Genomic DNA, 220,697 nt, shown 5'->3' on the forward strand with positions numbered 1-220,697 from the left:
TATCTGGCGAAAATGATCGTGCTGCATTTTACGATGGCGTTGACCGAAAGATTCATCAGATTTGGAAAGACTCCGATGAGGTTTATGGTGCTCCCCGGATCACCGCAGAACTTACCGAGCGTTACCGGATCACCCTGAATCGCAAGACTGTGGCTAAGCGGATGCGCCTGATGGGAATTGAAGGGATTTCACCGCGTGCCTTTGTCCCGGTGACAACGATTCAATCCAAGCGTAAGTCAGCTCTTCCTGACCTGGTCAAGCGCATGTTTGATACTGGTGAGCTCAACCGAGTGTGGATGTCGGATATTACCTACCTACGCACCAGCGAGGGATGGTTGTACTTGTGTGCGGTCCGCGACGGCCATTCCCGCAGGGTGCTGGGATGGGCAATGGATAGCGTTCAAGATACATGCCTGGTCGAACGGGCCCTGCGGATGGCACATACACTGCGCGGTGACGTTCCTAATGGGCTGGTGTTCCACGCTGACCGCGGAACGCAATTTACCAGCGAGAAGCTCTGGGAAGTCTGCCATAACCTGGGCATTGCTCAGTCTGTGGGGCGTACTGGTGTGTGCTTTGATAACGCGATGGCTGAGTCGTTCTGGTCGACGCTTAAAACCGAGTTCTACGACCGCAAGCGTTGGCCAACCCGTGATGCCGCGCGCAAGGCCGTTGCCTACTGGATGGAAGTCGTTTACAACCGTCGGCGCCGGCACTCTGCACTAGGAATGGTCAGCCCCGTCGACTTCGAAAACCACATTGGTCTAACCACCAGTAGAAAAGAAATAGCTGCCTAAACACTAGGTAGCCCCACTACGTGTCCACGATTTGCGGGCAACCCCACAAGTGCGCTGATCCGGGTTGACCTTGAACTTCTGCTTGATAGCTTGCGGCACGTCTTGGCTGAGGTAGGTCATGACCTTGGCCTGGGTGCTATCGGCGCAGATGGGATTGGCTGTTTCAGAGCCGGTGGCGTCCACGGCAACGACGATAGGGCTGCGCCCTCCATTCGCCGCCTGGAATTGGTCTGCGGTTTCGGCCGCTTCACCCGAACCGAACCATTGCTCTGGGCCACCTGGGTTGCCGTGCAGGAGGACGATGACAGGAAGGGTGTGGTCCGTCCAGTATGCAGGCGGGATATACGCCGTAGCTTGGCGAGCGGAGAAATGGGAGGTGGTGCCCGGAAGATCGACGTGGACGATCGCTGCACCGGAATTGGTGTGGGAAAACTCCTCGTAGCTCATTTCTTTTGCCACGGGGCGTGGGTCTAGGGAGGCAATATCTGGGTAGGTTTGGTACTCCATGTTGATGATGCCAACGGTGGCGAGGAGGGAGAAGACTCCGGCCGCAATCGTGACAGTTTTGGGCTTGCGGAGAAACGCCGCCACGGGGACGAAAGCTGCGAGGAAGATATACCACGGCACTTGCCAGTGCTGGAGAAAGTACCAAGCGATGACGCACAGCAGGGCCGCGATGACCAGCGGCCACACCTTGCGTTGAAGGAGAATGATGATTCCTGCAATCGCGAGGATGGCGTAGAAAATCACGCCGTTGATGGGATCCGCCAAAGGCAGATTCAAAAGGAAACTCACGCGGAAAACATTAGGCCTGTGCAGGGCAAAAGTAACTGCTAGTTAGCTGGGAGTTTGCCCCTTAAACCCCGTGATAAATGCGGGCCGCCCAGATGGTGCCGCGCCAGGCTAGAACGATGCCGAGGCCAATGGTCCAGAAGAGGTACTTGCACAGTCGCCACCACTGTTTGCGTTTGATCATCTCGCCCAGTTCCTTCGCCAATGTGGACCAAGTGGATAGGCCGCCGGCGAGGCCAAGGGCAAGGAAGGGGTGGAGAAGGGGGACGTCGGCAAGCTGGGCGAAACCAAAGGCCAGGCCAAGGGCTAGAGAGCCCAAAATATTCGCCACGAAGGTGCAGTAGGGGGCGGGGATAAGCCGGGTAAAGCCATAGCGCAGGCTGCCGCCGATGAAGCCGCCGAGAAGGACGCAGAGAAGATTCATCGCAGCTTGTCACCTGCCAGGTAGCCGCCCACGCAGCCGATGATGGTGGCAAGGACATAGGCCAGGGCCACGGTCCAATGGGCCTCGGAGGTCAGGAAAGCGAAGGTGGCGAAGCTGGTGAAACCGCCGAGCACGCCGGTGCCCCAAAAGGGGCCGGGCCGGAAGTAACCCATGAGTGCACTACCGAGGATATTGATAAGGAGCAGTGGGATCATGCCGCCGCCGAGCGCGGCGGAGAGGAGGTACCTGGCTGCCGCGCCGAGCGCAGCGCCAGCACCCACGACGAGGAACTGAGGCATGCGGCCTATGTTACTTCCAGTCCATCCCCTGGGACTTTACGAACGCGCGCACCTCATCCACTGGCTTATTGAGCTTGGGGTCAAAGGCTAAGTACGCCTTGGTTTCGCGGGCCACGAGGCCGGAGAGCAGGAGCAGGCCAATGAGGTTCGGGATGGCGATGAGGCCATTGGCCAGGTCCGAGAAGGTCCAAGCGAGCTCGAGCTCCGAGACGGAGCCGACAAAGAGGAGGCAGGCGAAAAACATGCGGTAGGGGATAGAGGCCTTGCGGCCGCAGAGGGACTCCAGGGAACGCTCGCCGTAATATGCCCAGGCCATGATGGTGGAAAAGGCGAAGAAAATAATGGAGAGCGAAACGATGGTGCCGCCCCAGTCACCTGGGAGTACGCGAGAAAAGGCCTCGGCTGTCATGATTCCGGCCTCGTCGCGGCCCATATCCCAGGTACCGCCCACCACAATGACCAAGCCGGTGATGGTGACCACGATGATGGTGTCAATGAAGGTCTGCGTCATCGATACCAACCCCTGGCGCGCTGGGTGCGGGGTCTTGGCAGCCGCGGCGGCGATGGCGGCGGAGCCCATGCCGGACTCATTGGAGAAGATGCCGCGGGCAACACCGTATTGAATAGCCATCATGATGGTGGAGCCTACGAATCCACCGCCGGCGGCGGTGCCGGTGAAGGCATCGCTGAAAATCATCGCAAAGGCGGCGGGAATCTCCGCGGCATGCGAGAAGATTACATAGAGCCCGCCCAGGACGTAGACGATGATCATCAACGGGACGAAGGCGGCGGTAATGCGCCCGATGGCCTGAATTCCACCGAGGAGTACGGAGCCCACCAAGACGAAGAGGATCGCACCGGTGGCCGCTGGGGCGATACCGAAGGTCGATTCCATATTGGTGGCCACAGCATTGGCTTGGGCGAGGTTGCCGATGCCAAAGGAGGCGCAAAGTGCAAAGATGGCAAAGAATACTGCGAGCACCGATCCGAGTGGTCCGGGGATGCCACGCTTCAGGTATTGCTGTGGCCCGCCGGACATCTCGCCCTTGGAATCCGTGGTGCGAAAACGCACGCCCAGGTAGGCCTCGGTGTACTTGGACGCCATGCCCACGAGGCCGGTAATCCAGATCCATACCAGTGCGCCAGGGCCGCCGATGGACAGCGCGGTGGCCACGCCCACGATATTTCCCACGCCCACGGTGGCGGCAAGGGCGGTGGTCAGCGCCTGATAATTGGAGATATCGCCTTCGGTGGAGTCGTCGCCGGAGTCGCTGGCGAAGACGTGGCGCAGTGCGCGGCCGAGTGCGCGAAACTGGAGTCCGCCCAAGCGGATGGTCAGCCACAGGCCGGTGCCCAGTAGGAGGGGAATGAGGATGAATGGTCCCCACACCACGGTGCTGATGGCGGAGAGGATGGAATTAAGCGAGTCCATTCTGCAAATCTAGCGAACTATAGAAATGGAGTAAATTTGCCTATACCCCCAGCCGGGGGAATATTCGTCCTGCGCAACCACGGGAGAGCGGGCAAGCTGGAATTGCATACCACCCCAACCCTTCAAGGAGCACGCCATGGCCCACGAGCGCGCCGGTACGCTGGCACAGCCCACGGATCTTATTGATATCGCAGAATTGGTCACCGCCTACTACACCCGCACCCCAGATGCGGAGGACCCGGATCAGCAGGTGTCCTTCGGTACTTCCGGCCACCGCGGCTCAGCGCTCGATTGCGCCTTTAATGAGGCTCATATCCTAGCGATTACCCAGGCCATTGTGGATTACCGCGCGGAACAAGGCGTTGCTGGGGCGATTTTCATCGGCCGAGATACCCACGCGCTGTCCGAGCCTGCCATGGTCTCCGCCCTTGAGGTGCTGCTGGCCAATAGGGTGGAGGTTCGCGTCGATGATCGCGGCCGCTACACGCCGACCCCAGCGGTCTCCCACGCTATCCTGACTCACCCCGGCACCGATGGCATCGTGATTACTCCGTCCCATAATCCTCCCCGCGATGGCGGCTTCAAATACAACCCGCCTACCGGTGGCCCGGCCGACGCTCAGGCCACGGATTGGATTGCGGGCCGCGCGAACGAGTACCTGCGCGCTGGGCTGGAAGGCGTGAAGCGGACGTCTGTCGCGGGCGTGCTGGACGAGCGCTGCGTGAAGCATGACTACGTGCACAACTACGTGGCTGACCTGAAGAACGTGGTGGATATGCAGGCCATTAAAGATTCCGGCCTGCGCATCGGTGCCGATCCCATGGGTGGCGCTTCCGTGGACTATTGGCAGGCCATCGCTGACCACTACGAGCTCAACATGACCGTGGTGAATCCGGAGGTGGATTCCACTTTCCGCTTTATGACCTTGGATACGGACGGCAAGATCCGCATGGACTGTTCCTCGCCGGATGCTATGGCCTCGCTTATCGACGCCCGCTCTAAGTTCGACCTTGCCACCGGCAACGACGCCGATGCGGACCGCCATGGCATTGTCACTCCCGATGCCGGACTCATGAACCCCAATCACTACCTCGCCGTGGCTATCGAGTATCTCTTTAGTCACCGCCCGCAGTGGGGGAGTGCCGGTGTGGGAAAGACCCTGGTGTCCTCCTCCATGATCGATCGCGTGGTGAAAAGCCTGGACCGCGAATTGGTGGAAGTGCCCGTCGGCTTTAAGTGGTTTGTACCGGGGTTGGTCGAAGGTGTCATTGGTTTCGGTGGCGAGGAGTCCGCCGGTGCATCCTTCCTGCGCTTCGATGGCTCCGTATGGTCCACCGATAAGGATGGCATCATTATGGATCTGCTCGCCGCGGAGATTACCGCCGTCACCGGCAAGACTCCCTCCCAGCGTTATGCAGAACTGGCGGAGAAATTCGGCGCCCCAGCCTATGCTCGCACCGACGCCCCCGCTAACCGCGAGCAGAAGGCCATTCTTAAGAAGCTGTCTCCTGAAAAAGTTTCCGCCACGGAACTGGCGGGCGAGGAAATCGTGGCCAAGCTGACGGAGGCGCCCGGCAACGGTGCGGCCATTGGCGGCCTGAAGGTGGCGACGGAAAATGCCTGGTTCGCTGCTCGTCCTTCCGGCACGGAAGATAAGTACAAAATCTATGCCGAGTCTTTCTTGGGTGAGGAACATCTCAAGCAAGTGCAAGCAGAAGCACAGGGAGTTGTTTCCCATGTTTTAAAGGGTTAACGCTAAACTCATCCTCGTGAGTAGCAAGATTAATGGGAAGCTGGTGCTTGATGTCATCAGCTTCATCGCCCGGTTTTTTATGGCTTGGGTGTGGATTGATGCCGGCGTGCATAAGCTGGGCAAGACTCTAGACATGACCCAGGCCATCAAGGGCTATGACATCTTTACTCCCGATTGGGCTGGCTACCTCGCCATTGTCATTGGTCCGCTCGAAATCATTGGCGGCGTACTGCTGCTGCTCGGGCTATTCCTGCGCCAGTCCTCCATCGTGGCTACCTGCGTGTTGCTGCTCTTTATGGTGGGCATCGCACAGGCGTGGGCACGTGGATTGGATATTGACTGTGGCTGCTTTGGCTTTGACGCCCAAAATCCTGACCGAGGAATGGATTATGCGAAGACGCTGCTGCGTGACGCCGGATATCTATTCCTGACCCTATGGACCATCAAGCGCCCCTTCACCAAGTTTGCCCTTCACTCTTAAACGGTGGGCAAGGTAGGCTGAATTGGTCCGAAGATTTTTAAAGGCAAGGTTCAAATGAGCAAAGTAACTGACCCTAACGCCAAGGGTGGCAACGGTTTTATTTGGGGAGTCGGCGTACTCCTCGTCATCATTGCCGTTGTTATTGGCTACATCGTGTGGAATGGCAAGCAGTCATCCACGGATTCTGTCGATGCCCTTGAAGCCAAGGACGTGAATATGTCCATGGAGTACAACGACGGTGCTATCACCCTCAAGTCTGAGAGTGCTAAGAAGGGCACCCCTGAGGTGGATCTCTACGAAGACTTCGCCTGCCCGCACTGTGCTGAACTGGCTGAGGCTACCGACGGTGACATGCAGAAGGCTATCGAAGACGGCAAGCTGATCGTCCACGTGCGTACCCTCAACTTCTTGGATGGCAAGGATATTGAGAACCAGGAGGGCTACTCCACTAAGGCGGCAGCCGCTATGTCCGAGCTGGCCAAGTCTGGTGATATCAAGACCTACTGGAACCTGCGCGACTACATGCTGCAGAACCAGCAGAAGGTAGCTACTTCGTGGGACATCAAGGACATCGCTGACGCCGCCAAGGAGTTTGGCGCGGATGATGATGTTGTTGATTCCATGAAGGATGTGGACATCAAGCAGGGCAATAAGGTGGCGAAGACCAACTACGACAAGCTGGATAAGGAAACCGGCACCGTATCTTCGCCGCGCATCATCAAGGATGGCAAGGATGTTCCATCAGAAAAGGATCAAAAGGCCGGCAAGAACCTGGGTGACTGGGTAGAGATCGTCACTAAGTAGCAGGCGATTTGGAGAGTTAAATACCCTCCATGTATATTTAAGCGAGTTGCAGCCCACAGGGTTGCACCTCGTTTGAGGGGCTATGGCGCAGCTGGTAGCGCACCACACTGGCAGTGTGGGGGTCACGGGTTCGAATCCCGTTAGCTCCACAATATAAAGGAGAGGAACATTAGTTCCTCTCCTTTTTCTTTGTTGCGGTGGGCTAGAGCTCCGCTAGATCCTCATCGAGCATGCGCTGATCGATGGCGATGCCGACGGCCGCGCCGCTGCCCATGGCTTGCGAGACCTGGTCTGGGGAGCTGACCACATTGCCCGCCGCCCACAGGCGCGATACCGAGGTCTGGCCACGCTCTACGCTGATCCAGCCATCTGTTGATTCGCAGCCGGCATCCCGCAACAGTGCGTCATTGGGTAGAAAATCGGGCCCGGTAAAGCATGCTTCATAGGTGTCTTCTCCAGTGGAGCTTTGCACTACAACGCCGGTCGACGACGCCTCCTCTGGCCGGACTTGTGTCACTTGCGCATCGTTTACCTCTACGCCCAATCCGGCGAGTTGAGTGCGATCAAGATCGGTTAGCTCAAGGCCGTTGGGGTAGAAGGTCAGCGTGTCCGTCCACGTGGACAGCAGCTTGCTAATCCGGATGGTAAAAGGCGGATTCGCGCCACCGATGAGCGCAACCTTCTTCCCGGTGACTTCGTAGCCATGGCAGTACGGGCAGTGAAAGACCCTGGTGCCCCACAAATCGCGGAGCCCGGGGACGGCAGGGAGCTTGTCCGTGAGCCCCGTCGCGATGAGAACGTGGCGGGACTCGAGAACCTCGCCGCTGGCAAGTTTTGCCTGCCAAGGCTCGTGCTCGGAAGTGCGGGTGAGTTTCTCCACCGAGCCCTGGGTAATGGTTCCGCCGAATTTCTTGACCTCCGCGTGACCGCGCTGAAGCAATTCGGCGGGAGCCGCGCCATCGAGGCCAAGGATGCCGTGGGCATGTTCACTGAAGCGATTGCGGGGAGCCCCGGAATCGATTAACTGAATATTTCGGTTAGCGCGGGCCAAGGTGATGGCCGCAGCGGTGCCGGCAAAGCCACCGCCGATGATGATGACGTCCGAGTACATTGCTCCTCCTTTATGGGAAGTGGGTAGCATGGTGCGCAGCCGAGTATATGCAGTCAACATCGAAGGGGCTCGCGCACAGAATGACTGATGATTCCATGGGGTTCTTTACACGCGAAGCGCTCTATGGGGCGTCGCCTGTACAGGCGGTGGGCAGGTTCTTTGTAAAGTACTTCAACTTTCGTGGCCGGGCGTCCATGAGTGAGTTTTGGTGGGTCTTTGGTTTCCTCGTGCTGATTTCTGTGGCCATCGGCATTATCGATCGGCACTTTGGCGTGGATATTGAGACTATTGCCGAGGTAGTACTTGTGATTCCAGTCGTTTCCTTGATGTGCCGGCGGCTGCACGATTCTGGGCGGACGGGGTTGTTATGCCTGATTGGGCTCATTCCGGTGTTCGGTGGAATCGCCTTGCTCTTTATGATGGCTCTGCCCACGCGCGAGTCCGTGGCGCTTTAAAAGTTTCCTTGCCAGATTAGGCTGGGCGGCATGCAGACTTTTTCAAAGCGAGTACGCGACAGAGATCAAGCAGGTGCCGAGGCTGCCGGACTGCGGTGGCTCGGGGAGGCCACCGACGCGGTGGTCAACGTCGTGAGCGCCGACGGGCTAGAAATCGTTACCGCGCGCGTGGACGAGGTCATGCCTACGCCGGAGGCAGCGCGGACATTTGGTGCGGAGCTGGCGCGCATGCACCGTGCAGGAGCCGAAGCGTTTGGCGCGCCTCCTACCGGGTGGGAAGGCAAGAACTTCATCGGCAGTATCGAGCAAGACTGCATCCCGACGGATAATTGGGGCGAGTTCTATGTTGAACAGCGAGTGCTGCCCTTCGCGGAACTGGCAGGGATTAGTGCGGCGCAGTTGGACTTGGTAAGGCGTGCCTGCGATGCCATCGCCGCGCGCAGTTGGGATGTGGCACCGGCGCGCATCCACGGCGATCTATGGGCGGGAAACCTGCTTTTTGGCGCGGATGGCGGCATCATGATTGACCCCGCCGCCCATGGTGGGCACCCGCATACGGATTTGGGGATGTTGGCACTTTTCGGGGCACCGTACCTTGAGGAGATTTTCCGGGGCTATGGTGCGCCGAAGGACATCGAAAAGTGGATTCTCATGCACCAGCTGCATCCGTTGGCGGTGCATGCGCTGACGCACGGCGCCAGCTATAACCGGCCGCTGGAGCGCGCGGCGGCCGCGACCTTGGAGGCGCTGGCCTAAAGGTTCGGTCCCTGCGGCATGATGCGCTTGTGGGCGCCGCGGTGCCATAAGGTTTCGATGCGTTCGCGGGCGGCGTCGGGAACCGCCTTGCCCTCCAGGTAGTCATCGATGTGGGCGTAGGTGACACCGAGGGCTTCTTCGTCGGGAAGCTGGGGCTTATCGTCCTCCAAGTCCGCGGTGGGAACCTTCTCCCAGGTAGAGCGCGGGGCACCAAGGTGCTCTAGGAGGGCGGCGCCTTGGCGCTTATTAAGGCCGGCCAGGGGGAGGAGATCCGCCGCGCCATCGCCCCATTTTGTAAAGAAAGCGGTGACGTTTTCCGCTGCATGGTCGGTGCCGATGACTAGCGCGCCGACCTCGCCTGCGATGGCATATTGGGCGGTCATGCGCAGGCGCGCTTTGGTGTTGCCGCGGTTGAAATCGGTGACGTCGGCAAGCTGCAGCGCATCCGCCACCTGTTCGTCGAGGGCCAGGGTGGCCGGTTTGATATTGACGGTGGGGCGGTGATCGGGCTGGATGAAATCCAGGGCAATCTGGGCATCGTCCTCATCGGCCTGCACGCCGTGGGGCAGGCGCACGGCCCAAAACTCCGCGCCGTCGACGCGCTCCACCGCCAGCTGCGCGAGCTTGCCCGCCAAGGTGGAATCCTGGCCGCCGGAAATACCCAGCACGTAGCCTTTAGCGCCGGTGGTGCGCAGGTAATCAACCAGGAAGTCCACGCGGCGCTGCACTTCCGCTTCTGGATCGATAAAGGGGCGCACACCCAGGGCTTTTACGATGGTTTGCTGCAGGTTTTCGGCATCATTCGACATGACGTTCATGGTAGCCGCCTGACACAATATTGTGCTGTGAATAAGGAAGTTTATGTCAAGGTAGTAGCTGGCATAGCGGCCCTGGGTGGGCTGCTATTTGGATACGACACCGGCGTGATGTCCGGTGCCTTGCTTTTTATTAGCCCCGCATTCGACATGAGCGCCCACCAAGAGGGTTGGGTGACCTCGATGCTGCTCGTGGGTGCTGCAGTAGGGGCGCTGACGGCCGGGCGCATCGCCGATAGGTATGGGCGCCGCTTCACGCTGATTGCAGGCGGCATCATTTTCGTGCTGGGTTCCATCTGGTGTGCGCTTTCCGGTTCGGTGGGGATGCTGGCCACGGCGCGCACCTTTTTGGGCTTTGCCGTGGGTGCAGTGTCCATCGTGTCTCCCATGTACATCGCGGAGATCGTGCCCGCCAAGGTGCGCGGGCGCATGGTCTCGCTCAATACCCTCGCGATTGTGGTGGGTCAGTTGATGGCCTACCTGGTCAATTCCGCGCTGGCCTCTACCGGCAGCTGGGAGTGGATGCTGGGCCTGGCCGCAGTGCCGGGCTTGGCGCTGGCGCTCGGAATGGCGTTTCTGCCAGAGACGCCGGTATGGCTGGCCACTAACGGGAAAATGCCCCGCGCTCAGGAGATCGCCGGGCGCGCCGGGATGGATATTTCGGAGCTGACCTCGCAGGAGACCGCGCGCAAGTCCAGCGGATCCGAGTGGAAGGCGCTGAAGGCCAATCGGTGGATGCAAATTACGGTGTTGCTTGCCATGTTGATGGGGTTGACGCAGCAGATTACCGGCGTCAACGCCATCGTGTACTTCGCGCCGACCATGATGAACCAGGTGGGGATATCCACGGCCAACTCGGTTTATACCTCCATCGTTATCGGCACGGTATCCGTGCTCGCCTGCTGGGTGGGGCTCAAGGTGGTGGACCGCATTGGGCGAAAGCGATTGTTGCTGATCGGCTTGACCGGCAACGTGGTCTCGCTGTTTATCCTCTCTTTTGCCTATTCCCACGCGCAGGATTCCACCGCAATGGCCATGGTTTCTTTGGTCTTTATGGCGCTGTTTATCGCCTTCCAGCAGGCTGCAGTGTCGCCTACGACGTGGCTGCTCATTTCCGAGCTGGTGCCGCTGCAGGTGCGCGGCCTAGGCATGGGCATTGCGGGGCTCTCGCTATGGGCCACCAACTGGGCCGTGGCGCAGTACTTCCTGCCGCTAGTGGAGTGGCTGACCGGCCCGGTGGCGTTTATCGTCTTCGGAGTCTTCGGCCTCATCGCCATCGGCTACACCAAGGTTTTGGTTCCAGAGACTATGGGACGTAGCCTGGATGAGGTAGGCGAGGAGATGAAGTCGCGCTACGAGCGCGAGTCCGCACCCGTGAAGCCTTAGTATTTTGGTATTGACGGCCGTGTGAGGTAACATTTTTCCTCGTGTCATGGCTGGGGATTCCCAGTCCGTGCTTTACTTATTCAACCGCATGTAGATTGCGCATAACGAAAGGAGCGCCCGATGAAGGTCCGTAAGTCCCTTCGGTCGCTGAAGAAGAAGCCGGGCGCCCAGGTTATTCGCCGCCACGGTAAGGTCTTCGTGATCAACAAGAAGGATCCCCGTTTCAAGGCTCGTCAGGGCTAATTGAGACGCGATTCCATCCGCTCCCTCCGGCTGTCCGGGGTGGGGCGGATTTTTTCATGCGTGAGCTCTGGCACAAAGGATTCATTCTCTTCAGCCTCGGTGAGCATAAAGGCAAATATATGAATATAATTATTTTGTCTATTCATGTCGTGAGAAAGAAGAATAATGTCCCAGCGAATCGTTGCCGCGCTCACTGCTGCCGCCCTCGGATTGTCTGCCTCCGTAGCTCATGCCGCAGAGCCACAGTGGGAATCCTCTGCGCCGGAGTCCCTTGGCATCAATGACCCGTCCTGTGCGCCTTCAGGGGACATCACTGAGCCCGTTGTGTTGCTGCATGGAACCTCGAATAATGCTTCCGTGTGGGGAAACTTGGTCCACCTTCTGCAGGACCAGGGGGCGTGCGTGTGGGCCTTTGACTACGGCGCTGATGATGTCACCTTGCAGAATATGATTCCAAGCGTCAAAGCCATCGCGGACCTGGATGATTCGGCCGCGGAAATTGCGGATCAGGTGGACTATGTCCGCGAGGTCACCGGCTCGGACAAGGTGAACTTGGTGGGCCATTCCCAGGGCGGTATGCACATCAAGACCTATACCCAGATGCACGATGGGGCGGATCACGTCTCCCATGCGGTGGCGCTGGGCGGCAACTTCCACGGCACCACGCTCAACGGGCAGGGGGAGGCGCTCTCTAAAATCATTGCCTTTGCACCGCACCTCGCTGCTTTCCTTGCAAGTACGGCCGGCATTCAGCAAGTGGTGGGGTCGGAGTTTATTAAACGGCTCAATGCGCTGCCGGATACCGCGCCAGGCGTGCTTTATACCTCCATTTACTCACCGGGGGATACGACGGTGACTCCGAATAGCTCTTCGCAGCTGGCGCTTAGCGACGGCGCCGATGTGGTCAACCTCGACCTGGGCGAGGTCTGCGGTGTGTCTCCCCGGCACGACAAGCTGCCGACCGACCCGACGGTGTTGAGTCAGGTCATTTTTGGGCTGAAGCGTGCCCCGGGGGAGGGGCCGGACCCGGCGACCTGCGTCTCTGAGGGGGCGTCGGCAAGCGGGGCCTAGGGCGGACCGCCGGTCCCCTAAATGTGAACTTTGACACACAAAATGGTGAACTCCAGGTAAACCTGCAGGAATCCCATTGGTGTAGTTTCATGGCTGTCTGTAGATGTGGACAACATGTGGGGCCTGGGGGTGTGCCATCCTGGGAATACCACGGCTGTAACTACTACATATTGTGTTAGTTGCGGGTATTTCCCCCAAAGTATAGTGTCGTTGATGTTGCTCAGAGCGGCGCAGGAAGCGCCCGCATAGGCGGGAAAACGCACCCCGTTCTGACGAGTTTTTCAACGCAGGAGCTTTAAGGATCTATATGTCTATCACCGTTTACACCAAGCCAGCATGCGTCCAGTGCAATGCCACCAAGAAGGCCCTCGACCGCGCCGGCCTCGAGTACGACCTCGTCGATATCTCGGCCGATGAAGAGGCTCGTGACTACGTCATGGCACTGGGCTATGTTCAGGCCCCGGTAGTTGAGGCTAATGGCGAGCACTGGTCCGGTTTCCGCCCAGACCGTATCAAGGGCCTAGCTTCTCTGGCCGCATCCGCTTAAGGGAGTAGGGGAGGCCAGTAGCGATGTTGGTCGTGTATTTTTCCTCCGCGACGGAAAATACGCACCGGTTCGTGCAGAAACTGGGCTTTCCTAGCGCGCGCATCCCGCTGCGCCGCACGGATGAGCCTCTCAAGGTCAACGAACCCTATGTTTTGGTGTGCCCCACCTACGGCGGGGGTGCGTCCATTAGCCACCAGAACTCCCGGCCCGTGCCCACGCAGGTAATTAAGTTCCTCAACGATGAGCACAACCGCAGTTTCATTCGCGCGGTAATCGCGGGTGGCAATAGTAACTTCGGCGCCGACTTTGGCAAGGCTGGTGACGTCATCAGCGCCAAATGTAAAGTGCCCTATGTATATCGTTTCGAGTTGCTGGGAAACGAAGACGATATAAAAATTTGTCGTGAAGGCTTATTGGCTAACGCCGCCGAGCTCGGGCTCGAGGCCGCGGCCTAGCGCCCACTACGACTTAAATAAAGATCCTGATTTTTAAGAAAGGCCTTGTCAGCTGTGAGTACGCAATTGGGGAAGACCGTCGCCGAGCCAGTAAAGCCAGAAGAGCAGTTGGATTACCATGCTCTGAACGCGATGCTGAATCTTTACGATGCAAACGGCAAGATTCAGTTTGATAAAGACCGCGAGGCCGCTAACCAATTCTTCCTGCAGCACGTTAATCAAAACACGGTCTACTTCCATGATCTGGAAGAAAAGATCGATTACCTGATTAATAACAAGTACTACGACCCGCAGGTCATCGAGCAGTATGATTTCTCCTTTATTAAGGAGCTATTCAAGCGCGCTTATTCCTATAAATTCCGCTTCAAGTCCTTCCTAGGCGCGTATAAGTACTACACCAGCTACACGCTGAAGACCTTTGATGGCCGCCGCTACCTCGAGCGCTTTGAGGACCGCGTGTCCATGACCGCCCTGTTCTTGGCGGACGGCGACGCAGGCCTGGCAGAGCACCTCGTAGACGAGATCATGACCGGCCGCTTCCAGCCGGCTACCCCGACCTTCCTCAACGCCGGCAAGGCCCAGCGCGGCGAGCTCGTTTCCTGCTTCCTGCTGCGCATCGAGGACAATATGGAGTCCATCGGTCGCTCCATCAACTCCGCGCTGCAGCTTTCCAAGCGCGGCGGCGGCGTGGCCCTCCTGCTGTCTAATATCCGCGAGTCCGGTGCACCAATTAAGCACATTGAGAACCAGTCTTCCGGCGTCATCCCCGTGATGAAGCTGCTGGAGGATTCCTTCTCCTACGCCAATCAGCTCGGTGCCCGCCAGGGTGCCGGTGCGGTCTACCTCAACGCGCACCACCCGGACATCATGAACTTCCTGGATACCAAGCGCGAGAACGCGGATGAAAAGATCCGCATTAAGACCCTCTCGTTGGGCATCGTCGTGCCGGATATCACCTTTGAGTTGGCTAAGCGCAATGATGATATGTACCTCTTCTCGCCGTATGACGTCGAGCGCGTCTATGGCAAGGCCTTCGGTGACATCTCCGTCACCGAGCACTATGAGGAGATGGTGGAAGACCCACGCATCCGCAAGAAGAAGATCAACGCCCGCCACTTCTTCCAGACCGTGGCAGAGCTGCAGTTCGAGTCCGGTTACCCGTACATCATGTTCGAGGACACCGTAAACCGCGCGAACCCGGTGAAGACCTCGTGGATCAACATGTCCAACCTGTGCTCGGAAATCCTGCAGGTCAACTCCGCCTCCGAATTCAACGCGGACCTGACTTATGAGGAGCTGGGCAGCGATATTTCCTGCAACTTGGGTTCCCTGAATATCGCGATGACCATGGATTCGCCGGACTTCGCCAATACGGTGGAAACCGCCATCCGCGGCTTGACCGCCGTGGCGGATAAGACTTCCATTGATTCCGTGCCGTCCGTGCGCCGTGGTAATGACGAGTCCCACGCCATCGGCTTGGGCCAGATGAACCTGCATGGTTACTTGGGCCGCGAGCACATCGAGTATGGCTCGGAAGAGGGCTTGGACTTCACCAATGCCTACTTTGCGGCCGTGCTGTATGCGGCGCTGCGCGCTTCCAATAAGATTGCCCGCGAGCGCGGCGAGTACTTCACGGAATTCCCGCAGTCCGAGTATGCTTCCGGCGAATTCTTCGACCGCTACGATCCGGAAGAGTTCAAGCCGAAGACGAAGAAGGTGCAGGAGCTTTTCGACGCCTCTTCGATCCACACCCCGTCCGCCCAGGATTGGGAGGACTTGAAGCAGGACGTGGCCAAGTACGGCCTGTATAACCGCAACCTGCAGGCGGTTCCGCCGACGGGCTCGATTTCCTATATCAATAACTCCACCTCGTCCATCCACCCGATTGCCTCCAAGATTGAGATCCGCAAGGAAGGCAAGATCGGCCGCGTCTACTACCCGGCGCCGCACATGGATAATGACAACCTGGAGTACTTCAAGGACTCTTATGAGATCGGCTACGAGAAGATCGTCGATACTTATGCCGTAGCCACCAAGTATGTGGACCAGGGCCTATCGCTCACGCTCTTCTTCAAGGACACCGCGACTACTCGTGATGTCAACCGCGCGCAGATTTATGCGTGGCGTAAGGGCATTAAGACCTTGTATTACATCCGCCTGCGCCAGATGGCGCTGGAGGGCACTGAGGTCGAGGGCTGCGTATCCTGCATGCTCTAAACCGCAAGTAGGGCGCCTCGATGCACGTCGTGGGGAAGGACGTGCATCGAGGCGCTTAGCCGTTTTCTGCCCGGGTGCGGTCGAGGATGGTGCGGGAGGTTCCTTCGGCGGCGTCGGCAAGCCCGGCATTAATGGCGCGGGCCAGCTCCATGTGTAGCTGTGTGGTGCCGCCGATGGGGTCGCGCTTGCGGGAGCCAAAAACCGACTTGCCCTTGAGCATCGCCACCAGGGAAGGGGCGAGTGCGGCCAGCATCTCATTGCCGGAGGCCCGCAGAATGAGGGCGTGGAAGCGCAGATCGGTTTCCAATTCTTCGCCCACGCGCGGAGACGGGGTGGATTCCAGCTCGGCCAATCGCGCGGCGAGGCGCAGCAATTCCGCCCGCTGCCGGGCGGTGGCATTGCCGGCAGCCAGACGCGCGGCCACCGGTTCGATGCCAAGGCGCAGCTCGTTGAGGCGGGCGACTTGCTGCCCCCGCGTTTTATCGTTGTTTAGGCGCCAGCCAATGATCGCCGGGTCATATACCGCCCACTTGTCCATTGGCAGCACCGTGATTCCCACGCGGCGCCCAGAGCTCACCATGCCGAGATGCTCCAAGGCACGCATGGCCTCGCGGGCCACGGTGCGGGAGATGCCAAAACGCTTTTCGACGTCCCCCAGCCGGAACCGCTCGCCTTCCGCGAGGTCTCCGCTTACTATATCCGCGCCGAGTTGATCCACCACGGAGCCGAGTAGGGGAGGGGCGGCGCTCATGGTGGGTGAATCCTCTCTGTGCAGTCACTCGGTATAGCTGGGATCAGTATAGGCATGAGGCATCCACCACAATGGCAAAGCGGCCGGGCGAATTGGGTATGCTGGGGAGCTAAAAGTGTCCGTATTATGTATTGGAGTGACGCCGCGTGTCGCACGAGTACGATGACTACGTTTCTAGTCATGAAAAGCCAGTTAAGGCCATTAACTGGAATAGCATCCCGGATGAAAAGGACCTCGAGGTTTGGGATCGCCTCACCGGTAATTTCTGGCTGCCAGAAAAGGTCCCCGTCTCCAATGACCTTCCCAGCTGGAAGACGCTGACGGAGAAGGAAAAAGAAACCACCATGCGGGTCTTTACCGGCCTGACGCTGCTGGATACCATCCAGGGCACAGTGGGTGCGATTTCCCTCCTTCCGGATTCCCAGACCCTGCATGAGGAAGCGGTTTACACCAATATCGCCTTCATGGAGTCCGTGCACGCCAAGTCCTATTCCAATATCTTTATGACCCTGGCGTCCACGCCGATGATCAACGATGCCTTCCGCTGGTCCGAAGAAAACGAGAACCTGCAGAAGAAGGCCAAGATCATCTTGTCCTACTACAAGGGCGATGATCCGCTGAAGAAGAAGGTGGCCTCCACGCTGCTGGAGTCCTTCCTGTTCTACTCCGGCTTCTACCTGCCGATGTACTTCTCCTCCCGCGCGAAGCTCACCAACACCGCCGATATCATCCGCCTGATCATCCGCGATGAGGCTGTGCATGGCTACTACATTGGTTATAAGTTCCAGCAGGCGTATAAGCAGCTGGATGAAGAGCATCAGGCAGAGCTGAAGGAATACACCTTCGACTTGGTCTATGACCTCTATGACAATGAGATCGACTACACCGAGGATCTCTACGATGACCTGGGCTGGACCGAGGACGTAAAGCGCTTCCTGCGCTATAACGCCAATAAGGCACTGAATAACTTGGGCTTCGAGGGGCTCTTCCCAGCCGATGAGACCCGCGTTTCCCCGGCTATCTTGTCCTCCCTGTCGCCGAACGCAGACGAGAACCATGACTTCTTCTCTGGTTCTGGTTCTTCCTATGTCATCGGCAAGGCCGAGGACACCACGGATGATGACTGGGACTTCTAAGCATTCCCGCTGATCAGCGTGGTCTAGCGGCACACCTTCTGCTCGAACTCAACCGAAAGGTTGATAACGAGCGGGGGTGTGTTTTTGCGTTTTGGGGCCGCACAATTCGGCGCGGCTGTGACATATAGCACGGTGTATTTCTGGCGAAAACCGTAGGTGGAAATAGTGGCCGCGCCACGTGCAGGGGCAATGTGGCAGATGTGGTCAATGGTGAGGCGTGTCTTCGCATCCGAGTATTGGGGGAAGCTGGAAAGAACAGGGGAAAATGGCCTAATATAAGGCGAGTAAACCTAGGTGTAGGTGGAGTCTGTCCACAGACACTTTGTTATTCAGGAGGATTTTATGACCGCTGTGGCGCCACGGGTCGACGATTACGTCGCCCCCACACGTCCAGAGCCAACCGGTAACGCGAAGACCGGTTCAAAGGCTTGGGTATTTCTAACCACCACCGACCACAAGCAGCTGGGCATCATGTACTTGATTATGTCCTTCAGCTTCTTCTTCCTCGGTGGCTTTATGGCACTGTTGATCCGCGCGGAGCTGTTCACCCCGGGTCTCCAGTTCTTGTCCAATGAGCAGTTCAACCAGCTGTTCACCATGCACGGCACCGTGATGCTGCTGCTGTTTGCCACCCCAGTTGTGTGGGGCTTTGGTAACTACATCCTGCCGCTGCAGATTGGCGCGCCGGACGTGGCCTTCCCGCGTCTGAACGCCTTCGGTTTCTGGGTTACCCTGCTGGGCGGCACCGTGATGCTGCTGGGCTTCGTAACCCCAGGTGGTGCGGCTGACTTCGGCTGGACCATGTACATGCCGCTGGCTGATGGTGTCCACACCCCGGGCATCGGCGCGGATATGTGGATCGTCGGCGTGGGCGCTACCGGTGTCGGTACCATTGCCTCCGCTGTCAACATGATTACGACCATCCTGACCCTGCGCGCACCGGGCATGACCATGTTCCGTCTGCCGGTCTTCAGCTGGGCTGTGTTTACCGCGTCCGCCATCGTGCTGATGATCTTCCCGCTGCTGACCGCTGCAGCACTGGGCGTTCTGTATGACCGCAAGCTGGGCGGCCACATCTACGATTCCGCTAATGGCGGCGCCATCCTGTGGCAGCACCTGTTCTGGTTCTTCGGCCACCCTGAGGTCTACGTCTTGGCACTGCCATTCTTCGGCGTTATCTCTGAGGTCGTTCCGGTCTTCTCCCGCAAGCCGGTCTTCGGCTACATCGGTCTGGTCTTCGCACTGCTGGCCATCGGCTCCCTGTCCATGGCTGTGTGGGCACACCACATGTTCGTTACCGGCGCTATCCTGCTGCCGTTCTTCTCCTTCATGACGTTCCTGATTGCGGTTCCAACCGGTGTTAAGTTCTTCAACTGGGTGGGCACCATGTGGAAGGGCCATATCACCTGGGATACCCCGATGATCTTCGCCATGGGCTTCATGGCTACCTTCCTCTTCGGCGGCATGACCGGCGTTATGCTGGCATCCCCGGCCCTGGACTTCCAGCTGGCTGAGTCCTACTTCCTGATTGCGCACTTCCACTACACCCTGTTCGGTACGGTTGTGTTCTCCGCCTTCGCCGGCCTGTACTTCTGGTTCCCGAAGATGACCGGCCGCATGCTGGACGAGCGTCTGGGCAAGATTCACTTCTGGTTGACCTTCATCGGCTTCCACGGCACCTTCCTGGTTCAGCACTGGGTCGGCAACATGGGTATGCCGCGTCGTTACGCTGACTACTTGGAGTCCGATGGCTTCACGGTCTTCAACCAGATTTCCACCATCTTCTCCTTCGTCCTCGGCGCTTCCGTTATCCCGCTGGTGTGGAACGTATTCAAGTCCTGGCGCTACGGCGAGATCGTCACCGTGGATGACCCATGGGGCTACGGCAACTCCCTCGAGTGGGCAACCTCCTGCCCGCCGCCGCGCCACAACTTCGTGTCGCTGCCGCGTATCCGCTCCGAGCGCCCAGCGTTCGAGCTGCACTACCCGCACATGGTTCAGCGCATGCGCGAAGAAGCACACGTGGGTAGCCACTAAAGCGATATAACTCGCTAAAGCACTCCTGACTTAAGCCGCCTCCCAACCCGCAACGGGCCGTGGGAGGCGGCTTTGGCGTATCTTATTTGCCCCACGTGCGATAATGGGCGGCGTGAGTACCCAAGCTGATACCTATGCCGTCATTACCACCACCGGGCCGGACAAGCCTGGGGTCTCGGCGGCCTTCTTCCGCGTCTTGGCGTCTTATAGCGCCGCGCTTGTCGACGTCGAACAGGCCATCTTTTCCGGTCGCATCACCCTCGCTGCCCATACCCGCATTCCCAGTGCGCGCGCCGAGCAGATTGCACAGGGGTTGCGTAATACCTTGAGCATCTACGGGCAGCAGGTATCCGTGGACGTGCGAGAGGAGGAATCTAGCGCGCGAGCTCGCTCCACGCATGCGGTGGTCCTCATGGGAACGGAAGTAACCGCCCACCACGTCGAGGAGGTCGCCCGCGTATTGGCCAATTTCGATGCCAATATCGATCGCATCCGCGGGCTGTCCACCTCTCCGCTGACCGGGCTGGAGCTTTTCTTGTCCCTCGATGGTTCCGCGGCACCCGTACGCCAGGCGCTGGCAGAGCTGGCACAGCAGATTGGTATCGACATTGCCATTGAACCTGCGGGTCTGGGCCGGCGTTCCAAACGCCTCGTCTGCTTCGACTGCGATAGCACCCTCATCCAAGGCGAGGTCATCGAGATGCTAGCCGCGCACGCCGGCAAAGAGGAAGAAGTTGCCGCCATCACGGCCCGGGCTATGCGCGGCGAGTTGGATTTTGAGGAGTCCCTACGCGAGCGCGTGGCCGTTCTGGCCGGCCTGGATGCTTCCATCATTGATGAGGTGGCCCGCGAGATTCAGCTGACCCCCGGTGCCCGCGAGACCATTGCCACGCTCAACCACATCGGTTATCGCACCGCTGTGGTCTCCGGTGGGTTCATCCAAGTTCTGGAGGACCTAGCCGCAGAAATGCACTTAGATTACGTCCGCGCCAATACCTTGGAGATCGCCGATGGCAAGCTCACCGGCCGCGTCACCGGCAAGGTGGTTGACCGCAAGGCCAAGGAGGAATTCCTGCGGGAGTTCGCCGCGGATTCCGGCGTGAGCATGCGCCAGACGGTCGCCGTGGGCGACGGCGCCAATGACATCGATATGATTACCGCCGCGGGGCTGGGCATCGCCTTTAACGCTAAGCCGGCGCTGCAAGAAGTGGCGGATACCTCGGTAAATCACCGGCGGCTGGATGAGGTACTACAGATCTTGGGAATTCCGGCCGAGGAGGTTGTTCGTGGATAAGTTTGAAGTAGCCCACCAGCGCTTGGTAGAAGCCTGTGATTCGCGTTCGTGGCGCGATGACCCAGAAAACCCCGACGAGCCCGCCACCATCCAAGCGATGCAGATTGCGCTTAACCTGCCAAAGCAGGAGCCGCCGGCGCGCACGGAAGTGCTAGAGGCGGCCGCCAGCGCCGTTGTGGCCGTGTGCTTGGACGAGCGCGCGGGGGAGGACGGGGCCTTCGCCCACGCCCTGGGACAGTGGTATGGCCACCGCATCCGCAAGATCGCCCGTCGGGCGCGCAATAAGGCCTGGCGCGATGTGCAGAGCCTGCCCGGCGTGACCGTGGCGGACCGCGCTCGAGCCTTCGCGCCTTCGGCCGTGGGGGAGGTGGATCCGCTCATCGCCAAGCTACAAATCGGTCACACTGACCTTGCCTATGATGAGCCGGGAGCCCTGCTTGGCGACGCCCCCGTTATCTACGTCGACCGCAGCCTCGACATGTCTGCGGGCAAGGCCGCAGCGCAGGTGGGGCATGGTTCGATGATGCTCGCTGCGGCGATGTCGGTGGAGGAGGCTCGTGCTTGGGCCGATACCGGTTTTGAGCTTTCGGTGCGCGAGGTGTCCGGCGAGGATTTTCGCACGGCCTGCGCGCAGGATGGCGCCGTGGTCATCGTGGACGCCGGGTTCACGGAGATTGCGCCGGACTCGGCTACCGTGTGCGCCCTGCGGCGACCAATCGCTTAAGCGCGCCGCGCACCGTATCCGCGTCGGTGGTCTGCCAAAAGCGTGGCATGGAGGCCTTGAGGAAGCTGCCGTAGCGCTTATATTCCAAGCGGTTATCGAGCACGGCCACCACGCCGCGGTCGGTCACGTGGCGCAGCAGGCGGCCTGCGCCCTGTGCCATGAGCAAGGCGGCGTGGTTGGCGGAGACCTCCATGAATCCGGAGCGGCCCGCAGCATCGGCCGCCTGGGCGCGCGCCTGCATCAGGGGATCATCCGGCCGGGGGAACGGAATGCGGTCGATGATGACCAGCGAGCACGCCGGCCCCGGCACGTCCACGCCTTGCCACAGGGTAAGCGTGCCGAAGAGGCAGGAGTTTTCCTTTTGGGAGAATTTCTCTACCAGTGCGCCGATGGAATCCTCGCCTTGTACGAAGAGGTCAAAGGGGATGCGCGGCTTGAGGGCGGTGGCTGCCTCTTCCGCCGCGCGGCGGGAGGAAAACAGACCAAGCGTGCGCCCGCCGGCGGCCATAATGAGCTCGTAGATCTCATCGATGGTTTCTTTGGGCAGGCCATCGCGGCCCGGCGTGGGTAGGTGTTTGGCGGTGTACAGGATGCCGGATTTGGCTGGGTCGAAAGGCGTGCCCGCATCCAAGGTGTCGTAGGTGCCGCTCGGCATGCCCCACTGGGCGGCCATGGCATCGAAGCGACCGCCGAGGGCGAGGGTGGCCGAGGTCAGCACCACCGTTTGCTCCCCAAAGAGGTTCTCGCGCAGCATGTGGGCGATGGAGAGGGGAGCCACGGCGAGGGTCTCGGCGTCGCTGCGCGGATCGCGCTCGAGCCAGACGACGTCGTCTTGCTTGGCTGGGTCATCGGTGGCGAAAACCTCCAGCATGCGTGCCACGGCCTGCGCGAGGTCGGAGAGGTGGTTGCTCAAGTTTTGGCGCTCGGCGTTTTTCTCCGGATCGTCGGTGGCTTCGCCTTCTGGGACGCGAGAAATGAGGGACTTAACGCGCAGGAATTCGTCGGCAAGCGCGCGCAGGTGGCCCTGGGAAGTTTCATCCAAGTCGGTCCAACGGCCTGGCTCTTGGATTTTCATCAGGTCATCAAATTCCTCGGCCAAGTCCGAGAGGCTACCGGCATTTCCCAGCGACTTCGCGCGGTTGGCGGCCATCTTGATGGCGCGGGTAGTAATCTCCGCGGTGGATACAGAGGTGATGCGGCCGTCGAGCTCATGGGCCTCATCGATAATGGCGACGTCGTGCTCCGGCAAGATATTTGCCTCAGAAACCGCGTCGATGGCGAGCATGGCGTGGTTGGTGACCACGATGTCGACGTCGGCAGCCGCCCTGCGAGCCTCTTCCGCAAAGCAATCCGGCCCGTGCGGGCAGCGCGAGGCGCCCAAGCACTCGTTGGAGGTTACCGATACCGCTCGCCACACCAAGTCCGGCACGCCCGGCTCTAGATCATCGCGGTCGCCGGTGTCGGTTTCCTGCGCCCACTCGTGGATGCGCCGCACGGCCTTGCCGCGGTGGGATATCTCGGATTCGTCGATAAGAGCTTCTGGGTCATCCGGGGTAGCCGCAATCTTATTCATGCACAGGTAGTTATTGCGGCCCTTCATGATGGCGAAGGTGGGCGTTCGTTCCATGACAGGGGCGAGGGCCTTAGTAAGCCGCGGCAGATCGCGCTCCACCAGCTGGCGCTGTAAGGCCAGCGTCGCGGTGGAGACGATGACAGTGGACCCCGAGTTCATCGCATGCCGGATAGCCGGGACCAAGTAGGCCAGGGATTTACCGGTACCGGTACCGGCCTGCACAGCTAGGTGACGCTCCTTTTCGAGCGCGGCCGAGACGGCGGTGGCCATGCGCACCTGGCCTTCGCGCCGGCTGCCGCCCAGCGCGTCTACGGCCTTGCCCAGCAGCGTTTCCGTGTCGAGGTTTAGGGGCTCATCTGCGTGCTCACTCACCCCACACAGTCTAGCGGCCTACTTTTTAAAGCCCACCATCCGCGTGGGCACGGCCGCTTCATCGCGGGAGAGTGCCAGGCCTTCCCATGGCAGGGTCTTGCGGGCCTGAGCTAAATACTCGCGGGAGGAATGCAGATCCGGCAGTCCGTCGACGATGTGGCCATCGCGCATGAGCGGAATGGTCATGTCGCGGGTATCGAGCTGGCCGGTATCCGGCGCTGGTGCGTCGAAGGGGTAGACGATTTCCTCCACGGCGACGCCGGAGGAACGGTAGGTGCGCAGCGCACGCTTGGCACCGCCGACGGATTGCTTGGAGGAAGAGCGCTTTGCCACCGGTATGCCGTCTACCTCAACGACCTTGTAGACCATGCCGGCGGTGGGCGCACCGGAGCCGGTTACTACGGACGTACCGACGCCGTAGGCGTCTACCGGATCGCCGCGCAGGCCAGCGATGGCGAACTCGTCGAGGTCGGAGGAGACCACGATATTGGTGTTGTGATTGCCCAAATCATCCAGCTGCTTGCGCACGCGGCGGGTGACCGCACCCAGGTCACCGGAATCGATGCGAACGCCGCCGAGCTTCGGTCCGCCTACCTTCACTGCGGTCTCGACACCCTTGGTGATGTCATAGGTATCGACCAACAGCGTGGTGTCCACACCGAGGGTGTCGATCTGGGAGCGGAAGGCGGCCTCTTCGTTCGGGGTACCATCCGGGTTGGTATGCGCCAAGGTCCAAGAGTGGGCGGCAGTGCCGGAGACCGGAATGCCGTAGCGGTAGCCTGCCTCCAGGTTGGAGGTGGCATTGAAGCCGGCCAGGTAGGCCGCGCGGGCGGAGGTTACCGCCGCATACTCGTGGGTGCGGCGCGAGCCCATCTCGATAATGGGGCGGCCGTCGGCCGCCGTGACCATGCGGGAGGCGGCCGAAGCCACCGCGGAATCGGCGTTCATGATGGACAAGATGACGGTCTCCAAAATCAAGCATTCCCCAAAGGTGCCGCGCACCGTCAGAATGGGGGAGTTGGGGAAATAAAGCTCGCCCTCGCGGTAGCCGTCAATCTGCCCGGAAAAGCGATAGTGGCGCAGATACTCCTTGGTCTGCTCATCCAGGAAGTCCATCTCCGCTAACTGATTGGCCGAAAAGCGGAAATCCTCCACTGCGCGCAGGACGCGTTCGGTGCCGGCAACGACGCCATAGCGGCGCTCATTGGGCAGGCGACGGCCGAATACCTCGCAGGTGACCTGGCGGTTTGCCGAGCCATCGCGCAGCGCGGCCTGGAGCATCGTTAGCTCATATTTATCCGTGAGCAGTGCAGTAGAGCGATCATTAGGGATAGCTTTGTCATTCACGGGAGTGATAATACCCACTGACTAGGTGCTTTTCAGGGGTTTAGGTTCTTTGGCGCCGGAATGTCTGAAGCCAGATTGCGCGGGCCCACAATAAATTCCCAAATATGGTTAGGCTAGAGGGCATGAAGGCGCAATTTCCTGTAGTCCGGATGAGCTCTCCGATGGCTACGCCCGAATTGGATGAAGAACTCGACGTAGACGTAGCCACGAGCGAGAACCTGCCGTGGATGTGCATCGTCTGGGATGACCCCGTCAACCTGATGAGCTATGTGTCCTATGTATTCCAAACCGTATTGGGCTATGACAAGAAGCGGGCCAATGAACTCATGATGCAGGTCCACACCGAGGGCAAGGCCGCCGTATCCAGCGGCGAGCGCGACAAGATTGAAGCGGACGTGAAGAAGCTCCAGATCGCGGGTCTGTGGGCAACGATGCAGCAGGCAGGTTAAATAGATGCAACCGTGGAAGAAAAAGAAGTCCCTCATGCGCGCGCCGAAGATCACGGCCGTATTCGAGCCAATGGAGCGCGAAGTACTAGGCGATCTCACCGCCACTGTCTCCGAGGCGATTATTAAGCGCGCCCAGTCCGCGCCTAAGGACGAGCTGGCGGAAATGCTGGACATGCCCACCGGCCACACCGAGGCCCCGGACGATCCCTCGCTGGCCCGTCTCTTCCCGGACTTTGAAATGCCCGGCGATGAGGAATATGAAGGCGATGCATCGCTGCTGCGTTCCCTGCATGAAAACGACATTGCGCGCGCAAAGCTGGAAAACCTGCAGGTGATTGGCTCTGCCCTCGGACCCACCGGTGGGGTAGAGGTCACCATCAACGAGCAAGAGGCCCAGGCCTTCGTCGCCGGCCTCAACGACCTCCGCCTCTTTGTCGCGGCGGGCGATGTGGCCGATAACAACCTGATGTCTGACCGCGATAGCCTCGTGGAGTGGCTGGCTTTTTGCCAGGATTCGCTGCTGCAGGTGCTGATGGACTAATGCTGGATGGCATGAGCATCGGGCACTATAGCGGCACCGATACCGGAGTCACAGTGCTCTACTGCGGGCCCGGCGGAGCGCTCGGCAGCGTCGATGTGCGCGGCGGCGGCCCAGGCACCCGCGAAACGGATCTTTTACAGCCGCATAATACGGTCGAGCGCGTCCACGCCGTGGTGCTAGCAGGCGGCTCCGCCTTTGGCTTAGCCGCTGCCGACGGCGTGATGAATGAGCTGGCAGAGCGGGGGATTGGCTTTCCCGTCTTTGGCGAGGATAAGCCCGGGCCGCGCGTGCCCATCGTTCCCGGCGCCGTTATTTTTGACCTGCTGGTCGGGCCTTCCCGTCCCGGACCGGAAGAAGGCGCAGCCGCGCTGCGGGCCGCGCTCACGGGCAGCGACGAATCCATGGGTTCGGTGGGGGCCGGGGTAGGAGCTACTGCTGGCAAACTACGAGGCGGCTTCGGGCTGGCCACGCGCCGGGTGGGTGACTACGAGGTCAGCGCCGCGATGGTTGCCAACCCCGTGGGCGAGGTCATTGAGCCGCAGTCCGGCCGCCTGTACGGCGCGCCGGGGCGCACCCCGGTCAATGCTGCCGCCTACCGCGCCTTGCTGCACCCTGCGGAGTCCAAGCTCAATACCACCATCGGCGCCGTGCTTACCGACGCCCCCGTTACCACCGCCCAAGCCCAGCGCTTGGCCATGACCGCCCACGACGGCATCGCCCGCGCTGTACGTCCTGCGCATTCGCCGCTGGATGGGGACACGATTTTTGCCCTGTCCACCGCCAAGCGCCCAGCCGAACTGAGCACGCAGGTGGTGACCCAGCTGTGCGCCGCGGCCGCCGATGCCGTGGAAGAAGCCATCGTCAACGCGGTCACCGCCGCCGACCCCGGCCTAGGCTTGAGCGCGTACCGCGATCTGCTGGACTAAGATAAGGCGCATTATGACTTCAGGTGGAACATCTAACTACCGGCCGGCGCCCGCGGGCCAGGTCAATCGCGGCGACTCCAAGAACTACACCCGCAGTGGCCGCATCACCACCGGCTTTTCTATAGCCTTTGGTTTCCTGGTGGTGGAGTGGGCGGTCCACATCATCAACGCCTTCCTCTTTGGTGGCCAGCTTTCTAATTACGGCATTCGCCCGCTGGATTTCAATGGCATCTGGGGCATTGTCACCGCCCCGCTGCTGCACGCGAACTTTGAGCACTTGATGTCCAACTCGGTGCCCGGCGCCATCTTCTGCTTCCTTATCGGCCTTTCCGGCCGCAAGGCCTGGTGGGAGGTCACGCTGATCACCACGCTGGTTGCGGGCCTTGGAACCTGGTTTATCGGCGGCCCCGGTACCTCGCATATCGGTGCTTCCAGCTTGGTCTATGGCTGGCTGGCGTACCTGATTGTGCGCGGAATTTTTAACCGTTCGCTCATCCAGACCATCTTGGGCATCGTGCTCGGCTTCGCGTACTCCGGCTTGGTGTGGGGCGTGTTGCCCGTCTACGAGGGCGTGAGCTGGCAGGGCCACCTCTTCGGCGCCATCGGCGGAATCCTCGCCGGCATGACTATTACCTCGGACGACCCGGTTAAGGCAGTGAAGCGCTAATGCCAACTGCGACCTCTCCCATCGGCATCTTTGATTCCGGCGTGGGCGGGCTCACCGTAGCCCGCGCGGTGATGGAACAGCTGCCGCACGAATCCGTCATCTATACCGGCGATACCGCCCATAGCCCCTACGGTCCGCGGCCCATCTCTGAAGTCCGCGCCTTTTCCCAAGACGTGGCCGATCGGCTGGTGGAGCGCGGCTGCAAAATGCTGGTCATTGCCTGCAATACCGCCACCGCCGCCTTCTTGCACGATGCGCGCGAGCGCTACGATATCCCCATCGTGGAGGTCATCCGGCCCGCGGTGCGCCGCGCCATGTCCACCACGCGCAACGGAAAAATCGGCGTCATCGGCACCGAAGGCACCATCAAATCCGGTGCCTACCAAGACTTATTCGCACTCAACCCCAAGGTGCAGGCCTTTGCCACCGCTTGCCCGGACTTTGTTCCCTTTGTCGAGCGGGGCATTACCGCCGGCCGCCAGATTCTCGGCGTCGCCGAGGGCTACCTGGCCCCGCTGCAGGCACAAGGGGTAGACACGCTGGTGTTGGGCTGCACGCACTATCCGCTGCTGACCGGCATTATCCAGCTGGCGATGGGCGATAATGTCTCGCTGGTGACCTCCTCGGAGGAAACCACCAAGGATGTGATGCGGATCCTCACGGAAACGGATATGTTGGCCCCCGCAGAGAATCAGCCGGTCCACACTTTTGAATCCACCGGCGACCCAGAGGCCTTTGCCCGCCTTGCCGCGCGCTTTCTCGGCCCCCAGATTGCATAAAGAAGTGCAATTTCTCCCCCGTTTGCACGTTGAGTACGCATGCGGGGCGAATTCATGGAACTATTGAGCCCATGAAGCTGATCATCCTAGGCTGCTCCGGTAGCGTCCCCACCGCCCAGAATCCCGCCTCCGGCTACTTGCTGTCCTTCGATAATGCGCCGTCCATTGTCCTCGACATGGGCCCTGGCACCTTGGCGCAGCTGGAACAGCAGCAGGATCCTTGTGATGCGCACGTGGCCTTTAGCCATCTGCATGCTGATCACTGCCTGGATTTTCCCTCCCTGATGGTGTGGCGCCGCTTCCATCCCACCGCGCCGGCGGCCTCGCGCAATATGTGCTTCGGACCGAAGGCTACGCCCACGCACCTGGGCCGCCTGTCCTCGGATGAGGTCGATGGCATCGATGACATGTCCGATACCTTCGCCTTTAGCGCCTGGGAGCCGGGCGAGCGCCAGCTCGTGGATGACGTCTATATCACCCCCTTCCCGGTAAACCACCCGGTAGAGGCCTACGCCTTGCGCGTGGAGCACACGAAGACGGGCCAGACTATTACCTATTCCGGTGACTCTTCGTATACGCCCGCGCTTGTCGAAGCCGCCCGTGGTGCCGATATCTTCCTCTGCGAGGCGGCCTGGGGCGAGACCTCGGAGGGCAAGGCGCCGGACATGCACATGTCGGGCGCGGAAGCCGGTAGGGCGGCACGCGAGGCGGGTGTGGGCAAGCTCGTGCTTATCCACATTCAGCCGTGGGGCGATGCGCAAGCTACTTTGGAGGCCGCCCGCTCCGAATTCGATGGCGAGATTGTCCTCGGCGCCGCGGGGATGGAGTTCTAAGATACGCTGGACGGCATGACTGAATTTACTCGTGCCGATGGGCGCGCGCTGGACCAGATGCGCAGCGTCCGCATTACCCGCAATTTCACCACCAACCCGGCCGGCTCGGTGCTGGTGGAGTTTGGCAATACCCGCGTCATGTGCACCGCATCCGTAGAATATGGCGTGCCGCGCTTCAAGCGTGATTCGGGCGAAGGCTGGCTTACCGCCGAGTACGCCATGTTGCCTTCCGCCACCCATGACCGCATGCCCCGCGAATCCATGAAGGGCAAGGTCAAGGGCCGCACCCATGAGATTTCCCGCCTCGTCGGCCGCTCCCTGCGCGCTGCGGTGGACTTGGAGGAGCTGGGCGAGAACACCATCCAGCTTGACTGCGACGTCCTGCAGGCCGATGGCGGCACCCGCACTGCGTCTATCACCGGCGCCTATGTTGCGCTTGCCGACGCCATCGCACACCTCAAGGCCGAGGGCGTCGTCCCCGGCGAGCCGCTGCTCGATCCCATCGCCGCGGTTTCGGTCGGCATCATTGATGGCGAAATCTGCCTCGACCTGCCTTATGAGGAAGACTCCCGCGCCGAGGTCGACCTCAACGTGGTGATGCAAGAATCCGGCGACTTCGTGGAAATCCAGGGCACCGGCGAGCACGGCCTCTTTGGCCGCGAGGAGCTCAATGAGATGCTTGACGTAGCGCAGAAGGGCTGCCGCGAGCTCATCGCCGCACAGAAGGCGGCGCTGGGGTGGTAATTCTCGTCGCGTCCAATAATCCGAAGAAGCTCGCGGAGCTCGAGCGCATCCTGGCCGATGCCGGCATCGAGGGCGTCGAGTTGCGCCCGCTATCCGCTGTGGAGCCCTACCCAGAGCCGGTGGAGGACGGCCGCACCTTTGCCGATAACGCGCTCATCAAGGCCCGCGCCGGCGCGGCCGCGACCGGCTTTGCCACTGTCGCGGATGATTCCGGCTTGGCCATCGAAGAGCTCAACGGCATGCCCGGCGTGCTCTCCGCCCGCTGGTCCGGCCAGCACGGCAATGACCAGGCCAATAATGACCTGGTCTTGGCACAGATGGCCGATGTCCCCGATGAGCGCCGCGCCGCCGCCTTTGTCTCCGTCTGCGCGCTCGTGACTCCCGATGGCGCCGAGCACGTGGCCGAGGGCCGCTGGGAAGGCCGCTTCCTGCGCGAGCCGCGCGGGGACAACGGCTTTGGCTATGACCCGCTCTTTCAGCCAGAAGGCGAGCCCCGGTCGGCCGCGGAGATGGCCCCAGAAGAAAAGAACGCGGTCTCGCATCGCGGCCGCGCTCTAAGTCAACTAGTCCCCGCCATCGCGGAGCTGGTTCGCAGTTCCTAAAGCTGGAACTCCTCCTCGATTTCCTTGCGGCGCTTGTGCTCCATCCAGAAGGACAGGAAGGGCACCACGCCGGCAAGGGCGGTGGTAAAGAGCTTGCCCACCGGCCACAGCGCGCGCGGGCCGAGGATAAGGATGGACAGCAGGTAGGTCATGTACGCGATGCCGTGCACGATCGCGATATAGGTGGCCCACTCTGGGATCTCCATGCCGATGAGGTACTGGCAGACCATGCGGATGACCAGGATAATCAGGAAGATACCGGTCACGGTGGCCGCGATGGAGAAAAACTTCAAAGGTCCGCGGATGCGGGCCTGGCGGGCGGGGTGAACTTTGTTGGTCATAATCAGCTTTCTTCATTCTCGCCGCGCCGGCGGCGCGGGGTATTCATGGCGTTGAACGTGTCCACATCTATTTGAGGCCGCTGGGGCAGGAAATCCTCATCGATTTTGGTGTTCGCCTGCGGCTGTGCGGGAGACTCAGCCGGGGCCTCAGTGGTGGTGCTATCCATGTCGCGGGCTTCTTCCTCGGCCGCGAGGCGCTCGTTTTCATAGCGCAGCGTGGTGCGATAGGCATAGACCACGAACACGGCGAACAGTGGCCACTGGAAGGCATAGCCCAAGTTTTGGAAGGTGCCCGAGCCGGAGCGGAAGCGCGTCCATTGCCAATAGGCCAGGAATAGGAAGAGCACGACGAAAAACGCGATGAGGAGGATGTGCCACCACCGCACCTGCACGCGCTTGTTCTTCTTTTCCTCTTGAGTGCTCACGCGTTCCACCCTACCCACCAGCGGCCGGAAAACAGAACACCCCTGGTTTCTGGATTGACGGCGTGCCGTGTACACTATGGCAAGTCCCCCGCGCCCGTGGCGGAATTGGCAGACGCGCTAGATTTAGGTTCTAGTGTCTTATGACGTGTGAGTTCAAGTCTCACCGGGCGCACTATCGGCGCCGCTGGCTCTCGAAGCCGGCGGCGCTTTCGCATATCACCGCCCGCATAGTCGCCCTAAGATGGTCATCATGAAAAAGCTGCTTTCCACCCTTGTCGCCGTCATTCTCATTGCCACCGTGGCTGCCGCCGCGGTGTTCATTTGGCAGGTGCGGGAGCCGGTGGAGGTGGAGACCGAATCGAGTAATACCAAGGTCATCAAGGCCGTGGAACGCGAAGAGCAGGTGGTGCTCGTCTCGCTGGGTATCGAGGGCCTATCGGAGGAATCCGCTACCAGCAAGCTGTGGAATTGGCAGGTCCCGGGCAGCGAGCGCACCCAGTACATCAAGTACTCCTACCGTGCCAAGCTCGGCATCGAAGGTTCGCAGGTGCGAGTGGAAGAAGAATCCCCGCACCACTTCCGCGTGGAGATCCCCGAGTTCATATTCATCGGGCACTCGGATGAGAATTTCGAAACCGCGGTGGAAGACAACGGCGCGTTGAGCTGGATTACCCCGGATATCGATAAGGCGGAAACCATCACCAAAATCCTCACCGAGGACAAAAAGAAAGAGGACATCGCGGATAATCGCGATGTCCTCCAATCCCAGGCCAAGCAGTTCTACACCGGCATCATTTCCGGCGTGGACCCAGAGGCCGAAGTGGACTTTTCCTTTCGCTAACTAGTCCACCTCGGTGAACTTGCGGTCCCACGAGGAGCGGACCGGGTTGGCATCGGCCAGCAGGATATCGAAGCGGTCGTTGGCAATTTCTACGATTTCGCCCAGTGCGGTGCGGTTCTCCTGCTCGGGGGAGTTGGCTAGGCGGCGCACGCCGGCATCAATGACGCGGTCGACGGTGTCATTGGTATCCAAATAGGCCACAAAGGGCATGCCAAAGCGCTCGCGGTAGGCGGCGGAAAGCTCGGTGATGCGCTCGGTCTGCACATCATCCAGGTCGGTTAGGCCCAGGGAGCCGCGGTCGGCGGAGATGGTGGCGGCCTCGTCGGCGTCGGCAAGCAGCAGCTCATCCATGGCCGGATAATCGTGTATGAGCGCGGCGCGGCGGGAATCATCCGCGGTCAGCACGGCCACCTGAATGGCCGCGCGCAGCTCATTAACATCGCCGAAGGGCCGCGACTCCCACGCCAGCTCCAGCGGCCAGGTCTCGTTATTAAACAGCGGGCGCAGCGCGGAGACGAATTCTTCGCGGGAAGCGCCGTTGATCTGCTGCAGGCTCACGCTCTTGCCGACGGCCCGAGACACTTGCGTTCCCTGCTTGCCTCCTGTGTGGAAGAACAAAAGGTTGAGCACAATGGCGGTAATCGCGCCGATGGACATGCCAGAAGAGACGAAGGTTTGCGCCCACTCCGGGAAGGCGGTGGCGATATCCGGCTTGAAGGTCACCAGCATGGCCAGCCCCAGCGCGGAGGTGACGATGACGGAGTTGCGGCCATCGGAAAGATCGGCCTTGGCGATGGTCTGTAGGCCCACCCACGCCACGTTGGCAAAAAGCGCCAGGGAGGCGCCGCCGAGAACGGGGGAGGGGATGGAGGCTACGACCGCGCCGGCCTTGGGCAAAATGCCCAGCACCATCATGAACCCGGCGGCGGCAACGGCCACCCAGCGCGACTTCACGCTGGTCAGGCGTACCAGGCCAACGTTTTGGGCAAAGCAGGTATAGGGGAAGGAGTTCATCACGCCACCCACCAGGGTGGACAGGCCATCGGCGCGAATGGCACGCACGACATCATCGCGGCGGATGCGCTTTTTTACGATCTCGCCGGTAGCAAAGACGTCACCGGTGGTCTCCACCATGGTGATGATCATGACGATGATGAGCGAGAAGATAGCCACCAGGTCAAACTTCGGCATACCGAAGTAGAACGGGGTAGTAATGCCGAGGGCGGGGGCGGAGGAGACCTCGTCAAAGGAGGCGTCGCCAAGCACGAGCGCCACGCCAGTGCCCAGGACTAGGCCGATGAGCACGGCCAGGGTGCCCAGGAAGCCGGAGGAAAAACGCTGCACCAAGATGATGACCGCGAGCGTGCCAAAGCCATAGAGTAAGTCGCGGGTGGCCGGCACGCCCTCGGCGTAATTGACAAAGTCATTGGCCGACACCCCCAACAGCGACGTACCCATGACCAGTAGGACCGAACCGGTGACCACCGGCGGGAAGAAACGCAGCACCTTGCCAAAGACCGGCGCCGCGAAGAAGGTAAAAAGGCCGGCGACAATAATGGCGCCATAAATGGTTGGCAGCGAGGCCACCCCACCCGCGCCGTCGGTCGCGCCCAGGCCAATGGCAATAATCGGGGAGACGGCCGTAGTAGTCACGCCCTGCACGATGGGCAGGCGCACGCCAATGCGCTTGCCGACGCCCATGGACTGAATGATCGTCGCAATGCCACAGGTCAACAGGTCCGCATTAATGAGGTGGATGGTGGTTTCCGCATCCAGATTGAGCGAGCCGGCAATGAGCAGCGGGACGATGACTGCGCCGGCATAAAACGCCAGCACATGCTGTAAACCCAAGGCGGCTAGTTTGGGCGCGGGTGGGACGATATCTACTGGATGCTTGGGCTGGGAAGCCACGAAGTCCTCCTTTGTGCGGAAGCGAAGCTGAACGGGATTAACAGTAGAGGTTCGCGCAGGTAGCGGCCAAAATTTAGTGGTGATGCGGAACACGTTCGGGGCTATTTCACCCCCGATGGAAGACGTACGTGCGTACTGCATAAAATCACTCACCTGCGAAACAACACGACCGGTTTATTACTTAGCTTTCAAACGTTTGCGAGACTTGTTATTACCAGGGAATTGGTCAACAATTGAGGCCAGAGGGGCTTGGTGCTGTGGCTCGAAGAAAGCGGCATTTATCCCCTGATAGCAATTCGCCCGAGAGAAGGGAATTATGACTACCGCAACGCAGCCTCAACAGTTTGAAGCTTGGAAGGGATTTGAGTCCGGTCCATGGACCGAGGGCATTAACGTCCGCGACTTCATCCAGCGCAACTACACGCCGTACGACGGTGACTCCAGCTTCCTGGCAGGCCCGACCGAGAAGACCAAGCGCGTCTGGGACACTCTGGAAAAGAAGTACCTGTCCGTCGAGCGCGAGCAGCGCGTTTACGACGTTGACACCCACACCCCGACCGATATCGACGCCTTCCCGGCCGGCTACATCTCAGAGGACGACGACGTTATCGTCGGTCTGCAGACTGATACCCCGCTGAAGCGCGCCATGATGCCGTTCGGTGGCTGGCGCATGGTCAAGCAGGCTATCGCCGAAGCGGGCAAGGAAGTAGATCCTGAGGTGGAGAAGATCTTCACCCGTTACCGCAAGACCCACAACGATGCGGTCTTCGATATCTACACCCCGCGCATCCGCGCTGCTCGTTCATCACACATCATTACCGGCCTGCCGGATGCTTACGGCCGTGGCCGCATCATCGGCGACTACCGCCGTGTTGCACTTTATGGTGTGGATTACCTGATCGAGGAAAAGCAGGCTTCCCGCGATTCCGTCGCCGATGCTGGCTTCTCTGAGCACTGGGCACGCTTCCGCGAGGAGCACTCCGAGCAGATCAAGGCCCTGAAGAAGCTCAAGAAGATGGCTGAGTCCTACGGCTTCGACATCTCCCAGCCGGCCAAGACCGCTCACGAGGCAGTGCAGTGGACCTACTTCGGCTACCTGGCTTCCATTAAGTCCCAGGATGGCGCCGCAATGTCCATCGGCCGCCTGTCCGCCTTCTTCGATTGCTACTTCGAGCGCGACCTCGCCGCTGGCATCATCACCGAGGAAGACGCCCAGGAGATCATTGACTCCCTGGTTCTCAAGCTGCGTATCGTTCGCTTCCTGCGCACCATCGACTACGACCAGATCTTCTCCGGCGACCCATACTGGGCAACCTGGTCTGACGCTGGCTTTGGCAACGACGGCCGCCACATGGTCACCAAGACCTCCTTCCGTCTGCTGCAGACCTTGGTCAACCTTGGCCCATCACCTGAGCCAAACATCACCATCTTCTGGGATCCGAAGCTGCCAGAGGGCTACAAGGAATTCTGTGCCCACATCTCTATTGAGACCTCCTCCATCCAGTACGAGTCTGACCGCCAGATTCGTGAGCAGTGGGGCGATGACGCCGCAATTGCTTGCTGTGTCTCCCCGATGGAAGTTGGCAAGCAGATGCAGTTCTTCGGCGCTCGTGTGAACGCCGCAAAGGCTCTGCTCTACGCCATCAACGGTGGCCGCGATGAGGTATCCGGCAAGCAGGTTGTCGAAGGCTACGAGCCCATCAAGGGCGACGGCCCGCTGGACTTCGACGAGGTCTGGCAGAAGTACGAGGAGATGCTGGACTGGGTTGTTGGCACCTACGTTGAGGCCCTCAACATCATCCACTACTCCCACGACAAGTACGCCTATGAGGCAGTCGAGATGGCGCTGCACGATTCCAATATCGTCCGCTCCATGGGCTGCGGCATCGCCGGCCTGTCCATCGTCGCCGACTCCCTGGCTGCTATCAAGTACGCTAAGGTCACCCCGGTACGCGACGAGACCGGCCTGATTACGGACTACATCACCGAAGGTGAGTTCCCGTTCTACGGCAACGATGACGACCGCGCCGATGATATCGCCGCTACCATTGTCCACACCGTGATGGAAAAGATTAAGGCCATCCCGATGTACCGCAATGCCATCCCAACCCAGTCCGTGCTGACCATTACCTCGAACGTGGTCTACGGCAAGGCAACAGGCGCCTTCCCGTCGGGCCACAAGGCCGGCACGCCGTTCTCCCCAGGCGCTAACCCTGAAAACGGTGCTGACAGTCACGGCATGGTTGCTTCCATGCTGTCCGTCGGCAAGCTGGATTACAAGGACGCCTTGGACGGCATCTCGCTGACCAACACCATTACTCCTTCCGGATTGGGCCGCACCCCAGAAGAGCGCATCAATAACTTGGTGGGCGTTCTGGATGCCGGCTTCATCATGGAGAAGTAAAAACCACCAACCCTCAACCATCCCGAAAAGGAGAAAATCATGGCAACCCCAACTTTCGAAGACCGCATGTCAGCAATGAAGGCAAACCGCGATGCACACCAGATGAACTCTGGTCTGTACCACGCAAACATCAACGTGCTGGACAAGTCCACCCTCGAGGACGCCGTTGAGCACCCAGAGAAGTACCCGAACCTCACCGTTCGCGTCTCTGGCTACGCTGTCAACTTTGTCAAGCTGACCAAGGAGCAGCAGCTCGACGTTATCTCCCGCACCTTCCACCAGGGTTCCTAATCATGGCTGATGGCGTTACTGGTGTCGTTACCCTCTCTCCTGAAGAGGGAGAGCGAGTCCGCGGCGCGGCCGCGGGCCTGGGAGACGACGCTCAATTCGATGACATTACCCGCCCCGAACTCATGGAGGCGCGCCGTACCGGCGATATTGCCCTCGTGCACTCTTGGGAGCTCGTGACCGCCGTCGATGGCCCGGGTACCCGCATGACGATGTTCATGTCCGGCTGCCCACTGCGCTGCCAGTACTGCCATAACCCAGACACCTGGGAGATGAAGACCGGCACGCTGGAGCGGGTCGAGGATGTGGTCAAGCGCATTAAGCGTTATAAGCCAATCTTCAACGCTTCCGGTGGCGGTCTCACCATCTCCGGTGGTGAACCCCTCTTCCAACTTTCTTTCACGCGCCGCGTGCTGAAGGAAGTTCACGATGCGGGCATCCACACCACCATCGATACTGCCGGCTATCTCGGTGCGCGTCTGCGTGACGAGGACCTGGACAATATCGACCTCGTGCTTCTCGACGTCAAGTCGGGCGACGAGGAAACCTATCGCAAGGTCACTCAGCGCGAACTCCAGCCCACGCTGGACTTCGGCGACAGGCTAAACAAGATGGGCAAGGCGGTGTGGATCCGCTTCGTGGTGGTGCCAGACCTCACGGACTCGCCAGAGAACGTGGAAAATGTGGCCAACATCGTGGCGCGTTGGAAATCCAACGTTGAGCGCGTTGAGGTCCTGCCTTTCCACAATATGGGCAAGGACAAGTGGGATAACTTGGGTATGAACTACCAGCTAGCTGACACGAAGCCACCGAAGCCGGAGGATGTGGAGAAAATCCGCGACGTCTTCCGCTCGAAGGGTCTGGAAGTCCACTAGCCTGGGAGGACATGACCTCCTATCGCCGCTTCGGCCACACAATTAAAGAGCACCACCTAGAAGTCCCGTGGGATTATTCCAATCCCCACGGGACTTTTGGGCTTTACGCCCGCGAAATAATCCCTCCCGGCGGCGAGGACCTGCCCGCATTGCTATACCTGCAGGGCGGTCCCGGTTTCCCAGCGCCCCGGCCGCTGGCGCCTACGGGGCTGATTGGCAAGGCGCTCGAGCGCTACCGCGTTATCTTCATGGATCAGCGCGGCACCGGCCGCTCGCACCGCATTGATGCGCTTAGCCCGGCCGCAGAGCGCACCGCTACGCACCTGGCGTTGCTGCGCCAGGACAATATCGTCCGTGATGCCGAGCGCCTGCGCGAGCACCTCGGACTCGAGAAATGGTCGCTGTTCGGCCAATCCTTCGGCGGCTTTTGCATTACCGCCTACCTATCCCAGGCACCCGAGCGCGTCGAGCATGCCTTCTTCACCGGCGGTATCCCCACGCTGAAGGGCGCGGATGAGCTCTACCGCGCTACTTTCAGCAAGCTCAAGGTCCGCCAACAGCGCTTCTACCGCGAATTCCCGTGGGCACAGGGTCGTATCGAGGAGATCATTTCCCACCTCGACAATTCGGATGAGCGGCTTCCTACCGGTGAGCGCCTGTCCGCGCTGCGCTTTCGCACTATCGGCATTGAGCTCGGCCGGGGCACCGGCTTTGATTCGCTGGCCTATCTGCTGGAAGAGCCCTTCCGCACCGTGGCGGGGGAGAAGCGGTTGCGGGGTGATTTCCTGGCGGACGTCGGCCAGCGCGTGAGCTTTGCGGATGCTCCGTTGTACGCCGCAATCCATGAGTCGATTTACGGCGGCGCCGGTGGCCAGGCCGCTACGCACTGGGCGGCGCACCGCGTGCGCGAGGAATTTCCGGAGTTTGCTGAGGTCGGCACCTGGCTGACCGGCGAGCACATTTTCCCCTGGCAGTTCGACGAGGACCCGGCCTTGCACGCGTTTGCCGACGCCGCCCATGGCCTCGCCCGCCACGAATTCTCCCCGCCCTATGCGTTGGGCGAGGTGCCCACCACGGCCGCGGCCATCTACGTCGATGATATTTTCGTCCCTCTCGAGGAGTCCTTGGCTACGGCCGCGCATCTGGGAGACCTGCGGCCGTGGATTAACAATGAGTTCCAGCACAATGGCATTCGCGAGGATGGTGCGACCATCTTGGGGAAGCTCTTTTCGCTTATCGACGATCACTAGCGTTTCGCCATTTCCTATGCGAAAATATTAGTGATCACCACGACATTTAGGGAGACTTAATGATTGCCACCATAGTAATTGTCCTTATCCTGCTGATTATCTTGGGAACGCTCTTCGATGGTTATTTCATCGTTCGCACTCGCGAAGCTGCCATTCTGGAGCGATTGGGTAAATTCCAAAAGGTGGCGCATGCTGGCCTGCACTTTAAAATGCCGTGGGTGGACCGTGTACGCGATAAGATTTCGCTGCAGGTGCGCCAGCTGGACGTGATGGTGGAGACCAAGACGAAGGACAATGTCTTCGTCCAAATCCCTGTCGCCGTGCAGTACGAGGTAGTCCAGGGTCGCGAGCGCGAGGCGTACTACATGCTCTCCAATCACGAGCAGCAGATTGTGGCCTACGTGCAGGACAATGTTCGCTCTTCCGTGGCGAATATGAACCTGGATGATTCCTTCTCTTCCAAGGACACCATCGCCCGCAATGTTGCGGCCTCCCTGCGCGACAACATGGCCGAATATGGCTGGAACTTCGTCAATACCTTGGTCACCGATATTCGCCCTGATTCCCGGGTGCGTGAGTCCATGAACTCCATTAACGCAGCGCAGCGCGAGCGCGAGGCGGCCGTCGCTCAGGCGGAAGCCGAGAAGATCCGTGTGGTCAAGGAGGCCGAGGGTGCAGCCGAGGCGAAGAAGCTGCAGGGCCGCGGCGTCGCTGACCAGCGTAAGGAAATCGTCGAGGGCATTGCCCAGCAGTACGAGATGCTTCGCGACGCCGGCGTGGAAGAATCCCCCGAAGCCCTCATGCTGGTCTCCCAGTACCTCGACGCTATGGTCGACGTCTCTCACAACGGCCAGGCGTCCGTTCTCTACATGCCCTCCAACCCGCAGGGGATGGGCGATCTTTTCAGCGGTATGCGCGATGTGCTCATGGCCAACCGTGCCCTCGACTCCGCCGAGGAGCCGTCCCAGTGCCGTCGCCCGCAGCCTAAGAAGCCATCCCGCGCCGAAGAAATCGAGCGCGAATCTAAGCGTCAGGCCGAACGCGCTAAGCGCGAAGCCATCGCCGCTTCCCAGCGCGCTGAGCAGCAACGCTCCGAGAACCAGCAGGCAGAGCCGCAGGCGCAGCAGGGCCAGCACTCCACCGCGCAGCCCCAGGCTGCCCGCGAGTACTTCCAGCAGCTGCGCGAGCAACTGAAAAGCGAGGACTAGCCCTGAGCATCGATAACCTCTTTGATGCCTATACCGCGCAGCGTGGCATAACCCGCCGCGCGGAGGTGATCCCCGATCACGAGTGTCAGGTCTTCGCTACCGACGGCCATCCTGACTCTGGCCGTGATGCGTTGAGCGCCGCGCGCGACCTGGTTCACGACGTTCTTATGGCCGATGACACGCCGAGTAGCGCTACCTCGCAGAGGCAGCGCTAACGAACCCAGCGGACCTTGCCATTGACCCGGGCAAGGCGCCCGCGCAGCGGCGGGGCATTGGGATCATCTTGGTTGACCCCGTTGTGGTAGGGGCAGCACACCGTCAGGTTCTCCATGTTGGTCAACCCGCCGTGTTTCCACGCCTTGAGGTGATGGATCTGGGCCTTGTCTGCCGGGTGGTTGCACGGCGGCCACGGGCAGGTGGGATTTTCGGCTGCGGCCATTTGCCGCTGTTTCTCGGTGGCGTAACGCGACGTGCGATACAGGTTGACTGGACCCTTGACGGGATGGATGAGGGTCGCGAGGCCGTGCTCGGTGAAGGTGCGCTCGACCAGCTCGGCGCCGGTAATGGTCGCGCCATTCGTTAGGCGCAGGGTGACTTCTTCACCGTCGCCGTCCACAATGCGGTCCAGCGCGTTGAGCGGGATGATGACGTTGGTGGTGGTGCGCGCGGAAGGCGCGCCGGTGCCGCGAAGGAGGTCGCGGAGGGAATCGAGAGGGCGGTCGGGGTCGAGCGCGGCGTCGAACTCCGCGAGGAAGGCCGACGGTGCAGTAATCCGCATCGTCCACGGGCCGTGCGGCCGGCGAAGGAGTTGGACGCCTTCGCGGGGTGGCATGCGGCGCGGGCGGAGTTCGCGGAGGCGCTGCTTGGCGCGGCGCGCGATTTCGGAGGCTGGCCCGCGCAGGCGGCATAATTCCACGCGCAAGTTCCAGGCATCACGTTTATTGCGCACCCGAGAGACGTACTTTTCAATGAGCTTAAGCGTTACGAGATCGTGGTGGCGGGCGGCCGTGGCCGCGTGGCGTTGTTTGCGGCTAAAGCCGGTCGTGCCGAAATAGACTTCGGCCATGGCGCGCAGTTCGCGCGCTTCCACGTCCGGCAAACCAAGCTCGAGGAGGGCGCGCTCAGGCATGCCGTGAGCCTCGGCGAGGATATCCATCGCCGAGGCAATATGGGTGGCATAGGCCTGCAGTGCGCTCATAGCTGCAACTTTAAGCAGAGCCGGCGGGCGAGCCGAGGCGAAGGCATCCGCAGCTGTGGATAACTTGTTTAAGTGTCAACTGCCCCAGTGGGCCGCAATGGCAAATAGATACGAAACGAGCATGCGCTTAATCCCTATGACCGCGGCATCAAAGTCGTCCGAATCGCTCGCAGTTGCGCAATTGAGCTGCGCGACGACGCTGTGGATAAGGAAGCCGGCCAGGTCAATGCGCTCGGCATCCGCGGCGGTGTCGAGCCGAGTGAGCGCGCAGGCGAGGTACAACGCACCGACGGGTGCCCCGGCGCTAGTTAAGACCCTTCATCACGCGTGCGACGTGGCCGGTGGCCTTGACGTTGTAGTGTGTTTGGCCAATGGTGCCATCCGGCTCGACCAAGAAGGTGGAGCGGATAACGCCTTGGACCACCTTGCCGTAGTTCTTTTTCTCACCAAACGCGCCGTAGGCGGTCATGACGGACTTATCTGGGTCCGAGAGCAGCGGGAAGTTCAGCTCGTGGTCCGCGCGGAACTTTGCAAGCGCCTCTGGCTTATCGGGCGAGATACCCACGACGGCGATATTGAGATCATTGAGCTGTTCCAGGGAATCGCGGAAATCGCAGGCTTCCTTGGTGCAGCCCGGGGTATTGGCGCGGGGGTAGAAGTAGACCAGTACGCGCTGGCCTGCGTAATCGGCGAGGGAAACGGTGTTTCCGGCGTCGTCGGCAAGCGCAAAGGCAGGGGCGGTATCTCCAACGTTCAAACGGTTTTCAGTCATAGTTTCCACCTTACTTACCGCCCGGGCTGCACGCTTTTGGGCCGGCGGGGTAGAATGACCCCGTTAAGAGCGAACCTAAGTTAAGAGGAGAACTTCGTGGCACGCAATATTGAAGACATTCAGCGCGATATCGAGCGCACCCGCCGCCAGCTGGCCGGCACCCTGGACGAGCTGGCACAGCGCAGCAAGCCGCAGAACTTTGCCAACGAGGCTAAGACCGCGGCTACCGATAAGCTGCAGGACCGCAACGTGCAGATGGCCTTGGGCGGCGTCGGCGCCGCTGTGGTTGGACTGATTGCTTTCTCGGTCTTCCGCTCTCGCCGCCGCAAGAGCGACCTGAAGGAGCTGCAGCGCCTGCTGTCCGAGCGCCACTAATTGTGAAGTCCCCGCACACCGCGGGGACTTTTTTCGTAGGCTGGGTTGGGATGAAGACACCAATCCCTTTTTATTTGCAGGAAATCCTCACCAAGGTGCGCGATAATCGCGACGGTGCCGTGGCGGATTATATTCCGGAGCTGGCCAAGGCAGAGCCCGAGTATCTCGGCGCCGCGATGTGCACCACCACCGGCCACGTCTACTCTGCGGGCGATGATGAGGTGGAATTTACCCTGCAATCCTTGTCCAAGCCTTTTGTTTATGCGCTGGCGTTGCAGGAGCTGGGATTATCTGCGGTGCGTGAGATTGTGGGTATGGAGCCTTCGGGCGAGGCTTTCAACGAGCTTTCGCTCAACCGCGATGATCACCGGCCGGTCAACCCCATGATTAATGCGGGCGCGATTGCGGTCACGCAGCTGATTAATGGCGTGGATTCGGAGCCTGCCGCGCGCGTGGAGCGTCTGCGCACCTATTTCTCGCGGCTGGCGGGGCGTGATTTGCTTATCGACGACGCCATGCGCTCCTCCGAGCTCGATGTCAGCGAACGCAACCTCTCGCTGGCGCACATGCTGCGCAACTACGACATCATCCAGGACGAGGCCCACGACGCGGTGTCAACGTATATTGAGCAGTGCTCGATTGTAGTGACGGTGCGGGACTTGGCCGTGATGTCAGCAACGCTGGCGAACGGTGGCGTGCAGCCGGTGACGGGCGACAAGATTTTGGACGCGGATGTGTGCCGGTTGACGCTATCGGTGATGAGCTCGGCCGGCATGTATGACGGCGCCGGCCGGTGGATGGCCGAGGTGGGCATCCCGGCGAAGTCGGGCGTGTCGGGTGGCCTGCTGGGCACGCTGCCGGGCCAGTTGGGCGTGGCGACATTCTCGCCGCGACTGAACAAAGAAGGCAACTCGGTGCGCGGGGTGGATGCGTTCAAGCTGCTGTCGAAGGACATGGGCCTGCACCTGATGTCTACAGACGAGCGCTATGGCGTGAACCCAGTGCGCAAGGTGGAGCAGGATGCGGAGCTGACCGTGATCTACCTGCAGGGCCTAATCAACTTCAACGCGGCCGAGACCATCTTGTACGAGTTGATGGAGTCGGATTTTGGCGAGGGCACGGTGGTGCTCGAGCTATCGCATATTACGGGCACGAACCGCATGGGCCGGCGCATGCTGAAAGAAGGGCTGCGCCGAATTCGCGAGTCTGGCTTCGATATTGCCATCGTGGATCCGGATGGAGAGCTGGAAGATCGCACCATGTCGGACGGCACCGAGGTGCCCAAGGGCGAGCCGGAAGACTACGCGATCAACGGCGAACCCGTTTAGGTTTGGGTTACCTTACCTAGTCAGGTTAGGATGTCCTATGTAAGGCCCTTCGCGTTAGCCGCGAGGGCATCCAACGACCAAGGACTAAAAATGGCTCATACCCCCTTCAAGGTAATGGCGGTTGTGGCGGCATCGGCAACCGCACTCGTCGGCTGCGGCGCAGCTGAGGAAGTAACTGGCGGCTCCAGCGGCGATGCTGAGTTCTCCTTCACCGATATCATCGGCCGTGACGTGGAACTGGATAAGGCTCCCGATCGTGTGATTTTGGGGGAGGGCCGATCGATTTTTGCTACCGGTGTACTCGACCCCGATAATCCACTGGACAAGGTCGTCGGCATTGGCACGGATCTTAAACAGAACGTGCCGGATTACTACGCGGCGCTGGAAAAGGAACTGCCGTCCGTAAACGAGGTTCCAGAGATCGGCGGCTTTGCCAAGGGCGATGTCACCGTAGAAAAACTCGTGAGCCTAGACCCGGACCTCATTGTGCTCTCGCTGGATCAATACGATGCCTCCCGCGAAGCTGGCCTGACCGACAAGATGGATCAGGCTGGCTTGAAGTATGCGGTCACCGACTTCCGCCGCGACCCGCTGGAGAGTACGCCTAAGACTATGGACATCTTCGGTGAGATCTTTGGCCAAGAGGACCGCGCTGAGGAATTCAACGCGGATTGGCAAAAGACGGTGGATCTGGTTGAGGACCGCGCGAAGCAGGTAAAGGACAAGCCAAGGGCCTTCGTCTGGCGATCGGCCGGTGTGTCCGATTGCTGCGGCTCCTGGAACGATTCCAATATCTCCCAGCTGGTCAACGCGGCCGGCGGCGAGAATATTGCGGATGAAATCATCCCGGGCGAATCCGGCACTATCACCCCGGAGAAGGTTTTGGAATCTGACCCGGACATGGTTATTGCCACCGGTGGCGATTGGTCCGATATGAAGGACGATGAGGGTCACCCAGTCGGCTATGCGGCCGTCGGTTATGGCATCGATGAAAAGGAAGCCAAGGGCAGTGTGGCTAAGCTGCCGGGTAAGCAGGCCGGCTTCGATAAGCTGCGTGCGGTCAAGGAGCACCACTTCCACAGCATGTGGCACCAGTTCTATGATTCGCCGTTTAATTACCTGGCACTGCTGCAGGTGGCCGAGTGGATTGATCCGGAAGCGTATGCCGATGTGGACGTCGCCAAGCAGTGGATGGACGCGCAAGAAAAGTACTCGCCGGTCTCTGGTGAGGGAACCTTCTTTAGCACCAACTAATGGAGGGCGCAGAGGTAGCCGCGCTGGCGCGGCAGCATAAGAAGTTAAAGTGGCAACGCATCGGCATCGTTGCGGGCCTGACGCTGATTGCGGCCGTGGCCTTTATTATCAGCAACTTTGTGGGCGCGATTGATATCAGCCCGGCCGAGGTCATGAAGGGCATCGTGAATCCCGCGGGGCTTGATGACCAGACGCGCACGGTGCTGTGGCAGCTGCGCCTGCCCATGGCCGTGATGGCCGTGCTCATCGGCATGGCCCTGTCTTTGGCCGGCGCGGAAATGCAGACCATCCTCAATAACCCGCTGGCCGAGCCTTTTACCCTCGGCATTTCTGCGGCCGCCGCGTTTGGCGGCGCCACCTCCATCGTGCTCAAGTGGCAGCTGATTGCGCAGCCGCAGTTCAACCTGGCGCTGATGGCGTGGCTTGCTGCCGCGGTGGCTACGGCCATTATTGTTATCGCGGCCGTTATCCGCGGCGCGAAGGCGGAGACCATGGTGCTGTTGGGCATCGGCTTGGTGTTCTTCTTCCAGGCCATGCTGGCGCTTATCCAGTACCAGTCCTCGGCCGAGGCGCTGCAGCAGATCGTCTTTTGGTCCATGGGCTCTCTTACCCGCGCCAATTGGGCGGCCAACGGCGTGCTGGCGGCCGTGCTGATTATCGCCCTGCCCATTTTGTGGGCGTTGGGCTGGCGCCTTACTGCCTTGCGGCTTGGCGACGCCCGCGCTACCGCCATGGGCATCAATACCTCCCGCCTGCGCGTTGTGGTGCTCATCGTGGTTTCGCTCGTTGCGGCGACCACCGTGGCCTTCGCGGGCATCATCGGCTTCATCGGCTTGGTGGGCCCGCACATCGCCCGCATGTTGGTGGGTGAGGATCAGCGTTACTTCCTGCCGGCCTCCATGGCGGCGGGCGCGGCCGTGATGTGCGCCGCGCATGCGGTAAGCCTGATGATTAAGCCGGGCCTGGCTATTCCCATTGGCATTGTTACCTCGCTTCTGGGCGTGCCATTCTTCATTGCCATCGTCATGACCCGAAGGAGGGCACTGTGGACGTAGAACTGACTATTTCCGGGCTGAGTGCGGCCTATGGCAAGCACCGCGTGCTGGAGTCCGTGGATGTGGAAAAACTCCACGGCGGGCAGTTGGTGGGCCTGTTGGGGCCGAATGCCTCCGGCAAGACCACGCTCATTAAGTCCCTGGCCGGCGTGCACCGCGGCTGCGACGGAGACGTGGATTTCCGCGTCGATGGCATGGCCCCGCGCGGCAAGCGCCGCCGGCAGCTCATCGGCTACGTGCCGCAGGATCTCACGAGCACGGCCGCGCTGCGGGCGTTTGAAGCCGTGCTGATCTCTGCGCGCCGTGAGGCCTGCGAGGACCCGATTACGCGCACCGGCGAGGTGCTGCACTCGCTGGGGCTGGACGCGATTGCCTCGCGCTACCTCAACGAGCTTTCCGGCGGCCAGCGCCAGTTGGTGGCGGTGGCGCAGATGTTGGTGGGCAACCCAGGCCTCATGCTTCTCGACGAACCCACGTCCGCCCTCGACCTGCATCACCAGATCTTCGTGCTGGACGAGGTGCGTGCCAAGGCGAAGCGCGACGGCAGCCTGGGCCTGGTGGCCATTCACGACATCAACCTGGCTGCGCGCATGTGTGATCAGCTGGTGGTGCTTAAGAAGGGCCATATTCGCGCTCAGGGCACGCCTTCAGACGTTCTCACGGGGGAGCTCGTGGAAGGCGTGTATGGGGTAGAGGCGGACGTCGTCCAGCATGGCGGCGCTCCACTCATTGCCCCGCTGCGGGTGAGATAACAAAAAGGCCGGGCTATTGCCCGGCCTAATTTTTTAATTTAAATTTTTAAGTGGTGCGCCATCAGGGAATCGAACCCCGAACCCACTGATTAAGAGTCAGTTGCTCTGCCAATTGAGCTAATGGCGCATTGTTGACTTCCTGCCGTGTGGCTCTCTGTGCAACGAGTAGATACTCTAGCAGCCATTCTTGAAAAGTGTAAAATCGCCTGGTTATGGCGGGTTTTTAGAGGTCTATAACGAATTGGTTAATGCCTGAAGTGGCTTCTGGTAATTGCTGGAGCGAGACGCTAATCTAAATTGGTCTTTGAAAGCAGCAATTACGTGTCTAAGGGCAACTCAGTGAAACATTCCCTCCCTATTGCGCGCCGCCTCATCGCGGCCGCGGGCGTTGCGTGCATTTCCCTAGCCGCCGCCTCCTGCTCCTCTGATTCCTCTGCCGAGGATCAAACCACTGACCAAGAATCCACCGCCGCCGCAAGCGCGGGCGGGGAAAAGAATAGCGGTAAAGAGAGCAAAGAGTCTGACAAGAAGAAAGACGGCCTCTCGGCTTCCGTGAAAGACGGGGCGAGAAACGTGGATCCGTCCAAGCCTATAACCGTGAAGACCTCCGGCAAGCTCAAGAGCGTCACCATGACCAATGAAGTGGGCGTGGAAGTCAAAGAAAAGCTCTCCAAGGACGCGAAGACGTGGTCTACCGCGGAGGACTTGGGCTATAACCACACCTATTCCATCGTCGCCTCCGATGTGGATGGCAACAAGAAGAAACTCAGCTTTTCTACCCCGCAAGCAGCGGGCGTTGCCGAGGTCTCGCTTACTCCGATCCCGGACTCTGAGGTGGGTGTAGGCCAGGTCATTGGCGTGAATTTTGGTGTGCCGATTACGGATCGTAAGGCGGCCGAGAAGACCATTACTGTGACCACCAACCCTGAGGTTAAGGGCGCTTTCTACTGGGTCAACAACCAGGAGGTGCGCTGGCGTCCAAAGGAGTACTGGGAGCCAGGCACCAAGGTTGAGGTGAAGGTGGACCAGTACGGCAAGGACCTGGGTGGTGGAATCTACGGCGGCGAGAACGCCAAGACCAATTTCACTATCGGTGACCGCACCGTGGCGATTATCGATAACGCCACCAAGACCATGAAGGTCTTCAAGAATAAGAAGTTCTTGCGCGCCATCCCGGTCTCGTTGGGTCGCGATTATCAGTACGATACGCCGAATGGGCGATACATCATCGGCGATGAGCACCCGCAGCTGCTGATGGACTCCGAGACCTTCGGCCTTTCCCACTCCGCGGGTGGCTACCGCACAATGGTGGACTGGGCTACCCAGATGTCCTATTCCGGCATCTATGTTCACTCCGCTCCGTGGTCCGTAGGGGCACAGGGCAATACCAATACCTCGCACGGCTGCATTAACGTCACGCCGGAGGCTGCCCAGTGGTTCCAGGAGACGATGAAGCGCGGCGACGTGGTGCGCGTGTTCAATACCTACGGTGAAACGCTTAATGCGCTGGATGGACTAGGTGACTGGAATATGTCCTGGGACGAGTGGTCTAAGGGCAACGCGGACGCCAATCAGTAGCGCCCAAGAGCGGCGCAGGCGATAAGCGCATGGCTACAGTGGTGGCCATGCGCTTTTCTGTTTTAGACCGCGGGGCGGCCGGGCCGTTGGACCAGGTAGCTGAGCACGCGCGGCACGTGGAGCGGCTTGGTTTCCGGCGATTTCTGGTGGCCGAGCACCACGGCGTGCCAGGCATTCCGGCGGGGCAGCCGGGGATGTTGGCGGCCCACGTGGCGGCGCGCACGCAGCGCATTCGGGTAGGCACGGCCGGCATCATGCTGTTAAATCACCCGCCGTTTCTGGTGGCGGAGCAGATAAACCTCCTCGAGGCGTTGTATCCCGGGCGCATCGATATTGGGATTGGCTCCTCCGTCGGCTTTACCGGCCCGGTGCGGCGGGCGCTGCGCCAGGGCGACCCGGCGGTGGCGAAGCAGCGCTTTGAGGCGGAGCTGGCAACGCTGTTGCGCTACCTGCGCGGCGAGGAGGCGGTGACGGTGCGGCCGGAGTATGCGGGCACGCCGATCTACGTGTTGGCGGGCTTTCGATCGGCCATGGTTGCGGCCAAGATGGGGCTCGGCGTCATTTTGGGCGGCCCGGTGGCCACGCAGGAGGCGGCCGCGCGGGTGTATCGGGAGCATGCGCTTGCCGACGCCCCGCCTATCATCTCCTCGCTCAATATCGCCGTTGCCGATACGCCCGCGGTCGCCCGTGACCTGTTGTTACCGGAGGCCTATGCCAAGGTGCTCGCGCAATCTACCGGCGAGTTCGGGGCCCTGCGGCCTGCAGGAGAGCTGGATATGGATGCGCTCACGGGGCAGCAGCGCCGGCGCATTGAGGAGGCGCTGGCCCATGACGTATGGGGAACGGTGAAGGAAGTGGGGGAGGAGCTTAGGGGCGTCGGCAAGCGGCTGGGAGTGAGCGAGTTTGTGGTGACCGGAGACATGCCAGATGTGGGCGGTCGGTCCCGCTCGGAGGAGCTGCTGGCGAGCATGCAGGCGGAAAACTGAAAAAGCCCGAGCGCAAGGCTCGGGCATTTGGGGTGGCTGACGGGACTCGAACCCGCGACACCCAGGATCACAACCTGGTGCTCTACCAGCTGAACTACAGCCACCATCGCTGCGTGAAAGCAACGAGATATAGGTTAACTCACGCCGCCTAAATTACAAAAACGCCTGGTAATCTGCGGTGGTTTCGGCCTTGATCTCCTCCGCTTCGGGGGAGGTGGGGCCCTCGTCGGTGCGGAAGACGCTGCGGCGGTAGAAGTCCAACTCGCGGATGGATTCGATGATGTCCTGTAGTGCGCGGTGGGCCATGCCCTTATCGGGCTGGTTGAAGTAGGCGCGCGGGTGCCACCGGCGGGCAAGCTCCTTGATGGTGGAGACGTCGATCATGCGGTAGTGCAGGGCGCTATCGAGCCGCGGCATATAAGTGCGGATGAAGGTGCGATCCGTGGCGATGGAATTGCCGGCCAGGGGAGCGGGGTGCTCAGGATCGCAATGTTCATTGATGAGCGCGAGTACGGCATCCTCGGCCTCTCCGATGGAGGTGGTGGACTCGCGGATTTCCTTATCCAGCCCGGACTTAGCGTGCATCTGTGTAACAAAGGAATCCATCTGTGCCAGCTCATCCTCGGTGGCGTGGACGACGAGGTCGATGCCTTCGCCCAGGATGTTGAGGTTGCCATCGGTGATGACGGCGGCGACCTCAACAATGACGTGGCGCTCGGGGTCGAGGCCGGTCATCTCCAAATCGATCCAGACGAGGCGGTCGTGTTTTGCGGCTATCTCGGAATGTGGCATGCGGCCCATTCTACGCCCGCGTGCTTTTACCCCTGTATGGGGTACGAGCCGGGCTGCCCTGGAGGGGCGATTGCTACTGGACAACGCCAGCTTTCAGTAAGTGTGGCACTATACTGCATAAAATTAATCGGTGATTTGCCTCACTCTAAGATGTGAGTTAGGGCATACTCTGGTTAATCGCTCTTCATTCGGGAGGTGCGACAGACTTAGGAGAGACCAGATGGCAAACTTCCTCGATGCCCTCAATACCGTAATTTGGTCCCCCGTCTTGGTGTTTTTATGCCTCGGCGCGGGTATTTATTTCACCGTGGTGACACGCGGCCTGCAGGTGCGCTGCATCCCGGACATGCTCAAGCAGATCGTTAACGGAGAAAAGTCCGCAGATGGCGTTTCTTCCTTCCAATCCTTGATGGTTTCGCTCTCCGGCCGCGTGGGCGTGGGCAATATCGCCGGCGTGGCCACAGCCATCGCCTTCGGTGGGCCTGGCGCCGTGTTCTGGATGTGGGCAGTGGCGCTGTTGGGCTCGTCCACCTCGTTCATCGAAAGTACGTTGGCGCAGATTTACAAGGAGAAGGACCAGGACACCGGTGAGTACCGCGGCGGGCCCGCCTATTACATCGAAAAGGCCTACAAGCACACTAAGGCGGCGCCGTTCATGGTGGTCTACGGCATCGTGTTTGCCGTCGCCATGATCTTGGCTACCAGCTACTTCTTGCCTGCCATCCAGGCCAATGCGGTGGCCGCCGCGGCCGATACCGCCTGGGGCATCAACTCCACCTGGGCAGCCGTCGTCTTGGCGGGCATTCTGGCCATCATCATTATTGGCGGTGTGAAGCGCATTGCGACCTTCGCCACCATTGTCGTGCCATTCATGGCAGTCATTTATATCGTGATTTCCGTCGTAGTCATGTGCATGAACTTCTCGCAGATTCCGGAGGTCTTCGGACTCATCTTCAGGTCCGCATTCAATATGGAAGCCGGATTCTCCGGCATGCTGGGCGCGGCCATCATGTGGGGTGTTAAGCGCGGCATCTACTCCAATGAGGCTGGCCAAGGTACCGGCCCGCAGTCCGCTGCAGCCGCCGAGGTCTCTCACCCTGCTAAACAGGGCTTCGTGCAGTCCTTCGCGGTTTATGTCGATACGCTCTTCGTCTGCTCGGCTACCGCGTTCATGATTATTTCTACGGACATGTACACCGTCTTCCGCGGCAGCTCCGAGGACGGCGAAGTGGTCTACAACGGCTCGCTTCCTGATGGCGTCGAGGTCGGCCCTGGCTACGTGCAGTCCGGACTCGATAGCGTCTTCGCCGGCTGGGGCCCAACCTTCATTGCCGTCTCCATTGCCTTCTTCGCCTTTACGACAGTCCTAGCGTACTACTACATGTCTGAAGTTAACCTGACTTACTTCAACCGCTGGGTCCGCTCCCGCACGGCCCGCCGTGGTCTGATTTGGGTCCTGCGCGCGCTGATTATTGTTTCTGTCGTGGTTGGCGCCACCACCACTCCGGGTGCGGCGTGGGCGCTGGGCGATATCGGCGTCGGCACGACGGCATGGCTCAATATCGTCGCCATCCTCTTCCTGCAGGTTCCCGCCATCAAGGCACTCAAGGACTATGAAAAGCAGAAGAAGGCCGGCAAGGATCCGCAGTTCGACCCAGAAGCTTTGGGTATCAAGAACGCGGACTTCTGGGTAGAGCGCAAACGAGCACGCGGCGAGGGCAGCGTGCTCAAAAACAAAGACAAGGACTTAGAAGGCGCCGGGGCCTAGCCCATCTTGGCGTAGAAGCTGCCTACCAGCGGTGCAATCACCGGGGTGGGCAGCACTTGGCTGAGGGTATTCATCGCCTTAGATAGCGGGCCGGGCACCACGCGGCGCTGGTTGCGGCGCATGGCCTCGATGGTTTCTTGGGAGCAGGACTCGTAGGTGGTCCACAAAAAGTCCGGTACCACCTTGTCCACGATCGACTGGTCTTCCTCTGCGATGGTGGCCTCGCGCACGGGGCCGGGGGCGAGCAGGGTGCACGAGACGCCGGAGCCCTTCAGCTCGTAGTGCAGGGCCTCCGTAAAGGCATTGACGCCCGCCTTGGTGAAAACGTAGGTGGCGTTATTAGGGATGGGGATATTGCCCGCGGCAGAGCCGACATTACAGATAGCGCCGCTGCGGCGAGGCAGCATTTGCTCCAAGGCGGCTCGCGTGAGGTGGTGGACGGCAGTGCCGTTGAGCTCGAACTGTGTCGTCTCGTACGACCAGTCTTGGTCCATGAAGGGGCCGAAGCTGGCGATGCCGGCGGAATTGACCAAAATAGACACCTCGCGGGTGGCGATGGTCTCGGCCACACGGGCGACGTCGTCAGCCACCGCTAGGTCCGCCGGCAGGGCAATGGCCTCGATATTATGGCGCTGCTCGAGCTCGGCGGCGATGGACTCCAGGACCTCGCGGCGGCGGGCCACAAGGATGACGTTATATCCCAGTGCTGCGAAATCCTGCGCCATGGCCTTGCCAATGCCTTGGCTGGCGCCCGTAACGAGGGCGTAGGACGTTCGGGAAGGGGCGGGAAGTGACATGGTTAAGCCTTTCCGGAGTGGGGGCATGGTGAGTCCTAGCGTAAACAAAAAGCCTTGAAGCGGCGAGAAACTCGGCGCCTCAAGGCTTTCGCGCGGTGCCCCCAGCAGGATTCGAACCCGCGACACATGGGGTAGAAACCCACTGCTCTAATCCACTGAGCTATGGGGGCTTACAACGCACTCATAGTAGCCCACGAGGGCGAGGAAACCTAAGCCAGGGTGCGCTGCGGCGAGCGCAGGATGTCCACCAAGTCTTGGGCAGCTGCGGTCAGCTCGCGATCCGTGCGGTAGGCCACGATGGCGTAGTAGCGCGGCAGGTCATCAGCAATGGGGCGGGTGATGATGCCGTGCGGCTGCACAGTAGGTGCGCAATTGGGCACGATGCTAACACCCAGTCCGCTGGAGACCATGGGAATTGCGCTATTGAGGCTGGCGACCTCCTGGGTCTTTTCCGGCTTGAGGCCCGGGCGGCTATTCCACAGGTCGTGGTAGAACTCGGCCAGTTCCGGAAGTTCGCGGCTGCGCGGTGGGACAAGCCAAGTTTCCTTCTTCAGCTCGGCGAGGGAGACGGGGGATTCCAACTCGGCGAGGCGCTGGGGAAGGGCGACGGAGTAATCGAACGTGGCCACCTGGTGGACGGTGAGCTCGGGGGAGTAGCGGCGAATGAAGGCCTTTGGATCGGACGTCGGCAAGAGCGCTAGGTCCACCTGGCCATCCAGTAGGTGCTTGATAGCGGTGGCCGGCTCGGCGTCGTCCAGCGAGATATTGGCGGTGGGGTAAATCCGCTTGAGCTCAGCCAGGGCGGCAGGGGTAAATTCCCAGTTCAAGATGGCGCCGGAGGCGAGGGATACGGTGCTGGCCTTGTCGCCGGTGATTTCGCTGATATGGCGCTGGGTTTCGCTGAGCAGCGCATCAACCTTGACGGCCGTTTCGTAGACATAATCGCCAGCCTCAGTGGTGGAGACACCGGAGCGACCGCGCGAGAGCAGCTGGGCGTTGAGCTCCTTTTCTAGCTTCCGGATGGAAAGGCTCAGAGACGGCTGGGTCATATCGAGGGATTCGGCAGCGTGCGTGAAGGAGCCATTGTCTACAACGGCGCGAAAATAAAGAAGTTGACGGGTGTCCATAAGCTCCATAATGACACATGTAAAGACAAAATGTGTGTTAGGTGAGAAACTAGGTGGCGCTATACAATGCGCATTATGGCAAATGAGCAGGTTAACAGTGTGAACGCGGCGGGTAAGAAGCCCCGCTCTTCCTGGGGAATTTATATCGCAGCGATGCTTATTGCCGGCCTGATCGCCGGTTTTATTTCCCTGTTCCTCCTGGCTGATTCCCTGGCGGCGCTAGGCATTCCGGACCCCGGCCGCATAACCACCTTTGGCTTGCCGCTCTTTCGAGGTGTGGCGTGGATTCTCATGGCTTTGTCCGTGGGCTCATTCTTGGCCTCGTCGTTCCTCATCGCTCCGCGCGGGGACAATGCCGCGCTTATCGATGCCCCCTTGTCCGTCGACGGCCACATCGCCGCCCGCACCGGTACGTGGGCTTCCTTTGGCATGGCGGCCGTGGGGCTCGTGGAAATCCCGCTCATTATGTCCGACCTTACCGGCGCGCCCTTTTCTCAGGTATTCAATCCTTCCATTATGAAGATGGCTCTGACGGAAATTTCCACCACCATTGTGTGGGCAATCTCTGTGGTCATTGCCCTGGTAGTGGGCATTCTCGGGCTCGTGGGCCGTGGCTGGTCTATGCAGCCAGTTCTGCTTTTCTTGTCCATAATGCAGGTCGTGCCCATTGGCATGGAAGGCCATTCCGCGGCAGGCGGCGACCATGATTACGGCACCAATTCGCTCCTGTGGCACTTGGTCTTCGTCATGCTTTGGGTAGGCGGGCTTATGGCGCTTATCGCCCATGGTCGGCGCCTCGGCCCTAACCTCGCCTTTGCGGTGAAGCGCTACTCCGGCATCGCCTTTATGGCCATTGTGGTGCTTGCTGTCTCGGGCTTGATTAACACGCTCATCCGCATGAATATCTCCGATCTGGTGGATTCCGCGTACGGAATCATTCTGATTACCAAGTTCGTGTTGACGATTTTGCTGGGCATTTTCGGCCTCGCTCACCGCGAGCTCACCATCCCGCAGCTGGGCAAGAATCCGCGCCTTTTTATTCGCATTGCCATCGTGGAAGTAGCGGTGATGGCCGCCACCATTGGCGTAGCCATCACGCTGGGCCGCACTGTGCCGCCCGCACCGCGGGATCCCAACCTCAACTCGATGCAGATTCTGATGGGCTATGAGCTGTTTGAAAAGCCCACGGTGCTCAACGTGTGGACCATGTTCCGCTTTGACATCATGTTTGGCACCATTGGCCTGCTTTTGGCTGCGGCCTATGGCTACTGCGTCTACCGCGTACACAAGCGCGGCCTGACCTGGAGCAAGGGGCGTACCGCATGGTTTATGTGCGGTGCGCTGGGCCTGACCATTGTGATGTCTACCGGCATGGGTCTCTACATGCCGGCGATGTACTCCATGCACATGCTGGTGCACATGATTTTGTCGATGGCGGTACCGCTCCTGCTCGTCCTGGGGGCGCCACTGACCCTGCTCATGGAGGCCTTTGAGGCAGGACCGAAGGGGAAGCCCAGCCTGCACGACTATGCGCTGGCAGCCACCCAGTCCAAGATCGTCGCGTTTATTACCAATCCGTTTGTCAACCTCGTGCAGTACCTATTTTTCCTCTACGTGCTGTATTTGTTCCCGGGTCTCTATCAATTCGCTATCTCCGAGCACGCCGGCCACCTCATTATGAACTTTACGTTCATCATCTCCGGCTGCTTCTATTTCTGGGAAATTATCGGGCCGGATCCACTTCCCAAGCGGCACTCCACCCCGTTCCGATTGGCTGTGCTGTTCCTTTCCATGCCATTCCACCTCTTTGCCGGCGTGTACCTGATGCAGCTGCAAAGCGTGTTGGGTGCAGACTTCTACCAGTATTTGGAGCTGCCCTGGGATCAGGATCTGCTCCAAGACCAACGTGTGGGCGGCGGCATCGCGTGGGGCTTTGGTCAGTTCCCGCTGGTTATCGTCTTTGGCAAACTTTTCCTGGATTGGCTCAGCGATGATCGCGCTACCGCCCGCCGCCACGATATGCAGGCGGATGCGGACGATGATGCCGAATTGGAACGCTATAACGCGATGCTGCAGGATATGGGCCACGGCGATGAATCGAGCTTCCGCGGGCGCTAGCCTGTGGATAACCGGCTCAAAATCGCCCCCAAACCCGAGTTTTGTTGACGGGTACAACAAGTTATTCACAGGGTAGGGGTCGCCGGCATGGTGCAGCTTGCGCGCCGGCATCAGGATATGGAAGCGAGCGAGGAAAACCGAACTCGCCTATCCAACTATCCAGCAAAGGATTTTCTAGCACCATGTCCCAATACCCAATTACCTTGACCGGTCGCCTTACTCGCGATCCCATTCTGACCAAGACTTCAACTGGGGCCTATAAGGCTAAGCTGCGCGTCGCCTCTTCCCGCCGAATTCCGGACCGTCAGGTCGATACCGGCGCCAATGATCCGGAAGGAAATAACCCCAAGGCCCCGCAGTGGCGCGACGTGGACCACCTCTACATCGACGTCGAAATGTGGAATCAATTCGCCATCAATGTGCGCAAATCCCTAGCTAAGGGCATGCCGTTGGTCATCGTGGGCTCCTTGGTCACCGAGCAATGGCGCGATGACCAGGGCACCGATCACTTCCGCACGTTCATTAAGGCGCAGTATGTGGGCCTGGATCTGAACCGCCACGTTATCGGTACCAAGCGGCTCGCTCCGCAGTACAACCAGGAAAATATTGCGGTCCCAGAACTGGGGGACAATGCCATCGAACCGGACGTGGACCACAGCCTGCCGCCGCAACAGGCGGGGCAGGGAGATACCGCTGCCGATACCGCGGCGGACCGCTATCTAGCCGAGCGCGCCGCAGCTGCACGCGGTGGGGAAGAAGATTCCTTCGACGACGCCGAGGTGGAAGAGGAGGCTGCCGAGGCAGAATCCGCCCCAGTGAACGCTTAAGCGTTTCCCCACCGGCTTGATCGCCTCGGGTGTACCTGACCCGAGGCACTTGGGCGGTGGTTCTGATGTAGTGTTTGTGTAGATAAATACGTCTCCCAAATTTTTGCAAAGGGGTAAAAGTGGGCGAATTCATCTACACGATGAAAAACGTGCGCAAGGCAATTGGCGATAAAGTCATCCTTGACGATGTAACAATGGCGTTCTACCCAGGTGCCAAGATTGGTGTGGTCGGCCCTAACGGTGCCGGTAAGTCCTCCATTCTGAAGATTATGGCCGGCCTGGACCAGCCTTCCAACGGCGAGGCTTTCCTGGATCCAGGTGCCACCGTGGGCATCCTGCAGCAGGAGCCGCCACTCAATGACGAGAAGACCGTGCGCGGCAACGTCGAAGAGGGTCTGGGCGATATCTTTGAAAAGAAGCAGCGCTTCGAGCAGATCGCCGAGGAAATGGCCACCAACTACAGCGACGAGCTCATGGAAGAGATGGGCAAGCTGCAAGAAGAGCTGGACGCCGCCGATGCTTGGGAGGTTGATTCCAAGATCGAGCAGGCCATGGAAGCTTTGCGCTGCCCGCCTTCCGACGCCCCAGTGACCAACCTCTCTGGTGGCGAGCGCCGTCGTGTAGCGCTGGCTAAGCTCCTGCTCACCGAGCCGGACCTGCTGCTGCTCGACGAGCCTACGAACCACCTGGACGCCGAGTCCGTGCAGTGGCTGGAGAAGCACTTGGCCGATTACCCGGGTGCTGTCTTGGCCGTGACCCACGACCGCTACTTCCTCGACCACGTCGCGGGCTGGATCTGTGAGGTTGACCGCGGCAAGCTCTACCCGTACGAGGGCAACTACTCCACCTACCTGGATAAGAAGCAGGAGCGCTTGGAGGTTGCCGGCAAGAAGGATGCGAAGCTGCGCAAGCGCTTGAAGGACGAGTTGGAGTGGGTTCGCTCCGGTGCAAAGGCCCGCCAGGCCAAGAACAAGGCTCGTCTGGAGCGCTACGAGGAGATGGCAGCCGAGGCCGAGAAATACAAGAAGCTCGACTTCGAAGAAATCCAGATTCCTACCCCGCCGCGCTTGGGCAATAAGGTTGTAGAGGTCAAGGACCTGCAGAAGGGCTTTGATGGCCGCGTTCTGATTAAGGACCTTTCCTTCACCCTGCCGCGCAACGGCATCGTGGGCGTTATCGGTCCGAACGGCGTGGGTAAGACCACCCTGTTTAAGACCATCGTTGGCCTGGAGCAGCCAGATGCCGGTTCCGTCGAGGTCGGAGATACCGTCAAGCTGTCCTACGTAGACCAGAACCGCGAGAATATCGACCCTGAGGCAACCGTTTGGGAGGTTGTCTCCGGCGGCCTAGATTACATTCACGTGGGCCAAAACGAGATGCCTTCGCGTGCCTACCTGTCCGCGTTCGGCTTCAAGGGCCCAGATCAGCAGAAGCCATCCAAGGTGCTTTCCGGTGGTGAGCGCAACCGCCTGAACTTGGCGCTGACCCTGAAGGAGGGCGGCAACCTGATCCTCCTTGACGAGCCGACCAACGACTTGGACGTGGAAACCCTCGGCTCGCTGGAAAACGCGCTGGAGAAGTTCCCGGGCTGCGCCGTGGTCATTTCCCACGACCGCTGGTTCTTGGACCGCACCTGTACCCACATCTTGGCCTGGGAAGGCAATGTGGAAGAAGGCCAGTGGTTCTGGTTCGAGGGTAACTTCGGCGATTACGAGAAGAACAAGGTCGACCGCCTCGGTGAAGAGGCAGCCCGTCCTTCCCGCGTGACCCACCGCAAGCTGACCCGCTAAGTAGCTAACGCCTTAACTGAGGAGAATGATGGCAACCCCAAGCGTGCACACGTACCGTATTCAAACCCGCTGGTCGGACTTTGATATGTACGGCCACATGATGAACGCAAACTACATCGAGCTCGCCCAGGAAGCGCGTTTGGCCTTTGCGAAGGAACATATCTATTCCAAAGGCCTCGACTTCGTTGCGTTTGTACGCCACCTGGACGTGGACTTCCTGCGCCCGATGGAGTTTAAGGACACCACTACGGTGGAGGTGGAAACTACCATTTCGCAGATCGGTACCACCTCGTTTACCACCACTCAGCAGGTGAAGAACGCCCAGGGCGAGGTTGCGGCAACCGTGGATTGCGTGCAGGTAGTCATTGACCGTCAGCAGCAGACCCCGCGTCCATTGACGGATCAGGAAAAGGATATTCTGCACAATACCGCCGCCAACTAGCAGCGGAGCAGAGCACAGATTAGAAAGGCAGGGCCCGAAGGCATGGTCACCGAGACTCTAGAAATTGGAAGCGGTGGACCTGGCCTTCGGGCCCTTGTCACGCGCGCGGTTGGCTTGGACGCGGGCGCTTCGGTGCGGCTGCGCCAGCTGGCTGATGACGTCGTCGATGTCTTCGTCACCACTCCCTTCGAGGTGGTTGCCTCCCGCCGCGTCCAAGGCGTCGCGTCCCGCGATGGAGCTGTGGTTTCTGCTGCCACGCTCGCCGATCAGCTCAAAGAGCATGAATCTAGCGGCATGTTAGATTTGGGTCCTGCCCGCGATCCATCGTGGCCGGGAGCATTGCCGCCGGCGACTGGCTACAGTGTGGTCGATACCTTGCCAGTTACCGTTGTTCGTGAACTTTCCGATAAAGGTCAGCAACTGACCCGGCAATTTTCTGGCCCCATGGGCCCGCCGTCCAGCTTGTTGAATCAGACCGTTGTCACGGTGGAAGGCGATGGCGCCACGGTGGAAATTCCCATGCGCATGATCTTTGCCTGTACCAACCTGGGGCTTATTCCTGGGTTTTCCGCCCCGATGGACGTGCCGCGGCACCTGCGGGTGGCTCAGTTGGGTCGGTGGGTGCGACTCGACGCCCCCTTTGGCAGCATTTACCGTTCCACCCGCTTGTCCTTGTTCTAGCCTTCGCCGCCAGGGCACATACCTCTGGTGTTCAACAATCTCGGCATACCAACGCCCCATAATGGGCGAGGTTGCCCGAAAAGTAGTCTGTCTTAGGGGTAGAGGGATCCTTGGACCGTGTCGCCCGAAACCTTGTGAACAGCGTGTTTAACTAGCGCGTTAGTGTAACGCTACCCCCGCAGTGTGAATTCACTAGCAGAGCGCCGCGCGCAAACGTGTCCTGCGTTACTCTTACATGGTCGATGTAATTTCCTGCACCTACAAGGAGACTATGTAATGCGTATTGCTGTGCCAAAAGAAATCATGAATAACGAGAATCGCGTGGCTCTTACCCCGAGCGGCGTACAGACCCTCGTTCAGGATGGCCATGAGGTCCTTATTGAGACCGGTGCCGGTGAGGGCGCTTCTTTCCCAGACTCCGAGTACGAGGCCGCGGGTGCCAGCATCGTTGGCACTGCGGAAGATACCTGGGCACAAGCAGAGCTGCTGCTGAAGGTGAAGGAGCCACTCGAAGCTGAGTACCAGTACCTGCGCCCAGACCTCACCGTCTTCACGTACCTGCACCTTGCGGCGGACCGTCCGCTGACTGAGGCACTTGTCGACGCCAAAACCACCGCCATCGCCTATGAGACGGTCACCGACCGCCACGGCACCCTGCCGCTTCTCACCCCGATGTCCCAGGTGGCTGGCCGCCTTGCTGCCATCGAAGGCACCCATCACCTGCTGTCCACCCAGGGTGGCCGTGGCCTGCTGGTCTCCGGTGTTCCGGGCACCCAGCCGGCACGCGTCGTAGTAATTGGCGGTGGCCAGGTTGGCGCGTCCGCTGTAGCTATGGCCCACGGTCTGCGCGCCGAGGTGACGGTGTTGGACCTCGATCCGCACGTTCTCCAGCGCTTCGATGATCAGTACGCTGGTGGCGTGCGCACCCTGATTTCCGATCCGGCCACGATCGATAAGGAACTGCAGGAAGCCGACCTCGTCATCGGTGCCGTACTTATTCCGGGTGCCGCCGCGCCGAAGCTGGTGCGTGAGGAGACCGTAAAGAAGATGAAGAAGGGCGCGGTCCTCGTGGACGTAGCCATCGACCAGGGCGGTTGCTTCGAAAACTCCAAGAAGACCTCCCACGATGACCCCACCTTCAAGGTGCATGACACCCTGTTCTATTGCGTGGCGAATATGCCGGGTGCGGTGGCCAATACCTCCACCCGCGCGTTGTCTTCTGCGACCTTGCCGTATATCCGCGCGGTAGCCAATGACAGCCTGGATGCCGCCATCAAGCGCTTCCCAGGTCTGGAAGGCGGCGTCATGACCCGCGGTGGCCGTCTGGTTTCCGAGCCTGTGCGCAAGGCCTTTGACTGGGAAGACTAGTCATCACCCGGCGTAGTCTGCGCTAGATACACCACAAGCCCGGCGCCCCGTTAGAAATGGGGCCCGGGCTTGAGTTATCTGCGCTGAAGGGGTGGCGTGGTTACGGGGCCTTGTTGATCATCATGGCGGCCACGCGCTGCATGTGATCCCACATCATCTCGCGGTAGGCGGGTGGGATGGTTTCCTCGTCTATGTCCGCGAGGGAGTTGCCCATAAGCTCAAGCCATCGATCATGGGCGGTGATATCGATGGGGTAGGGGGCGTGGCGCATGCGCAGGCGCGGGTGCCCACGGTTTTCAGAAAATAGCTGCGGGCCGCCCCAGTATTGCGCCAAGAACCAGGTAAGGCGCTGTTCTGCGCCTTCCCAGTCATTATCGGGGTACATCGGGCCAATGACATCGTCCTCTTTGACCTGGGAATAAAAGCCGTGGACGAGGCGCTCAAAGGTCTCCATGCCACCGATGGCCTCATAAACAGAATCCATTTACTCTTCTTCTTCCTTGCGGGGATCGGAAATACCGATGCCGTGCGGGTAGGGGGTGGTAATACCTTTAGCGTGCATGACATTGAGCACGCGAGACTGCAAGAAACGCTGCACGTCCCACTGCTTGCCCGGCAAGGTCTTGGTCGAGACGCGGAAGGATACATAATCCGGCTCAAAGCCAGACATGCCGTCCACACGGGGCGTGCTGAGGATGAGCTTGCGCACCTTATCGTCCTGTGCGGCTTCTTTCACTGCGTCCTCAATGACTTCGCCAGCAACCTCTGGGTCATTAGAAAGGCCTACCGGAATCTGGATGCGGGCAACGGAGTACTCATCGGAGTGGTTGGCCACCTGGAGAATTTCACCGTTGCGCACGTACCACAGGGCACCATCGATATCGCGGACCGTGGTGATGCGCAGGGAGATGGACTCGACATCGCCAAAGACGCCATTGCCCAAATCAACCACGTCACCAATGCCGTATTGGTCCTCAATGAGCATGAAGATGCCAGAAAGGAAGTCCTTCACCAGCGCCTGTGCGCCAAAGCCGAGGGCGACACCGATGACACCGGCGGAGGCGATAAGCGGTGCTACGTTGACCTCTAACTCATCCAGGATGGCAATAACGGCCCACACCCAGACGAAGATGGCGGCGGCGGAACGGGCTACGCCGGCAAGTGTCTTGATGCGGGAGGCGCGCCGGGTCTCGCGGGTTTGGCGCATGGCCTCTTCTTGTTGGCTGAGCTCGGGGCGATTGGCGCGGCCCTTGAATTTCCCGCGCAAGCGCTGCTTATCTAGCCCGGAGGACTTGATGCTATTTTCGGCCACTTTGTTGATAACTCGGTGGAGGAGCCAGTGGGCGATAATGGCCAGGATAAGGATGATAGCGATGCGAATCGGGCGCTCGATAAGCCAGCTTTGTACCTTCTCGTCATTCCAAAAATTGGACACGGACTCGATGGCCGAGTCCGTGGTGGAAGCGGCGGATGCTAAGAATTGCGTATTCATCATTCTTTCTTAGTCGAGGACAAAATGAACTGCGCCCATTGTAAGGGCAGAGGCTGAAAGTGCGATGAGTCGTGGGTGTCCGAGAGTGTGAAAATAAATACCCATCTCTCGGTTGGAAATGAACAGCTTGGTCTAGACTGTGGTGCTATGACTGAACGCAGCACGCAGAACCTCGCTCAAGGCTTTACGTCCCGTTCCATCCATGGCGGCTATCACCCGGATCCGCACATGGGCTCTATCAACGTGCCCATTTATGCCTCAACCACGTTTGCGCAAGATGGCTTGGCGCAGCTGCGCGGCGGATTCGAATACGGCCGCGTGGCCAATCCCACCGTGCGCTCGCTGGAGCGCACCCTAGCGGCACTGGAAGGCGCGGAGTATGCACGCGTGTTTTCTTCCGGCATGGCCGCCGCCGATACCTTGATCCGCATCCTGGTGCGCCCAGGAGATCACGTCATTTTGGGCAATGACGCCTACGGTGGTTCCTACCGCCTGCTCAATGATTTCACCGAGTGGGGCGTGGAGATGTCCATCGTGAACACCAGCGATACCGCTGCGGTTGCGGCCGCGGTTCAAGAAAATACCAAGCTCATCTGGCTGGAAACGCCCACCAATCCGGCGCTCAATATCACCGATATTGCCGCGGTGGCCAAGATTAAGGGCAACGCGCAGGTGCTGGTGGACAATACTTTTGCCACGCCCTACCTGCAGAACCCACTGGAACTCGGCGCCGACCACGTGCTGCACTCGACCACCAAGTACTTAGGTGGGCATTCAGATGTACTGGGTGGCGCGGTAGTTACTAATGACGCCCACGTGGACGAGCGTCTGCTCTACTTCCAGGGCAATGTGGGCGCGGTGAGCTCGCCTTTCGACGCCTACCTTACCGCCCGCGGTATCAAGACGCTGTCGGTGCGCATGGATCGCCACTGCGCGAATGCCCAGAAGGTAGCGGAATTTTTGCAGGGACGACCTGAGGTCAAGCAGGTGCTCTACCCAGGGCTCAAGGAGCATCCGGGGCATGAACTGGCGGCACAGCAGATGCGTGGCTTCGGCGGCATGATGTCCGTGCGCTTCCACAGCGCGGAGCATGCCAAGCAGATCTGCCTCAATACGCGGCTGATCTGCCTGGCAGAATCGCTGGGCGGAGTGGAATCGCTCATCGAGCACCCAAAGAATATGACGCACGTATCCGCAGAAGGGTCCGAGCTGGTGCCGCCGGAAGATCTGGTGCGCATCTCCATCGGTATCGAAGACATCGATGACCTGCTCGCAGACTTGGAGCAGGCCCTCGACGCGCTATAGGCCGCGGCACTGGGCCCATAGCGCAGGTGCGGTGGCTAGGAGCGCACCACGGCGAGAAGGGAACCGGCAGCCTTGTCGGTTTCCTGCAGCATGAGCGGGTCTGTGCCCGGCATGGGGGAAATGGTGGTGTCCGGCCACTGGGAATAGGTGGGGATGCCCACGATATGCAGGCGTGCATCCAACTCGCCGTCTGGGTGGACGGTGCGGCGGGTGGCCCCATCCGTTTCCGGCGAACCGGTGGGCTGGCCGTGATCGGGGAAGGGGCGCACGCGGCCGGAATCCGCCAAGCAGCGCGTCATGGCATCGCCGGCGGTGCGGATGTCGGGGCGGTGCATAAAGGCGTCGACAAGCGTGGGCGCCGAAGCCGAGCGCGGGCCGGAGGTCAAGGTGAAGTGATCAGCCTCGATGGACACGGTGGGGTGATCGCCGAGGAAGTGGGCCAGGCCGGCATCGACAAGCGCGAGCAACTGGCGCACGCGGAAGAGCGGCGGGCCGGAGCCGATCATCTGGCCAAAGGACATGACCTGGCCGTAGCGGCCGATGCGGGACTCGCGGGTGTAGCGGCCCTCTGCGCCGAGGATGGAGGCAGGCTTGCGCGATTGCGAAAGCGACCACAGCGCGGCCTTGATGGGGGAGTCGTGGCCGGCGGCGGCCTCCCGAATATCGCCTTCCATGGACTGGGCAATGTGCTCGGTGAGCTCAGCGATGTCCCCGGTAAACCCGGCAATCTGGTATATGAGATCGTTCATGTCCCATGGTTCGGTGACCATGGGCGCAATGGCCGCGCCCAGCTCATCGGGGGCGGTGGCATCGATGACCTCGAGGATTTCCGCGCGTGGGCGCAGGAGGGAATCTGGGCGCACGCGCTCCAAGGTGGTGATATAAGCCTCGTAGCTATCGCGCGCGATGGCAGGCCAGACCTGGGCGTCAAAGTCGATGTCCTGGGTGCCACTGAGCTCCGCAATGACCTCCTGCAGGCGGCGGCGCGGCATGGTCGGCGGCAGCTCACCGTACTCGGACTTGGGGTGGTAGGGGTAGCCGCGGCCGGAGGAAATGATGAAGTTGGGCTCCTGGCCGCAAGGCTCATAGCGCAGGCCGGAGCGCGCGGAAGGATCCTCCACGAATGTGCCGCCGCGCTCGATGGTGGTCAGCGCCATGATGTCATAAAAACCCATGCCCAAACCGCGCACCAGCACGTCCTCGCCGCCCGGAATGGCGGCGTAGTCCTGCTCTACCGGATTATTAGGGGCGATCCAGTTCAAACCGGAAGCGGCCAACTGCTTTTCTTGTTCGTTGTATTCCGGAATCATCCAGCCATAGGCCAGCACCGTGGCATCGGCGCGCACCTCTGAGCCATCGGCCAGGTGGAGGACGTCTTGGTGACCGTCCTCATTGATGGTCTCCAACCGGCTGAAGTGATTCACGGTGGAAATGCTCTTGGGCAGGCGCGCAATGACCACGTCATAGACCCAGCGCAGGTACTCGCCATACAGTGCGCGCGAAGGATTCGATTCGGGGCGGGTATCCGCGAGCTCCTCGCGGTAGTCCTGGGCAATATGAGCGGCCGGAGGGTGTTGCTCAAAAAGCTCGCGCTTGGCGGCGGAGATATTCTCGCCATCGCCGCGCAGCAGCTGAATCCACTCGTACTGGATGGGGCCCTCGAGCACCGGGGCATCAACGGTGGAGCCGGGCTCGGTAAAGAGGGTGACCGCGCCGGCGCGAGTATTCATGCACAGCGTCTTGGTTTGATCCGTTTCCCAGATGCGGCCGGCGCCATGTTGGGCGTCATCGATGAGGTGGACAGTAATAGGGTCGCTGGAATCGTCCATGCGGGCGGAGAGGCGTTCCAAGATGGAAATGCCGCGCGGGCCCATGCCGACGATCGCGATTGCTGGAGTAGACATACCTCCTATCGTGCCACATTCAGGCCCTTTCAGGATCATCGGACCTGGCAGTAAGAATAAAATAGACTAGGTGGTCTACCGGATTCTTGTTGTGTCGCCGTTTTGGCTGGTAGTAAGGTAGACTGGCCAGTCTTGTATTTCTAGGTATGAGTGTGGTCTAATGGGCGAGTACTACTTTAGACTTAAAGGAACTCGAGCTTTTATGAAGCAACTTTCTCGGCTCCTGCGGCCCGTGGCCGCGGTCCTGGCCAGCGGCGCGCTAGCTCTCTCGCTTACCTCGTGCGCCTCTACTTCCCACGCCGCGGAAGATGGCATGGTCACCTATGTCGAGCCCAATATGTTCAACAACCTCTATCCGCCCTCCGGCGGCTATTACCCCAACGGTGGTGTGCTCAATAACATCACGGACCGCCTGCTCTGGCAGGACCCGGATACCCTCGAGCTGCACCCGTGGGTTGCGGAGGAGATGCCCAAGGCAAACAAGGACAATACTGAGTTCACCTTCAAGATTCGCAAGGGCGTGACCTACTCTGATGGCTCCCGCCTGGATGCTGCGAACGTGAAGAAGAACTATGACCTTTATGCCTTGGGCGACGAGGACCGCATGCTCACTCCATCGGAGCAGCTGCCCAACTATGAAAAGTCCGAGGTTATCGATGACTACACGGTGAAGTTCTACTTCAGTGAGCCTTCCCCAGGCTTCCCGCAGTCTACCTCCGTGATGAACCAGGGCCTGCTTTCTAATGACACTCTGGATTTGGATGACACCGGCTTCGCGCCGGGCAATGCCACTGCGATTTCCGGTTCTGGTCCCTTCGTCATTGAGGAAGAAGAGCTGGGCACCAAGCTGGTGCTCAAGAAGCGCGAGGATTATGACTGGGCGCCTCCGGCCCGCAAGGACCACCAGGGCCCGGCCGATATTGAGGGCATCAATATCGTGCTCGCGGCCGAAGACTCCGTGCGCGTGGGCTCGCTTGTAGCCGGCCAGTCCGATGTCGCGCGTCAGATCGAAGCTCCCGATGAGAAGCACCTGAAGGATCAAAACCTGCAGATTTTCGCCGCCCCCACCCGTGGCGTGAATAATAGCTTCCACTTCCACTTCCGCCATCCACTCTTGGAAGATAAGCGCGTGCGCCAGGCCATCATCCACGCTATTGACCGCGATAACATCCTGGACACCCTCTTTTCTGATTCCTACCCCAAGGGCACGTCGATCCTGGCCAAGACGGCTATTGGCTATAAGGATCAGTCCGCGAACTATGCCTTCGATCCAGAAGAATCTAAGCGCCTGCTCGATGAGGCCGGTTGGCGCCCAGGAGAAGATGGCATTCGCGAAAAGGACGGCAAGCGCCTGTCCGTGACCTTCAATGAAGCCGTCCCACAGCCGCGCTCTAAAGAGATGTTCACCAAGGCCCAAGAGATGCTCAAGAACGTCGGCATTGAGGCCAACCTCAACCCGGGTGACCGCTCTGCGCAGCAAAAGGCCATGAAGGACCAAGACACCGTGCAGGTACGCCACACCATGACCGGCCGTGCCAATGTGGACACCTTAGCCACGTGGCTGGATGGCACCGGGCGCAATTCTTTCCTCAACTATGACGAGAAGACCGAAAGCTTTGGCGATGAGAAGCTGCAGAAACTGGTGGAGGATTACTTCAACCTCAGCAGCGAAAAGGATCGCCTCGCCATGACCGGCCGCATGCAGGACTACCTGTCCGAACAGGCCTATATCCTGCCCATGTTTGAAGAGCCGCAGGTCTATGGCTTCCAGCCCTATATCGAGGGCTTTAGCACCGAGGCCATCGGCCGCCCATCGTTCTATGCGGTAGACATCAACCCCACAGAAGGGGAGGACTAAACCATGAGCCTGAAAACTATTGCCCTGCGCATCGGCCAAGCCGTGCTTGTTATCTGGGCAACCTTCACCCTTTCTTTCATCCTCCTGGCAGCACTGCCTGGTGACGCCGTCGCGACCCGCTATGACAACCCCAACTTGGGGCTCAACGCCGAACAGCTGGCCGCCATCCGCGAGGTTTATGGCGCCGATGAGCCGATCTTAAGCCGCTACTTCAGCGCGCTCGGCGGATTCCTCACCGGTGATTTCGGCTTTTCCGTCGCCACCGGTACCGCCGTATCGGAGATGCTGGCAGATGCCCTTCCCTCCACGCTGGCGCTGGCGGTCTTCGCCTTCCTCGTAGGCGTGGTTCTGGCCTTCGTGGTGGCTATTGTCTCCACCTTCGGCCCATTTTCTTGGCTGCGCAGTTTCTTCCGCAGCCTGCCTTCCGTGATGGTTTCCCTGCCCACCTTCTGGATCGGCATCATTTTGATCCAGATTTTCTCCTTTGGCTTGGGCTGGGTGCCGGTCATCGGCGCGAGCGACGCCCAAAGCCTCATCCTGCCGGTAATTACCCTGGCTATCTTCGTGGCCGCGCCGCTGGCGCAGGTGCTGCTGCGCTCCATCGATGAGGTCATGGATATGTCCTTCGTGCAGGTGGTGCGCGCCAAGGGTGCTAGCGGTGCCTGGTTGTTGTGGCGCAACGTCCTGCGCAACGCGCTGCTGCCGGCGCTGACCATGGCCGGCCTTACCTTTGGTGAGCTCGTCGGCGGTTCCGTGGTGACGGAGGCGGTCTTTGCCCGCCACGGCATTGGTGCGCTGACCGTAGATGCGGTGGCTAACCGCGATACCTCGGTGCTACTGGCCATCGTGGTGCTGGCCGCCGCCGTCTTCGTCCTTATCAATCTGCTTGTGGACCTGCTCTACCCAGTGCTTGACGTGCGCCTGCGCGAGCGCGAGCACGAGACTGCATCTAGCTCCGCCACCGCTGCCACCACCGCCGATACCACCGCAACGAACGAGAAGAAGGTCCAAGCATGAAGCTTAAATCCACACAGCTGAAGCTCACCCCGGGCACCATCATCTCGCTGATTGTGCTGGGCCTGGCGGTGCTCTGCGCGCTGTTCCCCCAACTTTTTACCTCCCAGAACCCTAACCAGGGCGGGGATACCACGGCACTGCTGCAACCCAGCTTCCAGCACTGGTTCGGCACCGATGCCGTCGGCCGCGATCTCTATACCCGCGTGGTCTATGGCGCGCGCCAATCCCTACTAGGCGCGCTGCTTGCCGTCCTCTTCGGCCTCATCGTCGGTACCATCTTGGGCATCATCGCCGGCGTGCGCCGCGGCTGGGTCGATGCCGTCATCATGCGCATCGTGGACGTGCTGCTGTCCATCCCCGGACTCTTGCTCTCCCTGTCCGTCATCATCGTGCTGGGCCACGGCATTTTCAATGCCGCCATCGCCGTAGGTATTACCTCGGTGGCCACCTTTGCGCGCCTGGCACGCTCCCAGGTGCTTAGCGTGGCCGGCTCCGATTTCGTCGAGGCTGCCTATGGCTCCGGCGGTTCTTCCTTCCAGGTGCTCGTGCGTCATATTCTTCCCAATTCACTCACCGCGGTCTTCGCTGTAGCAGCCCTGCAATTTGGCCTGGCCATTTTGCAGCTAGCCACCCTAGGCTTCCTGGGCTATGGCGCACCGCCCCCAACCCCGGAGTGGGGTCTTCTCATCTCTGAATCGCGCGATTACATCGCCACGGCCGGCTGGTTGACCATCGCCCCGGGCATTGTGATCGTCGCCGTGGTCCTCGCGGCCAACCACCTCAGCCAGACACTGCGAAAGGCGGCCTAATGTCCCTGCTTAGCATTAGTGATCTATCCATTACCTACCGCACCGCGCACGGTGAGGTAGAAGCGGTAAGCGGCATTGAGCTCGAGGTAAACCCTGGCGAGATGACCGCCATCGTGGGCGAGTCCGGTTCCGGCAAGTCCACCTCCGCCATGGCCACCATCGGCCTGCTGCCAGACAATGCGTCGATCGTTTCTGGCACCATTACTTTCGACGGCCGCGACGTCACCCAGTATTCCCAAAAGCAGTGGCGGGAGCTGCGTGGTCGCCGCATTGGACTTATTCCGCAGGACCCCAATAACTCGCTTAACCCGCTCAAGACCATCGGCGCCTCGGTGGAGGAGGGCATGGCCATCCACGGGCAGGGCGATAAGGCCTCCCGGAAGAAGCGTGCACTGGAGCTTTTGGAGCGCGTGGGCATTGATGATCCGCAGCGCCGCTATCACCAGTACCCGCATGAGCTATCCGGCGGCATGAAGCAGCGCGTGCTCATTGCCGCGGCCGTGGCATTGGAGCCGGAGCTCATCATCGCTGATGAGCCTACCTCCGCGCTCGATGTCACCGTGCAGAAGATCATCCTGGACCTCCTGGATGAGATGCGCGAAGAGCTCACCATGGGCATCCTTTTCATTACCCATGATCTGGCCGTGGCGGGCGACCGCGCCAATAACATCGTGGTCATGGAAAAGGGCACCGTCCGCGAGTCGGGCGTTGCTGCCCGCGTCCTCACCGACCCCCAGCACGCCTACTCCAAGCGCCTGCTTGCCGACGCCCCCTCGCTCACCGCCCCCACTTCCTCCCAGGCCGCATCTCCCGTGCGGGCAGCCGCGCCTGCGCAACGCGAAACCTTGCTCGAGGTGGAGGGGCTGAGCCAACGCTTCGGGGATTTCACCGCGGTGGAGGACATCAACTTTTCCGTGGCCCGCGGCACCACCCATGCATTGGTGGGGGAATCTGGCTCCGGTAAGACCACCACCGGCCGCGCCATTTCCCTGTTGAGCACGCCCACCTCCGGCAGCATTCGCTTGGGTGGGGAGGACATCAGCTCCGCCCGTGGCAAGCGCCGTCGCGAGCTGCGCCGTTCGATCCAGATGGTTTACCAAAATCCCTTTGGCTCGCTGGATCCGCGCTTGAGCATCGGCGATACCATCGCCGAACCGGTGCGCAATTTCACCGGCGCTTCCAAGCGGGATGCGCGTGCCAAAGCACGCGAATTTCTTGATTTGGTGGCCTTGGATTCTTCCATGGCTTCCCGCCGTCCCCGCGAACTCTCCGGTGGTCAACGCCAGCGCGTGGCCATCGCCCGCGCCATGATCATTGAGCCCGATCTTGTGGTGCTCGATGAGGCCGTGTCCGCGCTCGACGTCACCGTGCAGGCGCAGATCCTGCGGCTGCTCGACGAGTTGCAGCGCGAGCTGGAGCTTACCTATATCTTCATCTCCCACGATCTGGCGGTAGTTAACCAAATCTCCGATACCGTTTCCGTGCTCTCCCACGGCACGCAGGTGGAATCCGGACCTACCGCGCAGGTCTTTGCGCATCCGGAAACCGAGTACACGCGCCAGCTAATTGACGCCATCCCAGGCTCCCGCTATCGTGCCGGAGACCTAAACTTGGGGCTATAACCGCGCCCCAGAAAGGTTGGACTGAGAATATGACCGACATTATTAATGAGCTCTCCCACGCCAGCGCCGAGGTGCAACAGCTGCGCCGTGCGCGCCATGATGCGCAGGACAATGCGCAGCTGAGCTTTAGCGCTTTGCTCGAGCCGGCAGAGCCAGGCGAGTTCTCCTATACGGAGCGCTATGCCGTGGCGGCTTTTACCGCTGCAATCTACCAGGCGAGCGAGGCTGCGGATTTCTACTTCGACTTGCTGGAAGATGAGGCCGACGAGGACCTTGTTGCCGCCGTGCGCGCCGCGAGCCAGCGCGGTGTGTCCACCGGCCCATATCACCAGGGCGATTTCCTTATCTTCGGCGATACCGCCGTGGAAGCCGCGCTGGGCACGCGCCTAGCTGCGGCCTTCGATTGGGCGCACCTTCTGGCTTTCCACCCCAAGGATGCCTCCCCGCAGGCGATCGGACACCTCGATGCCGCAGGATGGTCCGCCACGGATATCGTCAGCCTGTCCCAGCTGGTGGCATTTTTGGCCTTCCAGCTGCGCGTGGTCCACGGCCTGCGCGTACTTTCTGGCGAGGATTCTGCATCCCACCCCGCAGCCGAGCGCGCTGCCGGCGTGGCCGATCCGGGTTGGGAGGTTACTGCGAATACGCTGCAGCCCGATACCGTGCTGCCGGACCACTTTGTCAACCACTCCCTGGGCTGGAAGCCCTGGGTAGAGGCGCTGGCGAAGGAGGATTTCACTGCGGTGCATACCGATGCCCTCATCAAGCCCGAGCGCATCGATTCCGAGTACTTCCGCTTGCTCGCCCGCGACCCCGCTGCTTTGAAGGCGCGCACGCTGACTGACCTAGACATCTTCTATAACACCGAAGGTGGCCTCTCCCGTGCGGACCGCGAGCTTGCCGCTACTGTGGCTTCGCGCTACAACGGCTGCGAGTACTGTGCCTCCGTGCACCAGGCGCGGTGCGTCCAGGAGGGCGGCGACCGTGAAATCGTAGACCGCCTCTTGGACGAGGGTATCGACGCCGACCTTGGCTCAAAGGAATGGGATCTTATCCGTCGTGCCGCCGTGGCGCTGACGGAATCCCCGTTCGCCTTCGATGCGGCACTATGCGCAGACCTGCGTGCGGCCGGATTCGATGATCAATCCATTCTGGACCTCATCTACGCTTCCTCCTTCTTCAACTGGGCTAATCGTTTGATGCTCACCCTGGGCCAGCCGGACGTGCCTAAGCGCTTCCGTTAATCGGCTACCGCCGGTGACTAGTTCGGAGCGGCGCTGAAAGCAAAGGATCCCTAAGATGGGGCGGCATGACTGATACAAAGAACGCCACCGCACCAGCACACTCGGAGAGCGAAGCCCCGCAGAAAGTCGCCGTCGTCACCGGCGCTACCGGCGGCATGGGCCGCGAAATCATCGCTGACCTAGCCGGTGATTACCACGTGTACGCACTGGGACGTAGCGCAGCGGAACTGCCTGAATCGGACTCCATTACGCCGGTGGCCATCGACCTCGTCGCCGGCCTCGATGAAGGCATGAAGCTGCCGGAGCTAGACCGCGTGGACGTGCTCGTCCACGCTGCTGCACGGGCTACTAAGTACTCCGTGGAGGAAGCCACGCCGGAAAATTGGCGCGCCCATATGGACCTCAACGTGCACGCCACTGCTGAGCTGACCCGCGCCTTGCTGCCGCAGTTGCGCAAGGCGGAGGGCACCGTGGTCTTTATTAACTCTGGCGCTGGACGCCACAGCTACGGCGATAACGTCATCTACGCGGCGACCAAGCACGCGTTGTATGCACTCGCCGATGGACTGCGCATCTCCGAGCCGGGAATCCGCGTATCCACCGTGGCTCCGGGGCCTACCGATACCCCGATGCTTAAGGGGTTGCAGGATTATGATCCCTCCCAGGTTATTGCCCCGGCTGAGGTGGCTCGTGCCATTCGTACCGTGGTAGAGGCAGGCCCTACCACCCAGCTGACGGAAATCCAGGTCAGGCCGCGAATCGAGTTACATCTGCGCAAGTAGGAACGCAAGTAGTGGTAATGGACATCACACATTAATGGGGTTGGTTTCCAGGGGTGTCCATTACACTCGGGGGCTGTGACTTCCCAAAGCCGAAAACGGCCCGCCTATCTCCGTATCTCGGATGCCCTACGCGACAAGATCGAACGCAATGAATTAGAACCCGGTCAGAAATTTCCTACCGAACGCGAATTGGTCCGGGAATTTCATGTTGCGCGCATGACCGTGCGCCATGCCTTAGACATTTTGGAAGTCGAAGGCCTCATCGACCGACGCCGCGGGCGCAGTGGTGGCACCTACGTGCGCACGGTTCCCCCTACACTGAGCCTGACCAACAAGGACAATATCGTCACCCAGCTGCGCGAGCGCGGGCACGACACCGCCGTGCGCGTGGTCTCCGTTAACAAGGCCCACGTGCCCAAGCATGTGGCAGCGGTCCTGGATGTTAGCGATTCCACCTTTGCGTGGGATATCAAGCGCGTCTATACCGTCGATGGCAAGCCCGTCATCCTTTCGCGCTATACCATCCCGGTAGAGATGGCTCCCGATCTCAATCAGCACGATCTGCGCGAGCCCATCATGGAAATCTTGGCCGGCTATAGCCTCAAGCCCGTCTTTAAGCGCGAGAGCATGCGTGCCGCTACCGCTCGTACCGAAGAGCAGAAACTATTGCACGTGAGCCGATCGCACCCGCTGCTTCGGTTCGTGCGGCTGCTAAAGACTAAATCGGGCGCGGTCTTTGCCTATATTGAAGAGTCGCTGCGCTCTGATATCGCCAACGTCGAGGTGGTCCTGGGTGAGGATCCCGCGCCGCAACCCCTACCGGGCCAGGGCAACGGCGCGGGAAAGTCGGCTTAGCTAGCGTCTACCTGGCGGTTGCGCAGCGCGCGGGCCACGCGGTCACGCTGCTCGGTGACCGTACGGCGCAGGCCACCCGGCAGATCCTTCTTCAAGAAAGCATCGGCGCGGTCCAAGCCCTTGTGCGTGATATCCCAGGAAGGGAAGAGTCCCGTCACGGTGGTCAGTGCCACCTCGGAGGATTGGGAAGACCATACCTTTTCTGCGATATCGAAGAACTCCGCGGTGGGCAGGAATTCATCGCTATGCGGGTAGAGCAGGCCTTCCAGCTTGGAGGTGAGCTCGCGGTTGGTGAGATTTCCCGCCACGATTTCTTCCCATACCGCCTGCTTGTTCTCGGCGGTTGCCACGGCTGCGCGGGCACGCAGGGAAGAGTAGTAGCCGGTGGCGGAATTATCGCGCTCCAGTTGCGCTTCCGCGGCAGCGGGGACGTCTTCTACCGCGCCATCGGCGGCAAGTGCCGCCAGTGCGGACCAGCGCAGCCCCGCATCCGCGGAGGACTCGAGCACGCCGCGCAGATAGTCGCGCGCACTATCGTGCAGGCGAATCTTCGCCAGCGCCTGGGTGCAGATGATGGAGCGCTGGGCATCGGTGCTGTGGGCGCCGTCGAGGAGGGCGTCGGCAAGCAGGGTGCTCTGAGCCGCCCACTGTGGATCGGCATAGTTCTTCAGCGCGCTAGAGGCCTGCAGGACAATGCGTTCGAGGACGGCGAGCTCCGTCTCCGCCTGCATGCCGCGGGCAACCAGCTGGATGAAATCGCGGGCGCGCATAGTACCGGCGCGGGTCATCTCCCAAGCGGTAGACCAGCACAGGGTGCGGGCCATGGGATCGGCGAACTTATCAATATTATCCAGCAGGAAGTGCAGGGAACCCGCGTCCAGCTCGATGAGGCAATAGGTCAGGTCATCGTCGTTGGGCAGCAGGAAATCAATGTCTGCCAACTGGCGGCCGATGAGCTCTGGAATCTCGGTGGAAGCGCCATCGATATCCATCTCGATGCGATCGGTGCGCACCACATTGCCGTCCTGCAGGTTATACAGGCCTACCGCCACGCGGTGGGTGCGCAGGGTATCGCCGGCCTGGGTGAGGTAAGCATGGGTAATCGTGCCGGACTCATCCGCATTGAGCGCCACGCTGAGCGTATTGATGCCGGAGGTCTTGAGCCACTGCTTCGCCCAGAAGGAAAGGTCGCGGCCGGAGGCCTCTTCCAGGTGGCGCAATAAATCATCAAAGGTGGCATTGCCCCATGCATGGGCGGCGAAGTGGCGGCGCACACCAGCCAGGAAGTTCTCGCGGCCGACATAAGCCTGCAGCTGCTTCAGCACTGAAGCGCCCTTGGCGTAAGTGATGCCATCGAAGTTTTGCTCCACCGTTTCGATATCGCTGGCATCGGTGGAAATCGGGTGGGTGGTCGGCAGCTGATCCTGCTGATAGGCCCAGGACTTTTCCACATTGGCAAAGGTTACCCACGCGGTATCGTATTCGGTTTCCTCCGCCTGGGAGATGGCAGCGGACCAGGTGGCAAAGGACTCATTGAGCCACAAATCGTCCCACCACTGCATCGTGACCAAGTCACCGAACCACATATGCGCCAATTCGTGCAGGACGGTATCGGCGCGGCGCTCATATTTATAGTGCGTGGCTTGGGAAGTAAAGACGTACTCATCGCGGATGGTGACGCAGCCGGCATTTTCCATCGCGCCGGCGTTGAATTCCGGTACGAAAATTTGGTCATACTTGCCAAAGGGGTAGGGGAAACCGAAGTTGCGGTGGTAGAAATCAAAGCCCTGCTTGGTCTCCGTGAACAGGCGCTCAGCATCCAGTGCGTGGGCGAGCGAAGCGCGGCAGTAGATGCCGAGTGGCACCTCGAGCTTTTGGGCCGGCTTGCCCTCTGGGTGTGCGGTCAGCTCGCCGCGCCAGGTATCGGTGACCTCGTGGTACGGTCCGGCGCAGAGGGCCACCAGGTAGGTGGACAACGGGTAGTCAATAGCCGTGCTGGCTACATCGCCTTCCCAGCTGACCGGGCCATTGCTAATGATGGTCCACTCTTCGGGCGCCTTGAAATGCAGCGCGTAGGTGGCCTTCATATCCGGCTGGTCAAAGCAGGCGAAGACGCGCTTGGCATCGGCAGTTTCAAACTGGGTATAAAGGTAGACCTTGTCATCGGCGGGGTCTACAAAGCGGTGCAGGCCCTCACCGGTGCGGGAATACGGGATCGTGGCGGTGACTTCTAGCGTGTAATCGGCTACCTGGAGGCCAGACAATGGAATGCCATAGGCGGGGTTATAGGAAGCAGTGGGCAGGGGATTGCCGTTGAGGCGTACCTCCTGGATTTCTTCGGCGCGCAGATCGATAAAAGTCGAGCCGATCTCCTGCGAGGTAAAGCTCACCTTCGTGGTGGACAGGAAGTGGGTGTCTGAATACTTGAGGTCTAAAGTGACGTCGTAGTGGTTCACCTCGATCATTCGGGAGCGTTGAACCGCTTCCTCGCGAGTCAGGTTTATAGAGGTCATGGCCTATATTCTCCTTCTAAGCCGAAAATAGTTCTGCATCCACAGTAGTCGTGCACCTAGGCTGGTGGGGCAAACTTTTTCAATCAAAGGAGTATTCATGGCTGACGCAGTAAAGTTCTGGTTCGACGTATCCTGCCCCTTCGCGTGGGCCACCTCGCGCTGGATTAAGGAAGTAGAAAAGGTGCGCGACATCGAGGTCGAGTTCGAGCCGATGTCCCTGTCCGTGCTCAATGACGGCCGCGATCTGGACTCCAACTACATGGACATGATGAAGGCTAACTGGGGCCCAGCCCGCGTTTTTGCCAAGGTCAAGGCCGAGCGCCCTGAGAAGGTAGACGAGCTCTACACCGCAATGGGCACCCTGATTCACGCCAAGGGCAACGGTATGCGCACCGGCTTTGGCGCCTATGATGACATCATCGCCCAAGCCCTAGCGGAGGTGGACCTCCCAGCAGAGTTCGCCGAGGTAGCCAATACCGAGGACTATGACGAGAAGCTGCGCGAGTACCACCACAACGGCATTTCCGCTGTGGGCGATGAGGTAGGCACCCCGGTTATCAAGCTGGGCGAGACCGCCTTCTTTGGCCCAGTTATTACCCGCATCCCTACCGGGGAAGAAGCAGGCGAGCTTTTCGACGCCTCCCTGCGCCTTGCCCAGTACCCCTACTTCTTCGAGCTCAAGCGCTCCCGCACCGAGATGCCGCAGGTGGAGGAAAACTAAGCGTTTTTCTCACGTCGGCGCAGCTGAATCGCGGCGCCGACGCACAGTGCGATGGTCAGTGGGGTCAAAATAAGTGCCGGCAGACCCGCGATATTGATAACGGGAAGCTCCATGCCGGCCTGAAACTCCTCCCACGCGACAAGTACCCAGGAAGCCCACGAGGCCCCAGCGAGAAGCGCGATAATGCCGGCCGCAACTGCGCCCCCATTGGCCCGCGGATTCCCTCGCACCTTCTGCGCAATCCACCAGATGCCCAAACCTACGTGGGCCAATGTCGCAAGGATGCTGGCGATAAGCGGGAGGAGGAAGCCGCCGCCGCCAGCTACCATAATGCCTAGCATGATGAGGTAGACGAGAAGGGTCCCGCCGTATAGCGCGAGGATCCGTGTGTTGATAGGCATTGCTTTCCTTTCTTATCGCGATAGTGCTTGTCCGCGAGCCTATCAGGAATATGTAATGCGAAATAGGGTGAGCGCTAAGCCTCCTCAAGGCGCGCCGGGCCGGTAGGATGTGGGCCATGCGCGTTTATCTAGGAGCAGACCACGCAGGTTTCGAAACCAAGAACCTGATTGCTGAACACCTCACCAAGCAGGGCCACGAAGTCATTGACTGCGGCGCCCATACCTACGATGCCGAGGATGATTACCCGGCCTTTTGCATCGAAGCGGCACAACGCACCGTCAATGACCCAGGCTCCCTGGGCATCGTGCTTGGCGGCTCCGGCAACGGCGAGCAGATTGCCGCCAATAAGGTCAAGGGTGCTCGCTGCGCACTGGCGTGGTCCGCAGAGACCGCCCGCCTTGCCCGTGAGCACAACAATGCCCAGCTCATCGGCATCGGTGGCCGCATGCACTCCGAGGAGCAGGCACTGGAAATCGTCGACGCCTTCCTAGACCAAGAATGGTCCCGCGCGGAGCGCCACCAGCGCCGCATCGACATCTTGGCGGAATACGAGCGCACCGGCATCGCCCCAGAGCTGCCGGAGGCCTAAGCCACGCAAAAATAAACGCCGCGGACCAAAGTTGGTTTCGCGGCGTTTCTGTGTGCGCACCGGCCGGTTCGGCCGAGGCGCTAAGGCTTAAGCGTCATTCATGTCATTCGGGTGCGGACCGCCACGTCCCTCTTCGCCCTCATCCAGGGCGGTGATGGCAGCCATTTCGTCCTCGGTGAGCTCAAAGCCAAAGACGTCAAAATTCTCCGCGATGCGCGATGGCGTGGCGGACTTAGGGAAGAGGATGACGCCGTTTTGTAGGTGCCAACGGATGACGACCTGCGCTGGGCTGACATCGTGCGCCGCAGCGGCGTCGGTGACCTCGGGGGCATCCAAAATATCGCTCTTACCCTGCCCCAAAGGCCCCCATGCCTCAATAGCTACGGTGTGGGCGCGGAAGGCGTCCAGCTCGCGCCAGCGCTGCAGGTAAGGGTGAAGCTCGACCTGATTGACCGCCGGCTTAACGTCGGTCTTGAGCTCCAGCTGGTCCAGGTGCTCGAGCTCGAAGTTGGAGACGCCGATGGACTTCGCCTTGCCCTGCTTTTGCAACTCAATGAGCTGCTGCCAGGCTACGACGTAGTTTCCCTTCGCCGGGGTCGGCCAATGGATGAGGTAGAGATCCACATACTCTAGGCCGAGCTTGTCCAAAGATTCATCAAGTGCTGCGGCGGCATCGGTCTGGCGGTCATTCCACAGCTTGGTGGTGACAAAAAGTTCCTCGCGCGGGATGCCGGACTTGGCAATTGCCCGGCCCACGCCTTCCTCGTTGCCATAGATAGCGGCGGTATCGATATGGCGATAGCCCACGCGCAGGGCCTCGGCTACCAGCTCTTCGGTCTTATCCGGATCCATTTGGAATACGCCGAAGCCCAGCTGCGGGATGGTATTGCCGTCATTCAGGGTGATGTTAGGTACGCTCATGCGCCCCAGACTACCTGCCTACTGCAGTGGGCCGAGCGTGATGAATTTATTCCACGTCTCCCACTCATCTTGCAGGCGGGCGCGCTCGTGGGGTGGGGTAGCGGTGCCGTCGATAAGCGCGGCGTCAATCATGCGCACGCCATTGTCAAAGAACAACGCGGCGTGCCCCGAGGCGCCATGGCGCAGTACCGGAACCAAGTTCAACCCATCGAAGGACAAGCGAGCATTGGGCCGCACATCCAGCCCGGCAATGGCGGCGAGGGTAGGAGCCAAGTCAATAGGGGAGACCAGCTCGTTATTCTCCCCGTTTTCCGCCACGCCCGGCCATAGCACCGACATCGGGGCATTTCCTCCCAGCAGGGAGCAGACGGCAATAACGCCTTCAACTTGGTCGAGTTCCTCCGGGCTGGGCTGTTCTAGCAGGCGAAAGACGTCTTCACCGGCCGGTTGCGTGTCTTCGCGAACCTCATAGCCCACCCCGGCAAAAACCTCGCTGATGCGCGTGGTGGCCTGGCGCTGTGGGTACTGTCCGGTCAGAGTACCGCGGCGGGAATCCGCATAGGTTTCCGAAGGCACCCACGTGTTTTTAAAACGAACGCCGCGCAGTGCGGTCTCCGGCGCATGGTCAAAGGTCGCAAGAGTGATATCCATGGATTCAATTCTATGCTTGCCGACGCCCCCTTCGGCCAACTTTGCCTAGTGATATTGGTGAGCGGACGCTCACCGCGGCGATTCAACGATTCTGTCCCTATAAAACGCCTTTTTCGTCGACGGTCGCGGTGGTTTAGATGGACGAAATCGTTGAAAGTAGCTTGCTGATGGGGAGCTGGCTCTAATCGAGCTCCAGGTCCTCAATGCCGTGCACGGTCACGGTCTCTGACAGTGGTGCGCGACCCGGAGCCGTATTAAAGACTGGGCTAGATTCATCGGCCGTACCAAAGGTGATGGCGGTGACCAGCTTGTACTCCTCGTCCACGCCTAGGAACTCGCGTGCGGTTGGCGCAATCAAGGAAATCATGCCCTGTGGGATGCCGTGATAGCCGTGTGCTTCCAAGGAAAGCAGGAAGTTTTCGGCGTAGGTTCCCTGGTCAAAGGCGGCACGGATGCGGTCGCCCATCGGCGGGATAAAGAGAAGGACTGCATGAGGCGCGCCGAAGAACCGCAGGTTTTCGCGGACGAATTCCACGCGGCCTGCCTTGTCCTCGCGCTCAATGCCCAGTAGACCGTACATCTTGGCGGCCAGCTCTTGGGAACGCTTGGGATGGATCCCCTCACCATAATCGGTGGTGAAGTCTGGGCTGAGCCCATTGGTGTCGAATTCCTTAATAAGCGCGGCGCTGAGCTCCTTGAGCTTTTCTCCGCCCACTACGTGCACGTTCCACGGCTGGGTATTGGAATTGGAGGGTGCGGATTGAGCGTCCTCCAAAACCTGCTTGATGTCTTCTACCGGCATGGGCTCCGGCAGGAATGCGCGGGGAGAGTGGCGATTGCGGATAAATTCGGAATACTTATTGGTTGAAGTCATGCGCGCCACCCTACACTTCGTTGCACGCGTACGCCGTTTACCATGAGTAGCCAGCGATGATGGATGGAAAACAGAAAATCGCCCACCTAAAAGATGGGCGAAACGTGGAGGGAATGACGGGAATCGAACCCGCGTCTTCAGCTTGGAAGGCTGAGGTATTAGCCACTATACGACATTCCCACAGCGCGCTATTGAAACGCTGCGCCATACTTTAGCGCACGTGGGGGCAAAAATGAAAATAGGGAACTAGGCTGGCGCCTGAGTCGTTGTTATAAGCGGAACGGCCCTATCTATAGAAAGCGATGATCATAGTGGGAATTTTGCTCCTTGTGCTGGCAGTGGGCGGAGGCGCGTGGTTGATGTCCTCGCGCAACTCTCAAAAACGCCGCGAGGAACGAGAAGCACAGCAATTGGCCGATGCACAAGCCGATGCTCGCCGGTGGATTGAACGCCTGGGGGGCCAAGTAATGCAGATTTCAGGCACAGACTCTGCCTCCCAGCAGGCAATGGCCGATGCGTCCGAGCGTTTCACAGCAGCTAACTCGGCAATTTCGCGCGCCACTACCGCAAAGCAGGCGAACCTAGCGCGTGAGTCCGCCTTGGAAGGCATGCACTATGTGAATGCTGCACGCGAGATTATGGGCATGAACCCGGGACCAGAGCTGCCACCGCTCGAGGGGCAGCGCGCCGCCGGCAAGGTGACGGAAAAGCGCACCGTGGAAGCGAATGGCCAGCAGATCACTGCTTCGCCGTATGCCTCCGCGGATACCCCGAACTACTACCCAGGCGGAACCGTGGCCGGCCGTCCGGTTCCGGCGGGTTGGTATTCCCGTCCGTGGTGGGCTGATGCATTGCAGACCGGCGTGTGGATGGTTGGCTACTCCATGATGTTCAATGCCCTGTTCTCCGGCATGTCTGGCATTGGTTATTCCGCGGCCGCTGCTGAAAGCGGCGACTGGGGTGGCGGTGATGGCATGGGCGATGCCGGCGAAATGGGCGGTGACGCTGGCGATGCTGGTGACGCCGGAGACATGGGCGGCGGCGATGACGGCGGCGGCCTATTTGATGGCCTTGGCGATGGCGACGGCGGCGGATTCTTTGACGGAATGTTTGATTTCGATTTCTAGCCGCTAGGCTGTCAAAAGTGGCCTCTGTGCTGCGTTGATTCCATTAAGTGGGGGTCCGTTTAGGAGATTTAAACCGGACACGGTACACTGTCTCAGGTATGCAACGCAGCCAAGGCAACTTGGTGGCCTACATACGGGGCGTGGCGCAGTTTGGTAGCGCACCTGCTTTGGGAGCAGGGGGTCGCAGGTTCAAATCCTGTCGCCCCGACGTATGGGGGTCTGGAAATGCCCTAATAAGGATTTCCGGACCCCCTTTAAGTTTATGTACGTAAAACAATGAAGCCAGGGAGATTCACTCGTGAAGACCACCGTAGACAAGCTGAGCGATACCCGCGTTAAGCTCACCGTCAACGTTCCGTTTGCGGAGCTGGACCAGGAAATCGATCAAGCTTACGCGGCAATCGCGCAGCAGGTTTCTATTCCAGGTTTCCGTAAGGGCAAGGCACCGCGCCAGCTTATTGACGCTCGCTTCGGCCGCGGCCCCATCCTGGAGCAGGTTGTCAACGACATGCTGCCTTCCCGCTACGAGCAGGCAGTCAAGGAAAACGATCTGAAGGTCATCGGCCAGCCGGACGTTGACATTTCCAAGATCGAGGACAAGGACTTCGTGGAGTTCACCGCCGAGGTTGATATCCGCCCTGAGTTCGAGATTCCGGACTTCTCCAAGATCTCCGTTACCGTCCCGGCCCTGAAGGCTGACGAAGAGGACGTCGACAAGGCTCTGGAGGAGCTGGCAGAGCGCTTCGGTGAGCTCAAAGACACCAAGCGCAAGATGAAGACCGGCGACTACGCCATCATCGACATCACCGCTGAGATCGACGGCGAGAAGATTGAAGACGCTTCCACCGAGGGTCTTTCCTACCGCATCGGTGACGATGACCTCATCAAGGGTCTGGATACCGCCCTGCGCGGCATGAAGACCGGCGAGGATAACGAGTTCACCTCCACCATCCAGTCCGGCGAGCACAAGGACGAAGAGGCCACCATCAAGGTCCACGTTCAGCAGTCCAAGGAGCGCAAGCTGCCGGCTATGGACGATGAGTTCGCTCAGATGGCTTCTGAGTTCGACACCATGGACGAGCTGCGTGAGTCCACCAAGACCCAGGTGGAGGAGACCAAGAAGGCTGAGCAGGCTGCACAGATCCGCGATGAGGTTCTGAAGTCCGCACTGTCCGAGGTTGAATTCGAGCTGCCGCAGTCCGTAGTGGACGAGCAGGCTCACTCCCAGCTGCACCAGATCCTGGGCCAGCTGGCTCACGATGAGAAGGCACTGGCTCAGCTGCTTGAGGCACAGGGCACCTCCCGCGAAGAGTTTGATAAGCAGACTCGCGAGCAGGCAGAAGAGTCCGTCCGCACCCAGCTGTTCCTTGACGCTGTAGCAGAGAAGGAAGAGCCGGAAGTTTCCCAGCAGGAGCTGACCGACCACATCCTGTTCACCGCTCAGTCCTACGGCATGGACCCGAACCAGTTCATCCAGCAGCTGCAGTCCAACGGCCAGATCGCTAACCTCTTCTCTGACGTGCGCCGTGGCAAGGCACTGGCTGCCGCTATCTGCCGCACCACCGTCAAGGATGAAGAGGGCAACGACGTAGACGTTGACCAGTACTTCGGTGAAATCGAAGAAGAGGACGCTGCAGAAGCTTCCGAGGAGAAGTAATCTCCCGCTTGTAACGCGCTGCTGCCACATGTGTGGTGGCGAGCGCGCATGAAACCCCGGATTCAGGTAACTCAAGGATGAGCCTGAATCCGGGGTTTGTGTCATTGTGAACGCCCTCTAGGAGTCTTTGAGTACTTCGAAGAGGGCGTGATGTGTGTTGGCTGGGGATACCGCTAGCCGTTCTTGGCTCTAAAGGCCTCGTCGGTCAACTGCAGGAAGCGCATAACGTAATCCTTGACAAAGCCTGCGGTACGTTGATTGAGATGTCCGGACTCTTCGAAAAGGGTGGGGGATTGGCCCAGAAATACTTCGGGCTGACCAGGGAGCGGCATGTCGAAGTAGGACAGAGCGAGGCGAAGGTTCTTCTGTGAACTGTAGCCGCCCATGCGGCCTACAGAGTGGCTAATGATACCTGCGGGAAGGTTCTTCCATGCCACATCTGAGTTGGGTTTAGAGCCGATGTCCACTGCGTTTTTGAGGCAGGCAGGGATAGTGCGGTTGTTCTCTGGCGTAATGAAGAGGATCCCGCTCGAGTTCTTGATGGTCTCGCGAAAGGTGGTGTACTCAGCCGGAGTGGGCTTGTCCGTGACGGCGGGGTCATCGTAGTCGAAGTCATAGAGCGGCAAGTCACGGATTTCCACGATGTTTGCCTCGTAGCCTTCAGGGATCATCGTGAGCACCTCGTGTGCAATCTTGCGTGCAAATGACTCTCGGCGCAGGCTGCCGACGATAACGCTGATACGTGGGGTGGTCATGGTAAACCTTCTTTCTTAGTTGGGTGTAGGGAGACGTGGTCAAGGGAGAAAAGGCTTGCAGCCAAAGGCCGGTGGTGGGCCGGCAGCGTGGGCGGCGGTGAGGAAGCCATCTACTTTGTCTCCTTCTTCATGGCGGAAGTACAGATCGATGAGTCCTAGAAGCCCCCCGAGGACAGCCTCTCGTGCGGCGGATGTATTCAACAGCCGCATGGCTGCGGGTTGGTTTCCTTCGCGGATGGCTTCAAACAGCGCGATGGTCTCAAGCCAGCTTCCTTGGTCCGGTCGCGGAAAAGGTTTAGAAATCCCAGTCATCATCACTCGTTTCTTCAGCAGTACCAATGACATAGGAGGAACCAGATCCGGAGAAGAAGTCATGGTTCTCATCTGCTCCGGGGGCTAGGGCCGCGAGGATTTCTGGGTTCACTTCCGTTTCTTCGGGCGGGAAATAATCCGGGTAGCCCAAATTCATGAGTGCCTTATTGGCGTTATAGCGAACGAACACGGCTACATCATCCATGAGTCCCAAAGGCTCATATAGCTCGCCGGAATAGTCCAGCTCTAGTGCATAAAGCTCTTCGAGCAAAGAAATGGTGAAATCATGCATCTCCTTCTGCCGTAGCGGGGTCGTGGATTCCAGACCGCGCTGATATTTGTAACCCGAGTAGTAGCCGTGCACTGCCTTGTCACGCAGAATGAGGCGGATCATGTCTGCCGTATTTGTCAGGGTGGCGTGGACAGAAAAGTGCAAGGGAAGATAGAAACCCGCGTAGAGAAGCAGCGAGGAAAGCAACGTCGATGACACCTTGCGTTTGAGTGGATCCGGCCCAAAATAGTGCGCGAGAACTTTCTTGGCGCGTGCCTGGAGAAGGTCGTTATTCACCGCCCAGCGGTATGCTTCATCAATTTCCTTTGTACTGCTCAGGGTAGAAAACACTGAAGAGTATGAACGGGCATGGACTGACTGCATGAACGCGATGTTGGTATACACGGCCTCCTCGTGTTCGGTGCGGGCATCTTGAATCTGACAGATTTCACCCACGGTGGCCTGGACAGTATCCAGGGTGGTGAGTCCCGTGAACACCCGCATGGTGAGGTTGCGTTCCTCGGGTGTCATCTTCTGCCACGCCGGGAGATCATTAGAAAGCGGGACCTTCTCTGGCAACCAAAAGTTGGTGGTTAGACGGTTCCACACTTCAAGATCCTTGTCATCGCTCACCCGGTTCCAATTGATGGCGCGGATGCGGGCTGAAGGATCATGCCGGTAGCTCGGCGGAGTAACTGAAATGCTGGTTAGTTCAGCACTATTCGATGTTGACGACATAGCTTCTTTCTTTCTGAGTGAATGGTTGTGGACAAGGGGGAGGACCGTGCTCCTACAAAGCACAGGAGACGCAGCCTTCGACCTCGGTTCCTTGGAGCGCGGATTGGCGTAAACGGATGTAGTAGAGGGTCTTGATTCCGGCTTTCCAGGCATAGATTTGTGCCTTGTTGATGTCCCGCGTGGTGGTATCAGCGGTAAAGAACAAGGTCAGGGAAAGCCCTTGGTCCACGTGTTGGGTGGCCATGGCGTAGGTGTCGATGATTTTTTCGTATCCCACGGCGTAGGAGTCATCGAAATACTCCAGGTTGTCGTTGGTCATTTCCGGCGCGGGGTAGTACACGCGCCCCAAGCGGCCTTCCTTGCGTATTTCAATTTTGGAGGCAATTGGGTGGATGGACGCGGTGGAGTCATTGATGTAGGAAATTGATCCAGTGGGTGGAACTGCCTGCAAGTAGGCGTTGTAGATGCCGTCTTGCATCACTTGATTCTTGAGCCGTAGCCAATCCTCGCGTTGAGGGATCTGCACGCCTGCTTCGTGGAAGAGCTGTTTTACGTGTTCAGTGGCTGGCGCCCAGTCTTGGTCGATGTATTTGTCAAAGTAGGCGCCAGTGGCATAGGTGGATTCTTCGAAGCCTGTGAATCGTTGACCTTTTTCAACCGCGAGTGCATGGGATGCGCGGAGCGCATGGTAGGTCACCGTGAGGAAATAGATATTTGTAAAGTCCAGTGCCTCGGCGCAGCCATAAGGAATACGCTGTGAAGCAAGGAAGCCGTGGAGATTCATTTGGCCCAGACCAATGGCATGCATGGAAGCATTTCCGTGAGCGATGGAGGGAACAGCTTCGATATTCGTCAGGTCTGAAACCTTCGTGAGGGCACGCACTGCGGTTTCGACGGTCTCCCCGAAGTCCGGCGATTCAAAAGCCTTCGCAATGTTGAGCGAACCTAGATTGCAGGAAATATCCTGGCCAACAGTGGTGTAGTCACCCGAAGCTCCGTAGGTCGATGGCGTGTTGACCTGGAGGATTTCGCTACACAGGTTGGACATATTGATATGTCCTTTGAGGGGATTAGCGCGGTTGACCGTATCCTCAAAGAGGATGTAGGGGTATCCGGATTCAAACTGAAGCTCAGCCAGCGTGGTGAAAAACTCGCGGGCCTTAATGGTCGTGTGAGAGATTCGCGGATTGGCAACCAGCTCGTCGTAGTACTCGGTGATGGACATGTCAGACATGGCTACGCCGTACTCGCGAGCGATGTCATACGGGCTAAAAAGATGCATATCCTTGTTCTCTTTGGCCAGACGGAAGGTTATATCTGGAATAACAACCCCCAGCGAAAGAGTCTTGATGCGGACTTTCGCATCGGCATTTTCCCGCTTGGTATCCAGGAAGCGAAGAATATCTGGATGGTGCGCATGCAGGTAGACGGCTCCAGCGCCCTGCCGGGAGCCCAATTGGTTGGCATAGCTGAAGCTATCTTCGAGAATCTTCATGACTGGGACTACGCCGGAAGCCTGGTTCTCAATCTTTTTGATCGGGGCTCCGGATTCGCGCAGATTGCTCAGCAACAGGGCCACTCCACCACCGCGCTTTGATAGTTGCAGTGCAGAGTTCACGCAGCGGCCAATGCTCTCCAAATTGTCTTCGATTCGCAGGAGGAAGCAGGAGACCATTTCGCCGCGCTGGGCTTTGCCTGCGTTGAGAAAAGTAGGGGTGGCGGGCTGGAAGCGTCCGGTCATGATGTCATCCACCAGCTTTTCTGCGAGCTCTTCGTCGCCCTGTGCAAGGTATAAAGCTGTGGTGGCGACGCGTTCTTCGTAGCCTTCTAGGAATCGGGAGCCATCAAAGGTTTTCAGTGCATATGAAGTGAAGAACTTAAATGCGCCGAGGAAGGTGCGGAACTGATGCTTAACTCGATGTGCTCTGTCGTACATGGCGCACAGAAAGGCGTCATCATAAAGCTCAAGGAAATCCCGCTCGTAGTACTCGTTATCAACCAACCATTCCAAGCGCTGCTTGGTGGAATCGAACTGATGCATGCGGGGAGCGACATGGTGTGTGACATAGTCTTGTGCTGCCTGAATGTCCTTGTCAAACTGGATTTTTCCAGAAGCGTCGAACAAGTTCAGCTGCGCGTTGAGTGCGTGGTAGCTCTTGCGCTTGCCGACACCGCCGGCATTGTCTGCTGAAGCGGTGCGGGGCGTAGCGCCAATAGTCTGTGTGGGGGTGGCATCAAGAGGCCACATTGTGTTTTCCAATCTGTGTGATGCGGATGTGTTCTTCATCTTGTGGGGGATTAATGGGGTGTCATCGTTAGCTGCTTTTGCTGCTCCCAAAACTTCTGAAGGCCCTGCTTTACGGCGGCGATGTCCTTCTGGGTGCCGAGAAGCTCGAAGTGATACAGCTCCGGTACGTGGCACTTGGCGGAAATGATGCGTCCGGCGACGCAGTAAGCACTTCCGAAGTTGGTATTCCCTGAGGTAATAACGCCCCGGATAAAGGAGCGGTTGATTGGGTCATTGAGGAAGTCGATGACCTGTTTGGGGACTGCGCGTTTGAGCGAGCCGCCGCCGTAGGTGGGAACGATGAGTACGTACGGGTGTGAAACCTGGATCATCCCGGTTTTCTTGGGGCGCAGTGGAATGCGCACCGCGGGTCTATCTAAGCGTTCGACGAATCTTTTCGTGTTCTCTGAAACGCTGGAAAAGTACACCAAATCTGGTGAGTCTGACATGGCAATCCTGCTCATCCTGGCCTTAGCCATAAGTGGGGTAGGTGATATTCGAAAAGACTAACTACGTAATGCCGTAGTTGCAACTACGGTCTAACGTAGTTTTGAAAAGGGCAGGTGAGAGCAGGATTAATGCAAAGGGGAATGTCTAAAGGTTGTGGTGTGCTACAAACACTGCGTCGGTAGCTGGGCGTCCAAGTACTACCCACTGAGTGCCGCCGGCCACCTGTATTTCGAGAGAATCTGAAAAGGGCGCTCCCTCGCGCGTGCTAAGAACAGCCCCAGTGACAATGCCGCGCTCTTCAAGGAACTTCAGCAGTTGTGGGTCGGAATCAGAAATGCGTTCCACGGTCACCTGCGATTGTGCACCGCTGTCGGTGAGGCGATGCGCACTGGGGATGGTGATCTGTCCATCAACCGTAGGGATAGGATCGCCGTGCGGATCCCTAGTGGGGTAATCAAGGAACTTATCCACACGTTCTATGAGCATGTCAGACACCGCGTGTTCGAGATTTTCGGCTTCATTATGGACTTCGTCCCAGGTGTAGCCCAATGCTTGAACCAAAAAAGACTCAAGCAATCGGTGACGGCGCACCATGACCAATGCGTACTGCCTGCCAAGTTCGGTTAACTCCACAGAGCCATAGGGCGTGTGTGACACGAGCCCTTGCTTCGCCATTTTGCGCACTGCATCGGAAACCGAGGAGAGCTTGAGTCCCAGCTGTTTCGCTATAAGCGTGGCGGTAACGGGCTCGGATGACCATTCCTTTAGCCCCCAGATAGCTTTCAAATAGTTCTGGGTACTGGTGGACAGCTCGGAAACAGACATGAGTAAATGTTAACCCAGCTTCCGTGTGCGCCTTTGGCGCTGTGGCCCAACGCTCATAGCGAACAGGGGCCAAGTTTGAGAGGAATGCCGGTAAGGTGGGGCCAGTTAAAGCATTCTTCACTTGAAGGAGAACCACTAATGTCTGAGAAGATTTCAATGAACTCGTCGTCTACGGGTATGAATCTGAGCGATAGCGTGTACGAGCGCCTGTTGCGCGAGCGCATTATCTTCCTGGGAACCCAGGTCGATGATGAGATTGCGAACAAGCTGTGCGCCCAGATCCTCCTGCTGTCCGCCGAGGACCCCACTCGCGACATTTCGCTCTACATCAACTCCCCGGGTGGCTCTGTCACTGCGGGCATGGCTATTTATGACACCATGAAGTACTCGCCGTGCGATATTGCCACGTACGGCATGGGCCTGGCTGCCTCCATGGGTCAGTTCCTGCTTTCCGGCGGCACCAAGGGCAAGCGCTACGCTCTGCCGCACGCGCGCATTATGATGCACCAGCCTTCCGCTGGTGTCGGTGGTACCGCTGCGGATATCGCGATCCAGGCTGAGCAGTTTGCTCAGACTAAGCGCGAGATGGCCGAGCTCATTGCAGAGCATACCGGCCAGACTTTTGAGCAGATCACCAAAGACTCCGATCGTGACCGTTGGATGACCGCACAGCAGGCTAAGGACTACGGCATTGTTGACCATGTCATTGAGTCCGTTAACGGTCCGCTGAGCAACTAGGGAATAAGGAGAAAATCACTATGAATCAATCCCAGATGCCAAGTTCCCGCTACGTTCTGCCGTCCTTCATTGAGCAGTCCGCACAGGGCACTAAGGAAACCAACCCATACTCCAAGCTTTTTGAAGAGCGCATCATCTTCCTGGGAACCCAGGTGGATGATACTTCCGCCAATGACATCATGGCGCAGTTGCTAGTCCTGGAAAGCCAAGACCCGGACCGTGACATCACCATGTACATCAACTCGCCGGGTGGTTCCTTTACCGCGCTGATGGCTATTTATGACACCATGCGCTACGTGCGTCCTGACGTTCAGACCGTGTGCTTGGGCCAGGCTGCTTCCGCAGCAGCAGTGCTCCTAGCTGCGGGGGCACCGGGCAAGCGCGCAGCGCTGCCAAACTCCCGCGTGCTTATCCACCAGCCGGCGACCCAGGGTACCCAAGGCCAGGTTTCTGACTTGGAGATCCAGGCCGCCGAGATTGAGCGCATGCGTAAGCTGATGGAAACCACCCTGTCTGAGCACACTGGTCGTACCGCTGAGCAGATCCGCATTGACACTGACCGCGATAAGATTCTGACCGCTCAGGAGGCCGTCGAATACGGCATCATCGATACGGTCTTTGATTACCGCAAGCTCAATGCATAATTTGGAATAACGCTTTCCACGTGGCCCCTGCCGCGCAGCCGAATCCCGGTTGTGCGGCAGGGGCTTTTGGCATTGTGGGGCAGGGAAGGGGCAATTCCCTGCTAATTCTTGCTGCACCCGAATGGGGTAATGCTCTCTGCGCAATATCTGCAGGTCGTTAGGTTTATTTCTGTCGTGCGACACTAAACATATAATGGCCAATTTGTGATTTAGGCCTCCAAGTGGTCAGATATCTTCATGGAGAAACACACATCTGACGCGGCGGCCCAAGCTGCTGCGCCCACGCCGCAGAGCGGCGAACGTACATTCTTTGGCCACCCTTGGGGCTTGGCCAACCTCTTTGGCGTGGAAATGTGGGAGCGCTTTAGCTTCTATGGCATGCAGGCACTTGTCTTGCTGTACATGTATTACGCCACGACCGATGGCGGCCTAGGCCTAGACCGCGCAGACGCAACGTCCATCGTGGGTGCCTACGGCGGCTTGGTGTACATGGCCTGCTTGTTGGCTTCCCTGGTTGCTGACCGAGTCTTGGGTGCAGAGCGCACTCTGTTCTATTCGGCCGTTCTGGTTATGGCCGGCCACCTCGCGTTGGCGTTTATCCCCGCGGTTACTGGTTTGGCCATTGGACTTGTCCTCATTGCGATTGGTTCCGGTGGCGTTAAGACCACTGCGCAGGTTGTGCTTGGCTCTATGTACTCCCGCGATGACCCGCGCCGCGATGGTGGATTCTCCATCTTCTATATGGGCGTCAATATCGGTGGCCTTTTCGGACCGCTGATTACTACTGCGTTGTGGGGCTGGAAGGGCTTCCACTGGGGCTTCGGCATCGCGGCAATTGGTATGGCACTTGGCCTGATTCAGTATTCCCTGATGCGCAAGACCACCATCAAGGATGCGGGGCATGAGGTTCCAAACCCGGCTAGCTCGAAGCAACTGCTCATGGGCGGGGTTGTAGTAGCAGCCATCATTGTGATTATGGTGGTGGCATTGGCTACCGGCGCTATTCAGGTTGATTGGCTGTCCAATATTGTTACCGCGGTTGCTCTGGTAGCAGCAATCTATCTATGGGCGCAGATGTATACCTCGAAGTTGGTGACCCGCGAGGAAAAGAACCGCCTGTTGGGCTTTATCCCGATGTTTATTTCCGGTGTTTTGTTCTTCGGCATCTTCCAGCAGCAGTTCACCGTAATGACGATTTATGCGGATGTGCGCTTGGATCGCCACATGTTTGGTTGGGAAATTCCGCCATCACTGGTTCAGTCCATTAACCCGATCTTTATTGTTATTTTCTCCGCTATCTTCGCAACGATGTGGACGAAGCTAGGGAATAGGCAGTGGTCCACCCCGGTAAAGTTCGGCGTAGCCAATATCGTCATCGGCATCTCCTTGTTCTTCTTCCTGCCGTACTCGGGTGCGGCGGCGAACTCCACGCCGATGTATGTCATCATCCTCATCCTGTTCCTGTTCACTATGGCGGAGCTTCTCCTCTCGCCGGTAGGCAATGCACTGGCCACCAAGGTGGCGCCGGTGGCATTCCCGTCCCGAATGATGGCGGTATGGATGATGGCGGTGGCTATGGGTACCTCGCTGGCCGGCTCCTTGGCTAGCTTCTATAACCCGGATGATGCAGGAGCGGAGAATACCTTCTTTATCTCTCTCGGCGTTGTATCCATCGTGTTGGGCGCCATCCTGCTTGTTCTAAGCCGCTGGGTGGTAAAGAAGTTCTCTACTTTCCGCTAGGTGCAGTAAAACACCCTTAAATGGGAGGTATGTCGGCGTGATGTTGGCATACCTCCCTAAGTGGTTTTATCACTCGGGTTAAGCGGGGAAGGTGGGGGCATTTAATTGGCATTAGCTGGGGAAATTTTATCCCTTTGGAATCCTCTTGGGCTCGATTCTAAGCCCCCGCAGGTTAACAAAAGGTTAACCAAAGGGAATATTAAAGAAAATCAATTGTCTGTGGATAGGCGCAGGAGTAATCTGCATTTCGTCCACGACGCGTGAAAGCGTCGTAGGTGCGTACCGTGTTCATCTGTTTTCTTTCCAAGGGGCCAACGCTGTGACAGCGACTCTGATTATCCTCGGCATTGTGGTGGTAACCGCCCTTGCCTTTGACTTTACGAACGGATTTCATGACACTGCCAACGCGATGGCTACGTCCATTGCCACCGGTGCTTTGAAGCCTTTTACTGCGGTGGCAATCTCCGCAGTCCTCAACCTTGTCGGTGCTTTCCTTTCGGTCAACGTTGCTGCGACCGTGGCAAAGGGCATTGTTAACCTCGATTCCTACGATCTAACTGGAGCCGCCGCCGATACCGACGGCCAGGCGCTTTTGATGGTGGTCTTTACCGGCCTCATCGGTGGCATCATCTGGAACCTGTTCACCTGGTTGCTGGGCATGCCGTCCAGTTCCTCTCACGCACTCTTTGGCGGCCTCATTGGTGCCGCCTTCGCTGCGATGGGCTCTACCGGTGTGGAGTGGTCCTCCATTGTCGGCAAGATCATTATCCCAGCCGTTGCCTCGCCTATTATCGCGGCGCTGGTATCCGCATGTGCGACCTTCCTTATCTACTGGGTTACCAACACCATTCCCAACAAGGCGAAGAACGAGCACTTCCGCCACGGTCAGATTGTTACCGCTTGCTTGGTGTCCCTGGCACACGGCGCTGGCGATGCGCAGAAGACCATGGGTGTTATCTTCCTGGCATTGGTTGCTTCCGGGCATGCGGTTGCTGACGCCCGCATTCCTACCTGGGTTATCGTTTCCTGTGCTGTGGCTATCGCGGCCGGCACCATGTCCGGCGGCTGGCGCGTTATCCGCACCCTGGGCAAGGGTCTGGTGGAGATTGAGTCCCCACAGGGCATGGCCGCTGAAGCTACTTCTGCAGCGATCATCTTGACCTCTGCTACCGGTGGTATGGCACTGTCCACTACCCACGTGTCCACCGGTTCCATTCTTGGTACCGGCCTGGGTCGTCGCGGTGCTGAGGTTCGCTGGGGTGTTGCCATGCGCATGGTGTCCGCATGGCTCATTACCTTGCCGTGCGCTGCGTTCGTGGGCTTTGCTACCTGGTGGTTGGCACATGGCGTCTCTTCCTTTACTAACGTAGCAACCGGCGCCATCGTGGACTTCGTCTTGCTGCTGGCAATGGCCGCACTTATCGTTATCCGCTCCCGCATGAACCCGGTGGATGCTTCCAACGTCAACAACGACTGGGATCCAAACTCCGAGTCCGTGGATTCCTCCATGGGTGCGGGCTCTGACCGTAAGGAGCCGGTTGCTGCCGGTGCCGCACCAGTATCCGCAACCAAGGCGGAGGATGCCTCCGCGCCGTCTACTGCTCAAGAGGAGCGCTAAACCATGACTGCTGCAGAAATCTTCCAGTCCCTCATTCACGTTGCAGGCTTGGCGCTGGTCTTCGGTGCTGGCATTCCGCTCCTGTTCTCTCTGGGCATGCGGTGCATGACCGGTGATCCAATTCGTGACGACAACGGCGTTGTCGTGGGCGATACTCCGGCAAGTACGCAGATGAAGGTACTGGGCTGGACCGTCTATGCGGTGTTGGCCGTGGTCATTCTCGTGGCCATCATGTGGATTGCTCGCGATACGCTGGACCACTACTTCGGCTTTACGCCGTTCGGTGACCTATAAAGAATCCTCTTGCCTGAGGGTAAACCTTCCGTGTGATGCGCGGCAAACTTTCTTAAAGTTAACAAAAGGTTAACTTTAAGCGACCTAGGGGTTGCTTAGTGGAAGTGTGCCGCGTATATTCTTCTCTATCAAACAGAGAGAAAGCCACATGGAGGTGTGAGAAATGAACAAGATGCGTACTTTGCTCGACGGCATCGCTGATGCGTTCAAGGGCTCCACCACTGGTACCGGGCTGGACACTGTATTGGGTGCTCCGGTTCGTGCTTTGGTGGCAGAAACCCTGCTTGACGCTGATAAGACCCCCGCTACGACTAAGGACGTAGCAGAGGCGCTAGAAACCGTCACCGGTCATGCACCGGATGAACACGAGATGCTCGATGCGGAACTTTTCCTGCTCGACTTCGATTGGCTGCAGTAAGCAGCTACTGAATGAAATCCCCACGAGGCCCCTTGCCGCACAGTGTGTAGCAGGGGGCTTTGTGCTGCGTGGGGTACACGGGGGCGTCGGCAAGCGCGGCTAATCGCGCGGCGGCAGTATGGCCTCAGGGGTCTCGGGCAGAAGCTGGCCGCCATCGATAATTAGTGTTTGGCCGGTGATGTAGCCTGCCTCTTCCGAAGCTAGGAAGGCTGCTGCAGTGCCAATATCGCGCGGGGTGCCCAGGCGGTGCAGCGGTACCGACCGCGTCATTTGATCGAGGTACTCCTGGCCTTGGGCCTCGAGGCCCTCGGTGAGGATATTGCCTGGGAGGACCCCGTTGATGGTGATGCCATCGCGGGCCACCTCGAGCGCGGCCGAACGCATAAAACCCTGCTGGGCGGCCTTGGAAGCGCCGTAGTGGGCCCAGCCCGGAAAGCCCGTGTGCGAGCCGGTGATAGACGTTGTAATAACGATGCGCCCATAGCGGCGTTGCTTGAGGTAGGGGAGTGCCTCCTGGACCACCTTGAAAGTGCCGTGGGTGTTGATGGCAAACATCGCCTCCCACTTATCATCGGTCATCTCTGCCAGCGGGCAGTTGGGAAAGACGCCAGCATTGGAGCACACAATGTCGAAGCCGCCGTGCTCGGCAGTGACCTGGCGATACATGTCCTTAACCGAAGCGCGGTCGGTGACGTCCACGCGAATGGCGCTGGCACCCAACTCCTTAGCGGTAGCGGTGGCGTGGTCTAAGTCGATATCGGCGATGATGACGGTGGCGCCGGCCTCCCGCAGCGCGGCGACAATGCCGCGGCCAATGCCGGAGGCGCCGCCGGTGACAACGGCTACCCGGCCTGTGGGATCGAACATGATGCTCCTGTTCCTAAAAAAGGGGTGGAATGAGGGTGATTTCACCTTCTAGTTTAGGCCGCAGGAGCAGGAAGGGCCTGGGAAATTCGCCACGCGGGAGGGAATGAATGAAGGGCCTGTCGGGTTGATTTACTAAGGTAGAAACAGATGAAGATGAAGCCGCTCGGAAGGGTAGAATCGTCCTTCCAACTGTGGATAGCGGTACGAAAAGCGAGTGTGAAAGAACTTAATGGCACGTATGCAAGAAAGCGCTGACCTGCTCAAGTGTTCCTTTTGTGGCAAGAGTCAGAAGCAGGTGAAAAAGCTCATCGCCGGCGGCGGTGTCTACATCTGCGACGAGTGCATCGAGCTATGCAATGAGATCATCGAAGAGGAACTGGGCCAAGAGCAGGCGCAAGAATCCTCCGATGCAGAGGTGCGCCTGCCTCGACCCTCGCAGATTTCCGCCTTCCTAGACAAGTATGTCATTGGCCAAGACAAGGCCAAGCGTGTGCTGTCTGTGGCGGTCTATAACCACTACAAGCGCATCAAGGCCGAAGAGTCGGCCGCGTTGGAGGCCCGCCGCAAGAAGGCCGAGGGCGATGAAGTAGAGATCTCTAAGTCCAATATCTTGATGTTGGGCCCCACCGGTTCCGGTAAGACCTACCTGGCGCAGACCTTGGCCCGGCTTCTCGATGTCCCCTTTGCCATCGCCGATGCCACCAGCCTCACCGAGGCCGGCTATGTGGGCGAAGACGTGGAAAATATCCTGTTGAAGCTGCTGCAGGCCGCGGACTTTGACGTGGAGCGCGCACAGCGCGGCATCATCTACGTCGACGAGGTGGACAAGATTTCCCGCAAGTCCGAGAACCCATCCATTACCCGCGACGTGTCCGGCGAGGGCGTGCAGCAGGCCCTGCTGAAAATCCTGGAAGGCACCGTGGCGGCCATCCCGCCGCAAGGCGGGCGCAAGCACCCGAACCAGGAGTTTATCCAGCTGGATACCTCCAATATTTTGTTCATCGTCGCCGGCGCTTTCGCTGGGTTGGACCAAGTCATTGCGGATCGCGTGGGCAAGAAGGGCGTGGGCTTTGGCGCCAACCTGGATACCAAGGACGAGCGCGAAAAGGTTGACCTCTTCTCCCAGGTGCGCCCCGAGGACCTAGTGAAGTTCGGTCTTATTCCAGAGTTCATCGGACGCCTGCCTGTCGTGGCCACGGTGGATAACCTGGACCGTGAATCTTTGGTCAAGGTGCTCACCGAGCCCAAGAACTCCCTGGTTAAGCAGTACAGCCGCCTCTTTGAGATGGATGACTGCGAATTGGACATCGAGCCAGCGGCATTGGATGCCATCGCGGAGCTCGCCTTGGAACGCAAGACGGGTGCGCGTGGCCTGCGCGCCATCATGGAAGAGCTTTTGGTCCCAGTCATGTACGACCTGCCAGACCGCGAGGATATTGCCACGGTACACATCACGCGGGAGTGCGTGACCGAGGGCGCGGAGCCGCAGTTTAGCTACAAGGACGAGGCCAAGGAATCTGCCTAGGCCTTAGCTGCCACAGCGCCTACTGGCGGGCTGTGGCAGGGTGGGGCGTGGGCCGGAAGGCCCGCGCTAGTACTCCTCGCTGTAGATATCCTGCGGGGAGGCCTCGTCGCCTTCTTCGGTATCGAACGAGGACGAGGTGAGGTAGGACTCGTGGCCCGAGTCCGGAATATTGGCGGTCAAAAACGCCAGCACAGCATCGACGGTGAGCCTATGCATGCCGTCGATATTTTCTTGGGTATTGAAGTTTACGCCCAGCATGTTTTCCACCATCACCTGGTTGGTCACGCGGTAGACCGTCAACGAGGAAATCAGGGTGAAGATGTCATTGGCGGAAATGCCGGGGCGGAAGGCGCCGGCGTCTTGGCCCAAAAGCAGCAAGCGGTCAAGGTGGAGGGCCACCCCGGCGACGTCGGCAATAGCCTGCTGTGCCGGGTCCACAATCTGCTGATTACTTTCCCATACCAGCATGCGGATGGCCTCCGGGTTGGCTACTCGCTCGCGGAAGAGCCAATCCACCAACTTGCGCACGCCTTCGACCGGAACTGCGGTATCGATTTCCAGGGCATCCTCAGGCGGATTGAGGCGCTGCGCGGCGGTGCTCAGCGCACGCAGGTACAAGCCTTTCTTATCGCCAAAGTGGTAATGAATCATGCGCTTGGACATGCCGGATTTTTGGGCGATGGTCTCTAGCTTGGTTTCTGTAAAGCCAAAACGGGAGAACTGCTTGATCGCAACGTCCACCACGGAGTCAATGCTGACGGATTCCGCGTGGGCAGCGTGAGGAGAATCCGCCTGGTCTGCAGCCTGCAGTGGGTCAGTATTCTCAGTGCTCATTGCGTAAGTCCTTAATCCTTGCGGCGCGGCGGTGGCGCGGTGAACCGATGTCTCATAGTGCGGGAGTAGGAAATCCCTAGGCAATCTGGGTGTGCAGCGTGGGGGAGTGTCCCGCATTTCCTTTTCCTATCATGCCCGATTAATCACCCCGTGCGGGAGTTTCAGGCCCATTGGGGGCGCTAATTTTGAGGTAAATGGGGGTAATTTAACGCAAGTACCCTAGATTTTCCCTCCAAAAGAGGGGGCTAGATTCACAGCGCGGATGCTGGCGGTGGGGCTAAGCTCGGTGGTGGATTACATTCCGTGGCGGTGCGAGCACTCTGGCTTGCGTGTGCCGCCCATGTCGCAGCCATTATTGAGGAGGCTTTACACCATGACCCAGCCCGTCAAAATCACTGTCACTGGCGCCGCCGGCAACATCGCGTATTCGCTGCTGTGGCGCATCGCTGCTGGAGATGTGTACGGCAAGGACACCCCGGTAGACCTAGCATTGCTGGAAATTCCCGCTGCGGTGGAAAAGGCCCAAGGTGTTGCCATGGAGCTCAATGACTCCGCCCTGCCGTTGGTTAACTCCATTACGGTTACTGATGATCTCAAGGAAGCCTTTGAGAATACCTCCGCCGCCTTTCTTGTAGGTGCTCGCCCGCGCAGCAAGGGAATGGAGCGCGCCGACTTGCTGGAGGCTAATGGCGCCATCTTCACCAAGCAGGGCAAGGCCATCAATGACTACGCCGCGCGCGATGTCCGTGTGCTCGTGGTGGGAAACCCGGCTAATACCAATGCCCTTATCGCGGCGAATAATGCGCCGGATTTGGATAACTCCCAGTTCAACGCTTTGATGCGCTTGGACCACAACCGCACCCTGAGCCAGCTTGCGCTGAAGACCGGCAAGTCCACCACCGATTTCACCAAGGTGGCGGTTTGGGGCAACCACTCCGCCAGCCAGTTCCCGGATATCACCTACTCCAACGCCGAGGTGGACCAGGACTGGTACCGCGAGGAAATGATCCCCAAGGTGGCCAAGCGTGGTGCGGAAATTATTGAGGTTCGCGGTAGCTCCTCGGCTGCTTCGGCGGCGTCGGCAGCCGTGGACCACATGCATGACTGGATCCATGGCACCGAGGACTGGCGCACCGCGGCGGTGCCATCGGACGGATCCTACGGCGTCGACAAGGGCCTTATCTGCGGATTCCCCACGGTGAGCCGCAACGGCCAGTGGGAGATCGTGCAGGGACTGGAGCTCACCGAATTCCAAAAGGAGCGCATCGAGGCCTCTGTGGCCGAGCTGCGTGAGGAGCGCAAGGCCGTGGCGGACCTGCTCTAAAACCCGCTCGGTGCGCACCACATACTCGGTGCGCACCCTGCCTGGCTGAGCCGGTTGACGTGCAAGGTAGAATCGGCCAGGTGACTGAGCAAAATAATGAGCAATTAGTTGGTACCAACCGCGCCGATGCGCTGCCCAAGTCGTGGGAGCCGCAGGCCGTAGAGAAGGACCTCTATGAGGGCTGGGTAGAAAAGGGCTACTTCACGCCGGATGCGAATTCGGAGGCTGAGCCTTATTCCATCGTGCTGCCGCCGCCGAATGTGACCGGCCAGCTGCACATGGGCCACGCCCTAGACCACACGCTGATTGATTCCATTATCCGCCGCAAGCGCATGCAGGGCTACGCCACCCTGTGGCTGCCCGGTGCCGATCACGCCGGCATTGCCACCCAGACCAAGGTCGAGGCCAAGCTCAAGGAGACCGAGGGCAAAAAGCGCTGGGACTATGAGCGCGAAGAATTCATTGGCAAGGTCTGGGAATGGAAGGAGCAGTACGGCGGCACCATCCAGAACCAGATGCGCGCCATCGGTGACTCCGTGGACTGGTCCCGCGAGCGCTTCACCTTGGATGATGGCCTCTCCCGCGCCGTCCAGACCATCTTTAAGAACCTCTACGATGAGGGCATGATCTACCAGGCCAACCGCCTGGTGAACTGGTCGCCGGTGCTAGAGACCGCCGTCTCCGATATCGAGGTCGTGTACAAGGACGTTGAGGGCGAGCTGGTGTCCATCCGCTATGGCTCGCTGAACGACGATGAACCGCACCTCATCGTGGCCACCACCCGTGTGGAAACCATGCTGGGCGACGTCGCTATTGCCGTACACCCCGACGATGAGCGCTACGCCGACTTGGTGGGCAAGGAGCTGCCGCATCCGTTCCGCGATGACCTGAAGCTCAAGATCATCGCCGATGATTACGTAGACATGGAATTCGGTACCGGCGCGGTGAAGATCACCCCGGCCCACGACCCGAATGACTATGCGATGGGCACCCGCCACAACCTGGACATGCCTACCGTCATCGATACCACCGGCCACATTGCCAATACCGGCACCCGCTTCGACGGCCTGACCCGCGAGGAAGCCCGCGTGGAGATCCGCGAGGCGCTGCGCGAGCAGGGCCGCATTGTCAAGGAAATCCGCCCGTACGTCCACTCCGTGGGCCACTCGGAGCGCTCCGGCGAGCCCATCGAGCCGCGCCTGTCCCTGCAGTGGTTCGTAGACGTGGCCAAGATGGCCAAGGCCTCTGGCGACGCCGTGCGCGAGGGCGATACCACCCTGCACCCGCAGTCGCTCGAGCCGCGCTACTTCGAGTGGGTCGATGACATGCACGATTGGTGCATCTCCCGCCAGCTGTGGTGGGGCCACCGCATTCCTATCTGGTATGGGCCAGAAGGTGAGGACGGCCAGCGAGACATCGTCTGTGTCGGCCCTGATGAGGAGCCACCGGCAGGCTACGAGCAGGACCCGGACGTGCTGGATACTTGGTTCTCCTCCGCGCTGTGGCCATTTTCCACCCTGGGCTGGCCAGAAAAGACCCCGGACCTAGAGAAGTTCTATCCCACCAACGTGCTGGTCACCGCCTACGACATCTTGTTCTTCTGGGTGGCCCGCATGATGATGTTTGGCACCTTTGCCGGCAGCCACACCCCGGAGCTGTTGGGTGAGGGCACCGATGGCCGCCCGCAGGTTCCGTTCAAGGATCTGTACCTGCACGGCCTGGTCCGCGATGAGCAGGGCCGCAAGATGTCCAAGTCCTTGGGCAACGGCATTGACCCGATGGATTGGGTGCGCGATTACGGTGCGGATGCCCTGCGCTTTACCCTTGCCCGCGGCGCCAACCCTGGCGTGGACCTGCCGCTTGGCTCCGACGCCGCCGCGGCTGCCCGCAACTTTGCTACCAAGCTCTTTAACGCCACCAAGTTCGCGCTCATGAACGGTGCTGGAGTGGCCACGCTGCCGAACCGCGCGGAGCTTAGCGACGCCGACCGGTGGATCCTTGACCGCGCCGAAGAGGTCCGTGCCAAGGTGGATGACTACCTGGATGACTACCAGTTTGCTAAGGCCAACGAGCTGCTCTACCACTTCACCTGGGACGAGCTGTGTGACTGGTACTTGGAGATTGCCAAGACCCAGATCCCGCGCGATGGCGTAAGCGAGCAGGGCCGCAATACCCAGATCGTGTTGGGCCGCGTGCTCGACGTCGTCCTGCGCCTACTGCATCCGACCATGCCATTCGTCACCGAGGTGCTGTGGAAGGCGCTGACCGGCGGCGAGTCCATCGTCGTTGCACCGTGGCCTACCGTTGCCGATACCAATGGTGGCGCCACCAAGGATGAGGTGGCCGCCCGCCGCATCGAGGACGCCGATAAGCTCATCACCGAGCTGCGCCGCTTCCGCTCCGACCAGGGTGTAAAGCCTTCCCAGAAGGTGCCGGGCCGCCTCGACTTCGCCGCAGCGGATCTCGCCGGCCAAGAGGAACTGGTGCGCAACCTGGCCAATACCACCGCCCCAGGCGAGGATTTCGATCCTTCCGCCTCCATCGAGGTGCGCCTTTCCCAGGCCACCGTGGAGGTCACCCTGGATACCCACGGCGCGGTGGATGTAGAAGCCGAGCGCAAGCGCCTGGAGAAGGATCTGGCCAAGGCGAATAAGGAACTGGAGCAGACCGGCAAGAAGCTGGGCAACGAGAACTTCTTGTCCAAGGCACCGGAAGAAGTGGTCAATAAGATCAAGGAGCGCCAGCAGGTCGCCCGCGAAGAGGTCGAGCGCATCACCAGCCGTTTGGAGGGCCTGAAGTAGTGGCGGACAAGGACAAGGAGACTGAGGACTTCGAAATCGTCGATGCCCTCAAAGAAGGCACTGACGGTGGACCGGTGGAAATCACCGAGTCCGGCCTGACGCTCAACTTGGGCATGGGTAGCGAGGATGAGTACAACGAGGCCGCACCGCAAGAGGTGTCGGCCGAAGAGCTGCGCGCCCTCGCGGAGGTAGAAGAAGAGCTCAACGAGCGCTGGCCGGAGACCAAGATTGAGCCTTCCCTCGACCGCATCGAGATGCTCATGGATCTGCTCGGCCACCCTGAGCGTTCCTTCGATGTCATCCACATTGCCGGCACCAACGGCAAGTCCTCTACCGCGCGCATGGTGGATTCGCTCCTGCGCGCCTTCCACCGCCGCGTCGGCTTGGTGACCAGCCCGCACCTGCAGCGCGTCACGGAGCGTATCGGTATCGATGGCCAGCCCATCCACCCGCGCGATTATGTGCGCATCTGGCACGAGATCAAGCCTTTTGTGGAGATGGTCGATGCCCAGTCGGACGTCCCCATGTCCAAGTTCGAGGTCCTCGTCGGCTTGTCCTATGCCGCGTTTGCCGACGCCCCCGTGGACGTCGCCGTTGTTGAAGTCGGCCTCGGCGGCCGGTGGGATGCCACCAACGTGGTCAACGCGGACGTCTCCGTCATTACTCCAGTGGGCTTGGACCACACGGATTACCTGGGCGATACCCTCGCAGAGATTGCCGGTGAAAAGGCCGGCATTATCAAGCCGCGCGAGGACGCTGATGACCCGCTGACCCCGAATGAAAATATCGTGGTCATCGCCGAGCAAGATCCAGAAGCCATGCGGGTTATCCTGCAACAGGCCGTGGACGTGGAGGCGGGTGTGGCCCGCTCCGGTTCTGAGTTTGCTGCCCTCGAGTCCCGCATCGCCGTCGGTGGCCAACAGGTCAATATCCAGGGCCTTGGCGGCATGTACGAGGATATTTTCTTGCCCCTGCATGGCGAGCACCAGGCCAAAAATTCCGCCGTGGCTCTTGCTGCGGTGGAGGCTTTCTTCGGCGCCTCGGCCGGCCACCCGCTGGATGTTGCCACCGTGCGCAATGGCTTCGCGCAGGCAATTTCTCCCGGCCGCTTGGAGCGCGTGCGCACCTCACCAACGACGTTTATTGACGCCGCCCATAATCCACATGGTGCCAAGGCGCTCGGCGCGGCGCTGGACCGCGATTTCGACTTCGCCCGCCTCATCGGTGTGCTCTCCATTTTCGCGGATAAGGATTCCACCGGCATCCTCACCGCACTCGAGCCTTACCTCACCGAGGTAGTCATCACCCAGAACTCCTCGCCACGCGCCCTTGATGCCTACGACTTGGCAGAAACCGCACGCGATATCTTTGGCGAGGAGCGCGTGCACGTAGCCGATAACCTGCCGGGCGCCTATGCCCAGGCCGTGGAGCTTGCCGAGGACGCCGAGGTCCAATCCGGCTCCGGCATCATCATCACCGGCTCGGTCGTCACCGCTGGTGATGCCCGCGCGATGTTTGGAAAGGAACCTGCATGAGCCGCGATAATCACCACCCGCGCGGAGAGCACCAGCCTCGCCCGCCCCGACGCACCCGCGCCCGTGGCCGCGAGGAACAGGTCCCCGAAAGCGAGATCGGACCCCTCGGCATGGGCCAAGCCCCAGTCAAGGACCCGCTCAAAAGCTTCAACGGGATGGTCATTGCCAGCTCCCTGACCATGGAGGCGCTCGCCCTATCCTTCGCACTGCCGATGCTGTACAAGCTTTATGACGGCACCTTGTGGACCCCCTTTAACTACGGCTTTGTCATTGCCGCAGTGGTATTCCACCTCGTGATGATCGCGTTCATGAATAAGAAGTGGGCGCTGTCTGTCATCGTATGGGCGCAGCTGTTGTGCGTCATTGTGGGCTTTATGGTCCACTGGGCCGTGGCCGCCATCTTCATAATCTTTGGCTTGGAGTGGCTGCTGGCCGTCTACCTGCGCAGCAACCTCATCGCCCGCATGAAGCGCGGTTACCTCACCACGCAGCACCTCAACGAGAAATAAGGCTCGATACCTCCGGCGGGTGGGGCAGACGCGATAGACTAGCGCCCATGCGCAATCTCTATCTCGTCCTTGCCGCACTCGCCTGCATCGCCGCGGTGGTAGCCCGCGCCGCTACGGGAACGCCATGGCTACCGCTAGTCGCCCTCATCATTGGTGGCGTTTTTCTGGTTTTAGCGCTGCGGAGCAACTTTGAGCCGGCCAAAGAAGCCACCTTTGAGGATTTGGATAAGGAGCAGCGCGCGGAGCTGCAACGACTGTTGGGCAATGGGCAGTTTGGCGCCGCAGTAGGCCAGGTACGCCTGTGGTTCAGGGGGACTTCGCAGGGGCGCGCTGAAGAGATAGTCAAGCAGCTCGCAGAGCATTAGACGCCAGATTTTTACCCCAACGGGATACCCCAGCGCGCGACGCATGCGTGCGGTTTCGGTACAGTGTGGGGCATGACTGAACGTACACTGATTCTCATCAAGCCGGACGGCGTAAAGAACGGCCACGTAGGCGAAATCATCTCCCGCATCGAGCGCAAGGGCCTGAAGCTGGCTGAGCTCGACCTGCGCGTTGCTGACCGCGAGACCGCGGAGAAGCACTACGAGGAGCACAAGGACAAGCCATTCTTCGGTGACCTCGTCGAGTTCATCACCTCCGCACCGCTTATCGCTGGTGTTGTTGAGGGCGAGCGCGCCATCGAGGCATGGCGCCAGCTGGCCGGTGGCACCGACCCAGTCTCCAAGGCCACCCCGGGTACCATTCGCGGTGACTTCGCCCTGACCGTTGGCGAGAACATCGTGCACGGCTCCGACTCCCCAGAGTCCGCTGAGCGCGAGATCGCTATCTGGTTCCCGAACCTCTAAACTTCCGCGCACTTAGCGCATCATTCAGCCCGAGCCTGTAGGCTCGGGCTTTATTTATTGCTTGACCCATAAGCCCGGGCGTAGAGCCGCATACCGAGTATCCGGCCCTACCTTGAATAAGTATTGAAACGGCAAAGCCGCAAATACGTAGAGAAGCAGAACTGGAGCAGGGGTTTTGTTTCGGGGCTGAAGGTGCTTAACGCGGCAGATCATTGCTGAGGATAATGCACGCGAGGTCATTCACATCTCAGACTAGGACTGGAGTTCTCCTAATCGAAGGAGAGTAACTGGCGCAGTGTGCGGAAGGCTTCCTTTTGTACTCGATGGGTAACGGTACGGCCCGATTGTTGCTTGATTAAAAGACCGGATTCCCTCAACTTGCCGAGGTGATGAGATACCGTCGGTTGGCTCAGACCGGAAAGCGCGGTCAACTCCGTAACACTCATCGGGCCGCAGCCCTCGTCGCACAATATGGATAGCAGGCGCAGGCGGGCTGGGTCAGCAAGTACTTTAAATTGCTGGGAAAAGCGGAGGGAGTCGCCCTGGCTGAGCGGGCCACTACTCAGGGAACAGCACTGTGCATCCGGGGTGCTATCGGCGTTGCTAGGGGAGGAGTCCATGCACACAGTATAAGGAGTCTGCCTCCCACTCCGTTATATTGACGAGTATCAATATGGACGATTAAAGTACTGCTCGAAAGTTGAATTCCTCGTCGCACAAGGAGAGCCATGGCCGTTACGCAACGCCCAAAGTTGTCATTTCTCGATAGATTCCTTCCCGTGTGGATCATCATCGCCATGGCCTTGGGGCTATTGATAGGCCACTTCCTGCCAGGCATTGGAGAAGCACTGTCTGCTCTAGAGGTTGGCGGTATTTCTCTTCCAATCGCGCTGGGCCTGCTAGTTATGATGTATCCGCCCCTGGCTAAAGTCCGCTACGAAAAGACTCGAGAGATCGCTGCCGATGGCCGCTTGATGGTGGTTTCTATCGTGCTGAACTGGCTGGTGGGCCCTGCATTGATGTTCACCCTGGCGTGGATATTTCTGGCCGACCAGCCCGAGCTGCGAACCGGCTTGATTATCGTTGGGCTAGCCCGTTGTATCGCAATGGTCCTAGTGTGGTCCGATCTCTCCTGCGCCGATCGGGAGGCCACCGCCGTTCTTGTGGCCATTAACTCTATATTCCAGGTAGCCATGTTCGGTGTGCTGGGATGGTTCTATTTGCAGATTTTGCCAGGGTGGTTAGGGCTAGATACCACCTCTGCTGATTTCTCTTTCTGGTCTATCGTCACCGCGGTTCTCGTATTTTTGGGAGTCCCCCTACTGCTTGGTGTGCTCTCACGGGTCTGGGGTGAGAAAGTCAAAGGCCGCGAATGGTTTGAAAAACGCTTCCTTCCGGCAGTTTCTCCCTTGGCGATGATCGGCTTGCTCTATACCATTGTGTTGCTATTCTCCCTGCAGGGAGAACAGTTGGTAGCGCAGCCCACGGCGGTGATCAAGGTTGCGATTCCGTTGGTCATCTACTTTGTTGGAATGTTTTTCCTAGCTTTGGGCGTGGCAAAGGTCGTGGGAATGAACTACGCGCAATCCGCTTCCGTTGCGTTTACCGCAGCTGGTAACAACTTCGAACTAGCCATCGCGGTTTCCATCGGTACATTTGGTGCTGCGTCAGCACAGGCCCTTGCCGGAACCATTGGGCCGCTAATTGAAATTCCGGTACTTGTCGGACTCGTGTACGTAATGCTCTGGATAGGGCCGAAGCTTTTCCCTGGAGACAAAAGCTTGCCAAATTAACGCCGGCCCACTTGATACAAACAGCGAACCCCAGTCGGCGTGATGGTGATGGTCCACTTTGCGGGCGCGGTGCGCAGTCCCATGCGGCTCAGCTTCACCAGGTCCGCCTTTGCTAAAGCATCGAGCTGTTCGGATAGAGGGTCGAGGTCTACCTTCATGAACTTCGAGAGGGCAGTGGAATTAATCGTGTTTCCCTGCACCGCGCCGGCGGCGACGAGGGCGGTGAGGATGTCCGAGTGGGCGTCGGCAAGCTCCAAGCGAGCCTCCGTAACCCCGTCGAGCGGGTCTTTTTCCAGGATCTTGTTAATGCGGCGCCGGCCGATCCGGAAGGACTGGGAAAACATGCTCCAGATGCCCAACGGCAAGCCAAAGGCCCACCACGCGCCGGACAGCATCCCGGCAACGGGCGGGGCCAGCTCTACCTCTGGGAGCAGGCCGGCTGCGCTCAGTGGCGCCATGACCAATGGCGCAGCGATCGGGATAAACGGTGCGATATAGGCAATCGTGGGATAGTCACCATCACGGAATTCCTCTTGCGCAGCGTTGATGCCGCGCGGGTAATTGCGGATGAGGTGCACCAACCCCAGCACCGCAAAGACGGCAAAAACACCGGCTCCCATCAACATATAGTCCACGCCTGTGTTGGCGAAGCCAATGGCAAAGCCGGCCGGTACGCCAAAGTAAAGTGCGGAGCGTACCGGGACTTCATTGCGCTGTCGGTACTGCGCGAGTTCGCGCGCGGGGATTCGTGCTAGTTCTGCCACCCCGCCAACATAACACCGCCTGCCAGCTTGGCCGCGGTTCTGTGACACAATGGGGGATAGCGCGTACGAGACGCGGCATAACTTCATATCCCACAAACTTTTATAGCGCGCACTATGCCTCGTGCGGCGGCGGTACGGTCTTCGTCCGTGCCTGCGCCCGAGGCGGCGCCAAATACAGACGATGTACAGGAGTAAGCCCGAACATGGTGGCACAGAACTCTCAAGAAACAACTGAAAGCCTCAAGGCAGCGGCGTCTTTGGCCCAGAACCTGGAGCGCAGCCAACTCAAGGACAAGACCCGCGTGTATTCCCTAGCCAAACAGCTGGGGCTTTCCTCGCGCGAGTTGGTGGCACAGCTTAAAGACATGGGCTTGAAAAAGAGCGCGCAAAGCTCCCTTTCCCGCGAGGAAGCAGGCCAGGTGCTCGATGCTGTGGCGAATGCCGCTGCGGTTGCCGACGCCCCCGCGGGCGATACCACTGAAGCGCCGGCTGAAGAGCCGGAGGAGAAGGCTGCCGCGCAACCGGAAGAAAACCCGGACGAGGAACCGGAAAAGAAGCCAGCGAAGAAGCGCGCCAAGCGCGCCCGCAAGGCCACCCGTAAATCCGCTGCACCAGCGCCCGAAGAGTCGGCAGATACCGCCGAGTCAGAGGAAGGGGAGCAGTCCACGGAAGACGAAGAACACCTGCGCCACCGCGTGCGCAAGAACGTGGATAATGAAATCTCCCAGATCGAAGACAAGGTAGAGGCATCGCTGGCCCAGGCCGCAGCCGAAACTGGCGCAGCCGCCGAGGAGCCAGAGGACGCTGAAGCGGAAGTATCCGAAGCGGCAGAACCCACGGATGAGGCGGACGAAGCACCGGCTAGCGCGCTCGATACCGGAACGGTTGATGCGGCGAAGTTGCACGAGGCGCTGGCCGAGGCCGGCGAGGACTTCGAGGATGACTACTACGCCCCGCACATCGTCCCGCGCGCGGAATCCGAGGAAGACTCTGGACACTATGACTTTGCGCCTATCTTCATGGCCCCGCAACAGGACGAGGCAGGGGCATTCGCACCGGCTGTAGATGCAGCGGAGGAGGACTTCTCTGCAGACGACTCCGCACGCGACGACGATGAGGGCGCTGCGGATTCCGCCGACGAAAGCCGTGAGCGCTCCGGCTCCGGCTCCGACCGCGGTTCCGGAAAGTCTGAGGGCCGCCGCCGTGGGCGCCGTGGCGCATCCCGTGGACGCGGTGCCGGTGCGAAGCGTGAAGAGCAGGCAGACGAGCCCGAGCACATTGAAGAGCCGAAAGCCATCCGTGGCTCCACGCGCATCGAGGCGCAGAAGCGCCGCCGGGCCGAACTGCGCGAAAAGGGCCGCACCCGCCAGCACATCGTTTCCCAAGCAGAGTTCCTTGCCCGCCGCGAAGCCGTGGAGCGCACCATGGTGGTGCGCGATAAGGAGCGCGAGGACGGCGCCGGCATCATCACCCAGGTGGGCGTATTAGAAGATGACCTGTTGGTCGAGCACTTCGTGACCACCGAGTCCCAGGCCTCTCTCATTGGCAATATCTACTTGGGCCGCGTCCAAAACGTGCTGCCGTCCATGGAGGCGGCCTTCGTGGACATCGGACAGGGCCGAAACGGCGTGCTCTACGCCGGTGAAATCGACTGGCGCAAGACCAAGCTGCACGGGCGCGCCCGCAAGGTAGAAAACGCCCTGAAGTCTGGTGACCAGGTGCTGGTGCAGGTGGCTAAGGATCCCATCGGCCACAAGGGCGCGCGGCTTACCACCCAGATTTCCCTCGCTGGCCGCTACCTGGTCTACGTGCCGGGTGGGCGCAGCGCCGGCATTTCCCGCAAGCTGCCCGCCCCGGAGCGCAAGCGCTTAAAGGATATCCTCGGCCGCGTGGTTCCAGGCGATGGTGGTGCGATTATCCGCACCGCCGCCGAAAACGTCCCAGAAGAGGCAATCGCTACCGACGTCAACCGCCTGCACAGCCGGTGGGAGGACATCGTGGCACACGCTAAGAAGGAAAAGTCCTCCAAGGGCGCCAAGCCGGTGACGATGTATGAAGAACCAAATATGCTCATCAAGGTGGTGCGCGATCTCTTCAATGAGGACTTCACCGAGCTCATCGTCGATGGCAAGCGTTCCTTCAATACCGTCCGCGCCTATGTAGATTCCATGGCGCCGGACCTTGCGGACCGCGTGGTGCGTTACCGCGCCAAGGATCACGGCGGGCAGGATGCCTTCGAGGCTTACCGCATTGATGAGCAGCTGCATAAGGCGCTCTCGCGCAAGGTATGGCTGCCCTCCGGCGGCACGTTGGTCATCGACCGCACCGAGGCCATGACCGTCATCGACGTCAATACCGGCAAATTCACTGGTTCCGGCGGCAACCTAGAGGAAACAGTTACCCGCAATAACCTCGAGGCGGCCGAAGAAATCGTGCGCCAGATGCGCCTGCGCGATCTCGGCGGCATGATCGTCGTGGACTTTATCGATATGGTCCTGCCAGAAAACCAGGATCTGGTGCTGCGCCGCCTGAAGGAAGCCTTGGGCCGCGATCGCACCCGCCACCAAGTATCCGAGGTTACGTCGTTGGGCTTGGTACAGATGACCCGCAAGCGCCTGGGTACCGGCCTAGTGGAGACCTTCTCCACCGAGTGCGAGTGCTGCAACGGCCGTGGCATCATCATTCACCAGTATCCGGTGGACGAGGCTGAGGACGATCAGCGCTCCAAGCATTCTGGCCGCAAGTCCAAGGCACACAAGAAGCACCACCACGATCCGCAGCAGCACCCGACTGCGGTGGCAATGCATAAGCACGAGCTTGACGACGCCCCCGAAAGCTCCTCCAAGCCCAAGCGCTTCAAGAAAACCCAAGCGCCGGTCTACGGTACCGAGAATGATGAGGCCGCACGGGAATCTGCCAAGACGTCGTTGGAAGACCTCGTAGCAAACGTCGTTGTAGACGAGCGCGGTCCGGATGAGTCGCAGGCCGAATCGGAAGAGCACAGCGGAGACCACGACCGCAGCAAGGAGCGCGGACGTGGACGCGGTCGCCGCCGCGCGCGCAAGCGCACTCAGACTGAGGTATCCGATATCGAGGCCATCGCGTATGCCGCGGCGGATAATGCCGCCGAGAGCGATGAGGTGCAGGAGTTTAATTCCTACGTCCCCGATGCGGATACGGACGCGGACTCGGGTGCCGTTGCTCAGGCACACCCTGGTGCAGGTGCCGGCTCCAAGCGTGGCAAGAAGCCGCGCCGGGCGACGCGCCGGTCGAAGGCAACCCGCGAGGCTGTAGGCGGCGAGCAGAAGGCACCGGAAAAGGAAACTGCTCCGGATAAGGCAACTGATAAGACCTATGACGAGGCAGTAGCTGAGTTTGAGGCTTCCCCGCGCCGCAAGCGTCGCACGCGCGGCAATTCGCGCTCCGATAGGCACCCGCAGCCGCAGGACTTCGCGGTCTCTGGTGAGCAGGACTCTGCCAACGCCGACGAAAAAGTCAGCGGCACCGAATCCCAGCACGGGCAGCAGGCCTCGCGCGAAGAGCGCAAGGCTCGCGGGCGTGGCCGCCGTCGTTCGGTACGCACCCAGCAGGCCAAGCGTCGGACTACCTCGCGCGTGCCGCACGAGGTCAAGGAAAAGGCGCAGGAGCACGAACACAAGCAGGCGGGCGGGTCCGCCGAGCAGCGCCATGAAAAGGCAGCTGGCGCCGCACGCGCGGGGCGCGCCGGTGGCAAGGGCCGTGGGCGTCGCCGTGCCGTGCGTCAGGCCGCTCCTAAAAAGGCGGTAGCAGAGAATCCGAAGGTAACGAAGTCTACCCACGGTCGTTCGACGCAGGAGGATGGTTCGCCGGAGCGTTCCGGTGCTGGACAGCGGGCGGCCACGGGCGATACCAAGGTGCTGCGCCGCGGAAAGAAGAGGGCGGTGCGCAAGAAGGGGGCGTCGGCAAGCGCCAAGGCCCCAAAGGCGCAGGATGACGCAGGGCAGAAGCAGTCTTCTGCGAGTGGTGCGCACAAGGAAATGTCGCACGCAAAGTCTGGGCGCGGCCGACGCCGCGTAGCACGGCGAAGCACGTCTTAGGGCTACGCCACGCGGGCACAAAAAGCGTGGTTTGTATTTTGTGCCCGCTACGGGGTAGTCTTTGACAGTCGCTGTTTAGTACTCACGGCGCTGGATCAGTCCGACACTCACTTAGTGAGCTGTGCGGGCATGTTCGCGCGGGAACTAAACGCAATGTGTAAGTGTCCATTCGGAACGCGGCCTCCCCGGTTGCTTCCGAGCGAGTTTAGATAAGGGGTAACCCTCTATGTACGCGATCGTCAAGACCGGCGGCAAGCAGTACAAGGTTGCTGAAGGTGACCTCGTCAAGGTCGAGAAGATCGAGGGTGAGCCAGGCTCTGCCGTAGCTCTCACCCCGGTTCTGCTCGTCGATGGCGCCGATGTTAAGTCCAAGGCTTCCGACTTGGAGAAGGTTTCTGTTTCCGCAGAAATCGTTGAGCAGGGTAAGGGCCCGAAGGTCGATATCCTGAAGTACAAGAACAAGACTGGTTACAAGAAGCGTCAGGGCCACCGTCAGCCTGTGACCACCTTGAAGATCACCGGTATCAAGTAAGCCTTAACCGGCTGTAATTATCCCTAAAGGAGGGAAAACCACATGGCACACAAGAAGGGTGCTTCCAGCTCCAGCAACGGTCGCGATTCCGAGTCCAAGCGTCTCGGTGTCAAGCGCTTCGGTGGTCAGCAGGTTAATGCCGGCGAGATCATCGTGCGTCAGCGCGGCACCAAGTTCCACCCAGGTGAGAACGTAGGCCGCGGCGGCGACGATACCCTGTTCGCGCTTGCAGCTGGCTCCGTTGAGTTCGGTATGAAGCGTGGCCGTCGTATGGTCAACATTGTTCCGGCTGAAGAGGTTGCTGCAGAAGCAACTGCCTAACTAAGGCCGATGAGGTTAATCCTCGAGTCTGCCCCAGTGAGGGTGGCTCGAGGATTTTCTTGTTTTCTGGTCTAATCCCTCGCTCTAAAGGGGCTTCGGCTGTCGTGGGATGCCACTATTCGATACGGCCAGCTATCAAGCCTTGCAGGCGTCTGTGGGCGTTGCCTATCCGGTTCTATTAAATGGCACTTGGTCCACTGTCGTAGCCGTGGGGTTTAAGGATTTAGTGCGGCTTCCGGGGCTTGAAATCATTCCTGCGCACTGCACATAATTCACCGGCAGTATGATCTGCGGCACTAGGAAATTGATCTTTCCTTTCTTTAAATTAAGAATTCTTGCCCAGTTCTTAAATTAAAGGGGTTTCTTTATGTCCGGAAAGTCCGTTTGTTCGGCCAAGGGGGTAGAAGTCAAGGGCAACGGGGTTAATTTCAACCTTAAACTGTGTACCGTATAAAAATCGGATAAGTGCCAAAAGCCCTGCGTATAGCCTTGACGGTCGAAAGTTTCTGGCGTTATGATTGCGGGCGTACGAGCGAGGTTTAACGCAAGAAGCAGCGGAATCTTTCCCAGTTGAGAGTTTGAGACTATTTATTATTTGCCTGCATGGATGTCGGGGAAATTCCACGCCTAAGCACTCGCGTTCCGGGGAACTAGCCCCATTCCTTTTCAAGACCGCACTTTTTTAAGAGGAGCCTCTTACTATGTCCGATTCTCAAAAGCGCACCCGCAAGGGCTGGATCCTGCCCGCCTCCGTTGCCTCCGTTGCTCTGGTAGCATCCCTGGCCGCTGGAACCTTGGGCGCCTATACCGCCCAGATCACTAACGATGGCAACACTGCTGGTACCGGCAAGCTCACCATGTCTGAGTCTGAAATCGTTGATGGTCAACCCACCAAGACCAAGGACACCTCCGAAGGTCAAAACAACACCATCTCCGTGTCCGATATCAACAAGTACGGCGGCAATATGAAGATGGTGCCGGGGGATAGCAAGACCACCACCGTTCAGTTCAAGAACACCGGCTCCGTCGACGCCTCCGCTTTCACCTTGAACTTTGGTAACTGCGCCGTAACTGGTCAGGATGCCGGCGAGAAGTCCCTGTGTGATGCGCTCAAGGTTACCGTTAAGTCCGGCGGTGCCACCCTGGCAGATAACCAGACTCCGACGGCTCTAGCCGGCAAAACCTTCAACATCGATGCTCCTATGGCCGTGGGGGCGACGAAGAACTTCGATATCACTGTGACCTTGCCCAAGGAGACCACGGATACCTCCATCATGGACCAGCAGATCTCCCAGAACCTTGTCTGGACCCTGACTGCTTAAGTCCTTCCTGTGTCCTTAAGGAACACGCTATAAAGGAGCGTTATTACGCCCTAGAATCACGCCAGCTCAGCAGCCACAACGTCGGGAGATGAGTATATGCAGGCACGTCGCCGTACTCTCGCCACCGTTGTGGCTGCGGTGGTTTTAGTCCTCGCCATTATCTGTGGTGGTTTCTACTTGGCGGGTTTCCGGGCGCATTTTCTGACCACGCCGTCGATGGGCACGCAACTTCCAGTCGGCTCTTTGGCCATAACCAAGCCGGTAGATATTGCTGACGTGCAGGTGGGTGACACCATCACCGTGGATAGTGCGAATGGCACCACCCATACCCACAACGTGGTTGAGCGCGCCGGCGATACTGCTATTACCCAGGGCGTACTCAATGGCGCGCCCGACGCGCTACCGGCTACCGCTGACACGTTAAAGGGCAAGGTTGTCTTTTCTTGCCCCGCGTTGGGGTGGGGCGTGCGCATTGCGGGCATCATGGCCGCAGGCTGGTTGCTGATGCTGCTGGCGTCCCTGCGCATTGACGATGAACTGCACCGCCGCCGCTACCGCAATACCGGCGTCTTTTTGGGCCTTGCCATTGGCATCATTATCGTGCGCCCGCTGCTCGGCGCCTATCTGCTGGGTATGAATGTCAATGGCACCGGCGAAGAGGCCTACGCGCAGGCGCATGTGGTCTCCACGGGTCTGCTTCCAGTCAAGGTTGTTCCGCTTGGCGAGGGCGGGGGAGAAGACTCCGCCATTATGAGCCCCACCGGCACCGATTCCTTCGCTATCGATGACGCCCCAAACGAGAAGGGCGACTTTGTCTTCCGCCCAGTGCCCGCGTTGACCTGGCCGTGGATCCTCGGACTCATTGGCTTGGTGCTTTCGCCCTTTGCGTGGTTTTATGCCCAGTATCGCCGCGCGCTCAAGGAAGAGCAGGAGCTTGCCGACGCCACCTTGGAAGCCCAATCCAATGCCGATACCACCGAGTTTGAGGCGGTGAAGCCCAATGCTTAAAAAGGAACGGATTCCCGTCGTGGCCGCCGCCGTCCTAGCCATCATTGTGCTGATTTTGGCCTTTGCCCTGCAGCCGACGTTGGGCAGCTGGAGCGCCCGAGTCACCAATTCCCGCAATGCGGCCGGAACCGCTGAGGGCGTAGATGCCCTCAACTGCTACGAAGAAATGCAGCAGACCACCAAGAAATATGGGGGCTACCTGTATCATTTCCATACTCCGTACGCACAAGCCACGAATGACTCGCTCAATCAGACGGCTTGGACTCTGAGAAACCGCAGGCCAATCAGCCCGAATACCAACTGGGTGTATGACGGAAGCCAGCAGGCGGGGGAAGAGCCATGTGTGGGGATCGAAAAGCATGCATACTTCAAAGGTGACAACTCTACGGATGGAGCCCTAGCTACCGCTCGCCTTAATTCCACCAAGTCGACTATTACGGCTAATGCGAGTGCATTTACGATGCCCGAGCAATTCACCACGGAGACGTGGATTAATACTTCGCAACCCCAAGGCACGGTGGCGGTAAATTCCATTTTTGGCAATTTTGAGCGCCCGGTATGGCGAATCCAAGTACTTAGCGATGGCACCGTGGGGTTCCAGGTGCGCCAAGCTCCTCTAGGTATCGACCGGGTTTATGATCAGGTCAAAAGTACCGAGCGCATCGATGATGGACAGTGGCACCAAGTGGTAACGACCTGGGATTTTTCCACTAATGAAATGGGGCTCTACAGTGATGGACAGCCAGAATCTTTTAAGACCTCATCGTCTTCGCTGTATAGATTCACCGGTGGCGGCGAGGGCTTTGTACGCTACGGCTACTCCGGTAATCATGACCGCTGGCCGGAGCTTAGCCCCGATAACTTTGTGGGGTACATGTCTTTTGCCGCAATTTACCCCACGCGGTTGACCGACCAAGATGTTCGACGCCACTGGGACGCGCGCACTGTTTCTGGAAAAGCGTGGCCAAAATCCACCGTGGGCTAAACGGTTGGAGTCCAGCCCAATACACGCATTACACTGGCGGGGACAAAGATTTAACAAACGGAGGGTTTGACCATGGCACGTTTTATTGACCGCGTCGTCCTGCACCTGCAAGCGGGCGACGGTGGACACGGCTGTGTGTCTGTCCACCGCGAAAAGTTCAAGCCCTTGGGTGGCCCAGATGGTGGCAATGGTGGCCACGGCGGCGATATTGTCCTCGAGGTCTCTGAGCAGATCCATACCCTGATGGATTTCCACTACCGCCCGCACATTAAGGCCCAGCGCGGCGGCAATGGTGCCGGCGATATGCGCAACGGCGCCCGCGGCGAGGATCTGATCCTTGAGGTTCCTGCCGGCACGGTGGTGCGCAATGAAAAGGGCGATACCCTGGCTGACCTGACGGTGCCTGGCACCCGCTTTGTTGCTGCGGAAGGCGGCTTCGGTGGCCTAGGCAACGCCGCGCTTGCTTCTAAGAACCGCAAGGCACCAGGCTTTGCCCTGCAGGGCGAGCCGGGCCAAGCGCACGATCTAATCCTCGAGCTGAAGTCCATGGCGGACGTCGGACTCGTGGGTTTCCCTTCGGCGGGTAAATCTTCGTTGATTTCGGTTCTTTCTGCCGCGAAGCCAAAAATTGGTGATTACCCGTTTACCACCTTGCAGCCCAACCTGGGCGTGGTGGATATGGGCGATAGCTCCTTCACCATCGCGGATGTGCCTGGCCTTATTCCCGGTGCAGCCGATGGCAAGGGCCTCGGCCTGGATTTCTTGCGTCATATCGAGCGCACGGCGGTGCTGGCGCACGTAGTTGATACCGCCTCCATCGAGCCGGGTCGCGATCCGGAATCCGATATTGAGGCCCTCGAAAACGAGCTGGCCAAGTACCAAGAGGCGCTGCAAGAGGATACCGGCCTGGGGGACCTGCGCGAGCGCCCACGCATCATCATCCTCAACAAGGCTGATGTACCAGAGGCTGAGGAACTCGCGGAATTTGTCCAAGAGGACCTCAAGGAAAAGTTCGGCTGGCCGGTCTTTATTATCTCTGCTGCTGCCCGTAAGGGCTTGGAGCCGCTGAAGTACAAGCTCATGGAGATGGTCACTGAGCATCACAAGGCAAGCCCGAAGCCCAAGCGCGATCCGAACCACACGGTCATCCACCCCAAGGCACAGGGCCACAAGAAGAACACCGGTTCCTTTGCGGACTTCACCGTTTCCCGTGACCCAGAGGTGCAGGGCGGCTTCATTGTCGAAGGCAAGAAGATCGAACGCTGGATCTTGCAAACGGACTTTGAAAACGACGAGGCCGTTGGCTTCCTGGCGGACCGCCTGGCCAAGGCGGGCGTGGAAGACGAGCTGCGCGAGCAGGGCGCAGTAGAAGGCTGCCCGGTAACCATCGGTGGCATCACCTTCGAGTGGGAGCCGATGACCGGCGGCGATCCAACGATGGCAAGCCGTGGCGAGGACGCCCGCCTGAAGGGCACCGGCCGCGTTTCCGCCGCCGAGCGTAAGCGCGCTTCCCAGGCGCGCCGTGGCCTTATTGATGAGTACGATTATGGCAATGATGAAGAGGTCACCCGCGAGGGCGCTAACCGCGATAGGTGGCAGGGCTAGTCCCCGGACCCCCTATTCTTGGGGTGTGCTGGAGGGTGGGCTTTGTAAACTCGGTTGGCATGTCTTCTGATGAACAGAAAGAACCCATCCTTCCGCTTCCGGTAGAGCCTTTTGACGGACCTACCGCTGATACCCCTTTCCCGGAGCCGCTCGATGAAAATCCGGTGGCGTCCGGTTTTGAATCGGATCTCCGCCACGACATCGCGCAGGCAAAGCGCGTGGTGGTCAAGATTGGTTCCTCTTCCCTCACGGATGAAAATTTCCGCGTTTCCCAGGAAAAGATCGATCACATCGTTGATGCCGTCCACGCGCGCATGGGCCGCTCCGATGTCATCATTGTCTCTTCCGGTGCGGTTGCCGCAGGTATGGGCCCGCTCGGCCTGCACCAGCGGCCCACCGATTTGGCTACCAAGCAGGCCTCCGCGTCCGTCGGCCAGGTGCATTTGGCCGCTGTGTGGGGCCAGTCCTTTGCGCGTTATAAGCGCACTATCGGCCAGGTCCTCCTCACCGCGTCCGATACCGGCCACCGCGACCGTGCCCGCAATGCGCAGCGCACCATCGATCGCCTGCGCCAGTTGCGCACCATCCCGATCGTGAACGAGAACGATGCGGTGGCGACGTCCGAGATGCACTTTGGCGATAACGACCGCCTCTCCGCGCTGGTGGCCAACCTGGTGGGCGCGGACGCGCTCTTCCTCTTCTCTGACGTGGATGGCCTCTACGATAAGAACCCAGCCGAGCCGGATGCCAAGTTCATCGATGAGGTGCGCACCGGCAAGGACCTGAAGGGCGTTGTTGCTGGCGATGGCGGCAAGGTCGGCACCGGCGGCATGGCCACCAAGGTCTCCGCGGCCCGCCTGGCTACCCGCGGCGGCATTCCAGTGCTGCTGACCTCCACGGATAATATTGGCCCCGCGCTTGCCGACGCCTCCGTGGGCACCGTCTTCCACACCCGCGAGGAACGCCAGCTATCCGCCTGGAAATTCTGGGCGCTCTACTGCGCCGATACCGGCGGGGCCGTCCGCCTCGATGAAGGCGCTAAGGAGGCCGTGACCAAGGGCGGAACGTCGCTGCTGGCCGTCGGCATTACCGATGTGCAAGGCGAGTTCACCAAGGGCGAAATCATCGACATCTTGGGTCCGAATGGTGAGGTCATCGGCCGCGGCGAGGTGCGCTTCGACTCCGAGGAGCTACACTCCATCAAGGGCAAGAAGATGGAAGAGCTTCCCGAGGAACAGCGCCGTTCCGTTGTCCACGCGGACTACCTCTCCAACTTCGCCTCCCGCATCTAAACCGAGGGCGGAGATTCCCCGTATGGTTGGGGCATGAAGTATTTCATGGGACCGGAAACCTGGCAGCCGATGGTAGAAGACATCGAGGCTGCTGGGCACCAACGCGTAAGCAACATCGAGGACGCCGAGGTCTATATCAATAATGCGCCCAACCCGCGCCGCATTCCGGAGATGCCGGCGAATATCGGCTGGGTGCAGCATTGTTTTACCGGCGTCAATCAGCTCATCGATGCAGGCGTCATCACCCCAGACGGCGTGCCATGGTGCAACTCCGCCGGCGCTTTTGCCCAGCCAGTGGCCGAGTCCGCACTCGGGCTGGCCCTTTCCCAGGCGCACCACCATAAGGCTTTCGCCCAAGCCGCTACCTGGTCGGTGGCCAAGGAGCTGGACGAGTCCCAGGCCTGGCTCTATGACCAGCAAGGACCGAAGAGGGTAGCGATCTTTGGCGCTGGGGGCATCGGCAAGCAGCTCATTAAGCTCCTGCAGCCCTTTGGCGTGCACATTACTGCGGTCAATCGCTCCGGCCGCGCGGTGGAGGGCGCCGATGAGGTCGTGCCCATGGACCAGGCCGAAAGCGTGTGGGGTGAAGCGGATTTTATTTTCTGCATTCTGCCGGCCACCAAGGACACCGAGGGGCTTATCGATGCCGCCACCTTCCGCGCCATGAAACCCTCCGCCATCTTTATCAACGTCGGCCGCGGCAGCACCGTGGTTACCGATGACCTTGTGGAAGCCTTGCGCAGCGGCGAAATCGCCGGCGCCGGCTTGGAGGTTATGGATCCCGAGCCGCTGCCCGATGGCCACCCGCTTTATGACCTACCCAATTGCACCATGACGCCGCACATGGCCGCCTCCGCGCACGTGGCGCAGTACCACCTGGGCGCTATCTTTAACGCCAATGCCGCGGCGTGGGAGAGGGGAGAGGCCATGCCCACCCGCGTCGATGCGGAGGCTGGCTACTAATGAAGTACGCGATGCTGCCCACCCCGTGGGAGGAAACCCTGCAGGCCCTCGATGCTGCCGGCCACGCGCGTGCCCCGCTGGAGGAGGCCGAGGTGCTCATCTTCAACGGCGGTCCAGATGATTTCCCACAGCCCCTGCCACCGAACGTGGGCTTGGTGCAGGTTCCTTTTGCCGGGGTGGACCATCTGCTCGAGGTCATGCGCGATACCACCGCTCGCTGGTCCAACGCGGCCGGGCTTTATGATGCCACCGTGGCCGAATCCACCATTGCGCTTCTGCTCGCGCAGTTGCATGCGCATAAGCGCGTGGGCACGAGCTGGAATAACCGCGATGAGGTGGAGGCGCACACCAGCTTCCTTTTTGAGGACAAGACGGTTGCGGTGGTGGGTGCCGGGGGCATCGGCAAGCGGCTTATCCGCATGCTAGAGGGCTTTGGCCCGCGCATCATTGCGGTCAATCGCTCCGGCAATCCGGTGGAGGGCGCCGATGAAACCTTCGCCACGGCCGACATCGAGCGCGTGTGGCCGGCCGCCGACTATTTTGTGGCGCTTGCGCCGCTCACGGACCAGACCCACCAGCTATTCGACGCCGCTGCCTTCCGCGCCATGCCGAACCACGCCGTGATTATCAATGTCGGCCGTGGGCCACTGGTGGATACCGATGCGCTGGTTGAAGCCCTGCGTGACGGCCACATCGCCGGCGCCGGCTTGGATGTCACCGACCCCGAGCCGCTGCCCGACGGGCACCCGCTATGGGAGATGCCCAACGTAGTCATCACCCCGCATCTGGCCAATCCGCCGTATTCGGTGCGCCGCCGCATCGGTGCGCATGCTGCAAAGGTCATGGAGCGCTTTGCCGCCGGTGAAGCAATCTCCACGGAAGTAGATATTGAAGCCGGCTACTGATGGATAGCCCCGGTAGCCGCGCTGACGATGGCCAGCTCAACCCCACCGCGGCTGAGGTCGCTGAAATGCGCGTGGCCTTTCGTTAGGCTGGTATGACATGAGCAACACTGAACGCGAAGAAGTTCTGTCCAAAGCCCGTGCTGCTAAGGACGTAGCGCCCGTCGTAGCGCAGCTGTCCACGCCGCGCAAGAACGAAATCTTGCAGCGCGCAGCCGAAAACCTCATTGCCCACACCGAGGATATCCTCGCCGCTAATAAGCAGGACATCGAAGCTGGCCGCGAGCGCGGCATGTCCGAGTCCCTCATTGACCGCCTGTCCCTCGACGCCGCGCGAGTCGAAGGCATCGCCGGTGGCCTGCGCCAGGTAGCCGGCCTGCAGGACCCAGTAGGGGAGATCCTGCAGGGCCGCACCATGGACAACGGCATTCAGATGAAGCAGGTGCGCGTTCCGCTCGGTGTCATGGGCATGGTCTATGAGGCCCGCCCGAATGTCACCGTGGACGCCTTCGGCCTGGCCATTAAGTCCGGTAACGTGCCGCTGTTGCGCGGTTCCAAGTCCGCACGCAACTCCAATGCCAAGCTGGTAGAAATCCTGCAGGATACCCTCACCGAGTTCGACCTTCCGCGCGAGGCCGTGCAGCTTCTGCCATGCGAGACCCACGATTCCGTCCAGGACCTCATCACTGCTCGCGGCCTGGTGGACCTGGTCATTCCGCGCGGTGGCGCCAAGCTTATTGAGGCCGTCGTCACCGGTGCCACCGTCCCAGCCATTGAGACCGGCACCGGCAACTGCCACTTCTACGTGGACGCCTCTGCGGACCTGAACAAGGCCATCGACATGGTCATCAACGGCAAGACCCGCCGCACCTCCGTGTGCAACTCCACGGAGTGCGTGCTTATCGACGCCGCCTTGGACGACTCTGCCAAGCTGCGCATCGTCACCGCGCTGCAGGAGGCGGGCGTGACCATCCACGGCGACGTCGCCGAGCTCGAGGCTTTCGGCGTTAAGGATGCCGTGCAGGCCACCGATGAGGACTGGCGCGAAGAGTCGCTGTCCATGGATATCTGCGCCAAGGTGGTCGACGGCGTCGACGGTGCCATTGCGCACATCGCCGAATTCACCACCGGCCACACCGAGGCCATCGCCGCGCAAGACGCCGACGTCCTAGTGAAGTTCGGCAACGAAGTGGATGCCGCTGCGGTCATGCTCAATGCCTCTACCGCCTTTACCGATGGCGAGGTCTACGGCATGGGTGCGGAAATCGGCATTTCCACCCAGAAGCTGCATGCCCGCGGCCCGATGGCACTTCCGGAGCTGACCTCTACCAAGTGGATCCTGCAGGGTACCGGTCAGACCCGCCCCTAGTAGTGCGACTATAATCACCACCCATGACTAGCCCACAGCGCATCGGCATCATGGGTGGCACTTTTGATCCCATCCACAATGGCCACTTGGTAGCGGCCAGCGAGGCTGCACACCGGTTTGCCCTCGATACCGTCGTCTTTGTTCCCACCGGCCAGCCGTGGCAAAAGTCCCACCGCGACGTCACCGCGGCCGAGCACCGCTACTTGATGACGATGGTGGCCACCGCATCCAACCCGCGCTTTACCGTCTCGCGCGTAGACATTGACCGCGAGGGGCCTACCTATACCATCGATACGCTGCGCGACCTGCGCGAACTCTTCCCGGAGGCGGAGTTTTATTTCATTACCGGTGCCGATTCGCTGGCATCCATCATGAGCTGGCATAACTGGGAAGAGATGCTGGAGATGGCGCACTTTGTGGGCGTTACCCGCCCCGGCTATGAGCTAAGCGCCGATATGCTGCCCTCCGATGCGCAGGAGGATATCGATCTTATTGACATTCCCGCGATGGCTATCTCTTCTACCGCTTGCCGCGAACGCGCCGCTCAAGGCCAGCCCGTGTGGTACCTCGTTCCGGATGGGGTGGTGCAGTACATCACCAAGAATAATCTCTACGGGCCCAACCCAGATAAGCCTTTGTAGAAACTTCCGCGGCCTTCCCAAGATTTTGGGCACGGGCCTGCTAAACGTGCAAGAATAGACTCTCAATAGAGATAGTTCATACCGAATATACTCAGACGCGAAAAGGGAATTTTTACACATTGTCTACTTCTGATCTCGCCCGCCGCATGGCAGAAACCGCGGCCCACGCCGCGCAAGAAAAGCTGGCCACCAATATCGCGGCCATTGATGTCTCCGATGTCCTCGCTATTACCGAGGTCTTCGTGCTCGCTTCTGCAGACAACGAGCGCCAGGTGGGCTCCATCGTGGATGAAGTCGAAGACGAAATGACCAAGCAAGGCTTCGAGCCGCAGCGCCGCGAAGGCAACCGCGAGAACCGTTGGGTGCTGCTGGATTATGGCAATATCGTCGTCCACGTTCAGCGCAATGACCAGCGCGAGTTCTACGGCCTAGACCGCCTGTACCACGATTGCCCGGCACTGGAGATCGAGGGCATCGAGGCCCCAGAGCGCCCGGGCGAATGGACCAATGGCGTTAACCCGCGCGAAGTCGATTCCATCGATGAGCTCCCACTGGCCGATAAGGTCCCTGGTGAGGACGAGGAGCTTTAAGCCCGCATGAGCCGCCGCCTGATCCTGATCCGCCACGGACAAACTACCTATAACGCCACCGGCCGCATGCAGGGCCACTTGGACACCGAGCTGTCCGAGCTAGGCTATGAGCAGGCCCGCGCCGCCGGGCGCCTGCTGCAGGATCAGGGCGTGTCTAAAATCGTCGCCTCCGACCTCCTCCGCGCGCGCGAAACTGCGCGCGTGGTCGCCGAGGCCCTTGGCGTGGAATTCACCACGGATGCCCGCCTACGCGAGACGCACCTAGGCCAGTGGCAGGGAAGAACCTCCGCCGAAGTAGATGCCGAGTTCCCTGGCGCACGCGCCATTTGGCGCCATGACCCCACCTGGGCGCCGCCGCAGGGCGAATCCCGCGTGGATGTGGCCGAGCGCGCCCGCCCCGTCATCGATGAGCTCATGGCAGACTTCGCCGGCTGGGACCACGGCCCCGTCCTCATCGTGGCCCATGGCGGCGCTATCTCGGCGCTGACCTGCCACCTGCTGGGCCTGGACCATGCGCAGTACGGAATCCTTTCCGGCCTGAAGAATACGCACTGGTCACAGCTGACGGCCCGCCCTGATTTCAACCCGGAAACCCCGCTGTCCTCCTTGGAGTTCACCCCAGACAATGTGGGCAGCGCCCAGTGGTATTTCGACGGCTGGAATATGGGCGGCGAGGTCACCGGGGACGGCGGGGCGGATATCTAGTGGCGGTTCGCGTCATTACGGATTCCTCCGCGGGCCTGCCGCCTGAGCTGGCGGAGCAGCTATCCATCACCATCATTGACCTGCACCTTATGGAAAGCCACGGCAAGGATGGCCTGGAGCGCTCCACCTCGGGCTTGAGCGCGCTGGAGTTGGCTGCCGCCTATGGCCGCGAAATGGAGCGTGCCCAGGATGATGGCGTGGTGGCCATTCACCTGTCCAAAGAGCTATCTTCCACCTATTCCGCCGCGGTATCCGCCTCCGGCGTCTTTCCGCACACAGTGCGGGTAATTGACTCCGGTTCGGCCGGTATGGCCATGGGCGCGGCCGCCATGTCCGCGGCTAAGCTCGCCTCCCGCGGCGCCAGCTTGGACGAGTGCTACGCCGCGGCCATCGATACCCTCTCACGCGCGGCTACCTGGGTTTACCTGCATTCCACGGAGGACCTGCGCCGCTCTGGCCGCCTTTCCCCGGCCACGGCTGTGCTGTCTACGGCGCTGTTGGCCACCAAGCCGATTATGTCGATTACCCGTGGCAAGCTGGAGCTGGTGGGCAAGACCCGCACCCAGACCAAGGCTTTTACCAAGCTGGTGGACCTCATCGCCTCCCGCGCGGACGGTGAGCCGGCCTTTATCGCCATCCAGCACAACCAGGCCGAAGACGCGGCCGCCAAGTTGGAGGCGCTCCTTGCAGCGGCGCTGCCGCAGGGTTCGTCCTTCATTTGCACTCCGCTTAACGACGTCCTCTCTGTCCACGCCGGCCCCTCCGCCATTGGCGTCTCCGCCGTGTTTAGCTCCGAGCCGCCCACCGAACCGGCACATTCTCACACACGTGGTCGACCCCGCGCCTTCCCGCCGCGCCGATCTGTGGATAACTAGGCCCACCGCGCCGGGTTCGTGGACGCCCACAACAAGTTATCCACAGGCTACCTTCGCTCGACCTACCGCTTAATTGCGCCTGCGCTTAGCCTCAGCGCCATGGCGGCACCCAAGATCAGCGAACGACTCCGCGAATTTACCCAACCCACCGGCGAGGAAGAGCTCCTCGCCGTCGATTACCCGCGCCCGCGACTGCGCATCAGCCCTTGGCAGGCTTGCGCCGTGGCGGTCATTCTCGTTATCGGCGTGGTGGTCTGGCTCGGCATCAATGCACGCTCGGACGAATCCTCCGGCATGCCCGAGCCCGCGGCATTAAGCGATGCCCCTAGCGAGGAGCCCAGGGAAATCATCGTCTCGGTCATCGGCGAAGTTGCAGAGCCCGGGCTGAAAACACTCGAGCCCGGCGCGCGTGTGGCCGATGCCCTCGACGCCGCCCAGCCGCTACCAGGCGCCGAGACTATGGCTCTCAACCATGCGCAGCGGCTTTCCGACGGCCAACAGCTCCACATTCTGCCCTCCGGCGCCGCCCCAGCTCCCGCACCCGGCGAACCTACCCCAGCCGGGGACAACCCCAGCAGTCCCGGTGGCAGCGCTAGCGGCAGCGGCGTGAGCCTCAATAGCGCCACCGCCGAGGAGCTCACCGAACTCAAGGGCGTCGGCGAGGTGACCGCGCAGGCCATCGTGGCCTACCGCGAGGAGCACGGCGGTTTCAAGGATGTAGAAGAGCTCCTCGAGGTCTCCGGCATCGGCCCGGCGAAGCTGGCGCAGCTCAAAGACCAGGTCCAGCTCTAACCCGAGCTCGAGCGTGCGATGCGAGAACTGCGGCTCGTCCCCGGCGCGGCCACCGCTTGGCTGGCCGTCATCGCCGTGCTGCTCGCCGGCCGCGGCTGGGCCATCGCACTCATCGCGGTCGTCGTCGCGCTGTGCCTCATTGCCCGTCAATGGGGCCAAGCGCTCTTTTGCGGGGCGGTCGCTGGGGGTGCGGCGCTCGTCGCCGCGGTGCGCCAGGCTCGCGCCGCCGCCTTCGACCTCGGCAGCGAAGTCACCGGGCGCCTTGTCACTGCACCAACGCAGACCAGTACGGGCGGCTGGCTGCTCAAGCTCAAGGTTCCGGGATACCCGACCCAGCTGCCGGTCTTTAGCCCAGAACCAGTCCCAGCGGCCGCTGGCACCGAGGTTACGGCCAGGGTAAGGGTAGGGGAGTCGGATAGGGCGGGCGTCGGAAAGCTTAGCGCCAATGCCACCGACGTGCAGGTAACCGCCGAACCCGAAGGCCTGGCCGGCTGGGCGGCCGAGGTGGCCGAGAATTTCCGCGCGCTGGTACTCGATACCGTCGGTCCTTCCAGCCAGGGCCTTATCCCCGGCATGGTACTCGGCGATACCGCGCTGCAAGATACCGCCGAGCGTGACCTGTATATCGCCACCGGGCTCTCCCACTTGAGTGCTGTATCCGGCGCCAATGTGGCCATAGTCTGCTCCGCCGCGGCCGTGGTCTGCGCCGCCTTCGCGCTCGGGCCCCGCGCCCGCGTGGCCGCTTCCCTGTGCGCCCTTGCCACCTATGTTCTGCTTGTGGGCTTCGAACCCTCCGTCCAGCGCGCGGCCGTCGCCGGGGTAGTGGGGCTGCTTGCTGTGCTCAATTCCACCCGCATGGAGCCCATCCATGCCTTAAGCCTCGGCATCATCGCGCTGCTCTTTGTGGATTCCGACCTCGCCGTGCACTTCGGCTTCGCCCTATCCTGTGCGGCGACGCTCGGCATCGTGGCGCTGAGCCCGCTCATCTATAAGCACTTGGCCGTGACCGGCTGGCCCGCCATCTTCCTGCGCGCGGTTGCCGTGGCCATCGCGGCCGATATCGTCACCCTGCCGCTGGTAGCACTCATGTCCGGTGAGGTATCCGTCGTTTCCGTGCTGGCCAATATCCTGGTCGAGCCTGCCACCGTGCCGATTACCATCGTGGGGCTTTTCGCCGCCATCTTTGCCCAGCTCGGCCCGCTCGATGTGCTGGGCGCCGGCCTGCTGCGCCTCATCGAGCCCTTCTCCTGGTGGATTAATACCATCGCCCACGGCGTGGCCCACCTACCCGTAGTCACCATCCCCGCCAACCCGCTTTTTACGCTGCTTGCCTACGCCTGGATCATCGCCGGCCTCCTCTATCACCGCCCGTGGCTCACCTTGGCGCTGACGCTGGCGGGCATCGCCTGGCTCGGCCTGGCCGCAGGCTAGAATGGCGGGCATGCCTCCAGTACACCTCATCCTCGGCGACGATGAATTCCTCACCGAACGCGCCCGCCTGCAGATTCAGCGCGCCGCGGCCGAGGAGAGCGGCCCCACCGGTGCTCGGCCCGAGCTGACGAAGCTCAAGGCCTCCGAGGTCTCTGAAGGCGAAATCCTCGAGGCCACCAGCCCGTCGCTCTTTGGCGATAACCGCGTCATCGTCATCAGCGACTGCGAGCGCGCCGGCAAAGAAGTAGTCGATATCATCCTGCGCGCCTGCGCCAACCCCGCGCCGGGCATGACCATGGTCATCATCTACTCCGTGACGGCCAAGACGCTGAAGAAAAAGAAGAAGCAGCCCGAGCTCGTGGCCAAGCTGCGCAAGATTGCTGAGGTCCACGAGGTCTTCTCGCTCTACCCCAATGAGCTGGGCCAGTGGGCCACCCGCGAATTTTCCAGCCACGGCGTGCGCCCCACCCCGGACGTTATCCACGCCGTGCTCGAGGGCGTGGGCTCTGACCTGCGCGAGCTGGCTTCGGCCATCTCTCAGTTGGTCTCCGACACCGGCGGCAACGTTACCCGCGAAGCGGTGCAAAACTACTACGTCGGCGTGGCCGAGGTGGCCAATTGGGACATTGCCGACGCCGCCGTCGCCGGCCGCGTCGAAGCCGCCGTATCCACCTGCCGCCGCGCCCTCCAGCTGGGCGCGAGCCCCGTGGCGATTGCCGCCGCGTTGGCCAATAAGGTCGGCGCCGTCGCCCGCCTCTACTCCGCGCGCGGGGACCAGTATTCGCTGGCGAGCCAAACCGGTCTGGCACCCTACGTGGTCAAAATGACCCAGCCCGTGGCCCGCCGCTGGTCCGCCGATAATGTCACCAAGGCGGTTATCCTCGTCTCCGAGCTCGATGCCGCCGTCAAAGGGCAAGGCGGCGAGCCCGAATTCGCCATAGAGGCGGCCGTCAAACGCGTCGCGGAACTGGCGCGATAAGCTAGAAACCATGTCTGAGACGCAAGTGCAAGAATTCGCCGGTCGACTCTTCGACATGGCGCGCGAGGGCAACCTGGACCTCCTCGCCTATATCGACCACGGCGTAAATATCGACCTCGTTAACCACGAAGGCCAGTCCTTTATTATGCTCGCTGCCTATCACGGCCACGCCGAGCTGGTTACCGCACTTGCCCGCGCCGGCGCGGACGTCAACCAGCTCAATGACCGCGGCCAGTCCCCACTGGCCGGTGCCATCTTCAAGAAGGAAGACGCGGTTATCGACGCCCTCCTTTCCGCCCACGCCGACCCCGCCGCCGGCCATCCCTCCGCGCTGGATTCCGCCCGCATGTTTGGCCGCGACGACCTTCTCCCGCGGCTCGAAAGCGAGGCGGGGGAGTGACCTGGACATCCTTCTTCACCCTGTTGCTGATGAACCTGGTGGGCGTCGCCTCGCCGGGACCGGACATCATTTTGGTGACCCGCTACGCCACCCGCTCGCGCCGCCACGCCATTGCCGCGGCCGCCGGCATCCAGATCGGCGTGCTCTTTTGGAGCGCCGCCACCGTCTTTGGCGCCGCCGCGCTGCTGACGGCCTTCCCGGAAATCCTCGGCGCGGTCCAGGCCATCGGAGGCTGCTTTTTGGTGTTTATGGGAACCCGCGCGTTGCGCAGCGGCATCGCCCAGCGCGCCAATCCACCGGTAGACCTTGAAGACGCCGCCGCCCAGCTCGGCCGCCTGCGCACCGCCTTCAAGGTCGGCCTAGCCACTAATATGTCCAACCCAAAAATCGTGCTCTTCCTCGCCGCGATGATCGCCCCGCTGCTTCCGGCTAGCCCACCCATCTGGTTGGCCATTGCGCTGACACTCTCGCTCTCGCTGTCGGCCTTCCTCTTCTTCCTCGTCGTCGCCACGGTAATTTCCACCAATGCCGTGCGCCGCAAGCTCATCGCCGCCGGCCCGTGGATCGACATCGGCTCTGGCCTCTTCTTCATCATCGCCGGCATCGTCCTCATCATCTCCGGCGGGCAGAACCTGCTGGCTTAAAACAGGCGCGGCGTACCCTCAGCTACCGTGTCCAGCACCCACTGGGTCCAGCGAGCGACGGTGGAGGCGCGCCGCCGGGACGTCGCCAAGCTCAGCCCCAGCCCCTCCATGGCCGCACAAATCTCCGCGGTGCTAGCCACCGCGCCGCGGGCCAAGCTGAGCTCCAGCACCTCGCGGAAAACCCGCCGCGCCGCCAGCGCCCGTATGAGCGCCGCATTCCGGGCGTCGCGCTGCGGCTGCTCGATAACCCGCCGCCCGTGCTCCGTCGGCTCCCACGTGTCCTCCACCGGCTCCGCCAGGCCCAGGTAGCGCGCGGCGTTGGCATAATAATCCGCCTGGCGCGGGTCGAAATCATAGCGCTGGGTAATCTCCGCCTTGCTCAGCGGCTGCAGGGCGATGAGCTCCAGCAGGTTGACCACCCGCTCGAAACTATTGGCCTGGGGGAAGGGCACGGCCGGCTCGGGATCGGGCTCCACCGCCCGCACAATGTCGAGCGCCGCCTGCGCGTCCAGGGTCGAGGCGGACAGCGCGTAGCGGGCACTATCAACCAGCGCAATGCTGCGAAAATCCGCCGGGTCCCGAAATTCATAGCGGTACAGGTGGAAAATACCATTGGAATACACCAGGTAAACCGGCACGACATCCTTGGCCAGGCGCTGCTGGAACCGGCGATACGGAAAATATAGCTGCCGGATATTGAAATCGTCCGAAAGGTGGTTCTTCGCCTCCACCAGCACCAGGTGCTCGAGCGATTCGAAGCCGCCGTCGATCTCCATCTGCGCGCGGTCCACCGCCACATCCACGCCCAAGTCCGGCAGCCGCACCTTAAGCCCGCGCGTGGACATGCGCCCGGCCACCGTCGCCTGCAATGGCCCGCATCCCAAAAAATTTTCCAGCATCCCGCTTGCCGACGCCCCATTTAACGCCACCGCCTCCGAGCTCACCCCCTCCAACGAGAGTGTGTCCAGACCTGCCGGCAGCTCCAGCGTGCGTACCTCGCCGCGCTGCGTTTCTGGAAACCGCTCGTAGAGGTTGAACCGGCCCACCAGGTATTCGCTGCGGCTGACCGGCACGATTCCCAGCTGGAGACGCTGAAAGATCCACGGCCGCGACGTAGAAAAATCATGCTTGGCCATCAGCCGCGGCTGCCGGCCCGAAAGCCGTTCTAGCTCCCGCGCGCCGATATAGAAATACCCGCGCCGCTCCAGCTCCGCGTCGTATCCTGCCGCCAGGATGCGCAGCCAGCCCCAGTCATTGACGCCGAGCTTCACCGTTTCTGGCACACCAAAGCGCGCCCGCAGCTCCTGCGCTTCCGGCCCGCTAGTCACCGCGGACCTCGTAGTTGCGCACCAGGACCTCGTCGACCTTGCCCCGCTTCGAACCAACGGAGTTAATCGCCCGCGTCGCGCCCACGATGCCTACTTCATAGTCCGCATAGAGCTCGCGGATGAACTCGGTGGCCGAATTAGACAACAGGAACTTCACCCCGCGCCTATCCAAGTCATCGCAGACCTCTTTGAGGCGCTCTTGCTCCGCACGGTCAAAGCCGCCCTTTTGGTAGCCGGTAAACGAACTCGTCACGTTCACCGGGTCATAGGGCGGGTCAAAGTAGACAAAATCTCCTTCGCGCGCCTCTGCTACCGCCGCGGCGAAATCACCCTGCGAGAAGGCCACATCATTGTCCGCAAAATAGCGGTGCACCGCGCGCAGCGTGTCCTCATCGCAGATGGTGGGATTCTTATAACGCCCAAACGGGGCATTAAATTGGCCGGCCGCGTTCACGCGGTACAGGCCGTTATAGCAGGTGCGATTCAGATACAACGTTCGCGCGGCGCGCTCGACGGGGGAGAGGGCGGCAAACCTGTGGGCATCCCGGTCCACTGCGCGCAGCGCATAGAAAAACTCTGCCTCATTGGGGTAGCCCGCGAGTTCCTCAATGAGCTCATCGACGCCGCCGCGCACCACCTCATAGAGGTTGATGAGCTCACCATTGAGATCGTTGACCCGTGCGCTGGCCGGTTCGAGAGAGAAAAGCACCGCACCGCCACCAATGAAGGGTTCATAAAATCGCCGCGGGGCCTCCGCCGGCAGGGCGGCGTGGATATGCGGCAAGAGCTGGCGCTTCCCGCCCGCCCATTTCACCAGTGGCTTAACGTTTTTCATCGTTGACTCATCTTAGCCGCCCCACCGGACACGAGCACCATCGGGCTTTCGAACGCACGAGCGGATAAGGTGTGGGACCGGCCGCGCGAGCGTGGCGGCCTGGTTGTCCAACGTCACAGTTTTCCTGATTAGTGCCATGACGGGCGCAAACTCGCCGCCGCGTAGGCGGGGAATTCCCGCGAAGCGCATGGCGGTTTCCCTGACCGAATATAAGGTAATAAAATCGCCCCAAAATCCCTTAGTTTGTAGGCAAAATAGAATTTCCTCACAATTCTTTAGGGAGAAAGAAAAGATACTGAAGCTTAAAGGGCGTCGGGACAGAAAGGGGCATTTATGCCGCGTATATCAAAAATCCGAGTCGCTGCGCTCAACCTCGTCATCCAGAGAGGTTATGACGGGTTCACCATGGAGGAACTCGCACACGAGGTAGGCGTTTCCCGCCGTACCCTTTTCAATCACATAAAAGACAAAGAATCGGCAGTTTTAGGCCCCGAATTTTCGGAGGAAGTAGAGAGCCAATTCCAGAATTTCGCCGCCGGATTACCCACCGGAAGCCTGCGCGAAGATTCCGAAATCATGGCCATGGCCGAATTCAACCGTGCCGTAGGCAATGAGTTCTTCCCCGAAATTTCCCAGCTCACGGCCCAGGCACTGGCAAAGGACACGAAGCTGCGCGCCCTGTACTGCCAGCGCAATAGCCGCATCATTCAGCGCGTCCGCCAGGCGGTACAGGCCCGTGAGGGTTGGAAGTCCTCCGATCCGCGCCTCACGCCGACCGTCAACATTATCTACACCCAGTTGCTGACCGCCTATGAGACCTTTGTGGAAACCCGTGGCGGCACTTCGCTTGCCGACGCCTTCCACAACGCCGGCGCCATCTTCGAAGACTACTTCAACGACGAACTGGCCTAAGCGCCCCGCCTAAGTCTCACCGGCCCTGCCTGCCGGTTCCGCCGCCCAAAATAAGCTAAGAAAATCCCCCGGGCGCGCTCCGTAGAGCGCGACCGGGGGATAATCTGTGCAATGGCTCTTAGTCCATCTTGTTGAACGCGGAAGCCATGCCGGACTTCTTGTTGGCTGCGGTGTTGCGGTGGAAGACACCCTTGGACACGGACTTGTCCAGGGCGCGGGATGCCACGCGCAGCTGCTTCTCAGCAGCAGCCTTGTCGCCAGCGGCAACGGTCTCGCGGAACTTGCGGATCTCGGTACGGACGGCGGAGCGAACGGACTTGTTACGCTGACGTGCCTTCTCGTTGGTGATAACGCGCTTCTGCTTGGACTTGATATTTGCCATGAAAAATACCTCTTAGTAATCGAAAGTGATTGACATAGAAACCGACCTACTCGGACTACTCCCGCGGCCAGCATTCACTGGCGCTCGGCGCTGGTATTCGAAGAGCGAACCCAAGGTCCTGCCCGCCCCGACCAGTGCGCCCGGCAAGTAAGTAACCAACACACAATAGCAGTACCGAACCCGACCTGCCAAAACTCTCCCCGTGGCCGCCGGCCGCGCGGCGGCTAGGCCCAGTGGTAGCGCGCCCGCAACCTATTCGCGATTCGTTCGAATCTGCGTTCCGGAAAAAGCGTGCCTTGCCGGCGCACCTGCTCCTCGGATACCTCGAGCAGGCGGTCGAGGCGCACCCAGCAATCGCACCCGGACTCGTCCCACTCGCCGGAACCGATTTCCAGCCAGGCGTCGTCAAGCGCATGCTTTGGGTTGGGGGAGATAAGCAACCCCATCACCGTGGTGCGGGTGCGGCCCACGACCAAAATGGCGCGCTCGCGCGGCGGAGACTGCTTTCCCTCGGCCGGCACCCACACCCAGACCACCTCGCCGGAATCGGCCTGGCCGTCCATATCGGGGGAGAAAAATATGGAGCGGGGGTGGGAGGCGGTGGCCTCTACCCGGATATCGGCGGCCTTGCGCGGCTCGTGGAACTCATCCGACCTATCCAGCCCCAACCGGGAATTAATGCGGCTCAGGCCGGTGTCTATCGGCTCGCGCTCGCTGATTCCCAGCGCTTGGCGCAGACGGGTGAGCATGGCGCTTTTCATGTCGACTATTGTAGACGTATGTCTGAAAACTTTGCGGCCACGACGTTTACGGATCCCGCCCGAATCCGAAACTTCTGCATTATTGCTCACATCGACCACGGCAAGTCGACGCTGGCGGACCGCATCCTGCAGCTATCCAAGGTGGTTGCGGAGCGCGATATGCGTGACCAGTTCCTCGATAATATGGACATCGAGCGCGAGCGCGGCATCACCATTAAGGCGCAGAACGTGCGCCTGCCGTGGGTGCCCCAGTCCGGCACCGCGCAGGGGGAGCAGATTGTCATGCAGATGATCGATACCCCCGGCCACGTGGACTTTACTTACGAGGTCTCCCGCGCGCTCGAGGCGTGTGAGGGCGCTATCCTGCTTGTCGACGCCGCCCAGGGCATCGAAGCCCAAACCCTCGCTAACCTCTACCTGGCGATGGAAAACGACCTGGAAATCATCCCGGTCCTCAATAAAATCGACCTGCCGGCCGCCGACCCGGAAAAATACGCGCTGGAAATCGCTAATATCATCGGCTGCGAGCCGGAAGAGGTGCTGCGCGTGTCGGGCAAGACCGGCGAGGGCGTGGTCGAGCTGCTGGACAAGGTCTGCGAGCTAGTACCGCCGCCGTCTTCTGAATTCGACGCCGATGCGCCGGCCCGCGCCATGATTTTTGACTCCGTCTATGACACCTACCGCGGCGTGGTGACCTATATCCGCATGGTGGACGGCAAGCTCACCCCGCGCCAGAAGGTCACCATGATGTCGACCAACGCCAACCATGAGCTGCTGGAAATCGGCATCGTCTCGCCCACGATGCAAAAGTGCGAAGGCTTGGGACCTGGCGAGGTGGGCTACCTCATCACCGGCGTAAAGGACGTCCGCGAGACCAAGGTGGGCGATACCGTCACCTGGTCCAACGGCGGCGCCGAAACCCCACTCAAGGGCTACAAAGACCCGGACCCGATGGTCTACTCTGGCCTTTTCCCCATTTCCCAGGCCGACTTCCCGGACCTGCGCGATGCCCTGGAAAAGCTGCAGCTTAACGACGCCTCCTTGACCTTCGAGCCCGAAACCTCCGTCGCCCTCGGCTTTGGTTTCCGCTGCGGCTTCTTGGGCCTGTTGCACATGGAAATCACCCGCGACCGCTTGGAGCGCGAGTTCGGCCTCGACCTGATTTCCACCGCGCCATCGGTAACCTACCGCGTGGTGGCTGAAGACGGCGAGGAAAAGTGGGTCCACAACCCGTCTGACTGGCCGGAAGGAAAGCTCAATGAGGTCTATGAGCCCGTGGTGAAGATGACCGTCATCGTGCCCGAGCAGTTCGTCGGCCCCACCATGGAGTTGTGCCAGTCCAAGCGCGGCCAGATGGGCGGCATGGACTACCTTTCCGAGGACCGCGTTGAGCTGCGCTACACCATGCCGCTCGGCGAAATCATCTTCGACTTCTTCGATATGCTCAAGTCCCGCACCAAGGGCTACGCTTCGCTGAACTATGAAGAGGCCGGCGAGCAGCTCGCGGACTTGGTAAAGGTCGACATCTTGCTCAACGGCGACCCGGTCGACGCCTTTTCTGCCATTGTCCACCGCGATTCCGCCCAGTGGTACGGCAATAAGATGACCAAGAAGCTCAAGGAGCTCATCCCGCGCCAGCAGTTCGAGGTGCCCGTCCAGGCGGCCATCGGCTCGAAGATCATCGCTCGCGAAAACATCCGCGCTATGCGCAAGGACGTGCTGGCTAAGTGCTACGGCGGCGATATCTCCCGTAAGCGCAAGCTGCTGGAGAAGCAGAAGGCCGGTAAGAAGCGCATGAAGACGCTGGGCTCCGTCTCGGTGCCGCAGGAGGCCTTCGTGGCCGCGCTGTCTACCGACGCCGACGATTAATCCACCCAAGCACGCCGAACCCACCTCGCAGCCGCGCCTTGGTTGCGAGGTCGAGTCCAGCGGTAGTCTTCTGCGGCAGGCTTGAGCGCCCACGCCGCACCCACGCCGCGCCCGGCCCGTACGGTCGGTTTACTGTGGTCGGTTTCCGCGGCCGGGATACGCGGCTGGGATACGTGGTAGGACTGGGGCTTTAGGCGAGTAGCTAGGTTGAATCGGCCCAGGGCGGGACCCAGACTATTCGGCCCTGCCGGCGCTCCAGCCGGCCGCGCACCGGCGGCGCGTGCGGATCGTCGTCGTTGACGCCGTTGTGATACGGGCACGCCACACTGAGATTCGCCATATTGGTCTCCCCGCCGTGCTTCCACGCCTGCAGGTGGTGGATCTGGCACTTATCCGCCGGATAATTGCACTCGGCCCACGGGCAGGTGGGATTTTCCGCGCCCGCCATGAGCCGCTGCTTTTCCGAGGCATGCCGCGAGGTGCGATACAGGTTTACCGCTCCCTCATAAGGATGAACGAGGGTGACGAGCCCGCATTCGGCCAAGCGCTTTTCCACCAGCTTCGCGCCGCTGATTTCGGCACCATTGGTCAGCCGCAGCGTGATTTCCTCGCCTCCACCGCTTAAGATTTCATCCAATTCATCGAGCTGGATGATGATATTCGTCGTGGCAGTAGGCCGCGCCGTAGCCCCACCGCGGAAGAAGATATTCTCTACGGAATCAAGCGGCTTTTCCTCATTGATGCTGGCGTGCAGGTCAGCAATGAAATCGGAATCGCCGGTAATCGAAAGCGTCGACGGGCCGCCCTTGCGCCGCGTCATCCGCACACCCTTCTCCGGCTGCTTTCGCGGATACAGCTCCTTCAACCGCGTGCGCGCGAGCCGCTCCACGTCCTGGTCGGTCGCGCACAATTCAGCGCGCAGCGCCCACGCATCCCGCTTGGATTTCGTGCGCGAGACGTACTTTTCGATGATCTTCAACGTCGCCAAGCAATGCTTGGTTGCCCGGCACGAGCGCTGCCGGCGGGTGAAGGGAGTGGGGCCAAAATAGACGTCGGCAAGCGCAAGCAGGCTCCGGGCCTCCTGCCGGGGAAGCCCCAGCCGGCGCAGGTCGGCCTCGCGCGCGCCAGAGACCTCGCCGAGAAGCTCCATCGGCGAGGCAAGTTGGCGGGCGTAGTCCTGCAAGCGGGTCATGCCGGTGAGCCTAAGGCACCCCGCAAGCCCGCGGTAGCCCACCCGCGCCCGCCTGTGGATAACTCGCCCCACCCGTCACACCAACCCCGAACCCGCCGGGCGCCCTGTGGATAACCTGCGGTACCCTCGAATAGGAAAGCGAGAAAAGGAGCTCCCCATGACTGACCCGACCAAGCGAATTCGCCCCACCAACCCCGGCCGCCTGGCCGCCCCGCGCCAGGCCCAGCAGCTGCCGCCCCTGCCGGTGACGCGGGCGCGCATTGGTGAGCGGGTAGCCACCGAGGTATTCCAGGAAATGGGCGAGGGCATGCTCGAGGAGCTGCAGAATTTCCGCCGCGACCTGCACCGCAACCCGGAAATCGGCCTGGACCTACCGCGCACGCAGAAGAAGGTCCTAGAAGCGCTGGAGGGCCTGCCGCTGGAGATACACGTGGGCCAGGATTTGAGCTCGGTGGTGGCTGTGCTGCGCGGCGGCCAGCGCGGCGAGCGGCCGGTGTCGGTGCTTTTGCGCGCGGACATGGACGCCTTGGAGGTGCGCGAGCAGACCGGCAGCCCGTTCGCGTCGACGAATGGGTACATGCACGCCTGCGGCCACGACTTGCACACCGCCGGCCTGGTGGGCGCGGCGCGGATTCTGTGCGAGCACCGCGAGGAGTTGCACGGCGATGTCACCTTCATGTTCCAGCCCGGCGAGGAAGGCCCGGGCGGCGCGCTGCCGATGATTGAGGAGGGCGTGCTCGACGCCGCTGGCCGACGCCCCATTGCCGCCTACGGCCTGCACGTCGGCCCGCAGGATCGCGGCACCTTCCACTATGTGCCGGGCCCGATGATGGCCAGCTCCTCCAACCTGACCATCACGGTGTTGGGCAAGGGCGGGCACGGTTCCCGCCCGCACGATGCCATCGACCCGGTGGCGGCGCTGGCGGAGATTCAGATGTCGCTGCAGACCGCGCTGACCCGCCGCTTTGATGCGCTGGAGCCCATCGTGATTACCGTGACCAACTTGTGGGCGGGCGACGGCGCATATAACGCCATCCCGGAGCGCGCGGCTCTGGGCGCGACGGTGCGCGTGCTGCGCGATGAGAAGATCGACGCCGTGCGGCAGATGATTACGGAGGTCTCCAGTTCCGTCGCTGCTTCGCACCGGTGCACCGCACAGGTGGATTTCGAGATTTTGTACCCGACCACCAAGACCAATGCGCGCGAGAACCAATTCGCCGCCACCTTGTGGGGCCAGATGTTTGGCGCCGAGAACGTCCAGCCTTTCGACGCCCCGATGATGGCCTCCGAGGACTTCGGCTACGTCCTCTCCCAGGTGCCGGGCACGTTTATGTGGATGGGCACGGCCAATCCGGAAAAGCCCGAAAATCAGCGCGAGTGGAATCACTCGCCGATGATGCGCTTTGATGATTCCGTACTCGGCATGCAGTCCGCGGCGCTGGCGGCCGTGGCGTTTGAGCGCCTGGCTACCGAGAACGAGCATCCGTCCGCGCAGACGAAGGCCATGCGCGATGCGGCCGGGGTGCAGAAATAGATCATCCCTAGGGACTATGGCCGCGGGCTTAAGCTTGGGGCCATGGTCAGAACGAAGTGGAGTACGGCGGGCATTGTTGCCGCCTGCGCGGTGGCGAATTGGCTCGTCGGCATGGTGCTGATGAACCTCGATATTGAGGAGTACTCGCCGACATTTGAGGAGTACGGGCCCTATATCTGCACCGGGTTTGCGGTGGGCGTGCTGGGTATTATCGCCCTGCCCTTTGCCCTGGAGCACCAGCCGCGCGAGCTTTCCGACGTCGACTATGCCGGCTCCACCCGCAGCTTCATCGCCGGTTGCATCGTACTGCTGGGGTCTAGTTCCTATTTCGGCGCGGTCAGCGGAGTTGTGGCTTTTATTTCCATGGTCTCGCGGCGCTCGACCACGCGCTCGGTGGTCGCGGTGGCATGCTTTGTACTGGCGTTTGCGATAGATACTAGCTTTAACCCGTACCTAAGTTGGGACGAGATCGGATGGGTTGGGGCCATCTTCGTCGTGGTCGTGATGGTCGCGGGCTTGCTTGCAGGCCAAAAGCGCGGCAACCAGCGCGAAAAGCGGTGGCGGGTGGAACAGCAAGCCCGGATGAACCGCGAAGAGATGCGCGCCAAGGTGGAGCATGCGCGGCGAGAGGAGCGCGAAAGCATCGCGCGGGATATGCACGATTCGCTTTCGCATCGGTTGAGCCTTGTGGCTATTCATGCGGGAGCGCTGAGCTATCCGCGCGAGGGTGTGCCGGAGGAGTTTACGGAGGCTGCGCGCACCATCCGCGCTGAAGCCCAAAACGCGGTGGAAGATTTGCGCACCGTCTTAAGCGCCTTGCGCGAAGACCTTTCCCAGGACCCGCGCACCGGTGTCGAGGAGCTGGTCGCGAGCGCACGGGAGGCCGGCGCAGAGGTAACGGTGGCCTACGCGGACGGTACCGACCCGGACGTTTTCGCCGGACTATCCACGATGGCGCAGCACGCCGTGCACCGCGCAGTACAAGAGGGCCTGACGAACGCACGCAAGCACGCGCCCGGTCAGCCGGTAAGTATCACGGTGCGCGAGGCGGCCGGCGCGGTAGACATCGAGATGCGAAACCCAGTCCCGCGCGAGAAGGCAGGAACCGAAACGGGCAATGGCGCGGACACCACAGGTGGCTACGGTCTAGTGGGACTGCGCGAGCGTGTGGAGCTTTCCGGCGGGCGCATGAGCATCGCGGCTGACCAGGGAAGTCCGGAAGGAAACGAAGGCGAGGAATTCAGATGGAGGATCCAGCTACCGCTAGCGCACAAGGAGGCCACACGATGAGCGAGATGAGCTGGCAACTGCGCCATCCCGAATACGGGCTCATGCGCATCGACCTAGAAGAAACCACGGCCCGCGAGGGGTGGACGGGAAAGTACTTAGACTTTAAGCGCAGTCTTTTTATCTCCACCGTCAACGGAACCTCGCGCAAGCTCAGCTATACCGATACCGATGACTCGGCCTATAGCCTGGAATTCCTGCGCGGGCACAGCGACGATAACGCGCCCAAAGACGCAGACCGCATCGAGCTGGTGGAGCGCCGCGGTTATGTCGTGCCGGAGTTTCGCGGGCAAGGCGCGAGGGTGCTGTTTGCGGCGGTGGGGAAGCCGGACGTCGATAAGCGGCTGCATCGGGTAAGCCTATGGACGTTGCTCCTGCAGGCTGCGCTGACATTCATCGCGGCCACACTAGTCATCGAATTTTTCCCCAAATTCTTCGAAAAGCTAAACGATATTCTCGTGCCCTCGTTCCTCAATGGCGTAGTGGCGGGCCACGCGGGAATCGTGCCCGTAGCGCTGGCGGCAGTGGTAGCGGTTACTGTGGCTTATACGCCCGTCGCATCGCAGTTGTGGCGCGCGCGGTGGAATCAACCAGTAGGAAAGGGAGCATGATGGCCGATGCCCTGCGCGTAGTGCTCGTTGATGACGAGGAACTTGTCCGCAGCGGCCTGCGTCTGCTGCTATCCAACGCGCCCGATATCGAGGTCGTGGCCGAGGCGAGCAATGGCCGGGACGCGGTGGCTACGGTGCTCGACGCGCAGCCCGATGTGGTGCTGATGGATATTCGCATGCCGGTCATGGATGGCATCGCGGCCGTGGAGAAGATTCTGTCCGTTCACGCAGTGCCGATCATCATGCTCACGGCCTTCGATACCGATTCCTTCATCCTGCGGGCTCTGCGTGCCGGGGCGGCTGGGTTCCTGCTGAAGTCGACGCCGCCGGAATCGCTCATGGCGGCCGTGCGTGCGGCCGCGGCGGGGCAGCCGTTGTTGAGCCCGCAGGTCGTCGACAAGCTGGTAGGCATGCAAGGCCCCGCGCTTGACGACGCCCATTCGCACCACACCCGCACCGCTCGCAACCACCTAGGTAGGCTTAGCTCCCGCGAGCGCGAAATCGCCGAGCTGGTGGCCCAGGGCTTGAATAATCAAGACATCGCCGACCAACTGGTGGTGTCCATGGCCACGGTGAAATCGCATATGCAGCATATTCTGAAAAAGATCGGCGGTACCAGCCGCGTGCACATCGCCATTATGGTCTTAGAGGCGCGTGGCTGAGGACGGAGAATCCTCCCTGCGGGGGATACCGCAGGTGCGGCGGGTCGGCTTAGACTGGTGCGCGTTATGAAGTTATTCCGAAAATCCGACGAGATGCTCCAGCGCCCGCTGTGGCAGAAGCTCATCATTGCGGCGGTGGCAGTGATAGGCGATTTTGCCGTCTTTTCCGTCCGGTTTAGCGAGAGCGACGGATCGCCCGAAAGGCTGTTTATTTTTTTCGCGGCGACGATCGGAACGTGGATCTTATTGCCCTTTGCTCTCCGCCATGCTGCGCGGGAGCGTGACCCGCGTAGCACCCAGCCCGGCCCGCGCAGCGCGTTGGTAGCCGCAACCATTATTTCGGCGACGGTGACGATTGCTGAGCCCCGCCCCTCGGTATTTATAGCGGCGTTTTCTGTGGCCTCGCGCCGCAGCCGGTTGTGGATGGCGACGGTATGTGCGGCCATGGTGGCCTCGAAGCTGGTCACTCTCGATCTATCTCGAAGCGAAGGGCTTAATGCTCCCGGGAAGCTGGGATTTTTCATTGCCATCATCCTCCCAGCAGTAGTGGTTTTAGTCGTCGGGTTGGTTCGCTCGAACCAGAAGGAGCGCACGATTGCGCTGCAGGCGCAGGCGGAGCTCACGCACGAGGAAATGGCCACGCGGGAGAATTTTGCGCGGCAGGAAGAGCGCGACCGGATCGCGCGGGATATGCATGATACGCTCTCGCATCGGCTGAGCATGATTGCGGTCTACGCGGGCGGGTTGGCCTACCGGCAGGACTTGGATCCGGAGGAGACGCGGCAATCCGCGCGCACGATACGCGATGAAGCCGAGGCCGCCGTGGGAGATCTGCGCGAGGCGCTGCACTCGCTGCGCAGCGAAGGACGTATTGATCCGCGCGAAGGCGTGGAATCGCTGGTGGAGCGCTCCCGCCAGGCGGGCATGGACGTGGAAGTGCGCTACCAGCAGGGCGCGGGGCCGCAATCGCTGGAGGAGCTGAGCACCATGGCCGGCCACGCGCTCAACCGCGCGGTCCAGGAGGGCCTAACCAACGCCCGCAAGCACGCGCCGGGGCAGCCGGTCACCATCACCATCGCCACGCTTGCCGACGCCCTGTCTATCACCATGTCTAACCCCACCGCCCAGACTGGGGAAAAGACAGGTGTGCACAGTGGTGGGTACGGGATCGTCGGCATGCGCGAGCGCGCTAGTGTGGTGGGCGGATCGCTGCAGGTAAATGATGAGGACGATAGGTTCTCGTGGACTCTGCGCCTGCCCAGGAAGGAAGTACAGTGAGTGAGATTCGTGTGGTGCTCGTCGATGATGAGCCGCTGCTGCGCCACGGCCTGCGCATGATCTTGGAAGGCGCGCCGGGCATCAGCGTCATCGGTGAGGCCGGAAACGGCAAGGAGGGAGTGGAGCTCATCCTGGCCGAGGAGCCGGACGTGGTGCTGATGGATATTCGCATGCCGGTCATGGACGGCATCGAGGCGACGGCGCAGCTGCATTCGCTGGCCGGCGCACGGGATATCCCGGTGGTGATGCTTACCGCCTTTGATACCGACGAATTCATCCTGCACGCCCTGCGCGCTGGGGCGGTGGGCTTTTTGTTGAAGACGACGGCGCCGGAGGCGCTGGTGGCGTCGGTAAGAGCGGCGTCCCAAGGCCAGCAACAGCTCAGCCCGAAGGTGCTAGAAAACCTGGTGGGGCTGGCGGCCACACCAACGCCGCCGGAACAAGAGATGATTCAGCCTAGCGGGCTGGCCGAGCTGAGCGAGCGCGAAAATGAAATCGCCCAGCTGGTGGCCCAGGGGCTGAGCAACGCCGAGATTGCCGAGCAGCTGTTTATCTCCCTGACCACGGTCAAGACGCACATGAAGCACATCCTGGCCAAGATCGATGGCACCAACCGGGTACACATCGCAATTGCGGTGCTCGGCGGCTAGTCGCGGCTGGGCTGGCCTGGGCAACTAAGGCCGGCGGAAAATGGCGGAGGCTAGGCCCACCAGCGCGATGACGCCGACGATAAGGGACGCCACCGGCCAGTACTGCGGGAAGTACTTGAGCGTGTAGCCGAATACTTGGCCGTCATCGAACTGCTGCCATAGCGCGAAGGGCATCCACCACAGCTTGGTTAGCGCCAGGATGGCGCCCACCAAGCCGGCGGCGACGCGGCTGCCTCCGCGGAGGAAGAAGCTCGCCGCAACCAGCAGTACGCCCGCAATGGTCAGGGCGAATAGGAGGGGAGTTTCGGTGCCCAGCGGAGAGCCGCGCAGCAGGAACTCGTGGTCGATTGCGTGTTGCTCAATGAGGGTATAACCATCGAGGACAACGTCGTCTGGGATTCCCATAGGTTAATTCTCCTTAATTGTGCCCGGAGCGGCTGGGGCGCCTGAGGTGGCATAGGGAAGGCCGACGGAAACGCGGAAATCTGCCACCTTAAAACCGGGTTGTACGTCAATTATAGACAATTCTGTCTTAGAGGGCGTAGTCTGAAACCCTTGACTCGATGCAAGGAGACAGTGTGAGTATTACCGGACTTCTCACAGGCATCGCCTTCGGTGCTGTGTTGCAGCGCGGGCGCTTCTGCGTAACCGGTATGCTGCGCGATATTTTCCTCAACAAGACCTGGCGCGGCTTTACCGCCCTGCTCATTTTGATTTCCGTGCATGCCTTTGGCCTGACTCTGTTGACAGGCACGGGCGTGCTTTCGCCGGAGATTAGTGATTTTAAGCCGGTAGCCGTCATCGTGGGCGGCTTCATCTTTGGCCTCGGCATTATCTTGTCCGGTGGTTGCGCTTCCGGCACGTGGTACCGCTCGGCCGAGGGCCTGGTCGGCTCGTGGATTGCGCTGCTGTTTTATGGGCTTTCGGCCGCGGCCATGAAGTCCGGCCCGCTGTCCGGTGCCAATGACTGGTTCAAGCAGTGGAGCCTCCCAGTTACCACCATCCACGGCGCGCTGCATATCTCACCGTGGATCCTGGTGGCGGTCCTGTGGGTCGTGACCTTCCTGCTGTGGCGCCACTACCACGCCAAGGACGCCGGCCGCCCCAAGGTGGACCTGGGGCAGTCGTGGTACGCCAAGCCGCTGAACATGAACATCGCGGCCGTGCTCGTTGGCATCATTGGCACGGTGGGCTTTGTGCTTTCGGCCAACGCTGGCCGCAACGGCGGCCTCGGCATCACGACGCCGACCGCGGACATCGTCCGCTGGACCGCCACCGGCGATTCCGCGCGCATGAACTGGGGCACCCTGTTGGTTATCGGCCTGTTGGTGGGCGCGTTTATCGCCGCCAAGTCCGCCGGTGAGTTCCGCGTGCGCGTGCCCGATGCGCAGACCGCGACCCGCGCCATTTGGGGCGGCATCATGATGGGAGTTGGCGCGTCGCTGGCGGGCGGCTGCACCGTGGGCAATGGCATGGTGGAGACCTCCCTGTTTAGCTTCCAGGGCTGGGTATCGCTATTCTTTATGGCCCTGGGCGTCGGCGCGGGCGCGCGCCTGTGGCTCAAGCCGAAGAACGCGCAGAGCCGTGAGCCACAGCAGCCGCAGACCTACTCTACCGAGGAATCCGTGGATAACAAGGTGGCTTCCGCCGAGGATAAGGTGCTGCCGAGCTTTGCCACTGCCACCGGGGCGGTAGCGCTCAAGACCAAGCCTGAGGCGAAGAACAAGGCCCGCGCGCTGGGCGGCGGGCGCTATGCGCTCGATACCCTTGGCGCGGTGTGCCCGTTCCCGTTGATCGAGGCCAAGCAGGTCATGGCGGAGCTGGAGACTGGCGAGGCGCTGGTTATTGACTTTGACTGCACCCAGGCCACCGAATCCATTCCGCAGTGGGCGGCCGATGAAGGCCATGAGATTCGTGATTTCCATCGCTCGGGCGATGCTGGTTGGCAGGTCACGGTGGTCAAGGGCGGATAATTACATCATTGTCAGCTACTATGTGGAGGCAGAAGAATCGAGCGTGATTCTTGTGCCTCCTTTGTGGTTTGAAAGAAGTTATCGCATGCCCGAGTTTGATGATAATTCCACCGCTGTAGCGGATATTTTGCATGCCTTCGCCGTCTTTGAGCGCGAGGAAGAACACCTGTTGGACGCGGAACTGCGCCTCAACGTCTATGCCAGCTAGGCCATGATCCGCGTCTTTGCTGCACTATTGCCCTCGGCCGCCGCGCGCGAGCATTTGGTGCATACGCTGCGGCCCATCCACGCGGCAACCACCAACGAGCTGCGCTGGACGGATCCGGATAATTGGCATGTGACCATGGCGTTTTATGGAGAGCAGCCCCATGATGCCGCGGCGGTGCGCGAGCACCTAGCCCACGCGGTGGCTGGGCGCGCGGCGTTGGATGTGCACCTGAGCGGGGCGGGGAGCTTTGAGCAGCGCACGTTGTGGGTGGGCGTCGGCGGGCAGGCGCGCGGTGTGCGGGAGTTGATGGCGCAGTGCCAGCTTGCCGACGTCCCCTTTAACCACCACCGCCCCCACCTCACCGTTGCGCGTGCCGGCCGGCGCACCCGCGAGCCGTGGGCGCTGGCGGATTATGTGCGTGCTTTATCGGTGTATCGGGGGCCGGAATTTCGCGCGGACCGGGTGTGCCTGATGCAATCGCACCTCGGCGAGGGCCGTGGCGGTGGCCCACGCTACGAAGTTATAGAGGAGTATCCGCTGTTTTAAGCGGCGCGGGCGGTGCGGATTTCGCGGACGAGGGAATCAAGCTCCGCGCGGGTGGCGGTGCGATCCGGGTGGGTGGTGCAGAAATCTAGCAGGAAGTAACCGGCATGTTGTACGGCAATGTGGCGGGCCCAGAATTGGCGCACGGCATCGGGGTTATCCACGGCGAGGGACTGGATGGCGCGGCGCTCCGAGAGCAGCTCGTATTGCAGGTCGCGGCGGGCGGACAGTACGGCATCTGGGGTATTGACAAAGAGCAGGCCGAGCAGGGTAGCCATGGACTCCATCGCGCGGACCTGCAGGCGAGCCTGATTGCGCACGGGGGCGCTGCGCTGCCACAGCCATAGCACCGCGGTGGCGATGAGGATGGACAAGATGATTTCGCCGCAGCGGGCCTGGATGGTCGGCCACAGGGGACGGGTGGCGGAATTGCCCATGAGGAGGGCGAGCGGGGTGGAGAAGATAACGCAGATGGCGTAGTTCTTAGCCACGAAGATTTCGGCGCAGAATTGGCACGCGGCCAGCGCGAGCAGGAGCGTCCACCCTTGAATGCCAAAGTAATGGAGGATAGAAAACAGCAGCACGCCGACGACAGAGCCGAGCATGCGGTGGATGCCGCGGACGGTGCCCGGCACATGGTCGGGTCCCCATTGCAGCATGAGGAAGGCAGAGACCACGCCCCAGTCCGGGCGGTCGAAGCCGAGGGTAAGGCCCACGAGCACGGTAATGGCCGCGGAAAGGACCACCTTTTGCGTGGTGACCATGGCGTGCGAATCCCGGACCGCGGCGCGATACAAGCGGTAGCGGCCGGTGGGGCGGGTGTGCGGGATGGCGGTCCGATCCGGATCGACGTCGGTGACATTATCGGTGAGCTGATCCGAATCGGCGCCCAAATCCAAGGCGCGGTTATGCGCCACGATGGTGTGCTGCGCTGCGAGGGTGCGCTCTACTAGGTGGGCTCCCTGGGAATCGATGATGCGGCCGCCGCGGATAATGCGGGCGTCGGAAAGCGCCTGCCAGGCAGCAAAGAGCGCGGTCTGCGCCTGGTGGTGGCGGGTCAAGGAATCGTCGCGGTCATCTTTGAATGCGGCCGCGGCCTTTTCCAGTGCGGCGACCGCGCGGCGCTCGGGGCCGTGGGAGTCAATAAGCGCCGGCGCCATGCCGAGCACGAGGCTGGCTATCATGCCGGTCAGCGCCCAAAAGAGCAGCTGGCCCACGGTGACGTCGGTGCGCGCGAGCATCACCGAACCGCCGCCGACCATGACCAAGAAGAAGGTGCCCGGCGGCGGCAGGCGCAGGGCGTTTTGGGCAAAGCCGCACACGGCGGCCAGCGCTGTGGTGTACAGGCCCGCCAGCAGCAGCCACCAATGGCCGTGGCCAGGCGCAAAGATGAGGTGGCCTACCAGCACGCCCACGGCCGCGACGGTAATGAGTGCGGTGCCGGCGGTGAGCATGACGCGCGGGCGGGTGCGATAGGGGTGGCCCTCGCCAAAGATGACGGTGAACGCGCCGGTGGAAATGAGCAGGATGGCGTAGTCGTGGCCGGTCAGCAGCGCGATGGCGCCGGGCAAGAGAATCGCCAAGCCCGCGCGCAGGGCACTGGGCCAGCGCACCGAGGCGCTATTAAACGCGGTGAGCAACTGGGTGGTGCTGGGGCGCTGCGGGATGGGATAGTCAAGCTGGGTGGCCACGGAGCAGCAGGATCCTTTCTCGGCGGAGTTATCTGACCCGACTACCTTACGCCCGAAGCCGCCCGCTTTACATGTCGGCGGCCGCGATGAGCCGGCGCGTGTAGTCCGTGCCGGGCGAGGACCATATGGAGTCGGTCGCTCCGTGCTCGATGAGCCGGCCGCGGTCAAGGACCGCAACGCTATCGCATAGGTGGCGCACCACCGCGAGATCGTGGGTGACAAAGAGCAGGGTGAGCTTGCGCTTGGCGATGACCCCCGCCAATAGCTCCAGCACCTGCGCGCGCACGGACATATCGAGGGCGGAGACGGCTTCATCGGCCAGCAAGATATCCGGCTCGCCGCACAGTGCGCGGGCGATGGAAATGCGTTGGCGCTGGCCACCGGAGAACTCGTGCGGGAAGCGATCGAGGCTCTCGGCCGGCAGGCCGACCTCCTCAAGCGCGGCCGCGGCGCGAGCGCGCTTGTCGGCCTTGCTGGGACTGCCGGGGATGGCCTCTGCGATGGATTTCCAGACTTTCAGCCGCGGGTTAAGCGAGCCCTGCGGGTCTTGGAAGACCATCTGCACGCGGCCGCGGACGTCGATGTCACCGCTCGTGGGCTGGTCGAGCCCGGCGATGAGCTTGAGCAGGCTGGTCTTGCCCGAGCCGGAGCCGCCCACGATGCCGAGGCGCTCGCCGTGGTGCACGCGCAGGTCGATGCCATCGAGCGCCGCATGTGCGCCGTGGACCTTGCTGACCCCGCGTAGCGTCACTATCGCATCCTCCTCCGCCGTGGCCGGAGAAAGGCTCAGCTCCGGCGGCCGCGAGGAGGCGATGAGCGTGCGGGTATAGGGATGCTCGGGGTGGACAAGTACGCGCTCGGTGGGACCGGATTCCACCACCGCGCCCTGGTGCATGACCAAGACGTTGGGGCACATGCGGCGGATAACGCCCAGGTCATGGGTGATAAAGATCAGAGCGGTGCCGTGGGCCTTGGTCACCCGCTCGATGACGCGCAGCACGCCGTCCTGGGTGGTGGCATCCAGCGCGGTGGTTGGTTCATCGCAGATGAGGAGGTCGGGGCGCCCGGCCATGGCCATGGCGATGAGCACGCGCTGGCGCTGCCCGCCGGAGAGCTGATGCGGGAAGCGGGAGGCGACATCGGCGGCTAGGCCCACCTCGTCGAGCGCGGCCGCGCAATCGCGCACCCCGGCCTGGGAGAGCTGGGTGCCTATGCGCATGAGCGGATCTAGCGCGCTCATCGGTTCTTGGAAGACCATCGCCATGGTGGACCCGCGCAAGGGGCGGATGCGGGCATCGCGCGCGCCGATCACCTCGGTCCCGTCCACGGTCACGGAGCCGCTCGCTCGCACCCCATCGGGCAGAAGGCCCATGATGGATAGCGCCGTGAGGGACTTGCCGGAGCCGGATTCACCAATGATGCCGAGCTTCTCGCCGGCCGCGAGCTCGATATTGATGGGGCCTAGCAGGGCAGTGGTGGACCCGGTGGCGGTAACCGTCAGGTCATCTACGTGGAGCAGGCTCATCGCGCGGATCCTTTCAGGCGGGGATCGAGGAGGTCACGGAGGGCGTCGCCAAGCAGGTTAAAGCCCAGCACCGTGGCAGCAATGGCAAGGCCAGGCCAGAAGGCCTGCAGGGGAGCGGTGCCCAGCAGCGACTGGGAATCTTGCAGCATCCGGCCCCAAGAGGCCGCCGGTGGGGCGGTGCCTAGACCGAGGTAGGACAGGCCGGCTTCGGCCAGGATGGCAAGGGCGAAATAGACGGAGGCCTGCACGATGAGCAGCCCGGTGAGGTTGGGAAGGATATGGCGCAGCGCCACCTTCCAACCCGGCACCGCGGAAATGCGCGCGGAGGAAATAAAGTCCTGCGTGATAACCTGCAGCGTGCCTGAACGCGCCACGCGGGCGAAGGAGGGAATGCCGGCGATGCCGATGGCAACCATGGCAGTCAGCGTCGAAGGGCCCCACACCGCGCCGGCAATAATCGCCAACAACAGCGCGGGGAAGGCAAGCAACAGATCCGCGCCGCGCATCACCAGGGCATCTACCCATGTGCCGCGGCGCATGCCGGCCAGGATGCCCAAGGGCACGCCCACGAGGGCGGCGATGCCCACCGCCACCAGACCGACAAAGACCGTAATCTGGGCGCCCGCCATGATGCGGGAGGCGGTATCGCGCCCAAAGCGGTCCGTACCCAGGAGGTGCTCGGCGCTGGGACCGGCAAGGCGCACATCCGGGTGCGCCAGCGTCGGGTCATAGGGGGTCCACACCAGCGAAAGTAGCGCCACCAGCACCGTGGCGGCAACGAGGAAGGCGCCCAGCCAGCCAGAAAAACGCAGCTTCATTACTTCTCACCTGCCGTGATGCGCGGATCGATGAATCGGTAGGCCACATCCGTTAAGGCATTAACCACCAAGGCGAAGGCGACGAGCAGCATGACCAGGGTTTGCACCGTGGTCAGATCGCGCACCGATACCGCGTCCAAGAGCATGGAACCAATACCGGGGATGACAAAGACGGATTCGATCACCACGGCGCCCACGACCATTGTGGTTATTTGCACGCCGGCTACGGTAAGCACCGGCAGCGCCGCATTGCGCAGGCCATGGCGCTTTAGTGCCTCCCACGGGGACTGGCCGAGCGCACGGGCGGTGCGGATATAGTCTTGATTCAGTACATCAAGCACCGCCGAGCGCACGTAGCGCGTCAGCATTGCGCCTTGCACCAGGGCCAGTGCAATGACCGGCAAGATGAGGTGGCGAATAAACTCGCCCGCGCCCTGGTTGGGCGGCACCCAACCATTGGCGGGCAGCCAGCCCAGATGGACGGCAAAGATAGCCACCAGAATGATGCCGAGGAGGAAGCTTGGCACCGCAATGCCCAGCTGCGTGCCGGCCGAAACCACATCCGCGCCGCGGGTACGGTTGCGCAGTGCCAGCCACATGCCCACCGGGATGGCCCCGGCCAGTGCGAGCAGCATCGCTAAACCAATCAGGATGAGCGTGACCTGGGCGCGGTCTAGCACCAGCGGCGTAATATCCTGCTGCGAGGACAAAGACTGCCCAAAACTGCCGGTAAATAGGCCTTTTACCCACTCCCAATATTGCGTAAGCAGCGGGCGATCCAGGCCCAACTCAGAGCTGAGCTTGCCGACGGCCTCTTCTGTCGCATTCACCCCCAGCGCCACCCGCGCCGGGTTGCCCGGCACCGCGCGCATGAGCGCAAAAATGATGATGGAGGCTACAAAGAGCGTCAACGCAAAGCGCAGCAGAGGGCGCACGATGGCGCGCCCCGTAGTGCGAAGGGAACTCATCGGGCCTCCTTTTCGGTGTTATCTGCGGCGGCAGCTTTGGCGTCCGCGTCCGCGCCCGTGCCCGCGTCAGTATCGGTGTCGGCAGAAGTCAGGTCGCGCAGGATGAGCGCGTCGGTGACCTGATCCGGATGCAATCCGCGCACGCCGGCGCGGGTGAGCACGATATTGGGCATATTCATCAGTGTCAGCGCGCCAGCATCCGCCATGATTTGATCCACGGCCTGTGCCATGAGCTTGGGGTAGTCCTTCTCGGGTGCGGAATCGGCCTGGGCCAAAAGCTCGCGGGTGCGCGGGGAATCGTAGTTGAGGTAATAATCCGGATCGCCGAACAAGGTAGGCACATCGCGCGGCTCCACGTGGGAGATGAGCGACATCTGATAGTCCTTAGCCCCCATCACCTGGCCTAGCCACACGGCCGGGAATTCGGCGGATTCCAGCGTCACCTTAAAACCAACCTCAGTAAGCTGCGAGTACAGCAGCTCGGCGACGGTCTGGGCGTAGGGCAGCGTCGGCGTGGTCAGTGTAATTTCGGCGCCTTCCGCGCCGGCCTCCGTGAGCAGCTGGCGGGCCTTATCTGGGTCGTAGTTGTAGTAGTGCTTGCCCTCGAACCACGGATCCGTGGGCGGGATCGGTGCGCCGCCGGTGTCCTTGGCCATGCCATTCCACAAAATGTCATTGGCCGCCGAGCGGTCCACGGCATAGGCCACGGCCTGGCGCACCCGTGGATCGTCGAAAGGCGCGCGGGCATTATTCATAGACAACAGCACCTCACCATTGGTGGTGCCGACCTCGGTAGCGATGCCCTCCTTGACGTCGTCGAGAAGCTCCGGGTTTTGCACGCCCCAGACCACGTCCACGCCGCCGGCCTGCAGTGCATTGACCGAGGAGATGGTATCCGGGAAATAGCGCACCGTGACATCCTGCGCGGCGGGCCTTCCCCAATATTCGTCGCGAACGTGCAGCTCAACGAATTCCGAGGGCGCAAAGCGGGACACCTCATAGGGGCCGGTTCCCACTGGCTGCGCGGCGAGGTTATCCATGCCGTGTGGCGTCATCATCGCGCCGGTGGCCGTTCCCATGGACCACAGCCAGCCATTTGAAGGCTGCTTGAGGTGCACTTTTAGCGTGCGTTCCTCGGCTGCGGTGACCTTGTCTACCGGATCCATGGCGGCGGCGATTCCGTTGGTCCACTTCTCGCGCACATAGTTAATGGAAAAGGCTGCGGTCTCAGCGTTAAAGGCATCGCCATTGGAAAAGGTGACGCCCTTGCGCAGGTGGAAAGTATAGGTACGGGCATCGTCACTAATATCCCACGAAGTAGCAAGTCCTGGGGTAATGGAGCCGTCTTCATCGATGCGCACGAGGGTCTCGTACACGTTGTCCATAAGCACGGCGGGGATGGCGGCGCCACCGGTGGTGGTGAAATCCAGCGAGGTGGCGGCAGAGGTGGAAGCCACGGTGAGGGCAGAAGGTGCGGTGTCGCTGTCTTCCTGGGTGGTATCGACCACCGCGGTATGGCCCGCGGAACACGCCGAGAGGGTTCCTACAGCGGCCGCCATGGCGAGGCTGCCCAGCGCCCTACTGGCGCGAAATCTTCTCATAGAAAGCAGGGTAGCCGGTGGGTTTAGCTGCCGTGAAACTTATGCAAAATTTCCCGGAGTGGGGATAACTTCTAGGGGTGAAACGCCCCCGCGCACGCTATTCATCGCCAGCTTCATGCGGTCCGCGCGGTAAAGATAGACTGCCAATTCCACTGGTTCGCCGGAGTGGTTGGAAATCTCCATCTGCAGCCGCCACAGCGGGGTACCCGTAGCCACGCTAAGCGCTTCAGCATCCTCGGCATTGGCTTCCTCCAACGTGAGTTCGCGGCGCACATTATCAAAGTCCACGCCGCAATCGCGCAGGTGCGCATGAATGGATCCGGCATCCGCATCGAAGTCCAGGATGTGCTTTCCCACCACCATGGGGAAATACATGCGCTCGATGGCAATGGGGTGGTCCTCGGCATAGCGCACGCGGTGGACAAAGACGACATTTTGTTCTGGGTCTACGCGCAGAAAGCGGGTGATGTCTCGCGGCGCGCGGCGGCGAGCCAGCCACAGGGTGTGCTGCTGCGGATCCACGTCATATTCGCTCAGCCAGCTGGAAATGGAGTAAATCGATTCAAAAAGCTCTGCCTGGGTGGAGGCCAAAACGGTGGAGCGGCGCCCGCGGCCAGAGGACACCAGCCCTTCGGCCCGCAAAGCCGCTACCGCTTGGCGCACGGGTCCGCGGGAAGAAGAAAACTTCTCGCACAAGTCTGCTTCACTGGGCAGGAAATCGCCTGGTTGCAGCACACCGGAGCTGATCTGTTCCCGCAGGTAATCAGCGATCTTCTTATGCTGCTGTTTATCGCGTGGGCTCATTCAACCTTTGTCCTTAGTTTCTCCGGGGCCTTTCCCAGCGGAGCGAAACACAGTAATGCTATTCCATTTTGCAAAGGCGCGCTAATGGAACACCGCCACTGAGAAGACAACGCGTTGCCCGAGTGAAGGCGTTCAAATAATAAACCACGCGCCGTTCGACCAGAGCCGAGATGCTAGGCGAACACGCTAGGCTAAGTGTCCGTGGACGAGAGCACCGAAACGATTGAAGTACGCGCGGCCAGCGGCAGCGTGCGCCTAGGCAAGGCGGTAACGGTGGCGGTCATCATCGCCGTTGCCCTGCTTGTAATCGGCGGGGTGCTTATTTACTCGGCGCTGCAGGAACCGGCTGGTACGCGCCTGCACTTCGTTTATCTCATTGCCGCGCTCATGCCCCTAGGCGGGGCGTTGTGCGCCATGTTGGCGGTGGTGGCCTCCGCGCGACGCCGGGCGCGTCCGGTGCTGTGCATTGGCGAGAAAATTTCCTTGCCCCACCAGCGGACCAGTTTCGCCGCCTCTGAGCTAGAGCGCGTGCAGTTCTATTCGCTCGAGTCGGATCAGAATTTCCTTGCCCTGATCCCAGGCGGGGTGCGCGTTTCTACCTTGGCAGAAGCCCAGCGGTATTCGGCCCGCCTGCCGGAGCAGGCGAACCTGGGCCAGCGAGAGCTCGAGGGAAAGCTCCGGGAACGGTTTCCCGGCGTTCCCATCGACCACCTGGGTCAAGTGCGGGCCGAAGACTAGCTCGGGGTGCCGGCTACGCGTGCCGGATCGAGCTGCCAGCCCTGCGCGAGCAGCTGCATATTCTTGATTACTTCCTCGTGCGAGCTGGACTGCAGCGAGACCATGAGCTCATCGGCCTTGGCGTGCTCTTGGAAGGTATCGAGGTAGGCGGCCACCTCATCGGCGGTGCCTACGGCGGAGTACTTCAGCATGTCTAGGATCTGCTGGCCCTGGTACGAGCCGACGATCTGCTCTACCTGCTCATCGGTGAGGTGCTTGCCGCGGCCGGCGAAGGCCTTGACGCGGTTGAAGCACACGCGCTCGTATTCTTCCTGTGCCTCTTGGGTGGTATCGGCGGCAGTGACGTTGACGCCGGCGATGACATAGGGCTTGCTAAAGCGCTCGGAGGGTTGGAAGTGCTCGCGGTAGTAGGTGGTGGCTTGCTCGAGGTGCTGCGGGGCAAAGTGGGAGGCAAAGGCATAAGGCAGGCCGAGCTTGGCGGCCAGCGAGGCGCCGAACATGGACGAGCCCAAAATATAGATCGGCACGTTGGTATTGGCACCTGGAACGGCGCTGACCCCCGGGATATAAGACTTGCCCTCGAGATAGGAGTTGAGCTCTTTGACGTCTTCGGGGAAGCGTTCGGCAGAGTGGGCGTCACGGCGCAGCGCGCGGCCCAGGGTATTCATGTCCGTACCGGGGGCGCGGCCCACGCCCAAGTCAATGCGCTCGGGGTACATCTCCTCCAAGGTGCCGAATTGCTCGGCGATGACATAAGGCGAGTGGTTGGGCAGCATCACGCCGCCGGAGCCCAAGCGGATGCGCTCGGTCTTCGCACCGATGTGGGCGATGAGCACGGCCGGGGAAGAGGACATGATGGACTTCATATTGTGGTGCTCGGTGTACCACATGCGGGAGTAACCCAGCTTTTCTGCTTCCTGTGCCAATTGCACGGAGCGGGCGATGGACTGTGCTGGAGTTTCGCCCTCATAGATGGTGCAGAAGTCCAAGACGGAAAGATGCGCGCGTTCGGTCACGGGGGAGCCTTCCTTTTGCTTTCGGAAAATTCTGTCTAAGTTCTCTTCTTCCAACGGTACGCGCCGCCTGACTATTCCGGGCGAGGTGATACCGCATCGCCGCCGGGACCTGTTGACATAAAAATCCCCTCCGCCTCGGCACCGTGGTGAGTTGCGGAGAGGTGTTCCTATAGGGGGTGTCAAGTTCGTGGGTGAGGTTGTTGAGGGGCGTGAGGGGCTTCTGCTTTGCTTTGTGGATGTTGTTTTCGGGCATCTTGAAGAGGCGATTGGGCTTGCTGTGCAATCGCCTTGGGATGAGGTTCTGTTGGTTCTAGGCTGCTGCGGCCTCCTGGATTGTGGAGATGTCTCGGTAGAGCTCGCCGTTTCGCATCATGGTAAAGAGAACGTTTAGGCGTCGGGGTGGGAGTTCGACGACTGTGGCGTTGTGTCTTTTGCCTTCTTTGTCTTAATCACTGGGACTGGGTAGACAAGGTTGGTACTGGCATCCACAAGACTGTGAGGCCTCATGCCGCCTGGGTTGGGTCAGGTTCTTATTGGCAGTTTGAGCATGCCGCCCCAGAGCATTTTAAGACAGGGACAGCATTAAGCCATACCGAATCCAGTGACTAGTTCCAGCGTCCTTTCAGAGGGGGGAACGGAAATAAACATAGCCTGCCCAATCGGGTGGACAGGCTATGAATCTTCGGTGCCCTAAGGGGAACCGCTAACAACGTAATGGGCTGTCTCTACAAGCGTGGGTAAGCCTATTTCTACTTGGCCACGCCGAGGTTAACTAGCGTTTTCTTTGCCACCTCAGGGTCATTGCTTTGGATCGTGTACTCAACAATTCCTTGGCTATCTGGGAGGATTTCCGCGACGCTCGTGAAAGAATCCAATTTCTGGGCCTTGAACGTTGATCCGCGCGTTGATTCTGCCGGAATCTCAACGGTATCGAGGAGAGGCTTGCCGTCACGAACAGCGGCGGTGGCGGAAGGATCGTCGGTAAAGAGTACGAAGCCAACCTCAGGTGCCTTCGCAGTATCCACGCCACAGTTAGTGCCCTTCGCCTTTGGAGCAGGTGAACCGTCCGCACCGTAGTAGTTAAACTGCACGTCATAATCAGTGCAGTACTTCGCGAAGTCAGCAATCGGTTCGGGTGCGTGGTCGGCAGGAGTAAAGTCGCTCAGTGTGTCGCCCGTGGTATCTCCTCCGGTCTCGTTAGTAGCGTTATCGTCGGCGAAACCGGAATTAGCGGGTGCGTCAGCAGCGGGCTGTTCCGGAGGAGCGGACTCTTCGGACTTGGAACCAAAGAGCGCGTCTTTGGCTGCGAAATAGGCAATCACTACCACAACGATGACGGCTATCACTACCGGAACGAGCAATAGCTGCTTTTTGGTGCTGAGACCTGGCGACCCGCCATTGCCGCGAGCGTCTGCCGCATTCGCTGGAGACGCACCTTTACTTGGCAACGACCCGTGCTCGATGTATCCGCGATAGGTATTCTCCGCTTTCGATGAGGAGCGCTTGATGTGTGACGTATCTTCTGCCCCATTAAGCCGGTCGGGCGAACCGGGGTATGCAAGTCGGTTCATTATTCAGTCCACCACCGTGAATCAATGTCGGAATATAGGGAACGCATCGACTCAACATGCTCTTCCAAGCTATTGCGGTTGAGTCGATCCTTGTTATCTTTCCATCGCTTGAAGAGCTCCGTGGAAGACACCGAGCGCGAGGCTTCCGTCCGTGTTTCCCTGCCTGCTGTCAGAGCCCACTGGGCAGCAAACTGTATACGTTCTGCCGCTTTTTCAGTGAAACCACTCCACACTTTGTACGTGTCGTAGAGCTGTGCCACGACCGCCCAACCGTCTTCGTAAGGCAGGGCAATGACGTTTCCGAGGTTGTCAAGCTCAAGAAATTCAAAATGAGATGGGTCTTTTTTGTTGCTGGATACTAGAATCCTTCGGTTGGTGACAAAAGCAGCACCGTCCACCCCACTGGCTTTAGTAGTGGCGGCTTCCAGCACGATCTCGTCGACACCAAGGCCTTCCACAACGGCCACGGCGGCAGCGCGCAAGCTCTCGGAATCGCCGGCACGTTCAAGTGCAGCACCGAGGTCTGGTCGGTCGGTCAATGCGGTTTGGGGGTCTGTCATGCAATCGAGGTTAACAATCCAACTAAATTTGCGGCTTGGGAGTGTCAAATTAGCACGTAAAACAACCCAAATATGGGGGTACTCTCGGAGGATCCACTGACTCTAGGCTAAATTCTCGGTACTTTGTTGGGTTATGAGCCCAACGTTCACGCCCGCAAAGTTTGATGATTCTACGCCCTACATGCTTGCCAAATTCCCATGGCCGGAACCGGAGCCAAGCGCAGATGAGGTACGCCGTCACTCGTGGGGGATGGTGTATAAGGAAAATAAATCGTTTGCCACTCCGTTAGGGGGCAAGGAGATCGGCAAGGTGACGGCTGAGCAGTACAAAGAATTCCTTGAGCAAAGCTATGGGGTAACCGGTGTGCAGGAGGCTCATCAGGTTATTGATCATTTCCTCGAGGGGGGCCAACATGTGGAAAATGATTTTCTATTACCGCTTGCTTACGCCGTGAAGGATGTTCCAGAACACGAACTTGCGGCGGAAATCGAGGAAAAGGTCGAGTTTCTCAAAGATTTCTTCGCTGGAACGGGTGTAGATACGCGCGGCGGAGAACATAAGTTCCGTCATCTCGTTCGGTTATTGCGTTCGGAAAAATTTGTCTCGGCAACAGCTCCGGCACTCCCCACGACTACTCGTGCATGGGACATTATCCGAGTCCACAACGTCGGCGGACCAGCAACGGAGTTGGGATGGATCTCGCCAGAAGAGTTTCTGCAGATTTCAGATAAGGCCGTGGCGGCGCTGCAGCACCACTTCGTCTCGTGGGCCGACGTCGCCGCGAGCTTCTGGTGGGGAAGAATGATCTGGGCATGTGATGGCGAGCCCGACGTCGCCACGGCTATGAAGCAACAAACAGTACGTTTCACCGAGCTACTCGCCAAAAGTAAATCGCCTTGGGTGCGCGTGCCCTTGCATGGCAACTCGGCCGAGGAGCCATTTTCATCCTTAGACGGTCTGCGCTAGCTTGTTGTTTCCGCTTTTTGCGTGGCGATAGCAGCCATCGGTGACACGAGTTTGGCCCTGAGTCTAGAGCCGGTCAGCGCCTCGACATCGGCGCCGAACGCGCGATAATCGGCGCCCAGTTGCATGGCTTGGCCGCGCAGAATGTGGTCCTTCGGCTCTCGGCCCGATGTAGTCGAAAACTACCAAGCGGACGTCGCGATTGTTAAACCTACTGTGGACGGGGCGCTCGTAACCCAAACCCAGTGAGGACATCAGCGGCGTACACTGTCCCCATACCCCGAGGCCGCGCGATGCACCCAAGAATCTGCTCGACCGCGGGTTCTGGGTGCATACGTCCCAGTGGGGGTAAGGCAGGACTAAAAGACTAAGCCTCAGCGAGGGCATCGGCCTCCGCCGGCTCTGCCGCCGGCGGGTTGGCAGCGGCGTGCTTTTCGCCGGCCTTGGTGGCGATATCGACAACGAGGCCGATAACTGCCGCGATAGCGGTAGGAACAATCCAGCCCAAGTCCACGGACTGGCCGGGCGCCAGGCTCAAGAGGGGATCGAGTGTGTCGGCGCCCCAGCCCTGGGCGGCGATGACGGACAGAGCCGACCACAGCACCGATACCCACAGCGCCAGGCGGTAAGTCCAGTAAAAGACGACGGACTTTTTCACCATCGGCTGGATCAGAGTGAGAGCGATAAGGGAGATGGCTGGTGGGTACAAGAAGGTGATGAACGGAACCGCGATAGACAGAACCGTATCCAGGCCCTGGAAGGCAAAGAGGATGGACAGCGCGGTAAACAGGCACGCCCATACGTGGTACTTGACCTTGGGCATGAGCATCTCAAAGAAGGCCGAGGTGGAGGTGATAAGGCCCACCGCGGTGGTCATGCAGGCCAGGATGACGATGGCAGAAAAGACGGCCTGGCCGATGGTGCCCATGGTGAGATTGGCGGCGTCGGCAAGCAGGGGCGCTCCCGACTCATAGGACTGGCCATTAGGGATAGTTTGGCCCACCCATGCCAAGCCCAGGTAGATTGCGGCCAGCAAAAAGCCCGCAATAAGCGCGGCGGTGATGGTGCCGTTGACCAGGGACTTGCGGGTCTTAAAACCCTTGGAGCGCAAGGACGCAACAATCACGATGGAAAAGGCCAAGCCGGCAATCGCGTCCATGGTGTTATAGCCCTCGAACAAGCCGGTGACCATGGGGGAAGAAGAATAATCCTCAGTAGGGGTCTGGGGATCGCGGCCGTTGCTAAAAGCGGCCAAAGTGATAAGGACGATCAACAGCGCTACCAGGGCTGGGGTAAGGAACTTGCCCAAGGTATCGATGATGGTGTTCGGGCTCCAGGCCAGCACTAAAGCGATAAGGAAGAAGACGATATTGAAGATGCCATTGGCCATCGTTCCTTCCCAGCCCAGAAGCGGGGTGATGGCGGTTTCCATGGACACGGCGCCGGTACGCGGCAGGGCGTAGAAGGCACCGATGGCCAGGTAGGCCATCACGGAAAAGACCAGGCCGAAGAGGGCGCCGCCGTTGGAGCTCAAATCGCGCACGGAGCGGCCAGAAATGGCAACGGCAACAATAGCTAGGACCGGAAGGAGCACGCCGGCGGCAAGAAAGCCGAGGACGGCGGGCCAAAAGTTGGTGCCGGCCGAAACGCCCACCATGGGCGGGAAGATGAGGTTGCCGGCGCCGAAGAACATCGAAAACAGCATCAGCGACGCAATTACGATGGTGGCGCCGGGCTTAGAGGTGCTTGACGCAACTGGGGTAGCCATTGTGGCTCCTTAATTTTCCATGTACAGCTAGAATGCGAGGAAGCTTCCCCATTCCGCCGAGGGTGGTGGCGGAGGTGGGGTACCTCTTCGTGGTCCGAGGTGGCGGGTCACGCCTGTTCGTGTAATGGGACATTACCGCCCACATGGTGAGAAATCAAAGCGTGGGGGTGACGCAGAATACATGGTGGTCCCAGCTGGGCCGGCCTAATCGAGGTCCGCGAAGGCGCGCTCCATGCGGTCGAGCGCTTCTTCCAAGATTTCGCGCGAGGTAGAAAAGTTCAACCGTGCATGGCCCGGGCCGCCAGTGCCGAAGGTGTCGCCCTCATTGAGTGCCACCTTGGCATTCTCGCGCAGCCACTTGGCCGGCTGCGGATTGCCACCGATGGCGGTATCGGCAAAGTCCAACCACAGCAGGTATGTGGCATCCGGTTTGCTGGTCTTTAGCCCGGGGATGCGCTTGGGCAGCTCCTCCACCAACCAATCGCGAGTCTCGCGCAGGTAGGCCACCTCTTCATCGAGGAAATCGCCGCACTCGCGGTAGGCGGTCTCCGCGGCCAACACTCCCAAGGTGCCCGTGCCATCCTTGGCCACGCCAGAAAGGCAGTTCCAGGTCTGAACATCGGCCGGGTTGGAGAAAATCATCTGCGCGCACTTGAGGCCGGCGGTGTTAAAGGCCTTAGACGTAGCGGTGACCGTGATGGTGCGCTCCGCGGCCGCCGCGCCGAGCGAGGCTACCGGGATATGCCGGCCCTCATAGACCAGCGGGGCATGGATTTCATCGGCCAAGATGCGCGCGTCATACTTCTCCGCCAGCTCCACTAGCTCGGTGAGGAACTCCTCATCCAAGGCGCGGCCGAGCGGATTATAAGGATTGGCCAGCAAAATGGAGCCCGCGCCCGCTTGGAAGGCGCGCTCAATATCGTCGAGCTCCAAGCTGGTTTCGATCTTCTCGCGGCCCGCGGTGCGTGGCAGCTCCAAAAGCGGTGGGTAGGAAGGAACTGGCACGATCACGGGGGAGTCCTCGCGGGTGAAGTACTGTACGCCGAGCAAGAGGCCGCGCACTACATCGCCGATCCAGACAATATGGTCGGAGTTGGGGCGCCAGCCGTAGCGGTCGTTGTAGAAATCGGCCACCGCTTCGCGCAGCCCCGAGGCCTTGGGCGCTGGGGTATAGCCAAAGGATTCCTTATCCACCATGTCTTCCAGTGCCTTCTTTACGGCGGGCGCGGTGGGGAAATCGGACTCCGCGATCCACAGCGGCAGGACGTCTTCCTCGAAGACGGTCCACTTGCGGGTTCCGCGGGCTTGCAACTCTTCTAGGCTAGGAAACTCCATGGCCATAACCATAACGCGAAGCCCGCGGCCACCCCAGCGCTTTTATGCGCTTTTATTCATCTGCCTTGTCGGCCCACCGGGAGTCCTCCTCCTCGTCTTCGGATTCGGAGGCAGGGCCGGAGACAAAGCCATACTTCTTCAACCGGCGGCGGTCCGCGGCCGAGGTGGATTGGGTGAGCTTGAGTAGCTCGGCATAAATGCCACCGGATTGTGCCAGCTCGGCCGGCGAGCCCATCTCATCAATGCGACCGCGATCTAGGGTGATGATGGTATCGACATCCGCAATGGTGGATAGGCGGTGGGCAATAATCAGCGTGGTGCGGTCCTTCATCAGCTCATCTAGGCCGGCCTGCACGGCGCGCTCGGACTTGGTATCCAGCGCCGAGGTGGCCTCATCCAGCACCAGGATGGGCGCATCCTTGAGCATGGCGCGCGCCACGGAAACGCGCTGCTTCTGCCCGCCGGAAAGCTTCAGACCGCGCTCGCCAATGACCGTGTCATAGCCGTCCGGGAAGGCTTGGATGAACTCATGGGCATTGGCCCGCTTGGCGACGTCCACGATTTCCTCTTCCGTGGCACCCGGCTTGCCATAAGCGATGTTCTCGCGAATGGTGCCGGAAAAGAGGTAGGACTCCTGGAAGACCACGCCCACTGAGGCGCGCAGGCGCGAGGCGGTGAGATCGTCTACTCGGTGCCCCAGTACATCCAGGTGTCCGGCCGAGGGATGGTAAAGGCCTAGCAAGAGGTTGACCAACGTGGACTTGCCGCCGCCGGACTCGCCCACGAGCGCCACCTTGTGGCCCTCAGAGGCGGCGAAGGAAATATCCTCCACCACGGGCTTGCCCTCCTCGTAGGCGAAGGAGACGTGATCAAAGGAGAAGACCGGCGCGCCGGGTGTGGGCTCCAGCGGGCTGACCGGGGTGAGGTCGAGCTGCGGGGTATGCGAACCGGTGGTGGCCGCAACCAGCTCGCGCGGGGCGGTGGGCTCGAGCTCTTCTTCCATGACCTTGAAGTAGTCCTTGGAACCGGCGATGGCGCGCTGGGCGGTATCGACAATCCAGCTCATCATAAAGACCGGCTGCTTTGCGCTCGAAACCATCTGCAGCAGCATGACCATATCGCCCAAGGAGAAATGCCCCTCGAGCGTGCGCCAGAAGATAACGCCGTAAATGCCGAGGAAGATAACCGCCATGGCTAGGCCACGGAAGGTATCCATCATGTGCCACCAGCGCGACTGTGGCTTGGTGGTATCGACCACGGTGCGGTAGCGCTTGGCAAAGTGGGAGAGCTCGCGGGTTTCGCTCACGAAGGACTTAGCCACCTTGACCTGGCCGATGACCTCCGCGAAGCGGCCGTTGGCGACGTCGATATTCTCGTTCTTGACGGCCTCAAACTTCTGCCAGCGCTTCGAGGTGAGCGCGGTAAGCCACATATAGACCGGAAAGAGCAGCGCGAGCAGGATAGCCAGCGGCCAGTAATACCACGCAGTAATGGCCAGCACCGCGAGGGTCTGGATGATCATCGTGAAGAAGTTATTGGCAAAGGACTGCACGAACTGTGTGATATTGGCAATCGAGCGATCCAGCCGGGCGATGATCGTGCCGGTGACCTGGTTATCGTAATAGCCCTGCGGGAGGGCTAGCAGCTTGGCAAAGTAGCGCGTGGACAAAATCTCGCGCAGACGCGAGACCATGACATCGCCGATATAGCCGCCGATATTGCGGAAGAGGGCATTGGCGGCGTCGGCAAGAAAAAGCGCTACTGCCAGCAACAGCACCGTACGCAGCGCATCGCCCAGCGGGGCGTCGTTCTGCAGGGCGCCCACGATGGTATCGGTGGCTTCGCGCGTCAAAAACGGCGAGACCAGTGCAACGACCGCCGTTATCGTGGCGGTCAGCAGCACGCCTAGATAGTAGGGCCACAGGGCAGAGGCACTGCGGGTAATGCGCAAAATGGAATTCATAAGTAGACCACACTCACTTCGAAACGGCGGTTAGTGCGCGGAATTAGGGAAAAGGAGGGAGAGATTTAAGCGACTGCCCAGTATGCCACATGCGGCGTTAACGAGCGTAAATACTTAAGTTCAGGGTGGTTTAGGCTAAGGTACTTGTGCAGAAATACAACAATCTTCGCGTGCAAAGGATCCATCCACGGTGAAAATTTCCCACACACTCGGCGCGGGCGTAGTCAGCGTACTCGCCGTGACCCTGACCGGATGTAGCGTTCTCCAGCCGGAAGAAACCGGGCTGGGGGACCATATCACCGTCTCCAGCTCCGAAGAGGCCCCGTACGAGGCCAAGGACACCGACGATAAGGAAGTCACCTCTAATCTGGGCGAGCCGGTAGAGGATAAGGGCCTTGGTGTGAGCTGGGAGTTGCAGGGTGTGTATACCGATAGCAACACCGGTGGCACCGTAGTGACCATTCTGCTCAAGAATAAAAACGATGTGCCCCTGCCTGTCGACGCCTTTGAGGACCCCACCCTGGAGCGTGCCGACGGCAACGGCGGCTGGGCCAAGATCAACTCCTTGCCCTATGACAAGGAATCTGCCCCAGACGTGGAGCCCCCGGGACTCGATCTCCCGCTGGGTGCAGGCGCTTCGGTCAACCTGCAGTACCGCTTTGACGTGACGCCTGGCAACCTGTGGAATGCGCGCTTGCACATTGGCAACGTGACCTGGGTAGGAGACCTTAATCTATGACGGAACTTGTAGTCTTGGCCTCTGCCGAGGGCGAACCCATCGGCACCGCTCCCAAGGCCGAAGTTCATACCACTGATACCCCGCTGCACTTCGCCTTTTCTGCCTGGTTGACCTGCGGTGGCAAGGTGCTGGTCACCCGCCGCGCCCTGAGCAAGCGCACCTGGCCCGGCGTGTGGACCAATGCCTTTTGCGGCCACCCCGCACCCGGCGAGGAGACCGCGGATGCGGTGCTGCGCCGCGCTTCCTTTGAGCTGGGCATTGCGCCGGCGGATCTGTCCGCCCCGCGGCTTATTCTGCCGGACTTTTCCTATCGCGCGGTGGATTCCTCCGGCACGGTAGAAAATGAAATCTGCCCGGTATATACCGTTGAGCTTGCTGCCGACGCCACCTGGGAGCCCAACCCTGACGAGGTAGATTCCTACCAATGGGTCGAGCCAGAAAACCTCTTCGCCGCCGCCGATGCCATGCCCGGCGTCTTTAGCCCGTGGATGATTGACGAGCTCGCGGATAGCGCGCTGCGTGCCGCGTTGTAATTTTCGGCGCCCGCTACACCCCAAGCTCGTCGTCGTTATAGAAGGCCGCGGCCACATAGTCCAAGGTGGCATAGGCTAGCCGACGCTCGCCCGTATCCAGGTTGAATTCCAACACCTGGTGGTCATCGCCGTAGCCGGGGAATCCGGGCTCTCCCGTGGTGGCATAGTGGCGCAGCCACTCGTTGAGCTCGCCGGCCGGGGAAGCGTCGGCCTCCTCGCCTCCGCTGCCGCCAAAGAGCGGGTCCAACTCGGCGCAGTGCACCGCGGGGGCTTCGGTCCGGGTAAATTCCATCATCCAGGTCGGGCCTGGAGCCTCCTCGGCTACCTGCGCGGTCCAGCGGCGCACGGCGGCATCACCAATGAGCCGGCCCATCGGCCGCTGCGGATCGACGTAGTGTGCCAGCTGCCGCCACTGTTTGAAACGATCGTGTGACATCCCGAACTTGGGCGAGAGGTAGCTGGTAATAAAGCCGGCAAACGCCATCTTGTCTATGCGCTCGGCCGCGGGCATGGTGTAGAACTCATCGCGGGTGGAGGTCACCACGATGGGAATATCCGCCAATTCTTCGGCGCGCAGTGGCGCAGGGCCCAAGGCGACATCGAAGCGGTACTTCTTGCGGAATTTGGCATAGCCCTTGGCCAGCGATTCAGGATCCATCTTTTCCAGCGCCTGGCGCGTGACCGGCACGCCGAGGGCCCGGCGCAGGTCGGTGATGCGGTGTTCAAAACGGTCGCGCGGGAATGCCGGCGAGAGCGCCAGCACGCGGCGGAACCCGCCCCGGAAGTGATCGCGGCGCGCCAGCCACAGGCTTATCGCCGCCCCGGCGGATTGGCCCACCAGGGTGATATTGGTCTTATCGCCGCCGAAGGCTTCGATATTGTCCTGTAGCCACTCCAAAGCCAAGAGGCAATCATCAATGCCGCGGTAGCGGTCCGCCTCGTCGCCGTCGAAGCGCGCAAAGCCGGCCAAGCCCACCCGGTAACCCACGTTGACCTGGATTACCCCGTGGCGGGCATTCTTAGTTCCCGTAAGCCGTGGGTCCTCGTGCGAGCCATGCTCAAAGCGGCCGCCGTGAATATAGACCACGACGGGGCACTCGGCGGCGTCGGCAGGCGCGGTAATGCTCAGCGCAATGTCATTTGGGCGCGGCTCGCGGGCATCCTGATCAAGGGCGCCATCCAGCGGCTCGGCAGGCGAGTAATCACTGGGGATGGTGCTATAGCGCACCGAGTGGAAGTAGTGCAGGCCATCGCGGCGCACGCCGGTGATCCGGCCGGAGGCGGTGGCGACGGTAACGGGAATCTGGGCGCTCGACATGTCAGCCAGATTACCGCGAGCAAGTAGGATAAGTAGCCATGGAGTGGTTGACGAGCTTGGGCAGCACGCTATCGCAATTGTTGGTGCAGGCGCCCGTGTGGATTCAAATGGTCATCGTGGTGGCCATCGCCGTGCCGCTCATGGTGGTCATAGCGTGGTGCCTGATGTGGGCGGTTGACCGCGTGGCCAATCGGGCCGCCGGAGTGATTTCCCAGCAGCGCAGCCGCAGCACTAAGGTAGACCACCATGGCTGAGGAAAATAACGAGCGCGCGCGGCAAGAGCGCGCCGAGCTGCGCGCCAACCCCCGCGAGGGCCTGTGGGACCCCGAAGCCAAGCGTGCCGGCCAGTCTTCCGCCTCGGCAACTAAGCCCGGCGCCCAGCCGGCAAAGCGCAAGCGCGCCCTGCCCAAATCCCGCGTCTCCCTCACGCTGTGGACGATGATCGCGCTGGTCATCGTCGTTGCCCTCATCGGCCTGTGGACCTAGACGCGCCCACTGCGCGCAGAGGCCTAGGCCCAGCGCTAGTCCTTCCTGCTGGTGGTTGCTAAGCGCTGGAAGAATTCCACCTCAGGAAGATCCTCGATGAGCAGAGCGGTGCCGTTGGTATCGCATAGCGGCACGCACCAATTGGGGTATAGCTCATGCGTGGTGCCCGGCTGGTTTTGCGCGCGCACATCGCCCACCATGTCCACCAAGCTGGTGCAGGCAAGCGCCGAAGGCGTGCCCGCAATATAGCGGTGCAGCGCCACAGAAATCTCTTCCTCCGCGCCGCGGGACGCGCGCTCGGCCGGATCCACCAGGTAGTCGCGCTGCGGCAAGAGGCCTCGGTCCGCCACGGTGCCGAGTACACGGGCCTGCCACTCGATGTCATCGCGCTGCTCGTCCTCCACCGAGCGGGTCAGCACGCCTAAGCGCGCGCGGAGCGAAATATGATCGCCGCGCAGGTATGCCAAGGTTGGCGGCAGATCGTGGGTATTGACTGAGGAAAGCGCCAGCTGGCGGTACTTGTCCTGCGGCAGCGGGGAGTAGTCATCATCGTCGCGCTCAAACCACACGATGGAGGTACCCAGCACCGCCTTCTGCGCGAGCACGTCTTGTACCCACGGCTCGACGGTGCCGAGGTCCTCACCGATGACCACCGCACTGGCGCGCTGCGCCTCTAGCGCCAAGATGCCCACCATGGCTTCAAAGTCATAGGAGACATAGGTGCCCGTCAGCGGGCTGGCCATGCGCGGGATCCAGTACAGGCGGAAAAGCCCTAAGATGTGGTCCACGCGCACGCCGCCGGCATGGCGGAGCACGGTGGAGAGCATCTCGCGCCACGGGGCATAGCCCGCGGCGGCCAGGCGCTGCGGGTGCCACGGCGGCTGCGACCAATCCTGGCCCTGCTGGTTATAGTCATCCGGCGGGGCGCCTACCGAGCACTGCGGCGCCAAATACTCAGTGAGGTTCACGGCATCGGCGCCGCCTGGGTGCACACCCACGGCAAGATCAGTCACCAGGCCCAGGCGCATGCCGGCATCGAGCGCGCGCTGCTGCGCGGCGGCCAGCTGCTCATCGCACAGGAACTGCAGCCAGGAATAAAAGCGCGTGAGCGTGTCCATGTCCAGGCCTTCGGCATGGCGCTGGCCCGACTGTGCGGCGGCGTCTTGTTGCGCACACCAATATGCGAAATCGCGCAGACCGCGGCCTTCCTCGCGGGCGTAGCGCACGAAGGCCTCTTCGCGCTCCGGGGAGGGCTGGTAGTTAAAGAGCTCGCGCAGCACCTGCAGCTTGGCCTCAAAAATGGTGTCGCGGTCAATCTCCTCGGCGCTGCGATTGCGCTGGCGAAACTCCTCGGCCAGCTCGCGCACATCATCCTGCAGGTCCTCCGGCAGGAGCTTGAGCTCCGGGATGGATTCGATGTGCAGGTAGAGCGGGTTGATAAAGCGCCGCGTGGTGGGCAGGTACGGCGAGTCCTCCACCGGCGGAAGCGGCTCGGCCGCATGCAGCGGGTTGACCAGCAAGAAATCCGCGTGCGGGGCCAACGTTTCTGCCAACTGCCCCAAATCCTGGAAATCGCCGATGCCCCAGGAGGACTCCGAGCGCACCGAATACAGCTGCGCCATCACGCCGCTAATGGGGCGCTCCACAAACTCATCGGCCGTGGAAAGCCGCGCCGGGGTGATAATCAGCGGGCAGGCATGCTTGCCGATGCCCCCAGACTCCAACACCAACTCGTGGTACCCCATGGGCAGATCGCCGGGGATGTGGAAGCTCGCCTCGCCCCACAGGGTGCCATCAACGTCAGCATCCGGGGCGTCATTGGGGTCTTGGTAGACCTCGCGGGTGCCTCCTTCCTCCAGCTCAATGTGTACGTTGGCGGCATCGCCCGCGTGCACGTGGACCACGAACCCGCGCTCTTGGCCCTGGGGTGCGACAACGCAGTGGGGGAGGGGCTGGGAGGAGCGGTCCAGGTAGTCGTCGTAAAGCAGCTGCGTCAGTGCGGCATCGTCTGGATTGTCATCGATGGCCACGCCCAAGGCGCGCAGGGTATAGGCAATAGTGTCTTCAGCGACGTGGACGGGGAAACCAGACTGGGAGGTATAGCTGGTGGCCACGCCGTGGCGCTGAGCGAGTTCTTCAAGCAAGTCGCGGGTAGTCACAGGCCACATTGTGCCACGGGGACAACGCACCTGCTGGGGAACAGATTGGTACAGTAGGCGAAGATTAATAATTAGCTGTTCGAAAGGACACCGCGTGACCCTGCAAGAAGTGCATACCCCGGCGCAATTTACTATCGAGCCGGGCGAAACCTGCCTGACCGCCCTGATGGACACTGCGAAGCAGCGCCCTCACGGCGTCATGTTTACCCGCCCGGCTAACTACGAGTGGGTCAACGTTACGGGCAAAGAATTCATCGATGAGGTCTTTGAAGTAGCCCAGGGACTTATCGCCCTGGGTGTGCAGCAGGGGGATCGCGTCGCCCTCATCTCTGCCACCCGCTATGAATGGTCCCTGCTGGACTTTGCCATCTGGGCCGCGGGTGCCGCCTCCGTGCCGGTCTACCCGTCCTCGTCCGCCTCTCAGGTGCGCTGGATCATCGAGGACTCCGGCGCCGTGCTCGCCATCACGGAAACCCGCGAGCACTCCGAGCTGGTAGAAAACCTGGTGCTGCAAGAAGACGGCGAGCCCAACCTCAAGGGCTCCCCATCGCAGCTGCGTCGCGTGCTGGAAATTAACTCCTCTGCCATCGATACCTTGAAGTTCGAGGGCCGCGGCGTGGCCGCCGACGAGGTATACGCCCGCATCAAGGCCACCTCCACCGATGATCTGGCTTCCTTGGTCTATACCTCGGGTACCACCGGACGCCCCAAGGGCTGCATCCTCACCCACCGCAACTGGCTAGCCCAGACCCGCGGCCTGTGCACCAACCCGATTGGTATCTTCGCCGTCCCGGGCAGCCATACCTTGACCTTCCTGCCGTTGGCACACGTCTTTGCCCGCGCGGTATCCATTGCGGTGGCCCTGCGCGGCGCCTCCCAGAATCACTGGTCGGATTTTTCCACCATCAACATCGAATTCGCCCGCTCCCGCCCGAATGTCATCTTGGGCGTGCCGCGCGTCTTTGAAAAGGTGCGCAACTCTGCCGCCGCTAAGGCGGCCGATTCCGGTATCAAGACCCTGCTCTTTGAGCAGTCCGAGAAGGTAGCCATCGAGTACTCCAAGGCTTTGGATAAGCCGGAGGGCCCGGACCGCCTCCTGAAGGCCAAGCACAAGGTCTTTGACAAGCTGGTGTACTCCACCATCCGCAATGGCGTGGGTGGCAACGTGAACTACTGCATTACCGGTGGCTCGGCCATGGGCCATGACCTGCTGCACTGGTACCGCGGTATCGGCATCCCGGTCTATGAGGGCTACGGCCTGACCGAGGTCGCCGCCGCGGCCGCAGTGGACTTTGTGGATCAGTCCATCGGCACCGTTGGCCCGCCGATGGGTGGCGTGACCTTCCGCATCAACGAGGAAGGTGAAATCTGCATCAAGGGCGATATCGTCTTCCACGGTTACTGGAATAATCCGGAGGCCACGGCCGAGGCCCTCGAGGATGGTTGGTACAACACCGGCGACCTGGGTGAGATTGATGAGGACGGCAAGCTCGTTATCACCGGCCGCAAGAAGGACCTCATTGTCACGGCCGGCGGCAAGAATGTCTCGCCTGGCCCGATGGAGGATATCCTGCGCGGGCACCCGCTTATCTCCCAGGCCATGGTGGTAGGCGATGGCAAGCCCTTCGTTGGCGTGCTGCTGACCCTGGATCCGGATATTTTGAAGCGCTGGAAGCTGGACCACAACATTCCGGAGAATCGCTCCATGCGCGAGCTGGCTACCGATCCGACCCTGCGCGCGGAGCTGCAGGATGCCATCAACCAGGTCAATGCCACCGTCTCCCACGCGGAGGGGATTAAGAAGTTCTACATCCTCGAATCTGACCTTACCGAGGAAGAAAACGAGCTGACCCCCACCATGAAGGTCAAGCGCAACGTGGTTTCGCAGCGCTACGCCGCGGCCATCGAGCACCTGTACAAGCGCTAGGCTGCGCGGTGGGTACACCCGGGGGAATTCCCTCGGGTGTTTCTTTTTGCCCTGCTTGCCGACGCCCCCCTTCTGCAGCTCACCCCACCATCCTCACCCCAGTGCGGGCGAACCTGCCATAAACCTGTGAATGGCTTCGGAGTGTCGCGCGCTCGCGGCGGCGGATCTCGCATAAAGTCGTGAGGCGTTACAGCAAACCTCAACCTCTACTAGAGGTTAGAAATGGGATCGTGGAAGGGAGTGGCTCGAAGCCAATGCACAAAATCGCCGCCGAGCTGCGCCACCGCGAGCTTACGCAAGAGATTTACAATATCGGCGACGAAGTCGCAGAGTACCTCGAGCACCTCATTGAAGCCATCGAGGATTGGGACGAAGAGCTGTGCATGGATTGCCTAGCTGAGCTGGGCGATATCGTCGAAGACGCCCGCGTTGACTCCGGCCGTTGCGTAGGCGAGCTGATGGGCCTGCGCCAAGCCTTGGTCTCCGGCGTGCGCTCCGGCACCATTTCCGCTGCTTCTTCCGGCGTGAACGACGTGGAAGAGCCGGAACAACTGACCCCGCGCCTATTGGATGAGCGATTCCCCATCTCCAAGCCCATCGTGGTACACGAGCTGGCCGAGTCCCTACGCTCTCGCACCCAGGCCGTGGCAGATTACCTGCGCGAGGTAGTTGAGTACGTGCTTGCGCAAACCGACGCCGTAGCCCGCAACCTCGACATGGTCTCGCTGCCGCACTTGTACAAGCGCACCGGCGAGTCCGCCCTCATTGCGGTCCAAGCGTGGAAGCACACGGTGCTTGATACCCACCCGGCCTATGTCCGCACGATGCGCGGGCATAACCCACCGCAGTTCCTAGAAGAGCGCGCCCGGGTTGCCGCGGTGGTGGAAAAGGTCCGGGCTAAGCGCGAGGCGGCCCGCCGGGCTACAACTGCATAAACCACATAGACTTCCTTGTTTCACGCAAGGGGATGTTCACGGCCACCGAGATTCCCTCTCTCGGTGGCCGTTGAAGTTTTCTGCGCTAGGGCGCCCCGATTCGGGGAAGCAGTTAGGGAAATTTTAGGTTAACAGCCGTTCCATATAATTTCTGTTATGCCTGTTCAGTGGGTTGGGTTGTGTATCCAGCGGTATTGTTGCTGGATCAACCTTAAAATCTAAGTAGAAAATACTCTCAACGCGCTGTAGGGTAATTCCCGTCCAAGCGAACGCCGTGACCTAGCAGCATCCACACGCGGCGCGCGCAATCACATTCTTTAACCACATCTACAGGGAGTTAAACCATGGGCGCACGCCGAACTTCTCGCCTCATTGCCAGCGCAGTGGCCGTAGCCACCTTCTCTTCCATCACTGTTGTGCCTAACGCCGTCGCCGCCGACGACACCACCTTTGTCGAGGAAAAGACCACCGACGATACCGTTAGCCTCAACGGGATCGAATTCGATGAGAACGGCAAGCTGCTCGAGGAAAACAACGCCGGCGATAAGGCGATGGAAGAACTCGACGCAGAAGAAGACGCCGCCGAGTCCATCACCCCGTACGCCGTAGACGGCGCGGAGGAGACCGCCGAAGCTCCGGCTTCTGAGGAGTCTGCAAAGCCGACCACCCTCGAGGAACTCGCACAGACCGAGGCCTCCAACGGCGACGTCAATGTCAAGGTGGTCAAGGATGAGCAGAAGGACAAGCTCGTCTGTGAGGTAACTGATGCCCCTGACAAGGAAGGCAACATGCTTGACCTCAAGCTTGCCTTGGCTAAGGCCTTCTACGATGGTGGCGAAAAGATCCTCAAGACCGTCTGGGAGATCATCCCGGTTGTCGGCGACCTCGTTCCGGCTGATTTCATCGATAAGATTTCCGGTAAGACCTGGGACGGCATTGCCAAGCTGGTCAAGGAAGGCGAGAAGGACAAGACCGTTACCTGGGATCTCTCCCGCGCCCAGGGCATGGCCATCGGCCGTATCGATAACGCCGATGCCGACGTTGATATGAATAACCCGGATGGTGCTAAGAAGACCGTCTCCGGCCTGCTTAAGTTCGCCGACGGCGCCTTTGGCAAGGGCACCAAGGTTATCTTGAAGCTCTTTAATGCAGCCGTTACCATCGCCGGCCTGGTTCCAGGTGCGAGCGTCGCCGGCGACCTGAAGCTGAGCAAGGACCAGCAGAAGAGCATCGAAGACTCCTTGAACAACATCTCCACCGCAGCTTCCGATCTCGCGGCCGTCAACGCCCCGGCTGGCCAGCTGTGCTCCGATATGCTCAACGGCAAGAAGACCAAGGACCAGCCTGCCGAGGAGAGCCCTTCCGAGGAGCCTTCTTCTGAGGAGACCACTTCCGAGGCTCCGGCTTCTGAGGATGCTACCTCTGAGGAGACCACCCCGTCCGAGTCCGCAGAAGAGACCTCCACCGAGGAGACCTCCACCGAGGAGACCTCCACCGAGGAGACCTCCGCTGAAGAGACCTCCATCGAGGAGACCTCCGCTGAAGAAACTTCCGCTGAAGAGCCGACTTCTGAGGAATCCACCGAGCCTTCCACTACCGAAGCTGCGGTCGTTCCGGGCAAAGACGGCCAGGACGGCGTAGATGGCAAGGATGGCCAGGATGGCCGCGACGGTCGCGATGGCCGTGACGGCCGTGACGGTAAGGATGGCGAGAACGGCCGCGATGGCCGCGATGGTCGTGACGGCCGCGATGGCGAAGATGGCCAAGACGGTAAGGACGGCCGCGACGGCGAAGATGGCCAGGATGGTCAGGATGGCCGTGACGGTCGTGACGGTAAGGATGGCGAGAACGGACGCGATGGACGCGATGGTCGTGACGGCCGCGATGGCCGTGATGGCATCAACGGTAAGGACGGCAAGGACGCAGACATGTCTTCCGTCGCAGGGTTCTCCTTCCTGGCTGCGCTCGTAGGCGGCGGCACGGTGCTGGGCATCCTGTCCACCATTGACTACCTCTACACCCACGGCATGCTGCCGAAGAACAGCGTCCCATGGCGCATCAACCAGTAAGACCTTCCCGTTGAGGCAGTAGCTGGAGTCATTGGAACCTCCGCGAGCATATGCTCGCGGAGGTTCTTTCTTATTGCGGCGAAGTCTCGGTGGGTTCTCTTGCGAGGCATTCGCCATCGGCCTCCCTTCGCGCTCACCGGCGCAGTGGATTCCGCGGCGAAAGCACCGCTGGTGAGCGCGAAGGGCGGCGGGGTAGAGGATGGCGGGAGGCAGGAAGCGTGGACTTAGGCAGAACGGGCGGCCTCTTGTCTGGCGGAGATGGTGGAAATGAGGTCGGTCAGGAAGCGAGTGGGGTGGTCGATGAGCTGTCGCGGGGTATAGCAGAGGACGGTGAAGCCGGCCTCGCGCAGACGTCGGTGGCGCTCACGCTGATGGGGAAGTGCCTTCGCAGGGATGATGTCGATGAGGTAGGCGCTGTTGATGCATAGGGCGGTCGTGATGCCAGGCAGCGCGGTGAACGGCGCCTCGAAGAACATGGGCCAGGGGAAATCGGCCTCAATGAGGAGGGCGCGGGCGAAAGACTCGTAAGGAGAGCGGGAAAGGGAAGAGGCGTGGTGGATTACGGCGCGGACGATGCGGCTATTGCGCACCCGGCCCATGCGGGCGAACTCTTCCTTGAGGTCTTCTCGGCTCAGGCCGGAGCGCAAAGCCGAGTCGGCGGCGATGAGGCCGTCGGTGAAGCCGTGGTAGCGGGCGACGTCGATAACCGCGCGGGCCTTGGAAACGCAGCGGGTGCCGTCCACGAGGATGGGCTCGGGAAGTAAAGCCTTGCGGTAGATGCGCTCGGGATGGCGGCGGTCCTTGTGGGGAAGCGTATTGGTGGGAAGGGCCATTTCAATCTTTTCCTCGGCCGTGGCGATGACCCACAGCCCGTGGACGCGGGCGGCGGACTTGGAGATGAGCACCGCGGTATAGGCGCTGCGGGCGGCGGCGATGGCGCGCAGGCGCAGCTGGGAGGGGAAGTCGAGGCAGTGGTAGTGATCGCGCCGGACTGCGATGCGCGGTGCGAGTTTGAGGTAGGTGCCGTTTTTCAGGTCGGTCCAAAAGGTGGGGTGGTTGGTGCGGATGGAGTCGATATTGGTCAGTGGTGGTGTCATGCCTCCTAGGAAAGGGCACGTTGCCGGCCGGCGCGAGGAGGTGGCGGCCGGGCCTGTGGATAACAAGGCTGCAGGGAAAGGCGAGTGAGCGAAGTGGCGGCTGGGAAAGTTACGGCCACAGTTATCCACAGTCGGGGGAAACACCCCTTGCGCACGGGTGCGAAAACGGCAAAGCCCGCGCCGGCCGCAATGAAGCGGGCGCGGGCGCGGGTGCGGGGAGAACTAGACGGCCGGGGGAGGGGTGACCTTGTCTAGCTGCTCGGTAATCTGCGGCCACAGCTGGCCCATGATGTCGTCCCAGGTGAGGATCCACACGGCGTTGTCCTTATCGGCCTTGCCCACCATGACGAGCTGCTCATTGCGAGCGCGCATGTGGTCCAAGGTCTTTTGCACGGTGGTGGAAGAAGACACGGACAGGGCAGGGCGGGAGAACTCGAGAACCGGGGTTTCTGGTTCTGCCAGCAAGGTATCGCGCACGTGGACCACGCGGGGGACGCGGGAGTCCTTAGGGAAGACCAGCACGCGCATGATGTTCTTGCGTACGACGAGGTCTTGGAGGTCGTCCACGGTGGCGTCGGAAGGCAGGGGCACTACCTCAGAGCCGTGCTCGCGGGCCATGGCGCCCACAGTGGAGTTTTCCAACTCGATGACATCAGAAATCTGGTTGGCAGACTCATCATCCAGAGCACCGGTCTCGCGGGAGTGCTCGACCAAGGTGCGCAGAGTCTCAGCGTCGTAGCCGGCCGCACCGGCGCGGTCGACGGGTTCTTCGCCAGCCAGGGACACCATTTTGTTGGCCATGACGTTGATCCACTTCAGCAGCGGGCGGAAGATCCACACGAAGCCACGTGCGGGGACCGCGATGAACTGCAGGGCGGTCTCCGGGTGGGTAATGGCCCAAGACTTCGGCGCCATCTCACCGAGTACGAGGTGGAGGAAGGTGACGATGAAGAGCGCGAGGAGGAAGCTGACGACGTCGGCAATGCCCAGCGGCAGGCCCGCGGCCTCCAGCGGAGCCATGAGAAGGTGGTGCACCCAGGGCTTGGTTACAGCACCGAGCACAAAGGTGGCGGCGGTAATGCCCAGCTGCGCGCCGGCGAGCATGATGGTCAGCTCATTGAGCGAGCGCAGGCCGGCGCGGGCGGTGCGGGAGTTTTCCGCATCCTCTTCCAAACGGTTGCGGCGAGCGCCCATCAAGGAGAACTCGATAATCACAAAGAAGCCGGAAGCGGCGATGATGAGGAGGGTAACGAGGAGGTTAAACCACCACGATTCGGTCATTATGCATCCTCCTTCTTATCGGCATCATCGGAGTGGTCGGAGTAATCCTCCACCAACTCGATGGCAAGCACGGACGGTACGTGGCGATCCACCTCTTGCACGCGCAGGCGGAGGGAGCGGACGGGTGCTTCATCGTGGTCAACCCAGTCATCGGGTTCGGCCTCGAGCTGGATGGTGTGTTCCTCGCCTACCTCAGGCAGCGCACCGGAGTGGGCAATGACGAGGCCGGCGACAGTCTCAAAGTCGCCTTCAGGCAGGTCGTGGCCGATGGCGCGCTCGATCTCATCAATCGGCGTATCGCCGTCGACCAACCAGTGGGATTCGTCCTGCTCGGTGATTTCCTCGGTTTCTTCGATATCGTGCTCATCGGTGACATCGCCCAAGATTTCCTCGGCCAAGTCCTCCATGGTCACGATGCCCACGAAGCCGCCGTACTCATCGATCACGCACGCCATCTTCTGGTCGCTATCGCGCAGCTCTTCCACCACATCCGGCAGCGGCATCAACTCAGGGACCACGACGGCCTCCTGCATGATGCTGGTGGCCTTGGTGGCGGCGGGCAGGTCGCTTCCCAGGACGTCGATAAGATGCACCACGCCGATTGGATTGTGCTCATCGTCGATGACGGGGTAGCGCGTGTGGTCGGTAGACATCATCTCGCGGACCTCACCGAGGGTGGTGTCCGGGTCAATGACGTCCACGCGGGAGCGCGGAATCATGGCGTGCTCCACGTCGTGCTCGGGGAAGTCCAGCAGGCGGTCTAGCACCATGTAGGTATTTTCATCCAGATCGCCAGCCTCGTGGGAGGAATCCACGATGGATTCCAAGTCATCGGCGGTGGCGGAGGAGTCCACGTCTTCTACCGGTTCGATGCCAAAGACCTTAAGGATGGCATTGGAAGAGTACTCGAAGAAGTGGATGAGCCAGCCAAATAGCCGCAGGTAAAGCTGCGTGGAGGCGGCCAGCCAGCGCGCCGTCTTCATCGGTGCGGCGATGGTGTAGTTCTTGGGGAAGAGCTCTGCAAACAGCATCGTCGCAATCGTGGAAATGAAAAGTGCCGCGATGGTACCAACGGTGACTGATACCGCGGACGGAACGCCGACGCCGCCGAGCAATGTACCCAGTCCTTGGCCCACGAGCGGCTCGGCCACATAGCCGATGAGCAGGCCGGTAATCGTGATACCGAGCTGCGCGCCCGAGAGCATGAAGGAGGTCTGCTGAGTAATAGCCAGCGCGCGTTGGGCTGTCTTATCCCCCTCAGCAGCCTGGGTCCGCAGCTGCGTGCGGTCCACGGACATAAAGGAAAATTCTTGGGCCACGAAGTATGCGTTCGCGACGATGATGAGGCCAATGACTACGAAGCCGACCAGGATCATCAAAATAGCCGATAACATGATTTACTCCCCACCGCCTAGAAGGAGGTAGGGACATCGACTCGGAGGTTCCACTGAGGGTGCCTTTCTACTTGGGAAGATGGAAACATACTACATGCTCAACCCCGCTTTCGGCCATTTTGTTCCCGGCCTATTAGGGTTTTATCCATGACTGAACCCTTCGGGCTGTATATCCACGTTCCTTTCTGTGCCACTCGTTGCGGGTATTGCGATTTCAATACCTATACCCCGGGCGAGCTTGGCAGCCCGCGCGATCTCACTGGGCCATACCTGGATGCCTTGGACCGCGAGCTGGAATTGGCGGCCGCGCGCGTGGGTCGCCCGGCCGAGACCGTCTTCATTGGCGGCGGCACGCCTTCGCTGCTGGGCGGGCAAGGCCTGAGCCGCATCCTGAACACCGTCCGTTCCACCTTCGGCCTAAAACCTGGGGCGGAGGTCACCACCGAATCCAACCCGGAGTCCACCTCACCGGAGTATTTTTCCCAGCTTGCCGACGCCGGCTATACCCGCATCAGCCTCGGCATGCAGTCCGCATCCCCGGGCGTTCTCCAAGTCCTCGAGCGCGCCCACACACCCGGCCGCGCCTTTGCCGCCGCCCGCGAGGCCCGCGCCGCCGGCTTCGAGCACGTCAACCTGGACATGATCTATGGCACGCCCACCGAAACCGATGACAATGTGCGCGAGACGCTCGACCGAGTGCTGGAAACCGGCGTAGACCACGTCAGTGCTTATTCGCTCATCGTAGAAGACGGCACCCGCATGGCGCGCAAGGTCAATAAAGGTATCCTGCCCGCCCCCGATGAGGACGTGCTGGCGCGGCGCTATGAGATGATTTCCTCTACCCTCGAGTCAGAAGGCTTCGAGTGGTACGAGGTCTCCAATTGGTCCAAGCCCGGCGGCGAGTGCGAGCACAACCGCATCTATTGGGTAGACGGTAATTGGTGGGGTGCCGGCCCAGGCGCCCACTCGCACTTGGGCAACGAGCGCTTCTTTAACGTCAAGCACCCCTCGCGCTATATCGAGGCCCTCGGCCGCGACGAGCTGCCCATCAAAGAAACCGAGACGCTTACCGACGCCGACCGCCACATGGAGAAAATCATGCTCGGCCTGCGCCTGCGCGAGGGCATCCCAGAGGCCTGGCTCGATGCCCACGCCGCGCCCGCCCTCGAGCGCTTCATCGGCCGCGGCCTGCTCGAGCGCGGCGGCGACCGCGTGCGCATCACCAAGCCCGGCCGCCTGCTAGCCGATGGCATCATCACCGATCTCCTCGTCGCCGAAGAAACCTAATCCTCGTTCCCAGACCTTTAGACTTAGTCCAGTAGAAACCAAACCAGTTAGTTTTGACTCAGTCGATGAGAAACCTGTTATTCCGCTATTTTCTTGTTAGTCTTTTGCCGTGACTGGCGGACTGGTTCCTTCAGGCGCAAGCTTCTTCCAAGCTCGCTGGGATCGAGCTACGCCAGCTGAAAGAGACTATCTCAGTGCCATGGCAGCCTTAGGCGATGGTTCAGCGGAAACGAAAGAAATCGGTGAACGTCTGGGGAAGGATAATAAAGCTCTTGGTCCGGTGCGGGCTAAGCTCATAAACAAAGGTCTCATTTATTCCCCTGAGCACGGTAAAGTCAGGTACACCGTCCCGAACTTTAAAGAATTTATCATTCGCCGAAGCGAATAGGAGCGCCATAGTGTCTACCTCAACCGATGCCCGCCGCAAGGAAGTCCTGCGCGCCATCGTGGCGGACTATATTGCCTCCCAGGAGCCGGTTGGCTCTAAGTCGCTCTTGGAGCGCTACCAGCTGGGAGTTTCCTCGGCCACCATCCGCAATGACATGGCCGTGCTCGAATCCCAGGGCCTTATCTCCCAGCAGCACGCCAGCTCAGGCCGCGTGCCCACCCAGCAGGGCTACCGCCACTTTGTCGACTCCCTCCACGAGGTCAAGCCGCTGTCGGCTCCAGAGCGCCGCGCGATGCTCAACTTCCTGGAAGGCGGCGTCGACTTGGAGGATGTGCTGCGTCGCTCGGTGCAGTTATTGGCGCAGGTGACAAAGCAGGCGGCCGTCGTCCAGCTGCCCAATCTCAAGGTATCCCGCGTCAAGCACTGCGAGGTCGTGGCGCTCTCCCCAATGCGCCTGCTGCTGGTGCTTATCACCGATAACGGCCGCGTGGACCAGCGCAATGTGGAGCTCGATGAAATCATCGACCAGGATCAGACCTTCCGTCTGCGCGATATCGTCAATAGCGCGCTAGTGGGCAAGACGCTTACCGACGCCTCCGTGGAGCTCGCCCACCTTGTCGATGACGCCCCATTGGACATCCGCCACCACGTGCTCAAGGTGGCCACCACGCTCATCGAGACCCTGGTGGAACAGCCCTCCGACCGGCTGATTATGGCCGGTGCCTCCAACCTCACGCGCGTGGCGCGCGAGTTTCCGGAAGGTTTGCCCAAGATTATTGAGGCACTAGAAGAGCAGGTCGTCGTCCTCAAACTGCTCGCCCGCGTGCCCGATTTGGGCAACGTCTCCGTGGTTATCGGTGAGGAAAACGAGGAAGACCAGCTGCGCCAGGCCTCCGTCGTGGCCACGGGCTATGGCCTGGGCACTGGCGATGAGGTGGCTACACTCGGCGGCCTCGGCGTGGTGGGGCCTACCTTTATGGATTACTCGGGAACAATTTCTAAGGTCTCTGCCGTTGCACGGTATGTGAGCGAAATTTTGGCCGGCGAGCAGTGCGAGTAAACTGGCTGGCCGCGAATATTTTTTTCAAGTTAACCCCAACAAGACGAATTAGAAGGAATATCTCTTACAGTGGCTCGTGACTATTACGGCATCCTCGGTGTTGATAAAAACGCAACTGACCAGGAGATTAAGAAGGCCTACCGCAAAATGGCCCGCAAGTATCACCCGGATCTGAACCCGGATGATGAAGCCGCCGCGGAAAAGTTCCGCGATGCCGCGCTGGCCCAAGAGGTCCTGCTGGATCCGCAAAAGCGCCAGATCGTGGACATGGGCGGCGACCCCATGGAGCAGGGTGGCGGCGGTGCCGGCGCCGGTGGCTTTGGCGGCTTCGGTGGCGGCGGCCTCGGTGATATCTTCGCCGAATTCTTTGGCGGCGGTGCCGGCGGTTCCCGCGGCCCGAAGTCCCGCGTCCAGCCGGGCAATGATGCCCTGCTGCGCACCCGCATCACCCTGGAGGAGGCCTACACCGGCCTGAAGAAGAAGGTCACCGTGGATACCGCGGTGCTGTGCGATAGCTGCGGCGGCACCGGCTCCGAGTCCAAGGCCAAGCCGGTTACCTGTGATAACTGCAATGGCATGGGTGAAATCCAGGAGATGCAGCGCAGCTTCTTGGGCAACGTCATGACCACCCGCCCGTGCCCGAAGTGCCAGGGCTTCGGCGAGGTCATTACTGATCCGTGCAACCACTGCGCCGGCGATGGCCGCGTGAAGAAGCGCCGCGATCTCACCGTGAATATCCCGGCCGGCATCAATGATGGCATGCGCATTCGTATGGCCTCCCAGGGCGAGGTCGGCCACGGTGGTGGTCCGGCCGGCGACCTCTACGTCGAGGTCCACACGGAGGAGCACCCCGTATTCCAGCGCAACGCCGATGACCTGAACCTCACCGTGCGCGTGCCGATGATTGACGCCGCCTTGGGTACCAACTTCACCATCGACCAGCTCAATGGCGAAGAGCTCACCATCGACATCGAGCCGGGCACCCAGCCGGGCGAGTCCATCAAGGTCGACGGCGCCGGCATGCCGCGCCTGCGCACCGATGGCTACGGCAACCTGTTTGCCCACGTGGACGTCGTTGTGCCGAAGGACCTGGACCGCAAGACCCGCGAGTCCCTGGAGAAGATCCGCAACTCCCGCGACGAGGGCGCGCGCGTGCGTACCACCGGCGACGGCCAAGAGGAATCCTTCTTCAGCCGCCTCCGCGATAAGTTCCGCCGCTAATGTCGCTGCCCGTCTTCATCCACCCGGATCTTTCCGCCGCACGCACCGGCGAGGCTTTCAGCTTTTCCGGCCCGGAGGCCCGCCATGCCGTGACGGTCAAGCGCATGGGGGAGGGTGAGCGCCTCGAGCTTATCGACGGCACCGGTACCCGCCTTACCCTCACCATCACCGCTACCTCGGGCAAGGACTCCCTGGAAGGCACGGTCGACTCCATCGACACCGCGCCCGATCCCACCCCGCGCGTGACCGTGGTGCAGGCCATCCCGAAATCCGAGCGTGCCGAACTCGCCGTGGATCTCGCCACCCAAGCCGGCGCCGACGAGATCATCGCCTGGCAGGCAGACCGTTGCGTGGCCAAATGGGACGGCAAGAAGGCTCCGAAGGCGGTGGCCAAGTGGCAGGCGGCCGCTGATTCCGCGGCCAAGCAATCTCGCCGCGCCCGCATCCCCCAGGTGCACGGTCCGCTGACCACTTCGCAGCTCGTTCAAGAGCTCACCGGTGGCCGCGACGACGCTTCCTCCAACGCCCCCACTGTGCTCGTGTTGCACGAGGAAGCAACCGTCTCCATCAAGGATGTGCCGCTGACGGACGATGTCGTCCTGCTCGTAGGCCCCGAGGGCGGCATCGGCGACGCCGAGCTCGATCGCCTCAAAGAAGCCGGCGCCACGCCCATCAAGCTCGGCCCGGAAGTGCTGCGCACGGCCAGCGCGGCAATGGTGGCGCTGGCGGCAATCGGCATGCGCACCGAGCGTTGGTAGGCGGCGCTGGTAGCCTAAAGCACGTGCCTATCATCACGAAGAAATGTGAGCTAGATTCCGCCTACGTCAGCAGCGTGCTGGGTAGTGCGGACGATAACCTGCGCGTGCTCAATAACCGCCTGGATGCGGACCTTTTTGCCCGCGGCAATGTCGTTACCGTCACCGGTCCCGATTATGAGGTGGCCCGTGCCGCCAAGATCCTCGATGAGCTCGAGGCCATCGCCCGCCGCGGCCACGCCGTGTCCACCGATACGGTCAAGCACACCATGGACATGGTGGCCGTGGAGGCGCCGCAGTCGGTCTCTGCGGCGCTGGCGGCGGACATCGTTAAGCGCCGCGGCAAGGCCGTCCGCCCGAAGACGGTGGGCCAGTCTGAATACGTGCAGGCCATCGACGATAATACGGTGGTCTTTGGTATTGGACCGGCCGGTTCCGGCAAGACCTACCTGGCGGTGGCCAAGGCCGTGCAGGCCCTGCAGACCAAGCAGGTCTCGCGCATTATCCTCACCCGCCCGGCCGTGGAGGCAGGGGAGAAGCTCGGCTTCTTGCCGGGCACGCTCAATGACAAGATTGACCCGTACCTGCGCCCGCTGTACGACGCCCTGCGGGACATGCTCGACCCAGAAATGATTCCTAAGCTCATGGAAGCCGGCATCATCGAGGTCGCCCCGCTGGCCTATATGCGCGGCCGAACGCTCAATGATGCCTTTGTCATCCTTGACGAGGCCCAAAACACCACGCCCGCGCAGATGAAGATGTTCCTCACCCGCCTGGGCTTTGGCTCCAAAATTGTGGTCACCGGCGATATCTCGCAGGTAGACCTTCCGCATGGTCAGGTCTCTGGCCTGCGCATCGTGCGCCGCATCCTGCGCAACGTGGACGATATCCACTTTGCGGACTTGGGCTCTAAAGACGTGGTGCGCCACCAACTGGTCGGGCGCATCGTCAATGCCTATGAGACCTTTGATAATAAGAAAGCCGCAGAATACGAGGAAATGGAATGAGTATCGAGTTTCTCAATGAATCCGGCTTCGAAGGCGTCAACGAGGAGATGCTGATTGACGTCGCCTCTTATGCCTTCGGTGCGATGGACATCAACCCCGATGCCGAGTGCACCATCACCTGTGTGGATTTGAAGACCATCGAGGATCTGCACATGCGCTGGATGGATCTGGAAGGCCCCACCGATGTCATGAGCTTCCCCATGGATGAGCTCACCCCTGGCGCCATCGCCGGTGGCGGCCGCCCCGATGCCGCCGACCCAGGCCCGGCCATGCTGGGCGATATCGTCCTGTGCCCCGAGTTCGCCCTGCGCCAGGCGGAGGCCGCCGGCCACTCCCTAGGTCACGAGCTGGCCCTGCTTACCGTCCATGGTTGCCTGCACCTGCTGGGCTATGACCACTCCACTCCGGCTGAGGAGAAGGAAATGTTCGGCCGCCAAAACGAACTGCTCGCGGATTGGTACGACGATGCAGCCGAGCGTGGCGTTTCCTATCAGCCCAAGCCTTCTGGCCCGAAGGCTTTTCCTGACGCCGCCGAGCGCGCCAACCTGGACAAGCAGGTTCCCGGTGGCGGAATCCCTGCGGTGGGCGAGCCACAAGATCGCCCGGAGGAATAATTTTTGTCTTTTCCTTGGTGAGCGCGCGGGCAGCGTAGCACAATGGGTAGCTATGACTATCCTTTCCATCCAGTCCCACGTCACCTACGGCCACGTTGGCAACTCCGCGGCCGTCTTTCCCCTGCAGCGCGCCGGCCATGAGGTATGGCCGGTCCACACGGTGAATTTCTCCAACCACACCGGCTACGGCGACTGGGGCGGACCGATGATTCCAGCCAGCGACGTCACCTCCATCATCGACGGCATTGAGAAGCGCGGCGCCTTCCCGCAGATCGACGCCATCCTTTCGGGCTACCAGGGCGGCGCCGACATTGCCGACGCCATCGTGGAAACCGTCCGCCGCATCAAGGCTGCCAACCCCAAGGCCCTCTACGCCTGCGACCCTGTAATGGGCAATGCCAAGTCCGGCTGCTTCGTCTCCGATGAGATCCCGCCGCTTTTGCGCGACCGCGTCGTGCCCGTCGCCGATATCATCACCCCCAACCAGTTTGAGCTGGGCTACCTCACCGATTCCGAGGTCGGCACACTTGATCAGACCCTCGCCGCAGTAAAGAAGGCGCAGGAAATCGGCCCGAAGACCGTTCTGGTTACCTCCGTCAAGCGCCCCGAGACTGCCGACGACCAGATTGAGATGCTCGCCGTCGACGGCGACCGCGCCTTCCTCGTGTCCACCCCGCTGCTGCCGTTCAAGCGCAACGGCTCCGGCGACGTCACCGCCGCCCTGTTTACCGGCCACTACACCGAGACCAGCGACGTCAAGGAATCCCTGCGCCGCACCGCCTCCTCCGTCTATGACCTGCTGGAAAACACCTATGAGGCCGAGTCTGCCGAGCTCCGCCTCATTCAGGCGCAGGACGTCTTTGCGCACCCGCGCATGCAATTCAGCGCCGAGGAGCTCTAAACCCTGCGCGGCCCGCGTTCTCGCGCGTGGGATCCCGTTAAATTGGGCCTCCTAAAGTTAGGTCCATTCTGATCGGGCCGATCTGAGGAAAACTACCCCTCAGATCGGCCTTTTCGCTCTCAATTCAGCCTGATCTCTTTCGACTTTTCTCCTCAGCTCCCTCAAGCACCCACACCTACGCCCACCCCAAGGTCCCAACCCCCAACACAGCAGCAAAGAAGCATCAGAACTAATCGGAGATCTTGACTCCGTGGGCTATTATTGCGGGTAATGAGTTCTGATTTTGATGCACAGTTTGATGCGGCATTCGAGGGCCTGCCAGAAGACCCCGATGATGCCGTGCCGGAAGGCGCCGAGAATACGGCAGCCCCGCTTGATTATTCGCAATACACCGATACCCCGGAGGGCTTCCGCTCTGGTTTCGTATCCTTTGTGGGGCGTCCGAATACCGGCAAGTCCACGCTGACTAATGCCCTGGTGGGGCAAAAGATTGCGATTACCGCAGACCAGCCGGAGACCACCCGCCATACCATTCGTGGCTTGGTCCACCGCGATGATGCCCAGGTCATCGTCGTGGATACGCCGGGCCTGCACCGCCCGCGCACCCTGTTGGGCGAGCGCCTCAACGAGGTAGTCAAGGATACCTACGCTGATGTGGACGTTATTGGCCTGACCATCCCGGCCGATGAAAAAATTGGCCCTGGTGACCGCTGGATCCTGGAAAACGTGCGCAGCATCGCCCCAAAGACCCCGATCATCGGCATCGTCACCAAGCTGGATAAGGCCAGCAAAGACCAGGTTGGCGCCCAGCTTCTGGCCCTGCACGAACTGCTTACCCAGGAAGATCCTAATGCGGTAGTCATCCCGGTCTCCTCCAAGGAGGGCGTGCAGCTTGATGAGCTGGTGCAGGTCATCGTGGACCACCTGCCAGAAGGCCCGAAGTTCTACCCGGATGATCACATCACCGATGAGGGCCAGGAAAAGCGCATCGAGGAACTCATTCGTGAGGCCGCCCTGTCCGGTCTGAAGGCGGAGCTGCCGCACTCGGTGGCGGTGCAGGTTGATGAGATGCTGCCGTCGCGCACCCGTGAGGGCGTGCTGGATATCCATGCCATTTTGTACCTGGAGCGCCCCGGCCAAAAGCGCATTATTGAGGGAAAGGATGGCCTGCGCTTCCGCCGCATTGTGGGCAATGCCCGCAAGGAGATCATCGAGCTGCTCGGCCACAACGTGTATCTGGATCTGCGAATCAAGGTGCTGAAGAATTGGCAGTCTGACCCGAAGTCGCTGGGTAGACTCGGGTTCTAAACCACTATGCGCGAGAACTATCGTGACCGCGCAGTGGTCATCCGCACCTACGACTTTGGTGAGGCCGATCGCGTCATCGTCCTGCTTACCCGCGATCACGGCCTCGTGCGCGCGGTGGCCAAAGGCGTGCGCCGGGCAAAATCACGCTTTGGTTCGCGCCTGCAGCTCTTCGTCAACCTTGATGTCCAGCTGTATGTGGGCAAGAATCTAGCCACCATTTCTCAGGCGGATACGGTCGACTACTTTGGCGCGCGCCTCATCGAGGACTATGAGCGCTACACGGCCGCGTGCGCGGTGCTGGAATCGGCCGAGCGCCTTGCGTTTGCCGACGCCGCCCATGACCCCTACCTCTACGAATCCGTCACCGCGACCTTGGAGCAGCTGCAAACCGCGGATCCGACCATGGCGCTGGATGCCTTCTTGCTCCAGGCGATGGCGCATGCCGGTTGGGCGCCGAGCCTCTTCAACTGCGCCCAGTGCAACCGGCCCGGCCCGCACCACGCTTTCCACCCGGCTGCCGGCGGCGCGGCGTGCCACGAATGTCGGCCGCCAGGTGCTGCGGAGGTAGACCCGGAAACCCTGCACCACCTGTGGCTTTTGGCGCATAATCACCCGACGAATCCGACGAATGCGCAGAAGCAGGAGGGGCACCGCCTAGCGCGGGCGCACCTGCAGTGGCACATGGAGCGCAATGTTTCCGCATTGCAGGTTATGGAGCAGTAGAATATAGCCCGTGATTACGCCAGACCCGAACCGCACTTTGACCCCGCCGAATATTCCGGATGAGTTCATGCCGCGCCATATTGCGCTGGTCATGGACGGCAACGGCCGCTGGGCCCAGGAGAAAGGTATGAAGCGCACCGAGGGGCATAGGCGCGGAGAAGCCGTGCTTCTTGACGTCGTCGATGCCTGCCTTGCCGCCGGCGTTCCCTACCTTTCGGCCTATGCTTTCTCCACCGAGAATTGGCGCCGCAGCCCTGAAGAGGTCCGCTTCCTCATGGGCTTTAACCGCGACGTGCTGCGCCGCCAGCGCGAGTGGCTCAATGAGCGCGGCGTGCGCGTGGTGTGGGCCGGCCGCCGCCCGCGCTTGTGGCGCTCGGTTATTAAGGAGCTCGAGGCCGCCCAGGAGCTGACCAAGGACAATACCAAGATGACCTTGGCCATGTGCGTGAACTATGGCGGTAGGGCAGAACTGGTGGATGGCTTTAGGGACATCGCCAAGCAGGTGGCCGCAGGCGAGCTCAACCCGCGCGATATCAAGGAAGAAACCATCGCGCAGCATCTTTATGACCCGAGCATGCCGGACGTGGATCTCTTCCTGCGCCCGTCCGGTGAGAAGCGCACCTCAAACTTCCTGCTCTGGCAGTCCGCCTACGCGGAGATGATTTACCAAGACAAACTCTTCCCGGACTTCACTCCGGAGGACCTCTTCGCCGCCATCGAGGAGTATGCGCGGCGCGACCGCCGCTTCGGTGGCGTGAAGAAGTAGCGCAAAAAGAAAAACCTCAGCCGCCGGAAACTGGAGGCTGAGGTGAGGGGGAGTGGCTGCGCGCGAGGGCGTGCGGCCGTTTAGGCGGAGGCGGCGCAGTCGCTGCAGATGCCAAAGACCTCGGCATCGTGGCCGGTGAGCTCGAAGCCGTACTCCTTGGCCACGGAGGTGGCCCACTTTTCAATGGGGCCGCCGTCGATTTCCTCGGTGCGGCCGCACTTGGTGCACACCAAGTGGTGGTGATGGGCGTCGGTATCGCAATGACGGTACAGGGTTTCGCCATTGGGCATGTGGAGAGCGTCCACTGCATCGATATCGGTCAGGGACTGCAGGGTGCGGTACACGGTGGTCAGGCCCACCTTTTCCTCGCGCTCCTGGAGCTCGTGGTAGATCTCCTTGGCGGAGGCGAATTTCTCCATTTCCCGCAGTACCTCAACCACTGCGGTGCGCTGTTTGGTATTGCGCGCGCCTAGCTTGGGAATACTGTCGTGTAAAGCCATGCCCTCAATATTATCAGTGCTTTTTCAATAACTGCACAGTCAGGCGGCTTTTTATGCAGGAGGGGAGGGGCTAGGAGGCGATCTTGGCGGCGTCGGCAAGCAGGTCCAAAACCCGCGGCGCAATGAGCGAGTAGGTTACCTCGCGGCCGCTGCGCTCGGAGTCCACGATGCCTGCCTGCTTGAGCACGCGCAGGTGCTGGCTGATAAGGGGCTGGGACTTGCCGGTGGCCTTGACCAGCTCATGGACAAAGTGATCGCGCTCGGCCAAGCGGGAGATGATTGCGATGCGTAGGGGCGAATCAAGGGCAGCGATAACGCCGGCAGCCGCAGAAGTATTTGGGGCCTTGTAAGTGGTCGTCATAGGGAATGTCACCTTCAATTAAATACCTATTACCTGTCGGTTACCCTTATATTACCCGATACTTGCAATACGTTGTATTTATTTCAGATTAAATTCATGCCCCAATCCCACCGCCGGGAAGCGCTTCGGGTTAGACTGAACGAGATTGTCAAGACTGTCCCCTACCAGAGGAGTCCGAAAACTTATGGCATCCGTCATCGATACCGTTGTAAACCTGTGTAAGCGCCGCGGCTTGGTCTACCAGGCAGGTGAAATTTACGGCGGTTCCCGCTCCGCGTGGGACTACGGCCCTCTTGGTGTAGAGCTCAAGGAAAACATCAAGCGCCAGTGGTGGCGCCACATGGTGCAGTCCCGCGCAGACGTCGTGGGCGTAGATACCTCCGTCATCCAGCCGCGTCAGGTCTGGGTATCCTCCGGTCACGTCGAGGTCTTTTCTGACCCGCTGGTGGAATCCCGCCACACCGGCAAGCGCTACCGTGCCGACGACCTTATTGAGGCCTACGAGGAAAAGCACGGCCACGAGCCAGAAAACGGCCTGGCAGATATCAATGACCCAGAAACCGGCCAGCCGGGTGACTGGACCGAACCGAAGGCCTTCTCCGGTCTGCTCAAGACCTTCCTGGGCCCGGTGGACGATGAGCAAGGCCTGCACTACCTGCGTCCGGAAACCGCACAGGGCATCTTCGTTAACTTCAAGAACGTGATGACCTCCTCGCGCATGAAGCCGCCGTTTGGCATCGCGAACATCGGCAAGTCCTTCCGCAACGAGATCACCCCAGGCAACTTCATCTTCCGTACCCGCGAGTTCGAGCAGATGGAAATGGAGTTCTTCGTCAAGCCGGGCGAGGACGAAGAGTGGCACCAGTACTGGATTGATGACCGCTACAACTGGTACGTGGACCTGGGCATCAAGGAAGAAAACCTGCGCCTGTACGAGCACCCGAAGGAAAAGCTCTCCCACTACTCCAAGCGCACCGTGGACGTGGAGTACGCCTTTGGCTTCAAGGGCTCCAAGTGGGGCGAGCTGGAAGGCGTGGCCAACCGCACGGACTATGACCTGTCCGTCCACGCCAAGGGCTCGGGCGAGGACCTGTCCTACTACGACCAGGCCAATGACGAGCGCTGGATTCCGTACGTCATCGAGCCGGCCGCCGGCCTGGGCCGTTCTATGATGGCCTTCCTGGTGGATGCCTACGACGAGGAAGAGGCTCCGAACGCCAAGGGCGGCACCGATAAGCGCGTCGTCCTGCGCCTGGACCGCCGCCTGGCACCGATCAAGGTGGCCGTACTGCCGCTGTCCAAGAAGGAAGAGCTCTCTGAGCCCGCCCGTAAGCTGGCCGATAAGCTGCGCGCACACTGGAACGTGGACTTTGACGTCTCCGGCGCCATCGGCCGCCGCTACCGCCGCCAGGATGAGATCGGCACCCCGTTCTGCGTCACCTTCGACTTCGACACCCTCGAGGACGATGCCGTGACCGTGCGCGAGCGCGACACCATGGAGCAGGAGCGCGTGAAGCTCGATGACCTCGAGGCTTACCTCGCCGCTCGCCTGATTGGGTGCTAGTAATGCATTACACCAGCTGGGATCGCTCCGATCGCGCAAAGCCCGTGCTCTTGGCCGAGGAAGGCCCGGAGCAACTGGGCGTATTCTCGGAGCATTCCGCGGAGGTGGACGGCCACTTCTGGCGTACCGAGGTCAGTGACCTTGGCGCCTCTGCCACACTTGCCGACGGCTCCATTTACCGCCTCGCCGGCCGCCCCGGCCGCGACAAGCGCCTAGAGGTATCGCTCAACGGCCGTACCTTCACCTTCATCAACGAAAACAGCGGCGACTGGATCATCGATGACGTCGATGATGAAAAGGTAGGGCAGTTCACCGCCCGCAATTCCGGCGTGCGCAAGGCCATCCTCGAATTCGAGCACGATGCCGAGGGCCTGACCACCGCGGAAATCGCCGGTCTGAGCTGGTTTACCCGCGTCATCCTGGATGCCAATACCCAGGGCAAAGCCTGGGCGTGGATCATCACCTTGGTCCTGGCGTCCATCGTCGCCCTCGTCGCGCTATTCGTCCTCTAATGCCTATCCAGTGGACCTGGCGCGCGGGCGCTCTCACCAACGCCGAGGGGTACGAGCTTGCCTCCGTGCGCGACGGCGTGCTTGCCACCGCGGCCGGCGAGCGCCTCACCTTAGAATCCTCGCTGGATTCTTCCTCCCCGCGGTTCTTCCTGCGCGCGCAGACCGCCGCGGGCGAGGACTTCTCGGTCACCCAGGCCGGGATTACCGTCACCCGCCTGCGCGCGACCTGCGCCGACCGCGAGTACCTTCTCGAGCGCCGCAACCCCTTCCGTCGCGAGCGCCGCATTGTGGCCCGCGGCACGGGCGCCGAGGTTGCCAGCACCGCGCCGGCCGGCGATGGCCTCCGCGTGAGCGTGGGCGAGCTGCCGGAGCTCGACGCCATCTTCTTGAGCTACGCCTGCGCGCTTCTCGACGCCACCCCGCGCTCCCTCCGCACCTAGCCCAGCGCCCCGGGAAGTCGGGCCACGCGCGCGAGCCTAGAGCCGGGCTGCCGGTCCGTCTGGCGGGCTGCCGGGCCGTGAGGCGGTCTAGGCGGGAAGGGCGGGCTAGAAGGAGCCGCCGCGGAAGCCGCCTCCGCCGCCACCGCCGCCGAAGTCTCCGCCGCCAAAGCTGCCTCCACCGAAGCCGCCGCCTCCGAATCCACCGCCGAAGCCGCGGCCGCCGCTGAGCATCTGGCCGAGGACCATACCGGTTACGACATTGCCGGCGGCGTTGCCCATCTGCTGGCGCTGCTGACGGCGGCGGTGTTCGTCGATGTCCTCCTTGGCGCGCTGCAGCGCCGCCTGGGCGGCGGCCACCGCCTCGCGGGAGGACTGCAGGGCGGCGCGGATATCGCTGCGCTCGGTGTGGAGGGCTTGGGCGTGGAGACGTTTGGCGTCGGCAAGCGCGGTGCGCGCACCCGAGCCGATGATGCGCCCGCGGGAGGAAATGAGGTCTTCTGCGGCCTGGATATTGGATTCCGCCACGGAAATCTGCTGGCGGAAGAGGTCTAGCTGGCGCGCGTGCGTGGAGGTCTTCTCGCGCACGCGGTCGAGCGCCTCATCTAGCTCGGTATCGATGGAGGTCAGCGCGGTGTGCTGGCCCAACGGATCCTGTTGGCCGTGGGCCTTGGCCTCATCTACGGCGCTGCCGGCGCGGCCGAGCAGCTCTTCGAGTTTGTCCCAATCCGCGGTGGTTCCCTGGGCCTTGCCTTGGCGCTCGAGCTCGCGGGCCTCGTTGATCTCGCCCTCGACCTCGGCAATAAGCGCCTCGAGATTGCCGCGGGCGGTGGCGATATTCTCCTCGGCGTTTTCCACGCCGGAAATGAGGCGATCCGTCATCTCGCAGGCGTGCTCGATATCGCGAATAAGTCCCACCAGCGGACCCTGCTGGCCGGCCGGCTGGGCCTGGACCCCTCGGGCCTTGTCGAGCAGTTTCTCGGCCTCATCGAGCGAAGCGGCGGCAAGCTCGGGGTTATCGGCAATGGAGGAGAGCACGTGCTCGTCATAGTTGGACTTCAGGCCGGCCAGCGTGGACTCGGCCTCCGGCAGGCGGGCGCGCAGGCCCACGGTGCGCTGGGTGAGCTCGTCCAGCTTTTCATCGGAGTGGATGAGCAAGTCGCGCATCTTGGCAAACTCCTCGGCCTGCGCGTCGAGGGCGTCATCGGCCTGGCCGCAGGAGGAGACGATTTCTACCAGCATTTGGCGGCGCTCGGCCGGGGACTCCGGCACGGCATCATCCAGGCGCTGGCGCAGGTGGAAGGCCTTTTGCAGGGTAGAGGTGGAGTGGTTCATTGCCTTGGTAAAGGGGCGCACGCGCTCGGGGCCGAACTCGGAGAGCGCGATATTGAGCTCCTCCTTGCCGCGGCGGATGGACTCATCGGTAGAGACCAACTCCTCCTGGGCCAGCTGGTCCAAGGCTTCCAGAGGCAGGCGGTTTAGCTGATCGGTATCGCCCGGGGCGATCTCGCGGGCAGACTCCAGCGTCTGCGCATTAGTTTTCTTGGTGTTGCGGCGCGAGTAGTACATGATTCCGCCACCGGCGGCGACGATGGCGGCCGCGCCACCGCCCAGCCACGCCAGGCCAGAGGAGTCGGAGGAATCGGAGGCGGGGGAATTGCCCAAGGCGGCATCAGCAAGCGCGAGGGCCGAAGCCCCGTACTCGTCGCTGGCCAGCTCGTCATAGGCGGCGTCATACATCTGATCCAGCCGGCCCTTGGGCCACGCATCGCCGGTCTGCACACCCATCTTGCGATCATTAATGGAAAGCGCATAGACCGCGGAATTCGGCCCCTTGTCCTTGACTGCCGCTGCGGCAAAGGTTTCCGGATCCGTGCCCAACTCATCGGTGATGTAGACGAAAAGGGTTCGGTGCTCGTCTTTTTGCAGCTGGCCAATCTTCTCCCTGAGCTCGGCCTTTTCTTGGGTGCTTAATACGCCCGCATCATCGGTAACCTTTTCCGTGAGGGTTGCCGTACCGGTGCCCTGCGCCACCGTGGTGGTCTCGGCGGCGAAGGCAGACCCCGCACCGACGGAGGTGCAGCCCAAAATGAAAGCGGCAATGGCCGCGCGGCCCAAACGTGCACTCAAATTCATGCCCACCACTTTACCGGCTTAACTTAGCGCTCTGGCAGGTAATGTAGTGGGGCAGTGAAGTACGCAATTGTTTTAGGAACCGCCCAATACGATGGCCGCCCCTCCCGCATCCTGGCCGGCCGCCTGCGCCATGCCGGTGAGCTCGCCACCGCCGAAGGGCTAGAGGTCATTACCGTGGGCGGCAAGCTGCCCGGGGATAGGTTTACTGAGGCAGGTGTTGGCCGCAGCTACCTGCGCGAGCACTTCCCGCACCTGACCGTGCACGCGGTGGAGGAGGGGATGGATACCCGCAGCTCCCTGAAAGCGGTCAAGGAAGCCTTCGCGCTTTCCGACGCCACCATCATCACCGATCCCCTCCATCGCCCGCGCACCGCACTCATCGCCCGCCAAGAAGGACTGAAAGCCACGGTGTCCGGCACGCCGTACTATCCGGCCGCGCGCTTTTCTAAACCCTGGTGGCGCTACCTTGCCCACGAAACGGGTGGCGTAGCCTATGCGTTGGTGGCCGGCCCTTTGCCGCCGCGCGGCGCTGCGGCGCTGCGCAATGGTTTCTACCGCGTGGAGCAAGTGCTGCGGCCCAATCAGAAGCTGCGGCATCAGACGATTCAGCAGGAAGACGACCGCGCTTAAGCCACGTTGCTCACCCACAAGGCCTGTTGGCGGAATAAACTTGGCGCCGTGACCTATTCTTATTCCGCCGCCGACTTTGCCCGCCTGGCCGATGAAAAGCCGAAGGGCTCAGCCTTCCACCCCGTGGAGGAGCACCGCGGGCTCTTCGCCCGCGACCGAGCCCGCGTGCTGCACTCGGCCGCGCTGCGCCGGCTAGCGGATAAAACACAGGTCGTCGGCCCGCGCGACGGCGATACCCCGCGCACCCGGCTGACCCACTCGCTGGAGGTGGGCCAAATCGCGCGCAGCATCGGCTCCGGGCTCGGCCTCGATCCCGATCTCTGCGATATGGCCGGCCTGACTCATGACATCGGCCACCCGCCCTATGGCCACAATGGCGAGAATGCGCTCAATGAGGTTGCCCTCAACGGCTTTGAGGGCAACGCCCAAACCCTCCGCATCCTCACCCGCTTGGAGCCGAAGGTCATCGTGGACGATGCCCGCGGCGGACCCCAAAGCTTTGGCCTCAACCTCACCCGCGCGGCCCTCGACGGCGCCTGCAAATACCCCTGGACCAAGACCAACCCGGATGGCACCACCAACCGCAAGTACGGCGCCTATGACGAAGATGCGCACCTTTTAGACTGGCTGCGTGAGGGCCATACCGATAACCGCAAGTGCATCGAGGCCCAGGTCATGGACTGGTCCGATGACATCGCCTACTCCGTGCACGACGTGGAAGATGGCATCATCTCCCGGCGCATCTCATTGAGCGTGCTCTGGGACTTGGTGGAGCTGGCCCAACTAGCGGAAAAGGGTGCGAAGGCCTTCGGCGGCACCGCCGATGAGCTCTTGGAGGCGGCAGATAGCCTGCGCAACTTAAGCGTCATCAACGCCATCGGCGATTTTGACTATTCCTTGCGCGACTATGCCAACTTGAAGAAAATGACCTCGGAGCTCGTCGGCCGCTATGTCGGCGCGACCGTGGGCGCCACCAGCGAGGCCAATGCCGATCTCATCGCGTCCAATGGCCTTGGCCGCATGCATGGCGACCTCGTCGTGCCCAAGCAAGCCGAAGCCGAGGTCAAGTTGCTTAAAACCATCGCCGTCCTCTACGTCATGGACGAGCCTGCCCATCTAGCCCGCCAGGACCGCCAGCGTGAGCGCATCTACCGCGTCTACGACTACCTCGTTGCCGGCGCCCCCGGCTCCCTCGATGCCACCTTCCGGCTGTGGTGGGAGCAGGCCGATACCGACGCCGCCCGCGACCGCGCCATCATCGACCAGATCGCCTCCATGACCGAGTCCCGCCTGGAGCGTTTGGCTCGGCGGAGCGCGGAGCTGTCGGGCTTCCTCAGCTAAACCTGGCCCACCCGCACCGTTTGAGTTAGGTCGAAACTCATCAGGCCGATCTGAGCGCGAAAAGGCCGAATTGAGAGCTCACAACCCTCAATTCGGCCTGATATCTATGGACCTAACGCCCCATCCCCAGTCCCAGGGCCCGACTCGCTAGCGCACCAACTTCACGCCCTGATCCTCCAAAACGGTGGCAACGCCCTCCAGCTCAGCGTCCGCGATTTCCATGTCGGAGGCAATGATGACGGTGGTGCGCTGCTCGCGCAGGAAGTCCGCGAGGTCATCGAGGTTGCGGGGTCCGCAGTCCTCGCAGCCGCGGGTGCGGCCAAGCGCGTTGAAGAAATCCGCGCGGGTGCGGATGTGTTCAGTAATGAGGATGCGTTGCATGATTACTCCTCCGCGTCCGGGATAGAACAGAAGCTTTCATAGTGGTCATCGGTGTAGTACCACACGTCCGGGTCGGTCTCGCTGCCGCCGCCGGTGATGATGCGGCGGGCGCCGCGGTTCTTGCTGCCCGGGGTTTCTACCGTGTATTCGCGGTAGTAATTCTTGTCCTGCTGCGGCAGGCGTCCCTCGTAGTTGCCAAAGCGGGCGTTGTCATTATCCGGGTAGTCATAGGGGCCACCGGCCAAGATATCGTCCGCGGTGTCCTTGGCCTCGGCGGGGAGGGAAGACATCTCGCAGGTATCGGCGTTGCCAGCCTTAGCGCCACCTGCGGACTCAGACGGCGAAGAAGAAGAGGAATCATCGTTGCCGCCGAGGTCGAAGCCGAAGTAGCCTGCAACGACGGCAAGCGCAAGGCCGCCGAGGGCCACTGGGAGCGATTTCTTAGACGCTTGGGACTTGGGCATACCTTTATTCTTGCAGGTGCAGCGGTGAATACCGAAATCGGCCGGCGCTGCCAACAAGGCCAAAAATTCCCCCGTCACGGGGGTAGGTAAAGGCATGCGGAATACACCCCATCAGAGGGTAATTTCCGCCCAAACCGTGAACCCACAGGCACCATACCATCCTGGCCCAGCCATTTGAACATTCCCGCCGCGCGCGGGGTAGTCTGTACGCATGGCAAAAGGCAGAATTCCGGACAGCGACATCCAAGCTATCCGTGAACGCGCGCCTTTAGAAGAGATCGTGGGCGAGTACGTTCAGCTCAAGCCCGCCGGACACGATTCGCTGAAGGGGCTCAGCCCCTTCAAGGATGAAAAGACCCCGTCCTTCCACGTGCGCCCGCAGCGCGGTTACTATCACTGCTTTTCCACTGGCAAGGGCGGCGATGTCTTTAGCTTCCTGATGGAAATGGAACAGGTCTCCTTCCCAGAGGCAGTGGAAGCGGTAGCGCAAAAGATCGGCTACCACATTAACTACCAGGGCGGTTCCACGGGCGCGCGCAATGAGAAGCCTGGTACCCGCCAGCGCCTCATCGCCGCGAATAAGGCCGCGCACGAGTTCTACCGTCAGCAATTGGAGACGCCGCAGGCGGCCACCGCGCGCGATTTTCTGCTGGATCGCGGCTTTTCCCGCGAGGTCATCTATGACTTTGAGTGCGGCTATGCGCCGGAGGGCTGGGACACCGCCACCAAACACCTGTTGCGCATGGGCTTTTCCTTCGAGGAGCTGGAGGCCGCCGGTATCTCCAAGATGGGCAAGCGCGGTCCCATTGACCGCTTCCATCGCCGCCTGCTGTGGCCCATCAAGGACCTATCCGGCAATGTGATTGGCTTTGGTGCCCGCAAGCTTTTCGACGACGACAAGCTCGGCAAGTACATGAACACCCCCGAGACCATGCTCTATCGCAAGTCCAAGGTGCTCTTCGGCCTCGATTTGGCCAAGCGCAATATTGCCGATAACCACCAGGCCGTGGTGGTGGAGGGCTATACGGATGTCATGGCCATGTATGCCGCAGGCGTCAAGACCGCAGTCGCATCGTGTGGCACCGCCTTTGGTGGCGAGCACCTCCAGGTGCTACGCCGGCTCATGCTCGATGATTCTTATTTCAGCGGCGAGCTCATCTATACCTTCGACGGCGATGAGGCAGGGCAGAAGGCCGCCATGCGCGCCTTCGATGGGGAGCAGAAATTCACCGGCCAGTCCTTTGTCTCCGTGGCGCCCGACGGCATGGACCCGTGCGATCTGCGCCTGCAAAAGGGCGATGCCTCCGTGCGTGAGCTCATCGCGGACCGCATCCCCATGTTCGAGTTCGTCATTCAATCCGTCATCGCGGAGTACCGCATCGATACCGCGGAAGGGCGCCTGCAAGCCCTGCGCCGCGCAGTCCCCGTGGTGGCGCAGATCCGCGATCAGCCCTTGCAGCGCGAGTACGCCCGCCGCCTTGCCGGTTGGGTGGGTTGGGCCAATCCGGAGGAGGTTCTCCAGCAGGTCCGCGCGGAGGCGCGCAAGCCCAAGAAGGCCGAAAAACCCACCATCCGCCGCTTCGAAAACGCGAAGCAGCAGCCGGCGCAGCAGGATGTGCCGATGATCCATCCGCCGAGCCCCAAGGAAACCCACCTGTGGCCACAGCGCGAGGCCCTCAAGCTGGCCTTGCAGATGCCGCAGGTAGCAGGCTCGTACTTCGATGGCATTACTGCCGACGCCTATACTAACGACGCCTACCGCCTCGTCCGCCAGGCCATTTCCACCGCCGGTGGCGCCGCCCAGGGCGCGTCCATGCCGGCCGTGGAATGGATTGCCGCAGTAGCCGGCGAGATGCAAGATCTCACCGGCCGCAATTTCGTCTCCGAGCTCGCCGTCGAAGCAATCTTGCCTACCGACGTCGGCCCCGAAAAATACGCCGACTCTGTACTTTCCCGCCTGCAAGAAACTGTGGTGGGCGATCAGATAGCCCAGCTTAAGGCCCGCCTCGGCCGCATGCGCCCCTCCGATGATGAGGCCAGCTATAACTCGCTCTTCGCCGACCTCGTCGCCCTCGAGCAGGCCCGCCGCGAGCTTAATGACCGCGCCTTCCGCGGCACGCCTCCCCAAGCATAAGAATCTCCCCTCGGCACACGACCAAATCGTCGTCGCACCGAGGGGAGAGGCCTACAGGCTAGCTTGTTACCGACCTAGTCCTCATCGGGCTCATAAATGCGGTCCGCATTATCCACCTGCGATCCGCGCAGCCGGCCCTTGCCCTTGCGCTTGGAGGACAAATCGCGAACCTCGCGCATGCGCGGTTCTGGGTCCAGGCGATTAGCCACCGCCTTGCGTGCCGAGGTGACGGCAGACTTAGTCACGGGGGAGTTGACGGCCTTTTCGTAGGCGCCCTTGATCTGGTGGTAGCGCTTGCGGCCAGCCTTAGTGCCAAAAACGTATCCTGCTGCGGCGCCGAAGACGAATTGGATCATTATCTAGCGTGTCCCCTTATTCCAGTCCGAGTAAAAGTTCCCCACTAGCCTACCGCGAAGCTTTGGCGCGCGCCGCCAACCACGAGTGAGGGGTGGCGCTAGCCCCGCATTGGACTAGCACTTTTCATGGCGCGCAATACGCGCTAGTTTGAATGTGTGGAAAATAACAAGCGCAGGGATTCGGCGGCGGCTTCAGCAGTGGCGCTGGCCGCGCTTTTTACCGCGAGCATTTCTGCGGAATCTTCCGGCCACCAACCGGATACCGCCGCGGCGCACCAAGGCCCCAATTGGCCTGAAGAGTGCTGAGCGGTGACCGCAAAGGTCTACCCGCCACTCCGCGATTGTGCATGCGAGTTTAGTGTCGCGTTCACTTCCCCTTAACTTTAGCTAGATATTATTCGTAGGAATTTGATGCTAGTAAAAGGTTTCTACGTTGAAATATCGGAATAATTTTCGCCCCGCAGTCCGTGGGCTCGCCCTGTGTGCGGCTACTGGGCTGACTATAGCCCTCGCACCGTCGGCCACAGCCCTTCCCGTAGCCGTGCCCCAGCTGCGTGAGCCTGTCACCCAGCAGACCACCGGCCCGGCCCCAGTCCAGCACCCCGGTGCGCCGGTTCCTGAGCCGTTTAGCACGGACTATATCGCGGGCTTTGAATCCGATGTCTCGTCTTATCAATTTGGCAACTATTGGCAGGTAGTCCAGCTTTTTGATCACATCAAGGCCCAGCCAGAAATCCGCCAAGAAAATATGGACAAGGCCGTGGCCATCAATAACGCCGCAGCCGGTGACCCCGCTTTGATCCGCCGCGCGCAGGCCGATGCCAAGGCCAGCTCCACCAGCGTGCTCAACGCGGTTTCTGATTCCATGGGCAAGAACCTAGGCGATGCCTTCCGTGCCGCCTTGGCCGAGCACCGCCTGCCCAAGACCGAATACCTCCTAGGAAATGGCTATGCGGCCCGCGCAGGCGGACTGGCCAATTCCACGATGTCTGAGAAGTACTACTTCAACTATCAACGCCCGTACCAGCGCGCGCCGCAGGCGATTAAGCGCTTTGACGATGGTTCCAAGGATCTTTATCCCACCTCGCCAGCTTTCCCTTCGGGCCACACTAATCAGGCAACGTGGATTACCACGCTGATGTCCTTCATGCTGCCTGAGGTAGGTCCACAGCTCATGCTGCGGGGCGCGGAGGCCGGCAACCACCGCGTGGTCCTAGGAGTGCATTACCCGCTGGATGTCATCGGCGGCCGCATGACCGGCCAGGCCGCCGCAGCCGACCGCCTCAATGACAAGCGCATGCGCCATGCCCTATGGGAAGCCTCGATGGAAGTGCGCAAGGAAATTAAGTGGCGCACCGGCAAGACGGTGGAAGAATTGGTGGCCCAGGATAGGGCAGAGGGTACCGACTACCGCTCCACCCAGGACGCGGTAGCCGAATATTCGAAGTTTATGGACTATGACTTCGCCCCGCGCTACCGAACCGACGCCCCGATGGTCGTCCCACAGGCAGCCCCAGTGCTGCTTGCCGCATCCCATCCAGAGCTCAGCTGGGACCAGCGTGCCGAGGTGCTACGCCAGACTGCGCGCCCGGCCGGCAATCCATTGGATTGGCAGGCAGAAGGCGGCTCCTGGCAGCGCCTCGACCTAGTCCGCGCCATGGCGGCCAAGGTGACCATCACTCCAGACGGCGGCGTGAGTGTCAGCGGCTAACGATTCCAACAAGCCGCGTGGGGTACAACGCTCCCGCACATGGTTCAATAAAGAAGTATCCCCATCAACAAAAGGAAATGAGTAATGACTAAGCCCAAGGTAATGACCATCTACGGCACCCGCCCGGAAGCTATCAAGGTGGCACCGGTCATTAAGGCGCTGGATAAAGATGAGCGTTTTGAATCTATCCCGGTCTCTACCGGCCAGCATAAAGAGATGCTGGAGCAGGTCAACACCATGTTTGGCATCCAACCAAAGCACGATCTGGGGCTCATGAAACAGGGACAGGGGCTTAACGAGCTTGTCTCCCGCGCGATTGCGGGTCTGGATTCCATCCTTGAAGAAGAACAGCCGGATGTCATTATCTCCCAGGGGGATACCTCTACCGCCATGGCCGCAGCGCTCGCCGGCTTCCATCGCGGGGTAAAGATCGTTCACCTTGAAGCAGGTTTGCGCACCGGCGATATCCACTCGCCGTTCCCAGAAGAAGCCAACCGTAAACTCATTGGCCAGGTAGCCGAGCTGCACTTGGCTCCTACCGCTGGGTCGATGGAAAACCTGCGCCGCGAGAACGTTCGTTCCAAGGATATCGTGGTCACTGGTAATACCGTCATTGACGCTCTCTTAGAAGCAGCCTCGTGGGACACGAAGTTCGAGGACCCTGCCCTGCAGGAGGCTGCAGATTCCGACAAGCGCCTCGTCGTTGTGACCACCCACCGTCGCGAAAACCTGGAAGCTATGAAGGAAATCGGCGGCGCAGTCAAGGATCTCGCTGAGTCCTACCCGGAGATCAACTTCGCTCTGCCTTTGCACCTGAATCCTAAGGTGCGCGAAGCAGTTCTCCCGGAGGTTGAGCACCTGCCGAATATTATCATTACCGATCCACTGCCGTATGACCAGTTCACCCAGCTGCAAAACCGCGCGACCATCATCCTTACCGATTCCGGCGGAGTCCAGGAAGAGGCTCCCGCGCTGGGCAAGCCGGTTCTGGTTATGCGCCAAAACACTGAGCGCCCCGAAGCCGTTGTCGCCGGCACCGTGAAGCTGGTGGGTACCAACCGTGAGCTCATCGTGGCTGAGGCTAAGCTTTTGCTTTCCGACGACGCCGCTTTCCAAGCCATGGCCAACGCCGTTAACCCTTATGGCGATGGCAAGGGCGCGCAGCGCGCCGTCGCCGCCATCGCGGAGCTGACCGGAGTAGGCGAGCGCGTAGACGACTTCCTGCCCGAGGTTGATTCCTCCAAGGCCGCCCAGAATAAGAAATAACCTGCGCATGGGGGAGATATAGCGGATATAATAGAGGTATGAAACCGCTGGATATCCGTTGTAATCACCAAGAGCGCATGAAGGCTGCAGACATCCTGGGGGATGCGCTGTCAGCCGGTCAGATCGACCTCGAGGACTTTGAATCGCGCTCGGCAGCGTGCGTGGACGCAACCACCCGTGCCGAGCTCATCGAGCCCCTCGCAGACCTTGTGGAGGACCCAGAAGTCCTTCTTTTCGGGCAAGAACGCCAAATCGCAAAAGCATACTCGGGGCACCAAGAATCCAACGCGATTGCCAAAGTAGAACAGGCTATCCAGCAAGTGCAGCCCAACGTGGACGCTCCACGTTCCCTCGCGGTGGGTCTGTTTGGGGGTTCGACCGTTAGTGGTGGGGCAGTAGCACGTACTCTCACGGCCTTGGGCGTTTTCGGTGGCGTAGACGTCGACCTTGCAGGAGCGGCGCTGCGCAATCGCACCACTACCATTAATGCCGTGGGGCTTTTCGGAGGCACCGACGTCTACATTCCAGAAGGATTCCGTGTCCGTGTTGACGGCTTCGGCCTATTTGGCGGTCACGACCTCAAGGTTGAGCACGGCGCCATCCATCCAAATGACCTTCCGATAGACGCGCCAGAAATCGTCGTCAACTGCATCAGCCTCTTCGGCGGCGTAGACGTTCACGTGGGGCGCCGATACGGTGGTTAAAGAGGACGATAGGAGCTAGAGGGCGTATCTGGAATTAGCGCTTGTCTTCAGACACTCTGACAACACTTTTCCGGCCCCCTCGAGCCAGCTTTGGAAGACCCACGGCAGTCTTCGGCCTACAAGGAGCATTTAAATTGCTCGGGGCGCACTACACATCTAGAAGCCGGTCTAGCGTGGTGGACAACGGTACAACCACGCGTACCGGTGTTCAGCCGCACGGGGGCCGCTGCCTCCTGCAAGGCTTGCCAATGCCAAAGACATCCGACTTCAATTAAAAATAGATTTGAAGCCGAGATCTGCAGGGCACATTTTAAACTTGACTAACAACTCAGAACTTGGCAGGGCAGTCTAGCCCGGCAATATCGCGCAGACCATCAAAGTCGCCGGCCAGGTGGAGACACGAAAAATCTACGACAAACCAATCCAGGATTCTCCTCAACACTGCCGTCCGGTGGCTTCAAGGATTCCAGTTTGGTTCTCTTACTTAGCTGTCTTCGGGCTTAATGCGCTTGTGTATAAGCAGTACTTGCACCACAGCGTTTAAAAATTGAATTTCTGAAGAAATATAGACAAAAACGCAAATAATCCCGCTTAGTGCTACTAAGCGGGAGCTTTGCTCCTCCAACTGGGCTCGAACCAGTGACCCTTCGATTAACAGTCGAATGCTCTGCCAACTGAGCTATGGAGGAATAAGATCGTCGTTTTGAGAGGTGCTATGCGCTAACCGCTCTGTGCGACGTTTAGTAACTATATTAGTGGGGTGCGTTCAAGGCAAATCGCCAGGTGATCGCCTATTAATCTTCGTTTTAAAGCCTTCGAAATGTCGTGCACGGAAAGCAGAGAAATCTAGCTAATCTAGGGTTATGCCTAGTGAAATTTGCTTCGAGCCGTTGCGTTGGGATTCAAAAGCCATCGTGCTGCGGACGAACCTGACGTATCGCAAGTCTGTATCAGGGCGTTTGATGCGGGCGGTCCGGTCGCGCCTGCCGGAGCGACGTCTGGATGTGCATTTTCGCTTTAGCAGGCCATTAGAAGTCAGTGGGGATGCACTCGCATTGGCAGCCTCCACTTTGTGCGGAGCGGCGTTTGAACGGATTAAGTTTGCATTTCCGGTTGCATCGGGAACTCAACAAGCAATCGAAGCTTGGACTAAATCGGAGGTTGAGGCTCAATCGCACGTGGGGACTAGCGAACCCTCCCTGAGGGATGTTGGCCAGTCAGAGTTGCGTAACAAGGTGATCCTGAATTTTTCAGGTGGTTTCGATTCACTGGCCTCCCGCTATCTTTTGCCCGCAGACCACCAGCTGGTCTCCCTTGATTTCGGGGGACGGTTTGCGCGGGAACGACAGTTCTTCAAGAAGTTTGACCCACTGGTCATCGAAACGAACATTACAGAGACCCCACTACGTAAAAACTCCTGGTCCTTTTTGGGCCTGGGAAGTATTTTGGCCGCCGACTCTTTGAACGCGGCCTATTGCTCGTTTGGTGCCATTTTGGAATCGACACGACTGCAACGAAACACTCCCTATGAACGCAATTCCACCTTCCCTCCGTTTGCGGCAGCTGGTCTGAGAAATGCGCCAGTGGCGCAGGGGCTATCGGAAGTTGGAACAGTCAGGGTCTTGGAACAGTTCGCGCCAGAACTTATCGCGGAATCTTTTAGTTCTTTGGCAGGACCGAGAGAAGAAAAACACGTGCGAAAGTGGGCTCTTGTGGAGGCGTTTCGTACTTTCGAAGGTCTAGACAGAGAGCCATTACCGACGCCGGTTCATCCCGAAGTGCCTCAGTACAAGGTAGGCCAAAGGTTTGTTGTTGACTTAAGTGCGCTCACCGTTGCCTGGCTTGGGCGACCAGACCTTGCAACCTGCATGGTGAGCGGCGCTGAAAACAAGCTACTGCCAGCAGCGCGTGAACTGGACTTGGGATTCATGCTTCGCGCCGATAAGCGCCTTTATCGCAACTATCCAGCTCCGCTCATGGCGCGACTTGAGGAACAACTACGTGCGGCGGGCATTGAACGGTATACGCCGAAAGACGAAGAAGCCTGCGAAGACGTTCGTCAGTTTGTTCTCGGTCTTGCTCAAAGCGAGTAAGTAGTCGAGAACTCATCGTCGGCGAAGAACTCCTCCCATTCACCGTTTACAGCGATAGCAAAGTCGATTACGCCTTTGAGGACGTACAGTGGTGGAGAAGCGTGTCCATCGCCCCAATCGCCAACAAGGAATCGTCGACGTTCGGCGGAATCTTCCGTGGCTTGAGCCCAGGGGGCTAGGTGGTGGCTGTTATGGAACTCATCCTTCTCGTTGGTGAGATAAGCGACGTAGTTAGGAAACGACTTCGCGTAAAGGGGCACCAGATCTGTTGTCGCGAGGGCATTAGAAATATCGTCACTCTTCCAGACTCTTTGTGCGTATTGCTTAACAGCGGCTTCGTGATATTCGGCGATGTTTGTTTGCGGGTTCGATACCACTGCCAAAGAATTAGGGAATTGGTGCGAATAATACAAAGCTGCAAAGCCACCGGCCGAGGAGCCGTAAAAGATTAGGTTCGATGCATCGAGATCCTTTTGCACTTTTTGAAGGATTGCCACTAGCTTTGCTTGGAATTTACAGTCATTATCTCCTGTAAACCAGCCAATTCCGCAGCCACGTTCGAGCATGGGATCGGAAACAAACACGATGTTTGCCTCCGATCCTTCAGTAAGGCGCTCGCCAGTAAACAGCGGGAGGGACGTCTGTGAGAGGTCTGCTGCCGCATGAAATACGACCAGAGTAGTAGCGGCATTGCGATCCTGAATATGCAGCTCTAATAGCGTCTGTCCACAATCGATCACATTAATTCCGCTACGGACGGGCTCGTCGAGGAATGCGTCGAAATTTCGATGCAATACGACGTTGACTGAGTAGCGTGAATAATTCCTTACGAAAGCCATGTCACGAATCTTAGTGCACACCTCTTTGCAGAAGGGCTATGGTTAACAGGGCCTATCTTGACGAGAATTGAGGTAACACAGGCACCATGAACGTTAAGCAGCTGCGTACCGCCTTTTGGCACTTTCGGCACGGTGGCTTAGGCCAACTGAATCGATACCTCGAGCTTGAGGAGCGTAAGCGATTGGAGTCCTCAGAGAACGAGGAGGACCGCGTGGCACTTCAGAATGTTGTGCGCAGCGAGCGTCGGGGACTTGATCCGCTCGCTTTTCCCGAATACACGGTAGATGCCCGCCGAGAGAAGCCCTTCGAGGCTGTGACCGTGGGAGTTATTCTTGATGATTTCTCTCATTTGGCGTGGGGAAATGAATTCAGCACCGTAGATTTGCAGCCCCAGAAGTGGCGCGAGCAAGTCGAAACTGGAATCGATCTTTTGCTTGTCGAGTCGGCTTGGCAGGGAAATAGTGGTGCTTGGCGGTATCAAGTTGTCGGCAGCCAAGCTCCCTCGGATGAGCTTCAGGAACTAGTTGCAGAATGCCGTAGGCGCGCTATCCCGACGGTGTTCTGGAATAAGGAAGATCCAGTTCATTTTGATGACTTTATTGCGTCAGCGAGGCTGTTTGATTTCGTCTTCACCACAGATGCAGACAGTGTAGAAAAATATCGAGAAGAAATTCCAGATTCTTATGTCGATGTTATTCCTTTTGCGGTACAGCCTGCTATTCATAGTCCTATCCGCGACGGTGATCGTACGAAATATGGGCGTGGTTCCGTATGCTTTGCTGGCACCTATTTCCGCGAAAAGTTTCCTGAGCGCGGAGAGGCACAACGGCTTATCCTGAGCGCTGGAGCCGAGGCCTGCGAAAACCTCAATAGCTCCCTGACTATCTACTCCCGCAACGAAGACGTCGATGAGAAATATCAGTTTCCGGCGCCCTTGACGGATTGGGTGGTCGGTGCATTGCCTTATTCCAAGATGCTGTCGGCATATCGCGCTTTCAAGGTATTTCTAAACGTCAATACCGTTACTGACAGTACAACGATGTTTTCGCGTCGTGTTTTAGAGATCGCAGCCTGTGGTGGTCAGGTAATTAGTACTCCCGCGCAGGGCATCGATTCTTTTTTCCCGCATCAGGAAATTACCACCGTCAATGATACACAGCATGCTGCAGCCGTCATCGAAAGCGCGGTGCGTTCTGACTTGGCTCGTGCTAAGCAAGTTCATCGAGCGCAGCGAGTCATTTGGGATGCACACACATATACGCATCGAGCCGCCAAGATTCTCAAGGCAGTGGGAATTACGGCGGATACTCGTGTAGTTGGTTCTGTTTCTGCAAGTGTCATCATCTCGACTAATCGGCCTGAACGCCTTGCCGGAGCATTAGAGCAAGCGCTTGGGCAAAGCGAGGTGGATTACGAAGTATTGGTACTCACGCATGGTTTCCACGCGGAGGACGTAGTGGATGTAGATGGCTATGGCGCCGTACGCTTCTTTTATGCGCCTTCGACTGAGTCTTTGGGGTCATGTCTAAACCAGCTTGTCTCGCATGCGCACGGCGACATTGTCGCGAAGATGGACGACGATGATATTTACGGGCCGTACTACCTGCACGATCAAATTAACGCACTGCGGTTTTCCGGAGCGGATATCGTTGGCAAACAAGCCGCTTATCTCTACCTCGAGTCGACGAACGAATTGGTCCTGCGTAAAGAATGGAATGAACACTCCTGGGTAGAACTTGTCCTTGGAGCTACGCTGACCGGATGGAAATCGGTATTTGAAGCTCACCCGTTTGCGGAGTTGGGTAAGGGCGAAGATACGCAGTTCTTGCGGGATGTCCAGGAGTCTGGTGGTCGGATTTATTCAGCTGATCGCTTCAATTACATCCAATACCGAGGTAAAGGCGCTCATACTTGGGACATTAACGACGACGCGTTGAAGCGCAGCGGGCGTGTCGTTAGCTACGGCTGTCACGCGGACCACGTGTTGGTGGGAAAGGAATAAAACGTGTTTTTTATCGGCCGCACTCGATTCAGCCAATGTTTGCCAGAAACTAACTCGTGGCATCTTTCGGCAGGTGAAGACAGCGTTAATGCCTATAAGAAGAAGCTCTATGATCCTGAACGTCTGCGTACGCGTGAGAAACTCTTTACTGAGTTAACTTTGGCATCTCTTAATGATGCTCGTATCCAAGCCGGGATCGATTTGATTCATGTGGTGTCCTATTCGGAATCGCTACCTGAACGTTTTAAGAAGGGACTGCACGAAGCGGCTGAGCGTTTCCCCTTCGTTTATTTGGATGAGCAGCCTGACGGTAATTGGGGCTGCAGTTTAGAGGAGATTGCACAGCAGCATGTGGCTGTAGGGGAGACGTACGGACGCTATCGAATTGATGATGACGACGTCGTGGCCCGAGACTATTTCAATAACGTGGCGCCTTATATCGCTGAGCCATTTGCCGGAATGGTAGTCAGCCTTCCACTCGGAATCGAAGCAATTTATGATTCCGAGGAGATCTCATTTTTACGCGTTTCCCATTGGCCGATGTACTCGCTCGGATTGCTCGACGTTTGCCGTCGCAGCGAAGACGGTCGGTTGATTGAGCCTCGAAGCGGGGCACATAACATGGCGGACCGGCGAGGGCCGGTCATTCTGGATTCGCGTGCTCTGAGCTATGTGCGTTTGAATCACGTCGGGCAAGATAGCGGATTGCGTACCGGCGGAGAACAATCCATGTCGGAAATTATGAACTCTCTGGCCCGGTTGCCGGAGGTTAGCGATTTAGACTTTGTGGAGCAGCAATTCCCGCATGTGGCGGCGATAATGCAGCAAGGAGAAAGGCAGGTCATCCAAGGGGAATCTCGGCGCGTTGTTTTGCCATATAGTCTGGAAATTCCCGTTCCTTTACGCAAAGTTCGATTGGTAGTGGAACATGAATTTTCCACTCGCTCGGCCTCACGGGCTGCTGTCGTGTCCTTAGACTTGCGGGATGAAAATGGAAACGCGATTCCACGTGACCTACGCATTAAAGGCATTGGTAATTCTCGCTGGAAAATCATTGGCCACTATTGCTATCTGGAGTCGGTTCCTGGACTTTCGACCACGAATATTGATTTCTTCTTGCCTGAAGGAGTACGGCTTCACGGGCTGAAATTTCTGCCATTTGGTGCGCACAGCATCCCTTTTAAGGTCCACAGTGTCGCCCTCATCAAAGAAAGATAGAAGAGCGCTCCGTGAGTTTAGGAAAGCTAGTAGACCGTCGTAATCGCGTACTGTCAGTAGCGGCTCTGATATACTCGAGCGAGTTTCGAGTGCCGCAAATATAACAATGGAGCGAGGTGGGAATCATTAAGATCCTAGTTCTCTCCCAGTATTGGTTACCTGAAAATGGTGTACCTCAGCGGCGATGGGCGTGGTTGACTCGAATCTTGCAACGCAATGGTCATGAAGTGGTGGTTGTCTGCCCGCCAGCTCATTATGAGCGTTCAGTTTCCATACGCGAATGGTTGCAATCGGCGCGACCGTGGAACCGCTTTAAACTTGAAAAAGGACCCAACGAGGAGACGGTTGTTCGAACTGGGTACTTCCCAGTTGGGCGTTCTTTGAGCAGTCGTATTCTCAACCAGGCCGCAGTCGCATTGTCGATGATGGTGTTTCCGGTTCGTATTCCTAGAGAACTAAAACACTATTCTCCTGATTTGGTTATCGGCACAGTCCCAGCTTTGCCTACCTCGGTGGTGACTCGCGCAATTGCGAAGAAGTACCGAAAGCCTTATGTCATCGATCTTCGTGATGCGTGGCCTGCGCTCTTAAATGTCAGCGATGATTGGAATTCAGCCACTGGAGCACCTTCACTGCGAGAACGAATCGCCCGCCACGGATTTTTACAGTCGTTGTCTTGGCTTACCGAACAAGCAATGAACCGTGTGCTGAAGAAGGCTGACGGAATCATCACGACCTCGGAAAGGCTCGAAGAATGGCTCCGCATCGAGCACGAGTCTTCGACGCAGTCGATGACAACGATCCGCAACGTGTTTCCACCACGTACGACTTATAGAAAACGAGGCGTACAAGAAAACACCGAACCTCTGCGGGTCCTTTACGCAGGGACGCTCGGCCGCGCCCAAAAACTCGGCAATGCTCTTGAAGCTGCCCGTTTGGCACAAGATACTGGAGTGCCAGTAAAGCTCAGGTTTGTTGGCGATGGAGCTGCATGGAATGAGTTGCACGATCTAGCCGAGAAGCTCGGCGTGGACGTGGAATTTAGGCACCGCGCCGCAGCAGAGGATCTTGAAGAACACTATGAATGGGCGGATACGGCACTTGTTCATCTGGCAGGGTGGGAGCCGCTTACTCGTACCATTCCTTCAAAGACCTATGAGCTCATGAGTATAGGATTGCACATCTCTGCTGCAGTGGAGGGCGAGTGCGCGGACCTAATTGAGGACTTGGACGCCGGCCACGTTGTTACTCCTGAAGCGCCGGAGGAGCTTGCTGAACTGTGGGCTCACTTATCGGCCGAGCGCTCCCTGCTAAATACAAACAGGGCAGGGAAGAACTGGGTAAAAAATGAGCGCGATGAAGTCGTTCCACAACGGCTACTTGACTTTATCGCTGGCATCGCAAGCGAGGACTAATGCGCATTTGCTCAATGAGAGAAACCGAGGTTATTCCTACAGAACAACACGTATGGCTCCTCAAATTCGATGATTCACTCGCAGTCCACTTAGGGGCAATCGGAAGCGAGGTGAGTGTACTTTCTTCCCCAAATGATGTTCCACATTCACCCAAACAGGGAGACCGACTTCTCGTCCTAGGCTCTGGCCCTTCGAGCATTGACGGGCATCCCAATGATGAGGCCACGAAGACGGTCGAAAGATGGCTAAGCACTAGCGGCGTGGATGCGTATTGGCTCCTGCCCGCCGCAGGGCCCGCAACTGCTGGCATCTTAAATGCCGCCCTCGCACGAGAAGATACCCTTGTCATTTATGGTGCTTCTCGAGCAGGAGACTGCGTATGGCTCAAACTGGAAAAACACACTACATGCTCTGAAGACATGGCAGATACACGCGAAGAAATTCTCTCTCAGTCGCTACAGTTGTTCCACTCTCCTTTCAGAGAGCAGCAAACTAGTGCCTGCCAGGGCAGGGGCACTGCGAACCAAGCAGATGCGCTCCCGAGCATTAGAAGTCAGCTCATCTTGAAGATTGCCCCTCTGGCCAAGCCACTCAAGCAACGTCTGCCAAAGCAGGTCGTGGTTACGCTGTACAAGATTCTGGAGAAAATTCGATGACCCGTACACCAGGGATCAGTCTGATTCTTCCTTCCTATAATAATTCCCAAACCCTTGCTCGGAGCCTCGAATCCGTTGCGGCGCAGACCTTGTCTGATTCACTCATTGAGCTTATCGTCGTGCTAAATGGCGCAGCCGATCGTTCGCGCACCATCGTGGAGAGCTTTCGGGCAGCGCATCCTGAAATTGAAGTTGTGTGCGTAGTTTCCAAGCGCAATGGGGCGGGTCGGGCCCGCAACCTCGGTCTGACACTCGCGTCCCGTACGTATGTAACTTTCCTCGACGATGATGATGCGCTGGAGTCGCAGTATTTAGAGCGAGCTTGGTCTGCGTGTGGACCTGCGGCCATTGCGGTTGTAGGAATTCAAGACGTCGATTCGGACGGTACCGCTCTTGCTTCAAATTCTTTGGATGCTCGAATCATGGGGCTGCGAGGAAAGACTGCCCCTCTACACGCTGCTCCGTGGTTGCTGGGGTTTAATGCTTCGAAAGTGTTTCCCATCGAGGTCGCCACTCGTTTGCGTTTTGCAGAAGATCTTCGGTCAGGGGAAGATGTCGTCTTCTTTGCCCAGTTCCTTGACTTTCCTGCACTCGCATTCCGGATTCCTTCAGACCTTAACGGTGCTCGCTATCTCCGCACGATGACTCCGAATTCGGTGTCTCGCCAAAAAATCGACTTTGACTTTGCGGTGCGGCAAAGGCTCGAATGTATTTCTAGGATTCGTCCGGCGGCCCGTCCTTATGACCAATCTCCCACGACTGTAGCGCGCAATGCGCTTGTCGACGCCCAGTTTTCGTTTGTCAGAGACTATCTGACGCGCTTTCCGGAGCACACTGGCGATGCGATCAAGCTGGCGACTGAGCTTGGGGTATCTGGACTTCCTTGGGCTGGGTTGCGCGCGGAAACTGCATCCCGCGTCGTGTTCTCTTATTGCTTCCCGCCGTTTGCAGATACTGCCGGCAATGTTGCTTCAAAGCGAATTCGTGAGCAAGGCGAGCTCGTGGATGTCTTCTCTGCCAACATGTCAAAGGTAAGAAGCATTGACTCCAGCTCGTTGTTGATGGTGGAGCAATTCATTGGGCATCGCGAAGTCCTAGACGTCACGCCGTCGTTTAGCAATTGGTTTTTGATTTGCTCGTTTGCCACTTACGCAGCTCGTCGTGCTTCTAAGCTTTCGCGAAAGCAAGGTGGCTATCAATCAATGTATTCCCGGTCGATGTGGTCGGGCTCCCATGCCGCAGGCGTTTTGTTTAAGCTTAGGCATCCGTCTGTTACTTGGGAAGCAGAGTTTTCAGATCCCATGCGCCTTGACGCACAAGGGCAGCAGCGCAAGGGAAAGATCTCTCCGCATCCCGTAACCATGAGGTTGCGACGACTAGTCTCGCGCGCTGGAATTGATACGCAATCGCTAGATTCGCATTTTGCTTTGACTGAAGCTGCAACGTTCATCGCTGCCGATACCTTGGTCTTCACCAATGAAATACAGCGAGAACTGATGTTGGCACCGTATCCACAACACTTGAGAGAGCAATTCCTCTCTAAGTCGACGGTCCTGGCTCAATCGCAGCCCGATTCCGGCTTGTACGAACTTGTGCAGCCGGAATATGAGCTGGAGGAGCACCGCGTACATGTGGGATACTTCGGATCCTTCTATGAAAATCGCGGTGTTGGTGACGTTGTGAAGGCGATCACAGCTCTACCTGAAGATCTCCGTCAGGTTGTTCGTCTGCATATCTTTTGTCCGAATCCAGAGAAAGCGCAGGCACAGCTCTGGGCATTAGGGGCACCAGAGCAAGTAATAGTCAATGCGGCTTTGCCGTACTTGGAATTCCTAAACCTTGCACAGAAATTCGACGCTCTACTTGTTAACGACACTGATGTATCAGGCACTGATTTTGCGGTAAATCCGTTCTTGCCTTCGAAGTTTGCAGATTATTCGGGCGCCGGAGTTCCAATTTGGGGAATTCTTACTAAAGACTCGCCGCTTTCGAAGCAACAGATGCGTTATCGCTCAGGAGCCGGTGACTTTTCCTCGGTCGTTAGTGCGCTGCGAACCATCATCGAAACGGGGATGAGTCAATAATGCTTGCGGTTAGGCCTAAGCTAACCCTTCGCGGGTATCATCTTAAGAGTTCTATCAAGTGCGAGCACGGATCGTGCATAGTCGACCCCTACAACGAACGAAAGGATTGGTGACGAATGAAGCTCAACCTATCCAATTCGCAGCGTTCGCGTCAGGCCGAAACTCAGCAGCGAATTAAAGATATCGAGAATCACGACGGCCCAGTAATTATCGTTGATAAGGGGCGACTGACACCGCTTCAGACGCGTCCATCGCTGAAAGACTATGTGCTCCAGCTATGGGAGCGCCGACATTTTATCTGGGCAGATGCTCGTTCAAAGGCGCTTCGTACGACGCGTGATTATCGTTTGTGGAAGCTTTGGCTAGTTATCAACCCATTGCTTAACGTTGTCTTTTACGGCTTTTTGTTCGGTGTCCTCTTCAAGACATCACGCGGTGTGCCTAACTTTGTTGGCTACTTATTTATTGGCACTACTTTTATGCCAATGATGTCGGGCCTGCTGTCTCAAGGCACAAGTTTGCTTCCCTCAAATCGGGCTATGATCCGTGCATTCAACTTTCCAACAGCTTCGTTGGCGTTTTCGCAAACGCTTCGTTCAGCAATCGATAACCTGATTCCTGCTGCTGTTTCGATTGTCGTCGCATTGCTACTCCAATGGCATACGGTGCCTTCTTGGAAAGTGATTTTCGTTGTTCCGTTGTTCTTAATGATCCACATTTTCGGTTGTGGGTTATTGATGATAGCGGCCCGCGTGGGCGCACAAATCCCTGATGTTAAAGCAGTAGTGCCACTGGTTACGCAGGCTTGGTTCTTCTTGTCAGGCGTCATGTTTACGCTTGACCGTTTTGACCATGTGCCTACGGTGAAGCAGATCATGAGTCACAATCCGGCGTATGAGTTCCTAAGCGCAGTACGTAACGTCGCTATCTACGACACCATTCCGTCCCTTAGCGAGTGGGGTTCGCTGTGCGCCTGGACCTTTGGACTATTTGCAGTTGGGTTCCTGTTCTTCTGGCAGGCCGAAGACCGATACGTCCGATTGACCTAGAAAGGCACCTCGTGGATATCAGTTACATTGAAGACGCCAACGTAGTTGTTAATCGGGTAAGCAAGCGATACGTGATTTCGCAATCGCGTTCGGATGATGCCTCTGTTGTGCGTACACGCAAACAAGACCAAGTTGTCGATGCTCTGGTCGATGCTTCCTTGGTGGTAAAACCGGGCGAATCTGTTGGCATTATTGGCCTAAACGGTTCGGGTAAATCTACGCTCCTTTCAATCATCGCGGGTGGCCAAGCCCCGACTTCAGGACAGGTGCTTACTTCGTCTACGCCAACGCTGATGGGGGTGGCTCCTGCACTGCAGGGTGGCCTTACCGGTGCACAGAATATTTACGTGGGGTGTCTGGCTCTGGGAATGACCCCGGAGGAGGCTAAAGCGCAGATTCCCCTTATTGCCGAATGGACGGAGCTTGGGGACGCAATTAATCGTCCAAAGTCAACCTATTCGTCGGGTATGGGCGCGCGCCTTGCTTTTGCAATTTCCACGGCGATTAAGCCTGAGATTCTTCTCATCGACGAAGCACTCTCAACCGGCGATGCCGCCTTCGCAGCAAAAGCTTCGGCTCGTATGAGCGAATTGCTTGATCGCGCTGGCAACCTCTTTTTGGTCTCACACTCGATTTCAGATGTGGAAAAGAACTGCAAGCGATGTATATGGATTAATAAAGGCCACATCATCGCGGACGGTCCGACCGACGTCGTCGCGCCGAAGTATCACGAATGGGCTCGGTTGATGGGCAAACCTGACAAACAACCAGGTTTTGACTATCTAGAAGAAGTTATTGCTGCTTATGATCCACCCCGAGTGCTTCTTGAGCAAACTAGAGCACCGAACCAAACCGCGCGAGCTGTGCAACCTACTAAATTGAATCAAAGGAAACGGTCGCCAAAACATCGCAGGGATAAACGATTTTACAGGGGCGGGAGACACCGCTAACAGTTGCAAGGGCAATGTGTAGCGAAGAGACTAAGGCTTATGAAATTCGGTTCTTCATGCTGTGTTGCTATTGCAACGGCACAGGAAATAGAGCTACTTGGATTAAGTTTCGCCTTCTGGCTTTTCAAAGATACTGCCCAAGCTTTCTTCGATGGATATTGCGCTTACAAGTGAGCGAACACAGGTAGCTTGTAGTAAAATTCAAGTCATTCGTGCTTTACGTAATGCTCCTTTAATTCGGAACAAACCATCTAAATACTGCCGAGATCTCTGAGGGTTACATCTGAATTGGCAGAAATGCTTCCGGTGAAAACGGTAAGCTGGCTTGGATGGTTTTCTTCTATGAAAGAACGTTGCGTTGACTATCTGCGAAAATGCAGGCGAAAGACGACACTATCGTTGGGGTAGGACGTAGAGAGGTCGAAATGAAAAAAATTCTTTTAAAGCAACAGCTCCAAATGCTTATTGCTGTGTCCTTGGCACTAGGGAGTGCTATGGCAACAGTAGGCTATTTGCTTACCGGTACACATTGGCTGCTACTACTTTGCGTAATTTTCTATTCAGCAACGGTGCTTGGGATTTTTCTTGTTGCGATCCGTGGAATGAACGCATCTATTAAGGCGGTACACACTGCATCGAGAAGCGAGGCCGTCCTTCTGGGACAAAGTAGCCAAATTTCCGATTCTGCTCGTAAAATCAAGCTTCTAAATCCTATTATCAGAAATACTGCAGGCTCCGTTGGAAAAATGGCGCCTAATGTACGCAAATTGGTTGAAAGCGGTAAAGTCGCTCAGCCGGCTGCTTCGTCGCAGGCACCGAAGGTTGAAAATCCTCCGCAAAAGTTGAATTTTCCACCGATCCCTGAGCCCGCTGACAAGTCAGATAGATTCCCGAAAACCGTAATGGTAATCGCTGACGATTTTACTGCCAATGCTTTTTCTTTTGAGTGGAATCAGATTCAGCCGACCAAAGAAAACTGGTTGAAGCAATTAGACGAAAATGACGTTGATCTTCTCTTTGTCGAAAGCGCTTGGGAAGGAAATTCCGGGGAGTGGCGCTACCAGCTAACAGGTTCTCTGGCGCCGCGACCAGAGATTCAAGAGCTAGTAGCAGAATGTAAGAAGCGTGGTATTCCAACAGCTTTTTGGAACAAGGAAGATCCGCCACACTTCGAAGACTTCCTGCGTTCTGCAGCATTATTTGACTACGTATTTACTACGGACGTCAACAAAATTGATGACTACAAGAGAGAGCTCGGGCACAACCGAATTAAAGTGCTTCCGTTTGCAGCACAACCCAAAATTCATAACCCAGCGCATGTGAAAGGAGTGGAGCGTTCGAGGGACGTAGTTTTCGGTGGTATGTACTTTAGGCATAAGTACCCTGAACGTCGCGCCCAAATGGATTTCTTGCTCCCAGCGGCATCCAAATTTGGACTAGATATTTTCTCTCGACAACTGGGGACAGATCCCAACTACCAATTTCCATCGCCTTATGATAGTCACGTGAGGGGATCACTTCCGTATCCTTCAATGCTTACGGCATATCACGCGTACAAAACCGTGCTGAATGTTAATTCGGTAGTTGGGTCACCCAGCATGTGCGCTCGCCGAATTTTGGAAGCCACTGCCTGCGGTGCTGCAGTCGTCACGCCTTATACTCCGGCAATTGAAATGTTCTACCCGAATGAACAAATTACCGTTGTCCGCGATGAACAAGAGACGTATCAGAAGCTCAGGATTTTGATTCGCTCCAAAGATTTTCGCGAAAGAAAAGTACATGTGGCGCAACGAAATACGTGGAAGAACCATACGTATCGTACACGCGCTGTCGAAATCCTTAACACTTGTGGAATCGAAGTCAGCGAAGTTCCAGAGCGAATCTCTGTGATAAGTCCTACTATCCGCCCTGAGAATGTAGACAATATTTTCCAAAATTTTGCACGGCAGTCTTTCCGTGATAAGGAACTATTGGTTGCTTGCCATGGATTTGCTTTATCAGAGACTGAGCTGCAAAACCTTAAGCAAAAATACGAAATCGAGGGCGTTGTTGTACTGTCAGCCCCTGCAGAGGCTACTCTTGCTGACAATTTAAACGCTATGATCAACGCTGCCACAGGCGATGTCATCGCTCGCATGGATGATGATGATTGGTATGGCGAATATTATCTCGAGGACATGTATAACAGCCTTCAGTTTTCCCAGGCTGATGTGGTCGGAAAAGCAGCGTCATATATCTATTTCCAGGGCAGCGACATGACCGTTTTGACAATGCCAAATATGGAACATAAGTATTCACAATTCGTTCGTGGCGCGACAATTATGGGGCGTAAAGAAACATTTGTCGACACCCCATTCCCGAACGGTAAACGAGGGGAAGATAGTGACTTTTTGACTGCGATTCTCGAGAAGGGTGGAAGAATATATAGCACAGATCGATTCAACTTTTCTGTAACTAGGTTGGCCGAGAAAGAAAGCCATACTTGGGCGGCTTCCGATGATTTGCTCTTTGGTACAGGCGAAATGAAGTATATCGGTCAAGCGCTTGACCAAATTTCCGTGTAGGTTCATAAAAGGAAAAGAATGAAAACGCTCTTTATTGGTCAGACTAGGTTCTCGCTTTACATCCCAAATTCAATGAGTTGGAATTTGGCTCGTTCAAAGTCCGAGGACGAATATATGAAGGCTCTTTATGCTGACGAGCGATTAGGGCCGAGAATGGACATTTTTGAGAACTTGTCGGTTCCACAGCTTGCTTTAGCTGCTGAAGACCATCATGTGGTGCATTTTGTTCAGTATTCAAGCTCCCTACCAGAAAAGTATCAGACCCGCCTCAGAGCTCTAGCCGAGAAATATGATTTCTTGGAGCTTTACGTAAACGATTCTCAAGTTCAACATTCTGAACTTATTAATCGAGCGGCTAAAGAGCGCCTAGAAAACGAACGTGGCTTGGTTTCTTTTGCCTGGTATCGTCTCGATGATGATGACATTCTCGGTAAAGATTTCTTCAAAATGGCTGAGCCGTATGTCACCCCTGAACACGCTGGTTATGTATTGTCTTTCGGTCGGGGATATACCACGGTGTATATGGACGGTTCGTTGTGGGACCTGCGTGAACTGTACCGGCCAAAAACCTCAGTCGGTCAAATGTATATTTGTAGTTTCGATTCTGAATCCGGTCGATTTATCGAGCCGCCGCGTCAAGATCATGCCCAAATCGACAAGTGGGCGCCGACGATTTTGGACAGTCGATCGACGAACTTCATTACGATGTTGCACCCGAACCAAGACGGACATCAACGAGGTGGCTATGCCGAGGCAATCGGACGTATTTTTCGTGAGCAGCAACAACTTCCATTAGCTTCAAGCACTGGTGCATTCTCTGACGCGTTTCCCGTAATTGCGCGCTCCCTTCAGAAAGAAGAGGACGTCGTGTTTGATGCTCGAGGAATGAGTGAAACTCAAGCTACGCAACTTGGTACCGAAATTACTGAACTCGAGTTCCGCGGAGGCGGGGAGTTCAAAGAAGTTGAGTTTGCTATCCGATTGCCAAACGCGGTTCTTGGCGAGCGCGTATTCATGGGCCTGCGCTTTGACGAAGGTATCCCGGGAGATTTCGACGAAAGCAAGTCTCGCTGGAAGAAATATGGCAAAGACATTTTGGTTATCGGATTCCCCGTTAAGGCATTGGTTCAACAGCGCGTGGTGGTTGAACCGGAATTGACTCAAAGAGAACCAAAGTTGATTTTCTGGCACTCGAAAGGACTTGCTAACGAAACTGTTCTTCTCGAGTTCGTTAAGACACGAGGAGCTAGTCTAAGTGCTGATTAGTATAAACAACCTAGCTCGCCAGAAGTTTGCTTCGAAACAGACATATGATTTTACTGTTGCCTTTGAATCTGGGCTTGAAGTCGACCTGCGTTTAGTATGTGGTTTGTTTGATCGTGAGCTTCCTCTGTTTGTCAATTTGAACGGTGCGGTCGATCGCACACGTTCTGCGTTACCCATTTTTCAGCGTTCTTCGTGGGCAGAGGAACTTGGTTATCATTCATTGTTTATTTGCGATCCAACATTGCGCTTCAGCGACGTAGCGGGCCTTGGTTGGGGTATTGGTTGTGTTGAGCAGCACGGAATTCAAGCTATGTTGCAATGTGTTGACGCGATTCGCGCCGGACTTAATGCAGCAGAGGCTTTGATTGGGGATAAGACACTCTATTTCGGAAGTTCGGCTGGAGGTTTCCAGTCAATCCTTCTGGCTACCAAGGATAGGAATTCTGCAGCTTTAGCTATTAATCCTCAGATCCGAATTACTGATTTTTTTGAACGCGCAGTTGAAAATGCATTATGGGCCGGACTAGGCACTGCGAGCGTTGAAGAAGCTCTGGAGAAATATCCGGAGAGGCTCGACGCGTTAGTGATGATGAGTTTAGAGCAACGGACTCCCGAGTGTTACGTGCTTATGAATGCATCATCTCGTCAGGATATGTTCAGGGATTTTAATCATCTGACCGCATGTGTGAAGGGCAGCCTAGAGTTCAAGAATCCGTTCGAGATTTGGCTATATTCAGACTCGAAACTCGGTCATAACCCTCCTACCAAGGAAGAGACGCTGAGATATATCCGTAAGTTCGTAAACGCTGCTTCCGTCTAGTCGGGGTTTAACGGCATAAGTTTAGGGCTAATTGACAATCAATTAGCCCTAAACTTATGCCTGCTTTTCTTCAATGTAGAAGATACGACTTAACTAATCACGGTCAGCTATCGCCACAGGCCTTTTGTATCGACTACCTTCTTGCCTTCGAACTGGTTATTGGTAAGCGCCTTGAACTCCTTGTGATCGACGAGCAGGACGATGACGTCGGCCTGCTCGAGAGCGTCGGTGTAGTTGGTGAGTTCGACGTTGTCGAAGCCCTTGAGTCGCTTTGGCAGCTCGCTAACGTTTGGCTCGACAGCGAGAATCTGCTTATCCTCGAGCTCTTCTGCAAGATCGACGGCGATGTTGAGAGCAGGGGACTCGCGCAGGTCATCGATGTCAGCCTTGAAGGCCAGGCCGAAGACCGCAATATTGGAAGCGTTGGATTCTTCCACTGCCTTCTTGACCTTGTCGATAACCCAAGTGGGCTTGCTGTCGTTGACGTTGCGAGCGGTGTGGATGAGCTTAGAGTTCTCCGGGTCAGCGGCAACGATGAACCACGGATCGACCGCGATGCAGTGGCCACCGACACCCGGGCCAGGCTGCAAGATATTCACGCGTGGGTGGTGGTTGGCGAGGTTGATGAGCTCCCATACGTTGATGCCAAGCTTGTCGCAGATGAGCGAAAGCTCGTTCGCAAAAGCGATATTGACATCGCGGAAGGAGTTCTCGGTGAGCTTTGCCATTTCTGCAGTTACGTCGTTGGTAGCAAGTAGCTCACCCTTGCAGAAGGTGGCGTAGATTTCGGTTGCGCGACGAGTAGCCTCAGCGGTTTGGCCGCCGATGATTCGGTCATTGGTACGCAGCTCTTCCATTGCATAGCCCGGAAGAATGCGCTCAGGGCAGTGCGCAAAATAGATAACGGGTTTGTTGTCTGGATTCTCAGCACCATCTGCAACGAGGTCAGGTCGGCACTTCAAGATGCGCTGTGCCATCTTTGCAGTGGTTTGCGGAGGAGAGGTGGACTCGAGGACGATAAGTTCATCGCCGACCAGCTGAGGAGCGATCGCTTCTGCGGCCGAATAGATGTACTTCATATCGACGTCATAGTTGTCGGTGAAGGGGGTAGGGACTGCAATGATGTAGGCGTCAGAGTGAACCTGTTCCGTGGTGGCGCGGAAGCGGCCAGACTCGAGCGCTGCAGTGAGTTCTTCCTGCAGACCTGGCTCGACGATTGTGACTTCACCGCGATTGATCTTTTCTACATTCACCGTATTGACATCAACGCCGACCACGTTCACCCCAGAGTTGGCCATGACGACTGCTGTGGGCAATCCGATATAGCCAAGGCCGACGAACGCCACATTAAGACTGGACATCAATACTCTCCTAAGGGGGACTGGTTGGGTTGAAACTAAATATGATTGTACGAGGTTTGAGGGATTCGGGATCTAGTTTGCAATGAAAGTAGCGGGAATAAACTATTCTAACCAATTGTTCAGTGGGTCACACCGCTGAGCATGTACTTTCGGGAGGCAATGCCTGGGGAGGCAACCTCGAGGCAATGGAATTGGCCACGAATAGCCTGATGTAGCATGTCTTTAAAGCGTCGGCTTGCTCGGCGTTTGGGGGCTATAGCTCAGTCGGTTAGAGTCGCGGACTCATAATCCGCTGGTCCCGGGTTCGCGCCCCGGTGGCTCCACAACATCTTTCATTGACCTCGTTTGCCCATTGTTCGAGGTCTAAACGTGTAGGTTTAGCGTATGGAAAAATTGGAGCACACTGACACCGCTGTTCAACCAACGACGAAAACAGCGGGAATTCGAACCGTTGTCGTCCCCGCTGCAGGTATGGGAACGCGATTCCTTCCAGCAACGAAGACTGTTCCAAAGGAGCTTCTTCCTGTGGTTGATACGCCTGGTATCGAGATGATCGCGGAAGAAGCCGCAGCGACAGGCGCTTCGAGGCTGGCGATTGTGACGTCGCCGAGCAAAGACGAGGTTATGCGTCACTTTGATGAGTTCCCTGAGCTCGTTGAGATTCTCCGTGCACGGGGCAAAGATGAGCAGGCGGCGAAGGTAGAACGTGCGGCGAAAATTATCCATCCAGTTGCAGTGACTCAGGAGAAGCCTCTAGGCCTAGGACATGCTGTAGGTTTGGCCGAGTCTGTTCTAGATGACGATGAAGACTTCTTTGCTGTCATGCTTCCAGATGACGTCATTGAGCCGACTGCAGCTATGGGCGAAATGATTCGGGCACGTCAGGAGAAGGGCGGTTCCGTTCTGTTGGCAGTGGAAGTGGACCCTGCACATGTATCTAATTATGGCGTGTTCGATATTGAGGCTACTGACGACGCCCGCGTAAAGAAGGTCGTAGGCATGGTGGAAAAGCCAGCGGCTGAGGACGCTCCGTCGAATTTGGTCGCTACTGGTCGTTATCTGTTGGATCGCGCGATTTTCGACGCCCTACGCCGCATCGAACCAGGCAAGGGCGGAGAGCTGCAGCTTACGGATGCGATCGATCTGCTCATTTCCGAGGGACACCCCGTCCACGTCGTTGTCCACGATGGCATTCGCCACGACCTTGGTAACCCAGCAGGCTTCATCCCTGCCAGCGTTGAATTCGGCCTCCGTCACCCGAAGTATGGCGCGGCGTTGTTCCATGACCTGGAAGCGATTATGGAAAAGTACCGGCCGGAGTTGGGCTAACGATTAGTATCGAATCACTGAATCATTTGAGCTGCAGCACATTTAATCGAACTTTTTGTACCTGGCAGACACGTCCTAGGATCGTCTGCAAGGTTCGACACAAAAAGGTGAATTGGCTCGAGTGAAGGCGCGGAAGCGCGGGCAATCTCGATTTCAGGATTGGGGTAGAGCGGTGAGCAGAGGGCGTCGCCAAGCGCCCGCCCCTTTTAGCCCAGTCCGAACGAACTCCTGCAGCATTACTGTCTTCGGTGAGACGGTGCCGTAGCGCTCGTGTGGGAAGCGGTGGGGTGGTGTCCGAGTGTTCAGTGGCATGGATGCCTTGCTGAAGTTGTGAATTTCCGATTCATCGACGTTGGTCTGCTCCACGCGGGGGTGGGGTGGTTAGGTGGGGCGTCGGCAAGCAAGGCGG

The 220,697-nt window shown here is 59.9% G+C and carries 207 protein-coding genes, 9 tRNA genes and 2 pseudogenes; 145 read left to right on the plus strand and 73 right to left on the minus strand.

Going from position 1 to position 220,697, the window contains the following annotated elements; all coding sequences use genetic code 11:
• The coding region (locus MHK09_RS01050) for an IS3 family transposase (protein ID WP_436232094.1) at positions 1-797 on the plus strand (797 nt) is incomplete at its 5' end.
• A gap of 3 nt (positions 798-800) precedes the next feature.
• Here MHK09_RS01050 and MHK09_RS11765 read toward each other — a convergent pair.
• From MHK09_RS11765 to MHK09_RS01070, 4 genes are all read right to left on the minus strand, one after another.
• Entirely contained in the window at positions 801-1,592 is a 792-nt protein-coding gene (locus MHK09_RS11765; RefSeq protein ID WP_250412400.1) for an alpha/beta hydrolase-fold protein, read from the minus strand.
• A 61-nt stretch (positions 1,593-1,653) separates the two neighbouring features.
• The gene (locus MHK09_RS01060) at positions 1,654-2,013 is read right to left on the minus strand and encodes a fluoride efflux transporter FluC (protein WP_250412402.1); all 360 of its coding nucleotides are present in this window, start codon (positions 2,011-2,013) and stop codon (positions 1,654-1,656) included.
• Positions 2,010-2,312 (minus strand): fluoride efflux transporter family protein, encoded by a 303-nt coding sequence (locus MHK09_RS01065; protein WP_250412404.1) that lies wholly within the window; start codon positions 2,310-2,312, stop codon positions 2,010-2,012. The genes MHK09_RS01060 and MHK09_RS01065 overlap by 4 nt, the downstream gene beginning before the upstream one ends.
• 10 nt (positions 2,313-2,322) lie before the next feature.
• Positions 2,323-3,744 carry an alanine/glycine:cation symporter family protein gene (locus MHK09_RS01070; protein ID WP_250412406.1) on the minus strand — a complete coding sequence of 474 codons (1,422 nt, stop codon included), beginning with the start codon at positions 3,742-3,744 and terminating at the stop codon, positions 2,323-2,325.
• 136 nt (positions 3,745-3,880) lie between these two features.
• Between MHK09_RS01070 and pgm the strand changes: the two genes are divergently transcribed.
• The 4 genes from pgm (at position 3,881) to MHK09_RS01090 (ending at position 6,931) form a co-directional block, all read left to right on the plus strand.
• Entirely contained in the window at positions 3,881-5,497 is a 1,617-nt protein-coding gene (gene pgm, locus MHK09_RS01075) for a phosphoglucomutase (alpha-D-glucose-1,6-bisphosphate-dependent) (protein ID WP_250412407.1), read from the plus strand.
• Between the two features lie 16 nt (positions 5,498-5,513).
• On the plus strand, positions 5,514-5,978 hold the full coding sequence (locus tag MHK09_RS01080; RefSeq protein WP_250412409.1) for a MauE/DoxX family redox-associated membrane protein: 465 nt from the start codon (positions 5,514-5,516) through the stop codon (positions 5,976-5,978).
• Between the two features lie 54 nt (positions 5,979-6,032).
• The gene (locus MHK09_RS01085) at positions 6,033-6,782 is read left to right on the plus strand and encodes a DsbA family protein (protein WP_250412411.1); all 750 of its coding nucleotides are present in this window, start codon (positions 6,033-6,035) and stop codon (positions 6,780-6,782) included.
• 76 nt (positions 6,783-6,858) lie between these two features.
• Positions 6,859-6,931 (plus strand) — tRNA-Ala (locus tag MHK09_RS01090).
• Between the two features lie 53 nt (positions 6,932-6,984).
• Here MHK09_RS01090 and MHK09_RS01095 read toward each other — a convergent pair.
• Positions 6,985-7,893 carry an NAD(P)/FAD-dependent oxidoreductase gene (locus MHK09_RS01095; protein WP_250412413.1) on the minus strand — a complete coding sequence of 303 codons (909 nt, stop codon included), beginning with the start codon at positions 7,891-7,893 and terminating at the stop codon, positions 6,985-6,987.
• A gap of 80 nt (positions 7,894-7,973) precedes the next feature.
• On the opposite strand from MHK09_RS01095, the gene MHK09_RS01100 reads away from it, so the two are divergent.
• Together MHK09_RS01100 and MHK09_RS01105 are read left to right on the plus strand one after the other, a co-directional pair.
• On the plus strand, positions 7,974-8,348 hold the full coding sequence (locus MHK09_RS01100; RefSeq protein WP_250412414.1) for a DUF805 domain-containing protein: 375 nt from the start codon (positions 7,974-7,976) through the stop codon (positions 8,346-8,348).
• Between the two features lie 30 nt (positions 8,349-8,378).
• Positions 8,379-9,104, plus strand: coding sequence for a fructosamine kinase family protein (locus MHK09_RS01105; RefSeq protein ID WP_250412415.1), 726 nt, complete (start codon positions 8,379-8,381; stop codon positions 9,102-9,104).
• Here the strand turns inward: MHK09_RS01105 and nadE are convergent.
• Complete coding sequence (gene nadE, locus MHK09_RS01110) at positions 9,101-9,922, minus strand: NAD(+) synthase (protein WP_250412416.1); 822 nt, start codon at positions 9,920-9,922, stop codon at positions 9,101-9,103. The two genes, MHK09_RS01105 and nadE, sit on opposite strands and share 4 nt — an antisense overlap.
• 27 nt (positions 9,923-9,949) lie before the next feature.
• On the opposite strand from nadE, the gene MHK09_RS01115 reads away from it, so the two are divergent.
• From MHK09_RS01115 to nrdE (MHK09_RS01140), 6 genes are all read left to right on the plus strand, one after another.
• Entirely contained in the window at positions 9,950-11,305 is a 1,356-nt protein-coding gene (locus tag MHK09_RS01115; RefSeq protein WP_005323927.1) for a sugar porter family MFS transporter, read from the plus strand.
• Positions 11,306-11,425: 120 nt separating this feature from the next.
• Positions 11,426-11,548, plus strand: coding sequence for a type B 50S ribosomal protein L36 (ykgO, locus tag MHK09_RS01120; RefSeq protein ID WP_003847162.1), 123 nt, complete (start codon positions 11,426-11,428; stop codon positions 11,546-11,548).
• A 165-nt stretch (positions 11,549-11,713) separates the two neighbouring features.
• Entirely contained in the window at positions 11,714-12,619 is a 906-nt protein-coding gene (locus MHK09_RS01125; protein WP_250412417.1) for an alpha/beta fold hydrolase, read from the plus strand.
• A 307-nt stretch (positions 12,620-12,926) separates the two neighbouring features.
• Positions 12,927-13,166, plus strand: coding sequence for a glutaredoxin-like protein NrdH (nrdH, locus tag MHK09_RS01130; protein ID WP_150850755.1), 240 nt, complete (start codon positions 12,927-12,929; stop codon positions 13,164-13,166).
• A 23-nt stretch (positions 13,167-13,189) separates the two neighbouring features.
• Complete coding sequence (nrdI, locus tag MHK09_RS01135) at positions 13,190-13,621, plus strand: class Ib ribonucleoside-diphosphate reductase assembly flavoprotein NrdI (RefSeq protein ID WP_204611071.1); 432 nt, start codon at positions 13,190-13,192, stop codon at positions 13,619-13,621.
• Between the two features lie 54 nt (positions 13,622-13,675).
• A complete protein-coding gene (gene nrdE / locus MHK09_RS01140; protein ID WP_250412418.1) occupies positions 13,676-15,838 on the plus strand; it encodes a class 1b ribonucleoside-diphosphate reductase subunit alpha in 2,163 nt (720 codons plus the stop codon).
• 55 nt (positions 15,839-15,893) lie between these two features.
• On the opposite strand, the gene MHK09_RS01145 is transcribed toward nrdE (MHK09_RS01140), so the two are convergent.
• Positions 15,894-16,589 (minus strand): FadR/GntR family transcriptional regulator, encoded by a 696-nt coding sequence (locus MHK09_RS01145; RefSeq protein ID WP_250412419.1) that lies wholly within the window; start codon positions 16,587-16,589, stop codon positions 15,894-15,896.
• Between the two features lie 146 nt (positions 16,590-16,735).
• Between MHK09_RS01145 and nrdF (MHK09_RS01150) the strand changes: the two genes are divergently transcribed.
• The 4 genes from nrdF (MHK09_RS01150) to MHK09_RS01165 all read left to right on the plus strand — a co-directional run bounded on the left by nrdF (MHK09_RS01150) (position 16,736) and on the right by MHK09_RS01165 (position 21,780).
• A complete protein-coding gene (gene nrdF / locus MHK09_RS01150) occupies positions 16,736-17,725 on the plus strand; it encodes a class 1b ribonucleoside-diphosphate reductase subunit beta (protein ID WP_005323941.1) in 990 nt (329 codons plus the stop codon).
• A 342-nt stretch (positions 17,726-18,067) separates the two neighbouring features.
• Complete coding sequence (gene ctaD / locus MHK09_RS01155; RefSeq protein ID WP_005327325.1) at positions 18,068-19,762, plus strand: aa3-type cytochrome oxidase subunit I; 1,695 nt, start codon at positions 18,068-18,070, stop codon at positions 19,760-19,762.
• 103 nt (positions 19,763-19,865) lie between these two features.
• Complete coding sequence (gene serB / locus MHK09_RS01160) at positions 19,866-21,056, plus strand: phosphoserine phosphatase SerB (RefSeq protein WP_250412420.1); 1,191 nt, start codon at positions 19,866-19,868, stop codon at positions 21,054-21,056.
• Positions 21,049-21,780 carry a peptidyl-tRNA hydrolase gene (locus MHK09_RS01165; protein WP_250409256.1) on the plus strand — a complete coding sequence of 244 codons (732 nt, stop codon included), beginning with the start codon at positions 21,049-21,051 and terminating at the stop codon, positions 21,778-21,780. The genes serB and MHK09_RS01165 overlap by 8 nt, the downstream gene beginning before the upstream one ends.
• On the opposite strand, the gene MHK09_RS01170 is transcribed toward MHK09_RS01165, so the two are convergent.
• Complete coding sequence (locus MHK09_RS01170; RefSeq protein WP_250411468.1) at positions 21,746-23,725, minus strand: ATP-dependent DNA helicase; 1,980 nt, start codon at positions 23,723-23,725, stop codon at positions 21,746-21,748. The genes MHK09_RS01165 and MHK09_RS01170 overlap by 35 nt on opposite strands.
• A gap of 18 nt (positions 23,726-23,743) precedes the next feature.
• A complete protein-coding gene (locus MHK09_RS01175) occupies positions 23,744-25,072 on the minus strand; it encodes a nicotinate phosphoribosyltransferase (RefSeq protein ID WP_366511686.1) in 1,329 nt (442 codons plus the stop codon).
• Between the two features lie 122 nt (positions 25,073-25,194).
• Between MHK09_RS01175 and clpS the strand changes: the two genes are divergently transcribed.
• From clpS to rdgB, 8 genes are all read left to right on the plus strand, one after another.
• Entirely contained in the window at positions 25,195-25,521 is a 327-nt protein-coding gene (gene clpS / locus MHK09_RS01180; RefSeq protein WP_005323948.1) for an ATP-dependent Clp protease adapter ClpS, read from the plus strand.
• 4 nt (positions 25,522-25,525) lie between these two features.
• Positions 25,526-26,062: a DUF2017 domain-containing protein gene (locus MHK09_RS01185; protein ID WP_005327313.1), complete on the plus strand. Its 537-nt coding sequence runs from the start codon at positions 25,526-25,528 to the stop codon at positions 26,060-26,062.
• Positions 26,062-26,988, plus strand: coding sequence for a P1 family peptidase (locus MHK09_RS01190; RefSeq protein WP_250412537.1), 927 nt, complete (start codon positions 26,062-26,064; stop codon positions 26,986-26,988). Before MHK09_RS01185 ends, MHK09_RS01190 begins: the two co-directional genes overlap by 1 nt.
• 13 nt (positions 26,989-27,001) lie before the next feature.
• Positions 27,002-27,655 carry a rhomboid family intramembrane serine protease gene (locus tag MHK09_RS01195; RefSeq protein ID WP_250412422.1) on the plus strand — a complete coding sequence of 218 codons (654 nt, stop codon included), beginning with the start codon at positions 27,002-27,004 and terminating at the stop codon, positions 27,653-27,655.
• Positions 27,655-28,434, plus strand: coding sequence for a glutamate racemase (gene murI, locus MHK09_RS01200; RefSeq protein ID WP_250412424.1), 780 nt, complete (start codon positions 27,655-27,657; stop codon positions 28,432-28,434). Before MHK09_RS01195 ends, murI begins: the two co-directional genes overlap by 1 nt.
• 71 nt (positions 28,435-28,505) lie before the next feature.
• Positions 28,506-29,267 carry an MBL fold metallo-hydrolase gene (locus MHK09_RS01205; protein ID WP_250412426.1) on the plus strand — a complete coding sequence of 254 codons (762 nt, stop codon included), beginning with the start codon at positions 28,506-28,508 and terminating at the stop codon, positions 29,265-29,267.
• A gap of 15 nt (positions 29,268-29,282) precedes the next feature.
• On the plus strand, positions 29,283-30,011 hold the full coding sequence (gene rph, locus MHK09_RS01210) for a ribonuclease PH (RefSeq protein ID WP_005323955.1): 729 nt from the start codon (positions 29,283-29,285) through the stop codon (positions 30,009-30,011).
• Entirely contained in the window at positions 30,005-30,613 is a 609-nt protein-coding gene (rdgB, locus tag MHK09_RS01215) for an RdgB/HAM1 family non-canonical purine NTP pyrophosphatase (RefSeq protein ID WP_250412428.1), read from the plus strand. Before rph ends, rdgB begins: the two co-directional genes overlap by 7 nt.
• On the opposite strand, the gene MHK09_RS01220 is transcribed toward rdgB, so the two are convergent.
• The gene (locus MHK09_RS01220; RefSeq protein ID WP_049377274.1) at positions 30,610-30,954 is read right to left on the minus strand and encodes a DUF3817 domain-containing protein; all 345 of its coding nucleotides are present in this window, start codon (positions 30,952-30,954) and stop codon (positions 30,610-30,612) included. The genes rdgB and MHK09_RS01220 overlap by 4 nt on opposite strands.
• Positions 30,955-30,956: 2 nt before the next feature.
• Positions 30,957-31,379, minus strand: coding sequence for a hypothetical protein (locus MHK09_RS01225; RefSeq protein ID WP_250412429.1), 423 nt, complete (start codon positions 31,377-31,379; stop codon positions 30,957-30,959).
• 90 nt (positions 31,380-31,469) lie between these two features.
• Here MHK09_RS01225 and MHK09_RS01230 point away from each other — a divergent pair.
• Both MHK09_RS01230 and MHK09_RS01235 read left to right on the plus strand, forming a co-directional pair.
• Positions 31,470-31,551: transfer RNA gene (locus MHK09_RS01230), tRNA-Leu, on the plus strand.
• 78 nt (positions 31,552-31,629) lie between these two features.
• A complete protein-coding gene (locus MHK09_RS01235; protein ID WP_250412430.1) occupies positions 31,630-32,220 on the plus strand; it encodes a hypothetical protein in 591 nt (196 codons plus the stop codon).
• On the opposite strand, the gene MHK09_RS01240 is transcribed toward MHK09_RS01235, so the two are convergent.
• The gene (locus MHK09_RS01240; protein ID WP_005327297.1) at positions 32,221-34,131 is read right to left on the minus strand and encodes a solute carrier family 23 protein; all 1,911 of its coding nucleotides are present in this window, start codon (positions 34,129-34,131) and stop codon (positions 32,221-32,223) included.
• A 316-nt stretch (positions 34,132-34,447) separates the two neighbouring features.
• Here MHK09_RS01240 and pflB point away from each other — a divergent pair.
• The 4 genes and pseudogenes from pflB to MHK09_RS01260 all read left to right on the plus strand — a co-directional run bounded on the left by pflB (position 34,448) and on the right by MHK09_RS01260 (position 40,156).
• Positions 34,448-36,826: pseudogene (pflB, locus tag MHK09_RS01245) on the plus strand (formate C-acetyltransferase).
• A gap of 2 nt (positions 36,827-36,828) precedes the next feature.
• Positions 36,829-37,698, plus strand: coding sequence for a pyruvate formate-lyase-activating protein (pflA, locus tag MHK09_RS01250; RefSeq protein ID WP_005327293.1), 870 nt, complete (start codon positions 36,829-36,831; stop codon positions 37,696-37,698).
• Positions 37,699-37,709: 11 nt separating this feature from the next.
• Positions 37,710-38,948, plus strand: a complete 1,239-nt coding sequence (locus tag MHK09_RS01255) for an alpha/beta fold hydrolase (protein WP_250412431.1) — start codon at positions 37,710-37,712, stop codon at positions 38,946-38,948.
• A 59-nt stretch (positions 38,949-39,007) separates the two neighbouring features.
• The gene (locus tag MHK09_RS01260; RefSeq protein ID WP_250412433.1) at positions 39,008-40,156 is read left to right on the plus strand and encodes an SPFH domain-containing protein; all 1,149 of its coding nucleotides are present in this window, start codon (positions 39,008-39,010) and stop codon (positions 40,154-40,156) included.
• Positions 40,157-40,367: 211 nt separating this feature from the next.
• Here MHK09_RS01260 and MHK09_RS01265 read toward each other — a convergent pair whose 3' ends face one another.
• The 3 genes from MHK09_RS01265 to bcp form a co-directional block, all read right to left on the minus strand.
• Positions 40,368-41,354, minus strand: coding sequence for an HNH endonuclease signature motif containing protein (locus MHK09_RS01265; protein ID WP_150851340.1), 987 nt, complete (start codon positions 41,352-41,354; stop codon positions 40,368-40,370).
• A 75-nt stretch (positions 41,355-41,429) separates the two neighbouring features.
• Positions 41,430-41,636, minus strand: a complete 207-nt coding sequence (locus tag MHK09_RS01270; protein ID WP_150851339.1) for a hypothetical protein — start codon at positions 41,634-41,636, stop codon at positions 41,430-41,432.
• Positions 41,637-41,658: 22 nt separating this feature from the next.
• Entirely contained in the window at positions 41,659-42,126 is a 468-nt protein-coding gene (gene bcp, locus MHK09_RS01275; protein ID WP_150851338.1) for a thioredoxin-dependent thiol peroxidase, read from the minus strand.
• Between the two features lie 96 nt (positions 42,127-42,222).
• On the opposite strand from bcp, the gene MHK09_RS01280 reads away from it, so the two are divergent.
• From MHK09_RS01280 to MHK09_RS01300, 5 genes are all read left to right on the plus strand, one after another.
• Positions 42,223-42,501 carry a DUF3618 domain-containing protein gene (locus MHK09_RS01280; protein WP_005323988.1) on the plus strand — a complete coding sequence of 93 codons (279 nt, stop codon included), beginning with the start codon at positions 42,223-42,225 and terminating at the stop codon, positions 42,499-42,501.
• A gap of 50 nt (positions 42,502-42,551) precedes the next feature.
• On the plus strand, positions 42,552-43,829 hold the full coding sequence (locus MHK09_RS01285) for a glutaminase (protein WP_086588449.1): 1,278 nt from the start codon (positions 42,552-42,554) through the stop codon (positions 43,827-43,829).
• 90 nt (positions 43,830-43,919) lie between these two features.
• Complete coding sequence (locus MHK09_RS01290; protein WP_250412434.1) at positions 43,920-45,083, plus strand: ABC transporter substrate-binding protein; 1,164 nt, start codon at positions 43,920-43,922, stop codon at positions 45,081-45,083.
• Positions 45,083-46,138 (plus strand): FecCD family ABC transporter permease, encoded by a 1,056-nt coding sequence (locus MHK09_RS01295; protein WP_250412435.1) that lies wholly within the window; start codon positions 45,083-45,085, stop codon positions 46,136-46,138. Before MHK09_RS01290 ends, MHK09_RS01295 begins: the two co-directional genes overlap by 1 nt.
• The gene (locus MHK09_RS01300; RefSeq protein ID WP_005327283.1) at positions 46,129-46,890 is read left to right on the plus strand and encodes an ABC transporter ATP-binding protein; all 762 of its coding nucleotides are present in this window, start codon (positions 46,129-46,131) and stop codon (positions 46,888-46,890) included. Before MHK09_RS01295 ends, MHK09_RS01300 begins: the two co-directional genes overlap by 10 nt.
• A gap of 51 nt (positions 46,891-46,941) precedes the next feature.
• Here the strand turns inward: MHK09_RS01300 and MHK09_RS01305 are convergent.
• Positions 46,942-47,017: transfer RNA gene (locus MHK09_RS01305), tRNA-Lys, on the minus strand.
• A 212-nt stretch (positions 47,018-47,229) separates the two neighbouring features.
• Here MHK09_RS01305 and MHK09_RS01310 point away from each other — a divergent pair.
• On the plus strand, positions 47,230-48,468 hold the full coding sequence (locus tag MHK09_RS01310) for a L,D-transpeptidase (protein ID WP_150851453.1): 1,239 nt from the start codon (positions 47,230-47,232) through the stop codon (positions 48,466-48,468).
• 29 nt (positions 48,469-48,497) lie between these two features.
• Positions 48,498-49,454, plus strand: coding sequence for an MsnO8 family LLM class oxidoreductase (locus MHK09_RS01315; protein ID WP_250409277.1), 957 nt, complete (start codon positions 48,498-48,500; stop codon positions 49,452-49,454).
• 28 nt (positions 49,455-49,482) lie between these two features.
• Here the strand turns inward: MHK09_RS01315 and MHK09_RS01320 are convergent.
• Both MHK09_RS01320 and orn read right to left on the minus strand, forming a co-directional pair.
• Positions 49,483-49,558, minus strand: a tRNA-His gene (locus MHK09_RS01320).
• A 49-nt stretch (positions 49,559-49,607) separates the two neighbouring features.
• Positions 49,608-50,255 (minus strand): oligoribonuclease, encoded by a 648-nt coding sequence (gene orn, locus MHK09_RS01325; protein ID WP_005327280.1) that lies wholly within the window; start codon positions 50,253-50,255, stop codon positions 49,608-49,610.
• A gap of 211 nt (positions 50,256-50,466) precedes the next feature.
• Between orn and MHK09_RS01330 the strand changes: the two genes are divergently transcribed.
• The gene (locus MHK09_RS01330) at positions 50,467-52,014 is read left to right on the plus strand and encodes an alanine/glycine:cation symporter family protein (protein WP_250411918.1); all 1,548 of its coding nucleotides are present in this window, start codon (positions 50,467-50,469) and stop codon (positions 52,012-52,014) included.
• Here the strand turns inward: MHK09_RS01330 and cmrA are convergent.
• From cmrA to MHK09_RS01345, 3 genes are all read right to left on the minus strand, one after another.
• Positions 52,011-52,811, minus strand: coding sequence for a mycolate reductase (cmrA, locus tag MHK09_RS01335; RefSeq protein ID WP_005327278.1), 801 nt, complete (start codon positions 52,809-52,811; stop codon positions 52,011-52,013). The genes MHK09_RS01330 and cmrA overlap by 4 nt on opposite strands.
• A gap of 96 nt (positions 52,812-52,907) precedes the next feature.
• A tRNA-Arg gene (locus MHK09_RS01340) sits at positions 52,908-52,981 on the minus strand.
• A 39-nt stretch (positions 52,982-53,020) separates the two neighbouring features.
• On the minus strand, positions 53,021-53,938 hold the full coding sequence (locus MHK09_RS01345) for a LysR family transcriptional regulator (RefSeq protein WP_208853982.1): 918 nt from the start codon (positions 53,936-53,938) through the stop codon (positions 53,021-53,023).
• Positions 53,939-54,004: 66 nt separating this feature from the next.
• Between MHK09_RS01345 and MHK09_RS01350 the strand changes: the two genes are divergently transcribed.
• The 6 genes from MHK09_RS01350 to ald all read left to right on the plus strand — a co-directional run bounded on the left by MHK09_RS01350 (position 54,005) and on the right by ald (position 61,164).
• Positions 54,005-56,056 (plus strand): bifunctional copper resistance protein CopD/cytochrome c oxidase assembly protein, encoded by a 2,052-nt coding sequence (locus MHK09_RS01350; RefSeq protein WP_250412437.1) that lies wholly within the window; start codon positions 54,005-54,007, stop codon positions 56,054-56,056.
• Positions 56,057-56,238: 182 nt separating this feature from the next.
• Positions 56,239-56,883, plus strand: a complete 645-nt coding sequence (locus MHK09_RS01355) for a single-stranded DNA-binding protein (RefSeq protein WP_250412439.1) — start codon at positions 56,239-56,241, stop codon at positions 56,881-56,883.
• Between the two features lie 119 nt (positions 56,884-57,002).
• Complete coding sequence (gene ettA, locus MHK09_RS01360) at positions 57,003-58,673, plus strand: energy-dependent translational throttle protein EttA (protein ID WP_250412441.1); 1,671 nt, start codon at positions 57,003-57,005, stop codon at positions 58,671-58,673.
• 25 nt (positions 58,674-58,698) lie between these two features.
• Positions 58,699-59,115, plus strand: coding sequence for an acyl-CoA thioesterase (locus MHK09_RS01365; RefSeq protein WP_250411345.1), 417 nt, complete (start codon positions 58,699-58,701; stop codon positions 59,113-59,115).
• A gap of 42 nt (positions 59,116-59,157) precedes the next feature.
• Complete coding sequence (locus tag MHK09_RS01370) at positions 59,158-59,796, plus strand: DUF8185 domain-containing protein (protein ID WP_250412442.1); 639 nt, start codon at positions 59,158-59,160, stop codon at positions 59,794-59,796.
• 276 nt (positions 59,797-60,072) lie between these two features.
• Entirely contained in the window at positions 60,073-61,164 is a 1,092-nt protein-coding gene (gene ald, locus MHK09_RS01375) for an alanine dehydrogenase (RefSeq protein WP_250412444.1), read from the plus strand.
• A gap of 100 nt (positions 61,165-61,264) precedes the next feature.
• Here the strand turns inward: ald and MHK09_RS01380 are convergent, their stop codons facing one another.
• Positions 61,265-61,648, minus strand: a complete 384-nt coding sequence (locus tag MHK09_RS01380; protein ID WP_150851439.1) for a globin — start codon at positions 61,646-61,648, stop codon at positions 61,265-61,267.
• Positions 61,649-62,659 carry a mechanosensitive ion channel family protein gene (locus MHK09_RS01385; protein ID WP_198491961.1) on the minus strand — a complete coding sequence of 337 codons (1,011 nt, stop codon included), beginning with the start codon at positions 62,657-62,659 and terminating at the stop codon, positions 61,649-61,651.
• 144 nt (positions 62,660-62,803) lie between these two features.
• Between MHK09_RS01385 and MHK09_RS01390 the strand changes: the two genes are divergently transcribed.
• Positions 62,804-63,961 (plus strand): cystathionine gamma-synthase, encoded by a 1,158-nt coding sequence (locus tag MHK09_RS01390; RefSeq protein WP_049377243.1) that lies wholly within the window; start codon positions 62,804-62,806, stop codon positions 63,959-63,961.
• Positions 63,962-63,996: 35 nt separating this feature from the next.
• Here MHK09_RS01390 and MHK09_RS01395 read toward each other — a convergent pair whose 3' ends face one another.
• A complete protein-coding gene (locus tag MHK09_RS01395) occupies positions 63,997-65,865 on the minus strand; it encodes an FAD/NAD(P)-binding protein (RefSeq protein ID WP_250412446.1) in 1,869 nt (622 codons plus the stop codon).
• A gap of 202 nt (positions 65,866-66,067) precedes the next feature.
• Here MHK09_RS01395 and MHK09_RS01400 point away from each other — a divergent pair, with 202 nt between their 5' ends.
• The 7 genes from MHK09_RS01400 to MHK09_RS11770 all read left to right on the plus strand — a co-directional run bounded on the left by MHK09_RS01400 (position 66,068) and on the right by MHK09_RS11770 (position 74,052).
• Entirely contained in the window at positions 66,068-67,723 is a 1,656-nt protein-coding gene (locus tag MHK09_RS01400; protein ID WP_250412448.1) for a TIGR04028 family ABC transporter substrate-binding protein, read from the plus strand.
• A gap of 3 nt (positions 67,724-67,726) precedes the next feature.
• Complete coding sequence (locus MHK09_RS01405; protein ID WP_250412449.1) at positions 67,727-68,740, plus strand: ABC transporter permease; 1,014 nt, start codon at positions 67,727-67,729, stop codon at positions 68,738-68,740.
• Positions 68,737-69,549 carry an ABC transporter permease gene (locus MHK09_RS01410; protein ID WP_250412451.1) on the plus strand — a complete coding sequence of 271 codons (813 nt, stop codon included), beginning with the start codon at positions 68,737-68,739 and terminating at the stop codon, positions 69,547-69,549. Before MHK09_RS01405 ends, MHK09_RS01410 begins: the two co-directional genes overlap by 4 nt.
• Complete coding sequence (locus MHK09_RS01415) at positions 69,549-71,171, plus strand: dipeptide ABC transporter ATP-binding protein (RefSeq protein ID WP_250412452.1); 1,623 nt, start codon at positions 69,549-69,551, stop codon at positions 71,169-71,171. Before MHK09_RS01410 ends, MHK09_RS01415 begins: the two co-directional genes overlap by 1 nt.
• Positions 71,172-71,200: 29 nt before the next feature.
• A complete protein-coding gene (locus tag MHK09_RS01420; protein WP_250412453.1) occupies positions 71,201-72,415 on the plus strand; it encodes an alkylhydroperoxidase domain protein in 1,215 nt (404 codons plus the stop codon).
• A 65-nt stretch (positions 72,416-72,480) separates the two neighbouring features.
• Positions 72,481-73,197 (plus strand): SDR family oxidoreductase, encoded by a 717-nt coding sequence (locus MHK09_RS01425; protein ID WP_250412454.1) that lies wholly within the window; start codon positions 72,481-72,483, stop codon positions 73,195-73,197.
• Between the two features lie 75 nt (positions 73,198-73,272).
• Positions 73,273-74,052 (plus strand): GntR family transcriptional regulator, encoded by a 780-nt coding sequence (locus tag MHK09_RS11770; RefSeq protein WP_250412455.1) that lies wholly within the window; start codon positions 73,273-73,275, stop codon positions 74,050-74,052.
• Here the strand turns inward: MHK09_RS11770 and pepN are convergent.
• The gene (gene pepN / locus MHK09_RS01435; protein WP_250412456.1) at positions 74,049-76,565 is read right to left on the minus strand and encodes an aminopeptidase N; all 2,517 of its coding nucleotides are present in this window, start codon (positions 76,563-76,565) and stop codon (positions 74,049-74,051) included. The two genes, MHK09_RS11770 and pepN, sit on opposite strands and share 4 nt — an antisense overlap.
• A 97-nt stretch (positions 76,566-76,662) precedes the next feature.
• Between pepN and MHK09_RS01440 the strand changes: the two genes are divergently transcribed.
• On the plus strand, positions 76,663-77,286 hold the full coding sequence (locus MHK09_RS01440) for a mycothiol-dependent nitroreductase Rv2466c family protein (RefSeq protein WP_179386891.1): 624 nt from the start codon (positions 76,663-76,665) through the stop codon (positions 77,284-77,286).
• On the opposite strand, the gene MHK09_RS01445 is transcribed toward MHK09_RS01440, so the two are convergent.
• Positions 77,283-77,687: an MFS transporter gene (locus MHK09_RS01445; protein ID WP_179386890.1), complete on the minus strand. Its 405-nt coding sequence runs from the start codon at positions 77,685-77,687 to the stop codon at positions 77,283-77,285. The genes MHK09_RS01440 and MHK09_RS01445 overlap by 4 nt on opposite strands.
• A 116-nt stretch (positions 77,688-77,803) precedes the next feature.
• Between MHK09_RS01445 and MHK09_RS01450 the strand changes: the two genes are divergently transcribed.
• Entirely contained in the window at positions 77,804-78,277 is a 474-nt protein-coding gene (locus tag MHK09_RS01450; protein ID WP_250411372.1) for a ribose-5-phosphate isomerase, read from the plus strand.
• A gap of 87 nt (positions 78,278-78,364) precedes the next feature.
• Here the strand turns inward: MHK09_RS01450 and MHK09_RS01455 are convergent, their stop codons facing one another.
• From MHK09_RS01455 to MHK09_RS01470, 4 genes are all read right to left on the minus strand, one after another.
• Positions 78,365-79,198, minus strand: a complete 834-nt coding sequence (locus MHK09_RS01455; RefSeq protein WP_198491949.1) for an aldo/keto reductase — start codon at positions 79,196-79,198, stop codon at positions 78,365-78,367.
• Between the two features lie 18 nt (positions 79,199-79,216).
• Complete coding sequence (locus tag MHK09_RS01460; protein WP_250412457.1) at positions 79,217-79,849, minus strand: hypothetical protein; 633 nt, start codon at positions 79,847-79,849, stop codon at positions 79,217-79,219.
• Between the two features lie 181 nt (positions 79,850-80,030).
• On the minus strand, positions 80,031-80,723 hold the full coding sequence (locus tag MHK09_RS01465; RefSeq protein ID WP_005324042.1) for a nitroreductase family protein: 693 nt from the start codon (positions 80,721-80,723) through the stop codon (positions 80,031-80,033).
• 105 nt (positions 80,724-80,828) lie between these two features.
• Positions 80,829-80,903 (minus strand) — tRNA-Gly (locus MHK09_RS01470).
• A gap of 122 nt (positions 80,904-81,025) precedes the next feature.
• Here MHK09_RS01470 and MHK09_RS01475 point away from each other — a divergent pair.
• The 3 genes from MHK09_RS01475 (at position 81,026) to tig (ending at position 83,507) form a co-directional block, all read left to right on the plus strand.
• Entirely contained in the window at positions 81,026-81,850 is an 825-nt protein-coding gene (locus tag MHK09_RS01475; RefSeq protein ID WP_179386888.1) for a flagellar basal body-associated FliL family protein, read from the plus strand.
• Between the two features lie 134 nt (positions 81,851-81,984).
• Positions 81,985-82,058 (plus strand) — tRNA-Pro (locus tag MHK09_RS01480).
• 90 nt (positions 82,059-82,148) lie between these two features.
• On the plus strand, positions 82,149-83,507 hold the full coding sequence (tig, locus tag MHK09_RS01485) for a trigger factor (RefSeq protein WP_005324044.1): 1,359 nt from the start codon (positions 82,149-82,151) through the stop codon (positions 83,505-83,507).
• A gap of 173 nt (positions 83,508-83,680) precedes the next feature.
• On the opposite strand, the gene MHK09_RS01490 is transcribed toward tig, so the two are convergent.
• The 6 genes from MHK09_RS01490 to MHK09_RS11725 all read right to left on the minus strand — a co-directional run bounded on the left by MHK09_RS01490 (position 83,681) and on the right by MHK09_RS11725 (position 89,145).
• Positions 83,681-84,262 (minus strand): NADPH-dependent FMN reductase, encoded by a 582-nt coding sequence (locus MHK09_RS01490; protein ID WP_250412458.1) that lies wholly within the window; start codon positions 84,260-84,262, stop codon positions 83,681-83,683.
• Between the two features lie 39 nt (positions 84,263-84,301).
• Positions 84,302-84,577: a hypothetical protein gene (locus tag MHK09_RS01495; RefSeq protein WP_005324046.1), complete on the minus strand. Its 276-nt coding sequence runs from the start codon at positions 84,575-84,577 to the stop codon at positions 84,302-84,304.
• Positions 84,558-85,583 carry a class 1b ribonucleoside-diphosphate reductase subunit beta gene (gene nrdF, locus MHK09_RS01500; protein WP_005324047.1) on the minus strand — a complete coding sequence of 342 codons (1,026 nt, stop codon included), beginning with the start codon at positions 85,581-85,583 and terminating at the stop codon, positions 84,558-84,560. Before nrdF (MHK09_RS01500) ends, MHK09_RS01495 begins: the two co-directional genes overlap by 20 nt.
• Positions 85,584-85,635: 52 nt before the next feature.
• Positions 85,636-87,831, minus strand: coding sequence for a class 1b ribonucleoside-diphosphate reductase subunit alpha (nrdE, locus tag MHK09_RS01505; RefSeq protein ID WP_250412459.1), 2,196 nt, complete (start codon positions 87,829-87,831; stop codon positions 85,636-85,638).
• A 50-nt stretch (positions 87,832-87,881) separates the two neighbouring features.
• Positions 87,882-88,349, minus strand: coding sequence for a class Ib ribonucleoside-diphosphate reductase assembly flavoprotein NrdI (gene nrdI, locus MHK09_RS01510; RefSeq protein ID WP_005324049.1), 468 nt, complete (start codon positions 88,347-88,349; stop codon positions 87,882-87,884).
• A 115-nt stretch (positions 88,350-88,464) separates the two neighbouring features.
• Complete coding sequence (locus MHK09_RS11725; RefSeq protein WP_005324050.1) at positions 88,465-89,145, minus strand: metal-dependent transcriptional regulator; 681 nt, start codon at positions 89,143-89,145, stop codon at positions 88,465-88,467.
• Positions 89,146-89,283: 138 nt separating this feature from the next.
• Between MHK09_RS11725 and MHK09_RS01530 the strand changes: the two genes are divergently transcribed.
• The 6 genes from MHK09_RS01530 to MHK09_RS01555 all read left to right on the plus strand — a co-directional run bounded on the left by MHK09_RS01530 (position 89,284) and on the right by MHK09_RS01555 (position 94,597).
• Complete coding sequence (locus MHK09_RS01530; RefSeq protein WP_005324051.1) at positions 89,284-89,883, plus strand: ATP-dependent Clp protease proteolytic subunit; 600 nt, start codon at positions 89,284-89,286, stop codon at positions 89,881-89,883.
• Positions 89,884-89,903: 20 nt separating this feature from the next.
• Entirely contained in the window at positions 89,904-90,527 is a 624-nt protein-coding gene (locus MHK09_RS01535) for an ATP-dependent Clp protease proteolytic subunit (protein ID WP_005324052.1), read from the plus strand.
• Between the two features lie 237 nt (positions 90,528-90,764).
• Positions 90,765-92,267: a peptide MFS transporter gene (locus MHK09_RS01540; RefSeq protein WP_179386885.1), complete on the plus strand. Its 1,503-nt coding sequence runs from the start codon at positions 90,765-90,767 to the stop codon at positions 92,265-92,267.
• A gap of 319 nt (positions 92,268-92,586) precedes the next feature.
• Positions 92,587-93,885 (plus strand): inorganic phosphate transporter, encoded by a 1,299-nt coding sequence (locus tag MHK09_RS01545; RefSeq protein ID WP_250412460.1) that lies wholly within the window; start codon positions 92,587-92,589, stop codon positions 93,883-93,885.
• Between the two features lie 3 nt (positions 93,886-93,888).
• Positions 93,889-94,179 carry a hypothetical protein gene (locus MHK09_RS01550; protein WP_005324056.1) on the plus strand — a complete coding sequence of 97 codons (291 nt, stop codon included), beginning with the start codon at positions 93,889-93,891 and terminating at the stop codon, positions 94,177-94,179.
• Positions 94,180-94,342: 163 nt separating this feature from the next.
• Positions 94,343-94,597: a hypothetical protein gene (locus tag MHK09_RS01555; protein WP_250412461.1), complete on the plus strand. Its 255-nt coding sequence runs from the start codon at positions 94,343-94,345 to the stop codon at positions 94,595-94,597.
• Positions 94,598-94,696: 99 nt separating this feature from the next.
• Here the strand turns inward: MHK09_RS01555 and fabG are convergent, their stop codons facing one another.
• A complete protein-coding gene (gene fabG, locus MHK09_RS01560; protein ID WP_250412462.1) occupies positions 94,697-95,464 on the minus strand; it encodes a 3-oxoacyl-ACP reductase FabG in 768 nt (255 codons plus the stop codon).
• Positions 95,465-95,693: 229 nt separating this feature from the next.
• On the opposite strand from fabG, the gene clpX reads away from it, so the two are divergent.
• On the plus strand, positions 95,694-96,989 hold the full coding sequence (gene clpX, locus MHK09_RS01565; RefSeq protein ID WP_005324061.1) for an ATP-dependent Clp protease ATP-binding subunit ClpX: 1,296 nt from the start codon (positions 95,694-95,696) through the stop codon (positions 96,987-96,989).
• A gap of 66 nt (positions 96,990-97,055) precedes the next feature.
• Here the strand turns inward: clpX and MHK09_RS01570 are convergent, their stop codons facing one another.
• Positions 97,056-97,823: a TetR/AcrR family transcriptional regulator gene (locus tag MHK09_RS01570; RefSeq protein WP_250412463.1), complete on the minus strand. Its 768-nt coding sequence runs from the start codon at positions 97,821-97,823 to the stop codon at positions 97,056-97,058.
• A gap of 373 nt (positions 97,824-98,196) precedes the next feature.
• Here MHK09_RS01570 and MHK09_RS01575 point away from each other — a divergent pair, with 373 nt between their 5' ends.
• The 6 genes from MHK09_RS01575 to ndk all read left to right on the plus strand — a co-directional run bounded on the left by MHK09_RS01575 (position 98,197) and on the right by ndk (position 104,840).
• The gene (locus MHK09_RS01575; protein ID WP_250412464.1) at positions 98,197-99,147 is read left to right on the plus strand and encodes a malate dehydrogenase; all 951 of its coding nucleotides are present in this window, start codon (positions 98,197-98,199) and stop codon (positions 99,145-99,147) included.
• A gap of 80 nt (positions 99,148-99,227) precedes the next feature.
• Positions 99,228-101,948: a valine--tRNA ligase gene (locus MHK09_RS01580; protein WP_250412465.1), complete on the plus strand. Its 2,721-nt coding sequence runs from the start codon at positions 99,228-99,230 to the stop codon at positions 101,946-101,948.
• Positions 101,948-103,483: a bifunctional tetrahydrofolate synthase/dihydrofolate synthase gene (gene folC, locus MHK09_RS01585; RefSeq protein WP_250412466.1), complete on the plus strand. Its 1,536-nt coding sequence runs from the start codon at positions 101,948-101,950 to the stop codon at positions 103,481-103,483. The genes MHK09_RS01580 and folC overlap by 1 nt, the downstream gene beginning before the upstream one ends.
• Positions 103,480-103,992, plus strand: coding sequence for a DUF4233 domain-containing protein (locus MHK09_RS01590; RefSeq protein WP_236882817.1), 513 nt, complete (start codon positions 103,480-103,482; stop codon positions 103,990-103,992). The genes folC and MHK09_RS01590 overlap by 4 nt, the downstream gene beginning before the upstream one ends.
• A gap of 47 nt (positions 103,993-104,039) precedes the next feature.
• Positions 104,040-104,357 (plus strand): hypothetical protein, encoded by a 318-nt coding sequence (locus MHK09_RS01595; protein ID WP_250412467.1) that lies wholly within the window; start codon positions 104,040-104,042, stop codon positions 104,355-104,357.
• Between the two features lie 72 nt (positions 104,358-104,429).
• The gene (ndk, locus tag MHK09_RS01600) at positions 104,430-104,840 is read left to right on the plus strand and encodes a nucleoside-diphosphate kinase (protein WP_005324068.1); all 411 of its coding nucleotides are present in this window, start codon (positions 104,430-104,432) and stop codon (positions 104,838-104,840) included.
• Between the two features lie 269 nt (positions 104,841-105,109).
• On the opposite strand, the gene MHK09_RS01605 is transcribed toward ndk, so the two are convergent.
• Complete coding sequence (locus MHK09_RS01605) at positions 105,110-105,460, minus strand: ArsR/SmtB family transcription factor (RefSeq protein WP_040425217.1); 351 nt, start codon at positions 105,458-105,460, stop codon at positions 105,110-105,112.
• 108 nt (positions 105,461-105,568) lie between these two features.
• Here MHK09_RS01605 and arsB point away from each other — a divergent pair, with 108 nt between their 5' ends.
• Complete coding sequence (gene arsB, locus MHK09_RS01610; RefSeq protein ID WP_250412468.1) at positions 105,569-106,633, plus strand: ACR3 family arsenite efflux transporter; 1,065 nt, start codon at positions 105,569-105,571, stop codon at positions 106,631-106,633.
• On the opposite strand, the gene MHK09_RS01615 is transcribed toward arsB, so the two are convergent.
• The gene (locus tag MHK09_RS01615) at positions 106,630-107,397 is read right to left on the minus strand and encodes a hypothetical protein (protein WP_179386876.1); all 768 of its coding nucleotides are present in this window, start codon (positions 107,395-107,397) and stop codon (positions 106,630-106,632) included. The two genes, arsB and MHK09_RS01615, sit on opposite strands and share 4 nt — an antisense overlap.
• Positions 107,398-107,600: 203 nt before the next feature.
• Between MHK09_RS01615 and MHK09_RS01620 the strand changes: the two genes are divergently transcribed.
• The 20 genes from MHK09_RS01620 (at position 107,601) to MHK09_RS01715 (ending at position 128,829) form a co-directional block, all read left to right on the plus strand.
• Entirely contained in the window at positions 107,601-111,473 is a 3,873-nt protein-coding gene (locus tag MHK09_RS01620) for a translation initiation factor IF-2 N-terminal domain-containing protein (protein WP_250412469.1), read from the plus strand.
• 226 nt (positions 111,474-111,699) lie between these two features.
• Positions 111,700-112,005 (plus strand): 50S ribosomal protein L21, encoded by a 306-nt coding sequence (gene rplU, locus MHK09_RS01625; protein ID WP_005324077.1) that lies wholly within the window; start codon positions 111,700-111,702, stop codon positions 112,003-112,005.
• A gap of 42 nt (positions 112,006-112,047) precedes the next feature.
• The gene (rpmA, locus tag MHK09_RS01630; protein ID WP_005329214.1) at positions 112,048-112,326 is read left to right on the plus strand and encodes a 50S ribosomal protein L27; all 279 of its coding nucleotides are present in this window, start codon (positions 112,048-112,050) and stop codon (positions 112,324-112,326) included.
• Positions 112,327-113,027: 701 nt separating this feature from the next.
• Positions 113,028-113,648, plus strand: a complete 621-nt coding sequence (locus MHK09_RS01635) for a hypothetical protein (protein ID WP_250412470.1) — start codon at positions 113,028-113,030, stop codon at positions 113,646-113,648.
• Between the two features lie 96 nt (positions 113,649-113,744).
• Positions 113,745-114,656, plus strand: coding sequence for a S24/S26 family peptidase (locus tag MHK09_RS01640; RefSeq protein WP_250412471.1), 912 nt, complete (start codon positions 113,745-113,747; stop codon positions 114,654-114,656).
• Positions 114,649-115,641, plus strand: a complete 993-nt coding sequence (locus MHK09_RS01645; protein WP_250412472.1) for a LamG-like jellyroll fold domain-containing protein — start codon at positions 114,649-114,651, stop codon at positions 115,639-115,641. Before MHK09_RS01640 ends, MHK09_RS01645 begins: the two co-directional genes overlap by 8 nt.
• A 72-nt stretch (positions 115,642-115,713) precedes the next feature.
• On the plus strand, positions 115,714-117,246 hold the full coding sequence (gene obgE, locus MHK09_RS01650) for a GTPase ObgE (RefSeq protein WP_250412473.1): 1,533 nt from the start codon (positions 115,714-115,716) through the stop codon (positions 117,244-117,246).
• 59 nt (positions 117,247-117,305) lie between these two features.
• Positions 117,306-118,538, plus strand: coding sequence for a glutamate 5-kinase (gene proB, locus MHK09_RS01655; RefSeq protein WP_250412474.1), 1,233 nt, complete (start codon positions 117,306-117,308; stop codon positions 118,536-118,538).
• 33 nt (positions 118,539-118,571) lie between these two features.
• Positions 118,572-119,501, plus strand: coding sequence for a D-isomer specific 2-hydroxyacid dehydrogenase family protein (locus tag MHK09_RS01660; RefSeq protein WP_250412475.1), 930 nt, complete (start codon positions 118,572-118,574; stop codon positions 119,499-119,501).
• On the plus strand, positions 119,501-120,406 hold the full coding sequence (locus tag MHK09_RS01665; RefSeq protein ID WP_250412476.1) for a D-isomer specific 2-hydroxyacid dehydrogenase family protein: 906 nt from the start codon (positions 119,501-119,503) through the stop codon (positions 120,404-120,406). The genes MHK09_RS01660 and MHK09_RS01665 overlap by 1 nt, the downstream gene beginning before the upstream one ends.
• Positions 120,407-120,503: 97 nt before the next feature.
• Positions 120,504-121,772 carry a glutamate-5-semialdehyde dehydrogenase gene (locus MHK09_RS01670; RefSeq protein ID WP_250412477.1) on the plus strand — a complete coding sequence of 423 codons (1,269 nt, stop codon included), beginning with the start codon at positions 120,504-120,506 and terminating at the stop codon, positions 121,770-121,772.
• A gap of 23 nt (positions 121,773-121,795) precedes the next feature.
• The gene (gene nadD, locus MHK09_RS01675; RefSeq protein ID WP_179386870.1) at positions 121,796-122,413 is read left to right on the plus strand and encodes a nicotinate-nucleotide adenylyltransferase; all 618 of its coding nucleotides are present in this window, start codon (positions 121,796-121,798) and stop codon (positions 122,411-122,413) included.
• A 146-nt stretch (positions 122,414-122,559) separates the two neighbouring features.
• Positions 122,560-123,003, plus strand: coding sequence for a ribosome silencing factor (gene rsfS, locus MHK09_RS01680; RefSeq protein ID WP_179387589.1), 444 nt, complete (start codon positions 122,560-122,562; stop codon positions 123,001-123,003).
• A 6-nt stretch (positions 123,004-123,009) separates the two neighbouring features.
• Entirely contained in the window at positions 123,010-123,708 is a 699-nt protein-coding gene (locus MHK09_RS01685; protein WP_150850877.1) for a histidine phosphatase family protein, read from the plus strand.
• Complete coding sequence (locus MHK09_RS01690) at positions 123,708-124,583, plus strand: DegV family protein (protein ID WP_250412478.1); 876 nt, start codon at positions 123,708-123,710, stop codon at positions 124,581-124,583. Before MHK09_RS01685 ends, MHK09_RS01690 begins: the two co-directional genes overlap by 1 nt.
• A gap of 99 nt (positions 124,584-124,682) precedes the next feature.
• Positions 124,683-125,375 carry a ComEA family DNA-binding protein gene (locus MHK09_RS01695; RefSeq protein WP_250412479.1) on the plus strand — a complete coding sequence of 231 codons (693 nt, stop codon included), beginning with the start codon at positions 124,683-124,685 and terminating at the stop codon, positions 125,373-125,375.
• An 18-nt stretch (positions 125,376-125,393) separates the two neighbouring features.
• Positions 125,394-126,806, plus strand: coding sequence for a ComEC/Rec2 family competence protein (locus tag MHK09_RS01700; protein WP_250412480.1), 1,413 nt, complete (start codon positions 125,394-125,396; stop codon positions 126,804-126,806).
• Between the two features lies 1 nt (position 126,807).
• Positions 126,808-127,785, plus strand: a complete 978-nt coding sequence (gene holA / locus MHK09_RS01705) for a DNA polymerase III subunit delta (protein ID WP_005324102.1) — start codon at positions 126,808-126,810, stop codon at positions 127,783-127,785.
• A gap of 10 nt (positions 127,786-127,795) precedes the next feature.
• On the plus strand, positions 127,796-128,185 hold the full coding sequence (locus MHK09_RS01710) for an ankyrin repeat domain-containing protein (protein WP_250412481.1): 390 nt from the start codon (positions 127,796-127,798) through the stop codon (positions 128,183-128,185).
• The gene (locus MHK09_RS01715; RefSeq protein ID WP_250412482.1) at positions 128,182-128,829 is read left to right on the plus strand and encodes a LysE family translocator; all 648 of its coding nucleotides are present in this window, start codon (positions 128,182-128,184) and stop codon (positions 128,827-128,829) included. The genes MHK09_RS01710 and MHK09_RS01715 overlap by 4 nt, the downstream gene beginning before the upstream one ends.
• Here MHK09_RS01715 and MHK09_RS01720 read toward each other — a convergent pair.
• A complete protein-coding gene (locus MHK09_RS01720) occupies positions 128,826-130,157 on the minus strand; it encodes a type II restriction enzyme (RefSeq protein WP_250412483.1) in 1,332 nt (443 codons plus the stop codon). The genes MHK09_RS01715 and MHK09_RS01720 overlap by 4 nt on opposite strands.
• Positions 130,150-130,992 carry a DNA adenine methylase gene (locus MHK09_RS01725; protein WP_250412484.1) on the minus strand — a complete coding sequence of 281 codons (843 nt, stop codon included), beginning with the start codon at positions 130,990-130,992 and terminating at the stop codon, positions 130,150-130,152. The genes MHK09_RS01720 and MHK09_RS01725 overlap by 8 nt, the downstream gene beginning before the upstream one ends.
• A 333-nt stretch (positions 130,993-131,325) precedes the next feature.
• Between MHK09_RS01725 and MHK09_RS01730 the strand changes: the two genes are divergently transcribed.
• Positions 131,326-131,904 (plus strand): TetR/AcrR family transcriptional regulator, encoded by a 579-nt coding sequence (locus tag MHK09_RS01730; protein WP_285440129.1) that lies wholly within the window; start codon positions 131,326-131,328, stop codon positions 131,902-131,904.
• 118 nt (positions 131,905-132,022) lie between these two features.
• Here MHK09_RS01730 and rpsT read toward each other — a convergent pair whose 3' ends face one another.
• Both rpsT and MHK09_RS01740 read right to left on the minus strand, forming a co-directional pair.
• Positions 132,023-132,286, minus strand: a complete 264-nt coding sequence (rpsT, locus tag MHK09_RS01735) for a 30S ribosomal protein S20 (RefSeq protein ID WP_005324114.1) — start codon at positions 132,284-132,286, stop codon at positions 132,023-132,025.
• Positions 132,287-132,510: 224 nt separating this feature from the next.
• Positions 132,511-133,047 carry a type II toxin-antitoxin system PemK/MazF family toxin gene (locus MHK09_RS01740; RefSeq protein WP_005324116.1) on the minus strand — a complete coding sequence of 179 codons (537 nt, stop codon included), beginning with the start codon at positions 133,045-133,047 and terminating at the stop codon, positions 132,511-132,513.
• Between the two features lie 18 nt (positions 133,048-133,065).
• Between MHK09_RS01740 and lepA the strand changes: the two genes are divergently transcribed.
• Positions 133,066-134,916 carry a translation elongation factor 4 gene (lepA, locus tag MHK09_RS01745; protein WP_005324118.1) on the plus strand — a complete coding sequence of 617 codons (1,851 nt, stop codon included), beginning with the start codon at positions 133,066-133,068 and terminating at the stop codon, positions 134,914-134,916.
• A 202-nt stretch (positions 134,917-135,118) separates the two neighbouring features.
• Here lepA and MHK09_RS01750 read toward each other — a convergent pair whose 3' ends face one another.
• Positions 135,119-136,108, minus strand: coding sequence for an HNH endonuclease signature motif containing protein (locus MHK09_RS01750; RefSeq protein ID WP_250412486.1), 990 nt, complete (start codon positions 136,106-136,108; stop codon positions 135,119-135,121).
• 157 nt (positions 136,109-136,265) lie between these two features.
• On the opposite strand from MHK09_RS01750, the gene MHK09_RS01755 reads away from it, so the two are divergent.
• The 6 genes from MHK09_RS01755 to MHK09_RS01780 all read left to right on the plus strand — a co-directional run bounded on the left by MHK09_RS01755 (position 136,266) and on the right by MHK09_RS01780 (position 142,130).
• On the plus strand, positions 136,266-137,642 hold the full coding sequence (locus tag MHK09_RS01755) for a M20 metallopeptidase family protein (RefSeq protein WP_005324127.1): 1,377 nt from the start codon (positions 136,266-136,268) through the stop codon (positions 137,640-137,642).
• 42 nt (positions 137,643-137,684) lie between these two features.
• Positions 137,685-138,932, plus strand: coding sequence for a sensor histidine kinase (locus MHK09_RS01760; RefSeq protein ID WP_179386858.1), 1,248 nt, complete (start codon positions 137,685-137,687; stop codon positions 138,930-138,932).
• Entirely contained in the window at positions 138,929-139,540 is a 612-nt protein-coding gene (locus tag MHK09_RS01765) for a hypothetical protein (protein ID WP_005326387.1), read from the plus strand. The genes MHK09_RS01760 and MHK09_RS01765 overlap by 4 nt, the downstream gene beginning before the upstream one ends.
• Positions 139,537-140,202, plus strand: a complete 666-nt coding sequence (locus MHK09_RS01770) for a response regulator (protein ID WP_250410115.1) — start codon at positions 139,537-139,539, stop codon at positions 140,200-140,202. Before MHK09_RS01765 ends, MHK09_RS01770 begins: the two co-directional genes overlap by 4 nt.
• A gap of 66 nt (positions 140,203-140,268) precedes the next feature.
• The gene (locus MHK09_RS01775; protein WP_250412487.1) at positions 140,269-141,480 is read left to right on the plus strand and encodes a sensor histidine kinase; all 1,212 of its coding nucleotides are present in this window, start codon (positions 140,269-140,271) and stop codon (positions 141,478-141,480) included.
• Positions 141,477-142,130 carry a response regulator gene (locus MHK09_RS01780; RefSeq protein ID WP_250412488.1) on the plus strand — a complete coding sequence of 218 codons (654 nt, stop codon included), beginning with the start codon at positions 141,477-141,479 and terminating at the stop codon, positions 142,128-142,130. The genes MHK09_RS01775 and MHK09_RS01780 overlap by 4 nt, the downstream gene beginning before the upstream one ends.
• Positions 142,131-142,154: 24 nt before the next feature.
• Here the strand turns inward: MHK09_RS01780 and MHK09_RS01785 are convergent, their stop codons facing one another.
• Positions 142,155-142,535, minus strand: coding sequence for a hypothetical protein (locus tag MHK09_RS01785; protein ID WP_023020971.1), 381 nt, complete (start codon positions 142,533-142,535; stop codon positions 142,155-142,157).
• Positions 142,536-142,708: 173 nt separating this feature from the next.
• Here MHK09_RS01785 and MHK09_RS01790 point away from each other — a divergent pair, with 173 nt between their 5' ends.
• The 3 genes from MHK09_RS01790 to thpR all read left to right on the plus strand — a co-directional run bounded on the left by MHK09_RS01790 (position 142,709) and on the right by thpR (position 144,857).
• Complete coding sequence (locus tag MHK09_RS01790; protein ID WP_250412489.1) at positions 142,709-144,103, plus strand: YeeE/YedE thiosulfate transporter family protein; 1,395 nt, start codon at positions 142,709-142,711, stop codon at positions 144,101-144,103.
• A gap of 85 nt (positions 144,104-144,188) precedes the next feature.
• The gene (locus MHK09_RS11730) at positions 144,189-144,311 is read left to right on the plus strand and encodes a hypothetical protein (protein WP_255342548.1); all 123 of its coding nucleotides are present in this window, start codon (positions 144,189-144,191) and stop codon (positions 144,309-144,311) included.
• 3 nt (positions 144,312-144,314) lie between these two features.
• Positions 144,315-144,857, plus strand: a complete 543-nt coding sequence (gene thpR, locus MHK09_RS01795; protein WP_250412490.1) for an RNA 2',3'-cyclic phosphodiesterase — start codon at positions 144,315-144,317, stop codon at positions 144,855-144,857.
• Here the strand turns inward: thpR and MHK09_RS01800 are convergent.
• The 6 genes from MHK09_RS01800 to MHK09_RS01825 form a co-directional block, all read right to left on the minus strand.
• The gene (locus MHK09_RS01800; protein WP_250412491.1) at positions 144,854-146,545 is read right to left on the minus strand and encodes an FUSC family protein; all 1,692 of its coding nucleotides are present in this window, start codon (positions 146,543-146,545) and stop codon (positions 144,854-144,856) included. The genes thpR and MHK09_RS01800 overlap by 4 nt on opposite strands.
• A 67-nt stretch (positions 146,546-146,612) precedes the next feature.
• Positions 146,613-148,070 (minus strand): ATP-binding cassette domain-containing protein, encoded by a 1,458-nt coding sequence (locus tag MHK09_RS01805; protein ID WP_250412492.1) that lies wholly within the window; start codon positions 148,068-148,070, stop codon positions 146,613-146,615.
• Positions 148,067-148,888, minus strand: coding sequence for an ABC transporter permease (locus MHK09_RS01810; RefSeq protein ID WP_023020977.1), 822 nt, complete (start codon positions 148,886-148,888; stop codon positions 148,067-148,069). The genes MHK09_RS01805 and MHK09_RS01810 overlap by 4 nt, the downstream gene beginning before the upstream one ends.
• On the minus strand, positions 148,888-149,856 hold the full coding sequence (locus MHK09_RS01815; protein ID WP_250412493.1) for an ABC transporter permease: 969 nt from the start codon (positions 149,854-149,856) through the stop codon (positions 148,888-148,890). Before MHK09_RS01815 ends, MHK09_RS01810 begins: the two co-directional genes overlap by 1 nt.
• On the minus strand, positions 149,853-151,457 hold the full coding sequence (locus tag MHK09_RS01820) for an ABC transporter substrate-binding protein (RefSeq protein ID WP_250412494.1): 1,605 nt from the start codon (positions 151,455-151,457) through the stop codon (positions 149,853-149,855). The genes MHK09_RS01815 and MHK09_RS01820 overlap by 4 nt, the downstream gene beginning before the upstream one ends.
• 39 nt (positions 151,458-151,496) lie before the next feature.
• The gene (locus tag MHK09_RS01825; protein ID WP_005326408.1) at positions 151,497-152,261 is read right to left on the minus strand and encodes a GntR family transcriptional regulator; all 765 of its coding nucleotides are present in this window, start codon (positions 152,259-152,261) and stop codon (positions 151,497-151,499) included.
• Positions 152,262-152,462: 201 nt separating this feature from the next.
• Between MHK09_RS01825 and MHK09_RS01830 the strand changes: the two genes are divergently transcribed.
• The gene (locus MHK09_RS01830) at positions 152,463-152,999 is read left to right on the plus strand and encodes a hypothetical protein (RefSeq protein WP_250412495.1); all 537 of its coding nucleotides are present in this window, start codon (positions 152,463-152,465) and stop codon (positions 152,997-152,999) included.
• Here the strand turns inward: MHK09_RS01830 and MHK09_RS01835 are convergent.
• The 4 genes and pseudogenes from MHK09_RS01835 to MHK09_RS01850 all read right to left on the minus strand — a co-directional run bounded on the left by MHK09_RS01835 (position 152,996) and on the right by MHK09_RS01850 (position 156,146).
• On the minus strand, positions 152,996-154,015 hold the full coding sequence (locus MHK09_RS01835) for an LLM class flavin-dependent oxidoreductase (RefSeq protein WP_250412496.1): 1,020 nt from the start codon (positions 154,013-154,015) through the stop codon (positions 152,996-152,998). The genes MHK09_RS01830 and MHK09_RS01835 overlap by 4 nt on opposite strands.
• A 310-nt stretch (positions 154,016-154,325) precedes the next feature.
• A pseudogene (locus tag MHK09_RS01840) lies at positions 154,326-154,457 on the minus strand (IS110 family transposase); the annotation flags it as partial.
• Between the two features lie 307 nt (positions 154,458-154,764).
• Complete coding sequence (locus MHK09_RS01845) at positions 154,765-155,586, minus strand: hypothetical protein (protein ID WP_250410128.1); 822 nt, start codon at positions 155,584-155,586, stop codon at positions 154,765-154,767.
• Entirely contained in the window at positions 155,586-156,146 is a 561-nt protein-coding gene (locus tag MHK09_RS01850; RefSeq protein ID WP_250412497.1) for a hypothetical protein, read from the minus strand. Before MHK09_RS01850 ends, MHK09_RS01845 begins: the two co-directional genes overlap by 1 nt.
• Positions 156,147-156,279: 133 nt before the next feature.
• Here MHK09_RS01850 and MHK09_RS01855 point away from each other — a divergent pair, with 133 nt between their 5' ends.
• Entirely contained in the window at positions 156,280-157,113 is an 834-nt protein-coding gene (locus tag MHK09_RS01855; RefSeq protein WP_250412498.1) for a DUF1266 domain-containing protein, read from the plus strand.
• Between the two features lie 364 nt (positions 157,114-157,477).
• Here MHK09_RS01855 and brnQ read toward each other — a convergent pair whose 3' ends face one another.
• From brnQ to MHK09_RS01870, 3 genes are all read right to left on the minus strand, one after another.
• Positions 157,478-158,878 carry a branched-chain amino acid transport system II carrier protein gene (gene brnQ / locus MHK09_RS01860; RefSeq protein WP_250412499.1) on the minus strand — a complete coding sequence of 467 codons (1,401 nt, stop codon included), beginning with the start codon at positions 158,876-158,878 and terminating at the stop codon, positions 157,478-157,480.
• A gap of 204 nt (positions 158,879-159,082) precedes the next feature.
• Positions 159,083-160,213 (minus strand): MalY/PatB family protein, encoded by a 1,131-nt coding sequence (locus MHK09_RS01865; protein ID WP_250412500.1) that lies wholly within the window; start codon positions 160,211-160,213, stop codon positions 159,083-159,085.
• Positions 160,214-160,265: 52 nt separating this feature from the next.
• Entirely contained in the window at positions 160,266-162,176 is a 1,911-nt protein-coding gene (locus MHK09_RS01870) for an ABC transporter ATP-binding protein (protein WP_250412501.1), read from the minus strand.
• A gap of 190 nt (positions 162,177-162,366) precedes the next feature.
• Between MHK09_RS01870 and MHK09_RS01875 the strand changes: the two genes are divergently transcribed.
• Both MHK09_RS01875 and idi read left to right on the plus strand, forming a co-directional pair.
• The gene (locus MHK09_RS01875) at positions 162,367-162,915 is read left to right on the plus strand and encodes a hypothetical protein (protein WP_005326421.1); all 549 of its coding nucleotides are present in this window, start codon (positions 162,367-162,369) and stop codon (positions 162,913-162,915) included.
• Positions 162,912-163,448, plus strand: coding sequence for an isopentenyl-diphosphate Delta-isomerase (gene idi / locus MHK09_RS01880; protein ID WP_250412502.1), 537 nt, complete (start codon positions 162,912-162,914; stop codon positions 163,446-163,448). Before MHK09_RS01875 ends, idi begins: the two co-directional genes overlap by 4 nt.
• Positions 163,449-163,461: 13 nt before the next feature.
• Here idi and MHK09_RS01885 read toward each other — a convergent pair whose 3' ends face one another.
• Positions 163,462-164,766 (minus strand): carboxylesterase family protein, encoded by a 1,305-nt coding sequence (locus tag MHK09_RS01885; RefSeq protein WP_250409397.1) that lies wholly within the window; start codon positions 164,764-164,766, stop codon positions 163,462-163,464.
• Positions 164,767-164,804: 38 nt separating this feature from the next.
• On the opposite strand from MHK09_RS01885, the gene MHK09_RS01890 reads away from it, so the two are divergent.
• Complete coding sequence (locus MHK09_RS01890; RefSeq protein WP_005324176.1) at positions 164,805-165,020, plus strand: hypothetical protein; 216 nt, start codon at positions 164,805-164,807, stop codon at positions 165,018-165,020.
• Positions 165,013-165,252, plus strand: coding sequence for a hypothetical protein (locus tag MHK09_RS01895; RefSeq protein ID WP_150851274.1), 240 nt, complete (start codon positions 165,013-165,015; stop codon positions 165,250-165,252). Before MHK09_RS01890 ends, MHK09_RS01895 begins: the two co-directional genes overlap by 8 nt.
• A gap of 35 nt (positions 165,253-165,287) precedes the next feature.
• On the opposite strand, the gene malQ is transcribed toward MHK09_RS01895, so the two are convergent.
• Complete coding sequence (gene malQ, locus MHK09_RS01900) at positions 165,288-167,411, minus strand: 4-alpha-glucanotransferase (protein ID WP_250412503.1); 2,124 nt, start codon at positions 167,409-167,411, stop codon at positions 165,288-165,290.
• Between the two features lie 94 nt (positions 167,412-167,505).
• Between malQ and MHK09_RS01905 the strand changes: the two genes are divergently transcribed.
• From MHK09_RS01905 to MHK09_RS01915, 3 genes are all read left to right on the plus strand, one after another.
• The gene (locus MHK09_RS01905) at positions 167,506-169,338 is read left to right on the plus strand and encodes an AMP-dependent synthetase/ligase (RefSeq protein WP_250412504.1); all 1,833 of its coding nucleotides are present in this window, start codon (positions 167,506-167,508) and stop codon (positions 169,336-169,338) included.
• Between the two features lie 254 nt (positions 169,339-169,592).
• The gene (locus MHK09_RS01910) at positions 169,593-170,273 is read left to right on the plus strand and encodes a hypothetical protein (RefSeq protein WP_005324183.1); all 681 of its coding nucleotides are present in this window, start codon (positions 169,593-169,595) and stop codon (positions 170,271-170,273) included.
• A 344-nt stretch (positions 170,274-170,617) separates the two neighbouring features.
• On the plus strand, positions 170,618-172,342 hold the full coding sequence (locus tag MHK09_RS01915) for a collagen-like domain-containing protein (RefSeq protein ID WP_250412505.1): 1,725 nt from the start codon (positions 170,618-170,620) through the stop codon (positions 172,340-172,342).
• A gap of 224 nt (positions 172,343-172,566) precedes the next feature.
• Here the strand turns inward: MHK09_RS01915 and MHK09_RS01920 are convergent, their stop codons facing one another.
• The 3 genes from MHK09_RS01920 to MHK09_RS01930 form a co-directional block, all read right to left on the minus strand.
• Entirely contained in the window at positions 172,567-173,439 is an 873-nt protein-coding gene (locus tag MHK09_RS01920; protein WP_250412506.1) for a hypothetical protein, read from the minus strand.
• Positions 173,440-173,661: 222 nt separating this feature from the next.
• Positions 173,662-174,720 (minus strand): CNNM domain-containing protein, encoded by a 1,059-nt coding sequence (locus MHK09_RS01925; protein ID WP_250412507.1) that lies wholly within the window; start codon positions 174,718-174,720, stop codon positions 173,662-173,664.
• The gene (locus tag MHK09_RS01930) at positions 174,720-176,114 is read right to left on the minus strand and encodes a hemolysin family protein (RefSeq protein WP_250412508.1); all 1,395 of its coding nucleotides are present in this window, start codon (positions 176,112-176,114) and stop codon (positions 174,720-174,722) included. The genes MHK09_RS01925 and MHK09_RS01930 overlap by 1 nt, the downstream gene beginning before the upstream one ends.
• A gap of 147 nt (positions 176,115-176,261) precedes the next feature.
• On the opposite strand from MHK09_RS01930, the gene hemW reads away from it, so the two are divergent.
• From hemW to MHK09_RS01985, 11 genes are all read left to right on the plus strand, one after another.
• The gene (hemW, locus tag MHK09_RS01935; RefSeq protein ID WP_250412509.1) at positions 176,262-177,401 is read left to right on the plus strand and encodes a radical SAM family heme chaperone HemW; all 1,140 of its coding nucleotides are present in this window, start codon (positions 176,262-176,264) and stop codon (positions 177,399-177,401) included.
• Between the two features lie 109 nt (positions 177,402-177,510).
• Complete coding sequence (locus MHK09_RS01940; protein WP_232212607.1) at positions 177,511-177,789, plus strand: DUF8462 domain-containing protein; 279 nt, start codon at positions 177,511-177,513, stop codon at positions 177,787-177,789.
• 10 nt (positions 177,790-177,799) lie between these two features.
• On the plus strand, positions 177,800-178,849 hold the full coding sequence (gene hrcA / locus MHK09_RS01945) for a heat-inducible transcriptional repressor HrcA (RefSeq protein WP_250412510.1): 1,050 nt from the start codon (positions 177,800-177,802) through the stop codon (positions 178,847-178,849).
• Positions 178,850-178,918: 69 nt separating this feature from the next.
• A complete protein-coding gene (gene dnaJ, locus MHK09_RS01950; protein WP_250412511.1) occupies positions 178,919-180,070 on the plus strand; it encodes a molecular chaperone DnaJ in 1,152 nt (383 codons plus the stop codon).
• The gene (locus MHK09_RS01955; protein WP_250412512.1) at positions 180,070-180,828 is read left to right on the plus strand and encodes a 16S rRNA (uracil(1498)-N(3))-methyltransferase; all 759 of its coding nucleotides are present in this window, start codon (positions 180,070-180,072) and stop codon (positions 180,826-180,828) included. The genes dnaJ and MHK09_RS01955 overlap by 1 nt, the downstream gene beginning before the upstream one ends.
• 23 nt (positions 180,829-180,851) lie before the next feature.
• On the plus strand, positions 180,852-181,832 hold the full coding sequence (locus MHK09_RS01960; protein WP_040425220.1) for a PhoH family protein: 981 nt from the start codon (positions 180,852-180,854) through the stop codon (positions 181,830-181,832).
• The gene (ybeY, locus tag MHK09_RS01965; RefSeq protein ID WP_250412513.1) at positions 181,829-182,446 is read left to right on the plus strand and encodes an rRNA maturation RNase YbeY; all 618 of its coding nucleotides are present in this window, start codon (positions 181,829-181,831) and stop codon (positions 182,444-182,446) included. Before MHK09_RS01960 ends, ybeY begins: the two co-directional genes overlap by 4 nt.
• Positions 182,447-182,498: 52 nt before the next feature.
• Positions 182,499-183,347 carry a pyridoxal kinase PdxY gene (pdxY, locus tag MHK09_RS01970; protein ID WP_250412514.1) on the plus strand — a complete coding sequence of 283 codons (849 nt, stop codon included), beginning with the start codon at positions 182,499-182,501 and terminating at the stop codon, positions 183,345-183,347.
• Positions 183,348-183,617: 270 nt separating this feature from the next.
• Complete coding sequence (gene era, locus MHK09_RS01975) at positions 183,618-184,655, plus strand: GTPase Era (RefSeq protein ID WP_086589158.1); 1,038 nt, start codon at positions 183,618-183,620, stop codon at positions 184,653-184,655.
• A 6-nt stretch (positions 184,656-184,661) separates the two neighbouring features.
• The gene (gene recO / locus MHK09_RS01980; RefSeq protein WP_005326451.1) at positions 184,662-185,378 is read left to right on the plus strand and encodes a DNA repair protein RecO; all 717 of its coding nucleotides are present in this window, start codon (positions 184,662-184,664) and stop codon (positions 185,376-185,378) included.
• A gap of 10 nt (positions 185,379-185,388) precedes the next feature.
• Positions 185,389-186,144 carry an isoprenyl transferase gene (locus MHK09_RS01985; RefSeq protein ID WP_005326452.1) on the plus strand — a complete coding sequence of 252 codons (756 nt, stop codon included), beginning with the start codon at positions 185,389-185,391 and terminating at the stop codon, positions 186,142-186,144.
• A gap of 80 nt (positions 186,145-186,224) precedes the next feature.
• On the opposite strand, the gene MHK09_RS01990 is transcribed toward MHK09_RS01985, so the two are convergent.
• Positions 186,225-186,644 (minus strand): Fur family transcriptional regulator, encoded by a 420-nt coding sequence (locus MHK09_RS01990; protein ID WP_005326453.1) that lies wholly within the window; start codon positions 186,642-186,644, stop codon positions 186,225-186,227.
• Between the two features lie 70 nt (positions 186,645-186,714).
• Positions 186,715-187,005: an ArsR/SmtB family transcription factor gene (locus tag MHK09_RS01995; protein ID WP_005324221.1), complete on the minus strand. Its 291-nt coding sequence runs from the start codon at positions 187,003-187,005 to the stop codon at positions 186,715-186,717.
• Between the two features lie 184 nt (positions 187,006-187,189).
• On the opposite strand from MHK09_RS01995, the gene MHK09_RS02000 reads away from it, so the two are divergent.
• From MHK09_RS02000 to MHK09_RS02010, 3 genes are read left to right on the plus strand one after another with little or no spacing between them, the layout of a single operon-like run.
• Positions 187,190-188,569, plus strand: a complete 1,380-nt coding sequence (locus MHK09_RS02000) for a glycine--tRNA ligase (protein WP_005326454.1) — start codon at positions 187,190-187,192, stop codon at positions 188,567-188,569.
• Positions 188,570-188,571: 2 nt separating this feature from the next.
• On the plus strand, positions 188,572-189,081 hold the full coding sequence (locus MHK09_RS02005) for a hypothetical protein (RefSeq protein WP_250412515.1): 510 nt from the start codon (positions 188,572-188,574) through the stop codon (positions 189,079-189,081).
• Positions 189,081-189,521 (plus strand): hypothetical protein, encoded by a 441-nt coding sequence (locus MHK09_RS02010; protein WP_250412516.1) that lies wholly within the window; start codon positions 189,081-189,083, stop codon positions 189,519-189,521. The genes MHK09_RS02005 and MHK09_RS02010 overlap by 1 nt, the downstream gene beginning before the upstream one ends.
• A 105-nt stretch (positions 189,522-189,626) precedes the next feature.
• Here MHK09_RS02010 and MHK09_RS02015 read toward each other — a convergent pair whose 3' ends face one another.
• Positions 189,627-191,654, minus strand: a complete 2,028-nt coding sequence (locus tag MHK09_RS02015) for a TPM domain-containing protein (protein ID WP_250412517.1) — start codon at positions 191,652-191,654, stop codon at positions 189,627-189,629.
• Positions 191,655-191,708: 54 nt separating this feature from the next.
• Between MHK09_RS02015 and MHK09_RS02020 the strand changes: the two genes are divergently transcribed.
• Positions 191,709-192,284 carry a YdcF family protein gene (locus tag MHK09_RS02020; protein WP_250412518.1) on the plus strand — a complete coding sequence of 192 codons (576 nt, stop codon included), beginning with the start codon at positions 191,709-191,711 and terminating at the stop codon, positions 192,282-192,284.
• Between the two features lie 48 nt (positions 192,285-192,332).
• A complete protein-coding gene (locus tag MHK09_RS02025; protein ID WP_250412519.1) occupies positions 192,333-193,625 on the plus strand; it encodes a deoxyguanosinetriphosphate triphosphohydrolase in 1,293 nt (430 codons plus the stop codon).
• A gap of 147 nt (positions 193,626-193,772) precedes the next feature.
• Here the strand turns inward: MHK09_RS02025 and MHK09_RS02030 are convergent, their stop codons facing one another.
• Entirely contained in the window at positions 193,773-194,006 is a 234-nt protein-coding gene (locus MHK09_RS02030; protein ID WP_005324236.1) for a barstar family protein, read from the minus strand.
• Between the two features lie 2 nt (positions 194,007-194,008).
• Entirely contained in the window at positions 194,009-194,470 is a 462-nt protein-coding gene (locus MHK09_RS02035) for a guanyl-specific ribonuclease (protein WP_250412538.1), read from the minus strand.
• Between the two features lie 211 nt (positions 194,471-194,681).
• On the opposite strand from MHK09_RS02035, the gene dnaG reads away from it, so the two are divergent.
• A complete protein-coding gene (gene dnaG / locus MHK09_RS02040) occupies positions 194,682-196,604 on the plus strand; it encodes a DNA primase (RefSeq protein ID WP_250412520.1) in 1,923 nt (640 codons plus the stop codon).
• A gap of 74 nt (positions 196,605-196,678) precedes the next feature.
• On the opposite strand, the gene MHK09_RS02045 is transcribed toward dnaG, so the two are convergent.
• Positions 196,679-196,960, minus strand: a complete 282-nt coding sequence (locus MHK09_RS02045) for a hypothetical protein (RefSeq protein WP_005324241.1) — start codon at positions 196,958-196,960, stop codon at positions 196,679-196,681.
• 156 nt (positions 196,961-197,116) lie between these two features.
• Between MHK09_RS02045 and MHK09_RS02050 the strand changes: the two genes are divergently transcribed.
• The 4 genes from MHK09_RS02050 to MHK09_RS02065 all read left to right on the plus strand — a co-directional run bounded on the left by MHK09_RS02050 (position 197,117) and on the right by MHK09_RS02065 (position 200,641).
• The gene (locus tag MHK09_RS02050; protein ID WP_250412521.1) at positions 197,117-197,266 is read left to right on the plus strand and encodes a hypothetical protein; all 150 of its coding nucleotides are present in this window, start codon (positions 197,117-197,119) and stop codon (positions 197,264-197,266) included.
• A gap of 127 nt (positions 197,267-197,393) precedes the next feature.
• Positions 197,394-198,671 carry a phosphatase PAP2 family protein gene (locus MHK09_RS02055; protein ID WP_250412522.1) on the plus strand — a complete coding sequence of 426 codons (1,278 nt, stop codon included), beginning with the start codon at positions 197,394-197,396 and terminating at the stop codon, positions 198,669-198,671.
• Positions 198,672-198,755: 84 nt separating this feature from the next.
• Entirely contained in the window at positions 198,756-199,937 is a 1,182-nt protein-coding gene (gene wecB / locus MHK09_RS02060) for a non-hydrolyzing UDP-N-acetylglucosamine 2-epimerase (RefSeq protein WP_250412523.1), read from the plus strand.
• Between the two features lie 38 nt (positions 199,938-199,975).
• A complete protein-coding gene (locus MHK09_RS02065; protein WP_250412524.1) occupies positions 199,976-200,641 on the plus strand; it encodes a DUF1707 SHOCT-like domain-containing protein in 666 nt (221 codons plus the stop codon).
• A gap of 616 nt (positions 200,642-201,257) precedes the next feature.
• On the opposite strand, the gene MHK09_RS02070 is transcribed toward MHK09_RS02065, so the two are convergent.
• Positions 201,258-201,330, minus strand: a tRNA-Asn gene (locus MHK09_RS02070).
• Between the two features lie 174 nt (positions 201,331-201,504).
• Here MHK09_RS02070 and MHK09_RS02075 point away from each other — a divergent pair.
• Complete coding sequence (locus tag MHK09_RS02075) at positions 201,505-202,734, plus strand: hypothetical protein (protein ID WP_250412525.1); 1,230 nt, start codon at positions 201,505-201,507, stop codon at positions 202,732-202,734.
• Here the strand turns inward: MHK09_RS02075 and MHK09_RS02080 are convergent.
• Entirely contained in the window at positions 202,722-203,573 is an 852-nt protein-coding gene (locus MHK09_RS02080; protein WP_250412526.1) for a hypothetical protein, read from the minus strand. The two genes, MHK09_RS02075 and MHK09_RS02080, sit on opposite strands and share 13 nt — an antisense overlap.
• 212 nt (positions 203,574-203,785) lie before the next feature.
• Between MHK09_RS02080 and MHK09_RS02085 the strand changes: the two genes are divergently transcribed.
• From MHK09_RS02085 to MHK09_RS02125, 9 genes are all read left to right on the plus strand, one after another.
• Positions 203,786-205,576, plus strand: a complete 1,791-nt coding sequence (locus tag MHK09_RS02085; RefSeq protein ID WP_250412527.1) for a glycosyltransferase family protein — start codon at positions 203,786-203,788, stop codon at positions 205,574-205,576.
• 3 nt (positions 205,577-205,579) lie between these two features.
• Positions 205,580-206,794: a glycosyltransferase gene (locus MHK09_RS02090; RefSeq protein ID WP_250412528.1), complete on the plus strand. Its 1,215-nt coding sequence runs from the start codon at positions 205,580-205,582 to the stop codon at positions 206,792-206,794.
• Between the two features lie 116 nt (positions 206,795-206,910).
• The gene (locus MHK09_RS11775; protein ID WP_250412529.1) at positions 206,911-208,209 is read left to right on the plus strand and encodes a glycosyltransferase family 4 protein; all 1,299 of its coding nucleotides are present in this window, start codon (positions 206,911-206,913) and stop codon (positions 208,207-208,209) included.
• Between the two features lie 652 nt (positions 208,210-208,861).
• Positions 208,862-210,949 carry a glycosyltransferase gene (locus MHK09_RS02100; protein WP_250412530.1) on the plus strand — a complete coding sequence of 696 codons (2,088 nt, stop codon included), beginning with the start codon at positions 208,862-208,864 and terminating at the stop codon, positions 210,947-210,949.
• Between the two features lie 116 nt (positions 210,950-211,065).
• On the plus strand, positions 211,066-211,998 hold the full coding sequence (locus MHK09_RS02105) for an ABC transporter permease (protein WP_250412531.1): 933 nt from the start codon (positions 211,066-211,068) through the stop codon (positions 211,996-211,998).
• A gap of 11 nt (positions 211,999-212,009) precedes the next feature.
• Positions 212,010-212,948 carry an ABC transporter ATP-binding protein gene (locus tag MHK09_RS02110; protein ID WP_225746626.1) on the plus strand — a complete coding sequence of 313 codons (939 nt, stop codon included), beginning with the start codon at positions 212,010-212,012 and terminating at the stop codon, positions 212,946-212,948.
• A gap of 425 nt (positions 212,949-213,373) precedes the next feature.
• Entirely contained in the window at positions 213,374-215,512 is a 2,139-nt protein-coding gene (locus MHK09_RS02115; RefSeq protein WP_250412532.1) for a glycosyltransferase family protein, read from the plus strand.
• 18 nt (positions 215,513-215,530) lie between these two features.
• Positions 215,531-216,778, plus strand: coding sequence for a glycosyltransferase (locus tag MHK09_RS02120; protein WP_250412533.1), 1,248 nt, complete (start codon positions 215,531-215,533; stop codon positions 216,776-216,778).
• A complete protein-coding gene (locus MHK09_RS02125) occupies positions 216,768-217,598 on the plus strand; it encodes a hypothetical protein (RefSeq protein WP_250412534.1) in 831 nt (276 codons plus the stop codon). Before MHK09_RS02120 ends, MHK09_RS02125 begins: the two co-directional genes overlap by 11 nt.
• Positions 217,599-217,705: 107 nt before the next feature.
• Here the strand turns inward: MHK09_RS02125 and wecC are convergent, their stop codons facing one another.
• On the minus strand, positions 217,706-218,959 hold the full coding sequence (wecC, locus tag MHK09_RS02130; protein WP_250412535.1) for a UDP-N-acetyl-D-mannosamine dehydrogenase: 1,254 nt from the start codon (positions 218,957-218,959) through the stop codon (positions 217,706-217,708).
• Positions 218,960-219,208: 249 nt separating this feature from the next.
• On the opposite strand from wecC, the gene MHK09_RS02135 reads away from it, so the two are divergent.
• Together MHK09_RS02135 and MHK09_RS02140 are read left to right on the plus strand one after the other, a co-directional pair.
• Positions 219,209-219,282: transfer RNA gene (locus MHK09_RS02135), tRNA-Ile, on the plus strand.
• 61 nt (positions 219,283-219,343) lie between these two features.
• Entirely contained in the window at positions 219,344-220,288 is a 945-nt protein-coding gene (locus MHK09_RS02140; protein ID WP_250412536.1) for a UTP--glucose-1-phosphate uridylyltransferase, read from the plus strand.
• Positions 220,289-220,697 lie beyond the last annotated feature (409 nt).

It is taken from the genome of Corynebacterium tuberculostearicum (assembly GCF_022347235.1).
GTDB classification, from domain to species: Bacteria; Actinomycetota; Actinomycetes; order Mycobacteriales; family Mycobacteriaceae; genus Corynebacterium; species Corynebacterium tuberculostearicum_F.

What these genes read in the sequence shown, in the direction of transcription:
- MHK09_RS01060 (WP_250412402.1), bottom strand. Translation starts at nt 2,013, where the DNA reads ATGAATCTTCTCTGCGTCCTTCTCGGCGGCTTCATCGGCGGCAGCCTG.
- MHK09_RS01065 (WP_250412404.1), bottom strand. Translation starts at nt 2,312, where the DNA reads ATGCCTCAGTTCCTCGTCGTGGGTGCTGGCGCTGCGCTCGGCGCGGCA.
- MHK09_RS01070 (WP_250412406.1), bottom strand. Translation starts at nt 3,744, where the DNA reads ATGGACTCGCTTAATTCCATCCTCTCCGCCATCAGCACCGTGGTGTGG.
- pgm (WP_250412407.1), top strand. Translation starts at nt 3,881, where the DNA reads ATGGCCCACGAGCGCGCCGGTACGCTGGCACAGCCCACGGATCTTATT.
- MHK09_RS01085 (WP_250412411.1), top strand. Translation starts at nt 6,033, where the DNA reads ATGAGCAAAGTAACTGACCCTAACGCCAAGGGTGGCAACGGTTTTATT.
- MHK09_RS01095 (WP_250412413.1), bottom strand. Translation starts at nt 7,893, where the DNA reads ATGTACTCGGACGTCATCATCATCGGCGGTGGCTTTGCCGGCACCGCT.
- MHK09_RS01100 (WP_250412414.1), top strand. Translation starts at nt 7,974, where the DNA reads ATGACTGATGATTCCATGGGGTTCTTTACACGCGAAGCGCTCTATGGG.
- MHK09_RS01105 (WP_250412415.1), top strand. Translation starts at nt 8,379, where the DNA reads ATGCAGACTTTTTCAAAGCGAGTACGCGACAGAGATCAAGCAGGTGCC.
- nadE (WP_250412416.1), bottom strand. Translation starts at nt 9,922, where the DNA reads ATGAACGTCATGTCGAATGATGCCGAAAACCTGCAGCAAACCATCGTA.
- ykgO (WP_003847162.1), top strand. Translation starts at nt 11,426, where the DNA reads ATGAAGGTCCGTAAGTCCCTTCGGTCGCTGAAGAAGAAGCCGGGCGCC.
- MHK09_RS01125 (WP_250412417.1), top strand. Translation starts at nt 11,714, where the DNA reads ATGTCCCAGCGAATCGTTGCCGCGCTCACTGCTGCCGCCCTCGGATTG.
- nrdH (WP_150850755.1), top strand. Translation starts at nt 12,927, where the DNA reads ATGTCTATCACCGTTTACACCAAGCCAGCATGCGTCCAGTGCAATGCC.
- nrdI (WP_204611071.1), top strand. Translation starts at nt 13,190, where the DNA reads ATGTTGGTCGTGTATTTTTCCTCCGCGACGGAAAATACGCACCGGTTC.
- MHK09_RS01145 (WP_250412419.1), bottom strand. Translation starts at nt 16,589, where the DNA reads ATGAGCGCCGCCCCTCCCCTACTCGGCTCCGTGGTGGATCAACTCGGC.
- ctaD (WP_005327325.1), top strand. Translation starts at nt 18,068, where the DNA reads ATGACCGCTGTGGCGCCACGGGTCGACGATTACGTCGCCCCCACACGT.
- serB (WP_250412420.1), top strand. Translation starts at nt 19,866, where the DNA reads ATGGGCGGCGTGAGTACCCAAGCTGATACCTATGCCGTCATTACCACC.
- clpS (WP_005323948.1), top strand. Translation starts at nt 25,195, where the DNA reads ATGAAGGCGCAATTTCCTGTAGTCCGGATGAGCTCTCCGATGGCTACG.
- MHK09_RS01185 (WP_005327313.1), top strand. Translation starts at nt 25,526, where the DNA reads ATGCAACCGTGGAAGAAAAAGAAGTCCCTCATGCGCGCGCCGAAGATC.
- MHK09_RS01190 (WP_250412537.1), top strand. Translation starts at nt 26,062, where the DNA reads ATGCTGGATGGCATGAGCATCGGGCACTATAGCGGCACCGATACCGGA.
- MHK09_RS01195 (WP_250412422.1), top strand. Translation starts at nt 27,002, where the DNA reads ATGACTTCAGGTGGAACATCTAACTACCGGCCGGCGCCCGCGGGCCAG.
- murI (WP_250412424.1), top strand. Translation starts at nt 27,655, where the DNA reads ATGCCAACTGCGACCTCTCCCATCGGCATCTTTGATTCCGGCGTGGGC.
- MHK09_RS01205 (WP_250412426.1), top strand. Translation starts at nt 28,506, where the DNA reads ATGAAGCTGATCATCCTAGGCTGCTCCGGTAGCGTCCCCACCGCCCAG.
- rph (WP_005323955.1), top strand. Translation starts at nt 29,283, where the DNA reads ATGACTGAATTTACTCGTGCCGATGGGCGCGCGCTGGACCAGATGCGC.
- MHK09_RS01220 (WP_049377274.1), bottom strand. Translation starts at nt 30,954, where the DNA reads ATGACCAACAAAGTTCACCCCGCCCGCCAGGCCCGCATCCGCGGACCT.
- MHK09_RS01235 (WP_250412430.1), top strand. Translation starts at nt 31,630, where the DNA reads ATGAAAAAGCTGCTTTCCACCCTTGTCGCCGTCATTCTCATTGCCACC.
- pflA (WP_005327293.1), top strand. Translation starts at nt 36,829, where the DNA reads ATGGCTGATGGCGTTACTGGTGTCGTTACCCTCTCTCCTGAAGAGGGA.
- MHK09_RS01255 (WP_250412431.1), top strand. Translation starts at nt 37,710, where the DNA reads ATGACCTCCTATCGCCGCTTCGGCCACACAATTAAAGAGCACCACCTA.
- MHK09_RS01260 (WP_250412433.1), top strand. Translation starts at nt 39,008, where the DNA reads ATGATTGCCACCATAGTAATTGTCCTTATCCTGCTGATTATCTTGGGA.
- MHK09_RS01265 (WP_150851340.1), bottom strand. Translation starts at nt 41,354, where the DNA reads ATGAGCGCACTGCAGGCCTATGCCACCCATATTGCCTCGGCGATGGAT.
- bcp (WP_150851338.1), bottom strand. Translation starts at nt 42,126, where the DNA reads ATGACTGAAAACCGTTTGAACGTTGGAGATACCGCCCCTGCCTTTGCG.
- MHK09_RS01285 (WP_086588449.1), top strand. Translation starts at nt 42,552, where the DNA reads ATGAAGACACCAATCCCTTTTTATTTGCAGGAAATCCTCACCAAGGTG.
- MHK09_RS01290 (WP_250412434.1), top strand. Translation starts at nt 43,920, where the DNA reads ATGGCTCATACCCCCTTCAAGGTAATGGCGGTTGTGGCGGCATCGGCA.
- MHK09_RS01295 (WP_250412435.1), top strand. Translation starts at nt 45,083, where the DNA reads ATGGAGGGCGCAGAGGTAGCCGCGCTGGCGCGGCAGCATAAGAAGTTA.
- MHK09_RS01315 (WP_250409277.1), top strand. Translation starts at nt 48,498, where the DNA reads ATGGCTACAGTGGTGGCCATGCGCTTTTCTGTTTTAGACCGCGGGGCG.
- orn (WP_005327280.1), bottom strand. Translation starts at nt 50,255, where the DNA reads ATGGGCCGCATGCCACATTCCGAGATAGCCGCAAAACACGACCGCCTC.
- MHK09_RS01330 (WP_250411918.1), top strand. Translation starts at nt 50,467, where the DNA reads ATGGCAAACTTCCTCGATGCCCTCAATACCGTAATTTGGTCCCCCGTC.
- cmrA (WP_005327278.1), bottom strand. Translation starts at nt 52,811, where the DNA reads ATGTCACTTCCCGCCCCTTCCCGAACGTCCTACGCCCTCGTTACGGGC.
- MHK09_RS01345 (WP_208853982.1), bottom strand. Translation starts at nt 53,938, where the DNA reads ATGGACACCCGTCAACTTCTTTATTTTCGCGCCGTTGTAGACAATGGC.
- MHK09_RS01350 (WP_250412437.1), top strand. Translation starts at nt 54,005, where the DNA reads ATGCGCATTATGGCAAATGAGCAGGTTAACAGTGTGAACGCGGCGGGT.
- MHK09_RS01355 (WP_250412439.1), top strand. Translation starts at nt 56,239, where the DNA reads ATGTCCCAATACCCAATTACCTTGACCGGTCGCCTTACTCGCGATCCC.
- MHK09_RS01365 (WP_250411345.1), top strand. Translation starts at nt 58,699, where the DNA reads ATGATGGCAACCCCAAGCGTGCACACGTACCGTATTCAAACCCGCTGG.
- MHK09_RS01370 (WP_250412442.1), top strand. Translation starts at nt 59,158, where the DNA reads ATGGTCACCGAGACTCTAGAAATTGGAAGCGGTGGACCTGGCCTTCGG.
- ald (WP_250412444.1), top strand. Translation starts at nt 60,073, where the DNA reads ATGCGTATTGCTGTGCCAAAAGAAATCATGAATAACGAGAATCGCGTG.
- MHK09_RS01380 (WP_150851439.1), bottom strand. Translation starts at nt 61,648, where the DNA reads ATGGATTCTGTTTATGAGGCCATCGGTGGCATGGAGACCTTTGAGCGC.
- MHK09_RS01385 (WP_198491961.1), bottom strand. Translation starts at nt 62,659, where the DNA reads ATGATGAATACGCAATTCTTAGCATCCGCCGCTTCCACCACGGACTCG.
- MHK09_RS01390 (WP_049377243.1), top strand. Translation starts at nt 62,804, where the DNA reads ATGACTGAACGCAGCACGCAGAACCTCGCTCAAGGCTTTACGTCCCGT.
- MHK09_RS01395 (WP_250412446.1), bottom strand. Translation starts at nt 65,865, where the DNA reads ATGTCTACTCCAGCAATCGCGATCGTCGGCATGGGCCCGCGCGGCATT.
- MHK09_RS01400 (WP_250412448.1), top strand. Translation starts at nt 66,068, where the DNA reads ATGAAGCAACTTTCTCGGCTCCTGCGGCCCGTGGCCGCGGTCCTGGCC.
- MHK09_RS01405 (WP_250412449.1), top strand. Translation starts at nt 67,727, where the DNA reads ATGAGCCTGAAAACTATTGCCCTGCGCATCGGCCAAGCCGTGCTTGTT.
- MHK09_RS01410 (WP_250412451.1), top strand. Translation starts at nt 68,737, where the DNA reads ATGAAGCTTAAATCCACACAGCTGAAGCTCACCCCGGGCACCATCATC.
- MHK09_RS01415 (WP_250412452.1), top strand. Translation starts at nt 69,549, where the DNA reads ATGTCCCTGCTTAGCATTAGTGATCTATCCATTACCTACCGCACCGCG.
- MHK09_RS01420 (WP_250412453.1), top strand. Translation starts at nt 71,201, where the DNA reads ATGACCGACATTATTAATGAGCTCTCCCACGCCAGCGCCGAGGTGCAA.
- MHK09_RS01425 (WP_250412454.1), top strand. Translation starts at nt 72,481, where the DNA reads ATGACTGATACAAAGAACGCCACCGCACCAGCACACTCGGAGAGCGAA.
- pepN (WP_250412456.1), bottom strand. Translation starts at nt 76,565, where the DNA reads ATGACCTCTATAAACCTGACTCGCGAGGAAGCGGTTCAACGCTCCCGA.
- MHK09_RS01440 (WP_179386891.1), top strand. Translation starts at nt 76,663, where the DNA reads ATGGCTGACGCAGTAAAGTTCTGGTTCGACGTATCCTGCCCCTTCGCG.
- MHK09_RS01445 (WP_179386890.1), bottom strand. Translation starts at nt 77,687, where the DNA reads ATGCCTATCAACACACGGATCCTCGCGCTATACGGCGGGACCCTTCTC.
- MHK09_RS01450 (WP_250411372.1), top strand. Translation starts at nt 77,804, where the DNA reads ATGCGCGTTTATCTAGGAGCAGACCACGCAGGTTTCGAAACCAAGAAC.
- MHK09_RS01455 (WP_198491949.1), bottom strand. Translation starts at nt 79,198, where the DNA reads ATGAGCGTACCTAACATCACCCTGAATGACGGCAATACCATCCCGCAG.
- MHK09_RS01460 (WP_250412457.1), bottom strand. Translation starts at nt 79,849, where the DNA reads ATGGATATCACTCTTGCGACCTTTGACCATGCGCCGGAGACCGCACTG.
- MHK09_RS01465 (WP_005324042.1), bottom strand. Translation starts at nt 80,723, where the DNA reads ATGACTTCAACCAATAAGTATTCCGAATTTATCCGCAATCGCCACTCT.
- MHK09_RS01475 (WP_179386888.1), top strand. Translation starts at nt 81,026, where the DNA reads ATGATCATAGTGGGAATTTTGCTCCTTGTGCTGGCAGTGGGCGGAGGC.
- MHK09_RS01490 (WP_250412458.1), bottom strand. Translation starts at nt 84,262, where the DNA reads ATGACCACCCCACGTATCAGCGTTATCGTCGGCAGCCTGCGCCGAGAG.
- MHK09_RS01495 (WP_005324046.1), bottom strand. Translation starts at nt 84,577, where the DNA reads ATGATGACTGGGATTTCTAAACCTTTTCCGCGACCGGACCAAGGAAGC.
- nrdF (WP_005324047.1), bottom strand. Translation starts at nt 85,583, where the DNA reads ATGTCGTCAACATCGAATAGTGCTGAACTAACCAGCATTTCAGTTACT.
- nrdE (WP_250412459.1), bottom strand. Translation starts at nt 87,831, where the DNA reads ATGTGGCCTCTTGATGCCACCCCCACACAGACTATTGGCGCTACGCCC.
- nrdI (WP_005324049.1), bottom strand. Translation starts at nt 88,349, where the DNA reads ATGGCTAAGGCCAGGATGAGCAGGATTGCCATGTCAGACTCACCAGAT.
- MHK09_RS11725 (WP_005324050.1), bottom strand. Translation starts at nt 89,145, where the DNA reads ATGTCTGTTTCCGAGCTGTCCACCAGTACCCAGAACTATTTGAAAGCT.
- MHK09_RS01530 (WP_005324051.1), top strand. Translation starts at nt 89,284, where the DNA reads ATGTCTGAGAAGATTTCAATGAACTCGTCGTCTACGGGTATGAATCTG.
- MHK09_RS01535 (WP_005324052.1), top strand. Translation starts at nt 89,904, where the DNA reads ATGAATCAATCCCAGATGCCAAGTTCCCGCTACGTTCTGCCGTCCTTC.
- MHK09_RS01540 (WP_179386885.1), top strand. Translation starts at nt 90,765, where the DNA reads ATGGAGAAACACACATCTGACGCGGCGGCCCAAGCTGCTGCGCCCACG.
- MHK09_RS01550 (WP_005324056.1), top strand. Translation starts at nt 93,889, where the DNA reads ATGACTGCTGCAGAAATCTTCCAGTCCCTCATTCACGTTGCAGGCTTG.
- MHK09_RS01555 (WP_250412461.1), top strand. Translation starts at nt 94,343, where the DNA reads ATGAACAAGATGCGTACTTTGCTCGACGGCATCGCTGATGCGTTCAAG.
- fabG (WP_250412462.1), bottom strand. Translation starts at nt 95,464, where the DNA reads ATGTTCGATCCCACAGGCCGGGTAGCCGTTGTCACCGGCGGCGCCTCC.
- clpX (WP_005324061.1), top strand. Translation starts at nt 95,694, where the DNA reads ATGGCACGTATGCAAGAAAGCGCTGACCTGCTCAAGTGTTCCTTTTGT.
- MHK09_RS01570 (WP_250412463.1), bottom strand. Translation starts at nt 97,823, where the DNA reads ATGAGCACTGAGAATACTGACCCACTGCAGGCTGCAGACCAGGCGGAT.
- MHK09_RS01575 (WP_250412464.1), top strand. Translation starts at nt 98,197, where the DNA reads ATGACCCAGCCCGTCAAAATCACTGTCACTGGCGCCGCCGGCAACATC.
- MHK09_RS01590 (WP_236882817.1), top strand. Translation starts at nt 103,480, where the DNA reads ATGAGCCGCGATAATCACCACCCGCGCGGAGAGCACCAGCCTCGCCCG.
- MHK09_RS01595 (WP_250412467.1), top strand. Translation starts at nt 104,040, where the DNA reads ATGCGCAATCTCTATCTCGTCCTTGCCGCACTCGCCTGCATCGCCGCG.
- ndk (WP_005324068.1), top strand. Translation starts at nt 104,430, where the DNA reads ATGACTGAACGTACACTGATTCTCATCAAGCCGGACGGCGTAAAGAAC.
- MHK09_RS01605 (WP_040425217.1), bottom strand. Translation starts at nt 105,460, where the DNA reads ATGGACTCCTCCCCTAGCAACGCCGATAGCACCCCGGATGCACAGTGC.
- arsB (WP_250412468.1), top strand. Translation starts at nt 105,569, where the DNA reads ATGGCCGTTACGCAACGCCCAAAGTTGTCATTTCTCGATAGATTCCTT.
- MHK09_RS01620 (WP_250412469.1), top strand. Translation starts at nt 107,601, where the DNA reads ATGGTGGCACAGAACTCTCAAGAAACAACTGAAAGCCTCAAGGCAGCG.
- rplU (WP_005324077.1), top strand. Translation starts at nt 111,700, where the DNA reads ATGTACGCGATCGTCAAGACCGGCGGCAAGCAGTACAAGGTTGCTGAA.
- rpmA (WP_005329214.1), top strand. Translation starts at nt 112,048, where the DNA reads ATGGCACACAAGAAGGGTGCTTCCAGCTCCAGCAACGGTCGCGATTCC.
- MHK09_RS01635 (WP_250412470.1), top strand. Translation starts at nt 113,028, where the DNA reads ATGTCCGATTCTCAAAAGCGCACCCGCAAGGGCTGGATCCTGCCCGCC.
- MHK09_RS01640 (WP_250412471.1), top strand. Translation starts at nt 113,745, where the DNA reads ATGCAGGCACGTCGCCGTACTCTCGCCACCGTTGTGGCTGCGGTGGTT.
- MHK09_RS01645 (WP_250412472.1), top strand. Translation starts at nt 114,649, where the DNA reads ATGCTTAAAAAGGAACGGATTCCCGTCGTGGCCGCCGCCGTCCTAGCC.
- obgE (WP_250412473.1), top strand. Translation starts at nt 115,714, where the DNA reads ATGGCACGTTTTATTGACCGCGTCGTCCTGCACCTGCAAGCGGGCGAC.
- proB (WP_250412474.1), top strand. Translation starts at nt 117,306, where the DNA reads ATGTCTTCTGATGAACAGAAAGAACCCATCCTTCCGCTTCCGGTAGAG.
- MHK09_RS01660 (WP_250412475.1), top strand. Translation starts at nt 118,572, where the DNA reads ATGAAGTATTTCATGGGACCGGAAACCTGGCAGCCGATGGTAGAAGAC.
- MHK09_RS01665 (WP_250412476.1), top strand. Translation starts at nt 119,501, where the DNA reads ATGAAGTACGCGATGCTGCCCACCCCGTGGGAGGAAACCCTGCAGGCC.
- MHK09_RS01670 (WP_250412477.1), top strand. Translation starts at nt 120,504, where the DNA reads ATGAGCAACACTGAACGCGAAGAAGTTCTGTCCAAAGCCCGTGCTGCT.
- nadD (WP_179386870.1), top strand. Translation starts at nt 121,796, where the DNA reads ATGACTAGCCCACAGCGCATCGGCATCATGGGTGGCACTTTTGATCCC.
- rsfS (WP_179387589.1), top strand. Translation starts at nt 122,560, where the DNA reads ATGGCAGAAACCGCGGCCCACGCCGCGCAAGAAAAGCTGGCCACCAAT.
- MHK09_RS01685 (WP_150850877.1), top strand. Translation starts at nt 123,010, where the DNA reads ATGAGCCGCCGCCTGATCCTGATCCGCCACGGACAAACTACCTATAAC.
- MHK09_RS01695 (WP_250412479.1), top strand. Translation starts at nt 124,683, where the DNA reads ATGGCGGCACCCAAGATCAGCGAACGACTCCGCGAATTTACCCAACCC.
- MHK09_RS01700 (WP_250412480.1), top strand. Translation starts at nt 125,394, where the DNA reads ATGCGAGAACTGCGGCTCGTCCCCGGCGCGGCCACCGCTTGGCTGGCC.
- holA (WP_005324102.1), top strand. Translation starts at nt 126,808, where the DNA reads ATGGCGGGCATGCCTCCAGTACACCTCATCCTCGGCGACGATGAATTC.
- MHK09_RS01710 (WP_250412481.1), top strand. Translation starts at nt 127,796, where the DNA reads ATGTCTGAGACGCAAGTGCAAGAATTCGCCGGTCGACTCTTCGACATG.
- MHK09_RS01725 (WP_250412484.1), bottom strand. Translation starts at nt 130,992, where the DNA reads ATGAAAAACGTTAAGCCACTGGTGAAATGGGCGGGCGGGAAGCGCCAG.
- MHK09_RS01730 (WP_285440129.1), top strand. Translation starts at nt 131,326, where the DNA reads ATGCCGCGTATATCAAAAATCCGAGTCGCTGCGCTCAACCTCGTCATC.
- rpsT (WP_005324114.1), bottom strand. Translation starts at nt 132,286, where the DNA reads ATGGCAAATATCAAGTCCAAGCAGAAGCGCGTTATCACCAACGAGAAG.
- MHK09_RS01740 (WP_005324116.1), bottom strand. Translation starts at nt 133,047, where the DNA reads ATGAAAAGCGCCATGCTCACCCGTCTGCGCCAAGCGCTGGGAATCAGC.
- lepA (WP_005324118.1), top strand. Translation starts at nt 133,066, where the DNA reads ATGTCTGAAAACTTTGCGGCCACGACGTTTACGGATCCCGCCCGAATC.
- MHK09_RS01750 (WP_250412486.1), bottom strand. Translation starts at nt 136,108, where the DNA reads ATGACCCGCTTGCAGGACTACGCCCGCCAACTTGCCTCGCCGATGGAG.
- MHK09_RS01755 (WP_005324127.1), top strand. Translation starts at nt 136,266, where the DNA reads ATGACTGACCCGACCAAGCGAATTCGCCCCACCAACCCCGGCCGCCTG.
- MHK09_RS01760 (WP_179386858.1), top strand. Translation starts at nt 137,685, where the DNA reads ATGGTCAGAACGAAGTGGAGTACGGCGGGCATTGTTGCCGCCTGCGCG.
- MHK09_RS01765 (WP_005326387.1), top strand. Translation starts at nt 138,929, where the DNA reads ATGAGCGAGATGAGCTGGCAACTGCGCCATCCCGAATACGGGCTCATG.
- MHK09_RS01770 (WP_250410115.1), top strand. Translation starts at nt 139,537, where the DNA reads ATGATGGCCGATGCCCTGCGCGTAGTGCTCGTTGATGACGAGGAACTT.
- MHK09_RS01775 (WP_250412487.1), top strand. Translation starts at nt 140,269, where the DNA reads ATGAAGTTATTCCGAAAATCCGACGAGATGCTCCAGCGCCCGCTGTGG.
- MHK09_RS01785 (WP_023020971.1), bottom strand. Translation starts at nt 142,535, where the DNA reads ATGGGAATCCCAGACGACGTTGTCCTCGATGGTTATACCCTCATTGAG.
- MHK09_RS11730 (WP_255342548.1), top strand. Translation starts at nt 144,189, where the DNA reads ATGCCCGAGTTTGATGATAATTCCACCGCTGTAGCGGATATTTTGCAT.
- thpR (WP_250412490.1), top strand. Translation starts at nt 144,315, where the DNA reads ATGATCCGCGTCTTTGCTGCACTATTGCCCTCGGCCGCCGCGCGCGAG.
- MHK09_RS01805 (WP_250412492.1), bottom strand. Translation starts at nt 148,070, where the DNA reads ATGAGCCTGCTCCACGTAGATGACCTGACGGTTACCGCCACCGGGTCC.
- MHK09_RS01810 (WP_023020977.1), bottom strand. Translation starts at nt 148,888, where the DNA reads ATGAAGCTGCGTTTTTCTGGCTGGCTGGGCGCCTTCCTCGTTGCCGCC.
- MHK09_RS01815 (WP_250412493.1), bottom strand. Translation starts at nt 149,856, where the DNA reads ATGAGTTCCCTTCGCACTACGGGGCGCGCCATCGTGCGCCCTCTGCTG.
- MHK09_RS01820 (WP_250412494.1), bottom strand. Translation starts at nt 151,457, where the DNA reads ATGAGAAGATTTCGCGCCAGTAGGGCGCTGGGCAGCCTCGCCATGGCG.
- MHK09_RS01825 (WP_005326408.1), bottom strand. Translation starts at nt 152,261, where the DNA reads ATGAGCCCACGCGATAAACAGCAGCATAAGAAGATCGCTGATTACCTG.
- MHK09_RS01845 (WP_250410128.1), bottom strand. Translation starts at nt 155,586, where the DNA reads ATGAACCGACTTGCATACCCCGGTTCGCCCGACCGGCTTAATGGGGCA.
- MHK09_RS01850 (WP_250412497.1), bottom strand. Translation starts at nt 156,146, where the DNA reads ATGACAGACCCCCAAACCGCATTGACCGACCGACCAGACCTCGGTGCT.
- MHK09_RS01855 (WP_250412498.1), top strand. Translation starts at nt 156,280, where the DNA reads ATGAGCCCAACGTTCACGCCCGCAAAGTTTGATGATTCTACGCCCTAC.
- brnQ (WP_250412499.1), bottom strand. Translation starts at nt 158,878, where the DNA reads ATGGCTACCCCAGTTGCGTCAAGCACCTCTAAGCCCGGCGCCACCATC.
- MHK09_RS01865 (WP_250412500.1), bottom strand. Translation starts at nt 160,213, where the DNA reads ATGGAGTTTCCTAGCCTAGAAGAGTTGCAAGCCCGCGGAACCCGCAAG.
- MHK09_RS01870 (WP_250412501.1), bottom strand. Translation starts at nt 162,176, where the DNA reads ATGAATTCCATTTTGCGCATTACCCGCAGTGCCTCTGCCCTGTGGCCC.
- idi (WP_250412502.1), top strand. Translation starts at nt 162,912, where the DNA reads ATGACGGAACTTGTAGTCTTGGCCTCTGCCGAGGGCGAACCCATCGGC.
- MHK09_RS01885 (WP_250409397.1), bottom strand. Translation starts at nt 164,766, where the DNA reads ATGTCGAGCGCCCAGATTCCCGTTACCGTCGCCACCGCCTCCGGCCGG.
- MHK09_RS01890 (WP_005324176.1), top strand. Translation starts at nt 164,805, where the DNA reads ATGGAGTGGTTGACGAGCTTGGGCAGCACGCTATCGCAATTGTTGGTG.
- MHK09_RS01895 (WP_150851274.1), top strand. Translation starts at nt 165,013, where the DNA reads ATGGCTGAGGAAAATAACGAGCGCGCGCGGCAAGAGCGCGCCGAGCTG.
- MHK09_RS01910 (WP_005324183.1), top strand. Translation starts at nt 169,593, where the DNA reads ATGCACAAAATCGCCGCCGAGCTGCGCCACCGCGAGCTTACGCAAGAG.
- MHK09_RS01915 (WP_250412505.1), top strand. Translation starts at nt 170,618, where the DNA reads ATGGGCGCACGCCGAACTTCTCGCCTCATTGCCAGCGCAGTGGCCGTA.
- MHK09_RS01920 (WP_250412506.1), bottom strand. Translation starts at nt 173,439, where the DNA reads ATGACACCACCACTGACCAATATCGACTCCATCCGCACCAACCACCCC.
- MHK09_RS01925 (WP_250412507.1), bottom strand. Translation starts at nt 174,720, where the DNA reads ATGACCGAATCGTGGTGGTTTAACCTCCTCGTTACCCTCCTCATCATC.
- MHK09_RS01930 (WP_250412508.1), bottom strand. Translation starts at nt 176,114, where the DNA reads ATGTTATCGGCTATTTTGATGATCCTGGTCGGCTTCGTAGTCATTGGC.
- hemW (WP_250412509.1), top strand. Translation starts at nt 176,262, where the DNA reads ATGACTGAACCCTTCGGGCTGTATATCCACGTTCCTTTCTGTGCCACT.
- MHK09_RS01955 (WP_250412512.1), top strand. Translation starts at nt 180,070, where the DNA reads ATGTCGCTGCCCGTCTTCATCCACCCGGATCTTTCCGCCGCACGCACC.
- ybeY (WP_250412513.1), top strand. Translation starts at nt 181,829, where the DNA reads ATGAGTATCGAGTTTCTCAATGAATCCGGCTTCGAAGGCGTCAACGAG.
- pdxY (WP_250412514.1), top strand. Translation starts at nt 182,499, where the DNA reads ATGACTATCCTTTCCATCCAGTCCCACGTCACCTACGGCCACGTTGGC.
- era (WP_086589158.1), top strand. Translation starts at nt 183,618, where the DNA reads ATGAGTTCTGATTTTGATGCACAGTTTGATGCGGCATTCGAGGGCCTG.
- recO (WP_005326451.1), top strand. Translation starts at nt 184,662, where the DNA reads ATGCGCGAGAACTATCGTGACCGCGCAGTGGTCATCCGCACCTACGAC.
- MHK09_RS01990 (WP_005326453.1), bottom strand. Translation starts at nt 186,644, where the DNA reads ATGGCTTTACACGACAGTATTCCCAAGCTAGGCGCGCGCAATACCAAA.
- MHK09_RS01995 (WP_005324221.1), bottom strand. Translation starts at nt 187,005, where the DNA reads ATGACGACCACTTACAAGGCCCCAAATACTTCTGCGGCTGCCGGCGTT.
- MHK09_RS02000 (WP_005326454.1), top strand. Translation starts at nt 187,190, where the DNA reads ATGGCATCCGTCATCGATACCGTTGTAAACCTGTGTAAGCGCCGCGGC.
- MHK09_RS02005 (WP_250412515.1), top strand. Translation starts at nt 188,572, where the DNA reads ATGCATTACACCAGCTGGGATCGCTCCGATCGCGCAAAGCCCGTGCTC.
- MHK09_RS02010 (WP_250412516.1), top strand. Translation starts at nt 189,081, where the DNA reads ATGCCTATCCAGTGGACCTGGCGCGCGGGCGCTCTCACCAACGCCGAG.
- MHK09_RS02015 (WP_250412517.1), bottom strand. Translation starts at nt 191,654, where the DNA reads ATGAATTTGAGTGCACGTTTGGGCCGCGCGGCCATTGCCGCTTTCATT.
- MHK09_RS02030 (WP_005324236.1), bottom strand. Translation starts at nt 194,006, where the DNA reads ATGCAACGCATCCTCATTACTGAACACATCCGCACCCGCGCGGATTTC.
- MHK09_RS02035 (WP_250412538.1), bottom strand. Translation starts at nt 194,470, where the DNA reads ATGCCCAAGTCCCAAGCGTCTAAGAAATCGCTCCCAGTGGCCCTCGGC.
- dnaG (WP_250412520.1), top strand. Translation starts at nt 194,682, where the DNA reads ATGGCAAAAGGCAGAATTCCGGACAGCGACATCCAAGCTATCCGTGAA.
- MHK09_RS02045 (WP_005324241.1), bottom strand. Translation starts at nt 196,960, where the DNA reads ATGATCCAATTCGTCTTCGGCGCCGCAGCAGGATACGTTTTTGGCACT.
- wecB (WP_250412523.1), top strand. Translation starts at nt 198,756, where the DNA reads ATGACTAAGCCCAAGGTAATGACCATCTACGGCACCCGCCCGGAAGCT.
- MHK09_RS02065 (WP_250412524.1), top strand. Translation starts at nt 199,976, where the DNA reads ATGAAACCGCTGGATATCCGTTGTAATCACCAAGAGCGCATGAAGGCT.
- MHK09_RS02075 (WP_250412525.1), top strand. Translation starts at nt 201,505, where the DNA reads ATGCCTAGTGAAATTTGCTTCGAGCCGTTGCGTTGGGATTCAAAAGCC.
- MHK09_RS02080 (WP_250412526.1), bottom strand. Translation starts at nt 203,573, where the DNA reads ATGGCTTTCGTAAGGAATTATTCACGCTACTCAGTCAACGTCGTATTG.
- MHK09_RS02100 (WP_250412530.1), top strand. Translation starts at nt 208,862, where the DNA reads ATGACCCGTACACCAGGGATCAGTCTGATTCTTCCTTCCTATAATAAT.
- MHK09_RS02105 (WP_250412531.1), top strand. Translation starts at nt 211,066, where the DNA reads ATGAAGCTCAACCTATCCAATTCGCAGCGTTCGCGTCAGGCCGAAACT.
- MHK09_RS02115 (WP_250412532.1), top strand. Translation starts at nt 213,374, where the DNA reads ATGAAAAAAATTCTTTTAAAGCAACAGCTCCAAATGCTTATTGCTGTG.
- MHK09_RS02120 (WP_250412533.1), top strand. Translation starts at nt 215,531, where the DNA reads ATGAAAACGCTCTTTATTGGTCAGACTAGGTTCTCGCTTTACATCCCA.
- wecC (WP_250412535.1), bottom strand. Translation starts at nt 218,959, where the DNA reads ATGTCCAGTCTTAATGTGGCGTTCGTCGGCCTTGGCTATATCGGATTG.
- MHK09_RS02140 (WP_250412536.1), top strand. Translation starts at nt 219,344, where the DNA reads ATGGAAAAATTGGAGCACACTGACACCGCTGTTCAACCAACGACGAAA.